Here is a 230,686-nt window from a genome sequence, read left to right on the forward strand (position 1 = left end):
CGGCACCCCCCCCCCGAAAACTCATGAAAAGAGTTCTGCTAAAATGCAGAACTTCACTCAAATATTCATTTCAGTTTATTAGAATAGCTCGCCTGCTACTTTCTTGATATTATCACTTTTCCCCATTGAATAGAAATGCAATACCGGAACTCCAAAGTCGAGCAATTCTCTGCATTGGCTGATCGCCCATTCTATCCCGATTTGTTTTACGGCGTCATTATTTTTCGCATTTTCAACTTCATTAATAAGTTCCTCCGGAAGATCAATTTTAAAAACCTGCGGAAGAAGCTTCAGATGCTTCTTGGTTGCAATCGGTTTGATTCCAGGAATAATCGGAACATGAATATCCATTTCGCGGGCTTTGTTTACAAATTCAATGAATTTTTTATTGTCAAAAAACATTTGGGTAACAATATAATCTGCTCCGGCATCTACTTTCTGTTTCAGCCATTTTAAATCGTAATTCATGGAAGGAGCTTCAATATGTTTTTCCGGATAACCCGCAACACCCACGCAGAATTTATTATGCTCGTCACATTCCTGATCTTCATTGTGTAAATATTTACCTCTTCCAAGATTATTAATTTGATGCACCAATTCCATGGCACTTCCATGACCTCCGTTAGTCGGCTCAAAATACTGATGCCCTTTCATGGCGTCGCCTCTCAAAGCCATCACATTATCGATTCCGAGGTACATACAGTCGACCAAAAGATATTCTGTCTCTTCTTTGGTAAAACCTCCGCAAAGCAAATGCGGAACCGTATCAACATTGTATTTGTGCTGAATGGCGGCACAGATTCCTAACGTTCCGGGGCGCATTCTGGTGATGCGGCGTTCCATCAGACCGTTTCCTTTATCAATGTAAATATATTCTTCCCTGGAAGTTGTTACGTCAATAAATGGCGGTTTGAATTCCATTAAAGGATCAATATTTTTGTAGAGGTCTTCGATGCCGATGCCTTTTTGGGGCGGAACGACTTCGAGTGAGAATAATGTTTTGCCGTTGGCTTTTTTTATGTGGTCGGTGATTTTCATTTAGCTAAAATGTCGTTTTTAATTTTTCGTTTTTAATTTTTAAAATTTCTCCCATTCCAATAATTTTTGCTCCCTCAATGAATTCAAACTTTAATCCTACATATAATTTATTTTCAAAAAGATACGGAGACATTAGTGTTATTTGAGTTTCGATGTATTCACCGGGAAAAACCAAGTCTTTATTAATAACAACTTGTCTTCCAGATGATGTTGATTTCTCAAAATCAAACCTAACCTGAGGCCTATAACCAGATTGAGCAGGAGTCATTCTTCCTCCTTCATCAGTTGTCCGATATTTCAAATACGCAATAAAGTCGAAATCGTCATTCATAATTTTTGTTTAAATACCATCTGCCAGATTAGGATTCAACCATTTTCTCGCTTCCTGCAAAGAAATTCCTTTCCTATAGGAGTAATCTTTCAACTGATCTTCTGCGATTTTCCCCAGTCCGAAATATTTGGCATGCGGGCTTCCGAAATAATACCCGGAAACCGAAGCGGTAGGAAACATGGCTAAACTTTCCGTAAGATAAACACCAATATTTTCTTCCACTTTTAATAAATCCCAAATGGCATGCTTTTCAAGGTGATCCGGACAGGCAGGATATCCCGGAGCCGGACGGATTCCTTTATATTTTTCTGCAATGAGTTCTTCATTGGTTAAATTTTCCTGATTGGCATAGCCCCAATATTCCGTTCTTACTTTTTTATGTAAAAATTCTGCGTAGGCTTCTGCAAAACGGTCTGCCAAAGCTTTTACCATGATGGCGTTATAATCGTCGCTGGCTTTTTCGTATTCTTGCGCCAGTTCATCGGTTCCGAAACCTGTTGTCACACAAAAAGCTCCGATATAATCGGTCTTTCCTGAACTTTGAGGGGCAATAAAATCACTCAATGCCAGATAATCTTTTCCTTTTGAACGTTGTGCTTGTTGCCTCAACGTAATGAATTTTGCTTTCTGCTGGTTATTTTCATCAAAAACTAAAATTTCGTCGGTATCATTAGCATTCGCTTTAAAAATCCCGAAGACTGCTTTTGCCGTTAATAATTTTTCATCTAAAATTCTTTTTAAGATCACCTGTGCATCTTTGAACAATTCTTTAGCCTGAGCTCCAACAATCTCATCTTCCAGAATATTAGGATATTTGCCATGAAGATCCCAGCTTCTGAAAAACGGCGACCAATCAATGAAAGGCAATAATTCATTTAAATCCTGATTTTCAACGACGGTAATTCCCAGTTGATTTGGAGTGAAAATTTCTTCATGCTCCCAATTGATTTTAAATTTGTTTTCTCTGGCTTCCTCAATAGAAACATAGTCTTTTTCCACCTGCCGGTTCAGGAATTTTTCACGGAATTCAGCATAATCATTTTTAAGCTCACTTACATATTCTTTATTCCGGTCACCTAATAATGAACTTACCACATTTACTGCTCTGGAAGCATCGTTGACATGAACAACGGCATTTTTATATTTTAAATCGATTTTTACCGCAGTATGCGCCTTTGAAGTTGTTGCACCACCGATTAGTAAAGGAAAATCCAGATTTTGTCTTTCCAATTCCTGTGCGATGTAAACCATTTCATCCAGACTTGGCGTGATCAGTCCACTTAATCCGATCACGTCTACTTTCTCTTCAATCGCAGTCTGGATAATTTTTTCTGCAGGAACCATTACACCGAGATCTACAATTTCATAATTGTTACAGCCTAAAACGACACTCACAATATTTTTACCGATGTCATGAACATCTCCTTTTACCGTTGCCATAAGGATTTTTCCATTAGCTGGTCTCGAGCCGTCTTTTTCGGCTTCTATGAATGGCTGTAAATAAGCCACCGCTTTTTTCATTACCCGCGCCGATTTTATCACCTGCGGTAAAAACATCTTTCCGCTTCCAAACAAATCTCCTACAACGCCCATTCCGGTCATGAGATTAATTTCAATGACATGAAGCGGTTTTTCTGCCTGCAATCTTGCTTGTTCAACATCTTCTTCAATAAAACGGTCGATTCCTTTAACCAAAGCGTGTGTAATTCTTTCCTGCAAAGGATAATTTCTCCATTCAAGATCTTCGTTTTTTTCTTTTTTAACCGATTTATGCTTTTCCGAATAATCTAAAAGCCTTTCGGTAGCATCTTCCCTTTTGTCGAGAATGACATCTTCAACTAATTCAAGAAGCTCTTTATTAATTTCATCATACACTTCCAGCATTGCAGGATTCACGATTCCCATATTCATTCCTGCCTGAATAGCATGGTATAAGAAAACCGAATGCATCGCTTCTCTCACCGTATCATTTCCCCTGAATGAAAAAGAAACGTTTGAAACCCCACCGCTCACCGAGGCATATGGAAGATTCTGGCGAACCCACCTTGTTGCTTCAATAAAATCGATGGCATTTCTTCTGTGCTCATCCATCCCTGTAGCAACCGGGAAAATATTCAAATCGAAAATGATATCTTCCGCAGGAAAATTTAAACGATTCACCAAAATATCGTAGGAGCGCTTTGAAATTTCAATTCTTCGTTCATACGTATCGGCTTGCCCGATTTCATCAAATGCCATCACAATCACCGCAGCACCATATCTTTTAATTGCTTTTGCCTGTTTGATGAATTCCTCTTCACCGCCTTTAAGGCTGATTGAATTAACGACGCATTTTCCTTGCGCCACCTGAAGTCCTGCCTCCAAGATTTCCCACTTCGAAGAATCGATCATTATTGGGATTCTGGAAATATCCGGCTCGGAGGCTATTAAATTTAAAAACTTAATCATGGACGCTTTGCCGTCAATCAAGCCGTCATCAAAATTAACGTCAAGAATCTGTGCGCCGCCTTCTACCTGATGGCGTGCTATATCCAGCGCTTCCGCAAATTTTTCTTCTTTTATTAATCTTAAAAATTTTTTTGACCCGGCCACATTGGTTCTTTCGCCAACGTTGATGAAGTTGCTTTCCGGTGTGATGATCAAAGGCTCAAGCCCCGATAATTTTAAATATTTCATTAATTATTCTTCTAAAATAAAATAGGCATTGTTGGCATTCTGTTTAAGCAGATCAACATGTTTTCCCAAAGCGGTTGCAATCGGAAATCGTTTATAAGCTAATCCGTGATCTTGCGCAAACTTTTCAATTTCTTCCGTAATTTCATTATAATAGGCATAGCTGTAATTCGGGAAAAGGTGGTGAGCAACATGAAAGTTGAAATTTCCCAGCACGTTTCTTACGAACCAGTTATTTTCTTTTAAATCATTGGTTACTTCAAACTGATGATGAAGCCAGCTAAAAGGCAATCCGTTTTTTTCGTCGAGTTTCGGGAAAGCGTTGTCAGGCAGGGGGTGCAATGGAAGCAATACAAAAAGCGCAAAAATACTTGCTGCTATTACCTGTAAGAACCATGCTCCCAGCGCGAGACCTATCGAAACTTTGAAAAACAAAACCGGAGCGGCAATCTGATAGAAAAAGTAAAACAGCTTATAAGCAATCATCTTTACTTTTTCTTTTACCGGAATGGCTCCCTGGGTTTTCAGGATGACTCTTTCATTATCAAAAAAATCCCTAAAATCTCTGATAAACATCCAGTTGAATAAATACAGCGGGTACACGAGGAAAAAAAACCGGTGCTGATATTTCTGAATTCCTTTAGCCTTAATCCACGGAACGATGAGAAGCACCCCGCTCTGTTCGATATCCGTATCCCAGCCATCAACATTAGGATAAGCGTGGTGGCTTGCGATATGTCTTTTTTTCCAGATATATGAATTGGCTCCTACAAAATCGAAAATCTGCAATACCAGACTGTTGAGCTTTTTACTTTTAAAAATATTATTATGCGCTGCTTCGTGAATCAGATTAAGATAAATTAAAACAAGCGACAACCCCATTAAAATAAAACTTACAATATATATCCAGGAATTTTCTGCATTGAGCAATGCGGAAACATACAGTCCGATATACAATAAAGGCAATATAACGGCTTTGATTTGAATGTAAATATCCCGGTTTTCGGGAATTGATTCTACCCTTTGGCTCACTTTTTTTCTTAATTCATTAAACAATTTCGCATCCTCTGAATTTTTTAAGTAAATAGGTTTTTCCATTATATTCAAATTTTGTGTGATACTTAAAGATAATATTAAAAAACGTTCCTTTTCTTCCTACTTAATTAAAAAATTCTATCAAATCACACAAATTTCTTCAATTTCCTGGTCGGATATTGAGAAACGAGATCAGCAATTGCTTTGATGTGATCCGGTGTTGTTCCGCAGCAACCTCCGATAATGTTGATTAATCCTTTTTCTGCGTATTCTCTGATCTGGGCTGCCATATCTTCCGGCGTTTCATCGTACTTTCCGAAAGCATTTGGCAAGCCTGCATTAGGATAAGCGGAAACATAAAATCCAGAGTTGTGCGCCAGCGTTTCCAGATATGGGGTTAACTGGTTTGCCCCCAAAGCGCAGTTGAAGCCCACACTTAACAAATTGAGATGCGAAACCGAGATTAAAAAAGCTTCTGCCGTTTGTCCGCTCAATGTTCTTCCTGAAGCATCAGTAATCGTTCCGGACACCATAATCGGGATGCTGATTTCTCTTTCCTCCTGAATTTCATCAATGGCAAAAAGTGCCGCTTTTGCATTCAGGGTGTCAAAAATGGTTTCTACCAGTAAAATATCTGAACCTCCGTCTAATAAAGCTTCGCACTGTTGTTTATAAGCTACTCTTAATTCTTCAAAGGTTATTGCGCGATAACCGGGATCGTTTACATCCGGGCTCAAACTTGCCGTTCTGTTTGTCGGGCCGATAGATCCTGCCACAAATCTTGGTTTATCCGGATTTTTAGCGGTGAACTCGTCGCAGACTTTTCTGGCGATTTTTGCTGATTCGAAATTCAGTTCGTACACGAGATCTTCCATGTGATAATCTGCCATCGCTATGGTTGTTCCTGAAAATGTATTGGTTTCGATAATATCCGCTCCTGCTTCCAGGTATTTTCTGTGAACTTTCTTGATTGCATGAGGTTGCGTTAATGACAGCAAATCATTGTTTCCCTTGACCGGATGTTCCCAGTTTTTAAAACGTTCTCCCCGGTAATCTTCTTCCTCAAATTTATACCGTTGAAGCATGGTTCCCATGGCTCCGTCAAGAATTAAAATTCTCTCGGATAATGCTTTGTATAATTGTTCTGAATTTTTCATTTTGTTTATTTTTCATCGATGAATTTAATTCGCGATCGATATTTCATCCATAGGTTTCACCTACGGCTATTGTTGTTAAACTCTTCAGGCTTCAAGCTTCGTTGAATCTTTCGCAGCCCGACTTGAGCGGAGCTCTTTTTGCCGCAGCGAAGCGGAGGCAAAAAAGCGGGAGCGGAAGGCGGATAAAGCTGCCCAAATACTTTTAATCCAACGCTTGTTTTAAGTCTGCAATGATATCATCTACATTTTCCAGTCCGACCGAGCAACGTACCAGACCTGCCGTGATCCCTACTTCGTTTCTTTCTTCATCCGTGAGTTTGGAATGCGTGGTAGAGGCCGGATGCGTGACAATTGTTCTGGTATCACCCAAATTTGCGGAAAGGGAACACATTTTTATTTTATCTAAAAAGTTTCTGCCGCCTTCGATTCCGCCTTTTATTTCGAAGGCAACGATATTTCCGCCCAGTTTCATTTGCTTTTTAGCAATTTCGTAGCTGGGATGTGATTTTAGGAAAGGATATTTTACCAATTCGACATTGGGATGACTTTCCAGAAATTCGGCAACTTTTAATGCATTTTCGCAATGCTTTTCAACTCGAATGGCTAATGTTTCGAGACTTTTAGATAGCACCCAAGCGTTGAACGGTGACATTGCCGGACCGGTGTTTCTCGCAAAAAGATAGATTTCACGGATCAGATCTTCTCTTCCTACAGCAACTCCGCCTAAAACACGACCCTGTCCGTCAATTAATTTGGTGGCGGAGTGCACTACGATGTCTGCTCCGTATTTGATTGGCTGCTGTAAATACGGTGTTGCAAAACAGTTATCCACAATAAAAATTAAATTGTGTTTCTTCGCAATTTTCCCGAAAAATTCTAAATCCAATACTTCAATCGCGGGATTCGTTGGCGTTTCCAGATACAGAATTTTCGTGTTTGGCTGGATGTACTGTTCAACATTTTCAGCATCTTCTGCTTTGAAATACGCTGTTTCGATATTCCACTTCGGGAAATATTTCGTAAACAATGTATGCGTAGAACCGAAAACCGACTGACAGCTTACGATGTGATCTCCTGCATTTAACAAAGTCGCAAATGTGGAGTAAATCGCTGCCATTCCTGTAGCAAAAGCATATCCTGCTTCTGCACCTTCCATTTTGGCTATTTTCTCTGTAAATTCCATAACATTCGGGTTTGAAAAACGGCTGTACAGGTTTTTCTGTTTTTCCTCGGCAAAGCTCGCTCTCATATCTTCTGAATCCTGAAATACAAAGCTGGATGTAAGATATAATGGCGTTGAATGCTCATCAAACTGGGTTCTCTCGGTTTGGGTTCTTATGGCGGAGGTTTCAAATTTTTCGTTTTCCATAATTTTATTGAAACCTTCAAGGTTTTAAAACCTTGAAGGTTTGTTTGTTTGTTATTATTTTATTCCATAGGTTTCACCTGCAGCTACTGATATTGAACCCTACGGGTTCTAAGGCTGTTTTATTTCGTTTCGCTTACTCTTAAAATGTCTCCGAAAACACCTCGTGCGGTAACTTTGGCTCCGGCTCCGGCTCCCATAATGACGATCGGGTGTTCCCCGTAGCTTTCCGTATAAATTTCAAAAATGGAATCTGACCCTTTTAACTGTCCTAAAGCGGAAGTTGCCGGAACGGAAATCAGCTTTACATCGAGCTCGCCTTTTTCTTTTTGTAAATCACCATGAAGGTCGCCAACATATCTTAGCACATGGCCGGGTTCCTGGCTATCTTTAATTTTTTGATATTCATCATCCAATTCATTCAGTCTTGAAAGAAATTCAGGTTTTGAAACGGAAAGTAAGTTCTCAGGAACTAAATTCTGAATGTTGATGTCTTCAAATTCGTTAATTAAATCCAGTTCTCTTGCCAGAATCAGTAATTTTCTCGCAACGTCATTTCCGGAGAGATCTTCTCTTGGATCTGGTTCGGTATATCCTTTTTCCAGTGCTTCATTGATAATCGTTGAAAAGGCGTCATCTCTTAAAGAAAAATTATTAAAAACATAACTTAATGTTCCTGAAAAAACACCTTTTATCCTGGTAATATTTTCTCCGGAAAGGTGGAGGAGCTTAATCGTATCAATCAAGGGCAAACCTGCTCCCACATTGGTTTCATAAAGATACCGACGGTTGTTTTTGTTCAACGTATATCGAAGCTGCCTATATTCCGAAATCGGAAGCGTATTGAAAATTTTATTGGAAGATACCAGATCGAAACCGTTTTCTGCCAAAGTATGGTAATTTTTCACAAAATCTTTACTTGCCGTATTATCCACAACAATCAGGTTTTCAAGCTGATTTTCTTTTGAAAAGCGAATCAGCTGCTGAACGTCAGAAGGGTTTTCAGATGTTAAAACCTCATCATTCCAGTTGCTGTCGAAACCTTTTTTGTTGAAAGCAATTTTTTTTGAATTGGCAACCGCTACTACTTTAAGATCGATTTTTTTACGTCTTTTAATTTCTTCTGAAGATTCCAGCACCTGTTCTATCAAGGTCTTCCCAACGTTTCCGTGACCGATAATGGCCAGATGAACGGTCTTTGGCTTTTTAGAAATTTCAGATTCTATGATATTTTTTGCTTTCTCATCCTGGGAGGAAGTAACCACAATATTCACTCTTTTTTCTGCGGCAATCTGATTTAAAAGTAACGGGAAAACATTGTTTCTTGCCAACTCTGCTAAGACTTTATTAAAATCTTCTGCAACAAAGCCTAAAACCGACACGTTGTTGATGCTGTAAATCTGGGAAACTTTCCCCGATTTTCTTTCCGGTTCAAATTCGTCAATCAGGCAATTAACTGCTTTTTCTGAATCATTTTCATGAACCAGAATGGAAATTCCGTTTTCTATAGCCTGCTGAGAAATTACGCCGACACTGATTCTCGCCAGCGTGAGCGCTTTAAAAATCCGTCCGTCAATACCGATTTCACCCAGAAAATCTTCTCCTTCAAATTTAATGATGGACCTGTTTTTCAAAAATTTTATTTCGTTTGCATTGTTTTTCATCTTCTACAAAATATTTTTAATGATTGCGTTTAATTGTTCGTATTCCATTAAGAAGGCATCATGCCCATGAATTGATTTGATTTCGTGATAGAATACATTGTCTTTTTCTTTCTTTAACTTTTCAAAGCACATTCGGATTTCAGAAGCGGGAAAGAAAAGATCGGTATCTACTGCGATGAAATGGATTTGAGCGTTTATCTTTTTTGATTCACATTCATTAGCATTAATCGTCATCAGCAATTGATTCATGAGCTTATAAGATGGTAAACTAAATCTCTCGTTCAGAGCATTGCCATGGTAAATGAGCCAGTCTTCCGACTCCAGTTTCTGCTTTTCCGGGTTGTATTTATTTTGAAACCTAGTGTTTAACGATTCCGGTGTGCGGTAGCATAACATTGCATGAATCCTGGCTTTTTGCAGAGGTTTTTCATTTTGGTTTAATAAAAATTTCTGTACAAGACATTGTGCATGAAGCCAGTCGTGGGTTTTAAAATCACAGGCAATAGGAATGAAAATTTCTGCAAACTGAGGGTTTTTCGTTAACATTTCCCAACCGATTCCTCCTCCCAAAGAACCTCCGATAATGGCACGCAGTCTATTAATATTTAGGGTTTCAAGACCTTTTAAAAAGATATTTGCAATATCCGAAACAGTAAAATCTTCATAATCTTCAATGAAAAAATCATCATATCCATTTCCCGGAATATTGAAGCAAATAATGGTATATTGATCAGTATCAATTATCTGATTTTTACCAATTAGTTTTTTCCACCATCCTTTTTCTCCTGCGACGTCTGAATTCCCGGTTAAAGCATGGTTTACCAGGATGATCGGTGCCGAAAACAATTCTTTTCCGAAAAGCTGATAGCTTAACGGGATATGGTATTCCTTTCCGGAATTGGTTTGGTACGAAAAATTAATATGTTTTAGTTCGGTTTCCAATTCTATTTATTTTAAATACAATTGAAAATGCCACAGGAAATGGCTGAAAGAACTTCAGTAAGTTATCTGTCCAAATTATTTGGTAGAACGTAGCACCTTCATTGCTTGCGCAAAGGGTTGCTAAGGTTTCATCGGGTCTAATCCCTCAACCTTTCTTGATAACATTTTCAATATTTGAATGAACGAATGGTGCAAAGATAAAACTTTTATTTTAATATTTTATAAAAATTTAACTTAACATCTCAATGCCCTTTTTAAAAGGCTTTTCGGCATGATATTAAGTTTAATTCAAATTAATGAAGTTGGAATTATTTAACAAAAAGGCTACCTTCGTAATGAAAAATGATGAAATATGATTGCTGAAAAACATAGATTACAAAACACAGACTGGAAAAACTGGGGCCCGTACGTAAGTAACCGGCAATGGGGGAATGTGCGTGAAGACTACAGCCCCAACGGTGATGCATGGAATTTCGCCAACCATAACAACGCAGAAAGCTATGCTTACCGCTGGGGAGAGGAAGGAATAGCCGGAATTTCCGATGCAAAACAAATTTTCTGTTTTGCCCTTTCTTTCTGGAATAAGAAAGACAAAATGGTGAAAGAGCGCTTTTTTGGGCTAAGTAATCCCCAGGGAAACCATGGTGAAGACATTAAGGAAATCTTTTACTATTTGGATAATACTCCTACGCACAGCTATATGAAAATGCTGTATAAATATCCTATCAATGCCTTTCCCTATGATAATATCCGTGCAGAAAATGCAAAAAGGAGCAAAAAAGAACCTGAATATGAAATTTTTGACACAGGAATTTTCGATAAGGATGAATATTTTGATATTTTCATTGAATATGCCAAAGCCGACCACAACGATTTTCTGGTAAGAGTCACCGTTTTTAACAGAAGTGACACTGCCGCTCCTATTGTAGTGGCACCGACAGTGTGGTTCAGAAACAACTGGAAATGGGGGTATAATACCTATAAAGGTGAAACGGCTGCATCACATGACGGCTGCATCAATATTAAGCACGACAGCATTTCCATAAAAAAATTCTATTCAAGAGATACCAATGCGGAAAGCGTTTTCTGCGAAAATGAAACAAATACTCCCAAATTATATGGAGCTCCGTATCCGGGAAACACCTATTTTAAAGATGGAATCAACGACTATATCATTTATGGCAGCAATACCGTAAATCCTGAAAAAAGAGGAACAAAAGCTTCGTTTCTGCTGGATGAAATCATTGAAGCTGGAGGATCAAAATCTTTTGACTTCAGGCTTTCTCCACAAGATCTTGATGAGCCCTTCGAAAATTTCGATGAAATTTTACATAGCCGCATTGATGAAGCCAACGAATTTTATCAGGAAATTCAGAATGATGTGACCAATGAAGATGAAAGAAATGTACAAAGGCAGGCTTTTGCCGGATTGCTATGGAACAAGCAGTTTTATCATTATAATGTGGGAAAATGGCTGAAAGGCGATCCTAATTATGCGGCTCCGAGAGATTTTAATAATTATGTACGAAATACGGAATGGAACCATCTTCATAACAAAGATATCATTTCAATGCCAGACAAATGGGAATATCCGTGGTACGCAACCTGGGATCTTGCCTTTCACTGTGTTCCGTATGCTTTGATTGATGCGGAGTTTGCAAAAGGACAACTCCTTCTCCTCACAAAAGAATGGTATATGCACCCGAACGGACAGCTCCCTGCCTACGAATGGAATTTGAGTGATGTAAATCCGCCGGTACATGCATGGTCGTGCTTCAGGGTTTTTAAAATTGATGAAAAGCAAAACGGAAAACCGGATCTTCTATTTTTGGAAAAAGTTTTCCAGAAGCTGCTTCTTAATTTCACATGGTGGGTCAACCGGAAGGATAAAAACGGGAAAAATATTTTCGGAGGAGGATTCTTAGGGCTTGATAACATCGGTGCCTTTGACCGGAATATGGAGCTTAAAGACGGACAGCATCTTGAACAGGCCGACGGAACAAGCTGGATGGCGATGTATGCCCTGAATATGATGCGTATTGCCATGGAACTGGCACAGTACTACCAGGTATATGAAGATATGGCCATTAAATTTTTTGAGCATTATCTTTATATTGCAGAAGCCATGGAAAACCTTGGTGACGGTACAAAAGGATTATGGAATGAAGAAGACGGATTCTTCTACGATGTTTTACAGCTTGGAAACGGAGACAGTGTTTCCCTGAAATTAAGAAGTATTGTGGGGCTGATCCCAATGTTTGCCGTAGAAATTATAGACCATCACCTGCTTGATAAAATGCCGAATTTTGTTGAAAGAATGGATTGGGTGCTTAAAAATAAGCCCGAGCTTACCAAACTGGTTTCCCACTGGGAAGAAGAAGGCCAGGGAAGAAAACACCTGATGAGTATCCTCAGAAAAACAAGACTTACAAAAGTTCTGAGCCGTATGCTTGATGAAAAGGAATTTTTAAGCGATTACGGAATTCGTGCCATGTCTAAGGTATATGAAGAAAATCCGTTTGTATTTTCGGTTCACGGAACACAGAACATTGTGTATTACACTCCGGGAGAGAGCGACAGCCGAATGTTCGGTGGAAACAGCAACTGGAGGGGGCCGATATGGTTTCCGATCAATTTTCTTATTGTGGAAAGTTTGCAAAGATTCTATTTTTATTACGGAAACAGCATGAAAGTGGAACTTCCCACGGGGAGCGGCGATAAGAGGAACCTTGATGAAGTAGCGCAAAATATAAGCAACAGGTTATGTTCTATTTTTCTGAAGGATGAAGTAGGGCAGCGCCCTTTCAATGGAGGAAATGCCAAATTTAATTACGATGAAAATTTTAAAGATTACATTACCTTTTTTGAATATTTCCATGGAGATAACGGCCGGGGAATAGGAGCTTCTCATCAAACGGGATGGACTGCAACTGTTGCAAAGCTGCTGAAGCCCAGAATGTCTTTTTAAAAATTATTTTCTATACATTATCATGAGCCTCTTTTTTAAGGGGCTTTTTTTATTTATGTACATGAATATTTATTCTCTCAATGATGAAGTGCGTATATATAGTTAAAATCTATTTAAATTTAATATAAAATCATTATTAATATAAAATAAATATCATATTTATAATATTTATAAATTAAAATTAATTTTTTAGCATTATAATATTTATATTAGCAAATAAATTTAATAAAACTATTTCTTATGAAAGGAAAATTACTGCCTTTTACAGCTTTGGTACTTTCAGCTGTATGCCATTATCAACTCAAAGCCCAGGAATATCAGCCGCTACCTATTCAAGGGGGTTACAATGCTGATGTTATTGCCAACGGCGTTGGTCCTTCAGCATCGTCTACTAATAATGACGTAGATGGTGTAAGCTACGCTTTCATTTCCCGTGATTTCCAATTGACTGCAGCCAGCACACCCCTCACTTACGGGCTTCCCGTAAACGGAATTATTAATTCTGTTGTAGCATCAACATCGGGCTTATCTTACCAGCTGGGGAATTACAGTTCGAATAATGCTCTAAGGCTTCAAAATACTGGTGATAACGGCACTTTAATCTTCACAGCGCCTACGCCTGCACTTACGGTATATATGCTGGCAACAGGAGGAAGCGGAGCCTGTACCGTAGATGTGGATGTGAATTTTACCGATAACACTTCAGAAACATTTCAGGGAATCAGCATTTCCGACTGGTATGGGGGAAGCAGCTATGCCATCCAGGGAATCGGAAGGATTAATATAACAAACAACAACCTTGAATCTGGTTCGGGAACCAATCCTAGATTATATCAGATTCCTATGACGATCAGTTCAGCCAACCAGTCGAAAAGTGTAAAAAGTGTAACGGTAACAAAAGTTGGAACAGGAGGTATTCCCAATATTTTTGCTTTTGCGGCAGATGCATTCAATGCATGCAGTACACCAACAAACATCACCGTAACCACTACCATGACAGAGGCAACACTAAGCTGGACCGCACCGGCAACTGCTCCTGCTTCAGGATATCAGTATTATTACAGCACTTCACCTACACCTCCTACAACATCAACAACGCCTACAGGAAGTGTAGCTTCAGGAACTTCGGTAACCCTAAATCAGCTTACAACCGGACAAACCTATTATTTCTGGGTAAGATCAAACTGCGGAGGTTCTTCACAAAGTTTCTGGAAAATGAAAGAATTTACGCCGGGACAAATCAGCACACTCTATACAGCAGGAGATATCAATACGGAGTTTAACAATTCCGGAGTTACCACTTCATCTACAACCAGCTGTGCAGGAACATTAAGCATAAATGTACCAGCCGGATATAAAATAAAATCTACAGCCGTTTCTTATAAAATGTCAACAGCATCAAATGGCTGGATGGGTGAACAAAGAAGTCTCCTGGTTTGTACGAACAACAATGTTACAGAAGCTTCCGTAACATCGGGATCCGGATCTTCTACCGGAACGTATTCTTACAACAGAACAGGACTTACACTGGCCAATGATCTTACCGGAACGGTAAACTTTGAGCTGAGGGCATGGAGAACATACGGAGGATCTGGCTGTAGTGCAGATTATAACAAAGTTGATAATAATACATTCACCGTAACAGTTACCCTGGAACCTTTAGCTTTGGCAACAAATGAAGTTACGGTAAAAGAAAAAGAAAGAATTGCACATCCTAATCCGTTTGTGGATACTTTATATCTTGAGAAAGCAGAAAATGTGAGAAAAGCTGTAATAACAGATCTTTCAGGAGTAGTGGTAAAAACCATTGAAAATCCTTCTTCAACAGTATTTTTGGGTGGACTAAAGTCCGGAATGTACATCCTGACATTACAAATGAAAGACGGTTCTCTGAAAAGCATGAAAACCATCAAAAAATAAATTTACAATTCATATTAATAAAAACCCCGCGGATAAAGCTTTTATCTGTGGGGTTTCCTTTTTATGAGTATAAGAAAGAAGATTAAGGCTGAACAATTTCGCCATTAACCCACACTTCATATTCAATTTCTACGGTCGGTTCCAGAGTCTTGGAAACAGAACAGTATTTTTCAAATGACAACTGGGCTGCTTTCTGGGCTTTTTTAGGATCAACAGTTCCTTCAAGAAGAAATTTAACTTTAATAGATTTAAAAGGCTTCGCATCATCAACCGGAATTCTTTCCCCTTCAACCTCAGCTTTAAAATCCGTAATTTTCTGTCTTTGTTTTTTCAGGATAGAAACCACATCAATCCCGCTGCATCCCGCAACAGCCATCAGAACACTTTCCATAGGCGAAACCCCTTTTGCGCCGGGTTGCGTCGTATTATCCAAAAGAATTGAATTTCCCTGAGCATTGGTACATTCAAATAAAAAATCGTCGTTGATTCTGTTAAGTGTTATTTTCATTATGGTTTGTTGCTTATTGTTTTTGCAAAATTACAAAATTCCTCTCGCTTTTATCTCCAGATATTTATTGATGACGTCAATATTCAAATTCTCAGGCAAGGTATAAACTGCATAAATTCCATATTTTTTAAGCTCCTGAATAATCAGCTTCTTTTCAAACTCAAATTTTTCTGCGATAATTTCATCATAAATTTCCTGCATGCTTTCCGGATTTTTATGGATTAAAGCCTGTAGTTCTGAATTTTTAAAGAAAACCACTACCAGCAAATGATTTTTGGCAATTCCGCGGAGATATTTCAGCTGGCGGTTGAGCCCGTCCAGTGTTTCAAAATTGGTAAACAGCAATATAAGGCTTCTCTGGTTTAAAGAATATTTTACATCCTGATAGAGCCTGTTAAAATCACTTTCAAAAAAATCGGTTTTGATGTTGTAAAGCGCTTCGGAGATTTTCCTCAGCTGCCCCGACTTATTTTCAGCGGCGATTTTATTTTCCGTTTTTTTAGAGAAGGTCATCATCCCGGCACGGTCGCCTTTTTTCAGGATGATATGAGACAACGCCATGGTTGCATTAATGGAATAATCCAGCAGGCTTAAACCTTTAAAAGGCATTTTCATCGTTCTCCCGGTATCAATCAGCATAAAGATCCGCTGGGATTTTTCGTCCTGAAACTGGTTTACCATCAATCGGTTTGTCTTGGAAGTTGCTTTCCAGTTGATGGTCCTGATATCATCTCCCGGAACATATTCTTTGATCTGCTCAAATTCCATGGTGTGTCCCAGCTTTCTTATCTTTTTGATCCCACCCAGCATAAATTCGCTCTGAATAGCCATCAATTCATATTTCCTCAGGTGGATGAATGAAGGATACGAAGGTAAATTGGCATCTTTCTGAAAATTAAATCTTTTCGAAACAAAATCTAAAGGTGAGGAAACGTACACATTCAGGCTTCCGAAATTATATTCTCCACGCTCTTTCGGCTCAAGGATATACTGAAAAAAAGTATTTCTTCCGGGTGCAATTTGTTTTTCAATCAGGAAATCACGATTCTGAAACTGAAAAGGTATTTCATCGATAACTTTAACATTGATTTTAAAATCATAATTATTTTTAATATCGATTTTCACAGGATTTTCATCACCATTTGACAGCTTTTCAGGCAAAATCCTTTGTGCCGAAATCCCTTTCTTTTTATTAAAAACAAAAAGGAAATCTACCATTACCGCCAAAAAGCAGATCAGCAGAGCAATATGCGCTGCCCACATAAGAAACGGGAAGAAAAATGCAAAGACATACAGAATTCCCACTCCGATGAGCACGTAAAAAAAGCGCGTATTGATGTATAAGTTTTTCATTTTTTAAAATGGCAGATTACAGATAGCGGTTAATAATTTACTTCTATCTTGGAATTTCAATTCCTTCTAAAATTTGTCTGATAATTTCATCAGCAGTAAGGCCTTCCATTTCCCTTTCCGGCGAGACAATGACCCTGTGTCTCAATACGGCGTAGCTTGCTTCTTTAATATCTTCAGGTGTTACAAAATCTCTTCCTCTCAAAGCCGCAAAAGCTTTTGAAGCTGTTAACAATGCAAGACTTGCCCTTGGGGAAGCTCCCAGATACAGGAACTGATTTTCCCTTGTGTTCACGATAATCTTGGCAATGTATTCCATCAATTGCGATTCAACGATAATTTCTTTTACAAGCTGCTGATAATTTTTCAACTGACGAGCCGTAATAACGCGGTTTACGACATCCGTTTTATCCTCCGTTTTATTTTCGTGCTGATTTTTAATGATCATAATTTCCTGCGCAAGATCAGGATATCCTACATTGATTTTAAACAGGAAACGGTCGAGCTGCGCTTCGGGAAGCCGATATGTTCCCTCATGTTCAATAGGGTTTTGGGTAGCCACTACCAAGAAAGGTTCTTCCATGGTGTAGCGTGCTCCATCCATCGTAATCTGTCTTTCTTCCATTACCTCAAATAAGGCGGCCTGTGTTTTTGCAGGAGAACGGTTGATTTCATCAATCAAAATAAAGCTGGAAAAGATCGGTCCTTTTTTAAATTCAAATTCAGAATTTTTAACGTTGAAAACCGAAGTTCCCAAAATATCCGATGGCATAAGATCCGGTGTAAACTGTATCCTGCTGAAACCGACATCAATGGTTTTTGCCAGCAATTTTGCGGTAATTGTTTTTGCCACTCCGGGAACGCCTTCTATAAGGACGTGTCCATTTGAAAGCAGTGCAGCCAGAAGATGCTCCACCATACTTTCCTGTCCTACAATTACTTTGGCAATTTCAGATTTTACTTTTTCCAGGCTTGTTCTAAGCTCAATCATATCTATTCTCGACTGAAACTGATCTTCTTGTTTATCAAGAGATATAGAATGCTGGTCTTCTGTATTTGGGTTTTCTATATTTTCCATATCATATAATTTAACAATTTACCGATGTACCAATTACCAATTGGGAAAATTGGTACATTCTTATATTTTTTATATTGTTACACTTTTTAAATTATTTCATCAAGCAATGTATTCATTTTTGCAAGATCTTCTTTCATTACCTGCGCATACGGATCCTGCGCTTTTTTAATCAGTCGGATCGCTTCTTCAATCTTTTCCACAGGCTTCCCTGTTTTGAGATGAAGTTTCTTGGCAAATTCCGCATCAAGATGTTGTGTATCAATCAGCAGATCCATTCTTATTTTGTTCAGGAAATACTGTGCTTTTTTAGCCATCATGTCGTGGAAATCACCCTCCTGAAGATACAAATTGCCGATGCTTTTCACAAAATCTACGGATGTGTTTTTTAACGGCTCTATAATCGGGACGATACGCTGTTTTCTTTTGGCATTAAAGAAAATAAACAGCACAAGACCTCCCAACAATACCCACCATGCATATTTAAGCGCAGGCTTTGAGAGGATAAATCTCAGGAAAAACTGCGAAACTTTTGCATCATTTTCTACAAACCAGATGGTTTCACGGTCGCCAAGATATGAGAAAACATCCTGCGCGTATCTTGCATTTCCGCGTTTTAAAAGATAGTAATTGGTGATGAAAAGCGGTTCGCAATGCACATATACGTTTCCTTTTCCGAATCTTATTTTAATAAAGTTTGCCTGATCGGTATTGTTTTTTTCGACGGTCTTTCCCAACACCTCAACACCGGGTTTTATAAAGGTAAAACCTCTTCCCGAAGGAAATTTATCCAAATGAATAAAATCGTTGGTGAATTTTTTGTCGGTAAGCTTCAGTACATTTTCGTCTTCAAAAGAAATCTGGGAATCGTAATAGCCGATACTGTCGGAAATTTGTTTAGGCATTTCACTGACAATAAGCATTGCATCAGAACCCTCGGATACCTGATCCAGGATTTTGTTCCAGGATTCTTTATCAATTTCTTCTTCAATAACCAGAATATTATGCGGTTTCTTGTCTGCCTGGTAATAATCGTATGGTGTTTCGGATGTTTTTTTAATTTTATTTTTAAACAATGCATTCGCTTCATTATTAAAAACAAACAAACCGAAAGGTGATTTCTGATTGATATCGAAATTTTTTCTCCAGTCCATTCTTTCCGTTTTATTGGCTTCAAACAATACCAGAATAATCATCACAACGATGAAAATCACAGCATATATTTTGAAAGTTTTGTTCATGGCAAAAGTTACGGTTTAAACGATTGATACTGGGTTTTAAATTTCAGATAGCTTTCTTCCGAAATGCTGAATTCTCCGTACCACACATAATCAAAAATGTAGGAAAGCTGAAAGAATTCTTCCTTGAGATGTGGGGCTTTTAATTCTGCCACATAATCTTTATTAGTTTTTTCAGGGTTCCAGGCGATGAGTTTTTTATCACTGAGCTTTTTTAACACAAACAAAAACTGGTAGCGCACCGCAGAACGGAAATCGCCGGATTTTTCAAACTTCAGGATGCTTTCCGGAAAATTGATCTCGTGTATATTTTCATGAAGTTCTTCATCTTTAATAGTTACTTTTTTATTTTTCTTTCCGAAAAGGAAGCTTCCCTCTTTACCGATGAGGTATTTGATAATAAAATAGAGCAGGAAACCCGCAAGAATAATAGCAAAGAGCCGTACAAGAATTCCCGCAATATTGGCTGAGTTGGTAAAAACCGTCTCCCCGAAAATGCTGTTCAGGATCTCAACGATTTTTTTCATGAGCTTTTCCCATACCGACATTCTTGGTTTTGTTGTGGTGTAGTCAAATTCTTCTCCCTTGTACCTAGAGGGAACGTTTGCTTTAAATTTTTTAGGATAAACCGTATTTTCGGTAACCGGTTTCTTTAGCAATACAGAGTCTGCCCGATACATATTTTTGTAATGGCCCGTGCTGACAGAGTCTATATAAACTTCTGCAACCGGAGGCGGATCTTCTTCATTTTGTGCACGAAAAGATCCTGCAGCTAAAAAAATCAGTAAAAAAATAAAAAACTTATTCATTAATTCCGATGGTATCTATTTCTGCAAGTTCTATTTTCTGGTGAAGGTCTGTACGGCTGTCGTAGTACATTAATCCTGAATTGATGTATAAAACATTCATGAGCATGGTTGAAATGATGGATGAAATTCCGTACATCACAAAAAATAAAATCCCGAAACTTCCTGCAAAAGGATTTTGTTCAAATTGCGCATCAGGAGCCGTTGTAGAAAGTTTTATAAAAAAAAGAATCATGGGAACAGATGTAAAGAATATGCTCACAATATAAAACAAGATCATCATGATAATGGTTGAACCCCAATATTTCCAATAAGGAGAATTTTCCCTACCGTTTTTATACGAAAACTGAGATCTTATGGCATAGCTTAACGATTCAAAAAAACCTCTTTCCCTGTTAAAGTAATCGAAGCAGAAAAATAAGATGATATTGAACAGATTAGGCACTACAAAAAGCATAATTACCAATCCTATAAGAATAAAAACCAGGATATAAGAAATACCGAAAATAACAAATGCAACCGGTAACACAAGAAATGTTAATCCAAAATAAGCAGCAGCTACTTTTTTACCATTTGCTCTGAAATCACCCAGGATATCATCTGCTTTTATATGCGTCTGCCCTTCCGCAGCTCTTTTCATATAGAAAACCGGAAACAGGAAATTAACGATCATGAGTGCTGATGAGAGAACAAAGAGTAAAATTCCGGTTACGATAAGCATTCCTACATTATCATTAAGAAACTGTTCAAAATAATAGCTTTGTCCGGCCATATTGGATCCGAAAATTGCTCCCAAAAATTCTTTATATCCGAACACAACGACCACCAGCATCAGAATCAGCAGCAATCCGTTCAGGAGCAGGAAATTTTTAAAATAATTCTTACCGTATAATTTGAAAAAATTGAAACTGTCTGTGATAAAAGTTCCGAAATCTCTCTTTTTATAAAACTGCATCATGGATCTGGTTATTGATTTTTCTGTTAACGATGGAAGGATAAATAAAATAATAAAATCCTATAATAAATAATGAGCCGAAGATAATAATCAAGTTTAAAGACAAAGGCATATTCAATGCATGTCTTGTGACGTAACCTTCGATAATTCCGGCACAGATGGTAAAGGGTATCGTGCTTAAAAATATTTTGAATGAGTCTTTAAATCCATTTTTAAACGAGTTGAATCTTGAAAATGTTTTTGGAAATAATATGGATGCTCCGAGGATGAGCCCGCACATGGCTTCCACCACCATGGAAAAGATCTCGAAAACACCATGAAGCCATATTCCCCTTGCGCTGTCTCCCAAAGCTCCGTAATCATAAAAGAAATACTGAAATGAACCCAGCATTACACTGTTTGACAGTAAGGCCCACAATGTACCGACGCCTCCAAAAATTCCGTAAATGTACAGTTTGGCCCCTACTCCGATATTGTTGAAAATTATCCCAATCGTGCTGCCCCAGGTAGATCCGCTCTGATAAACACCGACAGCATTTCCATCCTTAATGTTTTCAATGGTTTGGTTTACATAATTTTCCCCTAAAATAATTTTAGCAAAATCTTTATCATACACCGCTGACAATACTCCAATCAGTGTAAATAAAGTGAAAAATAAGAAAGCATATCCTAAATATCTTCTGTATTGATATACCAACAAGGGAACTTCCGTTTTAAAAAAATACACCAAGCGGTTTTGCTCCACTCTTTTAGTTTTGTAAATTTTCTGAAAGATCTGTGAAGAGAGGTGATTCAGATACACCGTAGTATTGCTTTTCGGGTAATAGGTCTGTGCAAAAGAAAGATCGTTGATAAGATTAATGTACAGCGAAGATAGGTCATCAGGATTTTTTTTAATTTTCCCCTGAATAACCTGCTCAATTCCCAACCATTTTTCTTTATTTTGTTTAATGAAATAAACTTCTCTCATAATTATAAGGCTAAAATAATAAAAATTATGTCTCAAATTGCGATTAATACTTCACAAAATGTAAATATTAATTTCAACATTGCCAGTGTTGGAGAACGGATGATTGCTTTCTTTATTGATCTTCTCATCAAAATAGCTTACGGAATAGCCGTTTTATATACGTTCTTCAATATTCTTGATCTCGGCTATTTGCTTCAGGGCATGGATTATTGGTCTATCGGGGCAGTTTACATCATGCTGCTTTTTCCTACGGTAGTGTATCCTGTGGTTCTTGAGAGCCTTATGGAAGGGCAGACTCCCGGAAAAAAAGTAATGAAGATCCGTGTTGTGAAAATAGATGGTTACCAGGCGGGTTTCGGGGATTACCTGATTAGGTGGGTCTTCAGGATTATTGATACTTTATTTGTAGGAATTGTGGGGCTTATTTCCATGATCATATCCAAAAACAACCAGCGTTTAGGAGATATAGCTTCCGGAACGGCTGTTATTTCCCTAAAGAATAACATTAATATCTCACATACGATTTTAGAAAATATCCGAGAAGATTATGTTCCCACTTTTCCTCAGGTGATTGCCCTGAGTGATAATGATATGAGAATCATCAAAGATAATTATCTTAAAGCCCTGAGAATTGATGACCGCCAAGTAATCAGCAAACTTTCAGACAAAATAAAGAGTATTCTCAAGCTGGAAGCAGATTCTATAAAAATGACGGAAAGACAGTTTATTGGGGTAATTATCAAAGACTATAATTATTATACAGGAAAAGACAATTAAGTGAATGGGCAATTGTGCTTTGCAAGTGAATTGTGGATCTTAACCGTTTCTGAAAGTGCACTCTAAAAATTCAAGGGTGAAACTTCTTGACGATTGACTATTCACGAAGTATTCATTCATGATTTTCCTTTCTTAATCTACATCAAAATTTCCGCGGTGCAGTTTTTGTATTTTTTACTAAAAATAAAACTTAGATTATGAGATTTGAAAACAATAAATCAGGAAACGGCGGGGTCATTACTTTGAATAACGAATTAAAAGAAATCGGAAGATTAACGTATACTATTTTTCCCGAAGACAACAAGTTTATCATTTCATTCGTTTTGGTGCATCCCGAATTTGAAGGCCGTGGCATGGGAAAATACCTGGTAGAAGAAGCCATTAAATTCGCCCGGGAAAATAACTGGAAAGTTTACCCGCACTGTTCTTACGCAAGATCTGTTATGATGAGGATGAATGATGTTGATGATATTTTTTTGAACAAATAGCAATAGCCAGTTGCCTTTCATAAAAAAAGACCGTTTTAAGCGGTCTTTGTATTAATGCAATACGATTATTTCGGTACTCCGGGACATTGTATCCCATTGCAATTCACGAATCCGCATGGCGGCAGCTTTGGATCACAGCATGAAATTACACATTGAGGATTTTTATCTCCTGCGTACAGATTTTTAAGCTCATTTTTAGACAGAGCCCTGCTTCTTAAAATTTCTGATTTTTTCATTTAATATTTTTTTTGGTGTTAATGAATATTTTAAAGTAAATATAGTTATTTATCTTCAATAATATCAACTCTTTAATAAATTAACTGAAAGACAACACTTCGTTCAATAATATGCTTTCAATATCGTCAGGATAATCTACTTTAAAATGATGATCTGAAGAGACCCATTCCTGAATTTCCTCCAGCTTTAAAACTTTGGAATTGGGTATTCCCATTTTGTCTAAGGCACAGGCATTACATTCCTGCTCATACTGATTATGAATCGGGATCACAAATAATTTTTTATCCATGAAAAGAGCCTCTGCAGGAGTTTCAAAACCTGCATTACAAAGAATTCCGTCGCAGTTTTCAAAGCTTTTAAGATACTGAATTTCATCAATGGGAAACACTTCAACATTATTTTCTTTGAATTGAAGTCTGGAATATTTAGAAAAAACTTTCCATTCAACGGGAATTTGCTTTAAAACTTTGATAATATTTTCATCTGAAAAGCTGGGAAGGTACACCACATAAAAGCCTTTTTTATCGGGATTTAAATTCCTGATTTTTCTTCGGATTACCGGCTTTTTAATCTGAGGATGATAATTTTCAAAATGGAACCCAATTTTACGGTCGCAGGGAACATAATATTTCAATACAAGTTCTCCGAAAAAATCTTTCTTTTCCGGTTTTGGCGTTTCTTTAAAAAGCATGGAAGCCTGATGGCTGAGCTCTATCATTGGATATTTTCTGAGCTTGCTTGCCCAACTTGTGAGGGGCTCATAATCATTAATGATAAGATCGTACGCTGAAAGGTCAATTTCTCTAATTGTTTTGAAAGCTTCCAGAAAATTATTATCGGTAAACATTTTCCGGTAGGATAATCCTCCTGTTTTATTGTACAACAGTGAAATTCCTTTATGTTGATAATTAACGTCAAAATCTGCTTTTAATTGCGATTGATGACCGCTAATTAGTGTTTCAACAGACGCATATTTTTTTAGGATCGGAACAATCTCCTGTGCACGGGCAACATGCCCATTTCCTGTTCCCTGAAAGGCATACAAGATTTTCATTTCGTGAAATTGGTTACGATTTTTAAAAGATCATTAGTATTAATATCCTGAATTTCATCTGTAACATCATCCTTCAGGAGATGCTTATGATCTTCATAATGAAAGATTTTCCATTCTTTATCATGATATTCAAGAGCGGAAAGATTTTCAATCCAGTCCCCGGAATTAAGATAAGTGCAGGCTCCTTTTTTATTAACAACCTCACGAATCTGCGGCTGATGGATATGCCCGCATACGACATAATCGTAATGGTTGTCAATAGCCAGTTCGGAAGCGGTCAGTTCAAAATCCCCGATATACTTGACTGCCTTTTTTACATTATTTTTGATTTTCTTTGAAAATGAATATTTCTCTTTACCCATTTTCTCCAAAAACCAGTTTACTATGTTATTGATAACAATTAACAGATCATATCCTTTTCCACCAAGCTTTGCAATCCATTTTGAATGCTGAACGGATGCATCAAAAACATCTCCATGGAAAATCCATGTTTTTTTATCATCAATATTCAGGCAGATTTTATTGCAGACTTTCAGATTACCTAATTCGAAGTCGGTAAATTTCCGGAACATCTCATCATGATTTCCGGTAATGTAGTACACATCGGTATTTTTTGTCGCAAACGAAAGGATTTTTTTAATCACCTTCAGATGAGGCTTAGGAAAGTATGACTTTTTGAATTGCCAGATATCAATGATATCTCCGTTCAAAATCAATGTTTTGGGCTGAATAGAGTTGAGATATCTCATCAATTCTTTAGCCTTGCAACCATAAGTTCCCAAATGTACATCTGATATAACAACTAATTCAACGTTTCTTTTCATAGTTTTATGCAAAGAAACTACTTGAAAATTAACTGTATATGAATGTTATATTATTTTTATGTATCGCTAAAAAAACCTCACAGGTTTTAAAACATGTGAGGTTTGTATGCTATAATTCCAAATATTAAAGCGTATTCATCATCTCTTCTGATACTTCCATGTTATGATAAACGTTTTGTACGTCATCATCATCTTCGAAACGTTCCAGCATTTTCATATTAGCTTTAAATTGTTCTTCGTTTACTTCCTTGGTGATATTAGGAATTCTTTGGAGCTCTGCACTTTTTGCTTCAATGCCAAGTTCATCCAGCTTGTGGGACAGCGATCCAAAATCTTCAAAAGCTGTTGTGATCATTACTTCTTCTTCATCTTTTTCAACATCTTCGGCACCTCCGTCAATCATTTCCATTTCGAAATCATCCCAGTCCATTTTGATTTGCGCTAAATCAATGGTAAAAATTCCTTTTCTATCGAATATGAAAGCCAATTCTCCGTTTTTGCCCAGGTTTCCGTCAAACTTATTGAAAACAGCTCTTACATTAGCAACCGTTCTTGTAGGATTATTGGTTGTACATTCAATAAAAAATGCCACACCGCCCTGGCCATAACCTTCATAAGTTATTTCTTCATAGTTTTCAGCATCTGCGCCGCTTGCTTTTTTAATCGCTCTTTCCACATTATCCTTCGGCATATTGGCTCCTTTTGCATTCTGAATGCATCTTCTCAATGCAGGATTTGATTCCGGATCCGAACCGCCGGCCTTTACCGCCAATGCGATATCTTTACCGATTTTAGAAAAAGTTTTGGCCATCTTATCCCATCTGGCCATTTTAGAAGCTTTTCTATATTCAAATGCTCTTCCCATTTTATTTTTAAATTTTCAACAAAATTAATTAAAAGTGAACGAAAAAAAAATACCCCCAGATAACTGGAGGTATTTATTTATTTAGAAAAATTAATTATTTTCTTTTTTTAGCCGGAGCTTTTTTCTTGGTCGGAGCTTTTTTCACTGGAGCATCTTCGTAATCTCTCTTTTTGATTGCGTTCCACTCATCAGCATTTTCAATAGCTCTTACCACTACTTTTCTGTCTACTTGTCTTTCAGCATCAGAAGCTGTTTCAGCAACAGTAGCTTTAGACTCACCAACACCGATAGATTTAAGTGCATTAGCATCCACACCTCTTGCATCTAAAGCAGCAACTACAGCAGCAGCTCTTTCTCTAGATAACTTCAGGTTGTAAGCTTCAGAACCTTTAGCATCAGTTTGACCTTCTAATAAATAATTACCACCATCAGTTTTAATCAAGTTTGCAGCTCTATCTAAAGCACCACTTGATTCAGCTTTAATTGTAGCTTTATTAAAGTCAAAATATACTGCTTTTAATTCAGTTTCTACTCCTGTAGCAGTTACGCTCTTAGGTTTAGGACATCCGTTGTATTCAGGAAGACCTGGAACCGTAGGACAAGCATCATCTTTATCTAAGATACCGTCACCATCCGTATCTGGCCAAGGACATCCGTTGTTTTCTGCAGGACCTGCAACTGTAGGACAAGCATCATCTTTGTCGATTACACCGTCACCATCTGTATCTGGCCAAGGACATCCATTGTTTTCAACCGGACCAGCAACTTCTGGACACTGATCGTCTTTATCCGGAACTCCGTCACCGTCTGTATCAGGACATCCCTGGAACTCTGGTAATCCCGGAGTATCAGGACATAAATCGTCTTTATCTAAGATACCATCTTTATCTCTATCTCTGTTACCGAATCTGAAGTTCAATGAAGCAGAAGCTTGCCAAAAGTTGGCATAATTAGCTTTATCACCCGGAGTTGATACGTAATCTCCTTGTATACCTAAACCGAAGTTTTTAGTTAACCAGAAGTTAATACCAGCACCCGTTGCAACTGTAAAGTGGTTTGCTTTACCGTCTTCGTTACCATCCTCACCGTTTCCAATCCATGCTCCATTAGCATCTGTTCTTGGAAATGTAAGAGAAGTGTAATCATGTCTCAGGTAGTTAGCACCAACTCTCAAATACGGATCGAACCAAGATTCTTCATCCCATAACAGACCTGCAGCTTTAGCTTGGAAACCAAGACCAGTCATTAACATGAATTCTTTACCCATGTTAAATCTCTTGTTTTCAACATTTCCTACAGTAGTTTGCCAGTCGATAACCAAACCTTTACCGATGTTTCTAGCAACAGTAAGCTTAGATAACGGCGGAGTAATAGAGAAGTTGTTCACATTGAACATTGTCTTCGTCAAATTATTAGCAGAGAACGTATTACTGAAGTTTTCTCTCTGTGCCATATGGTTTTCCGCATGAGCACCAACCCCGATCATCCACGGATTGTTGGTAGTCTGAGCGAACACAGTAGAAGCGACAGTAAGCGCCAATGCTGAAATTCCTAATTTTAGATTTTTCATAGAATTAAATGATTAAATAATTGATAATGCAAAATAAATATAATTTTTCTTTATATACAAAGTTTTTCCGATGATTTTTAACTTTTCTTTAATATTCTGTCGAGGTTACGTTTATTTTCTCTATCTTTTATGCTTTCCCTTTTATCAAAGAGTTTTTTACCCCTTCCGAGCGCAATAAGCACCTTAGCTTTTCCATTATCATTGATATATAATTTTAAGGGTATTATAGTATTTCCTGCATCCTTTAATTTTTTCTCCAGCTTTTGCAACTCTTTTTTGTGCAACAGCAATTTCCGTTCCCTTTTTGTCTTATGATTATAAAATGTGCCCAATTTATATTCATCAATCATCATATTAATGATGTACAATTCCCCATCAATAAATTGACAGAATGATTCTGCAATGGATGCTTTCGAAGAGCGTAAAGATTTAATTTCCGTGCCTGTAAGCACCATTCCGGCTTCATATTCTTCAAGTATTTCGTATTCAAACCTGGCTCTTCTGTTTAATATATTGACTGTCTTTTCTATTTTCATCTCGATTCGTCTGATATATGAATAAAATAAGAGCTTACCGTGCTTTAATCAGCCCGCCCGTTTCAGGAATGTCTCTTATTTAATAATTAATTAATGAAATATATAAAAAAATACCTTAGATTAAAAACTTGAATATTACATTATTACGAAATACCCAAATTCTTTTCGTATTTTTGCGCCAAATTTACAAAACTATATGTTAACAGTATCTAACTTATCTTTACAATTCGGGAAAAGAGTTCTTTTTGACGAGGTAAACATTATGTTTACGAAAGGAAACTGCTACGGGATTATCGGAGCAAATGGTGCAGGAAAGTCTACATTCCTTAAAATATTGACCGGAAAACAAGACCCAACAACAGGACATGTATCTTTGGAGCCTGGAAAAAGAATGTCTGTTCTGGAGCAGGATCACTTTGCTTACGATCAATATACGGTACTTGAAGCGGTTTTGAGAGGTAATAAAAAGCTATTCGAAATAAAAGAAGAGATGGATGCGCTGTATGCGAAGGAAGACTTTTCTGATGAAGACGGCATTAAAGCCGGTGAATTGGGTGTAATCTATGACGAAATGGGAGGATGGACTGCAGAATCGGATGCACAAACCATGCTTTCTAATGTTGGGATTACAGATGATATGCACTGGCAAATGATGAGCGAGCTTGAAAACAAAGACAAAGTAAAGGTTCTTCTTGCTCAGGCGCTTTTCGGAAACCCTGATGTTCTTATTCTGGATGAGCCTACCAACGACCTTGATATTGATACCATTTCATGGCTGGAAGATTTTCTCGCAGATTATGAAAACACGGTAATCGTTGTGTCTCACGACCGTCACTTCTTAGATACCGTTTGTACGCACATCGGTGACCTTGATTATGCGAAATTAAACCTTTATACCGGTAATTACTCATTCTGGTACCAGGCTTCACAGTTGGCAACAAGACAAAGAGCCCAGGCTAATAAAAAAGCAGAGGAAAAGAAAAAGGAACTACAGGATTTCATCGCAAGATTCAGCTCTAACGTTGCAAAAGCAAAACAGGCTACCGCAAGAAAGAAAATGATCGATAAACTTAATATCGACGATATTAAGCCTTCTTCAAGAAGATATCCTGCCATTATTTTCGAAATGGAAAGAGAAGCGGGAGATCAGATCTTGGATGTGAAAGGTCTTGAAAAAACAAAAGACGGAGAGCTATTGTTTTCTAACATCGATTTAAACCTTAAAAAAGGAGATAAAGTTGCCGTACTTTCCAAAAACTCTTTGGCAATCACAGAATTTTTCGAAATTTTAGCCGGAAATGTGCAGGCAGACAAAGGAACAGTTGCATGGGGAGTTACAACTACCCAGTCTCACATGCCTTTAGATAATACCAATTTCTTCCAGGAAGACTTAAGCCTGGTTGACTGGTTAAGACAGTTCACCAAAAATGATGAAGAGCGTCATGAAGAATTTGTAAGAGGATTCTTAGGAAGAATGCTTTTCTCCGGTGATGAAGCGTTAAAATCGTGTAAAGTACTTTCAGGGGGTGAAAAAATGAGATGCATGTTCAGCAGAATGATGCTTCAGAAAGCTAACGTTCTTTTGCTTGACGAACCTACCAACCACTTAGACCTTGAAAGTATCACGACTTTGAACAACTCACTGTCTAATTTCAAAGGAAACATTCTACTGGCTTCTCATGACCATGAAATGCTTTCAACAGTCTGTAACAGAATCATCGAGCTGACTCCGCAGGGAATCATCGACAGAGAAATGACTTACGACGAATACCTTGGTGATAAAAAGGTAAAGGAATTAAGAGAGAAAATGTATTCTTAAATAGTTAAAAACCGTTCATCACCTGAACGGTTTTTTTTAACATTCTGTGACAAGATTAAACTTTCCTTTTAAACTTTTTTCCCTATTTTTGTGAAATGAGTCAAAAATGGATTTACAAGCCCGAACCCGATGAAGAAATTGTGGATGGATTAAGTTCGTCTCTTGGTTTTGGAACTTTTGAATCTAAACTCCTCGTTCTTAGAGGAATTGACAATTATCAAAAGGCCCGAGAGTTTTTCAAACCGAACCTTACCGACATCCACAATCCATTTTTAATGGCAGATATGCAGAAAGCTGTTGAACGCATTGCTACGGCCATTGAGAATGGAGAAAAAATACTGGTGTACGGAGATTACGACGTAGACGGAACTACCGCCGTAGCCCTGATGTACCTTTACCTCAGCAAAATTGTTCAGAAAAAATACCTCGATTTTTATATTCCCGACAGAAATTCTGAAGGATACGGAATTTCCACGGAGGGTATTGATTTTGCCAAAGAAAACGGCTTTTCATTGATTATCGCCCTGGATTGCGGAATTAAGGCGCTCGATATGATCAATTATGCCCAGAATTTAGGCATTGATTTCATCATTTGCGACCACCACTTACCCGGCGAGGAAATCCCGAATGCCGTTGCCGTTCTCGATCCTAAAAGAAGCGACTGCCGCTATCCGTTCAAGGAACTATCCGGCTGCGGAGTTGGATTTAAGCTTTGTCAGGGATTAAACACCATTTATAAAATTCCCGAAGCAGAACTTTTTGAGCTTACCGATCTTCTGGCGATCTCCATTGCCGCCGATATCGTTTCTATGACGGGAGAAAACCGGGTTTTGGCTAAAATGGGACTTAAAATACTCCGGAAAACAAGAAATTTAGGCTTAAGATTATTAATTCCTGAAGACAAGCTTTCTCATTTCGAAATTTCCAATATTGTATTTGAAATTGCTCCGAAGATTAATGCTGCCGGAAGAATTTCACACGGAAAAGCTGCTGTGGAGCTCATGGTTTCCGACAACCTGAAGCATGCACATCAGATTGTAAGCGACATCATGGACCTTAATGATGAAAGACGCGAATTGGATATGAATTCTACGCTTTCTGCATTGAATCAAATTATTGAATCTCAGCAGGAAACAAAATACACCACCATTGTTTATCATCCGGAATGGAATAAAGGGGTGATTGGTATTGTAGCTTCAAGATTAATTGAAACCTACTACAAGCCTACCCTTGTTTTTACCGATGGAAACAACGGTGAAATGGTGGCTTCCGCAAGATCGGTTTCAGATTTTGATGTTCATGAAGCGTTGGATATGTGTTCTGAATATTTCCTGAAATTTGGAGGTCATCACGCGGCAGCGGGACTTTCTATGGAAAAAGCTAAGTTTGATGCGTTTAAGGAAAAATTCGAGAGGGTGGTTTCGGAAAAAATCAAAGAGCACCAAAAGGAACCTTCCATTACCATAGATTCTGAAATTCAGATTGATGATATTAACCGGGAGTTTATTAATTTCCACAGAAAGCTGGCTCCTTTCGGGCCGCATAATATGAAGCCGATCCTGGCTTTAACCAACCAAAAAGTTTCAGGATATATTAAAACCATGGGAAAGGATAATAATCATCTCAAGTTTTATATCAGGCAGGAGTCTACGGGAAGAAATATCGAATGCTTGGGCTTCAAGCTGGGGCAGTTTGCCGATGATTTCAGGACGAAAAGCTTCGACCTTGCTTTCACGCTTGAAGAAAATCACTGGAAAGGTAATGTGACCCATTATCTGAATATCAAAGATGTGAAATTCAGGGATTAAAAAATGAAGAAAATCGGTCTTTTTTTCGGCTCGTTCAATCCTATCCATATCGGTCATCTGATTCTGGCGAATTACATCCTGGAGCATACGGATATGGATGAACTCTGGTTTGTGGTTAGCCCTCAAAATCCATTCAAAGAAAAAAAATCATTGCTGAAAGATCATAACCGTCTTGATATGGTACAGCTTGCCGTGAAAAATTATCCTAAAATGAGAGCTTCCAATGTGGAGTTTTCGCTCCCGCAGCCAAGTTATACGATTGATACCCTGACTTATCTTCATGAAAAATATCCGGATTATTCTTTCAGCTTAATTATGGGCGAAGACAACCTGCTAAATCTTCATAAATGGAAAAATGCGGATTTGCTTGTAAAAAAATACCATATCATTGTTTACCCAAGAGTTTTTGAAGGAGAAAAGAAAGATTCTGAATACCTTGAACATGAAAACATTTCTTTAATTCAAGCTCCGGTTATTGAGCTTTCTGCTACGGAAATCCGGAATATGATTAAATCCGGGAAAAATGTACGGCCTATGCTTCCTCCCGAAGTTTTTGAATATTTGGATGGTAGCAGTTTTTATAAGTAATTTTGCTTCAGTAAAGCCGATGCAGGATGATGGAAGCTGGAGGTTTTTTATCAGTCCTGAATTTAACGAAATGTAAAATTTATGAATTTCTTAGAAAAATTATTTTCAAAATATCCGCAGGAAAAAGTCATCAGATGGTTTAGGAATATCTGCCTTGCAGAAGCGGTTTCCTGGTTTTTTCTTTTTTCGGCGATGATCTGGATCCGGACAGATCCTGAAGATATTTTCCCTATTGTTTACATCAGCACAATCGGGAGCATTCATGGTTTGTTTTTTACGCTTTATCTTTTATTTTTGCCGGCCATCAGAAAAATATTTGCATGGGATGATGAAGACAGTGTTTTTTCACTGATTGCAGCCTTCTTTCCTTTCGCTACCATCTGGATTGATAAAAAACTCGCTCGCTTCGACAGAGAATAATGTACAGGGATCTTTTGAGATCCTTTTTTTGTATCAACTCAATTTATAAACAATCAATCCCTGATTTACCATCTTTCTTTTTATTCAATTTTATCTTATTGATGTAATATTTCAATCACTCTAATTGTCTTTACAATAACAAAGTCAATAAATTTTAAATTTTAACTAAAATTTTTAATCCTGTTAATCAATTAGTTAAATACTTTTTAAAAACATTTTAAGTACTTTGTATTGCAAGATACTTAATTTATTACATATCTTTGCAATGTTAAATAATAACAAATACAAGCTATTAAACTCTCTAAAAATCAAAACATGAAAACAACAATTTTAATTGCAGCCATATTTTTCAGCGGAATGACTTTCGCACAGGAAAAAAAACAGGATACGGTAAAAACAAAAAGTATTGAAGGGATAACTTTAACAAAACAGGTTTTCAAAAAACAAAGTGACCGTTTTGTGTATGACGTAGCAGCTTCCCCTGTAGCCAAAGGAAATACTACTTTTGATCTGTTGAAACAGACTCCGCTTTTATCTACTACCGACGACAAGACTTTAAAGATTACAGGAAAAAACAATGCGCTGATCTATATCAACGGCAGAAAAACCAACATGGATGCGGAATCTTTAACCCAGTTTTTAAAGAATACCCCGGCAGAAAACATTCAGAAAATTGAAGTGATTACGGTTCCGGGAAGTGAATATCAGGTTGAATCTTCCGACGGGATCATCAACATTGTGCTGAAGAAAAAAATGAGCGACGGTACCAGCGGAAATATGAGAATGTCTAACTCTCAGAATAAATACAACTCCAGCAGTGCAAGCTTCTCGGTAAATTACAGAAAAGACAAACTGGGAATCAATGCTAATTTAAGCGGCGGCGAAAATATCAATCCTCAAACGTATGTTCTGAGAAACAGATCCGGAAATGTTCAGAACGAATCTGTAGGTGATATCGATGATCCTAATAAAAACATCGGAGGATACGTAAATGTTGATTATCAGCTGAATGACAAAAGCAATTTAGCATTATCCTGGAATTCATGGGCCAACAGGAGCTACGATTCTGCTATCGATCTTTTGAATACCATCACAAGATATGATGATAATAATAATTTACTTTCAACAGATTATACAAGAACGAAGAATAAAGAGAATGCAAGAAATTATAACAATTCCGTTAATTTAAACTATGAGCTGAAGCTTGATTCTCTGGGAAGCAAATTAAACCTCAACGCTGCTTATCTTAATTATAAGAGATTCCAGTATTCTGACAACAATACAATGATTTCGGATGTTCAGGGAAGCACTTCCGGATTTTCACGAACGGGGAAAAAAATTATTCAGGATATTCCGCAGATCATCAACAACTTCTCCGGAACGGTAGATTATATCCAGAAATTTAAAAATGATTTTACTGCTTCTATTGGGGGAAATTTCAATAAAACCAAAACAGACAACGATACTAAAAATTATACTTACGATTACCTCTATAATAACGCCGGACAATTACAAGCGGTTCACCTAACCACAGATCCCAACCATTTTATTTATGACGAAAATATTTACGGAGCTTATCTTACTTTAGAGAAAAAATTCTCGGATAAATTCTCAGGAAAAATTGGAGCAAGATATGAAATCACCAACAGCTTAGGGACATCCGACAATGCAAAACAGCCCGAATATCAGAAAATAGAAAGAAATTACAATAATTTATTGCCTTATGTAAGCTTTAATTATGCAATTAATGATAAGAATAATATTTCATACTCCTTTTCAAGCCGGATGAGACGACCAAGTTTCTGGGAGCTGAATCCGGTGAAGAATATCATTACACAGGATAATTACACGCAGAACAATCCTTTTGTAAAAGCATCTTCCACCTACAACCAGGAATTAACGTATATGTATAAAAATTCGTATTTCCTGATCCTGAATCACACTTATGTTAAAGATCAGATTACACAGGTTCCTTTGCAGAGAAGCTATATGGATCCGGAAACCAATCAGAAAAGAGTTCAGCTGGCGTATATCAGAACCAACTTTGGTGACAAGCAGGAAATGTCTGCGATGCTGGGCGTTCAAAAGTCGCTTTTCAAACAATATCTGACGTTGAATTTCAGTGCAGGAGTTCAGCACAACATCAACAACGGAACATTGAATACAGATCCTACAACCGGACAGGTTTTTGACACCTACATCAACGACAGAAAATCTACCAGTTTAGTAATTAACAGCAATAACACCCTGCGTCTTGACAAAAAGAAAACATGGTTTTTAGGCGTTAATTTCTTCTATGTAGACCAGCAGCAGATTGAGCTTGGAATTTTAAAAGACCTGATGAGCCTCGACCTCAGCATTAAGAAAAACTGGAACGACTGGACTTTTGCCGTAAACGTAAATGATGTGCTGAGAACCAATTTGGTGGAAATAGAAGATTTTCAGTCGAGCGGAAATTACAATTATATTAAAAACGACATGTACAGAAGAAACCTTACCGTAAGCATTACCTACAATTTCGGAAATCAGAAAGTGAAAAAAGTACGGGATATCGAAAGTGCTTCCGATGCTATTAAAAACAGAACCAGATAACAACAATCATTTCTTCATATATATTATTTTTTGTGGTAACTCACCGTTTTTGCGGTGGGTTTTTTGTTGTTTAAACAAATTTCAGAATCAAAACAAAAAGGAAAAAGAAAGTCGTAACACGATAATTAGAATATTCAAAGTTCTCAAAAGAACAAAACACAAGATTTTTTGAGACTGTTTAAATGTAAAGTATCAATAGATCCAGTACAAAAATGACTTAAATTTATGATGTAAAGTTTAAACCCTTTATCCATGAATAAACATCAACTGCAAGTCAAAGCTCGAAAAGATTGGCTTAAAATCTATTTAGAATCGGGGTCTGTAATGAAAGTGCTTTACGCTATGGAATTGCAAAATCAACACTTCACCGATGGATAAAAATGTATCTGATTACAAAATATACAGCAAAGAAGTTCCAAGGGATAGAGTTCAGCTATATGTTACTAAAACCAGGAATAACCAAAAATACAAGATTTAATTTTGAATATATATCTTGATAACTTTATTAAAAAATTATTCAGGTGTTATTAGTTTTATTAATTTTAAGGCATGAATCCATATGTAAGTCCAGAATTGATTATCAAAAAAATTAGAAATTATAATTCTAACCAGCTTATAGAAAATTTATTTTTTCTTTTAAACCAAGATGATATCAGTCAAGATTTTAATAATGATAAAAGTAAACTCCCTATTTGGCAGAGCTTATTGCTAATTAAATGGTGCTTTTTATTTGGTGATAACAAGAAAGGAAAAAAAATACTTAGTAAAGCTAAATTCATAAACTTACATAAATATGTTGAAAAGCTTGAGGGAAAGGTTCTCAATCCTATTATCAAAGAGAATAAATGGGATGCCTTTTTTCAGATCATAGGTCATCAACAATTTTATTTACAACAAGAGGTACATTGGAGTGATTTCGCCAGACATCTAAAATTATTTGGTAGTTCTCTTAAAAGCAAGTATGATATAGAAAAATCTTTTAAAGATAAAAAGGGACTAACCATATTAGAATTTACTTTTCTAATGAATTTAATATGGTTATTTACACAAGGAAATAGGATTAAAAAGGGGTTACATTATAAGGGATACATAGGGGAGGAATTATTTGACATACTAGATAATATATTTAATATGAAAAACCAGTTTAGAAATTTTCTTGATACTATGACTCTTACAGAACAAAATGTAAAAGTAGCTATAAATAAATATAATACAGGGATTAAAAATGTTGACTTTCAACCTTTCGAAGTATCTTTTTTTACTCAGCTTCCTTTATATAAAAAAGAAGAAAAGCATATTATTGTACATAGAAGTCTTTTCAATTATAGCTGCAATTATTATTTATATGACTATTCAAAGGCTTATGATTCTAAATTTACTGAGGAGTTTGGAAAAAGATTTGAAAAGTATGTTGAGTTAGGACTAAAAGAATGTAATGTAAATTATATTACTGAAAACGATCTCATGGTTTCTTATGGAAAACAAGAAAAAGTAATAGATTATGTAGTTTGTAATCAAATTTTGATTGAGTGTAAAGGAATAGAACCTAAGGCTTTAGCTTCAGTGAAACCTGAAAAAGAAATAATTTATAATTCGCTTAAAGATTCTATTATTAAGGCTTATTTACATCAAATGCTTAATATTATTAGACTAAATAAAAGCCTGACACAACCTGTGTATGGAATTATCCTTACTTATAAGGACTTTTATGTTTCATCTCTTTATGATATAGCTCCTGTTTTTAATAATAAAATTGAAGAGATTTGTAAGATAAACAATTGGACAAATAACCCTCTCCCTCCTGAGCATGTTTTTATTATAAATATAATACACTGGGACATGATTGTTGAACTAGTAAAGAAAGGAAAGGTAACCTTAGCTTCTCTTCTCTCTGAGATGGCGGAAAGAAATAAAATAGATAAGCAAAAATGGTTGCGAAATCATCTAAAGCAATATGGAAGCCTACAAGTAGAACTATCCTACTTAAGAAAAGAGAATGATCTGCTAACAGAAATGCTAAAAGCACCACGAAGTAACAAATTATAATGTGAAATAGTCAATACTTAATCTGTTTTAAAGTTATTCAATTTGATTGTAACTGTCAGATTGAGTATTGACTAATTCAGTTTAAATTTACTAAATAAATTGTTCATAGCTTTTTCTTAATTTTCTGAATTAAAATAAACTTGTTTGGTCTTAAAATTAACGTTAAAAATTTCAGCAAACTAAGTATGATTAAGAAATCAATAAATTGATTCCTTAATTACAATCAGTTAAACTAACTGAAGTTCATAATGTTAAATATAATTTAGAAAATTAAGAAAATCTATAAAACTTTTATTTAGCAATATTTAAACAGGCTCTTATTCTGACTTAAAAATTTCCGACTTTTCTGAAACTCCATTCGCATTGAAAGCTTCGATCTGGAAATAATACGCATCGGCTCTGTCGGCTCCGGTGAAGAAATATTCATTTTTCCCGTACACCATGATGCTTCCATATAATTTTTCGGGAGATTTTCCCCAATAAATGACGTATCCGTCTGCCTCGGAATTCTGCTGCCACTTCATCCAGATGCTTCTCCTTTCGCCATATTTCTTAGGATCAGATCTCAATGGAACAAAGCTCTGAACTTTTCCGGGAACTGCTCCTGCGCCTTTTCCAAAAACTCTGAATCCGCTTAATGCAAATTTTCCGGTTGGCATTTTCAGATTTTCCATTTTCAGAAATCTTGCTTTGGCAGGTTTTTCCAGCTCTACATAATCATGAGGAACATCTTTGGTGTTTTTGCTTTTATCTACAATCACATTCCACTTTTTGCCATCGTTCGAGCCGTAAATTTTATACTGATGCATTTTGCCCAGCGTTTTCCCCATAAACTCAACATCCTGATCAGCGTAATTGATCTGAATAGCATTGATGGTAGAAACCTCTCCTAAATCAGTCTGAAACCACTCTCCGGAATTTCCTGTTTTGGCACTCCAGTACGTTTTAATATCTTCATCCACCGCATAATTGGAATGGTAACCTCCCAATGTTGAAGAAACCTGAACCGGTTTATTGTAATTCAACAGCATCCATCCGGCAAAAAGTCCTTTGGAGAAATCTTTTCCCTGTGCATACTGCGGAAGATAGGTTGGATAATCTCCGTAAGCCGTATTGCAGTACATTACATCATCCTTATCAAATCCGGCAGGCCAGATCCCCAAACGTCTTTCAAAATTATTTTTGGTTGAAATAAAGATGGTTGAAATATGCCACCAGTTTTTGTAATTATCCTCAAACGTAGCACCGTGCCCTGCTCCTCTTGCAAAACCTCCCGGTTTGTAAGAAAACGGATTGTGCTGCTGATATTCGAAACCTTCCAAAGGATTTTTACTCACATATACCCCGTCTGAATATCCGCTGAATTCTGTTGCCGGAGCACCGTACTGCATGTAATATTTCCCGTTGTGCTTCGTCATCCAGGCACCTTCTACAAATGGCTGCAGGAAAACATTATCGTTATATTCCCCGAATCTTTCCCAACCGTGATCTTCCGGTTTTAATCTCACAATTGGTTTTACGAAACCTTCTGACTGAAGGGTATTTACTTTTACTTCGGTTCCTAACAATGGCCATTCGTTGCTTGATCCCCAATACAAGTATAGCTTGTTTTTATCTTCATCGTAATGAAATGCGGGATCCCATGCTCCGACTTTTAAAGTATCAACGGCAATTTTCCAGTCGTCTTTGGTTGGATTGGTACTTTTCCAGATCGGGAAATCCTGTTCCCAAGTAGATCCGAAAACATATAAGGTATCTTTCATTGCCCAAACTGCAGGAGCGTTCAGATCGTGGGTATATTTACTGTCTCTCAAAAATTTCCGGTGGACAAACTTCCAGTCAAGCATATCATCGCTGTACCAGTATCCTTCCTGATTGGTTGAAAAAAGAAAGAGCTTGTTTTTAAAATTGACAATTACCGGATCGGCGGTAGCACGGTGTTTTCCCTGTTTTGAAAAAACTTCGAACGGAGTGTAACCGTAGTCGATATTGATGGGGTTACAAAATGTTTTTTGCTGGGCTTTTACACCAAATAGTCCCAACAAAAGCATTAATGACAAGAGATACTTCTGCATTTTCATACTTTTTTAACTTTGGAAACAAAATTAGTTAACTTTTTTCGGATTTCTCCAAATAAAACCATCCAATAAATAATGGGTAAGCTGGGGAACAACCAATAATGGTACTAAAAACTGAAACCAGCTGATGGAAACCTCAAGGTTTAAGGAAAAATGTTCGTTCCAGATTAAGATTTCCCATAAAAATTCTTCAAAAAGTGCAAAGACAAGAATCACCAAAATGAACAAAAATATTCCGAAGGTAGATTTGAATAAAGAATAATTGTTTGAATCTTGACTGTTCTTTTGTTTAATTTCTCTGATGTAAATTAAAGCAACATAGGGAATTCCGTGCGAAATCACATTCATAAATGTGAATACCAAATCGTTATTAAAGTATACAATTCCGAAATACCAGGAAAGATAAGTTCCTGAAATTAAGGCAAGTTTTGGAATATTAAATTGTCTGGTTTTAACAATTTCATAGATGGTTTTTACGATCCAAATCATTAAAATCCCGAAATATAAAATCTTAATGACAGGAATATAATCCGGAAGATTCTGAAACCAGCTGAACTCATTTTCTACAAACCAGGTAAAAGCTCTGGGTGTTTTAAACCAGTACAGCATCGGAAAAATCGTGGCAGAATATACCGCTATTCCGTCTATTCTTTTACCCCAATTATTAGGTTCAAATCTGGCATAAATTCTCATGAAACCATATTGCTGCCTGATAAAATGAAAAACGGCAATCAGAGCTAACACCGACCAAAAGGTAAGACTTCCGAACTGGTATAAAATCAATCCCAAAATCCAGCTCAATGCAGGAATTCCGTAATATAAAAGTTTCCTTTGCCTGACTTCTTCTTTAACGAAATACGTTTTAAATAACGTTGAATACACATGCGCAACATCCACGAAAACGATCAGGAAAAGCCATGTGTAAAAGGAATAATGATTTTCCAGCCCCTGAATCTGTTTCTGAAATAAAAAAATAATCAGCAAAATAATAAAAGGCGGCGATAAAATAAACCAGCCGTCTGTTTTTGCGTTATGGATCCAGGGTTGTTTCATGTTTTATTTTTGGAAAACCTAACAGGTTTTAAAAACCTGTTAGGTTTGGTTCAATTTGATATTCAATTCATTAAGATCGCTGCATCTGTTTTGCGGTTCTCAATCCCTGATAAAAAGCTTCTTCAAAAATTGAAATTCCCGAAAGATCAGAATGGGCAAAGAAAACTTTTCCGTCAATCGGCTGTTTTGCTTTTTCTGAATTTCCAAAAATCTGGTTCGGAACCGGCGCAATCATCGCATGACCGATTTTGTGAAACTGCATTTCAATAATAAAATCTTCAATCATTGGATGGGCTTTTTTTAAATCTTCCAAAACAAGGTTTTTCAGCTGATTTTCTTTAAGTCCGTATAATTTTTTTCTTGCTTTTTTACAGTCATTGGTGGAAAAACTTCTGTAGTACGTAATCACTTTTTCGCCCATAATTTGCTCTACATTCTGGTGCTGATCGTAAATATATCCTAAACCGTCGGAACCATAAATTACGTTATCCCAAGCCAATTCTTCATCTCCTCCGAAATCGTTTTGTAAAGTAATCGTTGTTAAAAGCCACGGAACATAGTTAAAATGTTCAGCTTTTTTATTGTTGAAAATTCTTTCGTTGACGAATTGCGGAGTCGCGAACAGAACTTTTTCAGCAATGATCTTTTTTGTCTTTTTCTGAATATTGTCGAAACCTAAAACCTCAACATCGTTATCATTAATTTTAACATCAAAAACCAAATGATTCTGTAAAGATTTTTCTTTTGTATATTTTGAAAAATGTTTTGCCAATCTTGCATTTCCTTCCGGCCAGGTAAACACCTGATCTTTGTATTTTTTGCTCCAGTTATTTTTTCTTCCGGCGAAATAATGAATTCCCGCCCAAGCCGACACGTAATCAATTCCCAAACCGTAATCGTCGCGACAGGAATAATCTAACAGCCAGAGTAGTTCTTCAGATGTAAAATTTTCGTGTTTCAGCCAGTCTTTAAAAATAATTTTTTCCAATTGTAAGACCTCATCATTCCGGCTGGAATCGTGAACCGGAATGGCAAACCAATATTGTCCTTCCTCATCTTTTCTATTTTTAAACTCGTCCATCATTTTAAAAAACCGGTTGAATTCCGCTTTTGTTTCTGTGGAAATTCCGTTTTGCGGAACGATATCGTTTTGCCATGAATTTTTAAAAAATAACCGTTCCTGTTGCGGAAAAGTCATCTGATATTCGTCTAAAATTGGATCGCCGGTTTCATTGTCTCCCTGGTAAATTTTGCATTCTTTCAGAAATTGGATGATTTCAGTGTTCTCTTTATTTGGCAATGGCAAATAATGTGCTCCCAAAGGAAATTTTGAAAACTTATTCTGTCTGTTGGAAGAGTTTCCGCCCAGATGGTTTTCCATTTCAAGCAACAGATAATTGTTTTCCTGATTCTGACTGAAAAATCTACACGCCGAAAGTCCTGAAATTCCTCCGCCGACAATAAGATATTTTGTGCGAATTTCTTCTGTAGGTTTAGGAAAATCTTTCGCCCAGAGTTTGTGACCTAAAATATGATTGGTTCCGGTGATTTTTAGTAATAGCGATTTGCCTTTTTTACTGCAATAGTGTAAAAAAGGAATCATAAAACTACCCAGAAACAGGGTTTTAAGGAAATCTTTTCTGGAAAATTGAGTGGGTTGAGTTGGCAAGATTTATCGCTTTTTCATATTTATCCAAAATTTTTCTGAAACCAGAATTCTAAAATGATCGAAGAGATATTTTTTTGAAATCCTTTTTGGAAAGATCACTATATTCTACCCTCATTCTTTCTCTGTTCTAATCTTGCTCGAGCCTGCTTCATTAATTCCTGATGAGAAATTGTTCTGCCATTTTCAATATCTTCTTCAGCCCTTTTTAAAGACTCAAGAATCTCTTCATGGGTTTCGTCTCTATAAACAGGCTCCATTACTTTGGCAATGGAAAGCAATTCTTCGGAAGTAAATCTCTTTTCTTTCATCTTTTTGAAAAAGGTAGGTTTTTTTATTCCGGTTTTTTCAATGATGTAAGAAATTTTAAATGGTGAATCTTTCAGAATCTGATCGATGTTGTTCTGGATTTCTATATATTTTTCGATTTCAGCTATCATATTTTCACAATTTAAGTATCAATTTATGATACAAATATAATAAATAATTGACACTTTTTATTGAACTTTGCCCCATTCTTCATCAAAATATCTTACTAAAATCTGGTTATCCAATCGATTCACTTCGATATCTTTAGCTTCCATATCTTTCGTAAAATAAGAAAGCGGCCGGAAATTATAATCGTAAAATTTCAAATCCGGAATTTTGCGGTAAATTTTATTGTTGACCGGTTCAAAGGAAGCCATTGAAAATCCCCATTCTCCGAATGACGGAACATACGTGTGATACGCGGAAGTAAATGGAAAAACCTGATTAATTGTTTTCTCAATACACCAGAAAGATTTTGGAGCAAAATAGGGAGAAGTAGTCTGCACCACAATTTTTGTATCTAAAGTAGTGAGTTTTTCGAGTTCCCGGTAAAACTGTAAGGAATATAATTTTCCTAAACTGTAATTGGACGGATCCGGAAAATCGATGATGATGACATCGTATTTTTTTGAATTTTCTTTTACCCAGATAAAAGCATCTTTATTGATTACTTTCAGTTTTGGACTGGATAAGGAACTTTGGTTTAATTGACGCATGGTCTCATTATTCCTGAAAAAATTTGTCATTTCACCATCCAAATCCACCAAAGTGATGTCTTTTACTTCTTTGTATTTCAACACTTCACGAACTGCGAAACCGTCTCCACCGCCGAGAATTAAAACATGATCGATTCTTTTAGCCATCGACATCCCAGGATGGACCAATGCTTCGTGATAACGGTACTCGTCTACTGAAGAAAACTGCAGATTGTTATTTAAATATAATCTGAATTCCCTATTGTTTCTGGTGAGAACGATTCTTTGATAGGGTGAGCTTTTGGTGTACACTACATTTTCGCCGTATAATTTTTCTTCTGAAAATGATAAAATTCTGTCCGAAAAAATAAAAAGAACAACCAATAAAACGAAAGCACCAATCGATTTTATTTTTAACGAAACCGGTTTTGAAAGTTCATTTTTCAGATAGAAACATAAAAATATCGATATCGAAATATTAATTAAGCCAAAAAACAAAGGTGTTTTTACAATTCCTAATTGCGGAATCAAAACCAATGGAAATAAAATGGAAGCCAGCAATGCTCCGATATAATCGAAAGCGAAAACATTGGATACCAAATCTTTAAACTGAACCCTGTCTTTTAAGATATTCATTAAAAGCGGAATTTCCACGCCGACTAGACAGCCAGTAAAAAACACAAAAAGATACAGCACGGCTTCAAAATGAGCCAGAGTATTGAACAGAATAAATAAAACCACAGAGCTGATTCCGCCGATGATCCCGACCAGAATTTCAATTTCTATGAATTTATCAATTAAATTTCCTTTAATGAATTTAGCAAAATACGATCCCACTCCCATCGAGAAAAGATACACGCCGATGATGAAGGAAAACTGTTTCACGGAATCGCCCAAAAGATAGCTCGCCAAAGCTCCCGCCACCAATTCGTAGATCAGTCCGCAGGTTGCGATGACAAACACCGAAAACATGAGCAGCAGTTCAAGAGGAATCCTCTTTTTATCCATGAATCGCTGCGCTTATGATAATTGAAATCCCGATGATGAAAGCTCCGAAAATTATAGCCAAAGCAGTATTTTTATTGTGCGCGATTTCGTGCCAGGTTTTTTCCGGCGTTAATTTTTCGATTATTAAATAGCAAACCAGCAGAATTGCAATTCCTAAGAAGGAATAAACCACTGAATTGATAACCGGTAAAAAGTTGATCTGATCCATAATTTATATTTTTTATTTGTGATAGTATCTGTAATAGCCCACTCCCGAAGAGTGATATCTTCTTGTGGTTCCGTCGCGGTAAGTTTCCGTTTTTTCGCAGTCGCAAAACTGGTTTCCGGCAAAGGTAAGATAGGTAAACCAACCGATAAAAAACATTCCGCAGAGACACAGAATCCAGTTTTCTTTTAAGTAATGAAGTATATTTTCCATCTTATGAATAGGTATAAGGTGAATTTGAACTATTGAACCATTTTGATCTTTCAAAAGCTCTTCTGCCGAAATACAGCCCCAAAGCTAATGCCACGAGAAATAAAAGGACAAATACAAAATTCCCGAAGGAAACCGGAAGCCATTCTGCCTTGATTTTCACGGATTTATTTTCAGGCGTTGCAGATATGGTTTCTGCCTGAGCATTTGCGTTCAATAAAGAATCGATATCTGTCTTTCCGAGAGTCTGATGAACCAGTTTTCCAAGTGCACTCATAGAATCTTTCCTAATCAGTTTTGCATCTCCGAAAGCAGTGGTTTCCAGGGTCAGGTTATTGGTAACACTGATTGTTCCATATGCATCTCTTGAGAGAGACAGATTTCCATCCGGAGATCTATACGTTGTCGGCAATGAAGTCTGCACCGGTTCCTGTCTTTGTGCAGAAATTACAAAATGATATTTTCCGGGAGCAACGCCACAAAAATTAAATGATTCATCCTTGCTTCCCTCGCTCCAGCTTTCACCGTCTTCATAACCATGATATTCTTCGATATCTTTTGAAGCGAATACAATTTCGTTGTTTTTTTCATTCACCAGGCCTAATCCTACGTTTGCCCAAGAATTATTCACATCAGAAGAAATCTCAACCTTCAATGGTGCGGAACCTCCTGATAGCTCGAAGCTTTTACTTACCATTTCCTTATCAAGCACATCTGCAAAATAGATTTCCTGTTCAAAAACAGATGCATTTGTTCTTGTAGCCACTACATATAGTTGAATCAGGCAGATTATCAAAGCCGAAACTGCCATTATATTGATCGCCTGTTTTACGTTGACATAAAAAGGCTGAACAATTCCTATTCCGGTATAATTGGGAAGATTAGCAATGTTAAATGCTTTTTTAACTTTGCATCTTGAAATGTGTTTCCCGAAAAAATATTGAACTCCGTCTTTTGATTTTTCTTCGGAGATCATCTGTGTCCCATTTACATATTCTTTATAGGTTGAGAGTCCGAAGTCCAGACTGTCTTCAAAAAAACCGGCAGCAGCATGAATATGGCATTCCGTTGTTTCGTACCGCCTTAAATTGAGCGTACCATATTGCAGGATAATACTATTCCAGGATTTTCTTTTAATTTCCATTTTATCTATGGAATATAGCAAGACCCAATGCCCGTCGCTTTCGCTTAAAAAAGCATTTCCGCCTTTTTTGTCTTTTAAGTAATATTCCCTCCAGAAAATTGTGCTTCCGTATTTCCGGATGATGATTCCGGTTACGGTATATTCTGTACCGTCTATAGTTCCTTTCTGCCCGACTTCCAGAACTACATTTTCGATGGGCTTTTTAACGACTTTTGTGGAAACATTTTTGGGAATATCAATAAGATTTGAACAGGATTTGCAGACATATTCACCGATTTTAAAGTCTGCATCAATTGTATTCTCGGTTTTACATACGGGACAAATGTAATGCATGTTTATCTGTAAATTTTGTGTTTCTGAATGGTTTTAGCTTTAAAATATTCTATGATTTCTTCGGCAATTTTTTCAACTTTTGTGGTATTATCCTGCAAATAATTACAGAGGAAAACATCAAAGGTAAGCTGCCTGAATTCCGGCCAGGTGTGAATACAAAGGTGAGATTCTTTAAGGCAGACAGCAGCGGTGAAGCTCTGATTTTCAAAAATATGACTGGTAACTCCTACAATTTCAACGTCTTTTGTTGAGAGCATATTCCGGGTAAATTCCAAAAAGCATCCGCTGTCTAATAATAAAGCTTCTGACTCCGTTTCCAAAGTCAGAAGAATATGTAAGCCTTTGCTGGTAATTGATTCCAATTCAATATATTTTCAGCAAATATATTATTTTTTCGGCAAGAAAACTTCAGCAAGCATGCAACGTGCGCTGCCTCCTCCGTTTACTTCAATGGTATTTAAGTCTGAATAAATGATTTCGCAATATTTCTCTATTGCATCAATCTGATCCTGACGCAAAGATTTATAGGCGGTTTCACTCATCACCAAAAATTTCTGCCCTTCTTTATTATTCACCTGAAGCATGTTTCCGGCAAACTGCTGCATCTGCTCTTCAGAAATTTCAATAATTTCTTTTCCTGAATTTTTAATAGTTTCAGCAACTTTGCTTCTTTCCAGCTCATCATCAATACAATCCAGACAGATTACTACAAATTTATCTGCTACACACATCATCACATTGGTATGGTAAATCGGAAGTCTTTCTTCACCAACGGTTTGAAATGAATGGAAAACAACCGGCGTAAAACCGTATTTCTCGCAAAATTCCCTGAACAGCTTTTCATCCAGTCTTAAAGAAACCGAGCCGTACGCAATTTTATTGTCGTGATCGAAGATCATGCTTCCCGTTCCTTCCAGGTAATGGCCTTGCGTTTCAGGGAAAGACCAGTCGTCTATTTCAGCAACTTCGTACCCTTGTTCTTTGATGGTTTCGATGATGTCGTCACGTCTTTCTACTCTCCTGTTGGAGGCGAACATCGGGTATAAAACCACTTTTCCGTCTTTATGGAAGCTTACCCAATTGTTGGGGAAAATAGAATCCGGAGTGTGGGGATCTAATGTATCTTTTATGGTGATGACATTAATTCCTTTGCTTCGTAATTTTTCAACGAAAGCTTTAAATTCCGACAGGGCTTTAAATTGCGTGTCAAATCCTTTTTGTTCTACCTGAAAGTAGTTGTTTTTGGCCGTCTCTGCATTGAATCCGAATGCGATGGGCTCTATCATTAATACGGTATCTGTTGTCTGCATACTTTGAGTTTGAGGGTTGTTGAGTTTGAGAGTCTAAGTGTTTTAGTGAAAGTTACTTTTTATTCTTTATCTGTTGAAGAAAATATACACTAATTCTGTGACTGACTCATCATATTGACCAACATCCCAATTATTTGATTATAGTGAATGTTTAAACTATTAAATTGTTCTTCATTTATATAATTACATGCTAAAGCCAAGTTTGAGTCTCTCCTGCCTCACCTTGCGAATCTGTAAGTTTTGCTATAAAAGATTTCTCATATCTTCTTTTGCCCCAAGCTTCACTAATATTTGCTGAAACTGAGCGTGAGTACCTTCGTATCTGATCTGTAAGAGAATAACGTTCTTCTTTAGGGAAAATTTTGAAAGCTGGTAGATTTCCATTGCTGTATCAAAAGATTTCTGATACACCCGCAGATCCTGATGAAATTTTATAGTCGGCATAATCATTTGTATTTAAATTTAAAAATATAAACTTTTTAAATAAAAACAAATACACCCATACTCTAAAACCCCCCAGACTCTCAAACGCTCCTACTCTCTCACAAGCGGCATTGTAGAACACCTTAGCAATCCGCCCATTTTAGAAATCTCGCGGTACGGAATTTCTTCAACGGTCATTCCCCATTCGTTTTTGAAGTGATTGTTCATTCTTGTGAATGCTTTGTCTGAAACCACTACTTCCGGAGAAATAGAGAAAATATTCGGGAACATTTCAAACATTTCTTCTGCCGTAACGTGGAAACAGTTTTCTTCCCCGAAAATATCAATAATCAGGCGATAATCGCTTTCATCTACAAAGCCGTCTTTATAAATGACACATTTGTCTTTACCCACCGGGTTGAAAGTACAATCGAGATGCAGAATACCTTCATAAGGAATTTTGTCATTTTTCTTTAATTCAAGATCAATAATTCTTTTTTTAGGAAAATATTCTTTGAGAATTTCTATTGCATATTCGTTGGTTCTTGCTGTTTTATAGCTTCTGTAATCTTCGCTGAAACAGGTTCCGATAAACAGGAAATCGTCCCAGACAATTACATCTCCCCCTTCAATGTGCGCTGTTTCCGGGAGGTTGATAATTTTTCTCCATTCCACTTTTTCAAAAATGTTCCTGTAGGCTCCCTGCTCATCTGCTCGGTCGGCTATTACATTAGAAATGATCATTTTATCATCAATAACAAAAGCAACATCTCTCGCAAAGACCTGGTTGTAATCTTCGATAATGCTTGGACGCAATACTTCCACGTCGTATTTTTTTAATACGGCTTCGAAAGCATTCATTTCATTGATGATGTCTTCTTCTTTGGGATAAATGTTGTTTTGTATGGAGTAATAGGATTTGGCATCGTAACTTTCTTCCAGTGTAGGAACACCTCCCATAGAATTCGGCTGTCCCAGAACCACTGATTTCAGCCTTCCAGTTTCGTTTTTTATATTTAGCTTCATAAAGATTTATGCAATATTACAAATATAAGTAAAGGACTGAATCTGGGAAACTTTTAAGGCATTTTTAGACACAGCCTGCAATTTAAATCTGAAAAACATTCTTATTGCAGTTTTTTACTTGAGTAATTTTATAGACTAAAATAATGGATTGCTTATTGAAGTAATTTTTGCAGATATTTTATTAAAAAATTTTTTTTAATAAAATCTGAATTAAAATTCATACATTAGTGATATAATAATTGAGTTAAATTATTAAAACCTAATCACCAAAATTATACATTATGAAAACCAAAAACTCTGTGCTGAAGAATGCACAAAAAATCGGAAGAACAGCACAAAAAAACATTTTCGGAGGAGCTTCTGCGGCAAGACGCTGCTGTGAATTTGATTATGAAACGGGAGCATGTACTTTGTGGACTTGTGACAGATGCCAATGCCCATAAGGGAAAAGATTAAGGACCTGCTTTACAGCAGGTTTTTTTATATGAATAAACAGATTATGGAATTTTATTTTAGTCCTGTTTTTTTTCTGTTTTTAAAAGCTTAATTGAATACCAAAGAGAAATTACACTCACTATCAACTGCCCCGGAACTAAAGTTCTTCTGAACAGCATGCTGAAATCATTGGCTCTTTTATAGATAAATGGTACCCACCTCTCTTCGGTTTCGTAAAAGTATAGGTAATAAACGGTTGCTATTCTGAAAATTAAAAGGGTAAGACTGACGTAAAACAATGTTTGTACAGATTGCTTGGTTGATACTAAAATAATCAGGCTAAATGCACAAAGGAAACATATAAACATCTCCATCTGGTAAAAAATAACGTTTACCAGACTGTAGGTTGGAGAATAATCTGCCGGCTTGGAATGCAGCATTTCCAGGAAATCAAATGTTTCGGCCATGAGGAACAGTCCGTAGATTATGTAGAGAACAATATTAATTCTCATTACCCTCTTTATTGAATTTAATTTCTCATTTTTCATACTTTAAGTTAAAAAAATTCTATGAAATAAAAAATCCCAAAGCAAGCTTTGGGATTAATTTATCATAATACTAAATATTATCTGTTTACCATATCAATGTAATCTCTTTTCTGAGCACCCTGATATACTTGTCTTGGTCTTCCGATAGGATCTCCTTTCAATCTCATTTCTTTCCACTGAGAAATCCACCCCGGAAGTCTTCCCAGAGCAAACATTACCGTGAACATTTCTGTAGGAATTCCCAATGCTCTGTAAATGATTCCTGAATAGAAATCTACATTCGGATATAATTTTCTTTCTACGAAGTACTCGTCTTCCAAAGCAACTTTTTCTAATTGCATAGCGATGTCTAAAGCTTTATCCTGGATTCCCAATGCGTTAAGAATATCATCTGCCGCTTTTTTAATGATTTTCGCTCTTGGATCAAAGTTTTTGTAGACTCTGTGTCCGAAGCCCATTAAACGGAAGCTGTCATTTTTATCTTTAGCTTTTTCAACCCACTTGTTTACGTCGCCACCATCTTTTTCAATAAGTTCAAGCATTTCGATTACGGCCTGGTTTGCCCCACCGTGAAGCGGCCCCCAAAGAGCGGAAACCCCGGCGGAAATAGAAGCGAAAAGACCTGTATGCGCTGAACCTACCATTCTGACAGTAGATGTAGAACAGTTTTGCTCGTGGTCTGCGTGAAGGATTAATAATTTATCTAACGCCTGAACTACAACAGGATCGATTTCGAATTCCTGATTTGGCATTCTGAATGTCATTTTGTAGAAGTTTTCTACATAATTCAGGCTGTTGTCTCCGTGGTTAATTGGCAAGCCCTGCGTTTTTCTGTATGTCCATGCACAAAGATGAGAGAATTTTGCAATAAGCAGTTCCGCAGCATGGTCCATTTCTTCTTTAGAGTTTACGTTAACGGATTTTGGATTAAATGCCGTTAAAGCAGAAGTTAAAGAAGAAAGAACTCCCATTGGGTGAGCAGAGCGAGGGAAAGCATCAATAAGCTTTTTCATTTCCTCTGCTACGAAGTTATATTTTTTAATATTTGTTTCGAAAGAACTGAACTGATCCTGATTCGGTAATTCACCATGTAACAGAAGGTACATCACTTCTGTGAAATTTGATTTATCGGCAATCTGCTCGATAGGATATCCTCTGTAGAATAATTCCCCTTTATCTCCGTCTAAGTAGGTGATGTCACTAAGTGTAGCCCCGGTATTTTTGTACCCTAAATCAAGTGTAATCAGACCTGTCTGGTCTCTTAATTTTGAAATATCGATTCCTCTGTCTCCGATAGTACTATCCACAATTGGATATTCATACGAATTACCGTCGTAATTCAATATTACTTTGTTGTCTGACATTATTTATTTTTTTTCTAAATATACTATTTATTATAAAACACGGCAAACTAAAAATTTCGCTTGCCGTTATTTATAATTTCAATTAATTATCTTTTGATTTTAAAAGCATCCAATCCGGGGAATACTGCAGTTTCACCAAGAGCTTCCTCAATTCTCAACAGCTGGTTATATTTTGCCATTCTGTCAGATCTTGAAGCAGATCCTGTTTTGATCTGTCCGCAGTTCATGGCTACAGCAAGGTCTGCGATGGTAGAATCTTCTGTTTCTCCTGATCTGTGGGACATTACGGATGTGAATCTGTTGTTCTGCGCCATTTGTACAGCCGCCATTGTTTCAGAAAGAGAACCGATCTGGTTTACTTTAACCAAGATTGAGTTGGCAATACCTTCTTTAACGCCTCTTGACAATCTTTCAACGTTGGTTACGAATAAATCGTCGCCAACAAGCTGTACTCTGTCACCGATTTTATCGGTTAACATTTTCCATCCTTCCCAGTCGTTTTCCTGCATCCCGTCTTCGATAGAGATGATCGGGTATTTTGCTGCTAATTCGGCAAGGTAAGAAACCTGCTCACTGCTTGAGAATTGAGCGGCATCCGGAGTCTGGAATTTTCTGTAATCGTAGATTCCGTCTTTATAGAATTCTGAAGCAGCACAGTCAAGCGCCAACATGATGTCGTCACCAGGCTTGTATCCTGCTTTTTCGATAGCCTGAAGTAAAGTATCAAGAGCGTCTTCAGTTCCTGAGAATGTTGGTGCGAAACCACCTTCATCACCTACTGCAGTGGAAAGACCTCTTGAATGAAGTATTGATTTAAGGTTGTGGAAAATTTCAGTTCCTTTTCTTAATGCATGGGAGAAAGAATCTGCTTTCACCGGCATGATCATAAATTCCTGGAAAGCAATAGGGGCATCTGAATGAGAACCACCATTGATAACGTTCATCATCGGAACTGGCAGCGTATTGGCATTTACACCGCCTACATATTTGTATAAAGGCATTTTCAGCTCTGCCGCAGCCGCTTTAGCAGCCGCTAAAGAAACTCCCAGGATAGCATTGGCACCCAGGTTTCCTTTATTGTTTGTTCCGTCAAGATCAATCATGATCTGGTCGATCAGATTTTGATCATAAACAGGAAGCCCTACCAATTCCGGTGCGATTACCTCTCTTACATTCTCAACAGCTTTAAGGACACCTTTCCCCATATATTCCGAACCGCCGTCACGCAATTCTACCGCTTCATGCTCTCCCGTAGATGCTCCAGAAGGTACGGCAGCACGACCCATGGCGCCGCTTTCTGTAAATACATCTACTTCAACTGTAGGATTTCCTCTTGAATCTAAAATTTGTCTCGCTTCTATGTAAGAAATGTAACTCATTGTTCGTTTTTTTATAGTTTAGACAAATTTAATCAATTTTTAATTTTATAGGGCAGAGAAGTGGCAATTTATACGTTTATTCAGAGTTAAATTTTAGTTAATTTTAAATATTGTTATTCTTTTAAATAATTGTTTTGAAGTTATATTACACAAAAATCTTTCCTGATTCATGCCAGAAAAGATTTATCATTTTTAATGTATGACAGATTATTTTTTATCTTCAACAAATACGCTTTGCCTTTTGGAATCTAAACCCCAATTCAGTCCTAAGAAGGTTATAAGGTTATCTCTGTCTCCGTAATCTTTACCAAATGAAGCATTTACATATACTTTGTCTGAAATTTTGTATGCGAGTAAACCGCTTGCACGAAATGTATTTTCTGCGTTGCTGCTTCTGTAAATCCACTCTCCGGATATGGAGAATCTGTTGTAAATGAATTCTGCCTTCCCTCCTACATCAAAATTCCTGGTTCTGGTAAATTCCTGGTTTTCATCCATTATTGTTCCGTCTTCCATATATCTTGCAATTCCGTAGAAATTAAGTTTTTTTTCAATATCCGGCTTTTCCTCGGTGGTGAAATCAAATCCGGTATTTAGGGTCATCCAAAATCCGAGTTTGCCGAAGTTGTTGTTTGAAAATGTATTGTCTGAGAAAAAGGTGCTGTAACCTCCTGCGAGATCCAAAGCCAGCAAAGGCGGTGCTTCCATGATATTGCGGTAATAATCTACATTATTATCCTGATAATCTTTGTACTTATCTTTATTTTCACGGATGAATTGATTTAGTTTTTCTTCTACGATTCTGTCGCAGGTTCCTTCATCATTATTATTTTCGTTCATACATTTTTCAGCAAGCCTGAATCTTTCTTTCTGAATTTCTTTATCGCTTAAGAAACCACCCAGCATGTTGTCTAATGCTTTGACCACTTTGGCGTTTTGTGCGATAATGTCTTCTTTATTCTTTTTAGTTCTGATTTTTATCAAAGTACTTCTGACACTGAAGGCAAATGCAGGGTTCTTTACCTCTTCGTCAGAACTGATTCCAAGATCTCTTGCAAACCCTAATGAAACGGAAAATTTCCTTGCTTCACTGAATATATTCTGTGTACTGTCTTCTTTAATCCCGGCATACTTGAGGGCTGTCATTTTCTTAGGAGTAAACAGCCAGAAGGGGGTAACTTCAAATGCATAGCTTCCGGGGATGCCTTCTTTTTCCTTGAATGAGTTGATGATACTGAAGACTAAAGCTTTTTTAGATTTCGGGGTTTCCAGTTCGGAGGGTGAAATTCCCAATAAAACGGCTGAAGGGGCTGTATTGATCTGTAGCTCTTTAAGATCTATCTCTTTATCTTCACTCTGTGCTTTATAGAGCATAACGGAAAGAAATATGGCAGCAAATAATATACATTTTTTCATGATCAATTGATTTTAATAATTCTACTCACTCCTATTTTGTCTTCAATAAGATCTTCCGGCTTTTTGTTCTTTAAAGGTTTTACAGGCCCTATTACGGTTACCAGGCTATAGGTAATCTGTGTCTGATGCATGGCACTTTCGATATTGTCTTTATCGATACCGCTGAAAGAAAATATATGATCGATGATGATTATTTTATTTTTAAACTGTTCGTAGGTTCCAACCTTTACTCTTCCGTTATATTTAAAGGAAGTATTTTCGTCCAGAGAGACGCTGGTACTTACATTCCCGGCTGTTGAGATGTTGATTTCAAGGTAGAGCTCATAATCTGATTCTAAATCGAATTTCAAGCTTTTGGAGTTTTTAAAAGTTTTCATGGTTACAATTTTTATTTTTTGATATATCAAATTTAGTTTTAAAAATGTAATGATTCCATTACCCGAATGGGTAATTTTCAGCTGGTTAAATCGAGTTGAAAGATAACATGCGTTCCATTACCGGTTATAAATTCGCACTTTCCGCTTTGTTCTTCCATTCTGCGTTTCATATTCCTGAGGCCGTTTCCTTCTGCATTTTTAGGGCTAATTCCAATTCCGTTGTCGGAAATTTTCATGATGAATTTGTTATCATTCTGCTGAAAACACAACTTTATCTGGGTTGATTTGCTATGCTTGTAGGCATTATTCAAAGCTTCTTTTAAGCACAAAAAAAGATTTCTCCTTTGTTCTGTTGAAATTACGTTACCTGAGACAACATTTTCATTCTCTACGATAAGCTGAATAGGTGTTTTTTTAAGAAAATTCTGTGCGTATATTTTAGCATAATCGATAAAACTTCCTAAAGTATCATTTCCTGAATTGAGGCTCCAGAGCATTTCTCTCATGGAAATATTCATTTCTTCAGAGGTTTTCAGCAACTCCTCGATATCACTTTTCAATTCTTCGTCTTCGGTCCGCTGTTTTAAAAATTCTGCCTGTAGCTTTAGTGCTGAAATTCCTGCTCCGAGATCATCGTGCATATCGTGTGAAATTCTTTCTCTTTCTTTTTCGATGAGTTTCTGTTTTTCGAGTTCTTTCTGAAGAAGCTGATTTTGGTATTCGGATTCTTTGAGCTGCTTTTCTTTGAGAAAGAGAAGCTGCTTCCGATTATAGGTTATCACAATAAAGATAACAAAAATAACAAGCAGCATGATTAGAAGAATTGCTACAATATAAGTTAGCTTTATTTCAGGTGGTAAAGATTTCATCTTTTTATATGTTTATATTTTGAAATTCCTATACAAAATAATATGTAAACAAGAATATTTACCAGTGATAGTATATCTTTTAACAGCTTTAAAAAGTGCTTATCTTCTTCATCCAAAAGATACATGGGAATTATTCTGAATACGAAAAAACAGCTCCAGAACAGTAATGAGATAGAAATCCAGAAAAGAGGTTCATTTGTTATTTTATCATCAGATACATTATTTAATTTTTCTTTGATCCAATAAAGTGCATAAGATATATTTGCAAGGCAATATAAAATTGCAAGGCTTAGATTATATTTATCAAAATAGAAAAAATGACTTGTGAAACATATACAAATAATGGTACTAACAGAAATTAAAACAACCAAAAATTTACTCTTTATTTGTCTATAGTAGAAGTATATAAAAAAAGATATATTAAAAACATTTAAATAATTGTATTGAATTGCTTTCGATTCAATAAGATTTATCTCTGAAAAAAAATCAACACAAAAATTACTTAATAAAAAGACAAATAAAAGGTTTTGAGAAAAAAAGGCCTCTTTTCTCAAAACCAGTAATGATTTCAAAACCGTTGCAAAAAAAATGATATAGTAAATTTTAATCAACATTATGGTTCTAAACTACCTTGGTCGTAATAAGGAAAATTTTGTAAGTCTTTTCCATCAGATTGTACTGGGATTGATGTTGTAAATATTGATTTTTTTGTATTTGTAGATTTACTTACTCCATAGCAAAAATCGAATCTAAGTCTTGTTACAGGTAACATTTCACAAACCTCTACGTATTCATCTATTTTCTTAATATAATCATTAACTTTTGTTGAGTTATACTTTATTGATTTTGCAATAAATTCCGGATTACCAAGAATAATACTAACACTTTGCTTAAGCTCGTCATAAATAGCCTTTTCTTCAATATTAATTGAATATGCTTTTGACGGGATATTAAAGACTAAATATGATTTTGTATTGATTGAATCTTTATCAGCAAATGTTAAAATTGCGTAAAGATTATCTTTGAATTTAATTAAGCTATCAATTACTTCCTTTTTTTCTGTCTCATCGGAAATATCTTTTATAAGGTCCTGTAATCTGACTTCTGAAAGATAAACATACTGAATTCTTACAACTAATAAATTGGAATTCTGATTTAATAAATTTTTAAAAATTTGATAATCTATTTCTAAATTCTTTGTTAATGTGTTGGAAATAGTTGAATATGCAGTTTGACCTCTTGAACGTTGATCATCTGTTATAGGATCTTCAATATCAATACCGTGTTTACTTAAATCTTTAATATTCTTTAAAAGATTATTGAATTTTTCCGAATTCTGCCTTCCTTCTTTTATAAGAGTATAAGCTTTTTTCAAATTTTCACAGCTACTACTACCTGCTTGATGTGATTTTTTTTGATTGCAGCCTAACAATATTATTGATAGGGTAATTGCAAACAAAAATAAAATGTTTTTTTTCATAAGTTCTTAGTTTTTAAAATGGTTAAATTTATTAATTGCCTCCACCTTGTTATTAACGTGGAGTTTTCGGTAAATATTTCCTACGTGTTTTTTCACGGTATCAATACTGATGAATTTTTTTGCCGCAATTTCTTTGTACAGCAAGCCTTGAGACAAAAGCTCCAGAATTTCTTTTTCCCTTTCCGTTAATTCATCAAACCCTTTAATTTCGGGAAGCTTTCTTTCGAAATGGCTTAATACTTTTCTGGCGATGGAAAAACTCATGGGAGCACCACCATTGTAGACATCACGAATCGAGGAGAGGATTTTGTCCATGCTTTCTCCTTTCACAAGATATCCCATAGCGCCGGCCTTCAAAGAATTAAAAACATTTTCATCATCTTCAAAACTGGTACACATGATAAACTGTGTATCGGGGAGCTCTTTTTTTAACTGTTCTATGATTTCGATACCCAGCATATCCTGCAGCTGAATATCCATCATTACGACATCCGGAGAAACATCAGGAAGGTTTCGCAATGCATCGCTGCCGTCGAAATACTGAGCAACTACTTTCATGTCCTGCTGATAATCGATAATTTTTTTCAAGGCATTATTGTAGTTTTTTTCATCTTCTACGATGGCAATGCTGATTTTCATTCTGTAATGTATTAAAATTATTATTCAGAATTTCATTTATAAATGAAGGGCTTTTCGTAGAACGAAGAAGCCCGTTCATTCATTAATTTGATGGACAAAGGCTGTCTCCAAGCGTAACAATCATTCCGATCACTCCTTTTACAACCGGATTTTTAATAATTCCCGAAAGAATCTGAAGCCCTGCTTTTGCAGATGGCCACACCCCGCAAAAATTAACGCTTTCCGGCTTTTTTCCAGTGATACATTTTTGATTTCTGATTCTGTTAACATAGTAATAACTTTTAAGATATGCCTACTCTATTCAGTTTTCGGCTTCCCTGATTTATTACTGTAAAGTTCAGAATCATTTTGAGGGTAAACAATTACACGTTTGTGTAATTTTAGGAAGATCAGGTTCATAATGGTTGGTTTAGTTTTTGTTTTTATTAAATTTAACAAAAAATATTTGATTTATAAAAATATTTGATAATCACTACATTAAAAAAAATTAACATCATGAAAAAGGGACTTTACGGAGCTGCTGTGCTAATTGCACTATCTTTTAGCAGCTGCAAAAAAAGTGAAACCGGGAATAAGGGTGTACTAAAATCAGACGCAAACGAGAAAATTGTGGCTGATAGCAGCACAGCAGATCCTACTATTCAGTATGAAACTGACGTTAACGGGAAAAAGTACATCAAAACAGATTTTGTATATAAAGCGACAGACGGCAGCCTTGCGAAAGTTGTTTTTGATTATAAGGAAAAAACAATGAGCATCAGAAGCAACAATAAAACATTCATCCTGAATAAGGTTGAATCTAAAGGTAACGAAACTTTATATGAAAAGATGGATATGAAAGCTACGGTAAAAGGTGACAGCCTGATTCTTGATCAGGGCAACAATATTATTGAGCTGGTAAAAACTAAAATCTAGGCCATAAAAAAACCGTTCAGAGTCTGAACGGTTTTTTCTTTTATATCTGAATGAATATTATTCCTCAGTTTTTTCCTCTGTAGAATCAGCAGCTTCAGCCGTTGGCCCAGCAGCTTTTTCTTCTACAGCAGGAGCTTCAGCTGTTACAGCTTCTTTCTTAGCTGTTGCAGATCTTCTGCTTCTTCTTGTTGTTTTCTTCTCTTCAGCATTAGGATTGTAAAGCTCGTTGAAGTCTACCAATTCGATAAGAGCAGTATCGGCAGCATCACCAGGTCTGAAACCCGTTTTGATGATTCTTGTATACCCACCGTTTCTCTCAGCGATTTTTGGTGCTACAGTTCTGAACAATTCAGCAACTGCTTCTTTATTTTGAAGATATGAAAAAACAATTCTTCTATTGTGTGTAGTATCTTCTTTTGCTTTTGTTAATAGAGGCTCAACATATACTCTTAAAGCTTTTGCTTTAGCTACAGTAGTGTTGATTCTTTTATGCTCAATTAGAGAACAAGCCATATTAGAAAGTAAAGCACTTCTATGAGAAGCTGTTCTTCCTAAGTGATTGAATTTTTTACCGTGTCTCATTATTAATTATTTATCAGCGTCTAACTTATATTTTGCAACGTCGAAACCGAAGTTAAGACCTTTTGAATGCACTAATTCTTCTAGTTCTGTCAAAGATTTTTTACCAAAATTTCTGAATTTCATCAAATCAGACTTACTGTAAGAAACCAATTCTCCAAGAGTTTCTACTTCAGCCGCCTTCAGACAGTTAAGGGCTCTTACGGAAAGATCCATATCTGCTAATTTAGACTTAAGCAATTGTCTTGTGTGAAGAGTTTCCTCGTCATATTGGATAGATGCTTTTACCGCTTCAGTTTCAAGGGTGATTCTCTCATCGGAGAACAGCATGAAATGATAAATTAATATCTTTGAAGCTTCTGTTAAAGCATTCTGAGGACTGATAGATCCGTCAGTTTCTATATCTAATACAAGTTTTTCGTAGTCTGTTTTTTGCTCTACACGATAATTTTCAATGCTATACTGTACTTTCTTGATTGGGGTGAAAATAGAGTCGATCGCAATAGTACCTACCGGTGCATTGTTTGACTTATTTTGTTCAGAAGGAACATATCCTCTACCTTTTTCAATATTGAAAGTAATTTCGAAAGTTACATCACTGTTTAGGTTGCAGATCACCAAATCCGGGTTTAATACCTCAAATCCGTTGATTGATTTGCCTAAATCACCAGCAGTAATAACCGTCTGACCTGATACTTTGGCATTAACCTGCTCATTCGATTGGTTTTCTGCCGTAGCTTTTAATCTTACCTGCTTAAGGTTAAGAATAATTTCGGTAACATCTTCGATTACTCCTGGAATAGTTGAAAATTCGTGCTCTACACCTTCTATTTTGATAGATGAAATAGCATAACCTTCCAGAGAAGAAAGCAACACTCTTCTCAAAGCATTACCGATTGTAAGCCCGAAACCTGGTTCTAGTGGTCTGAATTCAAATTGACCTCTAAATTCATCAGAGTTAAGTAAAATTACTTTATCGGGTTTTATGAATTGTAAAATTGCCATATTATTGGGTTGAGCAAAAATTTGATTAAAAAATTATTTAGAGTAAAGTTCGACGATAAGCTGTTCCTTGATGTCTTCCGGAATTTGGATTCTCTCAGGAGCAGAAACGAAAGTACCTTCTTTCTTCTCATCGTTGAATTGTAACCACTCATAATTTGCTTTAGAAGCCAATGCGTTGGTAACTACTTCAAGAGACTTAGACTTTTCTCTTACAGCGATTACATCACCAGCTTTTAGCAAATAAGATGGAATATTTACCAGCTCTCCGTTCACGGTAATGTGTCTGTGAGAAACCAATTGTCTTGCAGCAGATCTTGTTTTAGCAAAACCTAATCTGTATACTACATTATCCAATCTTGATTCGCAAAGTTGTAATAGAACTTCACCTGTTACTCCTTTACTTCTGTGTGCTTTGTCGAATAAGTTAGCAAACTGTCTTTCTAAAATACCGTAAGTATATTTAGCTTTTTGCTTTTCAGCCAACTGAACTGCATATTCAGATTTTTTAGCACCTCTTCTTTTGTTAGGACCATGTTGTCCCGGCGGTTGGTTTTTTCTTTTCTCGAAGTTTTTGTCATCTCCGTAGATTGCAGCACCAAACTTTCTCGCAATCTTAGTTTTAGGACCAATATATCTTGCCATAATGGATAAATTCTAAAAATTAAACTCTTCTTCTTTTTGGTGGTCTACATCCATTGTGCGGCATAGGCGTCACATCAATGATTTCGCTAACTTCAATTCCTGAATTGTGGATAGATCTGATGGCAGATTCTCTACCTGCACCTGGTCCTTTCACAAACACCTTTACTCTTCTTAATCCAGCTTCGTGAGCTACAGCAGAGCAATTTTCAGCTGCCATCTGAGCAGCAAATGGAGTATTCTTTTTAGAACCTCTGAAACCCATTTTACCGGCAGAAGCCCAAGAGATTACCTCTCCGTTTTTATTTGTTAAAGAAATGATGATGTTATTGAAAGAAGCCTGAATATGCGCTTCGCCAATAGCCTCAACTTTTACTTTTCTTTTCTTAACTACTTTAGTTTGTTTTGCCATAATTCCTAACGATTATTTACTAGCTTTTTTCTTGTTAGCAACAGTTTTTCTCTTTCCTTTTCGGGTTCTAGAGTTGTTTTTCGTTCTCTGGCCTCTTAAAGGTAATCCAAGTCTGTGACGTATTCCTCGTTGGCATCCTATGTCCATTAATCGCTTAATGTTCAATTGCACTTCAGATCTTAATTCTCCTTCCACTTTAATGTTTTCAGAGATATAGTTTCTGATTGCAGCCAATTCATCGTCATTCCATTCGTTGACTTTCTTGTCTTCGCTGATACCGGCAGCTTTAAGGATTTCTGAAGAAGTACTTCTTCCAATTCCGTAGATGTAAGTTAAACCGATAACACCTCTTTTGTTTTTTGGTAAATCAATACCTGAAATTCTCGCCATAATTTAATGTTAGCCTTGTCTTTGTTTAAATTTTGGGTTCTTCTTGTTGATTACGAACAGTACACCTTTTCTGCGTACGATTTTGCAATCAGCGCTTCTTTTTTTAATTGATGCTCTTACTTTCATTTGAAAATATTTATTTTTTTAATATGGACAAACGGAATCTAATGATTTCATTTGAAAATATTTATTTTTTTAACAATAGCCAAATGGAACATACGCTCCATTTGGCAGATTGTTTTTAGTATCTAAATGTAATTCTCCCCTTCGACAAATCGTAAGGAGACATTTCTAATTTTACCTTATCACCAGGTAATAACTTAATATAGTGCATACGCATTTTGCCGGAGATATGAGCGATGAGAACATGCCCATTTTCCAATTCAACGCGGAACTGCGCATTCGAAAGTGCTTCGGTAATAACGCCGTCCTGTTCAATATGTTTTTGTTTTGCCATAAATTAATATCCAGTCGTTCTTGATAATTTAGACTGCATTAAGCCATCATAATGATGGTTCAGCAGATAGGTATTAATCTGTTGAACAGTATCTAAAATTACTCCCACCATAATCAATAGTGACGTTCCCCCGAAAAATAAGGCGAATGCATCTGTCTGAACAAAGCTTCCGTGTACAATTGCCGGAAGGACTGCAAAGATAGATAAAAAAATTGCACCTGGCAAGGTAATTTTTGATAAAATATCATCTAAATAATCAGCGGTTTCTTTTCCTGGTCTTACTTTCGGTACCAAACCTCCATTTCTCTTCAAATCATCAGCCATTTGGTTTACCGGAATCGTAATTGCAGTATAGAAAAACGAGAAGATAATAATTAACAGCGCAAACAATACATTGTATTGCCAGCTAAAAACATTCTTGAAACCTGCAAGGAAAGTGTTTGATTCGTCCACTTTCGTTAAAAGTCCCGGTACGAACATTAACGCCTGTGCGAAAATGATCGGCATTACACCGGCAGCATTCACTTTCAGTGGAATCCACTGTCTTGCTCCCTGCATAAGATTTCTGTTTACACCTCCTCTTGCCTGAGCTCTGCTTACATACTGGATCGGGATTTTTCTTACAGCAACGGATAACACCACTGCTAAAAGAACTACCAGCATCCAGAAAATCACTTCAATAAGGATCATGATAGATCCCATTCCTCCTTTTCCGTTCTGAACTGCCATTTCCTGCACGAATGCTTCCGGTAATCTTGAAAGGATCCCCACCATAATAAGGATAGAGATACCGTTCCCGATACCTTTGTCGGTGATTTTCTCACCCAACCACATTGCGAATACTGAACCGGCAACCAGGATTACAATACTTGGCAACCAGAACATGATAGAATTTGGCTCTACATAATATGCAGATGAGAACTGAGCATACGGTAAGAATAATTGAGTAATAGAAGTTAAATAAGAAGGTGCCTGTACAAGACAAACTCCGATTGTTAACCATCTAGTTATCTGATTCAATGTATTTCTACCTGACTCTCCATCTTTCTGAAGCTTCTGAAGATAAGGAATAGCCATCCCCATCAACTGAACAATAATAGAAGCAGAAATATAAGGCATGATACCTAACGCCATTACGGAAGCGTGGCTGAAAGCTCCTCCCGTAAACGACGAAAGCAAGCCAAGGAGACCTGCTCCTTGCTTGTTACCGCCTTGATTTTTATAATGCTCTAAGAGATCTCCCACTTCTGCAAGGTTAATTGCAGGTAAGGAGATATAAGATGCGAATCTATACACAAGGATAATTCCTAAAGTAAAGATAATTTTATCTCTAAGTTCTTTAAGACTCCAAATATTTTTGAGGGTTTGTATAAATTCTTTCATTAGTAATTGTTATAAGGTAATTGCTTTTCCACCTGCTTTAGTGATAAGCTCTTCAGCAGATTTAGTGAATTTGTCAGCTGAGATAGAAACCGCAGATTTCAATTCTCCTCTACCCATAATTTTCACTAATTCGTTTTTAGTTGCCAAACCGTTTTCTACCAAAACTTCTTTTGTAATGTCTCCGGTAATGGATTTGTTTTCAATTAAAGTCTGGATAGAATCCAGGTTAATCGCTCTAAACTCTTTTCTGTTTACGTTTTTGAATCCGAATTTAGGTAATCTTCTTTGTAAAGGCATCTGACCTCCTTCAAAACCGATTTTCTGAGAATATCCGGCTCTTGATTTCTGTCCTTTGTGTCCTTTTGTAGAAGTACCGCCTTTTCCGCTACCTTGTCCTCTACCAATTCTTTTTGAATTGAAAGTAGATCCTGCAGCTGGCTTTATGTTGTTTAAATTCATTTTAAAATTATTTTAAAAATTATTTTTGAACTTCAAGTAAGTGACTAACTGCAGCTATCATTCCTAAGATAGAAGGAGTAGCTTCGTGTTCTACAACTTGGTGAAGTTTCTTTAATCCTAATGCTTCAAGCGTTCTCTTTTGGGTTTTTGTTCTTCCAATAGCGCTTCTTACTTGCTTTACTTTGATTGTTGCCATTGTTTTATTTATTAACCGTTAAACACTTTACTTAGTGAAACTCCTCTCATTCTAGCAATTTCTTCAGGTCTTCTGATATCCAATAACGCTTTAAAAGTAGCTTTCACCACGTTGTGAGGGTTTGAAGATCCTTTAGATTTTGAAAGGATATCGTGAATACCAGCAGACTCCAATACCGCTCTTACCGCACCACCGGCGATAAGCCCTGTACCGTGAGAAGCAGGTCTTAAGAAGATATCTGCACCTCCGTATCTTGCAGAAGTCTGGTGAGGGATGGTGTGGTTCATTACAGGAACTTTCACAAGATTTTTCTTAGCATCTTCAACTGCTTTAGCAATTGCAGAAGCAACTTCTTTAGATTTTCCCAAACCGTAACCGATAACACCCTCTTCGTTTCCTACAACAACGATTGCAGAAAATCCGAAAGCTCTACCTCCTTTGGTTACTTTTGTTACTCTGTTAACAGCTACGAGACGATCTTTAAGTTCTAATCCTCCCGGTTTTACTCTTTCTATATTATCTAGTCCTAACATATTTCCGAAATTTAATGATTAGAAATTAAGTCCACCTTCTCTCGCACCGTCAGCAAGAGCTTTAATTCTCCCGTGATATACGAATCCGTTTCTATCAAATACAATATTTTCGATTCCTGCAGCGATAGCTTTGGCAGCGATAGCCTTACCTACGGCAGCAGAAACTTCAGTCTTTGTTCCGTTAGCTTCAACACTTTTCTCTCTTGAGGAAGCAGAAGCCAAAGTTTTTCCACTGTTATCATCGATTAACTGAGCGTAAATTTCCTTATTACTTTTGTATACAGATAATCTTGGCAATACAGAAGATCCGGAGATTTTCCCTCTTACTCTTCTTTTGATTCTTATTCTTTTTTCTACTTTAGTTAATGCCATAATACTTATAATTTATTAAGCAGATTTACCAGCTTTACGTCTAACAATTTCTCCTACGAATCTTACTCCTTTTCCTTTATATGGTTCAGGCTTTCTGAAAGAACGGATCTTTGCAGCTACCATCCCTAGAAGTTGGTTGTCGTGAGACGTTAAAGTAATAATTGGGTTTTTACCTTTTTCAGTCAATGTATCTACTTTTACTTCGCTTGGAAGTTCAAGTACGATACCGTGAGAGAATCCTAAAGCCAACTCAAGTTTTTGACCTGCGTGTGAAGCTCTGTATCCTACCCCTACTAATTCCAGTTTCTTTTCGAAACCAGTGTTTACACCAACAATCATGTTGTTGATTAACGCTCTGTATAAACCGTGAAGCGCTTTGTGTTGTTTAGCTTCAGATGGTCTGTTTACGTTCAGTTCACCATCTTTCTGTTCTATAGTAATTCCGCCTGTAAGCTCCTGAGAAAGTTCTCCTTTAGGACCTTTTACAGTTACCACACCATCTTTTTCAGTGATTGTAACTCCTGCTGGAACTGTTATAATTGCTTTACCAATTCTTGACATTTTCCTGTGATTAAAAATTAATAAACATAGCAGATTACTTCACCGCCTACTTTTTCTTCTCTGGCTTTCTTATCAGTCATTACTCCTTTAGAAGTAGAGATGATAGAAATACCTAAACCGTTTAGTACTCTTGGAAGTTCTGTAGAACCTTTGTACTGTCTTAAACCTGGCCTGGAAGCTCTCTGGATAGACTTGATAGCTGGTTTGTTGGTTTGCTTGTCGTACTTTAAAGCGATTTTGATCGTTCCCTGAACAGCGCTATCTTCAAACTTGTAGTTTAAGATATACCCTTGATCAAATAAGATCTTAGTAATCTCCTTTTTGATTTTCGATGCAGGAATTTCCACCACTTTGTGGCCTGCGCTTTGTGCGTTCCTTACTCTTGTTAGGAAATCTGAAATTGGATCTGTTACCATTTTTCTTTTATAAATTATTGGTTAAAGAACAATCAGTATTGTAAGGACTTGAAGAGTAAAATATCAGACTTCAGAAATCTTCGGTCTGATATTTTTTTATCTTTAGTATCCAGACAACTTAATTGTCCCGATTTTTAATTAGTAATTATTACCAACTAGCTTTTTTCACTCCCGGGATAAGACCGTTGTTTGCCATTTCTCTGAAAGTTACTCTGGAAATACCGAACGTTCTCATGTACCCTCTTGGTCTTCCTGTTAGTTTACATCTGTTGTGTAATCTTACAGGGGAAGCATTTTTAGGCAATTTTTGAAGTCCTTCGTAATCACCTGCTTCTTTAAGAGCCTGTCTTTTAGCAGCGTATTTAGCAACTAGTGCTTCTCTTTTGCGCTCACGCGCTTTCATTGATTCTTTAGCCATTTCTTAGTTCTTTTTGAATGGTAAACCGAAGTGAGTTAATAATGCTTTCGCTTCTTTATCTGTTTTTGCAGTAGTAACGAAAGTGATGTCCATCCCCTGGATTTTTTTCACTTTGTCGATTACGATTTCAGGGAAGATGATCTGTTCAGTGATCCCTAAGTTGTAGTTCCCTCTACCGTCAAAACCATCAGCTTTGATTCCAGAGAAATCTCTGATTCGTGGTAATGCGGAAGATGTTAATCTGTCTAAGAACTCATACATTTTGTTAGCTCTTAAAGTAACTTTAGCTCCTACCGGCATTCCTTTTCTCAATTTGAAAGCAGCTTCGTCTTTCTTAGAGATTGTACCAACAGCCTTTTGACCAGTGATATTCGTTAATTCTTCAACAGCATAATCGATGATTTTCTTATCTGCAGTAGCATCTCCTAAACCTTGAGATAAAACAATTTTCTCAAGTCTTGGTACCTGCATTACAGATTTGTATCCGAATTCTTCCATCATTGCAGGAATAATCGTTTCTTTATATGCTTTTTTGGGTCTTGCTATATATTCCATGTGTTATTTAAAATTATAAAGTTTCACCCGTTTTTTTGTTGATTCTTACTTTCTTATCTCCTTCGATTTTGTAACCTACTTTGATAGCTTTTCCGTCTTTTCCAACTAAAGCTACATTTGAGATATGAATAGATGCTTCTTTCTCAGTGATTCCTCCCTGAGGGTTAGAAGCTGAAGGCTTAACGTGTTTTTTAACGATGTTAAGACCTGCAACGATAACTCTAGGGTCTCTTCCTTCTTTTTTGATCACTTCAATAACTTCACCAGTCTTACCTTTGATATCTTTTTTACCAGTGGTAATGATTACGTTATCTCCTCTTTTTATTTTTAACTTTGACATTTTTTAAAATTTTAAATATTAAAGTACTTCAGGAGCTAATGAAATGATTTTCATATATTCTTTGTCTCTCAACTCACGAGCAACTGGTCCGAAAACACGGGTTCCTCTCATTTCTCCCGCTGCGTTTAGCAATACACAAGCATTGTCTTCGAATTTGATGTATGAACCATCTTTTCTTCTAACTGCTTTTTTAGTTCTTACTACTACAGCTTTAGATACCTGACCTTTTTTGGCGTTTCCTGATGGTGTAGAATCTTTGATAGTAACAACGATTTTATCACCAACTGAAGCATATCTTCTTCTGGTTCCTCCCAGAACTCTAATAACTAGTACTTCTTTTGCACCTGTGTTATCAGCAACTTTTAATCTTGATTCTGTTTGTAACATTATTACTTAGCTTTTTCAATGATTCTTACTAATCTCCATCTTTTGTTTTTGCTCAAAGGTCTAGTTTCCTGGATTAAAACAGTATCTCCTTCTGTGCATTCGTTGTTCTCGTCGTGTGCGGTATATTTTTTCGTTTTTAATACGAATTTACCGTACATCGGGTGCTTTACTCTCGTAGTTTCACTAACAACAATAGTTTTTTCCATTTTATTGCTGGAAACCACTCCGATTCTTTCTTTTCTTAAATTTCTATCCATTGTAAAATGAAATTATTGTTTGTTAGTTAACTCAGTATTTAGTCTTGCGATTGTTTTTCTCAAATCTCTGATTTGGATCGGGTTTTCAATTGGGCTGATTGCATGAGCCAATTTCAATTTGGAATATTGAGCTTTTGCTTCAGTTAATTGAGCTTGAATATCACCCGCGCTTAAATTTTTAATATCAGCTTTTTTCATTTTATTCAAAGATTAAAGAGGTTTTACAAAATCGTTAGCAACTATAAATTTAGTAACAACTGGTAATTTTTGTGCTGCAAGTCTAAGTGCTTCTTTCGCTACTTCGTAAGGAACACCTCCTACTTCGAACATAATTTTACCTGGTTTTACTACAGCTACCCAATATTCCACGGCACCTTTACCTTTACCCATCCTTACTTCGGCTGGTTTTTTGGTAATTGGCTTATCCGGGAAGATTTTGATCCATAGCTGGCCTTCTCTCTTCATATATCTTGTCGCAGCGATACGAGCAGCTTCAATCTGTCTTGCAGTGATCCAAGCACCTTCTGTCGCCTTGATTCCGAAAGTTCCATAAGCAAGCTGACTACCTCTTTGGGCACTCCCCTTCATTTTCATCTTATGAACTCTACGGAACTTGGTTCTTTTTGGTTGTAACATAATTTCTAAATTTTAGATTTTAGATTTTAGATTTTAGATTTTTTTTATTTTAAAAAAGTAACGGTAATTTAAAATTCAAAATTTCTATCTAAAATTTTTAATTATTATTGTTATTATTGTTATTGTTCTTTCTAGGTCTTCTGTTGTCTCTGTCTCCTCCTCTGTTCTCTCTTCTGTCAGACTGACCTCCTTTTTTCTGTTGTCCCACTAGTGGAGAAAGTTCTCTTTTACCGTAAACTTCCCCTTTCATGATCCAAACTTTAACCCCTAGCTTTCCGTATTGAGTTAATGCCTCACCGATATGGTAATCGATATCTGCTCTGAAAGTAGACAATGGAATTCTTCCTTCTTTGAAAGATTCTGATCTTGCCATTTCCGCACCGTTCAATCTACCGGAGATCTGAACTTTGATACCTTCTGCACCCATTCTCATTGTGCCTGCCATCGCCATCTTCACAGCTCTTCTGTAAGAAATTCTGTTTTCGATTTGCTTGGCAATGCTGTCTGCAACTAATACTGCATCAAGCTCAGGTCTTTTGATTTCGAAGATGTTGATTTGAATATCCTTTTTAGTCAATTTTTTCAACTCTTCTTTCAGTTTATCAACTTCCTGGCCTCCTTTACCGATGATAAGTCCCGGTCTTGCAGTAGTGATTGTAACTGTTACTAATTTTAATGTTCTTTCAATATAAATTCTTGAAATCCCACCTTTAGATAATCTAGCTTCAAGGTATCTTCTGATTTTGTAGTCTTCCGCGATTCTGTCTCCATAATCGTTTCCGCCAAACCAGTTAGAATCCCATCCTCTGATGATACCTAATCTGTTACCAATTGGATTTGTCTTCTGTCCCATACCTTGATTAATTTTCTTTATTACCTAAGATTAATGTAACGTGGTTAGATCTTTTTCTGATTCTGTACCCTCTACCTTGCGGAGCCGGTCTTAGTCTCTTCAATTGTCTTGCACTATCCACGAATATTTCTTTAACGATAAGGTTTGCTTCCTCAATGTCAGCCCCTTCGTTTTTCACTTGCCAGTTGGCAATTGCGGAAAGAAGTAATTTTTCTAATTTGTTAGAAGCTTCTTTCTTAGAATATTTAAGGATATAAAGAGCTTTATCTACTTGCTCTCCTCTAATGATATCAGCAACTAATCTCATTTTTCTCGGAGAAGATGGGCAGTTATTTAATGAAGCTTTCACAACGTCCTTGTTAGCTTCTTTTCTTGCGATTGAACTATCTTGTTTTCTTGATCCCATGATTATCTGCTTCCTTTGTTTTTGTTACCACCATGACCTCTGAAAGATCTTGTTGGAGAAAATTCGCCTAACTTGTGACCTACCATGTTTTCTGTAACGTAAACCGGGATAAAAGATTTCCCGTTGTGTACAGCAATAGTTTGTCCTACGAAGTCCGGAGAGATCATTGATGCTCTAGACCAAGTTTTGATAACTGTCTTCTTACCAGACTCTATATTTGCCTGAACCTTCTTATCTAAAGTATGATGAATGAACGGTCCTTTTTTAAGTGATCTTGCCATAATTATTTTCTTTTAGATACGATGTAACGGTTAGACACTTTGTTTTTCTTTCTAGTTTTGTAACCTTTAGCCGGTTTACCGTTTCTAGATCTTGGGTGACCTCCTGAAGAACGTCCTTCACCACCACCCATCGGGTGATCTACCGGGTTCATTACAACCGCTCTTGTTCTTGGTCTTCTACCTAACCATCTGCTTCTACCTGCTTTACCTGATACCGTTAACTGGTGGTCTGAGTTGGAAACGGAACCAATCATTGCCATACATTCAGTAAGGATCATTCTTGATTCTCCTGAAGGCAACTTGATGATGGCATATTTTCCGTCTCTTGAAGTTAACTGAGCTGAAGAACCAGCGCTTCTTGCTAAAATGGCACCTTGCCCAGGTTTCATTTCAACACAAGAGATTATAGTACCCAATGGAATATTTTTCAATTTCATTGCGTTCCCTACGTTTGGTTCTACATTTTCTCCGGAAACTACTTTTTGGTCTACTTTAATACCGTTTGGAGCAATGATATATCTCTTCTCTCCGTCTGCGTACTCTAATAAAGCGATGAATGCAGTTCTGTTTGGATCGTATTCTACAGATTTTACTGTTGCTTCAACATCGAACTTGTTTCTTTTGAAGTCAATAATTCTGTATTTCTTTTTGTGTCCACCTCCGGTGTAACGCATGGTCATTTTACCTGTTTGGTTACGTCCACCTGACTTTTTAATACCAACGGTTAGAGATTTCTCTGGTTTGTTGGTAGTAATTTCCTCAAAATTGTTTACAATTCTGAATCTCTGTCCCGGGGTGATAGGTTTTAATTTTCTAACAGACATTACTATTATTTATAATATTATAATTAATTTACAGCAAAAATATCGATAACCTCACCTTCAGCAAGTTTGATTACCGCTTTTTTCAATTTATTTGTCTTTCCAACCTGAAGACCTTTCTTAGTATATTTCGCAGAAACTCTGGGAGCATAAATCATTGTATTTACGTCTGCTACTTTTACACCGTAAGCTGCTTCCACAGCTTTTTTAATCTGGATCTTATTCGCTTTGGTATCTACCAAGAAAGAATAAGTACCTCTTAAATCCGTAAGGTAATTAGCCTTTTCTGAAATAACTGGTTTAATAATAACTGACATGATTTATTTCTTTAAATTTTCCTGGAATTTTTCAACTGCACCTTCGAAGAAAACAATCTCACCTGCATTTACCAAGTCGTAAGAACTTACTTCATTGAAGTTCATTACTTTGGTTTTAGGTAAGTTTCTTGAAGATAAATATACATTCTTGTTAGCTTCAGGAAGAATAAACAAAGATTTTTTACCGTTCAATGTTAATGCATCTAATAATGTAATGAAATCTTTAGTTTTAGGAGCATTAAGGCTCACATCTTCTAAAACTCTGATGCTGTTGTCTCTCATTTTCTGAGATAAAACAGATTTTTTTGCTAATCTCTTAAGCGCTTTGTTCAATTTGAATCTGTAGTCTCTTGGTTTTGGCCCGAATACTCTACCCCCACCTCTGAAAGTTGGAGATTTAATATCACCATACCTAGCAGAACCAGATCCTTTTTGTTTCTTAAGCTTTTTAGTAGAAGCCGTAATTTCGCTTCTTTCTTTTGCTTTATGAGTTCCTTGTCTTTGTGCAGCAAGGTACTGTTTAACTTCTAAGTAAACCGCGTGCTGATTTGGCTCGATTCCGAATACTGATTCGTCTAGAGTTACTTTTCTTCCGGTCTCTTTTCCTGATGTATTTAATACTACTAGTTCCATTTTCTGATAATTACATAAGAATTTTTAGCTCCCGGAACAGCACCTTTTACTACTAAAAGATTTTGTTCTTGATCCACTTTTAACACCTGAAGGTTTTGTACAGTTACCTGCTTACCTCCCATTCTTCCAGCCATTCTCATCCCTTTGAATACTCTTGAAGGGTCTGAACCAGCACCGATAGAACCTGGAGCTCTAAGTCTGTTGTGCTGACCATGAGTTGCCTGCATTACACCTCCAAAGCCATGTCTTTTAACAACACCCTGGAAACCTTTACCTTTAGAAGTTCCTGTTACGTCAACAAATTCACCTTCTGCGAATAAGTTTACAGTTACTTCTTCTCCTACTTTCACTTCATCAACAAATTCTCTGTAGAATTCTACCAATTTAGCTTTAGGAGCAGAACCAGCCTTTTTAAAATGGCCAGCTAACGCTTTACCAACGTTCTTCTCACTCTTGTCATCGAAACCTAACTGAACTGACTTATAACCGTCTTTTTCAATGGTTCTGACCTGTAAAACCGAGCACGGACCAGCTTGGATAACTGTACAAGGAATGTTTTTTCCTTCTTCGTTAAACAAAGATGTCATGCCGATTTTTTTACCAATAATACCTGACATTGTTTATATTATAATAAAATTTATCCTTTATTTATCATCATTTCAGGAAGTCTGAAGTAATTTCTACGTTTGATATAGGCATACTACGCCCCTAAAATGAGTGTGCAAATTTATGAATAAAATTTAATCTGACAAATATTTAAAGTAAAATATTTTGATTTTTAATCAATTACATCATTTTTATAAAATCGGAAGAAAAATTAAGATGATTAATTTGTGAATTTTAAAATTTTTAATATCAGGCAGTGCTGAAATTATCAAATTACGGTTCGATTTTTGTAAGGTTAGCATTATTTATAAACCTCCTGATGATATGAAAACCAACTACAAAATATTGCCCAAATTGAAGATTGCCTTTAAAAACCCTTTTCATTTTTTTGAAAAGAACATCAGTAACGCCGTTGAAGCCATAAATTCAGCCTTCACCTTTGATGATGTAGATTTCTATAAATAATGAAACTCCTCAGATTTGTATGGCTTCTGCTCCTCATATTTTCCTGTAGTAAAAAGGAAAATCATCCGTATACTTTTTATTACTGGAAAACGAAACTTACACTCAATGCCGGCGAAAAGAAAGCATTAGACAAAACTACTGTTCCTTTTTTATATACCAGATTCTTTGATGTTGATAAAACCGGGAAAAAATTTCAGCCTGTAGGTATTATTACCAAAGATCCGGCATTTCAAGTTAGACAAAAGATCGTGCCGGTTGTTTTCATCACCAACCGTAGCTTTATTTATATTACCAAAGAAGAAATTACTTTTCTTGCCCAAAGCGTTAATGATTTAATTAAAAAGAAAATCACAGACTACCATTTGAATGCTGCCGGAGAAATACAAATAGACTGCGACTGGACGGCGGGAACCCGTGATGATTACTTCGCATTTTTAAAAGAACTGAAAAAAATTTCGAAAAAAAATATTACAAGCACGCTCCGTCTCCATCAGGTTAAAGATAAAACAAAAATGGGAGTCCCTCCGGTTGATAAGGTTTATCTGATGTGCTACTCCACTTCTTCACCGTTAGAAAATTCTAATAAAAATTCTATTCTGGATGTCCATACTCTTAAAAGTTATTTAAAAGATCTAGATAAATACCCTATCAAAAAAATTGAAGTCGCACTTCCCATTTATTCGTGGGGAATCGTTACCAATCATTTAGGCAAGCATAAGCTGATTAATGCTTTATCGGAAAAAGATCTCGAAAATTCAGATTTCAAAATAATCTCTGATTACGAAATTGAAATTGTAAAAGACGGATTTTATTTTGGCAATTACATGAATAAAGGCTTCAGGATAAAAGTTGAATCCATCTCCGACAGCCAGCTTACAGAAGCCATCAATTTTTTAGATAAAAAAATTAATCATTATTCTATTATTTATTATCAGCTTGACCGTAAATTTGTTAATAACCGAAATTTGAATTTTTAACTTTTCTAAGTTAACTTTAAATTTCCAACAATAACCAAACACTTCTTTATAATGAAAAAATATCTTCTTTCACTCGCCGTTGTTTCGCTGTTTTACACAGAATCCGAGGCATGTGCATGGTCTGACCCCGATTATGAATATTTCAATCTTTTTACCCAAAGTATTATTAAGGATAAATCTTACCTGCCTTTTCTCCACAGCTATTCAACACGATTTTATACCGATTTTAAACCTTCCCTGATTCCCGACGAAAATATTGAATCCTGGAAAAGATATTTTAATAATCAGTTAAGTTATGCTCAGACCGAATATCTGGTCAACAAGATGAATATTAATGATCTTAATGCTTTAAAAAAAGGATCACCAACCAATCAGCTTTTAGTAACATTAGGGTCTGGATTTTACCAAAAATACCGCGAAGGGATTGATTATCTTATTGAGGCCAAATATCTGGAGCCTTACATGAAAATCAATTATATTGAAAGTGCGGATTCCTTTTATTATTACAGAGAGCCGGGAACAGGAAAGAATGCCACCAATCTCGATTACAACAAAACCGTAGCTGCACTGACATCATTATACAATGCTGCAAAAAACCCTGAAATAAAACAGCGATACGGCTATCAGCTTGTGCGCTTTAATCATTATACAAGAAATTATGATGCCGCATTAAAAGCATTTAAAAACTATGTTGAACCGATCAGGCTGAAAGGCGCCCCTTACATTATGGCGCTCGACCAGGTTGCAGGAGCTCAGCGCGGATTGGGAATGAACAGTGAAGCCAACTGGAATTTCTTCCAGGTGTTCCGGGACAGCAAGAGCAGAAAAGAATCTGCTTTTGTTTCTATGAAACTTTCAGATACCGCTTCATTTAATAATATTTTGAAACGTGCTTCAACGAGTGAAGATAAAAACATGGCTTATTTCCTTTTGGGATATGAAGATTTCAACAATCCGATCCCCGTGATGGAAAAGATGTTTGAGATTAATCCGGATTCGGAGATCCTGAAAGTAATGGCCGTAAGAAGCATCAATGAACTGGAAAGAAGCTATCTTCCGATTTATTATTATACCAATGAAAACGGTACTGTTACTGAAAAAAAGAATTCCGAAAACAATACAGCTTCAAATAAAACAGAAACGGCAGAACCTAAAAAGGAAGAGCTTTCCTTTTGGCAGAAAATCGTACGGTTTTTCAAAAACCTTTTCAGCAGTAAGAAAGATAAAAATTCTACTGACGGAAAAGCAGATCAAAGCGATGATGAACTGCTGAACAATCCTGACAGGATTCCGGTATTCACTAAAAATAATTACTGGTATGATGATAAAACCAGAGATTTTCTGGATGACCTGGAAAAATTCACCTCAAAAACAAAAGAAAAGTCCAGGGATAAATACTGGCAGATTGCTGATGCTTATCTGAAATTCCTGAAAAAAGATTATAAATCTAGTACCGAAATTCTTGAGAATATCAAAACATCCAATCCAGAATATCTGGAAGAAATCAAAAGAATGAAAGTCTTAAATGATATTGTCTCCCAGCCTAAAATTGACGCTGACTATGAAAATCATTTAATGAAAGATTATTCTGAATATTTTGCTGAGAAAAAAGAAGTACCAAAAGACAGCACTGAAACAGATGAATACAATTATTACGGTGAAGTTCCTTCTACAGCCGATTTTCTGAAGGACGTTCTGGCCAACCGGTATTTTCTTCAGGGTGAAGACGGCAAATCTTTCCTGATGAACAACAAACTTTCCGACCTGCAGTACAGCCCGAACTCAAGTCTTGTGAAAAGCGTGGAAGACTTTTACAGGAAACCCAATAAAACACAGTTTGAACAGCAGATTATTGCTAAAAATATTGATGAAGTCGGAAATATTGATGCTTTCTTTGCGGTGATTTATGGTGACAGAGCCATGAGGCAGGCAGATTTTGAAAAAGCAAAAGCATATTATTCAAAAGCACGGAACTTCTCCGGAATTCCAAGAAATGAATGGAACTACGAGGAGAAAAAACTTACTCCCATGAAATATCAGCCGGGAGCTTACGACGGATTCAGCAATATCTCCGATCTTGTTTTTGGGCATAATGTCTGGGTAAGCTATCAAAGTTCACCGGAAGAAAGTATGAAGAAGGAAGATTATTCATTATTTCCATTTATTAAGCCAAGCATGAATAAACTGGAACTTGCCGATGCATTGATTCAGCTTAAGAAAATCGGGAACGGAAAAGATGAAAAATCTTCAAGAGCCAACCAGCTTATAGGAAATGTTTTGTACAATACTTCGATTCTGGGATATTACAGACAGCTTTTCGTGATGGATCTTGACAATTCTAACGGCGGAAAGTATTACTTTGATACTTCGGAAAAGTCAAATCCTTACCAATATTATTACAAAGGTTTTCCGGACAGAGTTTATATTGAGCCGGATAATTATGATCTGGCGATCAACTATTATAAACGAGCTTTAAATACGTCAACCAATAAAGAACAAAAAGCGAGGATTCTTTTCCAGATGGCCAGTGCAGAACAGGGAAAATATTATCAGTATGAAGCCAAGCACCCCTCAAATATTGATTACTCTGATCCGAAATGGAGTGAGAAAAGTGATGCCTACCAGAAGCAGCTTGATCAGATAAAGAATCAGAAATACAGAACCTATTTTGCGCTGCTGAAATCTCAATATGCCAATACGGAAACAGCCAAACAGCTAATGGGAAGCTGTTCTTATTTTGGGTATTTTATGAAGTAATTTTAAACAAAAAAAGGAATCAGTTCGATTCCTTTTTTTGCTGTTCCTGCAGCCACTCTTCATGCTTTTTCCTGAAAACCCTATCTTTATGATCCTGATTTCTTTGTGCTGCGTCAATTGAATGTGAAGCATGGATATCTTCATCTTCTTCGGCAAAGTCTGCCAGTTTTTCATAATAGCAATGAAGCTGATCGAGTTCTTTCTCCGTTAAATCTTCAATATCAACAATTCTGTTGCTGGCTTTTTCATTAGCGGCAATCAGTTCGTTCAGTTTAATCTGAATGGCTTTTGAATCTTTATTCTGCGCTTTCTGGATTAAAAACACCATTAAAAAAGTGATAATGGTTGTTCCGGTATTAATAACCAGTTGCCACGTTTCGGAATAGTGGAAAATTGGCCCAGATGCAGCCCAGATGATGACAATTAATGTTGCCCCGATAAATGCATAGGAACTTCCTGTAAACCTGGCTGCCCAATTTGAAAACCTTTCAAAGAAACTTTGATCTGCTTTAGACATTGTATTAATTTTTTCAGTAAAAAGGCAGCAAAAACTCCGCCGAACTTTACTTTACAAAAAGATTCTGCAAAGTAAGCTGTGATAATTTTATATAATTTTCCACGATTTTTTGATGAAGTTCGTTAAGTTCTATTTTTTTTTCGGCATACAATATTTTATTGTCCAGTACAATTTCAAGCATTTCGTTTGTCATCTGAGAATTTACTTTTGTTATTGTTAATTTATTTTCCAGCTTATTCAGAAAATCCTCATATAAACGAAACATTTTCAGCTGGGTTTTTGTTTCTAAAAGGATATTTTCTGTTTCTACCGAGAACTTCTGCTTTTCCAGCGACAGAATCTGGTTTAGGTAATTATTTTCCAGTTCCAGTTCGGCCAACTTTATATTTTTCTTCTTACTTGCCGGAAACAAAAATCCGATTCCCACCACGTAAGCTCTTCTAAAGCCCGGCGAGTCAAAATCATTCAGCCCCAATTCTACGTAATCTATGATTTTTTTCTGATTGGCTTTTTCTATATTATACTCATAGGAATTGGATTCTATTTTGCTTTTAACAGCCAGCATGTTTCCGGAAACACTATTTTCGGTTGTCAGCTGTGATAAATTTTCTTCAATAACCTGAGTGGCTATATAATTTTCTATGCTTTTAAAATCTATATTATTACGGGTATCGAGATTGAGCGCTAACTCTTTTTTCTGAGTTTCGAGATTGTATAATTTCGTCTCTTTTTCGACTTCAAGATTTAATATTTTTAATTGTGTTTCATTAATACTTTTAATTTTCGTAGGCTCTGCAACTACAATTTTGGTTAAGAGTTTTTCTTTCTCTTTATAAGACTCGATTAATCCCATCAACAATTCTGACTGATTCTTGGAAAAATAAATATTACTCCACAGGATTGTTGTATTATAAAGGTTTTCGTGAGCAGCAATTTCAGCATTTTGCTGGAAATTTTTCTCTTTCCACTTTATATATTCAGTTTCGTATTTTCTGGCTTTGAGAGGTGCAAAGTTTGCTTTTAAGGAGGTTCTCTGCTTAGCAAGCTCAAACTGGTCTGTCTTCGTACTCAAAGAGACTTTTTGTATCAGTGGGGAAGAAAATGAATATTCCAAAAAGCTCTTCGGGGCTTGTACAAAAGTTTTCAGATGATCGGCATATGTGTAATCCTGAGCACCGACTTTTGAAATTAGCCCAACAAAAATTAAGGTATATAAAATAAATTTCATATTCCCTTATGCTAAAATTTTAAAGAGAAAAAACCATTCTTCTTTTTTGCAAAAGTGATCATTACTTTTTCATTCTGTAATAATTTGTTATTCTTAGGAATTTCAATAGAAATATCCCTTCCGTACGTAATTACTTCCTGTATCTTTCTTAGTCTTGGCGGTATTTCTACCAGTCTGGAGCCGATTTCATTTATTCTTCCCAGATATGATCTTTCGTTATCACGTATAGACTGTACGATAAAAAAATCTCCTTTTTTAGGATCCAACGGAATATCTTCATAAATATAGCCCTGTACACTGGAAGCGGTAAGCTCCGAAAGCATGAGTAAAAGCTGGAATGAGGGTACATTTTCTCCCTGTTCGCACAAGATATTTCCTACGATTCCATCTTCAGGAGCCAATATTTCTAATTGCGTCACTTTTTTTTCCAGCAAATAGGTTGTATTTCTTAATGCTGAAGATTGTACTTTATTAATTTGCCGAACCTGATTAATCTGTATTCCTAAATGTTTTTCTTTAATGCGGGCAGATTGCAGCACTTCTTTTTTCTGTTCCTGTAAGAGATTGATTTGATTATCTATTTCCGAAAAATCTAATGTGCTTTTATCAACGTTTGAAAATTGTTCAATCAGCTTTATTTTATTTTGCTTTTCTGTTTCTAACTGCTGAATCTGAAGATCAATCTGTTTAAGCTGGTTGTCTGAAGTAAGATTGGATGAATTTAATTCCGAACTTAAATTATGCACATTCTGCATATTGAAAAGAGTATTTTCTTTTGCCTTTAATTTATTATTGGTAAGTTCATTTTTCAGCTCTCCCTGTGATACGATAAGCAAAATATCTCCTTTCTTTACTTTTTGCCCTTGTTGTACCAGGATTTTTTCTACCCGGATGTTCTGCTCACATTTTATCTCGGTTTCTCTGTTGTTTGCCACCCCGTAAAAAACAATATTTTCCTGATTAATATTTGCGAAAAAATAAGTCACGATAAAAATGCTGAAGAAGGCAATGATGTATACAAGATTATTTTTAAATATTTTCATCTTATAAATAGTTTTGATTCTGGTTTTCATTAATAAACCTGAATTTTATATCTTCAACTCCGTCTAAAGCTTCAATCTCCTTCATCAATCCCATAATATCATTTTCTTTCCGAAGCTCAATCCAGTAATATCTTTCGAAAGAATTACCATTGGAGGTTTCACCTGTTGCTTTTAGCGTTTTAAAGTCAAACAATACATTATATTTACAATATGTTTCCAACAAAAGAGCAATCTCCTTTTCCTGCCGGAAAGTACTATTCTGGGTAAACTGCAATTGGTACTCGGCTACTTTAAGAGTACTGAGAGGGGAATATTTAAAAATAACAGCTATTATACAAAATGTAACGGTCCCGATAATTGCCATAACAACACCAAATACTCCACAAGAAATCCCGATCATAATTATGGCAAACATAAAAGCGATATTTCTTGGGTTTCTTATGTTTGTACGAAACCGTATCATGGCTAATGCTCCCATTAATCCCAATCCTCTGGCAAGGCTGTCTCCAATGGCCATTACTATTGTAGTAGAAACCACCCCTATAAAAATGAGTGACTGGATAAATTTATTGGTATCCGGATTTTTTTGTGTTGTGATCTCATACGTGAAAGCAACTAACGAGCATAAACAAAAGCTTAAAATGATAATAATTAAATTATTCATTATGCTTGGCTCACTGCTGTTTGATTTTAACAATTCTAACATTATTTGTGTTTTTTAAAAAATTCTAAAGAAAAATAGTCTTTGATTTTATTAAGGCAGTTCTTACGCAGAAAGAAAAGTATTGGACACTTTTCCAATACTTTTCAACTAAAAGATTAATCTGTGTGATACCTACAAGAAAATCGTATTATAAAAGACTATCCTTTATCCAGATAGCCTTTTTTTGTTTTATTTAAATTTATTTTTTGATAATCTTGAATGTTTCTGCTTTATTATCAGCATCAACGATCCTCATAATATACATTGCTGTCGGCAAATAAGATATATTAACTATATTCTGTTTTTGCTTTAACCTGGTAGTGAATTCCAGCTTACCTGATAAGTTATAGATATAAACTGCAGAATTCTCAACAGGCATATCAATATGAAGTTCTGAAGAAACAGGGTTTGGATATACTTTAACATTTGCTTTCGGCTCAATATCTATTTTATCATCCTTTTCTTTTTCCTTTTCTTCTTTAGGTTCTTCAACAGTTGTTTTAGCAGTTGAGTTATCACTGTTAATAAGTACCGCTTCCCAACTTTGTGGCAATGCATTATCAAGATCATTGTTAATCAGTTTCAGATAATACCCCTGTCCGTTTGCCTGAGTAGGCCATGGTGAATTTTTACTGTAAGTAACCACATCTGCTACACTTCCCGTTGCATCCTTGAATGTTATTGTTTCTCCGTCGTTATTAAGACTTCCACTGGTCCACTGATATTTCGGAAGATTGTTGAATCCTGTAATCAGAGAAGTGTTTTTTACCAGCATCATGGTCTGATTTGGTGCTAAAGTGGTTCCTGCAGGGAATATATAATTTATAGCATCTGAAATCGTGTAACCCGTTAAATCCAAAGGTTTGTTTCCTGCGTTGCTCAACAATAAGAACTCCGCATCAGAATTATTCTGAGGTCTGTAGTTAATTCCTGAAATCACCAGTTTACTTGCAGCTGCTTTTGTAACTTTCACAGCCTGATATGTGATAGGTCCCCAATTGTTCGTGGTAAATGCTCTTGAAACTATGGTATAATTTCCTACAGGAAGCAAAAATCCGGTATTGTATAATTTTGCATCCGGAGAAACAACGCCATCATTGCCCATAGGATCGGTTCCGTTAATGGTGTAATATACCTGTGTCCCTGAATTTGGATTTGTAATGGTTACAGGTGTTTCATCAATAATGTCTGCTGCACAGTTAATGGTTGTTTTGGATAGCGTGTGGGCAAGCCCGTTTGAAAGCCATTTTGCGATGTTATAATTTACCCGTTCCGGCATTTCATTGATAATTCTTGTATTGCTTTGTTTCCATAAGTTATACGTGTTGCTGCTAAAGGCCAACCACGCAGCATCCACTTTATAAATTAAATCCAGTTCCTGTGCAGCACTTTGCACTTTTGCCTGTAAAGAAGCAGCTGTAAGCGGGGCCCCGTCTGTCTGCATCTGCATAAGAACCTGGTCTTTTACCAATGTTTTAAACTCAAGATTTCCATTGTTTCCAATAAAAGGAGAAAACAATGTTCCCGGGCCGTGCAGTCCATACCCATAATTATTCCACTTTGTAGTGTATGTTCCTCCATTTACCGAATTTTGTTTAAAAAATCCTCCATCCGTATCATTGATCATGAATCTGAATTTTGTAAAATTAGGCGCCTCATTATGTCCTATTGCGATAGCTTCGTTCTCTGTATCTCCCATCATATACATCAGCATAAACTTGATATAATCATCCACATCTACTTTTTGCTTGAAAAGCTGGAAGTTTTTTGAAGCTGCTGCATTTCTCACTTCATTCCATTTTTGAGGATCTCCTTCTCCTGAGTATACTACACCAAAAGACCATAAGCCATCCTGCATATTAACACTGGTGTAGTTTTCGCCGTCATCTCCAAAATATTCTTCCATATTTTGTCTTGAGAAATCATCGCGAATGGTTTTAATCCCTTTGTAAAGACCGTTTACATACAGATGTACAAACTTTGTATTCAACGCAAACTTGCCCATCTGCTTCTGGGTATTCATAAATATCTTCTCACTGAAACGCGAATATCCTAACCCAAATACATTTCTTGACGGCCCGTCCTGCCCTTCTTTTAACTGGATAGAATTAAACTTATTGGATGGCGGATAAAGATCTCCCGGAATCGCTTCAAAAAAATTATATTCCGCCTTCTTTACATTCCATTCTTTACTAAATTTAACCTTAATTCCCGGGTTAGGCCCATAGCCAGAGCTTTCCTGACCAAATATTGTAACCCCTGAATTACTGTAAAAGGTTTTGTTATTAGAATTAATATTATTGTCTATATATTCAAAAGAACTTCGCTGATAAATACTGCTCGTCAGGGAATTGTTTATCGACAGGGACACAATTGGTATCTGGGATAAGCTCTGTGCATATTCAGACGCTGTAATATTATTTTTGTATTCCCACCCTGTTTCACTGGCAAACCCATCGGATAAAAAGTAAGAATTTGAGATAACTCCGGAATTATTACCATTCGCATCATACGCATAATATTTCACTACCGAATTTTTGTTGATGGGAATTGGCCCTGTATAAACAGTCCCGATTGTTTCGGACGGGAAAACCCCATTTACAGTGTACCTAATTGTAGAACCCGAAGGTGCCGTGATGGAAAGGTTAAAGCCTGTGGGATAAACTCCTCGTTTATGGCTGATTCCTGTTATCAGATTAAGTTTTGAAAGCTGATTGGTCTTATTATAGGAGTCTTTAATAAAACTTGCAAAAGCACCTGAACCGTCCTGCATCCTTCCATAACTTTCATTAAACGACATTTCCGGAAAGTCTACATAATCCTGCTGAATAACTGTTCCGTTAACTTTTCTTGATAAGTATAATTTCTCTCCGGAATTTTTTAACTTTAAATTCAAATGCCCGTCTCCGGCTTCCGGTGATTCGTCTGCAGACATTACTAAAAATCCTTTAGCCGGAATACATAAATTTTTAAGTTCGTGAAGTGTTTTGTTTCCATTTTTATTTGAAATGTAAACGCCACTGTTTTCATTATTAAAGTACACGGGGTAATTATGATTATTATAAAGCTCAATCCAGTCTTCTTCCTGGCTCAAAGTTCCCTGAGAAGACACTTCATTAATATACAGTTGTGTCATGTTGGCAGGATTTTGCTCTATACCTTCTATTGTAAGCGGTTCTGTGGTACCAGCTAAAGCAATCTTCAATTTAGGCTGTAAAAATTCACTTGAATTTCTGGAATGGGTAATCATCGAGCCTTCTACTGTTTCAAATTTAAAAGCTAAATCTTGTCCTGATTTCCATCCATCTAAAATATTCTGGTGAATAATATTTTTCAAATTAGGCGTTTTATAAACAGGCTGATTGAAAGCATTGTTTTCACTCACAGCATTCCATTCTTGTTGAATAGTAGTATAATCTCTGTTTGTAATTGAATTTCTTACTGCTGTATAAACCTTTGCATCTCTTAATTCTGATGAAATCTTAATTTTTACAGGAGTCGTGGAATTCCCGTATTTATAAAATTCAATCCATGCACTTACTACTTTTGCACCTTCAGGAATACAAACATTATCAAATTTCACGGTATTGATTTCTGCGTTTGCTCCTGTATTAAAGCTAAGAAGCCCATTTAAGTTTACATTTCCTGTTGAAATATTCTCTGCGGCATCATTGTCGGAATTAGCTACGTAATACATCGTTTCTTCATCATCAATCTGAATAGGATTCGCTGTAGAGCCAACTATTACGTTATTTGTATATTCAATAACCAGGCGGGGCTGTAGAAGTTCGTTCCCGTTTCTTGAGAAAACATTCAATGGAGACGTAGACTCCGGCAGGGATTCAAATTTAAATGCAAGACTTTGTCCCGGCTGCCATCCTTTCGATCTGTTTTCATCAATAATCAAACGTAAATTCGGAGTTCTGAATTTTTGTTCATGCTGAGTAGGAAAGCTTAAATTAGCAGCAGAAAATACAACCTGATTGGCAGAATAATTTCTTCCGGTTACCTGATTTGCAGTGTTGGTATAAACCGACGGATTCCCGATTTCTGTATTGATTTTTATTTTGGAACCGAAAGTATTGGTAGTTCCATAGGAAGAAAATTCAATATAAGCATCGGTAATTTTCGCATTTGTGGGTATATCAATACCATCGAATTTTATCGTATTTGTTTGTGGAACTGAAAGAGTACCCCCGCTTAACGATACTACGCCCAAATTAGCATCAACACTTCCCAATGCAAGATATTGTGTCGCATCATTATTAGTAAGTGCGGTATATCTTGTTATCTTTCCTTGTGCAGGCATTGCTCCCACGCTTGGTCCCTGATTGTTATTTAAAAATTCAACAACCAAACAAGGTCGGTAGTTTGCAGATCCATTGGCAGACCATGCATTGGCAATCCCTCCATTTCCTTCTATCAAAAATGCCATGCTTTGACCAGATTGCCATCCTGCCAAACGGTTTTCGTCTATGATTTCTTTTAGATTGGGTGATGTTTGCTTTGTATTGGCGACATTCCATGAGTTTGTTATCCCCCAGTTTACCTGTCTTTGAGAGTATTTTCTTGAGGTAATATTTTGCCTGGTCGTATTGTATGCCAATGAATTTCCCAATTCTGTCCTAAACTTCAGCTCGGCATTAGCGGCATTGCTTCCATAAGAATACAGCTCAATATAAGCATTGACAATTTGTGCATTGGCTGGTATTTGTACGTTATCAAAACGGAGCGCTGTTATTTGGGGAAAAGGTCCTGTTTTTCCTCCCAATTCCAAAACACCACTATCTAAATACATATCGCCACTGGTAAGTATCTGCTCCGCATCATTATTTCCACCGGATATCACTACACTTGCAGACCCTGTTGCCGACCAATAGTCAATAACCAGCGTCGGGCGATATCCTGCAGGCGCCGAAAAAGATTTTACGGTAAAAGATCCCTGCTCATTTCCTGTAAGGCGGAAAGCGATATTTGCATTAATAATTCCCAAAGGAAACATTTGCTGCAATAAAGCCTTCAGTTCCGGTGAATTATATTGTTGATTTACAACACAGGTAGTGGTTGTCCAGTTTACTGATGAAGAAGTATAGATTCTGGATTTAATATTAATACCTGTGGAGGCAGGATAAGGAAGTGAGCTTCCGATTTCTCCTTTAATATTAATGATAGTACCGGAATTACTTGCCTCATCTCCATAAAATACAATATAGGCATTGTTGATAATAGCATCAGAAGGAAGCGTAACTCCTTCGAAACGTAAAAAGGTTTCCTGAGAGCTTGCTCCGTCTTTGCCATGCAATTCTAAATCTGAACTTGTGAAGTTGGCTGTATTGTTCTGACTAACTTCTACATCATTATTCTGACTGCTTATTTCAGTTTTAGCCTGATTTTGGGCTAAAACAAAAATATTGCAGCATATGAATAACAACATACTAATTTTTTTTCTCATCTTTAAATAACTTAGTAAGGGAATAAAGGAGAAATTTGATTTTCTCCTTTATTGAGGAACAGCAATGCTATTCCATTTTTTTGTATATAAATATTTGTGTTTTTAGGTAAGCTGTTTAGTTCCCATATACCTGAACATTATGCAGTGCCCATGCGAAAACATTGGTAAAAAGCTGGGCAGTTGCCACATCACTATTATCCCCATATTTATCTCCAAAAATAAAAACTCCGGAATTATTGTCTATATTGGCAACCATAAGGTTTCTGGAACTATCACTAGTCCTTACACCATATTTCACTGTACCTGCTACGTTAGTTGCAATAAAAGCCTGATTAGATGCTTGTCTTGGAACAGCAGTAGGGGTCGTATAAGGAAGGGTATATCCTGTTGGAGCTACCAAAACCTGGCTTAAGTTAGAAGGAATAACGGTTGCTGTACCACTAGCATCTGCTTCAACAAAATACCCTAATGCTTCAGAAAATTGAAGTTCATTGATTTCGTCACCCTGATCAATTAAAATCCCTCTTCCTGAATTTACCCAGTCTTTTATCAATGATACAGTACCACTGTTATATTCACCACTATTGCGTCCGTTAAGATATACAATGGAAGCATTAACCAGAGCATCACTTACCGCAATTGCTGAAGTAGGGCTTACACATTTCACCTCAATACTCTGCGTACCGGCATATGATAATGCAGAACCAACCGATCCTCCTGCTGGGGCAGCTCCGCCGGTAAGCCAACTACCTATTTTTCCGCCGGCGTTACCGGAACTATGATTGCAGCCTGTGATTAAGCCGGTTTCCTCATTGCTTCCGTTAATATTTACAACTACTAATTTGGATGTTGATCTGGTAAGAAATCTTACAGCCACATTGGTACAGATGATTCCATTTGCATCAGTAATTGTAGGCTTTATCGTAACCGTTGCATTGTACGTTCCTACAGCACCCGGTGTACCACTGCTTGGATATAAGATAACATTTTGGTTTCCAAGGCTTGTAAAACTTCCTGAGGCAATAAATGTGATCCCGTTTACCGTAGCCGTATAGCTGTAAACTCCCAATTTTGTAACTCTTACAGGTATGTTAATATAAATATTTTGCTGAGATATCGGTTTGTTGATATCATATGCTCCTGATACAGAAATAAGACTACAGTCTGTAAAATCTATATTCCCCTGCTCCTGGCCGCATAGACTTTTCCAGTCGCCTTTAGCATTTGTGGTGTCCCATACCCATATATCATAACAATTGGTTGTTGTATTGAAAATTGTTAACCCGTTTTCTGAAGCTCCCGGAGCAATATTATCTCTATCTGTGGAGCTAAGACGTGTTAATAGGGTGCCGGTATTCCTGTTTTTAGAAACTACATCGAGGGCAGATTTTGGATTTGGAGTTACTGTGTTAACGCCTACCTGTGCATTTGCTGAGGACATGGCTAATGCCATAGCCACAATTAATAATTTTTTTTCGATCATAATGGTTTTATTTTTTAAAGAAAGCGCAAATATAAGTGTAAAATCTAAAGCAAATTATTGCAATTTAAGTGAATACTCATAAGGATTCAATTATTTAGCAAATAAAATTAATTCATTGAATACCAATAACATAAATAAATATTTTATAAAATCACTTATCCTCAAAAGTTTTTTTAACTTTGCATCCCTTAATCAAACAACACAAATGTCAGATCAAATTATCACAAAACCGCAAGTGCCTTATCTTGTCCAAAATGAAAATTCAGTTCGTAAAAAATTCTTAATACAATTTCTGTACTCTTTAATATTTATATTTATTGTTTTCGAGATCATATATTGGGTATTCGATTTAATGCTTCTATTTATAATCAACAGTATTGGCATTATCATTCATGTTTTACTTTTAATTTACTTTTACAATTTTAGTTTTACAGTTATTAAGCCATTTACCAATCTTTATTTAATTTTCATCTCTATTTTCATTACTATATTTGTTATATTACTTTGGAAAGTTGAATCGATAATTTTCATGTGGTATATTCTTATACCTTTGGGAGTAATAAACCTCTTCTCATACAACGCTGCTATAAAATGGGGCATTTATATTTTAGCAATGACTATTTTGGTTTTTATTATACCTTTTCATCAATATTATCATCTAAAAATAGCGGATCAGCAATTTATTACCTATTTTACTGTATTTACTTTTACAAGTATATTCTATCTGGTCTGTTTTATCATTTATTTTAATGAGAAAATTTTCAGGAATAGCCGACAGTGTACAATGGTAGCAGAAGCTGATAAAAAGAATTTCGAATCTGAAAAAAAACCATCAAGCATAGCGTTTTCAGCAGATGAGGAAAATAATAAGTATAATGAATTATTTGCTGAAATTAAGGCGTATTTAGAAAAAAACAACCCTTTCAAAGATCCTGATTTTAGTATACAACAGCTCGCAACTGAGCTGAACAGCAACAGCACTTATATATCACGTGCCATTAATATGAATACAAATATGAATTTTAAAACATTTATCAATAAGTACAGAATCAATCAGGTAAAGCAAGACCTAAATGACATTGACAGCAATAAATATACGCTCATGTATATATATACCAGTGCAGGTTTTAAATATCAATCTACTTTTAATAAGGTATTCAAACAAATAGAGAATATCACTCCTTCTGAATATATCGCACAAAAAAATAAAGATGCAGTCGGAAATATTCCAGAATAAAATGGTTAATACATCTTTTCAGATTTGATAATATGCAGCTAAATCTTTTTTAGGCTGGAAATAAAAACTCCGCCGAAATAGCGGAGTTAGGTTAAGTTAATTGGTAATGAAATTAGTTATAGTGTATTGCTTTATCAAGCTCTATGGGATTGTTGTTTTTCTTAATGTTTTTCTGCATCATTTCAGAAAGTTCTTTGAATTGTTCAGGACTTTTTACTTCAATTCCCATCACCATAAAACGAGCGCCGGGATTGGTGTTATTTTTATAGTGTTCCTTAAAGGTGTGCAATGGATCATTATAATAATCCAACATCATTTTCTTAAGCCTGGATTCCGGGATTTTGATGGGCTTCTGTCCTCCAAAGTTTTCAAGAATTCCCAGTGTTTCATAGGTTTTGGGAAGCTTGTAGCTTTTTACCAATGAAAATTTGAAGTTGTCTTTTTCATCGTAAATCTCAAAGATCATTCCCGGCAAACCTTTGAATTTGTAAGGTCCCTCATGAAGGCTGATCTCTTTAGTAAACCATGCAGTCCAGTTTCTGCCTCCGTATTTCGCTGTGGCTTTCTGGAGCTTATAACCTCCGATCATTTTTGTTTCATCGGCAAGATTCCAGTTTATTTTATCATTGGTTTCGACAACGAACATATTCTGAATCATAATGTAATTTGTGTTTATATTCGAATTTTTCTTTCTCGTGATCGCAGGAGTATCGTCCCAAACCACGTTATTTTCACCTCTTGTTTTATTGATCGAATCAGCGACTACAAAATCATAGTTATAGAATTTCACGTCTTCCGGATTTACATCCAGCACCATGCTTACTTTTCTTTTTTCCGTTGATGAGGAATCTGTTTTAAAATGATATTCATAAATAAATCTGTGCGTTTGTGCACTCAGTGATAAGCTGAACATTATCATTGCAAGGAGAAATTTTTTCATAGTAATAGTTTATATTTTGCTAATTATTTTTTATTTCAGGATAGCGAACCGCTTTATCAAGTTCGATAGGATTATTATATTTTTTGATACGTTGTTGCTTTTCAATGGCGTACTGTCGAAGTTCTTCCGGCTTGTAAATTATTCTTCCATCCTCCAGTGCCAATTTATTATCCTCATTAATTGCAATCTGCCCGCTGTTGATAAATTTTATAGGATCATGATAATAGCTCAACAGCATCGACTGGTATTTTGAATAAGGAATTTCTACTCCTCTTGCTTTCGCATTTTTATAGAAACTGATGAATTGTGTATCAACAAAATTTTCAGATTTATTGAGCGAAAAATGATAATTCTCTTTATCATCGTAAATTTCAACGATCAGTCCGGGCAATCCGTGAAATTTGTAGGGACCTTCCTGAAAAGGAATATCTTTGGAAAACCATGCGATCCAGTTTCTTCCTCCAAATTTTGCCGTCGCCTTCTGTAGCTGTAAGGACGATGTTCTTTTAGTTTCCTTTTCAATTTTCCATGAGATTTTCGGATCATCTTTCAATTGGTAAATATCAAAACTCTGGATACTGTAAAGAGTATACTGCCTGGTTTTAATTTTTTTACTCATAAGATCGTTAGCTTTCCCGCTGAAAGTTCTTAATCCTGAAGCTTTTTCAATAGAATCGCTTACAAAAAAAGGGCGTTCATAATAAAATGTTTCATCCGGATTGATATCAAGATAATAGTTTGATTTCCGCACTTCGGTTGATGCGGAGTCTGGTCTGTAAACAACATAATAGACAAAACGGTGGGTCTGTGCAGTTACTGAAACAGCAAATAATATGATAATATGAAGGAGTTTATTCATAGTAATATTTTTTACAAATATACATATAAAATAGAACCTTGCAATACATAATACTAATTTTAACACTTTATTATTAAATTGGTTTATATGAAATAAAAAAATCCCTCTTCTTTCGAAAAGGGATTTATTATCATAGCACGCTTCGACTGTGCTCAGCGTTTGGAAACTCAATTGTGAGAACCGGAAAGCTTCTATCAATCAGACTTCCATTTTCCGGGATAATTATCACACTTTAATTTCAACATCTACACCTGAAGGCAGTTCTAATTTCATTAGAGCATCAACAGTTTTAGAAGAAGAAGAGTAGATATCCATCAATCTCTTGTGAGCTGATAACTGGAACTGTTCTCTTGCTTTTTTGTTTACGTGCGGAGATCTCAACACAGTGAAGATTCTCTTATTGGTTGGCAATGGAATCGGTCCGTTTACAACAGCACCGGTAGCCTTTACCGTTTTTACGATTTTCTCTGCAGATTTATCTACCAGGTTGTAATCGTAAGATTTAAGTTTTATTCTGATTCTTTGTGACATTTTAATCTAATTTAATATTAACCTTTAGCCTTAGCGATTACTTCTTCAGCAACGTTTGTTGGAGCAGCTTCATATCTTTCGAATTCCATAGAAGATGTTGCTCTACCTGAAGATAATGTTCTAAGAGAAGTTACATAACCGAACATTTCGGATAGCGGAACGAAAGCTTTGATAACTTTAGCGTTATTTCTATCGTCCATACCGTTTACAGTACCTCTTCTTCTGTTAAGGTCTCCTACGATATCACCCATATATTCTTCCGGAGTTACAACTTCCAGTTTCATGATGGGTTCCATGATTACTGCTTTAGCTGCTCTACCAGATTCTTTGAATCCCATTTTAGCTGCTAATTCGAAAGATAGCTGATCCGAGTCAACCTGGTGGTAAGATCCGTCTTTCAATACGATTTTCATTGATTCAACCTCAAAACCAGCCAAAGGACCGTTCTTCATTGCTTCTCGGAAGCCTTTCTCAACCGAAGGAATAAATTCTTTTGGAATGTTACCACCTTTAATTTCGTTGATGAATTCAAGGCCTGTTTTTCCTTCGTCTGCAGGACCTATAGTAAACACAATATCTGCGAACTTACCTCTACCTCCTGATTGCTTTTTGTAAACCTCTCTGTGGTTGGCAGTTTGTGTAAGTGCTTCTTTGTATTCTACCTGTGGCTGTCCTTGGTTAACTTCTACCTTGAATTCTCTTCTCATACGGTCTACGATGATATCCAAGTGAAGCTCACCCATACCGGAGATGATTGTTTGTCCTGAAGCCTCGTCTGTCTTAACCTGGAAAGTAGGATCTTCTTCAGCCAATTTAGCCAAAGCGTTACCCATTTTATCCTGGTCAGCCTTAGTTTTAGGCTCAACAGCGATACCGATTACCGGATCCGGGAAAATCATTGATTCAAGAACGATTGGGTTCTTTTCATCAGATAAGGTATCTCCTGTTTTAATATCTTTAAATCCTACAGCTGCACCGATATCTCCAGCTTCGATAAACTCAACCGGATTTTGCTTGTTTGCGTGCATCTGATAGATTCTGGAAATTCTTTCCTTGTTTCCTGATCTTGTGTTTAAAACATAAGAACCGGCATCCAATCTACCTGAATATGCTCTGAAGAATGCTAATCTACCTACGAACGGGTCAGTAGCAATCTTAAATGCTAATGCAGCGAATGGCTCATCTACAGATGGCTTTCTTTCGATTTCAGCGTCAGTTCTTGGATCTGTACCTGCAATATTATCCTTATCCAATGGAGAAGGAAGATATTTACAAACAGCATCAAGCATGAACTGTACTCCTTTGTTTTTGAAAGAAGAACCACAAGTCATAGGAATGATAGAAAGATCAATAGTCGCTTTTCTTAATGCTTCGTTGATTTCTTCTTCAGAAATTGAATCCGGATCTTCGAAGAATTTCTCCATCAAAGTCTCATCATAATCAGCTACGGCTTCTACTAATTTCTCTCTATATTCAAGAACCTCATCCTTCATGTCTTCAGGAATCGGAACTACTTCATAAGTAGCACCTTGTCCAGCTTCATCCCAGATGATCGCTCTGTTTTTAATTAAGTCTACAACTCCTTTGAAGTCTTCTTCAGCACCGATTGGTAAAACGATTGGAACGGCGTTGGATCCTAACATTTCTTTTACTTGTTTTACAACGTTCAAGAAGTCAGCACCTTGTCTGTCCATTTTGTTTACGAATCCCATTCTTGCCACTTTGTAGTTGTCAGCAAGTCTCCAGTTTGTTTCAGACTGAGGCTCTACTCCATCTACTGCAGAGAATAAGAATACAAGACCATCCAATACTCTTAAAGATCTGTTTACTTCTACGGTGAAGTCAACGTGTCCCGGTGTATCGATGATGTTGAAGTGGTAAGGTTTTGTTTCAGGTAATTTTTTTCCCTGATCTGTTGGGAAATTCCAGTTACAAGTAGTTGCAGCAGAAGTGATGGTAATACCTCTTTCTGCTTCCTGCTCCATCCAGTCCATTGTAGAAGCACCATCGTGAACTTCACCAATTTTGTGGTTGACACCTGTATAGAATAAAATTCTTTCTGTAGTGGTAGTTTTCCCTGCATCAATGTGAGCAGCAATACCAATATTTCTTGTATATTTAAGATCTCTTCCCATTTCAGATTAGAATTTGAAGTGTGAGAAAGCTTTGTTTGCTTCCGCCATTTTGTGAGTATCAGTTTTCTTTTTGAAAGCAGCACCTTCTTCTCTTGAAGCAGCTACTACTTCGTTAGCCAGTTTTAAAGCCATAGACTTATCATTTCTCGCTTTAGAATATTTGATTAACCATTTCATGGCCATAGAAATTTTTCTATCTGCTCTGATTGGCATCGGGATCTGGAAATTAGCTCCACCTACTCTTCTGGAACGTACTTCTACGTGAGGCATTACGTTTGTTAATGCATCTTTCCAGATTTCAAGGGCTGTTTTTTCAGTATCTCCTTTTTTAGTTTCTACAATATCCAACGCATCATAGAAAATTTTGAATGCGATTGACTTCTTACCGTCAAGCATTAAGTTGTTTACAAATCTAGTTACCAATTGATCATTAAATTTCGGATCTGGTAACAACGGTCTTTTTTTAGCTTTCGTCTTTCTCATTGTCTTATTCCTTATTTAATGATTATTTTTTCTTTCCTTTTGCTGGTGCAGCTGGTGCCTGACCTGGCTTAGGTCTCTTAGCTCCATACTTCGATCTTCTCTGTGTTCTTCCATTTACACCAGCGGTGTCTAAAGCACCTCTTACGATGTGGTAACGTACTCCCGGTAGGTCTTTCACCCTTCCGCCTCTCACCAATACTATCGAGTGCTCTTGAAGATTATGTCCTTCGCCCGGGATGTAGGCGTTGACTTCTTTACCGTTAGAAAGTCTTACCCTTGCAACTTTTCTTAGCGCAGAGTTCGGTTTCTTAGGAGTGGTAGTATATACTCTCGTACATACACCTCGTCTTTGTGGACAAGAATCAAGGGCAGCCGATTTGCTCTTCTTGGCAAGCGTGGCTCTTCCTTTTCTTACTAATTGTTGAATAGTAGGCATTTAATTGCTTTTTATTTTAGGGTGCAAAAATAATAATATTTTTTTAATTAACAAGCAGTTATACAGAAATAATAATTTTATTTAAAATTTAATTAACAGATATTTACGGTTGCGTCATGATTGTTACTTTAACATTTTTGTTCCACGTAAAGTTCCTTACATTTTCTTTAAGTTTTTCGAGATCATCCTGATCAACCGCATAAATACTTACCTTATCCCTGGCTACACTAATCGGATTATTAATTTTAAGTTCGGCAGCCTTTTTCCAGTTTTCAGGAATATGATTTTGAAGCCAGGCATCATAAATGATGGCAATATTATATTTATTATCAGCAGTATATTGTGTCAGAAAACTTTGAAATTCAGTATCCGGAACTCTTTTATTTTCATTAAAAACAATGGTTTCCACAGAACCCAACCCTGCCGTATCCAGCAAATGAATATCTGTGAAATAAGTAATTGCCCCAATATCGTTGGCTATTACTTTTGATTCATTATAATAAGTGTGAAGAAATTTTGCCGACTGCATTTGCTGCTCATAAATATTTTTCCCTCCGTTTTCAAGCATTTTATGAGCGAACGAAAACTTGTAAATCAATAAAAAAATGTTCATCAATACAATTCCTGCAATCAGCCGTTCACTTTTAATATAGTTCCTGAAATTTCCAAAAAGGCCTTTCAGTTTGGGAATAAGAGCCATTGAAAATCCGGTGAGAATGTATGCTTCGTAACGGAACATTCCTTTAAGATCTGCAAACATTGAATGACAAATCATCAGTAAAGAAATCACGATCAATAAAAAGTTGCTCTTGATAATGTCTTGAAAATGTTTCTCTTTGGAATCTTTTACAATTAAAATAATACTTAATAAAACAGGAAAAAAGCCGACTTTATAAAAACTTACGTTCAGTAAAAAATTATCTAAAAAAATTGTTTTTAACTGATGCGGAAAATTGGAATCAAAGCTGAATTTTGTTCCTTTTACAATAACTGAATTCGGGAATAAATATCCATCCTGCTGATAATTCAGCCAACAAAATATAATGATCGGAATAAAACCTGTTAATAATACAAGGAATGCTTCTCCCCATTTTTTTATCAGAATGAAAACAAAAGCCAAAATCATGAAATAAAACATGCTTTCAAAACGCACCAACCCCATCAATATTAAAGAGAGGTAAAATCCATAAACCGAATATTTATTTTTAAAATTTGATAAACAATAAAGATTTACCACAAATAAGAAAACATGGAAAACATGCTCCATTCCGGACAAAACCTGAAGATGCAAAACCGAAAAGAATAAAGTAAAAAGAACAGCAATAACCGTATTCTTACTGCTATTAAATATTCCTGAAAAATACCGGTTTAAAAAATACACCGTACCCAAACTAAAAACAATATTAATATAGATTGAAAGCTGATCGTTATTTCCGAAAATTCTGATGAGAACACTCAAAAAATAAGTAAAAAGCGGCGATGAAGATGTAGAAGAAAACTGATACTTCGTAACTCCCCAAATATCATAAAGTGCAAAGTTTTTAGCCATCGCCAGGTGAATGTATGCATCATCAATAAGATAAACATAGTTCCCATCCGTTTTAGAAACAGATAATAAATAATATGCGGCACAAACTATAATAAAAACCGCTGCCGAAATTAAAAAACTTTTTTGAGCAGGCTTGGAATCACTTAACATAAAAATTAATTCTAAGAATTTCAAAGATAAGTATCATCAATCATGAATATAGAATTTCGGCATAATATTTACTTAAATTTGTTTTGTAAAAAATAAACTATCATTAATATGAAAAATGCGAACATTATAGGACTTCAGGAAGAAGATTGCAAAAAAATAGCTGAAAAGCTGAATGTACTTTTAGCCAATTACTCCATATTCTACCAGAACACGAGGGGTTCTCACTGGAATATCAAAGGAGATCAGTTCTTTACGCTTCACCCGAAATTTGAGGAACTGTATAACAATCTGGTTTTAAAGATTGATGAAATTGCAGAAAGAATCCTTACTTTGGGTGCAACACCGGCTCACAATTACTCAGACTATCTTAAAGTAGCGACCATCAAAGAAAGCCAGGAAGTAAATGACGCCAACAAAAGCGTAGAAAATATCCTCAACTCATTTAAAGTAGTAATTGATTTGCAAAGAGAACTTCTGGATATCACGGATGAAGCCGGAGATGAAGGAACAAACTCCCAAATGAGCGACTACATCACAGAACAGGAAAAAGAAGTATGGATGTATAATTCTTACTTAGGTAAATAATAAAATTTTACATCTCAATTAAAAAAATCACCTTACATTTAGGTGATTTTATTTTTATTAATTATATTTGCGTATAAATTACACAATCATGCACGACGTTCGATTGAATTCAATTCTGGATAACGATTTCTATAAAATTACCATGCAAAATGCGGTGGTAAAACTTTTTCCAGGCTCTGTAGTAAAATATGAATTTATCAACAGAGGAAAACACCAGTTTCCGGCCGGTTTTGATGCAGCTTTACGAGAAGCTGTCAACAAAATGGCAGAACTGAAACTCACTAAAGAAGAAAAAAAATTCATGGCCAGAACCTGTCCGTATATCGATCTGCCCTATCTTGATTTTCTGGAAGGGTATCATTACGATCCGTCCGAAGTAAAAATTCACCAGAAAGGAAGCGAACTTTCCGTAACCGTAGAAGGACTGTGGTACAGAACAATTCTTTGGGAAGTTCCTCTGCTTGCATTAATCAGCGAGTTGCACTACGAAATGAACCATATGGAAAGAGATTCCAATGAAATCGTGATGAACAGAACCCTTGAAAAGGCTAAAACTCTTGAAAAGCTCGGTGTTAATTTTGCTGAATTCGGAACCCGGAGAAGACATTCACACAGGGTACAGAACCTGGTTGTGGAAGCTTTAACCCAGAATAAAAATTCAACATTTATCGGAAGTTCCAACGTGCATTTTGCGATGAAGTACGGCGTAAAGCCCATCGGCACCCACGCACACGAATGGTTTATGTTCCATGCTGCAGAATATGGCTTTAAAATGGCCAACGAACTGGCTCTGGAACATTGGGTGGATGTATACAGGGGAGATCTTGGTGTTGCACTTTCAGACACGTATACAACTGATGTTTTTTTCAAACAGTTTGATAAAAAATTTGCTAAACTTTTTGACGGGGTGCGTCATGACAGCGGCGATCCGCTCACGTTTGCAGACAAAACCATAGCCCATTATCAAAAACACGGCATCAATCCTTTATTTAAATATATTATTTTCTCCGATGGTTTGAATCTTGAAAAGGTGGAGGAAATCACCAATTACTGTAAAGGAAAAATTGGTGTATCTTTCGGAATCGGAACCAACCTCACCAATGATGTAGGCTTAAAACCTATGAATATTGTGATGAAATTAATTGGTGTTCAGGCACCGAACAAAGAATGGATTCCTACCGTAAAACTTTCCGATGAACACGGAAAATATACCGGAGACCCGAAAATGATCGAACTGGCAAAAGAATTTTTACGTATTAAAGACTAAACCAAATGAAAAAATTCATATTATTAAGCATGCTTTATTTTTTTACCACTTCTTGCTACATTCAAATGAAAGGTGATGATGGAAAACCTGGTGAAGATGGTAAGCCCGCACAAAACAGTTCGGCTGTAGAAAGAACTTCTGGTTTTAATCAAAAACTGGCAGATTCGTTAGGTGCAGACCATTACGGGATGAAGCCTTACGTAATTGTAATGCTCACCACCGGTCGTTCTAAAATTGATGACAAAGCCAAAATGGCAGAACTGATGAAAGGCCATTTAGCCAATATTGGCAAACTTGCCGATGAAGAAAAAATTGTTGTTGCAGGGCCGTTCCTGGAGAAAAATAAGGAAAACTATCGAGGCATGTTCATTTTCAATACCCAGTCAAAAGAAGAAGCAGCGCAATGGGTAAAAACCGATCCTGCCGTTCAGGCCGGCGTTTTCAGCTATGAAATTTTTCCGTGGTACGGATCAGCAGCATTGCCGATGTACCTAAAGCATCATAAGGAAATAGCGAAGGAAAATCCGTAATGCTAAATCTTTGCTGAGTGTTAACGCCTTTGCGAACTTAAAAGCAGCATAATTTGCAAAAATATTTGAGAACTTTGCGTTAAATATATGCATCCCAAATCAACCTCACACAATACGTGAGGTTTTCTTATATTTCTCAAAACAAAACACTATGAAAACCATTGAAGAAGTTCTGAAAAAATTAGACGACATTATCCTTTGGGCAAAGCAAAATCAAAGTCCTGTAGGGTATTTTGCATGTACTTATCGAATCATGACTGCGCAGGTTTTGAAAGGAATCGAGCAGAAAAAGTTTGAGGACAATCCAAGAATGGTACTCCTTGATGTTGCTTTTGCAAATCGTTATCTCCAGGCATGGGAAGCGTATTCCAAAGGAAAAAAATGCACCAATTCTTGGTATATTGCATTTGAAGCAGCCAAGAATAAAAACCTGTTGATTTTACAGCACATCTTCCTCGGCATGTTATCGCTTCGATCAATCAAAAAGTTCAGGATTCATTGAATACAATCTGCTATCCGGTAGACCTGATTGACAAGATTTCAAACGGAAAAGATAATACAGTTCTGGATTTCGCCATTTCAAAAGCCAGGGAAACTTCATGGGCATCAGCTGTCATCACCTCGAACACACCTGGATTTCTTCGGGAATCCGTTATTGGGATTATTGATTATGCCGCAGCAAAAGTCGCCACACAAATTATCAGCCCGAAATTTACAACGTCGGCTTTGCTTAAAGAACTAAAAAAATGCGAAAGTCATGACGTGGCAAAAAATATTGAGATTCTTGCTTCAACAAAGAATGTGTAAACCGATTTTATTTTATTGCTAACTTTTTAATCAGGATAGATTCCATCTTTTCGTACCCTTTTGCAGTGGGATGAATTTCGTCTTCCGTATAGATTTTGTCCAGTCCGTTTCGTAAATCTTTCATTTCGGAATGATAATCTACATACGGAATATTGTGCTTTTTGGCATAATTCTCAATCATCGTATTGAGGGCAATAACCTTTTCCGCAGGATGCATATTTTTTCTCCATCCGAAATCATAGGCCGGAAGAAGTGAGCATAAAACTACTTTAATCTTATTTGCTTCTGCAAGCTCAACCATCGAAACAATATTTCCAAATACTTTATCCAGAGAAATCGGCCCCTGATTTTCTGCAATATCATTTGTTCCGGCAAGAATAATCACACGTTTCGGTTTTAAATTAATAACATCTTCCCTGAATCTCAAAAGCATCTGCGAAGTTACCTGCCCGCTGATTCCTCTTCCTACAAAGTTATGCTTCGTAAAGAATGACGGGTCCGCAGAAAACCAGCCTTCCGTAATGGAATCACCCATAAATACTGTATTCGGAGCTATATTTTGGGATAAAATTTCCCGGTTTTGCTTTTCATATTTAGCATAATTGGCAAAATCCTGTGCTGATACAACGGCTGAAAACATAATGGCTGCGATCGTTAAAAATTTCATTTAAGAATATTTTAAATTTAAATTAATGGAAATCATGAATAATATGTACAAATATACGCTTTGAAACATTCACACTCTTGCCATGAATTAATATTTAAGAAATTTATTCATGAATTAAAACTTACGGTTTCCCGCAAAAGAATTCAGATTTCCTTTTTGTAATTTTGAAAAATGGAGATCATATATTTAATCATCGGATGCAGCGTGGGCGGATTTATCGGCGCGGTCATTCTTTATTTTGCTTTAAAATCGTCGATGGTTCCAAGAAAATCTTTTGACGAGCTCAATAATTTATACATCAAAAGCAATTCCGACCTGGAAAATTCCAATCTCAAGATCCGGGAACTGAATCAAAATATTCTGGAAGATAAGGAACTGAATCTTCAGCACGCTGATTTGTTAAATGATTTAAAGAATGAATTTGCTAAAATTTCAGCGGAATACAGTTCGTTGCACACTCAGTTTTCAGAACAAAAGCTAGTACAGATAAAGCAAACTTCCCAGATTGAAAGTCTTCTGACAGAAAAACAGGCGCTCTATGCCAAAAACTCCGAACTTTCGGCCATTAATGAAAACTTACAGAAATCTCTGGAAACGCAGAAGCAGGAGATCACAAAAATTCAGGAGGAATCGAAACTGCAGTTTGAAAATTTAGCCAATAAAATTTTAGAAGAGAAAGCGGAGAAATTCACTACTTTAAACCAGCACAATCTCAAAACGATCCTTGAACCTTTCCAGGAAAAAATAGCCGACCTTAAAAACCGTGTTAATGAAGCCTATGAAAAAGAAAATAAAGAACGTTTCTCTTTGGCAGAAAAGGTAAAGGAGCTTGCAGAACTGAATCAGCAGATTTCCGAAGATGCCAAAAAACTGACACGCGCCCTGAAAGGCGAAAGCAAAACCCAGGGAAACTGGGGCGAAATGATCCTGGAAAGCATTCTGGAAAAATCCGGGCTGGTAAAAGGGAGGGAATATTTCCTGGAGCACGAGCTGAGAGATGAAGACAACAAAGCATTGTTTTCAGAATTTTCCGGAAAAAAAATGCGCCCGGACGCTGTGGTAAAATATCCCGACGAACGAAATGTAATCATCGATTCTAAAGTTTCCCTCACCGCTTTTACCGAACTTGTGGATGAAACTGATCAGGACGTATACCGCATAAAGCTGAACCAGCATCTTTCATCCATCAAAAGCCATATTTCCCAATTAAGCCAGAAAGCTTACGATGATTACGGAAAATCGCTCGATTTCGTGATGATGTTCATTCCGAGCGAACCGGCTTATATTGCAGCTATGCAAGCGGATCAGGATCTTTGGAATTATGCGTACGAAAGACGGATCTTATTATTGAATCCAAGCAATCTCATTACTTCATTAAAGCTGATCTCGGATCTTTGGAAACGTGAATACCAGAACCGGAATTCTATGGAAATTGCAGACCGCGGAGCACGATTGTATGACAAGTTTGTAGGTTTTATCGATAACCTGGAAAAAGTTGGGAAGAATCTTGATTTGGCTAAAAATGTTTATAACGAAGCTTTTAAACAGCTTTCTACCGGAAATAACAATTTGGTTCTTCAAACTCAGAAACTAAAGCAGCTTGGCATAAAAAATAAAAAAGAACTTCCTCAGAGTCTTATCGACAGTTCGCAGGTACAGCTGGATATTTCGGAGGAGTAAACAGAAAAAGGATTCAGAAGAATCTTAAAGATTTTACCTAATTTTGCAGCATGTTAATAGAAAGCTTTCAGAACGAAAAGGTAAAATACATTACCAAACTCCTTACTGATAACAGATTCCGAAAAAAATCGAATCTTTTCGCAGTGGAAGGTCAGCAGGAAAACAATCGGGCACAGATATTTGGTTTTGAGCCTATAGAGTTTTTTATCTGTGAAAGTATTTTCCAGCAGGAACTTCCAAAAGGCAAAGTACATCTGATAAGTGACAAAGTATATGAAAAAATAGCCTATCGCGGAAGCTCGGAAGGAATTATTGGTGTGTATAAAACAAAAGAAACCGATTTATTTTCATTTAACCCTCAAAAAGATTCTACCCTTATTGTGGTGGAAGGTGTTGAGAAGCCCGGGAATTTAGGTGCAATTTTAAGAAGCTGTGAAGCTTTTGGGATTGACGGACTTATTGTTTCCGACGGAAAAACAGATTTTTACAATCCGAATGTGATAAGATCGAGCGTAGGCTGTCTTTTCGGGATGAATGTTTTCCAGGCAGAAAACGGGCAGACCCTGGAGTTCCTTAAGAAAAATGGGTATGAAATTTACACTACGGTCATGGATGAAAATTCGAAGGATCTCCACACGAGGGATTTTAAAAAAAGATCTGCGGTAATTTTCGGAACTGAACATTCCGGATTGAGCAACTTTTGGTTTGGAAAGGGAAAAAACACGCTCATTCCTATGGCAGGGAGCATTGATTCACTTAATCTGAGTAATGCGGTAGCCATTACCTGCTATGAAACATTAAGACAAAAAAAATAGTTTATTAGCTTTATTGTTATACAGGCATAAAAAAACCGCATCACTGGGTGAGCGGTTCTTTTATTTTTTTTAAAGTGTGCTTTACTTATTTAGCAGCATCTTCTTTTTTAGCTTCAGCTTTAACTTCTTCTTTAGCTACGTTAGCATCAGCTTTAACTGAATCTTTAGCAGCATCAGCGTTAGCTTTTACTGAATCTACAGTAGCTTCAGCTGTAGAATCGATAGCTGTAGTAGCTGAATCAGCAGTAGCGTTTACTGAATCTTTAGCAGCGTCAGTTGAATTAGTTTCAGTTTTTTTACAAGCAACTAAAGAGATAGCAGCGATAGCAGCTACGAATAATGACTTTTTCATAATAAATTAAATTTAATTTTGTTAATATTGTTTTATAAAATCTTTTCTCTGTTCGGTTATTTGAACGAGACAAAGGTATAGCAGATAGAAAATTTGTTTAAGAAAAATAATTGTAATACATTTGTAAAATAGTTTTACAAATAAATACAACTGATAATCAATAATTTAATTATTTTAAAATAAATTGACTGATTTAGATTTATTACACTTTGAGCAGCTGAAAAGGGATGTACAGGCTCAATATCTGAAAGAACATACCCCTTCCTATGATGATATTTCTAAATGGAAGGGAATTGATATCATCTATTTTCAGGAAGACCTTCGAAAAAAAGCGAAAGGAAACATCAGCGAAAAATCTTTTTACACCTATTTTAAAAATTCTCCCGTTACCAAATTACCCAGAATAGATATGCTTAATTTATTGAGTATTTATGCGGGTTACGAATCTTGGTACGATTTTAAAAAGCAGCATCTTTTTGCCGGAGAATTATTAAAGGAGGATGAAGAAATTACTGATGAAGATGTTGTTGAAATTGAAAAAACGGTTACTGAATCACCTATTCTTCCCTTGAGCGAAATTTCCGGTCAAAAACAGGAAACAAAAACCCCTGAAAATACAGATTTACAAAAATCAAATACTGAAAATCAGTTAATTAAGCAAAATGAGAAGTTTCCAACCCGAGATATTACGGAGGAGATCAAGCCGAAGAAAAGTTTCATCAGAAAAAACATCTGGGCTGCTATAACTGCCGTTTTGGTCATTTTGACAGGCCTTCTTGGATTTAAGGACGTTATTTTTTCAAAAACATATAAATATTGCTTCACTGATGCAGATAGAGGTGTTGGTGTAGTAAACACTATTGAAATAAAAGTAATTAAAGAAAACGAATCTCCTATTCTTTATAAAATCAAGCCTGGAGAATGCTTTTATTATTCTACGAAAGATAAAAGCCTTAAAATGCAGATCAGTTCACCGTTTTACGAGTACCTGGAAATCAACAGAAGCCTGGAAAATGCGCCTGATGAAGAAATCATTGAGCTGAAACCGGATGACTACAAGATGGCAGCATATTATTTTTCCATTAAAGATGCCAACGGAGATCCGGAGGAGCTTAAACGCAAAAGAAACCAGCTGGAAAGTTTAATCAGTAAAAATGCTGTTATCTACCAGATTTATGACAATAATATCTATGGAATAGAAAGACTTGATAAACAAAAATACATTACACTGGTGACCACACCGACGACATCCCTAAAAAATTTAAGTGTAATTGAAATGAAAAAAGATAATAACGGAAAAATCATCTCCATCAAATTTAAAATTGCAACAGATGAAAAGAATAAATAACTTTTTGATATTAACAGTTTTGTTCCTCGCATTTGTTTCCTGTAATAATAAAAAGACGGAAATAAGTGATCTGGATAAACTCAGAAACAGCAACAACACAAAAACTTATCCTGCGGTACAGATGGATAGCGCGCAGGCTATTAATTACATCACCAAACAAAAAGTTCAGGAGCTTCTTGACCTTTCAACGCTGTATTTATCCGGAAATAGAAATACCGAAATAGATACTGTGATTTATTCGCAAATGCAAAGCTATTTTCATAAGCCGGACAGCCTTACTTTCAAAAATCTTTTTCATGAGCTGGACAGCCTGAAGGTAAAAACCGTTAAGGTGAACAACCTGGAAGTATATAAGGATATTCAGAGTAAAGATACGCTTGATTTTGCCAAGTTTAGTGTTGAATATTTCGACAATAAGAATAAAACACTGGGAACGTTTGAGAAAAATGCGCAATATATTCTTGTTTCTACACCGAATACGAAAAAGGAGTTTAAATTTTTCTTTCTGAATTTTTATTCAAGTCCTTTATTAAAAAAAGATAGCACATCGGTGGGAGTAACCAGATAATCTAAAGGAATGTCTTCTTCACGGACGTCATCGATATTTTCATCGGGGTTAAAATAATTAACTCCGATTTTTTTTGATTCTTCAGAAATATGTTCAAAAAAAGCATCATAAAATCCTTTTCCGTAGCCAATTCTGTTTCCCAAAGAATCACAATACAGTAATGGTGTAATGACAAAATCAAAATCTGTAATTCCTGAATCTTCATTGGTGAGGGGTTCGTAGATTCCCCACTGGTTTACAGCAAATTCCGTATCCTTAAAAATTTCCACGGAAATAAGCTTTGTATCAATTATTTTAGGAACGAAAACGCTGATGTTGCGGCTAAAAAAATAATCTGTAAAAAGCCGGGTATTAATTTCTTTGAATTGATGAATCGGAATGAAAATGTGAACCTTTTGTTGTGGTAAAGGTCTAAAATATTCAATAAATTTTTTTAAAATGTCTTCCGACTGCTGAAAGATTTCTATTTCAGAAAGAGATTTTCTTTTTTCTAAATATTTTTTTCTAAGGTCAGATTTTTTCATGTTTAAATTTATAAAAAGATAGCGCTCCTACGGAGCGCCATTTTATTATTTTCACATTATTTTTACTACACAGATAAAACTCCTACAGAGTTTCACCGACTTAACACATTATTCGATGATCTTATATAATTTATCTGATAAACGTACTCTGAAAGGCAGTTCAAAGGTAATCTGGTCGCCGGGTTTTGCCACATTGCTGAAAGCTCCATTAACAAAGATACTGGTTATTGTTACTTCCTGATCTCCGGTTGTAGGTCCGGAAATCAACACTTTATCTCCTGTGGAAAGCTCATTATTTTCAATGAAAAACTGAGCAATTTTAGATTTTGAATAATAATGCTCTGCTCTGCCAATTAATGTTTTTTTGATTTTAATTTTCTGGCGGATATCTTTGGTTTCAGCTTTTGCGACTTTTGCCAAAGGCTCATTCGGCAAATCTCCTGATTTTTTAAATTTCAGTGCTTCCGATTTCCCTTTTCTGAACACTTTATTTCCTACCTGGAGTCCTTTTCTTAGTTGCACCTGTTCTTCCCACGGCAAATGAATTATTTGCTGACATTCCGTGGAACAGCAGTTTTCCATAGCCTCTTTACATTCATCACACTGGATAAACAACAAATGACAGGCATCATTGGCACAATTGGTATGGTTGTCACATGGTTTTCCACACTGGTGGCACTGCGCAATAATATCGTCGGTAATTCTTTCGCCCAACCTGTGGTCGAACACAAAATTTTTACCGATAAATTTACTTTTAATTCCTTCTTCTTTAATCTGGCGGGTGTATTCGATAATTCCGCCTTCCAACTGGAAAACATTTTTAAAACCCTGATGCTTGAAATAGGCACTTGCCTTTTCACAACGTATTCCACCGGTACAGTACATCAAAAGGTTTTTATCTTCCTTGAAATCCTGCAATTGTTCGTTAATGATAGGCAGACTTTCCCTGAAATTTTCAACATCAGGTGTAATGGCTCCTTCAAAATGCCCCACTTCACTTTCGTAGTGGTTTCTGAAATCCACAACAATTGTATTCGGATCTTCCAGTAATTGGTTAAATTCTTTAGCTTTTAAATGAACGCCTTTATTAGTAACATCAAAAGTCTCATCGTTCAGCCCGTCGGCAACGATTTTATTTCTGACTTTGATCGTTAATTTTAAAAATGAATGATTATCCTGCTCCACTGCTACATTAAGTCGAATACCTTTCATGAAATCATAAGCCTCAAGCGTTTCGCGAAATGCCTCAAAATTATCTGCAGGAACACTCATCTGAGCATTAATTCCTTCGTGCGCAACATAAATACGGCCAAGAGCATCAAGTGCATTCCAGGCTAGAAATAAGTCATCGCGAAATTTTTGGGGATCTTCAATTTTGGCATACGCATAGAAAGATAATGTAAGGCGCTCTTTTCCGGCCTCATCAATAAGTCGAGCTCTTTCTTCTGCGCTTAAGGTGTTGTACAGTTGCATGCTATAAACGTTTTAAGTGAGAAAAATTTTTGCAAAGGTAATTAATTTTAAAATATTCAAAAATATAAGAATTATCATATATGAGTATTGTGGTATTGTTTTGGTGATACCACATTCGGTTTTAAATTTAACTTTGTGACATTAAAGACATCAATATGCCAGAATGTCATTAAGTTTTTTTTAATGTCCGTTAATAAAGATTTGAAATTTATGGGATAGAATATAAATTATTACAATTGCTGTTAAATTTTAGTTAAAATTGAAACATTGCATACTAAGTACATACTTATTTAGCATTAAATTTGTTCACAACAATAATGAAATTTCAAAATAATAATTAAATAAGAAAGATATATAATGAAGAGTACTTTAAAAAAACTATTACCATTTGCCGTAGTAGGAGTTATTTCAGGAGCTACTACCGTTGGAACATTACAATATTTCAACCATGACTCCAATACCGCAGACCAGTCATACTTTACCAAATCCGCCTCCGACGTCACCTTTGCAGGAATGAATTCCGGAGCGGTAGGTGAGGACTTTGTAAAAGCAGCAAAGACTACCGTTCCTGCCGTAGTTACTATTAAAAATTACCAGTCGAGAACGGCTAACCGTGCTTCTGAACAGGACCTTTTTGATTTTTTCTTCGGAGATCCCTTCGGAGGAAGAGGGCAGCAAAGACAGCGACAGCAGCAGATGCCGGATAATATGCCTTCAGGAATGGGTTCCGGGGTTATTATTTCGCCAGACGGTTACATTATTTCAAACAACCACGTTGTTGCAGGCGCCAACAAACTGGAGGTTGTTTTAAGCAATAAAAAATCTTATATCGCCACTTTAGTAGGTACTGACCCGAATACTGATATTTCTTTATTAAAAATCGAGGAAAAAGGACTTCCGTACCTGAATTTTGCGAATTCAGACAATATTGAAGTTGGGCAATGGGTGCTTGCCGTAGGAAATCCGCTTGGATTGAATTCTACTGTTACCGCAGGGATTGTTTCCGCCAAAGGAAGAGGGATTGGAATTTTAAGCTCACAGGGTAAAGCTGCCAATCCTATTGAAAGCTTTATTCAGACTGACGCTGCTATCAACCCCGGAAATTCAGGTGGCGCCTTGGTGAATACGAATGGAGATCTTATCGGTATCAACTCTGCCATTCAGTCTACAACAGGATATTATCAGGGGTACGGTTTCGCAGTTCCATCCAATTTAGCAAGAAAAATTGTTGAGGATATCAAAAAATTTGGTATTGTACAGAGAGGTTTCTTAGGCGTACAATCATTAGACTTATCCAATGACATGCAGGTAGCTGCTTATAATAAAGATAAGAAAACCAATATCAAAGCTGGTTCCGGAGTATATGTAACCGGTTTCGGTGATAACAGCGGTGCTGAAGACGCAGGTATAAAAGTAGGTGACGTTATCACAAAAATAGATAACACCGCAATTACCGATTTTGCAGACCTATCAATTGCGATAGGAAGCAAGCGTCCTGGCGATAAAGTAATGGTAACCTACGTTAGGAATGGTAAAGAAAATACCACTACCGTAACATTGAAAGACCAGAAGGGCGGAACCTCAACACGAACCAAGGCAGATCTTAGCGTTACCGAAAAAATCGGAGCTGAATTTGATCCTTTAAGCGAAAGATTCAAAACAGACTACGGGTTAAACAGTGGTGTGGTTGCCAAAAATGTAACGGAAGGAAGTGAGATCGCCAAAATTGGGATCGTAGATAATTATATCGTGATCGAGATTAATGGCAAGCCTGTAAATTCACAAAAAGATGTAGAAAAGATTCTTGATAAATATTCAGGGAATGTCTCGGTAAAATTTGTGGATGCTTATGGACAGATTTATACAAGAGGTTTTAAAATGCCTTAAAAATAAAATTCACATTCACTAATAAAAAACGCTGCAAATTGCAGCGTTTTTTTTATAATTGATTTACTTTTTCGGAGATTCTTTTCTTGTTTTTACGTTCATAAATAATTTCTACAATCTTGCCTCCTATCCAGGAAAACGGAAAAAAAGTAAGGAAAATAGAAATTTTATAGAATGTAGGATGGTACGGAAAAATGATGACATCCAGCATAGCGAGAAAAAGCATGATAAAACCGATAAGGATTGCATACGCTACTTTAGCATACTTCACAATCATTGCCGTGGCAACACCTCCCACTGTTGTTCCTAATCCTGAAATAAACAAAAGAAAGCCAAAGAAGGCATCATCGTGCTGCATGCTCTGAAGAAATCTTTCCCAATGCTCAAACGGAGCAAAAGCTTCGAAAGTAATCCATTGCGGAAACACTCTTATCCCAAGAGTAATGATGAGGCCGGCAATTCCCAGGCCTACAATAACCGCAATTGTATTTCTTATAAAATTCATTAATCCTGATGAGCGATCATAGAAATTTCGATATCCACATTTTTTGGCAGGCATGAAACCTGTACTGTTTCACGGGCCGGAAAGCTTTCCGCATCAAGATAAGATGCATAAATATCATTCATTACCGCAAAATCATCCATGCTTTTAAGGAATATAGTGGCTTTAACAACATTTTTAAATGTCATTCCGGCTTCTGTAAGAATGGCTTCAAGATTTTTCATTACCTGATGCGTTTCCTTTTCAATACCTTCTACCAATTTACCTGTTGCAGGATCTACAGGAATCTGACCTGAAATGTATAAAACTCCGTTTGCCATATTGGCTTGAGAATAAGGCCCGATTGCTGCAGGAGCATTTACAGTGCTGATTATTTTTTTCATTAGAATTTATTTTGGGTGCAAATATAAAATTTATATTCTATTTCTATAATCAAATATCAAATCTAATGCTAGAATGGTGCATTTGGCTGTGTAAAACTTCTGTCTTTATATTTCAGGGCATCGCTTAAGATATTGGCTTTGATCCCGATAAAGAAATCGTACACCTTATATTGCCCGAAAGGCACCCAGTTGAAATTGATGGTAAAACTTCGCTGATCCCTCGCAAAACCTATCCTTGTATACGCCAATTCTTTAGTCACCATATCATAATGGGTGCTTGCATTGATATTCCAGAAAGGAGTAAGCTTGATACTGCCGTCAAGGCCTACTGAAGCCAGCCTTGTAGGTGTTCTTGATGCATAGCTTTTCGTGTAGGCATAATTGGCGTTTATATTCAGTGTCCATGCCTGATCAAAATGCGCATAGTTATCATCATCAAAATAATAATTTTCATTTCTCACCTCGCCTTTCTGCTGATATTTTTTGGAATAATCCGTTTTTTCGCCGAACAATTCGCTGCTTAAAGGATAAGACAATTGCACATTGAATCCCTGAATACTGAAACCTCCCAGCTCTTCGGTTCTGATCCCGGTATCCTGACCAGGAAGATAAATGATTTTATACGGATCTAATGATAAGCTTGTATTTACACTTAATTTATTATCAAAGAATGAAGATTGCCCATTAATTGTGATGATGGAAAAAGGGTGGTCTTTTGCAGCGAAGTTGTAATTTCCAGATAGGTTTAAAGATTCAAAAATTTTCACTTTTTTTACCCCTGTAGAATCTTTTTTAGATCTTACCTTCATTTCAACATTGTTCCCGATGTTAAAGCCGAGTGCGCCCACCATTCCACTGCTTGGAGCTCCCACAATACCTCCTTCAAAAATGGAATAAGGGGTTAAAGCGCCGTTGGCATCATAATAATTTCTGTAATATCCGAAACCTGCACCGTCAAAATCCGGAGCATAGGTAAACCCGATGCTTGGCGTCATCATATGCCTGATCGCTTCTATGGCAGAACCTTTCTTGAAATTTGCCTGTCCGTATAAGGTGGTCTGAAGACTTGCCGTTGTTGAAAACGTAGAATACCCAGCCACTCCTTTATTAGTTGCCGTTACAGCCTTGTTTGCAATAGGATCGTAATATTTTCTAACGGTTTTAGTGGTTAAAGCATTATCAATATTAGCTCCCAAGCTGAATGTGAAATATTTCGCAATGGTAGTATTGGTTCCTAACGCAATATTATTTTTCAGTCCGGTCTGCATTTTCTCCCACATTGCCGCCGTGAAAAGTTCTCCTTCATCTGTCTGCACAAAGTTGGTAAGGTTGAGGCCTGTATTTACCGTAATGTTCTCCAATAAACCTGTTCTTGTTCCTGTTTTAGACTTGAAAAGATAAAACTGATTGATTGCAATATTCATTTGCGGAAGGCGAAGATCCGCCAATCCGGTGGCAAAGTTCTGGGAATACGATGCCGTTCCGGTAATGGTTGCCGGCAATCTCAAAAATCTTTTGGTAATTGTTACCGTTGAGTTTTGCTGTGTATTTAATACGTTTTGATTTAAAATATAATTATTGTTCAGCGTATTATTATAAAATTTTGTACTCACAATATCCACTGATGCGGAAAAGTTCAGGAAAGGATTTGCTTTTGCATCCTGGGTGTGTCTCCATGCAATTCTGTAAGTGCTTGTCTTTCCGTAGTCGTCTAACCCTTTAATCCCTCTCACTGCGGTTCCAACGTCGGCAGAAAAGTTCCCGGAATAGCGGTATTTTTTAACATAATTCATTTCCGGGCGCAAGTTCCAGCTTCCTTTTGTATAAAGATCTGCAAGAATTTTAAGGTCAAAATGTTCTCCTATCGGCTGATAATACCCCAAACCGTTCAGGAAAAACCCTACATCCTGCCTTTCCCCGAAACTCGGGATCAGGATACCTGCAGATCTTTTGTCGGAGAACGGTAAGATGGCAAAAGGCATAATAAGCGGAGTGGGAACCTGCTCTATATACATCTGAATAGGCCCTGAAATAATGGAAGATTTATTTTTTGTTTTCACCAGTTTAATATTGGAAGCACGCAAAAAATAATCTGCCGTAGCATCTTTCTTTTTAATGAAATAATCGTCGGTTGTATAATCTGCCCGCCTCATGGCGAAGACCGAATCGTTGTATTTTTTTGTTTTTTCAGCAACAATAACCCCTTCGCTTTCTTCGGTTCTTGCATTAAATGCAATAGCCTTTTTTGTTTTGGTATTGTACTGAAACTCGTCGGTTTCATATTTTTTCCCGGCCTGAGTAATAATAGCCGGTTCGATATATTTTCCTAAAGAATCCTGCTTTCCGCGGGCGTACATGAGGCTTTTCGTTTCATCGATGGAAATATAATCTGCATCAATCTGAACATCCTGATATTTTACCTGTGCATTTTTATTCAGATAAATCATTTTTTTCTGAAAATCCCTGCGGTTATAGTCTGCTTTGGTCTGGAGAACACTTTCGAGAGGCTCTTTTTTCAGAACGATGGTATCTTGCCTGGGAATAGTTTTATTAACCGTATCTTTAGTCAATTTTTCAGGACCTTCCTGTGCTAAAAAATTGTTAAAAATTAGGATAATTAAAATTTGTAATATATTTTTGGAGACGGTTTTGGCCAATTTATTTGTTATATTTATTTATATACAATTAAGGCTCAAAATTAATATAATTTTTAAAACTGTAGGATGCACAAAGTAAATTTTAAAATAATTTTATCATTTCTCCTTTTTCTTTCGATCAACTTTATTTTTTCGCAGAAGAAATTCACCATTGTTCTCGATGCCGGACATGGGGGAAGTGACCACGGAGCCAACAGAACCTATGATGATATAGGCAGGATAGCAGAAAAAGACATTACGCTTGCCATTACCTTAAAGTTGGGAGCGATGCTCGAAAAAAATAAAGATTTTAAAGTAATTTATACCCGGAAAATAGACGAATATCCATCACTTTCAGACAGAACCAACCTGGCTAACAGAAGCAAAGCAGATCTTTTTATTTCCATACACTGTAATTCTTCCAAAAGGCCTACTGCCTACGGAACGGAAACTTTTGTACAGGGGCCGGACCAGAACGACACCAACCTGGAAGTTGCCAAAAGGGAAAATGACGTGATCTTTCTGGATGAAAAAGATAAGCAGACCTTCGGATCTTACGACCCGAGTTCTCCGGAATCTCTTATTGCCCTGAAGCTTCAGCAAAGTAAATATCTTGAATCAAGCTTGCTTTTAGGCGGCCTTGTGGAAGATAATTTCGTGAATAAAGATAAAAGGACTTCCCGTGGCGTTTTCCAGAAAAACCTGCACGTTCTCCGTATGAATGCAATGCCTTCCGTACTGATTGAGACAGGCTTCATCAACCATCCGGAAGAAAGCCATTACCTGGCTTCGGACAAGGGACAGAATGAAATTGCCGAAAGTATCTATAAAGCGATTATTGATTATAAAAAAGCGATAGACCGTAAATCAGGATATGCTGCTTCGACGAAGAAGCCGGAGCCGGAAAAACCAGCAGAAGTTGCCCTGAAAAATGATTTCAGGATTTTACTATTGAGTTCACCAACAAAATACAATGATGGCGATCCTGCACTAAAAGGATTGAATTACATCCTTCCTATTAAAGAGAACGGACAATACAAATATTATTACGGGGTAACAAACCTTGCTTCGGTTCGGGATATCAATATCAAAACTGCGAAAGATGCAGGATTCCGGAATGCGTATGCTGTAGGTTTTATGCCGAATCAGAAGCTGAATAGCGGATATTATACCATTGAAGTGTATGCAGGTGATAAACTGAACGGAAATTCATTCATCCTACAGAACCTGAAAGATGTGCAAAGGAATAAGGAAAACGGTGTTTTCTATTATACCTTTGGAAAAACGCAGACTCTGGAAGATGCAGTGAAACTTCAGAAAGATCTTGAGGCTAAAGGCATTAAAAATACGGTCATTCAAAAAGTAGCTAAATAAAGCGATATAATTTTGAAGTTAAAAAGTTAATGATTACTTTTGCAACCTCAAAATTTGGCCTATTCGTCTAGTGGTCAGGACTCAAGATTTTCATTCTTGCAACAGGGGTTCGATTCCCCTATAGGCTACGATATACAGCAATTAATCTCTTATCTGGAAAAAAGGTTGGAGATTTTTTGTTTTAATTAATTTAAATGAATTGTACTCACGATTCATCTTAGGGCATTTGCTTGTTTTATTCAACATTATGTTAAAAAATTACCCAGATTTTGAGTTATTTATCCTAAAAACAAATCAAAAATAACAAAGAGCCTTTTGTTGAAAAGAAAAAAATAGTATCTTTGCCCCGCTTTAAAGTAGAGTTATTATTCTTACTAAAGCCACAAATGTATATCATGCCGGATTTAAAAATACAGGAAGCTAAAATGCTTTTCAAAAAAATCCACTCTAACCCAAAAAGTTACGATTTAAGAATCAATGAAGACGGGATAACGGGCAATGATGATAAAATAAGTTTCAGACTTTACAGGACCGGAGAAAGAGTCGATTTTGCAGTTACGATTGACGGACTTACCTTCACCAACACCACTGGAGAATGGAACAATGCGATGGCCATGCTTACCGCAACCATCAAAAAATTAGAAAGAGAAGAAGAGAACATTAAAATAGAACAGGCAATAGGAAAACTCCGAAAATATTTGTCAGAAGAAAATTAAATTTTTTTAAAAATTAATTTGGCAGATAAAAAAAAAGTTTTTACTTTTGCACTCACATTTGAACGATATGGCAAATCATAAATCAGCATTAAAAAGAATTAGACAAAACGAGGTAAGAAGACTTCGTAACAGATACTACCACAAGACTGCTAGAACAGCAATGAAGGTGTTAAGAAATGAAGAGAACAAAGCTGCTGCTACAGAGCAATTGCCAAAAGTTATTGCTTTGTTGGATAAATTAGCTAAGAAAAACATTATCCACAAAAACAAAGCTGCTAACTTAAAAAGCAAATTAACTAAGCACGTTAATAAACTAGCTTAATAAGTATAGTTGGCCCGTTCGTCTATCGGTTAGGACCTCAGATTTTCATTCTGGTAAGAGGGGTTCGATTCCCCTACGGGCTACAAAATTTAATTACTGTTCTAACCTGGTAATTAATAAGAGTTGATACTTATAAAAACAAAACTAACATACTGGCAACAGTAGAAGATAGCTGGCCCGTTCGTCTATCGGTTAGGACCTCAGATTTTCATTCTGGTAAGAGGGGTTCGATTCCCCTACGGGCTACTTAAAAGAGATTCAATTTTTTGAATCTCTTTTTCTGTTTTACTCATCTTTACAGGAAACTATTTAATTCATTCCATCCTTCAGTACGTATTCTAAATTTTGAAAAAACAAAAACCTCCACTATACAATGAAGGTTTTTTAAGTAGAATAAATATTTTAAATTAAATTCCAACATTCAGGAAAATACTGAACCTTGATTTGGCTTCAATATCTCCTCCGGCAAGGTTCGTATAAGCAGGAAGCATTACTTCACTTCCCAAACTGAATTTTTTGTATGAGGCTTCAAAACCCAGCTTTCCGTACAAAGCGCTTCCTGCGGTTTTCGGCATTACTTCTCCAAACTGCCTATTCCAGTCGTAGACTTCACCTTGCAATCCGAATTTTCCCGAAATAATACTTTTTTCGTTTTTCCAGAGTCTGTAAAATCCTGTGGCCGCATAATTCCATTGGTTCCCGAAACGGTAATGCTTTTTGTTTTCTGTTTTTAAAGTGTAATCTGTGTTCAGCAACACCGCCAGTTTATCTTTCTGAAATTTATAATTCAAAACCATCTGATAATCCCAGCTTCCTGTTCCCAGCTGAAAGCTCGGATTTACTCCGGTGATTCCTTTTTCATCAAATTTTCCGATCGGAATTTTCACGCCGAAACCTCCGTTAAGCTGATGGGAAGAATCTTTGGAATCGATGATCTGATAAATTCCCATCAGATTTGCATCTCCCATTCCTTCAATCTTAATATCTCCCTGTATCGTTTTTTTGGTGTGAAACTGAAACGGAATACTTGCATACACACTTACATTTTTAGCAACCGGAATTTTCCCCCAAAGCTGCAGCGTATTGAAATACTGATCCTGCGTAAGATCATTGACGAATAGATTTTCTTTCGCTCTGTAATGCTGTGCAAAATATTTAACGCCGATAAACTGAGGATTCAGTAAAGATTCAAAGCCGGAAGAACCGTTTCCTGCGGCGCAGCCACATGCATCACAATCATCAAAGAACAGTGGATTGAGTTCTTTGGGACTCAATAAACTGTCGTGGGTTTCTTTTGCCTGACTAAAAAAGCATCCGGCTAAACCCAATGTTAAAAATATCTTCTTCATGATCTTATTATTCTGCAAATTTTGGGTTGGTTATAAAATTTTTATCACTTAACGTTTTCAGAAAAGCGATGATATTCTGTTTTTCAGAAGCCGTCATAGGAATTCCGAGGTGCCCGTTCTGTTTCAGCAACGGATCCAGATTGGGCTGGTTTTCTACATTTTCAGAATAGAAATTCATCACAGCTTCTAAACTGTAAAATCTCCCGTCATGCATATACGGCGCAGTGTATTCTACATTTCTTAAGCTTGGAACCCGAAATTTCATATTATCATTCCAATCCAGAGTTACTCTGTATCTTCCTCTGTCGTCCAACTGCGGATTATAATACATTCCCGTGTTTCGGTAGCTTTGATCGGTGAATAAATCTCCTGAATGACAAGCCGCACATTTATTCTGAAACAAAGCCATCCCCTGATTTTCTTCAGCAGTGAAAACGGCGTTTCCTTTTTTCATCCGGTCGTACTTTGAATCGGAGGAAATCATGGTTGCCATAAACTGGGAAATGGCTTTGAGAATTCTTTCCCCGGTAATGTTTTCGTCCCCAAATGCTGCTTTAAACATTTTCTTGTAATTCGTATCTGCATTTAATTTTGCTACGGCTTCAGGCAGAGAGCTGTCCATCTCAAAATCTGTGGTGATCGGAACCAGAGATCTTTCGTCCAGATTGTGACCGACTCCGTCCCATGTATAATTTTTCAGAAAAGCCATATTCTGTATCGGCGGTGCATTTCGGATTCCCAACCGGTCATCAATTCCATGACTTACGGTATGACCGTGGTGGGTAAAAGCATATTCCTGAATATGGCAGAATCCGCATGAGATGGTATTATTTCTGGATAATTTCCCTTCATAAAAGAGTTTTTTTCCCAATGCTACTCCATTCACCGTGACCGGATTTCCTATACTATCGAAAGTGATTTCCGGAAATCCTGATGGTTTGTCAAGACGATAGGCTTCATCTTTTGGCAAAGGTTCAATAACCTCATCGCCTGTGCAGGAAGTTAATGCAAAAGCCAGAAAAAACAGGAAAATCCAAAGAGAGCCGGATTGCCCTCTTTTGGATTGTTGAAAACAATTAATCATTGTGAACGTGGTCTACTTTAAACATTTTTGAAATATTGTTCGTCACATTCACCAAATGCTGGTTTGATCCCATTGCCATGTCGTTGGAACTATCCAATGTTAAAGCAGTCTGTCCGCTGAGATATTGATTAAGATCTGCCAGAATATGAACGGAAGGGGTAATTTCTTTTGAAACTCTCGCTGTTGTAGGAAAGTCAAGGGTGATTTCACGGTAAAGATCAGGTGTATTGTTGGCTGAAGTATTGCCCATGTTTCCACAGTGGTTCATGAATTCTGTTGTGGCTGAAGACGTTCCATATCTGCCTTCCAACTTTATAAAGATATATCCGGCAGCCCAAGACCACGCCATTCCCGAAGTTTTTGCTTTCTGCCAGAAAATTCCCTGTCCGTTCTGTCCCAAAAGGTAAGCGGACTGACTGATTCCTAAACCGATTCTTACTTTTTTGTAATTATTTTTAGGAATTTCTTTAAGGTTGATATAATTGATTCCGGCAACGGCTTCTGCCTGATCTACGATAAAGGCTCCGTTGTCGGGATCGTTGTAATGGTATTTGAATTCTCCTCCGTTTTCATCGATTAAAGTGATGTTGCTGATGACATATTTCAGGGTAGAAAACTGATGTTTTTGTCCGTTAACGGAAGTTTGGGTGGTTTGGTTCAAAACTACATCTCCAAGATTATTGAACCCGTTTTCGAATTTTAGCTGAAGGTTTCCGGGAATGGAATCTGCTGCCTCATCGTCGTCGCTGGTCCTGCATGATGAAAGGGTGAATAAAGTAAGGACAATAAAGAATAATGATAAAAATTTATAGATTTTCATTGTTGATTTTTTAGTGATAAAATATATTGAAATGCCCCATCGCGATAGGGATGGAAGCGGTTATCCTTTTTTTGGATTCTGACGAATGGAAGAATCTAAAAAAAGATATGAGCGGACAGCCCGACCCGAGCAGCCGGAAAAGCCTGGGAAAGGGGATCGCCCAAAATAAAATGATACACTAAAAAACCGGTGGCCGGAAAATAGGTTTTAAAAACAGAAAGGAATATGCGGTTTCGTAAAGAAAATGGGCGTTTGAAAAGAATGCGTTTTCTGTTGTATGGATTTTGGTGATTTCAGAAAGAAGGTAAATATCAAGGAGTTTCTGTCCTGAATTTTTTGTTTTGTTTAAAGGGGAAGAATCGGTGTCATGGGTTTTAGCAATTTCCTTCCGCACATAACATTTTCCGTTACAGTGAATTTCGGGATTGCTTTTATTGATACACAATACTTCGGAGATATATGTATAATTTACAGCATATTCCACCAGTGGCACCAGAGGCCTGAATACCACGAATAATGTGAGAAATATGCTGCAAATTAAGTTCATTGAATTATTTCTTGCTGATCGCTTCTTCGTATCTTCTGCTGATTTCTTTCCAGTTGGTTACGTTCCAGATCGCGGTTAAATAATCTGCTCTTTTGTTCTGATATTTCAGATAATACGCATGTTCCCAAACATCGATCCCGAATACAGGCGTTCCTTTTTCTTCCACAACATCCATTAAAGGGTTATCCTGATTGGGTGTTGAGGAAACGAATAGTTTTCCGTTTTTATCCACAGAAAGCCATGCCCATCCTGATCCGAAACGGTCTGCTCCGGCTTTTGCCATCTTTGCTTTAAAAGCATCCATGCTTCCAAATGCATCATTGATTGCTTTTGCCAGTTTTGCAGAAGGCTGCGTATTTTTTTCAGGGGTTAAAACCGTCCAGAACAGCTCATGGTTGTAATGCCCTCCCGCATTATTTCTTACGGCAGCCGGTAATTTTGAAACGTTGGACATAATTTCAAACAAAGTTTGTTTTTCCTGAGGCGTTCCTGCGATTGCCTTGTTCAGGTTGGCAACATACGCTGCTGCGTGTTTGGAATAATGAATTTCCATTGTCTGCGCATCGATGTTTCCTTCTAATGCATTGTAAGCATAAGGAAGTGGAGTCTGCTTGAATTGAGCCATTGCAAACTGCGCCGCAAATACTGCACTAAGGGCAGCAATTTTCATAATTTTCATACTATTTTATTTTTATGTGGTTTATTTTAGCTGGTAGATGGTTAATGGAAGCTTGAAGTTCTTTACATATTACATAAAACTTCCAGCTTCTAACTTCCATCTTCCAAACCTTTATTTCAATAATTTTTTGATATCTTCTATTAATATTTCTCTATCGGGATGGTATTTCCCGTTCAATTTTGGCACTTTCCCTTCCGGATCTTCATAATTTAATCCCGAATAATACAAAATCGGCATATTGTCTTTATTGTACCGGCAACGTAAATTTCCCTCCTGGTCGACAAGGGCAATCATTCCGCTGTGGTTCAGGCTTTCGCTTTCGTCTTCCTTATCTCCTACATAAATATTGAACTGATCTGCTAATTTACCAATATAATCCCTGTTTCCGGTTAAAAAATGCCAGTTGGGTGATTTCACCCCGATTCTTTCCGCATGCTCTTTCAGGGCTTGAGGGGTATCGTTTTCAGGATCGATGCTGATGGAGATGATTCCGAATTCAGGATCATTGATTTCATCCTCGATGGCTCTCATGTTGGTATTCATTACCGGGCAAATCGTAGGACATTTGCTGAAGAAAAATTCTACCAGATAGACTTTTCCGAGCATGTCTTTATTGGTAACCGTTTTGTTGTTCTGATCCGTTAATGTAAAATCCGGGACTTTCATCACGGTGTACAAATTCTTTTTGAAATAGCCCATTCCGACACCGATTCCCAGAAAAAGCAAAGCCATAATCACAATCGGAACGATCACTTTTGCTTTGGAGTTGCTGGTGTTTTTATTTTTTGGCATATTTCTCAGGATTTTTTTTGAATTCGTCTTTACAGTAAGCACTGCAAAAACCGTACGTTTTATTTTTATAGACTGCCGTATCTTTCATATCGGGTTCTGTATGCATATTGCAAATAGGATCTACCGCATTAGCAAATTTTACCGTTTTTGCACCGGATTTTACCTCTGTTTTCGCTTTTTTATGTTTTACTTTAGGTGTTTCCTGGGCACAAGCCATTAACGAAACAGACAATAATGCTGCTAAAATAAGTTTTGATTTCATTTTTATTTACATTGAAATTAATAATGTTTGAATGGATTGATTTTTTAACTAAAACCTAACAATAGATTTAGTTTAACGCTAAGCTTGCAAGTTTTTTGTAAACTTAATGTTTAAGGGTTCGCAAAGGTGTTAACACTCAGCAAATGATAGCTATACTTTATTTTTAGTATCGATTCAACTAAATAATTAGCTGAAAATAATACTAAACTAAAGGAGGATGGAATATTCTGGAAAAATATTCTGAAGGATGGAAATTGATATATCCTGAGTCTGATTTTTTGTTTAAAACGCTAAACTGACTGTTATCTGAAAAGAAAAGTATCTCATGGGAGATAAATATATCGAGTCCTGAAATCTTTACGGTCTGATTGGTATTGGACTGCTTTTCTGTTTTTGCCAGTTCCTTGGCAACATAGCATTTTCCTTTGCAGGTAGATTGTGGAATGTTTCTGTTTTCACAGAGATTTTTTACGATGTAATCATAATTTACAGCATAATTAATAAATGGCAGAACAGGACGTAATGCAATCGTAAAAATAATAAATATGGAAATGAAAAACTTCAATGATGTATTCTACTCTACAAATATACTAATGAAATTTTGTTTTTAAGATAGATTATGATGAAAGTCAGTTTTGGCAATGATTTAAGTGTACGCTTTATTTTAGTTCAGATTTCTCAGATCAAACCATTTTTAGATTAAAAAAAAATTCAAAATATTATATTATACTGTGAAAACATTTAATTTTATAGTATGAAAGTTTTAATTGTAAACGGCCCGAATCTAAATCTGCTGGGAACACGTGAACCCGAAATCTACGGAACTACTTCTATGGAAGATTATTTGGAAAATTTGGAGTCCGAATTTCCTTCCCATCAAATACAATATTATCAATCCAATATTGAAGGAGAAATCATTAACAGGCTTCAGCATGATGATTTTGATGCTTTGGTAATTAATCCGGGAGCTTTTACGCATTATTCTTATGCTATTGCAGATTGTTTAAAAAATATTCAGAAGCCTAAGGTGGAGGTTCACATTAGTAATATTTACAAAAGAGAAGAATTCAGGCAGAAATCTGTAACCGCGGCCAATACGGATGCGGTTTTATCCGGTTTCGGAATGGATGGATACCGACTGGCAATTTTAAGTTTTAAATAAATTTGAAAATCTGCTAATATGCTTTGAAGAGCTCAGATGACACTGCTGACAATCAATAGTCTTCAAGCCTGAACATTTCTTGCATTATAAAAAAAATCCTCATCTTCTGATGAGGATTTATACATTTATTTAATTGTCTGCTTTTCCAGCTGAGGACCTGACGCGACTAATTTCTTAGCTTCATCAGAATTACAGTACTGCTCAAAGTTTTTGATATATTTCGCTGCAAGATCTTTTGCCTTTTCTTCCCATTCTTCAACATTGCTGTAGGTATCTCTTGGATCAAGGATGCCTTCAGAAACATTTGGCAATGATGTAGGAAATTCCAGATTCATGATCGGGATTCTTGTCTTTGGAGCATCTTCTATAGAACCATCGATAATGGCATCAATAATGGCTCTTGTATCTTTTAAGGAGATTCTTTTTCCGGTTCCGTTCCATCCTGTATTTACCAGATAGGCTTTAGCACCGTGTTCTTTCATTTTACCGATCAGCGTTTTGGAATACATGGTAGGGTGCAATGTTAAAAATGCTTCTCCGAATGCCGGTGAAAAAGACGGTTCCGGTTCTGTAATACCTCTTTCCGTACCTGCTAATTTTGAAGTATATCCACAAAGGAAGTGGTATTGTGCCTGATCTTCATCCAGTACTGAAACCGGAGGCAATACTCCGAATGCATCTGCAGAAAGATAGACAATCTTTTTGGCATGTCCTGCTTTTGAAGGCAAAACAATTTTATTGATATGGTAAATAGGATATGATACTCTCGTGTTTTCTGTGATTGATCCGTCTGTGTAATCTGAAACTCCGTTGTTTACCACGACGTTCTCTAAAAGTGCATCTCTTTTAATTGCGGCAAAAATATCCGGCTCTTTTTCTTCAGAAAGATCAATTACTTTTGCATAACAACCCCCTTCATAGTTAAAAACGCCGTTGTTATCCCAACCGTGCTCATCATCCCCGATAAGGTACCTCTTTGGATCTGCGGATAAAGTTGTTTTCCCGGTTCCGGAAAGCCCGAAGAATAATGCAACATCACCTTCTTCTCCAACGTTGGCAGAACAATGCATAGAAGCCATACCCTTTAACGGAAGGTAATAATTCATCATGGCAAACATTCCTTTTTTCATTTCGCCACCGTACCAGGTTCCTCCAATGATCTGAAGTTTTTCAGTAAGGTTAAACATGATAAAGTTTTCAGAATGTAATTCCTGCTCCTGCCAGTTTGGATTTGTGGTTTTTGACCCGTTCATAACCGTGAAATCTGGTTCACCAAAGTTTTCCAGTTCATAATGAGAAGGACGGATGAACATATTCGTAACGAAATGCGCCTGCCACGCTACTTCCATAATGAATCTCACTTTTAATCTGGTATCTGCATTAGTTCCGCAAAAAGCATCCACAACATAGATTTTTTTTGAGGTTGAAAGCTGATCCAGCACCAATTCTTTACAAGACTGAAAAATTTCGGGTGTTGTCGGAAGGTTCACTTTACCGTCCCAGAAAATCGTATCTTTCGTAACATCATCCTGAACAATGTATCTGTCTTTAGGTGAACGACCTGTGAAAATTCCTGTTTTTACTGATACTGCACCAGATTCTGTAAGCTCAGCTTTTTCAAAGCCCTGATTTTCAGGAGAAACTTCAGCCTGATACAATTCTTCATAAGAAGGATTATAAACGACTTCATAGTTTCCTTTAATCCCTAATTTTTCTAAATCCTGGATGATTTTAGCGTTTTTCATTTTACTTATATTTTCTATTTCTTTTTTGGGTCTAACAAAATTAATATTAATTAATTGTTAAAAGTGGTTTAAATATAATGATATAAGTCAGAATGACAAATAAAAAAACAACTTTATAACCCTCTGATTATAAGTTTATTAAATCTGACCATTCGAAAATAGTGTTAAAATCTTTTCCCCAAAAATAGTCCTTAAAGCCATCAAATTTTGAGCTCATGAAAAAATCTCCACCCCATGCTCCCAAACTTTTAACAAAAACAGGGCAATCTGCGAAAAAACGGGCTTTAACTGCAGGAATTTCAAGAAATTCCGATATTTTTTGCTCATGAATTAACATTAAGTCTGAAAAATTTCCCAATTCATCGCATAACAAAATTTTTCTTGTAAGATCCGAAAATTCATCAACGAGTTTTTGGGACTTATTTTTTGACTTGTATAAATTGATTCCTTCACGGCTGTTCTGCTTCTGATTCAGGTGAATAAAAATAAGCTCATTTTTAAAAGAAGGATTGAAATCTACCTTTTCATATTTTATCTCGGGTTTGTTCTGATAAAGCACTGCAGATTTCTCTTTTGCTACGGCAATATCGTATCCGCTTCCACCAAGACTTATCGTATTTAAGGTAAAAGGATCAATTTCTGCCCATTCGGCAAGGTTGTTCATTAAGGTAGAACTGCTTCCCAACCCGTAATCTGCCGGAAACTGCAAATTAGTGGTAAGATAATAAGTAAAATTATTTTTAAATTTTGTTTGGGAAAGCAACTGAACATTTTGTAAGGTTTTTACAATGAATTCAGCGCTTGCGGGAATATTGGTTTCTACAATCTGCCAGCTTTTATAATCGATGACAGCTTTTAACCAGGGTTTATTCTGATGATTGGCTTCCCAGTAAATGAGGGATTTTCCGCCCTGTTCTTCTTTAAAAGAAAACTCTTGTCCCAGCCTGGTAGGTACCGCTAAGACAAGAGCTCCGTCCATTGCGAAATATTCTGAAGTAAGCATCAGCTTTCCCGGTGAAAATATCTCGCCCATGATTGTATTTTTATTAGATTGCAGACGCTACATCAACAGAACCGTCAATTTTCTTGATTAGTCCCTGTAATGTCTTTCCGGGTCCTACTTCTACAAAGTTATTGGCACCGTCTTTAATCATATTCTGAACCGACTGTGTCCATTTTACAGGACCTGTAAGCTGAGCAATCAGGTTTTTTTTGATTTCATCAGGATCAGAGATTGCCGTTGTGGTAATATTCTGATACACCGGAATGGTTGCCTTTCTGAATTTTGTCTGCTCAATGGCAGCGGCAAGTCTTTCTTGTGCAGGCTGCATCAAAGGAGAGTGGAACGCTCCGTTTACAGGCAGTAATAAAGCTCTTTTTGCCCCTGCTTCTTTTAATTTCACACATGCTTCCTCAACGGCTGCAGTTTCGCCGGAAATCACCAATTGCCCCGGACAATTGTAATTGGCAGGTACAACAATTCCGCTGATCTGAGAACAAATTTCTTCAACTTTGGCATCTTCAAGTCCCAAAATCGCAGCCATAGAGCTCGGATTGGCATCACACGCGGCCTGCATTGCTTTAGCTCTTTCAGAAACGAGCTTCAGACCATCATCAAAAGATAATACGCCGTTGGCAACCAATGCCGAAAATTCTCCTAAAGAGTGTCCTGCAACCATTTCGGCGCCAAGACCGTTTACAGCTTTCAGTGCAGCTACGGAATGTATAAAAATTGAAGGTTGGGTAACTTCGGTTTTTTTAAGATCATCATCCGTACCATTGAACATGATAGAAAGGATATCGAATCCTAAAATTTCGTTGGCAGATTCCATCAGATCTTTAATATCTTTTCTAGAATCATACAATTCTTTTCCCATTCCTACGAACTGAGAACCCTGCCCAGGAAACACAAGTGCTTTCATTTATAATTTAAATATTTTTGCAAATATAAATATAATGTTAATAATATTCGTCAGATGCAATCAGATGATTTAAGGAACCAGCCTGATAACACGATATCCTGTATTCACATAAGCACCATTTGCTTTTGATTTCACAAACTCGAACTTAGTAGCCAGCTGTGTCTGAACTTTATTCATTTGCCTGAAGATTTCTCCTTTTTTGTTTTCCCTGGTAAGCATATCATTAACTATGTCAAAACCAATAATGGCATATTTCGGAGGTGTCTTACAATATTTGTTTTTATAAGCCGCAAGAATTTCTTTTTCAAAACTTCCTTCCGTATTGATCTTTCTGTCCATAAGATACACCAGGTTTGCCAAAGCAAGATCATCTACTTTTTTCTCAAAAGCCGGAACATAATGCGTGCTGAAGGCTTTGATTCCCTGAACTTCTTTAGACAATACAATAATCCTGTTGGCAAAAGCTTCTCCGGTCGCATCGTTGTCCGTTGCAAGAACAGCAATTACAGGAGCCGACTGCCCGGTCATCATATTCTGATCAAGCTGTATATCTGATGCTGAATTTACCATGGTAATGTTTGGGTTTTTCAGCATTTTTTCAAGCCCGGCCTTGATGTAGTTGGCATTTTCCTTTTTAGCATCAGCGAGGATATAGATTTTCTGATCAGAATAAGCAGCTTTTACTTCTTCTACAATTTTATCAGCATAGGTCTGATCGTTTGTCTCAATGATAATAAGATTGCTGTAATTGTATAATTCCGGGGAGTTGGCAAAAGGCGCTACAATCGGAATTTTTTGATTTTTGGTAAAGTCGAGAACATCAACAACATTCGACTTGAAGAACGGCCCGATAATCAGGTCGGTATTATCAGGATTTATTTGTGTCAATGAATTTTTGAAGGAAGCTTCATTACCGGAGTCTACAATTTTCACATCTAATTTCAATCCGTTTCCTGCATTTCTTTCAATGGCAAGTTTTGCTCCCGTAAGGAAATCCAGCGCCATTGTTCTGTACTGCGTTTCGCCGGTACTGTACCCGAAAGGCAGCATTACGACAACACTCAGCGCATCTCCGCTTTTTTTCACATACGCAGGATCAAGCTTTTTAATTTTTAAAACCATTCCGGCTTTTAATCCTTTTGATAATTCAGGGTTTAAGGCAATTAATTCATCAATAGAAATTCCGAATTTATTGACAATGGAAAAAACGGTATCTCCCTGCTGAACGGTATAAGTAACATAATCATCAGCATCGGCAGTATTATTTTTTGAGGAACCTTCGTTCCCTGAGTCTACTTTTGCTTTAGAATTGTTTGTTTCTTCAAAAACATCCGCACCGGATTCGTTTCCGGTTGCTGATTTCTTCACTGAAATAATATCGCCAGGTTTCAGGCCTCTCTCTTCAAGCCCCGGATTTAAGGCAAAAAGTTCTTCTTTCGTAAGACTGAACCGTTTTGAAATTTTATAATAATTATCCTTCTGCTGCACAATATATTCTCCTTCAGCAGCTACGACAGCAGGTGTTTCTGTGATTGTCTCTTCAGATTTTACAGATGAAACGGCAACCTGTTGTCCGGCACCATATTTTTTGATGCTTTCAAGAGGCAGGGTAATCTCGTCGCCGATTTTCATATGAGAATCGAGATCGGGATTGAGCTTTCTGAGATCCGTTTCTGAAATCCTGTATTGCTTTGTAATTCCGTAAATGGTCTGTTTCGGCTGAAGCACAATTTTCCCCATTTGTCCGTTTGCGGAACCATTTGTTTTTGTTGAAGATCCCGTTTTATCGTTTTTAACGGTTAAAACTTCTCCGATTGCTATTTTACCATCCTTCACAGAAGGGTTAAGCTTAAGCAATTCATCAACCGTAAGACCGTATTTTTTAGCAATATTATAAGGAGTATCGCCTTTTACAACGGTGTGCGATTTCTGAGCAGACACCCCCAAAACCATACATAAACTGGACAGAATAAAAAACCTCTTTATCATATTGGATCATTATATTTACAAAAATACTTCTTTAAAATTAAATGGCAAGAATTATTAATTTAGACTCGTCTATTTGCATTTCTTCTAAACAAGTCTCAAGCCATGCATTGCCGTGGTCGGCAAAAAAGATACTGAAATTATATACTCTTTCCTGCCAGTTTTTGGAAGGATGCACATCCAGAAACAAGTTTTCAAGCCTTTGAAGCATCTCGTTCTGCTTAATTTTTTCGGCGTGAAGAAGCCTTTTTTTCATTCTTTTAAAAGATTTTAGCTGCCGAATTTCTTCTGCTTTCACCATGTTTCCGAAAGATTTTTCGGTAGTTTCCGCGGCTTCTTTTAGTTCTGAAAACTGCTGCTCCAAAATATTTTCTTTTTCTTCCAGCAATCTTACAATTTCATTGTTATCTAAAATTTTATTATTGGTAATGGCGGTGAAATTCTGAAAAAAATCTTCAATTTTTAAATGCAGCTTTTCAATTTTACCCAAGGTTTTTTTATTCAAAAACAACATGGAATTTCTTGGAATGAGGATCGGAAACGGCAGATTAATTTTGGTAAAATAATCTTTCAACTCCAGCCAATACATGATTTCTGCATTTCCGCCAATGTACGCAAGATTGGGCAATATTGTTTCCTGATAAACGGGACGCAACAACGCATTCGGGCTGAATTTTTCCGGATGATTTTCCAGTTCTTCAAGAATTTCTTCTCTTGTAAATTGTCTATTTTTATCAACAATGATATAATGATTTCCGGTAAAATCAATCCTATCCCTGGTTTCCGTGAGATAAAAGAGATTAATTTCCCGCGGATTGACCTGAACTTTTCCGTACTTTTCCATTAAGAAACCTACTTTTTCTTGTGATTCTTTATACAAACTGAAATTCAAAAGTTCATCTTTGAAGGTTTGTTTCATTTGTGTTTTCAGCTCTTTAGAATCTCCGTCAAGAATAAGCAAGCCAAATTCTGAAAACAGGCGATTGACCAATATCTGAATAGCCTGCGTTAACGTATTACCCGCTTTGTAGGATTCTTTCAGCATTAAAATCAATTCGGTTCCGAAAATATGGTCTTTAAATTCTTTCTCGAATTCTGAAATGAAAAACGTATCGCTTAGAGAAATTCTTCCTACTGCTCCACCAGATTTTTCATTGATTTCATAATAGTTGTTCTCTGTTTTAAAATGATTGATTTCCGCAAAATCATGGTCTTCCGTAGCCATCCAGTATACCGGCACGAAATTGAATTCCGGAAAGTTGTCTTTTAAGTAGGAGCATGTTTTGATGGCCTGCAAAATTTTATACACAAAAAACACAGGCCCTGAAAAAAGATTCAGCTGATGGCCTGTGGTGATTGTAAATGTATTTTCAAGCTTGAGATCTTGTATGTGTTGCTTTTGCTTTGATGAAAGCGTAAGACCTGAAAGCTGGCTTTCAAATGCTGCAGCAAGAATTTCTCTTTGTTTAGAGACAAAAGAATCTTGTTTTTCGTGAATTTTATTTTTAAAGTGTTGTAAAGAAAATGTATTTTCTTCAAAACCTTCAATGTTGTGACTTAAAAAATCCTTTACCAATTGAGGAATACTGGATATTTCCTGAAAAGATATTTTGTTAATTGTTTTCAACCTGATTGAATTTTAGTTGAACAAATACCATACAATCCCGATATTCAGCCTGAAATCGTAAGTTGGATAGCTTGGGAATGCATACGCTTTATTGTGTGAAATAACGGTTCCGATTTGCTGGCCTTCGATGAAAAAGAACATTTTTTTAACCTTCATATTAAAGTAAACATCTGCAATCGGCTGCCCGCCAATAGAGAATGAGCCAGTTCCCGGCAGAATATATTCGTTAAGAATCGGGAAATATTCTCTGGATGCAAATTTTGAGAAGTAATAGACTTTTATCCCGGTTTGTATTTCGGCTGCATTCTTAAATGCTTTTGACTGATAAAAGAAATTGGCACGCCCGATAAATCCCGGCAACGGCAGAAGATCTTTGTTTGTAAGGACATTCTGGAACTGCAGTCTTGTGTTTAAATGGAAATTTCCATAACTGAAAGTCGCATCGCCTCCGATTTGGGAGATATTTACTGAGCTTTCACTTTGTTTCGGCATTGCAGCTGAATCAAAGTACGTGAAATTTTCAACCCTGAAATAATTGGCAAACAATTCTGTGTTGAACCATTTCAGGTTGACACTTCCACCGGCTTCCATAACGGTTTGGTTTTTTGCGTCCTGAAAATAGTAGTTAAAATTGTTGTAAACGGAAGTGTTCAGCAAATAATTGAACGACGGATAAGCGGTCTGAAAGTTCAGCTTAGCATTCACAAAATAGTCTTTTACAGGTTCAAATTTAACATTATTTGCTGTTCTCAGATAGCTTCCAAACTGGCTTCCGTTGGAGAATTCCAAAAATGAGTTGAGCTGGAATTTATTAAATAGCCTGATCTGTAAATTCCCTACAGCCCCAATCCTGTTTTCTTTAATTTCCGTGGGGATCTCAAGCAAAGGCAGAACGATCTGGCCCGAACCTAATTTCAGCATCTGATAACGCACGCCTGCATCAAGCTTAAATTTTTCATTATCCCAAACCAGGCTTACCGTATTGCTGAAATTTTCTGAATATTTTTTTGATGACAAAGGGGCATCTGCAACAAGCTGTTGTGGCGCCTCGTACCAGAATGCTTCCGGTGAATTTTGGGTATAAAAATATTTGTTTCCCTGATGGGAGATGGTATGCCTTATTTTAAAAGGAATTTTTTCGGAATTGAATGGTGCAAACTGATGTGTAAGATAATATCTTCTGTATGAAAACTGAGAGCTTGAAGATTCAAGATTCACCTGCATATTCTGCCTGTTTCTGGAATTGCTGTCTCCGTTTTGAAAAAGGCTGTCTACAGCAATTCCTCCATTTTCCTGATTGTTAATATTCTGGTGGAGATAGTGTGCAAATAATTCATAATTCCCCTTCTTGGAAACATAATGCCCTGTAAACAAGGTATTGTTATTGGAAGCCAGGGAATTCCTGTACATTCCCTGAGATCTCAAACCACTGTATTCTAAAGAAAAATTAAATCTTTTCCCAATATTCTGAGTATAGGAAGACCTTAGAGCTGCCCCATTTTTCATGGCATTATGATAAATAAATGTTGCGGTTGGCGTCTTTACATCGTAATAGTGTATATCATTGACGCCAAGAATACCGTAGGATTTGTTAGCTGGCAACAGTGCCAGATTCTGTTCGGGATTAAGCTCATAAGAAAGAGGATTAAAACCCGCACCAATGTTAGCTACCTGAACTCTCCCAAAATTGTCCCTGTTGTTATATTGCGAAAAGATATAGGTTTTATCGAAATTCATTACCGTATCAAATACCTTCTTCTCTGCGAATTGTGTCTGATACAAATAATCATTAATGGTAGGCTTGAATATTTTTAAGGAATCTTTTTTTCCTGAATCAATGACCAGGGTATCTTCTCCCTTCTTAGGAAGCTGATTTGAATCGGTCTTGTTTTTGACCTGAGCGTTTACCGTAAGGCTGAAGAAGAGTATGATTGAAAGTATATACTTCATGTGCTGATTTTTATACAAAAAAAGCAAGTGCAGATTTTGTAAGGCAAAAATAAGAAAAAAGAAATTGCTAAGTAAGTACCGATAAATGTTAAGAATAAACAATCTATAATTACATACTTAACTAGTTTCTTATTAAAGTCTAAATGATTATTTGCTGGGTTAATAAAAAAGAAAATACTACCTTATTTAAGGCAGTATCTTCTTTTTTATTAATTTATATTAATTAAAATCCTACAAATTTTTCAACTTGATCACCATATGCGCCAACATTAGGAATATAGTAATAAACATTCAATGTCATTTGTCTTGTACAAGGATTAAAACTTGAGACTTTAGATGCACTTGGCCTCAACCAAATAAATCCACCATTGGCAGAACTGAAATACCCTGTATTTTGATCCGCAAATGTAACAGTATATGTAGTTGGATTGTAATTTAACACTAAATCTTTACCTACATCTAAGTAGTCTTTAATCAATAATTGATTAGGAACTGCAGGGTTTTCAACAATTTCTACAGGTGTTCCAGGATTATTCCAGAAAGATTCAGTATTTGTAAAGTTACCTACAAATGAAGTAACCGGACAAGTTAAAGACATATTTAAAGTATAAGTCTGATCAAATCCTGCATTCATTAAAGAAGCAGATTGTAACTTAAATACAGCAGTTTTACCACTTTGTACAGCAGGTGCTTTATAAATTCTGATAGTAAATTCACCACCAGTTTCGCCTGCTGACAAATCATCACTAGCATTATTTAGAATATCAAAGTCTGTTCCTTGAACTGCCGTGGACTTAGAAGCATCGAATACCAGTTTTACAGAATGATTTGATTGAACTGCTTTTAGGGCACCATAACTGATTTTATAATCGCTATAGGTTTGAGAATTGAGAACAAAACCATTACCGCTTACTCCTTTGTTGAAGTTTAGCATGGTATCGCCTTCATAAATGTCCGCTTCTGAATCTTTGCAGGCAAAGAATAATAAACAGCCCATTAATAAATAAAATATATTTTTCATTTTATTAAAATTTAAAAGTTAAAATTAATATCCAGGGTTTTGTTGAATATTTGTATTAGCTTGAGTTTCAGATGTCGGAATTGGATAAGTATATCTGTTTAGATCTGTTAATGTAGCAATAGGATTTAATATATAGATATCAACACCTTGTCTTGTAATAAGCCTTCCGTTTCTTTTTAAGTCAAATAAGCGGCTTCCTTCCCAAGCAAACTCTTTATATCGTTCATCTAAAATTTTAGTAATAGCATCATTCTGATCTGAGAAAGCAATTGATGCACCTGCATTTCTAGCAGTTCTTAGTGTAGAATATGCAGTGAAAGAAGCAACTAAATCCGGAGTAGCTTTTCTTGCATGAGCTTCAGCAAGAATCATGTAAAGATCTGCAACTCTAAATATTTTAACATTATTAATACCAAAGTTACCTGAAGTTCCCGGGTATTTGTTTACAATAAATGTATTGTAAGGATCTGTGGGTGCACCCGCAAAATATCTTGTTCTTCTGAAATCAGACGTTGTAAACTTATTATACAATGTAACACTTGGGTTCCAGTAAATAGCACCTCCACTATTCAAAGCGTTTGTAGTGAAGTATGTTCCCGGAGCAGCAGTAACAGATCCTGGAATACTTGTTTGGAAGAATATTAATTCATTGGTATTAGTATCTGTCCACATAGCCTGAACTGTTGCCAGTGTACTATTTAATGTACTATTGAATGCCAAAGCCTGATTTGCATAAGTGATCGCTTGATCAAAACTACCCATTTCAAGAGCAATATATGCCTGCATAGTTCTAACAGCTGCCTGATTAAATCTATTTTTAACAGTATTAGGTACATTTGCTAATAAAGGATAAGCAGCATTACAATCATCCATAATCGCCTGATAAGTCTCCTGCATAGTAGGTCTTGATGGTCTCGCATAAATGTCATCAGAAGTTACATAAGGAATACCAAGTGCAGACGGATTATACTTCGGAGAGAATGATCTTACCAATAAAAAGTGATTAAATGCTCTTAGCGCTAAAGCTTCACCTCTTAATTGGTTTTTTAAATCAATATCAGCCTGTGTAGTCGCCTGAATTTTATCAAAGTTTATTAATAACTTGTTTGCGCTTGAGATTGAACCATAAGCACCGTACCATACGCTACCAAACTCACCTGTTCCAGAAGTAAAAGTCCATGAATGCACTTCCTTACCCTGACCGTTATTCTGCTGATTGTATTTCAATTCATCTGTTAACAAAGCCTGAGCGTAAATATTAGCACCCATTGGCATTCTTGAATAAGCACCTAATACTACTTGCTCAGAGTTTTTAACAGTTCTGAATACATTTTCTTCAATTACTCCATCCGGATCTAACTGATCGTTAACTAAATCAGTACAACTAATAATACTTAGTGAGCTGATACCTATTAAAAAAAATTTTATTTTATTGATTTTCATAATTTTCAAATTTTAGAAATTTAATTTACAACCAAACGTGATTGTTCTAGAGAACGGATATTCATAAGAACCAATGTTATTACTATCATCTGGATCTAATCCTGTCCATTTAGTCCAAGTATATAGGTTATTTCCAATTGCAAATATATCGATACCATTCATAAATCCTAAGAAATTACCTGCAATATGGTAGTTTAATCTAACCTCCTGTAATCTTAGGAATGAAGCATCTTCAATATCTTTAGAGCTAAACTGTCTTGGATAAAGATAACTTTGGATATCAGTAACCTGACCGGGAGTAGTCCACATGTTATTCATTACAGTAGATTGGTTATATTGTGCGAAGTTAGGGTTCTCCATAAAGTATGACTCGTTATTGAATCTGTAGTACTTAGCTTTATATCTAAAGTTAGCAGTTGCTGTAAAGGATTTGTACTTGAATTCTGCACCGAAACCACCAAATATTTCAGGTTTAAAAGATCCCCAATTAGCAGTTGCGTTGGCATCAGAATATACATTTGTTAAATTACCATTAACATCGTAATACAATGGCTGACCGTTTGAAGAGTCTACACCTCCCCAACCAACTATATAATGAGAACCATAAGGTAATCCTACACGGATGATAGAAGTTCCTTGCTCAAATTCATTTACTCCTCCTAAAGATAGGATCTTATTTTTTACCTGAGTAAAGTTACCGAATAAGCTAAGTGAAGTATCTTTTGTACGAATTACATTTAAATTCAAACTAACTTCGTATCCTCTGTTCTGCATCTCTCCACCATTAAAGTTATTGATTGCAGAAAATCCTGTAGTTCCAGATAAACTATATGTAATATATAAATCAGAAGTTTTTCTGTTATAGTAACTTAAGCTACCTGAAATCCTATTATTCCAAACAGCAAAGTCTACCCCTACGTTTAATTCTTTAGCTACCTCCCATTTGTAATTATCATTTCCCGGAACAGTTGGAACTAAAGTTGTTGCTCCTGCATATGATCCAGTACCATAATATTGCGAAGTCTGATAAGGGCTGATTGATTCAATATCAATTGGGTTACCCGCTTCACCATACGTTACTCTTGGCTTCAATTCATTAATGAAACTAATAGAACTCATAAAGTCTTCTTTATGTAATAACCAAGCTCCCCCTACACCATAGAAAGTTCCCCACTTAAAGTTAGAACCAAAGTTTGATGCACTTTCCCTTCTAATACTACCATTGAAAGAATATTTACCATCATAAACATAGTTTACGTTCCCCATAAATGCAACTCTATGATAATTCGTTTTCCCTCCTGTAACAGACGGAAGAGTATTAGCAGAAACTAAGATACCGGAAGGACTATTATTGTATAAATTATTTAAGCCATATCCTGTGTACCCGAAAGACCTTACAGTTTTATAAAAATATTCATATAAAGCAGTTGCCGATAAATCGTGCTTTTCTGCAAATGTATTTCTATAAGTTAATGAAGTGTTATTAATAATACTTGAAATCTGGCTGTTACCTCTACTTAAAGCACCTGCATTACCTGGTGTAGTTATTGATCCTAAATAAGTGTTTGGATTAGTATATCCTTCTGTGTTGTATGAAGTATGGTCAATCCCCACAAACTGTCTTGCAGAAAGGTTCTTCACGATCTGATAAGTACCAGCTACACTTGATACTATCTTCAGCTCTTTTCTATTTCCAATTCTTGTATTAATTGTTTCCAATGCATTTCCTCCAATTTTTCCTGCTCCTGTATTATATTGACCATTTGGCAAGAAAGGCTCATCACTTGGCGGAGCTAAAAATGTTGCAACAACAGGGTTATTTAAATTAATAGCCCCTTCTGAACTAACATTGTTTCTATCACCATATGCAATAGTATTGTTAAATTGAATTGTAAATTTATCGCTTGGCTTTGCAAACAAGTTGATTACTGCAGAAGTTCTTTCATAATCAGAACCTCTAATGATACCATCCTGGCTTAGATAACCAAGTTGTGTAAAATAATTAAATGTATCAGATCCTCCTGTTACAGCAAAATCATGCTGACTGAAAGTTCCGTTTTGAAAAACCAGCTTTTTCCAGTCAGTATTTCTACCTGAAAGGGTAGCTATATCCTGATCTGTGTAAGGAAGATTTGTATAAGGGTTATTCAATCCTATTCTTCTTCTGAATGTATTCCACTCATTAGAGTTCATCAAAGTAACTTTATCGTTAGCTCTCGTTGAAACCCCAAATTGCCCAGTATAAGTAACCAAGGCTCTTTGTCTTGCACGACCTTTTTTACTTGTTAAAAGAACAACACCTGCACCACCGGAGGCTCCGTATTGAGCGGCAGTAGCAATATCTTTGATAACACCAACTTCTTCAAAAGAGTTAGGATCTAAAAGCTGAAATGCACTTGAAGAAATAGGAACTCCATCTAGAACATATAAAGGAGTAGTAGTTCCGTTGATCGTATTTGTTCCTCTAATATCAACTCTAAAATTAGAAGAACCTGGCTGACCAGAACCAAAAGAAATATCAACCCCAGCCAGCTTACCTGTCAATGCCTGCTGGACAGTAGCACCCGGAGTGCTTTCTATATCTTCAGCTTTAACAGATGCCACATCACTGGTGGTATTTTCTTTTTTCATCTTTGTATAACCTAAGTTAACAATTACTACCTCTTCGATATTTTTGATAGTATCTTTCTTAGGCTTTGTCTTTTGAGCAGTAACCATTTGTCCCCCAATAAAGAACAACACACCTGCACTCAACATACGTAATTTAACATTCATATTAACAAATATTTAATATTATTTTGTGCAAATATGTTAATAAATATTAAAACCGCCAAATTTTTTGAATGAAATTTTATATAAAATAATTATATAACTTAATAATAACATATTTTGTATATATTTGTCAAAAATCGTGTTAAAATGAAAAAATATACTTTAATTGGATTGTTAATTTTCGCTTCTCTTTCTACTACAGCTCAAACTATGGAAGAAAAACGAAAAATCATCAGTCATTCTAATCAAGCCGCCAATGCTATATTATTAAAATCACTAAACACTGAAGAATTTCAGCGTAAAATTAGATTAGAACAATACCTACAACAAAATCCAAATGTTAAAAAAAAAATAAAGTTTGGAGACATGGGGATACAGGAATTAATTGATGTATTACCTAATGGAGAAATAATATACGCAAGAACGGATAATGCAGGCGCTGCTCTTACTGCAAGAGCAAACAAACTATATAATGGGGGAGGATTAGGTATCAATATTCAGGGTCAGAATATGATCGCTGGAGTTTGGGACGGCGGAAATGCATTAAATACACATCAGGAATTTATAGTTGCCGGCGTTAGTAAAATATCTTTAGAAGATGGTACAACTTTCGAGGATCACCCTACGCATGTTGCCGGTACTATTTGCGCCCAAGGATTGAGTTCTTTAGTAAGAGGTGTTGCTTTTAACTCCTCTGTGAAATCTTATGATTGGACGGGAGATCTTTCTGAAATGACAACAGAAGCTTCTAATGGATTATTAGTATCTAACCATTCATATGGAACAGGATCTTTAGGCAGTATATGGTTTTATGGTGCTTATGATTCCAGAGCAAGAACAATTGATAATATCACCTACAACAATCCTTATTACCTTCCTGTTGTTTCTGCAGGAAATGATCGTAATGAAACAACAGCTCCGGGATCATTACAAATTGCGAGCAAAGGAGGATATGATATGATCTTTGGACATGGTAATGCAAAAAATGTTATTACTGTTGCTGCTGTAAACCAAGTTAATACTTATACAGGTCCATCTAGTGTAGACATGTCTTCTTTTAGTAGCTGGGGCCCATCCGACGATGGAAGAATCAAACCTGATATTTCTATGAAGGGTGTATTTGTACGTTCTACATTATCAACTTCCGATACAGCTACAGGTATTGAGTCCGGTACATCAATGGCATCTCCTGGTGTAACGGGAGTGGTATTACTATTACAGCAATATTACAATTCTCTTTACGGAAACTTTATGAGAGCTGCAACGGTAAAGGGACTTATTTTACATACTGCCGATGAAACAGGTGAATTCCCCGGACCTGACTATCAGTTTGGATGGGGACTTATCAATGCTGAAAAAGCTGCAATTGCAATTCGCAATAAAGGAAATGCAAACGGTACTAAAAGTGTTATAGAAGAATTAGCTCTAAATAATGGCGCAACCTTCACAAAAACAATAACAGCAAGTGGATCTTCACCTTTAAAAGCTTCAATTTCATGGACTGATCCTCAAGCACCATCACCGAATAGCGGAACAATAGACCCTCCAACAAAATATCTAGTTAATGATTTAGATATTAAAATTACAAAGGACGGTACTACTTATTACCCATGGAAACTTGAAGGCATGGCTATACCTTCGGAATCAGCAAGCAATAATTCAACAAATAATACTGACAATTTCGAGAGAATTGATATTCAAAATCCTTCAGGCACTTATACAATAACTGTAACTCATAAAGGAACACTAACCGGAGGAAGTCAAAATTTCTCATTAATAACAACCTCAGATAGCCTTTCAACCTTATCAACAGCAGAAGTTAACCCTTCGGACGAAAAAGTAGAATTTTACCCTAATCCAGCTAAGGACTATATTTATTTTAATGAAAAAGGTAATGTAGATATTAAAATTTACGACATTACCGGAAAACTTGTAAAGGATCTGAAAAAAGTAAATAATAAAATAAATGTCACATCGTTAATTAAAGGAAGCTATATAGCAACTTACATTGCTAAAGATGGCAAGAATAAAACCTTTAAGTTCATTAAAGAATAATTATAATAATTTTTATCATGAAAAAAATACTATTCATATTTATATTCATAATTATCCCATACCAAACGCTTTTTTGTCAAATAGCGATAGGAGTAAATGCACAAACTTTTTTCGAAACATTATATTTTAAAAATAATAAATATGAATATAAAGATGTAAAAGGAACTCCATATTTGAATCCTAACTTTCAAATAGCTGATATTGGCAGCTATAAAGACATTCCGACACGCTATAATAGCTATACAGATTCTTTTGAATTTAAAAAAGATGATTTAATATATATAGTTCCAAAGGAAGATAATCTTTCAAAAATTTTTTTTAAAACTACAGGAAAAACATTTATTCTTACAACTTTAGATAATGCAAAAGTGTATTTAGAGCAAGTAAGCAGTAACCCTTTAGTCCTAAAAAAAATAACTACTATTTTCAAAGATTTAAAGAAAGCAAGTTCAAGTTATGAGCAGGATGTACCTCCGAGCTTTGAGAATATTCCTCCTAAATACTATGTTTCTAAAGATGGAAAATTATTTGAACTTTCCAAAAAAAGTGTTTCCTCAAATTTCTCGGAAAAAGAAAAGTCACTTAAAAGTTTTATGAAACAAAATAACCTAAGCTTTGATGAAGAATCTGACTTAGCAAAAATTGCCGATTTTTTATCTAAATAATACAAATAATCATCTGGTCAACATAAATGTTAAATGATGTTGATATAGAAATGATCTTAAGGGATAGTGATTCAGCTATCCTTTTTTTAATTAAAGCATTTATAATTTTATAAATTGCACTAATTGAATTATTAGTGGACTTTTTAAATCTGAGTTTTGCTTAAGTGACCTTTATAATATTGACCATCATTTATTTTATTTAAGTTGATTGATGACCTTCAGATTACAGAGGTATGAGAAGAGATACAAACTACCTCATAAGGTTAATAAAACTTTTACTTAATCCCTTACTTAGTCCCTAGTTTTATTCTTAATTCCAAACATTTTGGGTAATGTGGTCAAGTTTTAGTCAGAAATAATTCGTAATATTTTGCAGTTGATTGGAAGAGTAAGTGAGTAACGCTGAGGAGCAACTTACCAGCAATACAATCGGCGCTGTAACAATAGTTTATAGGATGGTTTTACTATCTTTTTTTGTAAATTATCGGAACAGCTCTATGGCTAAAAAAAACTTTTACGACTTTAGATTTTATAATAAAGATACCATTGGATAAACTTTTTTCCTCCGACTTTTTGTAAGCCCTCGATAAATATTTAGATTGCCTTTTAAATGACCGAAAAAAATTCTATTCCATTAGTTGTTTCTGGATTTTAGGATTCTGCAGCAACAAAAACATATTTGGCAAAGCTTTTTTGATAACCGAAAACATCTTCTCACCATTTTATGCGTGAACTAATATCTTCCGGTTTCTTGTCTGTATGATTTTTTCATTCAAAAATTCTTTATGCTTTTCAGATCAATCCAAAAACTCTTTGATCCAATATTGCTTTTTAACTTCGTTATCAATAAAATGATTTTACAGACAATTTTACGCAACTCAAAACCAGCTACAGATTTTGGATAGGCGGAAAGCCATATCTTGCATATCCTCTGAATATGAGCCAGACATCTCTGAACAGGAACTTTAGGACAAACTTTTCGGATAGCTTCAGTAGAGATTTATAGCCATCGCAGCTGATCCCGCTAGTTTTTATTCCTAAATTCAGAATATCTTCCAAATCCTATTTGAGTTCTTCATCATGTTCTCCGTCCGTAATTCTGTAAAGCTGGGTTTGCTTAAAAACATTTTTCTCTATAAACAACCAGACAGATTTCATTAGAAAAACAGGTACCGCCGATGAATAAATAAACTTCCTTGTTCTGGCTGTAACTGAGTTTTGAGCTTTACTAAGTATCACGTTAAAACACCGCTGAAAAGTACTCACGGAATATCCCGATTCTGCTGAAATCTGCTAAATGATATAAATAAAAAGACCGTTTCGCAATCGTGAAACGGCCTTTTTTTAAATAGCTATATATTTTATTTCAGCTTTTTCTTAACAGCTACTTCTTCATAAACCTCCAGAATATCACCAACTTCTATGTCATTATATCCTTTAAGGTTCAATCCGCATTCGTAGCCTTTGGTAACTTCTTTTACGTCGTCTTTGAAACGCTTCAAACTTTCAAGTTCACCATCGAATTTCACAATTCCATCTCTTAGCAAACGTATCTTGGATTGTCTGGTAACTTTTCCTGTAAGAACCATACAGCCTGCAATAGTTCCTACTTTAGAAATCCTGAATACTTCACGGATCTCAACATTACCGATTACCTGCTCCTGAATTTCAGGGGAAAGCATTCCTTCCATCGCTTCTTTTACCTCATCGATTGCTTTATAGATTACAGAATAGGTTCTGATTTCAATCTCTTCTCTGTCTGCAAGCTCTTTAGCATTTGCCCCGGCTCTTACATTAAATCCGATAATAATAGCATCAGATGCTGCCGCTAAGTTGATATCAGATTCTGTGATCTGTCCAACACCCGAGTGAAGAATTTTTACACTGATTTCTTCTGTAGACAATCTTTGTAACTGATCAGAAAGCGCTTCTACCGAACCATCTACGTCACCCTTAAGGATGATATTCAATTCTTTGAATTCTCCTAAAGCAATACGTCTTCCCAATTCTTCAAGTGTTGTATGCTTTTTAGTTCTGATGGAGAGTTCTCTCTGTAGCTGTTCTCTTTTGTTGGCAATTGCCTTACCTTCACTTTCATCGGCATAAACACGGAATTTATCACCAGCGGTAGGTGCACCATCCAGACCTAAAATGGTTGCCGGAATGGAAGGACCTGCTTCAGAAAGGTTTTTGCCTCTTTCATCCAGCAAAGCTTTTACTTTACCGTGATTTTTACCTGCTACTACATAATCTCCCACTCTTAAAGTTCCGGTTTGCACCAACATTGTTGCTACATAACCTCTGCCTTTATCAAGAGAAGCTTCTATAACAACTCCATTTGCCGAACGATCAGGATTCGCTTTTAATTCAAGCAATTCAGCCTGTAATAAAACTTTCTCAAGCAATACATCCACATTATTACCGAATTTAGCTGAAATTTCCTGCGCCTGAACATTTCCACCCCATTCTTCTACCAAGATATTCATCCCGGAAAGCTGCTGACGGATATTATCAGGATTTGCATTGGGTTTATCAACCTTATTGATAGCGATAATCATCGGTACTCCTGCAGCCTGTGCGTGAGAGATTGCTTCTTTTGTCTGAGGCATCACATCATCATCGGCAGCAATTACGATAATGGCAATATCGGTAACCTGTGCACCTCTCGCTCTCATCGCCGTAAAGGCTTCGTGACCCGGTGTATCTAAGAAGGTAATTCTTTGTTCGTTTTCCAGTTTCACATTATAAGCACCAATGTGCTGAGTAATCCCTCCGGACTCACCGGCAATTACATTTGTCTTTCTGATATAGTCAAGCAATGATGTCTTACCATGGTCTACGTGACCCATTACCGTTACAATCGGAGCTCTTGGAAGAAGATCTTCTTCAGAATCGATTTCCTCTTCTGCGTCAGACTCCCCAAGATCAGCATCGGAGAATTCAATCTTATAACCGAATTCGTCTGCTACTAATAATAAGGTATCTGCTTCCAGTCTCTGGTTCATGGTAACCATTACTCCTAAAGAGAAACATGCAGAAATTACTTCTGTAGGAGACACATTCATTAAGCTGGCCAATTCACCAACTGTGATGAATTCCGTTACTTTTAATGTTCTGTCTGCTGCATCGATTTCCTGCTGACGTTCGTCTTGTTCTCTCCGGAAGTTTCTCTTATCTTTTCTGTGCTTGGCAGATTTAGATTTACCTCCTTTATTGGTTAATTTTTCAAGGGTTTCCTTGATTTGGTTTTTTACTTGTTCGTCGGTTAACTCAACAGGCATTGTTCTTTGACCTGGCCTGTTGTTTTGCCCGCCTCTGTTGAAACCTCCTCTGTTTGCGCCTTGGCCACCCTGACCTTGCGGACGGTTTCCTTGTGCGCCTCCCTGGTTGTTTCCGAAACGGTTTCCGCCTTGTCCGCCCTGCCCTTGAGGACGGTTCTGGCCACCTTGGTTATTGTTTCCAAAACGGTTTCCGCCTTGTCCGCCTTGACCTTGAGGGCGATTTCCACTCTGGCCTCCCTGTCCTTGAGGACGGTTACCTTGTGCCTGGTTGTTGCCGCCTTGCTGATTATTGTTTCCACCTTGTGGATTTTGGCCACCGGGCTTTTCAATTCTTTTTCTCTTCTTTTTAGCACCTGCGCCTTGTTTCGGGGCAAACTGCGTTAAGTCGATTTTTTCACCAACTATTTTGGGGCCGTCCAGTTTTTGGTAAACGGTTTCAATTTTTTGAGGTTCCTGCTGGTCATCATCCTGTTTTGGAGTTTCCACTTTTACTTCTGCAGGTTTGGGCGAAACTTCTTCAACTGGTTTAGGCGTTTCTTTTACTACTTCCGGCGTTTTCTCCACAGGTTTTTCCTCTTCTTTTTTATCTTCTGTTTTTGGCTTGTCTTTTTTCACGGGTCTGTTTCTTGACTCGATCTGTGACAAATCTATTTTATCCAGAACTTTAAATTCCTGTTTTTCAGGTGTTGCTTTTACTTCGGGAGCAACTTCTTTTTTCTCTTCCACCACAGGTTCCGACTTTGGAGCAGGAGTTTCTTCCACTTCAGGTTTCTTAGGCTCTAAGTCTATTTTACCTAAAATTTTAGTTTCTGGTTTATTAGCTTTAGCTCTTATTACTTCAGGGGTTTTCTTTTCTTCAATCTCCAGTTTTTCTTCCGGAACTTTTGTGATCACCACCTCATGGGAGGCTTTGCGCTGTTCGCCGTCTTTGGCAAACTCAGCCTCCAATGCAGAATATGCCGCTTCTTCTAATTGAGCGTTAGGATTGCTTTCAACCTCAATGCCTTTTGATTGTAAAAATTCTACTAATCTGGACATCGAAATATTGAATTCCTTAACCGCTTTATTTAATCTAATTTTTGGCATCTATATTATTTACTGTTTTTTAATTCTTAAAATTAAAGTATTTTCTTTTTTACTGTTTATTAAAATTTATTTACAAATCTTAATCTTCAAATTCTTCTCTCAGAATACGCTTCACTTCTTCAATGGTTTCCTCTTCAAGATCTACCATATTCAATAAACTTTCAGTTTCTTTATCCAAAACCGATTTTGCTGTCGTAAGACCAACTTTCTTAAACTCATCCAGAATCCACTGGTCTATATCATCATTGAATTCTTTCAGTTCAACATCATCATCTTCGCTGGCTTCTCTGTGTACATCGATCTCGTAACCAGTCAGCCAAGAAGCAAGCCTTATATTTTGCCCCTGTTTTCCGATCACTTTAGAAATCTCTTCAACAGGTGTATATACTAATGCATATTGCTGCTCTTCGTTGATATCAATTTTATTGATGGTAACATTTCCTAAAGCTCTTTTCACCAAAATCTCAGGGTTTTTAGACCACTGGATCACATCGATGTTTTCATTTCTCAATTCTCTTACCACGCCGTGAATTCTCGATCCTTTTACCCCTACACAGGCTCCTACCGGATCAATTCTGTCGTCGTAAGCATCTACTGCAATTTTCGCTTTTTCACCAGGAATTCTTACTACTTTTTTCAACATAATTGTTCCATCCTGGATTTCAGGGATTTCCAGCTCCAATAATTTTTCAAGGAATTTAGGGGCAGTTCTGGAAATAATAATCTGCGGTTTTGAACCTTTGAAATCTACTGTTTCTACAATAGCTCTGATGTTTTCTCCTTTTTTAAAGAAATCGGAAGGAATCTGGTTTTCTTTAGGTAGAATAAACTCATTTCCTTCGTCATCAAGTAAAATTACATGCTTGTGACGAATGTGGTGAATTTCCCCTACTACGATCTCCCCGATCCTATCTTTAAACTGCTCATACAACATCGCATTGTTGTGCTCCTGCAATTTCGTAGCCAAAATCTGCTTCAGGGTAAGAATATTTCTTCTTCCCAGCTGGGCAACAGGAATTTCCATGGTGAAATCTTCTCCTACTTCAAAGGTTGGATCGATCTTTTTAGCTTCGGAAATTTCTATTTCAAGATCATCGTCTTCAGACATTTCGTCTTCCACAATGGTTTTATTTAAAAATATCTGAAAATCTCCTTTATCAGGGTTTACAATCACATCAAAATGGTCATCCGAATCGTATCTCTTTCTTAAAAGAGTTTTCAGTGAATCTTCAATAATTGCCATAAGATCGATCTTACTGATCCCCTTTTCGTCTTTAAAATCACCAAAGGATTCAATCAACGCTATATTGTCCATGTATTCTTTTTTCTTTTAAAATTTAATTGTTACTAATGCTTTTTTAATCTCAGAGTACGGAATTTCCTTTTCCTCCTCCACATCTACTTTTCCCTTACCAATATCTTTTGGCTTGCGGTACCGCAGGATAAGTGTAATTTTTTCTTCGTCTGCTTTTGCAAGTTCCCCTTCAATCTTTGAAGAGTCATTCAATAAAACTTCTATCTCTCGTCCGATATTTTTAGCAAACTGTCTTTGACTTGCCAACGGCTCACTTAAACCGGCAGACATTACCTGAAGGCTGAAATCATGCTCTTCACGGTCCACATTGAATTCAATTGCACGGCTTGCATCCAGGCAATCCTGCAGAGAAACGCCATTGTCGCCATCCAAGATCACTGTAATATCATCTCCGGCAGAAATCTTCAGATCTATAAGAAATAAATCTTTTCTGGTTTCCAGAAAGTCATTCAATAATTCTTCAATTTTTTTTCTAAACTCCATACGTTATTTACAATGCTGATTTATTCGTACGAAAAAAGGCTTTCTTCCGAAGGCCTTCCCATGTTTTTCCGTAAATCCATTGCAAATATACGAATATTTATGAGAAATGCAAAATATCTTAAAATCAATACAATAAGTTAATTATTACTTAAAATTTAACCATGACAGTATTTTTATTACTTTTGTACTAATTTAAAAAATACATTTACTTTGAATATTACTATTGTAGGAACAGGTTATGTAGGATTAGTCACAGGAACGACTTTAGCAGAACTTGGAAATTCAGTATACTGTGTAGATATTGATGAAAAAAAAGTTGAGGGAATGAAAAACGGCATAGTTCCCATCTATGAGCCGAATCTTGAAGAGATGTTTTTAAGAAATATCCAGTCTGAGAGATTATTTTTCACGACCGATTTAAAAGAAGCATTAGACAAAAGCGAAGTGATCTATCTTGCTTTGCCAACTCCACCCGGAGAAGACGGCTCTGCCGACCTTTCTTATGTTCTGAAGGTTGCCTCCGATATCGGCGACATGATGACCGATTATAAGGTTATCGTTAACAAAAGTACTGTTCCTGTAGGAACTGCCGATAAAGTAAGGGAGGTCATCCAATCGAAGACAGAAATTCCTTTTGACGTGGTTTCCAATCCGGAATTCCTTAGGGAAGGCTTTGCGGTTGAAGATTCCATGAATCCATCAAGGGTTGTTGTAGGCTCCAGCTCGGAAAAGGCCAAAGACATTATGGCGAAGATCTATCAGCCCTTTACCAATACTGGGATTCCTATTATATTCATGGATGAAAAATCATCCGAACTTACAAAATATGCCGCCAATTCATTTCTTGCCGTAAAAATAACGTTCATGAATGAAATTGCCAATTATTGTGAAAAAGTAGGAGCAGATGTAGATAAAGTTCGTTTAGGAATGGGCAGTGATGACAGGATCGGGCACAGATTCCTGTTTCCGGGAATTGGGTACGGCGGAAGCTGTTTCCCGAAGGATGTGAAAGCATTGATAAGATCCGGAAAGCAGGAAGAATTTAATTTTCAGATTTTAGAAGCGACAGAAAATGTAAATATTGCCCAGAAAGTAATCCTTGTTTCGGAGATTGAAAAGTATTTCGGAGGAAATATCGAAGGAAAAACGATCGCAATGTGGGGATTAGCCTTCAAGGCGAATACCGACGATATTCGTGAAGCCTCTTCTTTAGATAACATTACGTTGCTTTTGGAAAAAGGAGCAAAGATTATTGCTTATGATTCGGTTGCAGAAAACAACGTAAAAAAAATATTAGGCGACAAAATTCAGTACGCAAAAAATATGTACGAAGCTCTGGACAATGCAGATGCTTTGTTTATTGCAACAGAATGGCCGGAATTCAAAAATCCGAATTTCGAACTGATGGCAAAGAGAATGAACAATAAGGTAATTTTTGACGGACGAAATATGTATCCGCTGGAAATTCCTGAGCAGAATGGTTTTTATTATAAAAGTATTGGCCGAAAAACCATTCAGAAGAATCCAATTTAAAAGTAAAAAATCAAGTAATTGCCAAAAGCCTAAAGCCAGCGGCCAATATCACAGCAAAATGAAAAATATAATCATCACAGGAGGAGCAGGTTTTATTGGCTCCCACGTTGTAAGAGAATTTGTAAAAAATAATCCGCAAACAACGATTATTAACCTCGATGCACTTACGTACGCGGGAAACCTTGAAAACTTAAAGGATATTGAAAATGAACAAAATTATGTTTTTGAGAAAGCAGATATTACAAATCCTGAAGAATTAAGAGTAATTTTTGAAAAATATAATCCGGATGCTGTTGTACATTTGGCAGCAGAAAGCCATGTGGACAGAAGCATTACGGATCCGATGGCATTCATCAATACCAACGTAAACGGTACAGCAAATCTATTAAATTTATGTAAAGAATTCTGGACTCTGAATCCTGATCATACCCACGGAAGATTCCCGGATGAAAAAAGAACCAACTTATTTTACCATATTTCCACAGACGAAGTATATGGAAGTTTAGGCGAAACAGGCTTTTTCTTAGAAACTACAGCTTACGATCCGCAATCTCCGTATTCGGCCTCAAAAGCTGCTTCAGACCATTTGGTAAGAGCGTATGGAAACACATACGGAATGCCGTTTATCATCTCAAATTGTTCAAATAATTATGGCCCGAATCATTTTCCTGAGAAATTAATTCCACTTTGTATATTTAATATTATCAATGAAAAACCTTTGCCGATTTATGGGGATGGTAAATACACAAGAGACTGGCTTTTTGTGATCGATCATGCAAAAGCAATCCACCAGATTTTCAATGAAGCCAAAACCGGGGAAACTTATAATATCGGAGGATTTAATGAATGGCAGAATATTGATCTGGTGAAGGAATTAATCAGACAAATGGATGCAAAACTGGGGAAACCGGAAGGCTACTCAGAAAAGCTGATCACCTTTGTTAAAGACCGGCCGGGACACGACAAGCGTTACGCTATCGATGCCACCAAACTCAATAAAGATCTTGGATGGAAGCCATCTGTAACTTTTGAAGAAGGACTCGCCAAAACCATCGACTGGTACTTAGAAAATAAAGAATGGTTGGAAAATGTAACAAGTGGTGACTATCAGAAATATTATGAAAACCAGTATCATTAAATATAATACAATGAAAGGAATTATTTTAGCCGGAGGCTCAGGAACAAGGCTCTATCCTCTTACCATTGCAGTAAGCAAACAGCTGATGCCGATTTATGACAAACCGATGATTTATTATCCGTTGTCTACCCTGCTATTGGCAGGAATAAAAGATATTCTGATTATCACAACGCCTCACGATCAGGAGGGGTTTATCAAACTTTTAGGTGACGGCTCACAGATAGGCTGTAATATTCAGTATGTCGTGCAGCCAAGTCCGGACGGATTGGCACAGGCATTTATACTGGGTGATGAATTCGTTGGAAATGATGCCGCCGCATTGGTTTTGGGAGACAATATTTTCTATGGCTCTGAAATGGGTACTTTACTTAAAAATAAAACCAATCCTGAAGGAGGTGTTGTTTTTGCCTATCATGTTGCAGATCCTGAAAGGTATGGTGTGGTAGAATTTGATGATGATTTTAAAGCTGTTTCTATTGAAGAAAAGCCACTGAAACCAAAATCGAATTATGCTGTTCCCGGACTTTATTTCTATGACAATGAAGTGGTTGAAATTGCAAAAAATATTCAGCCGTCTGCAAGAGGCGAACTTGAAATTACGGATGTTAATAATGTGTACCTCAGCAAAGGCAAGCTTGAAGTAGGTGTTTTAGACAGGGGTACTGCATGGCTTGATACGGGAACTTTCGATTCTTTGAATGATGCTTCAGAATTTGTACGCGTGATTGAAAAAAGACAGGGATTCAAAATCGGATGTATTGAAGAAATAGCCTTCAGAAATAAATTCATCAATGAAGAAAAACTCTTGGAAACAGCAGTAAAATACGGAAAAAGTGGGTACGGCGAATATTTAAAACAGTTGGTAATCAAGTAATAAAATCCAAATACAAGAAGTATTACTTATTAACTAAAATTATTGTATTGCACAACAAATCTTAGTTTAGCACCAACAGCGTTTAATTTTTTTAACCTAATAATAATTTTTTAAGAATAAATATGCTACATATTAGAAAATAATTTAAATTTGCAGTAAACATAGCACAAATGAATGAACCACAAACAAAGTGGACCGAAATAATTGAAGCCCGACATTCTTTGCTCGACTTAAAATTAAAAGAGGTATGGAATTACAAAGATCTTGTTTACATGTTTGTAAAAAGAGATTTCATATCCGGTTTTAAGCAGACAATTTTAGGTCCCATCTGGTTTTTTATAAACCCGATCTTAACTACGATTACTTTCCTTATTGTTTTTGGCAAAATAGCAGGATTACCTACAGATGATGCTCCGCCTTTGCTATTTTACCTATCAGGGGTTACGCTATGGAATTACTTTTCATCATGCCTCATCGGCACTTCTTCCACATTCGTGGGAAATGCGGGCATTTTCGGAAAAGTATATTTTCCAAGGCTTGTAACGCCGATTTCTATAGTAATTTCAAATCTCATGCGCTTCGGAGTTCAATTTCTTTTATTTCTGATGGTATGGGCTTATTATCTCTTCAAGGGTGAAATTCAGCCTAATATATGGATCGTTGCAACGCCGTTCCTTATTATTCTTATGGCTCTTTTTGCATTGGGAACAGGGATGATATTTTCTTCCCTTACCACAAAATACAAGGATCTCAGCATGCTTTTGGTATTTGGGGTAAACCTTTATATGTATGCAACTCCTGTCATATATCCCGTCTCATCCTTACCCGGAATTTTTAAAAAACTCTCTTTTTATAATCCGTTAACCGGAATTTTTGAGTGTTTTAAATATGCCTGGCTGGGAGTGGGAGATTTCTCACCTTTAATGCTTATAATTAGTTCTGTTATCATTCTATTACTTCTGATCACAGGAACCCTCATATTCAACAAGGTGGAGAAAACCTTTATGGATACCGTTTAAAAAAAATATTAACATTCCCAACACTACTATTATGCTGGTTTTAAAAGCAGAAAATATATCAAAGCAATATAGATTAGGACAGGTAGGCACCGGAACGATATCACATGACCTGAACCGTATGTGGTACAAAATGAGAGGCAAGGAAGACCCATACCTTAAAATCGGAGAGGCAAATAACAGAGCTGAAAAAGGAGAATCTGAATATGTATGGTCCCTGCAAAACATCAATTTTGAAATTGAACAGGGTGATGCGGTGGGTATTATCGGAAGAAACGGCGCCGGCAAATCGACCCTTTTAAAATTATTAAGCAAAGTAACAAAACCTACCACCGGAAAAATATATACCCGTGGAAGGATTGCATCGTTGCTGGAAGTGGGGACAGGTTTTCATCCGGAAATGACAGGCCGTGAAAATGTATTTCTGAACGGAGCAATCCTCGGAATGACGAGAAAAGAAATCAGTAGAAAATTCGACGAAATTGTATCATTTTCGGGAGTGGAAAGATATATTGACACTCCGGTAAAAAGATATTCTTCAGGGATGTACGTACGTCTCGCTTTCGCCGTGGCCGCACATTTGGAATCTGAAATTCTGATTGTAGATGAGGTTTTGGCAGTAGGTGATGCAGAATTCCAAAAAAAATGCCTGGGAAAAATGGGTGACGTTACAAAAGGAGAAGGAAGAACCGTACTTTTTGTAAGCCATAACATGACTGCCGTTAAGGAATTATGTACAAAAGGTATCCTCCTAAACCAAGGCACTCTTGAATATGAGGGAAGTGTACTGAACACGATCATAGAATATCAGAAAAACAGTGCAAGTACAACTTCTTATCGTTATAATGGTATTATAGATGAGGCTGCAGGAAATGAAAATATCCGGATAAAAGAATTTTCTGTTGCTCCTGTTAAAGGAAGTATTATAGATATTGATTCCGGAATCCGAGTAAAATTGGTTTTTAAAAATTATGTTCCGGACATTAGCCTAGGGGTTACGTTCGAACTTAAAAATTATGAAGAACTTATAATTTTCCACGTAGGGAAAATTATTTCTGAAAATTCCAAAAGCGGAGACTATAGTTTAGAATTCGATATTCCCTCAGGATTGCTGAATGCGGGAAATTATTACTTCAGATTAATTTTCGGACAAAATCAGGCTACCGTTTTATACGCAGTTGATAATATGGTGGGTTTTGAGGTAGAAAATGTGAAAGTAGGTACCAAAATGCACATTTATCCAGGAATTATAAGGCCTCATTTTGACTATAAAATAGAATACAAATAAATCCCATGGACGTTCAGTATTTTCATTTAGATAAGATAGGCAACTCTTCGCTGGGGTTTATAACCGTAGCCGAAAATTCAAAAAATATTCCTTTTGATATTAAACGTGCTTATTGGACTTATTACACGCCTCAAGATGTAATGAGAGGTGGCCATGCTCATAAAAAACTTGAACAGATCATCTTCGCCGTTTCCGGAATCATTGAGTTTAACACTGAAGATCAGAAAGGAAATCGGGCAGTATTTGTTTTGGACAATCCTTCAAAGGGCCTATATATTCCCAGGTTGATATGGAGAGATATAAAATTTTCACACAACGCCGTACTCTTATGCCTTGCTTCTGAATTGTATGACGAAAACGATTACTTCAGGACGTATGAAGATTTTAAATTGTATGAAGAAGAACCTGTTCTGACGTTGACAGATTACAATGAAGAGGTACTGGAAAAATCCTGGAATTGGCTCAATGACCCAGAAATAAAAAAACTCACAAACAGTCCTGATTTTACCAGGGAAGACCAAAAAAAATGGTTCAGCACTCTTTGCGATAACAGCAATTATTACATAAAAGGTATTTCATTCAATAATAAAACTATCGGAGCTGCCGGTTTAAAAAAAATTAACAAAGACAATAATGACGCAGAATATTTCGGATACATCGGAGAAAAACAGTTTTGGGGAAAAGGCTTAAGCCGCCACATTTTATCTGAAATCGTATCAGTGGCCAAAAAAGAATTTAAGCTTAACAGCATATATCTTAATGTAATCCCGGAAAATACCAGAGCAATACGGGCTTATGAAAACTTCGGATTCAGGATCGATCGTATTGAAGAAAATAACATCAGAATGACTTTAACATTATCATGGAAATAGAAGCTACACGATATCAGGAAAGCGATAAGGCTGCATGGGATATTTTTGCAAAAGAAAGCAAAAACGGACTTTTCTTTTTTCAGAGAGATTATATGGATTATCATGCAGCCCGGTTTCCAGATCATTCTTTGATTTTCAGAAAGAAAAATCAGATTGTTGCCATTTTTCCTGCCAACGAAAAAGGAAAAGAAATTCATTCTCACGGCGGATTAACTTATGGATCTTTACTTATCAGTATTAAAACAAAATCTGTAGATGTTCTGGAAATATTTACAGCAATGATGAAATATTATTCTTCATGCAGCTTTGAAAAAATAATATACAAAGCCATTCCTTATATATTTGCTAAAATTCCTTTTCAGGAAGACCTTTACGCACTATTTATAAATAATGCAAAGATTTTCAGAAGAGATATTTCTTCGGTAATTTCCATTAAAAATAAGCTTCCGCTTGCAAAATCTCCTGCTAAAAAATTCAAAGATTGTTCTGCTTTAAATCTTACTATTTCACAAAACAGAAATTTTAAAAATTATTGGAAGCTTCTCACCTCTGTTTTGCAAAGCCACAATGCAAAACCCACCCATAGCTTAGAAGAGATAAACCTATTGTCCGAAAGATTTCCTGATCATATAAAGCTTTTCGAAGTTTATGAAAACAACCAACTTATTTGCGGCACTGTACTATTTGATTTTGGCAATGTTATCCACACCCAATATCTGGCTAATTCGCAAAGAGGTAAAATAATAGGCGCATTGGATTATCTGATTATAAAATTAATTGAAGATCAATTCCGGGATCGTGAATATTTCAGTTTTGGGATTTCTACTGAAAATCAAGGTTTATATTTAAATGAAGGACTTATTAACCAAAAAGAAATGTTTGGAGGAAGAGCTGTTTGCCATGATTTTTATGAAATAGCTCTGCTTTAAAGATCAATAATAAAACACATATCATGATAAAATTTCTCGATTTACAAAAGATCAATCTCAAATACCAACAGGAAATAAAAGAAGCCCTGATGCAAACTTTCCGTTCCGGATGGTATCTTCTTGGCGAAAAAACAAAAAGTTTCGAAGAGAATTTAGCAGATTATATCGGTACAGATCACGCCATTGGTGTTGCAAACGGACTGGATGCCCTGCGCCTTATTTTCCGTGCCTACATAGAGCTTGGCATAATGAATCCGGGAGATGAAGTTCTTGTTCCTGCCAATACCTACATCGCTTCGGTGCTTGCTATATCAGATAACGGGATGATTCCTGTGTTTGTTGAACCGGATATAAATACTTATAACATTGATATTTCAAAAATTGAACAAAAAATCAGTCCGAAAACAAAAGCTATCCTTATCGTACACCTGCAGGGAAGAATTGTGTTTTCAGAAAAGCTTAAAGAAATAGCAACGAAATACAAACTCAAAATTATTGAGGATAATGCTCAGGCAATAGGTGCAGAATGGAAGGGTATTAAATCCGGGAATTTGGGCGACGCTTCAGGTTTTAGCTTTTACCCCGGAAAAAACCTGGGCGCTCTAGGAGATGCAGGCGCAGTAACTACTAGTGATAAAAAATTATCTGAAACCATTCGTGCATTGGGAAATTATGGTTCCAATCAAAAATACATCAATATATATAAAGGTTTTAATTCAAGAATGGACGAATTACAGGCTGCAGTTTTAGATATTAAATTAAAATATATTGACCATGAAAATGAAATGCGGCGCAAGATCGCCAACAGATTTATCTCCGGAATAACTCATCCACAAATCATTCTTCCCGAAAATCCGGCTGCCCAAAAAGAACATGTATGGCATTTATTTGTAATACGGACGGAGAAAAGAGACACACTGCAGAATCATCTCGCTGAAAAAGGGATCCAGACGATAATTCACTACCCTATCCCGCCCCATAAGCAGGCAGCTTATAAAGAGTATGCCCATTTTTCTTTACCTGTTACGGAAAAATTGCATAATGAATGCCTGAGTTTACCAATTTCTTCTATTCTTGAAGAAGAAGAAATTCAGCAAATCATTAACAGCGTAAACATGTTCTAAATGGAAAAGCCATTAGTCACCATCATTGTGGTTTCTTACAATCACGGAAAATTCATCCGGGAAAATCTGGAAAGCATTAAAAAACAAACGTATGAAAATATCGAGTTAATTGTTGGGGATGATGCTTCTAAAGATAATTCTGTTGAAATTTTTGAACAATGGTTGCAAGAAAATAATTATCTGGCAGAAAGAAATTTTCATTCTGAGAATACAGGATTAGCCACGATGCTGAATGAATGCATTGCCTTGGCAAAAGGAAAATATATTAAACTGATAGCAGCAGATGATTTCCTTCATCAAGAAGCTATTGAAAAATATGTTTCCAAGCTTGAAAGTTTAGGAGATGAATACGGAATGGTTTTCAGTAACACACATACGATTGATGACAAGAGCTTTATCATTAAAGATTTTGCAGATTATGATTCATTAGGGAAAATAGACCCTCTTATTTTTAGAAAAGAGCTAATAAAAGGAAACAGGATCGCAGCGTTAACAGTTTTGTTGAAAACTGATGTGCTTAAAGAAACTGGTGAGTATGACAATCGTTTCATCGTGGAAGATTATTTCCGGTGGCTGAAAATCAGCGAAAAATATCTTATCGCGTATATTCCCGAAAAGCTCACCTATTATCGTATGCATCCTCAAAACATTTCAAAAATTAAGGCTGAAAAAATAGAACTTGAAACCACGCAGCTGCAAATGATGTTTGATAAGGAAGGAACTGTAAAAGATAAAATCAACAGGTATACTCACCGATATTACCTCTCAGGAAAAAAGTTGCCCGACGATTATATCACCGCATACCATCTTTATCCTTTCCGGGTCAGAAGGCTTGATTTAGCTATCCGAAATAAAATTCCTACCCTGTTTTATAAAATCATTAATAAAATTGCTGAACTAAAACAATAAAATGTAATGCTTAATGGCAGACAAATAAAATTATAAACACAAAAACAACGAATGATGATTATCGGTAATGGAATTCTGGCAAATGCCTTACGATTGTATGATACAGAAAATAGCATTTTTTTCGCATCCGGAGTTTCCAATTCCCTGGAAAAAAATCCGGCTGAGTTTGAAAGAGAAATATCACTTCTGAAATATGTAATGTCCAGAGATAATGATAAAAAACTAATTTATTTTTCTACCAGCAGCATTTACGACCCCAGTAAAATCCACAGCCCTTATGTTCTTCATAAGCTTACGATTGAAAGATTAATTGCAGAATATTGTCCTAATTATATTATTTTCAGGGTAGGAAATGCTATAGGCCGCGGAGGAAATCCTAATACACTCATCAATTTCCTTAAAAATTCCATTCTTTCGGAAAATAAGTTTACCATCTACAGCAATGCAAAAAGAATTCTGATTGGTACGGAGGATATTGCGTTATTTATCAGTCAGAATTTAAAAAAAATCAACAATGAAATAATCAATCTTGCTTACCCCTATCAATATTCAATGGCTGAAATTCTGTCTGAAATGGAAAATTATCTCCAGAAAAAAGCAATTTATGAAAATGTTGCTGAAGGCTCCTGCTATGACATTGAGTTTAATTCGCTTACAGAATCCTATTTTTCAGGGATAAATCCAGATGGCTATTTAAAAAAATTACTTATTGATTACTTATAAACTATTGTTGAAGAAAATATCCGGAGGATTTAATTTAAAAAAATTTATTGTTATGGCTTACAAAGTATCGATTATAGTCCCGTGTTTTAATCACGCCAGATATCTTGAAGAATGCATTGAGTCTGTAAAGAAACAATCTTACGGCAATTGGGAATGTATTATTGTAAATGATGGTTCTTCGGATGACACCGAAATCGTATCCCGAAGCCTTGAAAATGACAGAATCATCTATAAATACCAGGAAAATAAAGGTTTATCAGGAGCCCGAAATACAGGCATAAGAATCGCAACGGGAGATTATATTTTACCTCTTGATGCCGACGATACGCTCAATCCGCTGGCGATAGAGAAAATGATTTCCGTATTTCAAAAAAATCCGGAAACATTGGTTGTATTTTCAGATACTGTAACCTTCGGGCATATTCAAAAAAAGTCTGATCTTCAGGAAAAATTCACGCTAAAGGAGTTGCTTTTAGGAAATAAGCTTTACTGCACTTCCATGTTTCCAAAAAAATGTTTTGATGAAGGAATTATCTATGATGAAAATCTCAGACACGGCTTTGAAGATTGGGAATTCTGGATACAGCTCATGTCTTCCCGTCGCGGGCAGCCCTTCACAAAGATAGATTATCCGGCATTTAACTACAGATCTCATCCCGAAACCTCAATGATTAAAGAGATTACAGGCAACAATGAAAAAAAAGAATTCATCTACCACACGGTCTACGAAAAGCATAAAGCACTTTTTCATGAATTTTTTCCCAGTTACATTGCCCTTTTAAACCGAAAAACCTTTTATGAAAAAAAGCTGGAAAGTATCTATTCCAGTAAACCCTACAGAATATATAACTTTTTAAAAAATTTATTCCGATGAGTCAGTTTGTACATATTATCATGACAAGATTCAATGTCCCAACCAGAGGTTGGAACGAAACACGTTCCGGATATAAACCTCTTACCGAAGAATGGCTGAATGACAGATTCCGGTTATTCAGAACTTATGTGCTTCCTTCTTATAAAAATCAGACCAATCAAAATTACGTCTGGCTTTGTTTCTTTGATATAAATACTTCAGAAAAATTCAGGAAAATCATCAGAGAAATTGAGGAAGAATATCCTGTTTTCAGGTCTGTTTTTGTTGAAGATTTTGATCAGATGAAAACCAGAGTGGTGGAAATAATTCCGCAATTCTTTACTTCCGAAACAAAATTCGTCATTACCAGCGAGCTGGATAATGATGACATGCTACATCAGGATTATATAAAAACCGTTCAGGAACATTTTAAACCTGTTCATGATCTTGTAATCGATTTGCGAAGAGGATACCAGCTTACGATGTTTCCTCGCCGGAAAGCAATAGTTACCGTGTATAACGCAGTCGTAAATCCCTTTGTAAGCCTGGTCGAAAACGTTGACAATTTTAAAACGATGCTGAAAGAAAGAGCGCATAACAGCTATCGCCATTATCCTGATTTTTCAGTAGAAGACAGCAAAGAAATGTATATCCAGATCATCCACCAATATAACCTCATGAACGTTACTTTTAAACATAAGGCAGTTCATAAGGTTGATTTTTCGGAATACGGAATGACTTCGGAAACAAGATTCTCTATTGACCGTTTGAATACATGGCGCCACAATATCACCAGAATACCTTTCGTGATGAAACTTATCATAAAAAAATATTTAAAGATAAAGATATTATCTAATTATGAAACTCAATAATCTGCAGATATTACGTGGGATTTCAGCGTTGCTCGTCTGTTGCTTCCATTTCCGTGAAACAATTAACTTTCCGGGGCTGAATCTTGGTGATATTCTTTTTAAAAAAGGAAGTATTGGTGTTCCTGTATTTTTTATCATCAGCGGATTTATCATGGTATTCACCACACAGAACTTACCCTTTTCCAAAGGCACTATTCAGCAGATTGTTTTATTTTATAAAAAAAGAATTATAAGAATTATTCCGCTGTATTATCTTTTAACATTTGCTGCTATGATACCTGGAGGAAGTTTTCTGCTATATTTTCATAGAGAAGGATTTTATGAGCTCATTCATTCTTTATTATTCCTTCCTACCAAAAAGGGGTTTCCTGTGCTTTATTTGGGCTGGTCTCTTAATTTTGAAATGTTTTTTTATCTTATATTCGGATTATCATTATTATTTAAAAAGAAAAGATATTACTTTATCATCTGTTTTTTTATTCTTACTTCTATATTAGGATATAATCTTTCTTTTGAAAATCCTTATCTTCAAATGGTATGCAATTCATTGAATCTTTATTTTGTAGCAGGAATTATTTTTGCCCTATTACTTAATACATATGAAATTCCAAAAAACTTTGCAGCAGCCATTTCTTTAGTAGGATGTATATCTTTTATATTGATTCTTCTTGCTATTATACCGATTGATAACGAATGGACAAAACTGTTTTTCATTTCTTTATTTGTATTATCATTTTTAACGTTTGACTATACCTTCCGGTGGAAAGGAAACAGATTGCTGATATTCTTGGGAGATATCTCTTATTCATTATACCTTTCTCATCCATTTGTAGAAATTGCTTTAAAAAAATGTAACTCAGAATTTTATTTCAGCATACCATTTTTCCTTATTAAAATTGCTCTTGCCATCTTACTGGCTTCGCTCCTCTATTTTTTTGTAGAGAGGAAAATAACACATTATTTGAAAATTAAATTAAAAATATAGATGATGAAAATTTCAGTCATAATTCCCGTTTACAACGCCGAAAAATATGTTACCCAGGCAGTGGAATCAGCGTTACAGTTTGATGAAGTCTTTGAAATCATTTTAGTAGAAGACAAATCTCCTGATAACGCTTTACAGGTTTGCCGGCAGCTCACTGAAAAATACAGCCGGGTGAAACTTTATCAGCATCCCGACAAAGGCAATCACGGTGCAGGAGCCACAAGAAACTTAGGAATAGCGATGGCAGATGGTGATTTCATTGCATTTCTCGACGCTGATGATTACTATCTTCCCAATCGTTTTGATGCCGAAAAAGAATTATTTAAAGATCCTAAAGTGGAGGGCGTTTACGGAGCAATCGGCGTTCAGTATTATTCGGAAAAAGCAAAAGAGCAGTATTATAAAATATTTGGAGACCGGCTGACTACCGTATATAAAAGATATCCGCCGGAAGACGTATTTCCCGGACAGCTTAACATGAATGGAACCTTCGGATTGTTCAGCATTGATGCACTTACAATCCGGAAAAATTCCCTGAAAAAGATGGATTGTTTCTTCAAAAAACATTTAAGACTCCATCAGGACACTGAGTTTTTATTCAGGCTCTCCTATTATCTTGACCTTTATCCTGGAATTCTTGATAAAGCAGTTGCCATACGCGGCGTACACGAAAACAACAGGATCACAAAAGTAGATGCAAAAGAAATAAAACCTTCTTCAACGAAAGTATTACTGTGGGAAGAGGTGAATAACTGGGCAGAAAATGAAAGCACCATTCCTGAATACGTTAAAACGCATATCAAAAGAGTATACCGGAGTTTCCGGATTGCAAATGCTCCCTTTCTGAAAAAATGGGGAATGATTGTAAAATATCTCTTTACGGATTATAAAAGCATTCGATCAGGATTATATAATATTAATTTCAGGAAAGACCTTTTCTGATGTTGATAATTTTAAATCAATTATTTCAAACTAAATTTAACAGTACTTTTTATTACTTCGAAAATTGAATTTCCTTAAATAATCACGCATCGGTTTTTCAACAAACTGATAAAAAACGGCAGAAACAACCGTCAGAACCAAAATGTAAATCCAAAACACTGTGTTGCTGTGTGATATCCGGAAACAGTCCCATAAGACCGATCTTAAAATATACAGAACAGGGATGTGTACAATGTATATAGCATAGCTGATCTCTCCAAGAAATTCAAAAAATTTTATAGAAAAAAGCCTGGTAATAAATCCGTTATTACAGGAAATAAAATAAATCGCAGGGACAAAGAAAACAGCCATTAGTCCGTTATGAAAATTCAGCGGAATAAAAATCAATGACAAGATAATCACAACAAATAATAAAACAACCGCAAGGTCATAATTCTTCTCTTTACGGTTTTTTACAAAAAAAATCCCGGCAAGGTTACCCATTAAAAACTCATTGATGTGCCAAAGCGGAAAATAATGGAGAAACTCATGACTGTCTGTATGTGGGCCTTTATAAGAAACGGAATTAATATACAAATTGGAAAAAACCTGGGTTCCGATCCAGATCAAAATGGCAATAACCCAAATGCTTTTATTTCCTTTTGAATATAAATAATTATACAGCCAGGGAAAAATCAGGTAAAACAAAAACTCTACAGAAATAGACCAGCCGGGAAAATTAAGAATCAGGGCTTTTCCCGGTATCCAGCTCTGAATGCCCAAAAGGTATAATAAAGTTTTGTAAAAACTGAAATCAGAATACCGGGTTAAAAAATAAAGCAGCAAACCCACCCCATACAACGGATAAATTCTAGCTACCCTGTTTCGGTAAAAATCAAGGTATCGGATTTTTTCCTTTCTGTGATAAGCTACAATCATAATAAATCCGGAAAGAATGAAGAAATAGCTTACTCCCACATTAGCCCGAAGAAAAACATCGGCAATACATTCGATTTTATATAAAAACAAATCTTTATTAAAATGAGAAATAACAATTGCCATTGCAGCAACAAACCGGGTAAATGTAATCTGACCTATTTTCACGGCCCAAAAATACATCTAAATATTATTATTTTATAAAAACACCAATGTATTTTCCCTGATATTCAATAACCGTTGTTTCGATATTATTTTTTTCGCAAAAATCCTGGTATGCTGAATTGTCGCCGATGTCATCACTAATAAAAACTCCGCCAGATCTAAGCCTTTCATACACCTTATTATAGGCCCACATTCTTCCGTTATAGCTTTTATCAGAATCATAATGGAAAACATCAAACGAATCTTTTTCCGAAAAAATTTTGGGTAAAGATTCTTTATCTGCAAAACGGTATAATTTCCAGTTTTCTTTTAAATTTTCAGGAACAATACATCCCACATACTGATCGCCATCCTGTGCAAGATAAGGCATATCTGAGCTATACAGAATACCATTTCTTTTCTTAAGAGAAAGCAGTGCGGCTAAAGAAGACCAGCCATACGCTACACCGGTTTCAAGAACGTTTTCAGCTTTGGTAAATTCACAGGCATAATAAATAAGTTCCAATGCTCCTGCCCCGCCCATTTTGACAGGGCATTCTTTTTCCTTCCGCCCGGCTTCCTGCAAGATTTCATTAAAATGATTTCTAAATGCCTCAATATCCTGGGAGAAAAGCCTGGATACGGCTTCCTTCTGCGAAACCGCTACTGAAGCAGCCCAGGAATTTGTCTTTTCTTTTCCTTTGATTGCACTTTTGCGTCTTAATGTATTTTTAATAATTTTCCTTCCCAGCTCGGGATAGAGACGAGGCCTTTTGACATAGGCCAGAAACGTTATAAAAACTCTCGAAATTTCACTCATTGTGTTTATTTTAAAAAGCAAATATATATTTTTTTTTAATTATACAAAATATTATATTTGTGTTACAAATGTGAAAAAAAATTTTTAATATGCTTTATGAAATTTTAGCAAAAATCCAGAGAAGAAATCAGATTTCTAATCTAAAAAAACATCCTAATGTTTCCTTCAGCGAAATAAGGCTTGGCATAAACAACCATTTCATATTTCACAAAAACATCAAGAAAATAACGATAGGAAGAGGAGCCAGCTTCAGGAATTACGTCCATATCCTTGTGGAAAATAATGCCACTTTGGAAATCGGAAACCAATTTTTTATGAATAATTTCTGTTCCATCAACTGCCTTGAAAATATTTCCATTGGCGATCACACTTTATTCGGGGAAAATGTAAAGCTTTATGACCATAATCACGCCTACCAGACTCAGCCGGATTTTAAGCTTTTTCATTCAGAATTTACCAAAGCTCCCATCAGAATCGGAAGCAACTGCTGGCTCGGAAGCAATGTTACCGTACTAAAAGGAGTTACCATAGGCGACAACTGCATCATTGGGGCAGGATGCGTCATTTACAAAGATGTCCCGCCCAACACTATTCTGGTTAACAATCAGGAGCTTGCAAACAGGCAAATCAAACAGGATTTTGCAGGGTAAATTATGATTGTATGAGGATATCTATTTATAAAACACATAAACACGACTGATGAAATTTTCAATACTTATAGCTAATTATAATAACGGAAAATACTTTAAAGACTGTTACCAATCTATCCTGTCCCAGAGGTACCAGAATTGGGAGGCAATTATTCTTGATGACGTCTCTACTGATGATTCTGTGCAAGTTATCAAAAATATTATTGGTAATGATAAACGATTCAAAATCTATCATAATGAAGTTAACAGCGGGGTGGGAATTACCAAAAGCAGGCTGATAGAACTTGCGGATGGAGAAATATGCGGATTTGTAGATCCTGATGATGCGCTACTGCCAACGGCAATATCTTCAGCAATTGAGGTATACAAAAAAAATCCCGCCGTGGTGCTTACTTATTCGCTTTTTACAAAGTGCGACGAAAATCTCAATCCGCAGGAAGTATTCAAGAGTGGAAAGCAGGTCATCAACCATTCTCCTTATTTTTTTAACAGCCCTATTCAAATTGCACATTTTGTTACTTTTAAAAGAGCGATTTATAACCAGACCCAGAAAATGGATTCTTCTATGAAAATTGCAGAAGATCAGGATCTCTATCTTAAAATGTATGAAAAAGGAAAAGTATATTTTATCAGAGAATCCAATTATCTCTACAGGATGCATCCTGCAGGAATTTCTCAGAATGAAAATAAGCCGAGATCAAGAGAATATTTTGCAAAAGTTATTTTCAATGCAATGAAACGGAGAAATCTGAAAAAAATCAATGGAATTCCTGTTCCTTCTGAATTTAAAAATGCTGAAGAAATATATAGGCTGCTTGAATACCAGAATAGTTTTATTACAAGAATAAAGAAAAAAGCAATCCTTCTTACTCAACAAATTCTTAACAAATGACAGATAAAAATAAAATAAAAGTTTTATTCAGGCATCGCTCTATGGAAATGGGAGGTGTAGAGAAAGTATTGTTGGGACTTCTCAACAACCTGAATCCTGAAAAATTTGAAATGACCGTATGCCTTACCCTCAACCAGGGCGAGCTTCGGGATGAAATCCCCGAGCATATAAGAAAAATATACCTTACGGATGGAAAAGAAGACTTTTCCAAAAATCCACTGCTGAAGAAAATTCAGCTTGTGCAAAGAAGATTAAAGCTGAAAAAGCTGAAAGATAGTCCCGCAATTGCCGACCGTCTCATCAATGATGTTTTTGATGTGGAAATAGGTATGGATTACAGGGACTATGATGCCGTTCTTAATTCCACGAACAAAAAATCTAAAAAAGTAGGATGGTCTCATTCGGAAATCAATGTTCCGAAATTCCAGCCTTTGGTACCAGGAGTATTAAGGAGTTTTCCTCAGTTTGACCATATAGTGTACTGTTCACATAAGATTAAAGATATGATGCATCGGTACTATCCGGATTTAAGCTATCCGGCAGAAAGTGTAATTATTAATCCAATTCCTATTGAGGAAATTAAAAAAAAGGCTAAAGAAGAACTCAGTGATTTTCCGGAAGGGCCTGTTTTTGTGTCAGTCGGAAGGCTGCATTCAAGAAAAGGCTATCATAAGCTTATTGAGGCTCATAAAAGACTTATAGATGATGGATTTCATCATAGCATTATAATCATAGGTGATGGTGATGAAATGAAAAACCTGACTTCCCAGGCCGCAAAATACAATGTTGAAAAGACCTTTATTTTAAAAGGAAATCAGATGAATCCTTATCCTTACATCAGAAAGGCAGATTACTTCATTCTTCCCTCCGAATCGGAAGCATGGCCTCTGGTGGTTGCAGAAGCATTAATCCTTCAGAAGCCCATCATTGCAACCGATGTAGGAGATGTGAGCCTCATGATCAAAGACCGCAAAACGGGCTACCTCATCAGCTATGAAACAGATGAAATGTATTCCGCAATGAAAACTTTCCTCACAGCTCCTGAACTTGTTGCTCAGATCAGGACAAATCTTATAAATATTGAAAGCCAGTTTAATAATCAGAAAATATTTAACTATATCGAGAATATGTTAGAAACACTCCACAGTCAATAAATCACTGTGCAGAATATCCTCCGTCAATCACCAGATTTGTTCCGGTAACCCATCTTGAAGCGTCGGAAAGCAGGAAAATACAGGCATTGGCCACGTCTTCAGGATTTCCTATTCCCAATGGATGTTTTCTGATAATCTCCGCAGAGGCATCTTCGCCAATGTTTTCAAACATCTTTTCTAAAATCGGGGTTTTTACCATTGCAGGGCTTATACTGTTGACACGGATATCGTTTCTGCAAAGCTCCATTGCCAGAGAACGCGCCCCGGAAATTACAGCTCCTTTACTTGCGGAATAGGACGCTTTTCCAGGCTCTCCCACCATTCCTGCAACAGAAGAAATAAATACAAAACTGGAAGTGGCATCTTTGTATTTCTTTAGGGATAAGATTTTGGCAATCTCAAATCCTGCTATGACATTAACCTCAAAAATGTCCCGATATAATGTGGAACTGTGCTTTTTTAATGGCAATGTTTTTTCAATTCCCGCACAATGTATAAATCCGGATATTTTGCCTAATGCTGTAACTTTGTCGGCTATCATCGCTTCCAGATTTTCAGATTGTGTAATGTCTGCTGCAATAAACTCCGTCTTACTTTCCGGATCCAGCATCGATGCTGTTTTCATAAGCTCATCATGATTTCTTCCCATAAGAATGAGATCAGCACCTCTCTTGCTGCATTCTACAGAACAGCTTCTTCCAATCCCGGAAGAAGCTCCTGTAATGAGAATAACTTTACTTTTTAACGAAAAAGCATCCATTAATCTTCAAAATTTTCTTTTCCGATTACATTCATAAGATCCGAAATTGTCTCTATATCTTTAAAATGTTTTGTATCGATCTTCTTACTGAAATTTTCGTCCACAAAAGCAATAATGGCAAGCAGGCTTATAGAATCATAGCTTTCCAAGGATTTAAGATTGGTTTCAGGGGTTAAAGTTTCATCTTCTTCAAGTTCTTCCTGAAGCTTTTCTAAAAAAACAGATGTTTTCATTTGGTATAAATTTTTAAAGTTTGTGTTTTACATTTCCATGATGGTAGCTCCCCACGAATACCCTACGCCGAAACCGGCCATCAAAATTTTATCTCCTCCCTTCATTATTCCTTTATCCATCATGTTTTTAAGCGCAATAGGAATGGTCGCAGATACGGTATTTCCTGTTTTTTCCATATCAATATAGAATTTTTCTGCCGGAATTTTTGTTTTTTTCCGAAGATAATTAAGCATAAAAGAGTTAGCCTGATGAAAAACAAAATGGTCAATATCATCCATTCCCATTCCGTTCACTTCCAATGTCTCTTTTACCAGCCCCGGAATATTTTCAATCGTAAAATTAAAAATTTCAGGGCCGTTCATGTATATATTTTCAGGATTAAATTCATGTTCAGGATTAAGCTCAAAATCTTTTTTGAAAGCTCCTTTCTTTACAATAAGATTTTCGGCTCCGCCACCATCGGTCCCCAGGCAGAACTGATAATCCCGGGAGCTTTCTGCTTTTTCAATAATAGCCGATGCAGAAGCATCCCCGAATATGCTCCGGTTTCCTTTATCATTAGGATGAATATGTTTGGTATAAGTTTCTGAAGTCACCAGAAGAATACTTTTGGCTATTCCTGCTGATATCAGGCCTTTGGCAAAAGCCAGTCCGTAGACGAATCCTGAACATCCCAGGTTAAAATCTATAGCGCCGATATTTTTCCTTAGTTTCAGTCGATCCTGAAGGAGACAGGCTGTGGTAGGCAGAAAATAATCCGGGCTTTGGGTACAGAATAGAATAAAGTCAACTTTATTACGATCGTAGGTTTCAAAAATTTTTTCTGAAGACTTTACAGCCATATCCAGCACGGTTTCGTTATCAGAAGAAATATGGCGTTGTGAAATTCCTACTTTTTCATGGATTCTTTCCGAACTCCATTCGGGGAACAATTTTTCCAGATCGTCATTAGTAAGCACAGACTGAGGAAGATAAAATTCTATTTTAGAAATTTTCATCATGTTAATAAATTTTCTTTCTTTGCAAATGTAACAAAACAAATGTACACTTATGATGATTTTTTTATTTAGAATTTTAATAAAAATGCATGCGCTCCATCATTCCCTTCTCAACAGAGCTAATCTTGCGGTTTCGAAGTACAAAGGCATGAAAGTTGGCGTTAATTTCAATATGCCTGATAAAGTTTTTTTCGGAACCGAACCTTACCTTATTGAAATAGGGGACAACGTCAATATTGCAGCCGGCGTAAGGTTTGTGAATCATGGAGGAACAACTACTTTACTGAGAAAGCTTCCCGGCTATGAAGATGCCAGAATTATGGGGAGGATAAAAATCGGAAATAACTGTACCATCGGACTGAACTGTGTCATCATGCAGGATGTGCAGATTGGCAACAACTGTATTTTGGGAGCCAATTCCGTATTGTCACAATCTATGCCTGACAATACCGTATTTATAGGGAATCCTGCTCAGTTTCTTTGTACCATCGAAGATTATGGCAACATTGTTTTAAAAAATAATCCCGAATATCCTCGTGAGCTGGAAAAGGATAGAAAAAAACTGGATGCCTATATTAAAGAAAATCTTCCTCATAAATATAAAAAAGCAAGAAAAATTAAATAACTTAGTTCCCGTAAACACAAAAAGAAAAATTGAAAAAGAAAAAAATCCTCATTCGAATAGGCTCCTTACGCCACGGCGGCGCAGAAAAAGTCTTAGTGAATTTTCTGAAAAGCCTTCCTCCGGATAAGTATGAAGTAGATCTTCTGCTTAATCTGTATTCCGGATTATATATACAGGAAGTTCCTTCGTGGATAAATCTAAAGTATCTTATAAAAGGAGAAATGATTACCACCAACAGGCTTCAGGATATTCCCATAAAGGCATTCCGAGTCCTTTATGAAAAAATGTTTTTATGGTTCCCTTTCCTGCTCTACCGGTTTATTTTAAAAAATAAAAAATACGATGTTGAAATTGCGGCCATCCATGCAATGTACAGGGAAATACTTTCAAGCCCGCAAAAAAAATCAAAAAAAATTATCTGGGTTCAGAATGATATTTTTAATGTAAAAGGCTATACTCAAAAAGTAATCCGTGAGTTTTTCAGGTTTGACAGGATTTTGGTGATTTCCGAAAAACTACTGAATGGAATGTATGAACTAGCAGAAAATGAAGCTGAAAAAGCTTCTGTTATTAAAATATACAATCCGATAGACCGAAACGATACATTGAAAAAAGCAGAAGCCGAAATCCAGGATTACCCTTTTAGCCGAAATCTTCCTACATTTGTCACTGTTGGTACCGTGTATCCTCAGAAAGGGTACGACCGGCTGTTGAATGTTCATAAAAAACTGATTGATGAAGGATTAAGCCATCAGCTTTTAATTATTGGTGACGGTTACGATTTTAATAATATTCGGAATCAACTCAATGAACTTGGCCTTCAGGCTACTGCAAAAATGCTTGGTTTTAGCAGTAATCCGTATCCTTTCCTTAAAAAAGCAGATTTTTATGTCATGTCATCAAGGCATGAAGGTTTTCCAACCATTATTGCAGAAGCGCTCATCCTCAACAAACCTGTTACTGCTACCGATATTTCCGGAATACGAGATCTTCTTCAGAACGGCACGCTGGGAAACATTACCGCAAATTCTGAAGAAGGAATTTATGAGGGAATGAAAAAGTTTCTCACCGATAAAAATCGTGCTGAAAAATACAAAAAAGAAATCGCACAGACCGAGCTTCCGTTTGTTTTAGAAAAATCGGTAGCACATCTTCAAAGAATTATTGACGAAGTATAAAAACACACATCATGTCAGGTTATTCTATTATTCAAAAAGATTTTTACAGGGAAAGCGAACAATGGCTTTCTACAATTCAGATCTGGAAAAAGTGCATTAATCCTAATCTTCATTTTGTGTATATTTTGAGGATGGCTCAAAAATACCAGAAAAAAACTTTTCTGAATATATTCTGGAAGATGGTATTACGACATTACCAGATCAAATATGGCTTCCAGATTTATCCCGAAACAAAAATCGGCGAAGGTTTTTATCTTGGCCACTGGGGGAGCTTGGTCATTAATCCGGATACTATTATTGGAAAAAACTGCAATATTGCCCAGGGTGTTACCATCGGCCAGCAGAACCGCGGAAAAAATGAAGGCTCACCTGTAATCGGCGATGAGGTATGGATTGGTGCTAATGCAGTGATCGTAGGTGCAGTGACTATCGGAAACAATGTATTAATCGTTCCTAATTCATATGTAAATTTCGATGTTCCCTCGAATTCTGTAGTATTGGGAAATCCTGCCAAAATTATTCCAACAGCTAATGCTACAGATGGGTACATCAACCGAAAAGTATAAAGATCCAGATGATTTTGTGAATGAGCTCTTATTACAGTCATTTAGTACATCGCCAAATTTTTCGAATTTTTTTTGAATTACAATTTTTTTTGTCATGGTATTAATTTCTGATTTTTACTTTGTACTTTTAATCTTGATTTAATCTTTAGGTTGTTCATAATTTTTTCATAATTGGAAACAAATCTTAGCATTAAATGTTATATTTTTTACGGCCTTAAAAGTAATGTTCAGATGATTTTAAGCATATTTAATATTAAACTTTGTTAAAAGTCATTACTTTTTCATCAAATAGTCTATTTTTGCACATTATCGATTTAGTCTATTGATTTTAAAAATAATTTACACGAAATAAATAACTATAATAATCAAATGTCACAATCGTACGAAGTTATTTTTGAAAACAACAAAAAGTGGGTAGCTTCTAAACTGGCAGACAATCCGGAATTCTTTCATGATCTTGCAAAGACCCAGAATCCTGATTATCTTTACATCGGATGTTCAGACAGCAGGGCAACTGCCGAAGAGCTGATGGGCGCAAAACCCGGCGAAGTTTTTGTTCACAGAAATATTGCCAATATTGTGAATACACTCGATATGAGTTCCACGGCCGTTATTCAATATGCTGTAAAACATCTTAAAGTAAAACACATTATTGTCTGTGGCCACTACAACTGTGGCGGCGTAAAAGCAGCCATGACGCCTCAGGATCTGGGACTGCTGAATCCGTGGCTGAGAAACATCCGCGATGTGTACAGACTTCATCAAACCGAGCTGGATTCTATCGAAGATGAAAACAGGCGTTATGACAGGCTTGTTGAGCTTAATGTTCAGGAGCAGTGCATCAACGTTATCAAAATGGCCTGTGTGCAGGAAAGATATATCCTTGAAGAGTATCCTGTTGTACACGGCTGGGTGTTTGACCTTAGGACAGGTAAGATTATTGATCTGGAAATTGATTTTGAGAAAATCCTTAAAGACATCCAGAAAATTTACAACCTTACGGGTTCTGATTGGGTTATGAGCAGAAAGACTAAATAGTTTTTCTTAAAAGAAAATGAAATGAAACTCTGGAGTATTATTACATTACTGTTTTTTCTGAACTTCACGGCTTTACCGGGTATTGCCTCGGCATTCGGCTGGGATATCATCAGAACGAATGTTGTAATCAATGAAGAAGAGCCACACTCTCACCCATCGTCTTTTATTGTTTACGAAAAGACCCTTCCAAAAACTTTGGATGTGTTTGATTACCTTAAGTTTTTCGAGCCGTCTCTGGAAGAAAAATCTTTTATACCGATAGATGATTCTTTTCATCTGTCGCCTTTATTATCCATATTTTCTCCGCCTCCGGAAGCTTAATTTTTTAATAAGTTTTTGATCATTATTCATATCATTTTTTTTGATACTGAATATTCATGTACTATTTATAAAAAAATAAATTTCCAATCTTTTGTAATTGATTTATTAAAAACAGATAAATCAGTTCTTATTCACAGCAGTTTATCATCATGAAAAAAACATCATTAATAGGAGGAATAAAGGAGAATTTCCCTTCCGGACTCGTTGTATTTTTAGTAGCGCTTCCCCTTTGTTTGGGGATTGCGCTTGCTTCGGGGGCTCCCCCGTTATCAGGCATCATTGCAGGTATCGTGGGAGGTCTTGTAATAGGATCAATAAGTAATTCCAATATTTCCGTATCAGGGCCGGCTGCCGGATTAACAGCTATTGTACTGACGGCGATCACCGATCTCGGCGCATTCAATATTTTTCTTTGTGCCGGAATTATTGCCGGAATCATCCAGTTGGTTTTGGGATTTGTAAGGGCAGGAAGTATTTCCAATTATTTCCCCAATAACGTTATCGAAGGAATGCTTGCAGCCATCGGAATTATTATTATTCTGAAACAAATTCCGCATGCTTTGGGATTCGATAAAGATTATGAAGGCCACCAATCGATTTTTGATAAGGGACTGAATTTCGGATACTTTTCGGAATTATTCGGCGCTATTCATCCCGGAGCAATCGTTGTAACAGTAATCTCTATTTCCATATTAATCATTTGGGACAAGGTTCATTTTCTGAAAAGAATAAAGATGCTTCCAGGTGCGCTTGTAGCAGTAGTCGCAGGTATTGTCCTGAATGAAATTTTTAAGATGACAGGCAGCTCACTGGCGATAGAAACCCAGCATCTTGTATCTCTTCCGGTTCCACAATCGCTGGACGATTTCAAAAACCTTATTACCATTCCTGATTTCAATGGTTTTTTAAATCCGAAAGTATGGATTGCAGGGGCAACAATTGCTATTGTAGCTTCTATTGAAACGCTGCTTTGTATTGAAGCATCGGACAGGCTGGATGTACAGCGAAGAATAACTGACACCAATCTGGAATTAAAAGCCCAGGGAATAGGAAATCTTGTAAGCTCATTTATCGGCGGGCTTCCAATGACCTCCGTAGTCGTTAGAAGTTCTGCCAATGCCAATGCCGGAGCGACCTCAAAAATGTCAACCATTATCCACGGAATCCTTCTGTTAATTTGTGTTTTATCAATTCCTGTGATTTTAAATCTTATTCCCCTATCAACTCTTGCAGCAGTATTGATTATGGTGGGATACAAACTTGCAAAACCTGCCACTTTCAAACATTTCTGGCAATTGGGAAAATTCCAGTTCATACCGTTTGTGGCAACCGTAGTTGCTGTTGTGGCAACGGATTTGCTGAAAGGTGTAGGAATAGGTCTTGCCATCTCCGTTTTCTATATCCTGCAGGGAAATATGAAAAGAGCTTACTATCTGAGCAGGGAAAAACTTGACGATGCAGACGAAATTACAATGAAACTGGCTGAAGAAGTTTCATTCCTGAACAAGGCAGCCATTAAAAAAACATTGAAAAATATAAAGCCGAACTCTACCGTGACTATTGATGCAAGAGGCACCTCTTATATTGCTACCGATGTTTTGGAGATGATCCAGGATTTTGCCAATATCAGGGCTAAAGAAGAAGACATTAATGTAGAACTTTTAGGGTTCAAAACGTCATACAGAGACTACGAAAGAGATGAAAACTCTCATATTGTAGTCACCCATAAACGAGCAATGTAACCCATTGTTTAATAATTTTTTAACTTTAAAAATATAACAGATTATATGAAAGCACATACTCACGAAACTCAGTCTACCATTACTCCTGAAAAAGCATTAGAGTTTTTAAAGGAAGGAAACCAGAGATTTGTAAATAACCTTAAGGCCAACAGAGATCTTCTGGAGCAGGTAAATGCTACACGCGAAGGACAGTGGCCGTTTGCTGTGGTCCTGAGCTGTATAGACAGCCGTACTTCCGCAGAACTGATTTTTGATCAGGGTCTTGGGGATATCTTCAGTATCAGGATTGCCGGAAATTTTGTAAACCAGGATATACTGGGTTCTATGGAGTTCGGATGTAATGTTGCCGGCTCCAAGCTGGTTGTTGTGCTGGGACACACCAAGTGCGGAGCATTGAAAGGCGGCCTTGATGCTGCACAGATCGAAGGACTGGGAATGGATAACCTGAACCACCTTATCAATCATTTTGACCCGATTATCAAACAGATAATTGAAGACGGCGAAGAGCGTACTTCTAAAAACACCGATCTTTTGGAAAGATTAAACCATCAAAACGTAAAAAGCGCTATCGAAGATATCCGCAAGCAAAGTTCAACCCTAAGAAAGCTTGAGCAGGAAGGCAAAATTAAAATTGTAGGAGCAAATTATGATGTAGAAACCGGTGCTGTAAGCTGGTTGTAGGCAACTCCTTCTCTGCTTCAGTCAGCTAACGAAGGAAATTCAACAATATATTATCGTTAGATAGATTGGAAATTAAATTTTAAAAGTACATCAGAAGGCCATCGAAATTGATGGCCTTTTTAGTTTATTACGTAGTAACTATCTTTAATAGCCAACATTTAAGCCAGATTTATTCTTAAATTCTTACTTTTGAATGATAAAAACCCGAAAATTAATCATGTCTGCATCAATAAAATTATCACTTACCATACTTTTTATTTTAATGAATTGTTTCGTTAAATCTCAGCAAATTTCCGGCAAAAAAGCAATAACAGATACGCTGGCTTACGCAAAAAAATTTGAAATGAATAAAGAAAAATATATTGGCAAACCGTTTTCTCTTTTGTTAAAAGATATGGTTCAGATGCAGCCTCAAAAAGCAAAATCCGAGTTTAGAGAAGATATGTATAACCCTCTTCCAAGCACTTCTTTTTCATTTTCAGATAAAGACATCAATTCCGTGAATAATGTTATGATGATCATTAAATGGAAGGCAGATGATACCGCAACCACACCGTTGGAGTTTTTTGAAGAGGAACATAATTACCGCTTTACTCCCAACGAAAAGAATTTTCTTGAAAAAAAGATAGTGATGGACATTACCGTATACAAAAGATAATCTGTTTTAACATAACGCGCTGCATTATTTCCCGTTGAAAGCAGACATCGTGTTGCTGATTCCTGCAAATACAAATGACAGGCTCGCTTTAGAAAACTTTTCTATTCTTTCCGGAAGGGCTGCATTTTCTTCTTCATCCCATGTTCCGAGAACATAATCAACCTGCCTGCCTTCGGAAAAGTCTGCCGAAATCCCGAAACGAAGCCTTGCATAATTCTGTGTCTGAAGCACTTCATTAATATTTTTCAATCCATTGTGCCCTGCATCAGATCCCTTTCCTTTCATTCTTAACGTTCCGAAGGGAAGCGCAAGATCATCCGTCACGATTAATACATTTTCCAAGGGAATATTTTCTTTATGCATCCAGTATTTTACGGCATTTCCTGAAAGGTTCATATAAGTATCAGGTTTTAAAACCAACACTCTGCGTCCTTTGTACTTTCCGTCTGCCATCCAACCGAAGTTTGTACTTTTAAAAGGAGCTTCCAGATTTTCCGCAATTTTATCCGCAACTTTAAAGCCTATGTTGTGGCGGGTATTTTCATATTCCGGGCCTTTATTTCCGAGGCCTACAATTAAATATTTCATTAAGAAATTTTTTGCAAAATTAAGGTATTAAAACAAAAAACTCAACCTGTAAAGATTGAGTTTTATTATATTTTAAAGATTATTCTTATAATGGTTTGTAAATATAATTTATGCCATAACCTCTTCTCATATAGGTCTGAGCATCGTAATTATAATTTGTAGAGACAACTGCCGGCATAGGTACAGGCACCATAAGATCGGTTACCGATTTCCTTTTAGGGCTGTTTGGAGACAGTATCCAGCTTTCAAAATCATTCTGCTCGGTAGATAATAATCTTGAAATTTTATAAGCCATTGGCAGTAAAGTAAAGGGATTAATCTGCGCATCATAATCGGAGTATTCATAACCATATCTCGTATTTACAGCCCCGAAAACGCCTCCTGCAATTGGGCCATACCCTCTTATTACTTTGGTTACATTATCTCCGGAATATTCATACGTTGTTTCTGAAAAATTACTATACGCAAAAGGAGTGCCTATTGTTTCATTGCCTGTCTGCATAACAATCTTAGCCAGTTTTGAAGTGGTAGAACTGTATGTAAGATTATAAATTGTTTTTGATTTTCTAAGAATCACCCAGGGTCCCGGAGTAGTAGAAGGCGGTACCGGAGGTGTTTTCTCATATACAGAGCGGGTTTCGGAAATAATTTCTAATCTTCCTGTATTCCCGTAAGTAAACTGTTGTTCGTAGGAAGTGCTGTCTGCATCCGGATCACCGTCATTATCGCCATCCAGAAAACCTTTGAAGGTTACTCTGCTTATTTTATCTCCACTGTACTGTACATCCGTCACTGAGGCTTTTCTTGTAATCACTCTTGATACCTGAAGGCCGTTATAATAATATGTGGCCAGTGTATCTGCATCTGTAATCTCTCTGTAAAGCGCACGTGCACCGTTAAGCCCGGTGTTATTGTTGATATCAAGCAGTGGATTTCCGTCTTCATCTGCCAAATCTTTACAAGAATGAACTGCAGAAATACCTACTAAAAGCAAAACAAAATAAAAAAGTCTTTTCATTCCAAGGTGGGATTATTTATTTTTTCACAAATATAGTTTTTTTTTGAATAAAAATCATGTTTTTATTCCTTTTCAAATAAAACTAATAAAGATAAAATATACTTATAAAGGTTTATACACATATTTTACAATCTGCCCCGGATCCGATACCGGGTAATTCTGAGAATCATACAGGTAAGTTTTCGGAACGCTGGTTTGTGGCGCACCGGTACTGATTATGGTAATTTTTCCTGTGTTATTAGAAGACAATGCATTAAAGCTGATAGGGAACAATGTGCCTGTCACCATGAAATATTCTTTCGGTAAAGTAGTATAAGGATTTATTTTACTGTCATAATTATCGTAGGCATAAGACATGGCTGTAGAAGTTGAAGGGTCCGGATTTCCGCCGCTCATCAGCATTGCCGTATAATCCAGCTTTGCCACATTGCCTGCAGCAAAGGTGAATTTATTTTCAACATAATGTGTATAGCTGGTGCTTCCTGCCATTTTTTTCTTTTCCACAATTCTGTACAACTGTCCGTTTGCATCATAATACACGGTAAAATCGCTGTGGTTGGTAGTAGAAAGAACCGTCTGATCCATACTGATTTCTGATAATTTTCCTCCGGTATAAGAAAGCGTATAAGTGTTGTTTATAACATGCGGATTAACATTATCAAGATATTTGATGGTGGAGATTTTATTACCGGAATATGTAACGGTAGCCGTGATGGTATTGGTGCTTCCTGCATCTCTCAAAAATGCCTGGGAAAGAACACCTGCATTGGTAATATATTCTTCCTGATCAACATTTCCATTGGTAATCTTGCTCAAAATCCTTGGCCCGGTAATGGTTGTAGTACCGCCCGAATTGTTTTTATTCTGATTAGGCGGGTCTTCGGTAGTATTGTCACATGAAACTGAAAAACTCATTGCTAAGACAGCAAGAGATGAAATGAAGTACTTTTTTATCATACGTTATTAATTTTAAGCTTTCAAATATAACTGATTTTCTTTGACCTCAAAATTTAAATTTCAGGATAATTAAAAAAATCTAAAGAGCAGACCCCTTTAGATTTCTTCATCTTATTATTCCGATAAATCAGTAATGAAATCAATTTCTTGCCAGCATCGATTTCAAAAGAGCATTTACCTCATCAACATTACGTACTTTATCTTTACGCATCATCAGCTGATTGCCTTCTTTACTGTTTTTTTCTTTAAGCTGTGCTTCAGCAGGATTTTGAGTAAGATAATTAATAATATGCCTGAATTTTTCTGTCTGATAAAATTTATCCTGAGGGTTTCCCGGAAAATACCCCAGAAATACGCCGTTTTTCATCACAATCTTCTCAAAACCGATTTCCGAGGCAAGCCATTTTAAGCTGACGCTTTTCAGTAAATTTTCAGCTTCTTCAGGAAGATCTCCGAAACGGTCTTTCAATTCAGATTCAAATTTCTCAAGATCTTTTTCATTATCAATCTCAGCAAGCTTCTGGTAAAGCAATAGTCTTTCCTCTGTATTTGAGATGTATGAATCCAGCAGCATCAGCTCAAGATCCGTATCAATATTAATATCTTTTGTTGTTTTAAAGAGCTTATTCCGTTCCTCCTCGTTTTCGAATAAATTTTCAAACTCCTGGTCATCTTTCAGTTCTTCAAGCGCTTCCTGCATCAGCTTCTGATACGTCTCAAATCCCATTTCATTAATAAAGCCGCTCTGCTCCGCTCCCAGCAAATCGCCGGCGCCACGAATTTCAAGATCTTTCATGGCAATCTGGAAACCGCTTCCCAGGTCGGAAAACTGTTCGATCGCTTCCAGCCTTTTTCTTGCATCGGAGGTCATCATATCATAAGGCGGTGTAATCAGGTAACAGAATGCCTTTCTGTTGCTGCGCCCAACCCTTCCTCTCATCTGATGGAGATCTGCCATTCCGAAACGTTGCGCATCATTAATAAAAATCGTATTGGCATTCGGAACGTCTACCCCACTTTCAACGATTGTAGTAGAAACGAGAACATCATACTTTCCTTCCATGAAGTCAAGGACATTTTTTTCCAGCTGTTTCCCTTCCATCTGTCCGTGCCCGGTAATGACTCTCGCATCCGGAACCAGGCGCTGTATCAATCCTGCAATTTCCTTCAGGTTTTCAACTCTGTTGTTGATAAAGTATACCTGCCCATCGCGCTGAAGCTCATAAGAAACGGCATCCCGGATTATTTCTTCATTAAAACCAACCAATTGCGTGTCTACCGGCTGCCTGTTCGGCGGCGGTGTCTTGATTACCGAAAGGTCTCTTGCTGCCATTAATGAAAACTGCAATGTTCTCGGAATAGGCGTTGCTGTAAGCGTAAGCGTATCCACATTGCTTTTCATTGTTTTTAATTTATCTTTTACGGAAACCCCAAACTTGTGTTCTTCATCAATAATGAGCAATCCCAGGTCTTTGAATTTTACAGTGCTTCCAGCCAGCTGATGGGTTCCGATAATAATATCTACTTTCCCGTTTTTAAGCGCATCCAACGTTTCGGATTTCTGCTTGGCTGTCCTAAAACGGTTGATGTACGCAACATTCACCGGAAAATCTTTAAGCCTTTCTTTAAAACTCCTGTAATGCTGAAACGCAAGAATCGTGGTGGGAACCAGTACGGCAACCTGCTTTCCGTCTGTTGCTGCTTTGAATGCTGCCCTGATGGCCACTTCCGTTTTCCCGAAACCTACATCACCGCACACCAGCCTGTCCATTACCGTATCTGCCTCCATATCTTTTTTCACATCAATGGTTGCTTTCTCCTGATCCGGAGTGTCTTCATAGATGAAACTTGCCTCAAGCTCGTTCTGCAAATAAGAATCCGGGCTATAGGCAAAACCTTTGGCCGTTTTCCTTTGGGCGTACAATTTTATAAGATCAAAAGCAATCTGCTTTACTTTCGCTTTGGTTTTCTGTTTTAAAGATTTCCAGGTTGGCGATCCAAGTCTGCTTAAAACCACTTCACGACCTTCAGGCCCGTTGTATTTTGAAATTTTATGAAGCGAGTGAATACTCACATACAGCAAATCTCCGTTTTTATAAGTAAGTTTAAAGCATTCCTGAATTTTCCCATCATTGTTTACTTTTACCAATCCCATGAATTTTCCGATACCGTGGTCGATATGGGCAATATAATCTCCTATTTTCAGAGACATTAAATCTTTCAGGGTTAGCTGTTCCGATTTGGCAAATGTATTCTTTGCTTTATACCGCTGGTAACGGTCGAAAATCTGGTGATCCGTGTACACCAGCAACTTATGGTCATGATCTACAAACCCTTCGTGCAGTTCAGATTTAAAACTTTTAAAAGGAAGCTGATGCTCCAGCTCTTCAAAGATAGATTCAAGCCTTTCTTTTTGTTTTTCTCCTGAAAATGAAATCCATGTATCGAAACCGTTATTTTGTTTTTCTTCCAGATCTTCGATCAGCAACTCAAAATTTTTATGAAAAGAAGGCTGAGGAATCTGGTCTATTTTCACTTCATGAAGATCAATAGTTCCTTCAATAGATGCGCTTCCAAAATCTATAGTGGTGAATTTCTTATAATCGAATAAAAATTCATGATCGGAGATAAAAAGTTCCTGCGGAGACCTGTGAGCAATATCTTTATTTAAAGTATCATATTTTTCCAGAGCCTTTTCGTAAAATGTTTTAAGTTTCTGCATGCCGATAATTCCATTTTTGGAAACGATCAAACTTTCCTTAGGTAATAGCTGCAAAAGAGAAACCCTGCTTCCGGTTACGGTAAAATTCATATTGGAAACCAATTGAAAATCATTAACCTTATCGATAGAAAGCTGTGTTTCAATATCAAACGTTTTAATGCTTTCAATTTCGTTCCCGAAAAAAGTAATACGGTAAGGTTTTTCATTAGAAAAAGAAAAAACATCTACAATCCCGCCCCGTACGGAAAATTCTCCCGGTTCTGAAACGAAATCTGCCTGCTGGAAATTATAATGGTTAAGAAGCTCATCCACAAAATCGAAATCCAGCTGATCGCCGACTTTTATATGATGGGAAATGGCTTTAAAATCTTCTTTTTTGAGTACTTTTTCCGACAGCGCCCCTGCGTAGGCCACAATTACTTTCGGAGATATCCCGGATGTTATTTTATTAATGACTTCTGTTCTTAGAACCAGGTTTGCATTCTGGGTTTTCTCCACCTGATACGGCTCAAGATGAGTCGCCGGAAAATACAGCACTTTATCTTTTCCCAGAAGATCTTCCATCTCCGTATTGGCATATAGTGCATCTTCCTTATCATCAACGATATAAAGAACAGTTTTTTTCCGGGTGAGAAAAAGTTCGGCTGCAAAAACAGAAACGGCCGATCCTGCGCTGCCTTTTACGAATATATGCTGATGCCTTTCGAGCTGAATAAAAATTTCTTTTCCAAACTCCTTCTGGAGAAGATGCGGGAGGAATTTTTCGCTAATGGTTTTTAATTGCATAAAAAATGGTATAAACGACGAAAGCGATTTCGGGAGTTTTCCGAAACCGTTTGATCTTTACAAAGATACGACTTATTTCCATTCCAGAATCAGGCCAGTTCTGTATAAAACAGCATTTAAAACTTGAAAATCTTAATTTTTTACTAAAAATTTAAATAAAAAGTTAAAATAAATACCCATTTTTCAAATGGCACATTGTTTGGAAATGTTAGACTACCAAAAATTAAAAGAAATATTATTATGAAAAAAGCAATCAGAATTTTAGGAATGTTTGTCATGCTATTCTTTGTAGTCACGGCAATCACATCATGCAGCGACGACGATGATCCCGCCAACAATGATTTTTTTGCAGGAACCTATAGAGGTAGCGTAGGCTATACAGACGGAGATAACAATATTAGCTCCAATGACGGAAGCGTATTCGTAACGAAAATCGCAAGCGGTACCAAGTATAATTTCTCTTTCTCGAATGGAATTCCGGATCTTAACGGGATAGAGTTTGACCAACAGGGAGACAATACTTTGGTGATGGTAGGATCTACAGCAACATCTTACATCAGAATTGATAATAATGAACTAAGAATTTTATATTTAAAGGACGGAAAATCGTGGACGGCTAACTGCACGCGATAACCACTTTTCATACATTATGTTAGGACCTGCTTTTCTTTATAAGGGAAGCAGGTTTTGCTTTAATAAAGATAAGTATTTAATATTTTTTTAAGCTGTGATAAACTTTAGTTAAGTTTCTGAAATTGAATTTCCTGAACAGAATTTTATCTATCTTTGATTCTCTAAATAAAAAAAACATTTATGAAAAAATTCTTTACCGCAATGTCAATAGTATTTGGTCTTGGCCTTGCAACCGCTCAGCAAACGGCTCCCGCCAATCATCATCAGGCATCAAAAACAACGCAGTCCGCTAAGCCCTCAAAAGTAGTGAAGACAAAAGCTGAAGCAACTCCCACAGCCGCAAAAATGAAGAAGGACGGAACTCCTGACAAAAGATATAAGGAAAATAAAAAACTCAAAAAGGACGGCACCCCGGATAAAAGGTACAAAGAAAACAAGTAAAACTCATCAATAGCTGTTATTTCATAATCAAATTTCGAGAACCGGTGATACTTCATTCATCGGTTTTTTTATTGGATATTGTTCAGAAAGCTTCAAAGATTCTTCAGTTATTTATAAATTTGAAGAATGATAAACTTTCTTAAAAAGAAAATAGCATTGCTGTGGGCAAAAAAGCACGTTCGCAATGCCGAAGAATTCAAAAAAAATGCTGAACAAAATCAGGAGAAACTCTTACTTTCTCTGGTGGATACCGCTAAAAAAACACTTTTCGGAAGAGAACACGATTTTGAAAATATAACTTCTGTAAAGGATTTTCAGGATAAGGTAAAAATTTCGGATTTCGAAGATCTGAAGCCTTATATTGAAAGGGTAAAAAAAGGACAGGCCAATATCCTGTGGACTGATGTACCGGAATATTTTGCCAAAACTTCAGGCACTACTTCAGGATCCAAATACATTCCTATTTCAAAGGAAGGAATGCCATTTCAGGTAAAAGGTGCACAAAGTGCTCTTTTTCATTACATTGCTAAAAAAAACAACGCTGATTTTGTAAACGGAAAAATGATCTTTCTCCAGGGAAGCCCGGAGCTTGAAGAAGTTTTCGGGATCAAGACAGGTCGTCTTTCGGGGATTGTAGCCCATCACATTCCGAAATACCTTCAAAAAAACAGGCTCCCGAGCTGGGAAACCAACATTATGGAAGACTGGGAAGCCAAAGTGGATAAAATTGTACAGGAAACAGAAAAAGAAAACATGACCCTTATTTCCGGGATCCCGCCATGGCTGATTATGTATTTTGAAAAACTCGTTGAAAAGCATGGTAAAAAAATCAAACAGATTTTTCCTAATCTTGATCTGATTGTAACCGGAGGGGTAAATTACGAACCTTACCGCGACAAGATGGAGGAGCTTCTGGGAGGAAATGTGGATATTTTACAGACTTTTCCTGCGTCGGAAGGATTTTTTGCATTTCAGGATGATTATACAAAAGAAGGATTGCTCCTGCTGACGAATCACGGAATATTTTACGAATTTATTCCTTTAGAAGAATATGGCAAAACCAACGCAAGAAGACTGACCCTGAGCGAGATTGAGCTTAATAAAGATTATGCTTTAATTTTAACCACAAATTCAGGATTATGGGCATATTCCATTGGCGATGTGGTGAGGTTCATTGATAAAAATCCGCACCGGATTTTAGTGAGCGGAAGAACGAAACATTTCACATCGGCTTTTGGTGAACACGTCATTGCGTTTGAAGTAGAGGAAGCGATGAAAGCTACCGTAGAGAAATATCCTGCACAGATTACCGAATTCCACCTTGCCCCGCAGGTGAATCCCGGAGAGGGCCTTCCTTATCACGAATGGTTTATTGAATTTGAAAAACAACCTGAAAATATTCAGCTGTTCCGAAATGAACTGGACGACCAGCTGAGAAAACGTAATACTTATTATGATGATCTTATTTCGGGAAATATTCTCCAGAAACTTCATATTACAACTTTGAAGAAAAATGCTTTTCAGGAATATGCAAAATCACAGGGAAAACTGGGCGGGCAAAACAAAATCCCGAGGCTTGCCAATGACAGAAAAATTGCAGATTTATTGAAAATATACAAACTTTAAGCACATTTTTTCAATTCCGGAAACGTATATTCGAAAAAAATTATAAATTTGTAAAACTAAAAAATAATATGAAAGCATCTGTACTTTTAAAATCATCTTTATTGACGTCGTTATTTGTAATTTCATCTTGTGCAACCACAAAATATAGTATGGATACTGCTAAAAATGATTACTCTAATCTGGAAGCAGGAAGAACGTATACTGTAATGATGAGAGACGGTTCGGAAAACCAAAAAATATTATTCCGCAATGTGGAAGGTGATAATATCATTGGAACTGCGGGTAAAAAAGACAGTACAGTTGTAACAATCCCTAAGGCTAATGTAGCTGCAGTGAGAGACAGCAGAAAAGCCAAAACCGTAATCGGTGCTTCCATAATCGGTGCCGCCGGTGTTGCCGCATTGGTGATCAGTGCTTCCCGTGCAGACAACTAAATAGATTGTATCTTTTAGAAGCCATTCAATTTTTCATTTAAAAAAATCCCATATCTATAGCCTAAAATCCATATTTGAGGCTATTTTTGTGGAATGATTTCTTTTACCCCGTTACAGACATTGAAAAATGCTGAGTTCAGAAACCTTCTTACAGGAAGATTTTTTATTGTTCTTGCCTTCAGGATGCTCGCCACTTTATTAGGCTGGTGGGTGTATCAGCTCACAAAAGATCCTTTTTCAATCGGCCTGATCGGTCTTTCGGAAGTAATCCCTGCGGTGAGCTGCGCTTTATATGCAGGCCATGTAATTGATATGAATGAAAAGAAAAGATTACTATTAATCTGTAATTATGCTTATATCTTTTTAATCGGGTTACTTTTAATCCCTGCATTTTTTAACGTAGAAATGCATTTTACGGGACATCAGATTACATATTTCATTTATGGGGTTATATTTTTCACCGGTATTGCAAGAGCCTTTATAGGGCCCATCGCTCCTGCTATGATTCCTAAAATTGTAAAAAAAGACAACCTTCCGAATGCGGTTACTTTAAACCAGGCCACATTTCTTATTTCCTCTGTCTGCGGGCACGCAGCAGGTGGTTTTCTCATTGGTTATTTTGGAGTTAAATGGACACTGGTTGTCATTATTTCACTCATCTTTTTGGCATCTCTATTTTTTCTTCAATTAAATAAACAACATTCCGAATACAAAAAAGAAGAAATTAACGTTATAGAAAGTATGCAGGAAGGAATTTCTTATATTTTAAAAACAAAAGAAATTCTTGGCGCTCTTTGTCTTGATATGTTTGCCGTACTTTTCGGCGGTGCCGTTGCTATGATACCGGTGTACGCTACCGATATTCTTAAAGTAGGCGCAGAAGGTTTCGGTTTGCTGAATGCAGCGTCAGACATAGGTTCTATGTGCATCATTGCCATTTTATCTATAATTCCGCTTAGAAAGAATCAGGGTAAAATTTTACTGGCAGTAGTTACGGGATTTGGGTTATGCATCGTCGGTTTCGGATTATCACGCTTGTATTGGCTGTCATTTTTATTTCTAATGATGAGCGGAATGCTTGATGGGATTTCTGTTGTAATACGAGGAACCATCGTGCAGCTAAAAACTCCTGACAATATACGAGGCAGAGTATTGAGCGTGAATTCAATTTTCATCATGTCAAGCAATGAGATGGGACAATTTGAAAGCGGGCTGATGGCCAAATTATTGGGCGTTGTACGCTCCGTAGTGTTCGGAGGGACAATGACCGTGCTGGTTGCTCTGATTGTAGGAACAACCAATCGAAAATTGAGAAAAATGCAATATTAAGATCATAAAGATCAATTCATTAAATTTATTGCAAAAACTTTAATTTAAAATTAATAATTTTTTATATTTGTAATATAAAATTCCCTTACATGAAAAAAACTCTACTTATTTGTCTCTGTGTAGTGGGCTTTTGCCTGCAGGCACAAACCTACAGTGAAAAAGACTTTAAACAAACTGTGTCGCAGGTAAACACCGCTAAAACAGAAAATGATTACGAAACAATTTTCCAAAAGTTTTCCGTATTTACTTCCACAAAACCTTCGGAAAAATGGGACGCATATTATTATGCTGCCGTAGCCATGTACCTGAAAGCAGAATTACAGCTTAAAAAATCTCCTTCTACAGACGTTTCAAATTTGAATGCCATAGCCGGGAAATATGCCCATGGCGGAGCCTCCAGCTCTAAGGCCAACGCTGCTGAAACAGATATCTTATTAGGCTTAATCGCACTTCAGAAAGCTGAAATTAAAGGAGCAAGAGATGTTCAGAGCAATCTGGATCTCGCTTCACAAATGATCGCTAAAGCTCAGGCAACGGCACCTGAAAATCCGAGGTTAGCAATTCTTAAGGCCAAATTAGAAGAGAAATCCGGAAATAAAGAAATTGCTGAAAAGTTGTTTAAAAAGGCATCAACGGGACTTGAATCTAAGAATGCGTCTTCAAATGCACCTCTGTGGGGCAGACAGTTGATTCCATCTATGAATTAATCTCAGGATTAAAAACTTTTAAAACGACTAAAAAATGAAAAAAGCTCTATATTTTTTTTTAATTTTAATTTCCCAGAGTATTTTCGCACAGTCAAGTTCAGACTGTGGCGGAAATGTGCAGGTTTGCGGAAACACTCCGATATCCTTTACACCTACCGGGCCCGGTAATGTACTGGAAACTTTGGGAGGGTGTCTAAGTACCGAACATTTTTCCATTTGGTATACCTTTACGATTGCAACTTCAGGTACATTAACCTTCGTTATTAACCCCAATAATTTCACAGATGACTATGATTGGGCCGTATATGGGCCGAATGTTACCTGTGCTAACCTTGGATTTCCTATAAGATGTAATTATTCTGCAGCAGACGGGCCTACAGGGCTTAATACAACTGCAACAAACACTACATCAGGAGCAGGAGGATCTGCATTCTGTTCCAGTATGAATGTTGTAGCAGGACAAACATATTATCTCATTGTAGATAACTTCTCATCAAGTGCCAACGGATTTGTACTGAACTGGGGAGGAACTGCTACGCTGGTTTCGCCTTTCAACAGTGCATTCCAGCCATACCCTTTCATAGAACCCGGAACGCCCGGCCCTACACCAAACTCTCCGAGAGAAGTTGTAGTCTGTTCAAATCCTGCTGTCTTTGATTTTACAACCCTTACTGCAGGTATTGTAAACAATAATCCTAACTTTAACGTTTCGTATTATTATAATCAAAATGATGCAATTTCAGGAAATAACCCGATAACAACGCCTATTACGGTAAATACCACAGACACTTATTATTATGCAATTACCTATTCGGAGCCCGGTGCTCCGGCTACCGCCATCAACAGGTGTAGAATTCCCGGTAATTTCAAGTTCATACAAAAAGCCATAACAGGAACCGATGTAACGCTGACGAAGTGTAATAATAATAACCAAGGCACCGCAGTTTTTGATCTTACAACAGCGAATGTTAATCCCGATCCTGCGGTCACAAGAAAATATTATCCTACATTGCAGGATCTTAATGCAGGAACCAACGAAATTACGAATCCGTATCAATATGTTTCTGCGGGAGGCGATGTTTATGTATTACTGACTTCCCCATTCGACTGTAAGGCAACTGCAAAAATCACATTAGCATTCTTCCCTGTTGTAACCGTAACGGAAGCAACACTGAGATCCTGTTTCATTGAAACAAATCCTGCTACTGCTTCGTTCGATCTTACTGTAGCACCAGTAACTACCCAATCAGGAGTGAAAACGTACTATCCTTCAATGGCAGATGCCGTGGCGGGGACCAATCAGATTGCCAATCCAAGCACATATATTTCTCCAAACGGAGTTGTGTTTATAAAAGTAACTGATGGAAACGGATGTTACGGAGTAGCTAAAGTAAACCTTATCGTTCTGCCACCAGTATATTCCAATACACTTGATGATAAAATCATTTGTATTGAGGATACTACAACGCTGGATGCAGGAACCGGATTTACAGGTTACACATGGAGTACGGGTGCTACAACTCAAACCATCAGCAATGTTACGGTGGGTACCTATTGGGTAGACCTAAAAACCGGAGATTGTGTTACAAGACAAACTGTAAAAGTTTATCCGTCTGACCAGCCTGTTATCTCCAATATTGATATTACCAACAATACTGTTACTGTAAATGTTGTGGGAGGAGCCACTCCTTACAAATACTCTATTGATGGAATCAACTGGCAGGATTCTAATGTTTTCACCAATGTTACGAGAGGAGACAACTCCATCTATGTGAAAGACGCTTACGACTGCGACCCGATTACAATTACCGTAGTTGTTCCGAATCTTGTAAACGTTATTACGCCTAACGGCGATGGTGTAAACGATGTGATTGATTATTCAGCATTGGCATCTAAGCCAAACTTGGTGCTCAGTATTTTTGACAGATATGGCGTAAAAGTAGGACAGGCCGATAAACTTAACGGGTACAAATGGGACGGAACAACAGCAGGCAAAAAAGTACCTACCGGAACCTACTGGTACACCGTCACATGGAATGAAAATGACAAGAAGAATACGCCATTCAAATTCTCAGGATGGGTAATGGTGAAAAACAGAGAATAGAATTACAAATAATAGAGAAAAAACCGCTTTTTCAAGCGGTTTTTTTCACATACAATCAATAAATAATAAAAATCATTTCTCATGAAGAAATTACTATTACTGACAGTTTTATTTTTCTCACAAATGATATTTTCGCAATCCGACTGTGTTACGGCAATTGCAGTTTGTGGAAATTCGGGTCAGTCATATACCCCAAGCGGACATGGAGCAACTCAGGAAAGCCCCCTGGGAGGATGCCTGTCTACTGAACATTACTCTGTGTGGTATAAATTTACTATTGCTACCGGAGGGACACTTACTTTTGTCATTAATCCTAATGCGACAGGTACCAGTACAGATTATGACTGGGCTGTTTATGGTCCCAACGTACAGTGTGGTGCTCTCGGATTACCCGTAAGATGTTCCTTTTCTGCTGGTGGAGGCCCTACAGGACTCAACATGACTTCCCTGGACACCTCAGAAGGAGCTGGTACCGATAATTTAGGAAATCCCTCAGACCGTTTTGTAAAATATATGGACGTTTTGCCGGGCGAAACATATTATCTCATTGTAGATAACTTTTCATCAAATACTACCGGTTTTGCATTACAGTGGGGAGGAACTGCTACCCTTGCTTCTCCGTTTACCGATCCTAATTTAACACCGAATCCATTTGTAGCTCCAGGCACACCAAGTGCAACCCCGGGCGGGCCAAATGAAATTGTACAGTGTCAGCTTCCTACTACTTATAATTTCAGTACACTGAGTGCTGGAATCATTAACGGCAACCCTAACTTCCAGGTTACGTATCATTATAATTTAAATGATGCGATTACCGGAGCAAACCCTATTACGACACCAATTACAATAAACGGTACAACTATTTATTATTACAGCATCCATTATCAGGATCCTGCAAACCCGAATAACCCGATCAACAGCTGTACCCAGACCGGTGCAATTAAATTTGTTCCCGGAAATATTGTCACCAATAATGCAACGCTTACCTCGTGTAACTATAACAATTCAGGCACAGGTACTTTTAATTTAACAACAGCTTCTGTGTATGCGCCCACAACCGGTGTTACAAAAAAATACTATCCAACTCAAGCTGATATGAATGCAGGAACCAATGAAATCACCAATCCTGCAACATATTCTTCTACTGCTCCTAAAACGATATATGTAAAGATAAATACAGACCAGGGATGTTTTGGAAATGCAGAAATATCATTGCAGTTTTTTGCGCCGCTTCCGGCAGTAAATGTTACACTTAAAGCATGTAATAACAACAATGCAGGAACGGCTCTGTATGATCTCACGGCAGCAGACGTGTATCCTCCGGGGAACGTTACAAAAAAGTATTATCTAAGCCAGGCAGACCTAAACGCTGGTACTAATGAAATTACCAATCCTGCAAGCTATACATCTGCTGCCCCTAAAACAATTTATGTACGGGTAACAAATCCACAAGGATGTACAGGGCAGTCAGAGATTTCTTTACAATACCTCCCGGTTGTTACTGTAACAGAAGCAACTCTGGAATCGTGCTTTATCGAAACGGCTGTTAACAATGCCTCTTTTGATCTTACACAGGCGAATGTTAACTCACAAACAGGAACCAGTAAAAAATATTATAAAACACAGGCTGATGCTATAGCAGGAACAAATGAAATATTGAACCCTACTGCTTATATTGCAACAACAAGTGTTGTATACGCAAAAGTAACTAATGATACCGGTTGTTATACCGTTGCAAAAATCAACCTTAAAGTTTTGCCGCCGGTAACATCAAGTGTTCTAAAGGACAAGATCATCTGTATTGAAGATAAGACAACTTTAGATGCAGGACCTGGATTTGACGCGTACGAATGGAGTACAGGAGCTACAACCCAATCTATTTCCGATGTAACAGCAGGTATTTATTGGGTCAAATTAAAAACAGGTGAGTGCTGGACGCTACAGCCGGTAAAAGTGACCGCTTCCGTACAGCCGGTAATTACCAATATTGAAATTACAAATGATTCATTCACAGTAACTGTTACCGGAGGAAAAGGCCCTTATCAATATTCTCTTGACGGAATCAACTGGCAGAATTCAAATGTATTCACAGGACTTCCGAGAGGTGAAAACAAAGTGTATGTAAAAGATTCTTACGATTGTAATCCTATAAGTGTTCAGGTAACGGTTCCTAATCTTATTAATGCCATTACACCAAATGGAGACAACAAAAATGATTATATAGATTATTCCGCATTATCTTATAAGAAAAATGTTGTTTTCACGGTGTACGACAGATACGGAAACATGCTTTACCGTGCCGATAAAATCAGAAACTATACCTGGGATGGTACTTCCAACGGTAAGAAAATTATAACCGGTACGTACTGGTATACTATTACATGGACTGAAAATGATAAAGACAATACCGAAACCAAATACAGCGGTTGGGTATTGGTTAAAAACATCGATTAATTAACCGATTAATTCTCAAATAATTAAATCACCTCTGTTAAGGGGTGATTTTTTTTATGCACATCAACACAAAACCCCATGTTCATTAGATTTTAACAATGTTAAGCTTGTAAATTGTTGAATACTATTTTTCAATTGCTTTTCAAAAAAACTATCTTTGCAGAACTATGGCGCAGAAAGAAACATTATCTTCATTGACGAACGGAAACTTTGCAAAAGAACTCTCCATTGCTGACGGAAAAATGCCGCCAAACGCTCTGGATTTCGAAAGGTTGGTCATCGGAACCTTTTTAATTGACAAAAAGGGTCTGGACCATTCTATTGACTTACTCACACCGGAAGTTTTTTATGATCCGAGACATCAGGTAATTTTTTCTACCATTTTAAAACTTTACGAAGGAAACCAGCCGGTTGACTTAATGACCATTATCCAGGATCTGAAAAAAGATGGCAGATTAAATCTTGCCGGCGGAGACAGTTATATCATTGATCTTACCATGGGCGTAAGCTCATCAGCTCATATTGAATACCATGTTCGGGTTATTCTCGAAAAATATATTTTACGAAGTCTTATTAATGTATCTGCAAACGTTATTGATGCAGCCTATAAAGAATCAACCGACGTTTTTGAATTATTGGATAAAGCCGAGCAATCGTTTTTTGAGATCACCAACGGAACCATCAAAAAAGGGTTTGATACGGCCAATTCATTGGTAAAGCAAGCTATTGACACCATTAAATCTTTAAAGGATAAAGAAGGGCTTTCCGGGGTTCCTTCGGGGTTCCGTGATGTAGATAAAGAAACGGGAGGATGGCAGAATTCCGATCTTATCATCATTGCAGCGCGTCCGGCGATGGGAAAAACGGCATTTCTACTTTCCATGGCGAGAAATATTGCCGTAGGACATAAAATTCCGATGGCCCTGTTTTCTCTCGAGATGGCTTCCGTACAGCTTATCACCAGAATGATTGCTTCAGAAACAAGAATTTCTTCTGAAAAATTACGAAAAGGAACACTGGACGACGAAGAATGGCAAAGATTGTTCTCCAACGTATCAGAACTGGAAAATGCTCCGCTGTATATCGATGAGACACCTTCCCTTTCCATCTTCGATTTCCGTGCAAAATGCCGAAGACTGGTAATGCAGCATGGTGTACGACTCATCATGGTCGATTATCTTCAGCTGATGACCGCCGGTAGCGGAGGAAAAGGAACAGGAAACCGTGAGCAGGAAATTTCCATGATTTCAAGATCACTCAAAGCCATTGCAAAAGAACTTAACGTACCGGTAATTGCTCTTTCACAGCTTTCGCGTAGTGTGGAAACACGTCCCGGAAAAAGGCCGCAGCTTTCCGATCTCAGGGAATCCGGAGCAATTGAGCAGGATGCGGATATCGTATCATTCATCTTCAGACCGGAATATTATAAAATTACGGTTTGGGATAATGACGAAGAAGGACAGGAAACCTCAACGGAAAACCAGGCTGAGCTTATTATTGCAAAACACAGGAATGGTGCAACTGCCGATGTGCGTTTATCCTTTTTGAAGCATTTTGCTAAATTCGGGGATATTGAAGCGGCTTTTGACGGAGGAATGGGCGGCGGATATCCTTCAAACTTAGGATCTAATGAGCCGAGCGGTTTCGATAAAATTAAAACAACCATACAGCCGGGAGCAGCCTTTGATCTTCCGAACAATTCTCAGGTATCAGGATCTTCCATGAATGATCTTGATGATGATGATGATTTTCCTTTTTAAAAATTATGCTAAGATTCAGACGAAATTTAAAATCTAAATCTTAACGTTTACCTTTAACCTCATGAAAATAGAAATATACACCGACGGAGCATGCAGCGGAAATCCCGGAAAAGGCGGATATGGAATTCTCATGCGGGTACCTGAAAAAAATTATCAGAAAACATTTTCAAAAGGTTTCAGGAAAACCACCAACAACAGGATGGAACTCCTTGCCGTAATTACCGCTTTAGAAAAGCTCAAATCTCCTGAAAACGATATTCATATTTATACCGACAGCAAGTACGTTGCTGACGCTATCAATCAGAACTGGCTGGCCGGATGGATCAAAAGAGGCTGGAAAAATGTGAAAAACCCTGATCTTTGGCAAAAATTTGTGGTATTGTATAACCTCCACAAACCAAAAATACACTGGATTAAGGGACATGCGGGACATTTTGAGAATGAATTGTGCGACAAACTAGCGGTAACTGCCGCTGCATCAGCTGATTTGGCAGTTGACACCTATTTCGAAAATCTTGAAAAGAATTCTCTTTTTTAATTTATATTCAAACTAAATACAAGCGAAAACCTTTCATTATTTGCTTACATAATTTATTATTTATTATAAAATAGCCATCAATTTCGGTAAAATTAACATTAAATATACATTTATTGATCAGGATTTAATATCTGACACGTCTAAATCTAAGTGTCTAATAAATGAGTAAAAAAATCTACCTCTTGTTATTGGTAAATGCATTGCTTTTTTTTCCGAAATATGCTTTATCCCAAACTTATCAGCTTACAGGAAATCCCGTTAATACAACCGGATGGACGATGGTTGCTCCCACGGTAGTCAATACAGATTTTGTACAGCTGACTCCTGATACCAACAACCAATCCGGATCAATACGCTTAAACGATCCCATTAACCTTAAATACTGTGACAAATGGAGAGTGGAATTTGATTTCAGAATGGATTCCAACCAGACGGCCAATGGAGACGGCATTGCTTTCTGGTATCTTGCCAATCCGCCGGTAGCAAGTGTATTAGGCTCCGGTTTAGGAGTATCACAAAATGCTGTAGGATTTATTGTAGGGCTTGACACTTATAACAATACCACTACTGCCGTTATGAGCAAAGTACATGTTGCTTACGGACAAGTACCGAATACAACGGACAATAATAATGTAGAATTTTTTAATGTTGCCGGAAGTTCTTTTCACTCACCGGATCTGAACACTACACTTCCTTTTCAGGGAACCAACTATAAACATGTTGAAGTAACAGCAGAAGTAGATCCTGCTGCCCCCGCCAACTGGATTGTAAAAATCACTATAGATGGAACCCAAATCTGCAACCAGTCTTTTGCCCCATCCGGAACTGCCGCTGCAATGACGGTGGGTTATTTCGGGTTTTCAGCTTCTACAGGAGGAAACAGATCAAGGCACTCGATCAAAAATGTAAAAGTTTATATTGATAAGGTAGCCCTTAATCAGACAACAGTAACTGATACTTTTTGTCCAAATCCTACTACAGGACAGGGAACAGTAAATTTAACGAGTTATCAGAATCAGTTTGTTGCTAATCCTGCAAACTACACATTTTCGTATAGTGTATCAGGAACACCTATTACAAACCCTGCAAATTACCAGTTCAGCGCTAATACAACTGTTTCGGTTTTAGTAAAGGATAATTCCGGCTTGCTATGTGACAACCCGGATGGTAAAATACAGCTCAACCTGTCACCATTTACCGCTACTCCCGCAACACTTACATCCTGTAATAACAACAATGCGGGAACCGCAACCTTTAACCTCACTTTAGCAAATGTAAATGAACCTGCAGGTTCTACAAAAAAATACTATAAAACATTAGCAGACCTCAATGCAGGTATTGAAATCCCTAATCCTACAACATATGTCTCTGCTGCAGCAATTGTTTATGTAAAGGTTACCACGCCTCTTGGGTGCGTAGGATCGGCACCAATTACGCTTGCATTTTTCCCTCAGATTGTAGCGAACGATGCAACCATAGATTCATGCTTCATTGAAACTGCTCCCAATACAGCTTCGTTTGATCTTACGCAGGTAAATGTGACTTCAGCACCAGGAATAACGAAGAAATATTTCAAAACAGAAGCGGATGCTATGGCAGGTACCAACGAAATTCTGAATCCTACCGGTTATATTGCAACATCTTCCACTGTCTATGTAAGAATTACCAATCTTGCAGGATGTTTCGTGATTGTTAAAATAACACTGAAAGTTTTACCTCCTGTTTATTCTTCAGTATTAAAAGACAAGACGATCTGTATTGACGATAAAACAGCATTGGATGCAGGACCCGGATTTGATACCTACCTTTGGAGCACAGGAGCTACTACTCAATCTATTCAGGACATTACCCCGGGAATGTATTGGGTACAATTGAAGACAGGAAGATGCACAACCATGCAGATGGTAAAAGTAAATCCTTCACCTCAGCCGGTTATTGCCACAATTGATATTACAAATAATACCATTACCGTAAATGTAAAAGGAGGGAAAGGCCCTTATCAATATTCTCTTGACGGCATCAACTGGCAGGACTCGAACGTTTTTTCAGGGCTCACAAGAGGCGAAGTGAAAGTTTATGTGAAGGATGCTTATGACTGTACACCTATTGAAGTACAGATTACAGTTCCTAATCTTATTAATGCTATCACCCCTAATGGAGATAACGCAAATGATGTGATTGACTATTCGGCTCTGGCTTACAAGAAAAATCTTGTTTTCACTATCTTCGACAGATATGGAAACAAACTATATCAAGCCGATAAAATAAGAAATTATAAATGGGACGGAACCACCGGCGGTAAAAAAGTAATTACCGGAACCTATTGGTACACTATAACATGGAACGAAAACGATAAAAATAATACGCAGACTACTTACAATGGATGGGTATTAGTAAAAAACATAGAATAATGAATTACATAGAGATCACTCCGGCTAACGGGGTGGTCTTATTAGCCTTAAAAATGAAGGCATCCTTAAAAAAACATAAATGAGCAGTAAAAAAAGTATCATTTTAATAACTAATCACCATGAAAAACAACCTGCTCTCTTATTTCTTCTTAATTTTCATCTTTTTATCCGGCAAAATTTCTGCACAGACTTATCAGCTTACCGGCAATCCTGTAAACGTTACAGGATGGGATCTTGTTTCCAGCGCTGTCATCAATACGGATTTTATACAGCTGACCCAAGATATAGGCAATCAATACGGAGCCATCAAACTTCAGGATCCTATTAATCTTAAATATTGCGATAAATGGAAGGTAGAATTCGATTTTAGGATCGACGGAAACGGAACTGCACAGTATGGAAGAGGCGACGGCTTTACTTTTTGGTACTTAGCGAACCCTCCAACAGGTTTTGTTTCCGGGGGAGGACTCGGAATTCCTGCGAATGCAAGTGGGCTGATGGTGGGATTTGATATTTTCAACAATTCCACGGAAGGCCAGATGAGCAAAATCCATGTTCTTTACGGAACGAATAATGGCTTAAACAACAACATTGAATATAACAATACAGCAGGAAGCACTTTCCATTCACCAGACCTTAATCCGACCCAGCCTTTTGTGGGATCAACCTATAAGCATGTGGAAGTAAACGGAGAAACAGATCCGGCAAACCCTGCCAACTGGCTTATTAAAATAAGAATAGACGGCGTACTGATTGCTGACCAGTCTTTTGCCCCTGCCGGAGGCGCAATAGGTATGACAACAGGTTATTTCGGATTTTCTGCGGCAACGGGTGGAGCGAGCGCAAGGCATTCCATTAAAAATGCAAAGATCTATATTGATAAGGTTCCGATTTTAACAAACACAATCAACCCTTTTGTTTGTGTGAATCCCGCAACAGGAAACGGAACGGTAGATTTAACTTCGTTTCAGAATCAATTTGTAACCAACCCGGCCAATTATACATTTTCCTATTTCGGTCCTGGTGGAACAGCGATTCCCAACCCGTCTGATTATCAATATTCAACAGGAACGACTACTATTACCGTTGTAGTGAAAGATCCTTCCTCTACTTTATGTGATAATGGAGACGGAACTATTGTGCTCACACCCACTCCTTTTGCTGCTAATGACGTGACACTTACCGGATGTAATAACAATAATGCTGGAGGGGCAGTGTTTGATCTTACTTCAGCAGCGGTTTCATCCGTTCCGGGAAGTACATCTGTATTTTATCATACTCTATATGACCTTACTAATCACATTAATCCAATTACCAATCCGTCTTCTTTCCTTTCCCCTGAAGCAACGATTTACGCACAGGTTACCACCCCACAGGGATGTACTGATCTGGCTCAGATCACACTAACATTGTTTCCTATAGTGGAGGTTCAGGAAGCTACCTTAAGAACATGTGCTATTGAAAGCAATCCTTCAACAGGATTATTTAACCTTACAACGGCTCCCGTAACCACCCAGAGCGGAACCGTAAAAGAGTATTATCCTTCCTTAGCAGATGCACAAAACGGAACTAATGGGATCGCAAATCCTTCTTCATATGTCTCTTCAAACGGAGTCGTATATATTAAAGTTTCAAATGGAAACGGGTGTTATGCCATTGCTAAAGTTAACCTTATCGTTATTCCTCAGGTTTTCTCTACCACTCTTAATGATAAAATTATATGTATGGAAGATTCTACAATCCTGGACGCCGGATCCGGCTTTAGCGGCTATGAGTGGAGTACAGGGGCAACAACCCAGACGATCTCAAATGTTGGAGTGGGTACCTATTGGGTGAAACTCAAGACAGGAGACTGCGAGGTTACTCAAAATGTGAAAGTATATGCTTCTGATCAGCCTGTAATTTCCAGTATTGATATTAACAACACAACGGTTGCAGTATACGTAAATGGAGCAACGGCTCCCTATCAATATTCTACAGACGGAATCAACTGGCAGGGTTCTAATGAATTTAAAAATGTCCCACGTGGCGACATTAAAATTTATGTAAAAGATGCTTATGATTGCGTACCTATCAACATCACTGTAGTTGTTCCGAATATTATTAACGTAATTACACCTAACGGAGACGGCGTGAATGACAGCATCGATTATTCAGCACTCGCAGGAAAGCAAAACCTTGTATTCAATGTTTTCGACCGATACGGAGCGTTGATTCATAAAGCTGACAAAACCAACCGATATCAATGGGACGGAACCATGGGCGGCAGAAAAGTTTCCACAGGAAGTTACTGGTATTCCGTATCATGGAATGAGAATGACAAGAAGAACACGCCAATCAACTATTCAGGATGGGTACTTGTGAAGAACAGGGATTAATTATTTTTTAGCTTGTGGCGGCCTTTCAGGCCGCCGCAAGCTCTTTTTCGGTCAAACCTTGAAGATTTTGAAAACCTTCAAGGTTTCAAAGCTCGATTAATTATAATTTAAAAAGATATATTTCATATTAAGCCGAATTAATTCACGTTCAATCCTTAAATTTGTGATATGAATTATTTGGAAGCTTTAAGCAGAAGATATTCTGTGAAAAAATTTAACACCGAAATAATCCCACGGGAAACACTGCATAATATTCTGGAATCCGGAAAATTATCGGCAAGCTCTTTAGGTCTTCAGCCTTACAAAATTCTTATTGTGGAAAGTAAGGAAATGAAGGAAAAGCTTATTCCGGCATTTTACAATCCGTCACAGGTTTCCACATGCTCGCATCTGATTGTTATTATTTCAAAAAAGATATTGGACGAAAGCTACATCAACGGATACTTCAGACATATTTCCGAAGTACGGGAAACTCCCGAGGAGAAACTGGATCTCTTCCGAAAAAGCATCAGTCAGCATATTAATCAAAAAACTCACGATGAAATTTTCAACTGGGCAGAAAAACAGTCTTATATCGTGTTGGCAAATATGATGTACGCCGCAGCAATGGAAAATATAGACACCTGCCCGATGGAAGGTTTCCGCCAGGACCTAATTGAGGAAATATTAGAAATAAATCCCGACTCCGAAAAGGCAACCGTAGCCCTCGCTTTAGGCTACCGTTCGGAAGAAGATCATTTCCAGCATATGAAAAAAGTAAGAAAACCAAACGAAAAATTGTTTAAATTTATTTAATTATTTAGACGATTGTCTTAAACTAAGGATATGATAAAAGCGGATGTACTGGTAATCGGTTCCGGAATTTCGGGACTCTCTTATGCCATAAAAGTTTCTGAGCAGCTTCCTGACGCCAAAATAATTATTGTAACAAAATCTGATGAGGATGAAAGCAATACCAAATATGCACAGGGCGGCCTTGCAGTAGTAACAGATTCTAAAAACGATAATTTCGATAAACATATTGAAGATACCATGCGTGCCGGAGACGGCGAAAACAAGCGCGATGTTGTGAAAATGGTGGTAACGGAAGCGCCTGCAAGATTCAATGAAATTGTGGAATGGGGCGCTAATTTCGATATGAAAAACGGGGAATTTGCTTTAGGCAGAGAAGGCGGCCATACGGAAAACAGAATTGTACACCATAAAGATATCACAGGCTTTGAAATTGAAAGAGCTCTTCTTGAAACAGCTAATAAAAGCAGCAATATTGAAATCTTGGACCATCATTATGTTATCGACATCATTACCCAACACCATGTTCCGGGAAAAGAATTGAATGAAGGCGACATCCACTGCTATGGCGCTTATATTTTAGATGAAAAGTCTAAAAAAATTAAAAAAATTACTTCAAAAATCACACTGGTTGCTACCGGTGGAGCCGGCCATGTCTATAAAAATACAACCAATCCTACTATCGCTACAGGAGACGGAATTGCTTTTGTGGCAAGAGCAAAGGGAAAGGTTTCCAACATGCAGTATTACCAGTTTCATCCTACTGCTTTATACAGCAAGATCGATGGAATGCTGTTTCTGATTTCCGAGGCCGTGCGCGGAGACGGGGCAAAGCTAAGAACAAAAAGAGGTGAAAAATTCATGCATAAATATGATGAGCGTGAAGAGCTAGCTTCCAGGGATATTGTGGCAAGAGCTATTGATGCCGAAATGAAAATTACCGGTGATGAATATGTAGGACTGGATTGCCGCAATATGAATCATGACAAATTTCTTGAACATTTCCCGAATATCTATAAAAAATGTAAAGATGAAGGAATTGATCCCTTCAAACAGCTTATCCCTGTAGTTCCGGCCTGTCATTACCTCATGGGAGGCATAGAGGTAGACAAAGACGGACAGTCTTCCATCAGAAATCTTTTTGCGGTAGGAGAATGTACCAATTCGGGGCTTCACGGCGCTAACCGATTAGCTTCCAATTCATTGCTTGAAGGATTGGTTTTCGGGCATAATGCCGCAATAAAAACAGTTGAGCTTTTAAACGAAAATAATTTTAATTTCGATGATCTTAAAGCCGTTCCGGAATGGAATGAGGAAGGAATGAAAATCATGGATGAAATGGTAATCGTGTCTTACCTCAGAAAACAGCTTCAGGAAATGATGAGCGACCTGGTGGGAATTGTACGCAGCAACCGCCGTCTGAATATGGCACTTCAGAAACATCAGGAAATTGCTGCTGCCGTGGATGAAATTTACCACTATTCTATTCTTTCTCCCCAACTTTCGGAATTGAGAAATTTAACCACTGTAGCCCACCTTATTATTACCCAGTCTATGGAGATGAAAGAGAATAAAGGGGCATTTTATAATAAAGATTTAGTTTAACACAATCAATATTTTATTCTATTCAAGAATTACTTCTTTTATAATTCTTTTATTTGGAAAGAGAATCCCTTTTATTACTAAAATTAAAAATATGAAAAAACCTGCATACGTCACAGATAAAGCCTTAAAACAATTCATAAAAAATGCTTTGGAAGAAGATATTCAGGACGGAGATCACTCTACGCTTTCTACCATCCCTAAAGATCTGGAGCAAAGCGCAAAGCTTTTGGTAAAGCAGGATTGCATTATTGCCGGCGTCGAATTGGCAAAAATCATATTTAAAACTTTTGATAAAAATCTAAAAGTTGAATCTTTTGTAAAGGACGGTGATGCTGTTAAAATTGGTGACGTCGCTTTCATCGTAACGGGAAGTGCAAGGTCTATTCTTTCAACAGAAAGACTGGTTTTAAACTGCATGCAGAGAATGAGCGGCATCGCAACGCTTACCCATGACTGGGATTCCCGTCTTGTTGGCACTAAATCCAAGCTTCTGGATACCCGGAAAACAACCCCGAATTTCAGGATCTGCGAAAAGTGGGCGGTTGCTATAGGAGGCGGAACCAACCACCGCTACGGCCTTTATGATATGATCATGTTAAAAGACAACCATATCGATTACAACGGAAGCATTACCAATGCTGTAAAAATGGCCAAGGATTATATCAAAAAAAGTAAGAAAAAACTCAAAATTGAAGTTGAAACCAGAAACCTTGAGGAAGTGCGGGAAGCAATTGATGCAAAAGTAGACAGAATCATGCTTGACAATATGGATGTTAACATGATGAAGGAAGCTGTTCAAATGATTAATGGCTCTTGTGAAACCGAAGCATCCGGCGGAATTACACGAGACCAGCTGAAAGAGATAGCTTCTACAGGCGTTACTTATATATCTGCAGGAGCTTTAACCCATTCTGCAGAAAATATAGATCTTAGCCTTAAAGCCGTCAAATAAAGTTGAATTTTTAATAAAAATAAATAAGTTTAGGTAAAAATTCAATAATGTGATTTTTTTCATGTTAAATTTCAATTATTATTCAATACATTGTAAATCAGAAATATAGAGCTTATTAAGATTGAATAAAAATTAATACAATGTTAATATTAGTTAAAATTTATTTCCCGAATTTTGCTGAAAATTTAAATCTAACTATTACTAACGATTATGAAATTAATCAACAAATCAATGCTAACTGCGATAATAACATTATCCACAGCTAGTGTTTATTACGCTCAACAGGTTCAGGATACGGCATCAAAATCCAAAGACATTGAAGAAGTAGTATTAACAGGTGTTGCCGATATCGCTAAAGATAGAAAGACCCCTGTTGCAGTTTCAACAATCAAAGCCGCACAGATTGCTGAAAGATTAGGAAACCAGGAACTTCCTGAAATCTTAAACACAACCCCTTCTGTATATGTTACAAAAGGAGGTGGAGGTTTCGGAGACGCTTCTATCAGAGTAAGAGGTTTTGGTAATTCAAATATCGCTGTGATGATTAACGGTATCCCTGTTAACGATATGGAAAACGGAGCCGTTTATTGGTCTAACTGGGCTGGTCTTTCAGATGTAACCTCAGCTATTCAAATGCAGAGAGGACTCGGATCTTCTAAATTAGCTATTGCTTCCGTTGGGGGTACAATGAACTATATTACGAGATCTGCGGATATGAAAAGACAAGGAAATGTAACCGTAGGTTTAGGTAATGATGGATATTTAAAAACTTCATTCGCATATAATACTGGTAAGTCAGCAAAAGGATGGTCTACATCTTTCTTATTAGGTAGAACTGCCGGATCAATGTATTTTGAAGGTTCAGAGTTTGAAGCATATAATTATTATTTTGCTTTAGGTTACCAACCGAACGAAAAACATGATTTTCAGTTTACTTTCACTGGAGCACCTCAGTGGCATAATCAAAACTTTACAAATTCCATTGCTACTTATTTAGATATGGGTGATGGATTATTAGACGGTAAAAAGGCCGCAGATCCAAACAGAAGATACAACTCTAATTGGGGGTTATTAAATGGAGAAGAGTTCTCCACAAATACTAACTATTATTCCAAACCAATCATGTCATTGAACTGGGATTGGAAAATTTCTGAAAAATCTAAACTGTCAACAGTTGGATATGCTTCTTTTGGTAGAGGTGGAGGAACAGGTTTCCTAGGAAGCATCAACGGTAAATCTATTTTTAATGTAGCAAAAACTGCAGACGGACAAATGAGATGGGATGACATCGTAAGATGGAATCAAGGAGCTGTAATTGCTGACTTCACTAATAATGCAGGAACCGCTGCTCCGGCTAACGCAACTCCGGGAATTGCTACACGATCAAACGGTATCGTACGAAGAGCACACGTAAATTCTCACAACTGGTACGGAATCTTAACTAACTTCCAGCATAAGATCAATGAAAATTGGAATTTCTCCGCTGGTTTTGATGGTAGATATTACTACGGTTATCACCCTGGTGTAATTACAGATTTCTTAGGAAACAGAGAATACCGAGAAAACCAGAACCTCAATCAACAACCATATTACACAGTTACAGAATCATACAAAGCAAAGCCTTCTGCTAATCCATTTGCAAAAGCCATCAAAGATGATTCTCAGATTGCAAGCAGAAATTATGATGGTGAAGTATTATGGTACGGAGTATTTGGTCAGGTGGAATATTCAAAAGATAAAATTTCAGCATTCATTCAGGGATCTGCTTCCAATCAAGGATTCCAAAGAATTGACAACTGGATTGTTGACGGAGTTACCAGACAGCCAAATGCTGTAACAGGAGAAGTGGTTAATAGAAAAACAGGATTTAAAAATATTTTAGGATATAATGCAAAAGGGGGTGTGAACTATAACATCGATGAAATGCATAATGTGTTTGCAAATATTGGTTACTATTCAAGACAGCCTTTCTTAACAGCAGTATATCCAAACAACCAGCAAGTTTTAAACCCTAACTTAACGAACGAGAAGATATTTTCTGCAGAATTAGGATATGGTTTCAGGTCTTCAGACTTTAAAGCTAATGTGAATTTATACAGAACTTCTTGGGCGGACAGATTTCAAAGAAGAACGGGTTTAACCATTGATCCGGATAATAATCCTGCTACTAATAACTCTTTCTTAAATGCATATGCGGAAGTAAATGGTATTACTGAAGTTCACTCAGGTATTGAATTTGAAGGATTCTACAAATTAGGTCAATTTTTAGAATTGGAAGGTGCTGTATCAATTGGAGACTGGAAATACACCAAAGATGCAACAAGTACAGCATATGATGAAAACAACAACCCAATCAATTTATCATCAGGCTCTAACGTATCAACACTCGCTTTAGATGGGGTTAAAGTAGGTGATGCTGCACAGTTTACTACTTCATTAGTAGCAATTGTAAAGCCAATAGAAGGATTAAGAATATTTGCTAACTGGAGATATTATGACAAATTATATGCTGGTTTCAACGTAAATGATTTTGACAATTCCAGAAACAATGCAACTTATACAGCTCCAGCTACAGAATTTGGTGCTTTAGAATTACCAGACTATCATTTATTTGATTTAGGTGCTTCTTATAGATTCAATATAAAAGGTGGACAAAGTTTCACAATTGGCGCAAATGTTTACAACCTTTTTGATACGACATATATCTCTGAATCAACATCAAACGTACACGCAAATCAATCAAGAAGAAACTTTACTTCTGATGCTGCGTACAACTCTTATGTTAATGCAGGGCAGTGGAACGGTGTTAGCCAGCAAAATACGGTTTATTTCGGATTCGGAAGAACATGGGCTGCTAATGTAACTTTCACATTCTAATAAAATAAACATTAGATTTTCTCAATATCAATCCCGGCGAAAAGCCGGGATTTTTGCTATATTTGTGTAATTAAAAAAAGAAAAAATAGACTATGGACTTTTACAACATTTTGCTTAATGCACACAAAGGATTCGCCTATCTGGAAATACTTTTGGTAACGCTGTTTGTTATCGCACTTTTAGCAACCATGTTCGGCTTTAGCGGAAAAGTGAATAACTTCCTGAAGAAAACAACGCTTTTTGCGATGATTTTCTTCCACATTCAGTTTGTATTGGGAATTATTATGTTGGTAACCACATTCTCAAACGGACTTAATATGGGAGAAGTCATGAAAAATTCCGCATTAAGATTTCAGTATGTGGAACATCCGTTTTCTATGCTGATTGCAGCCGTTTTAATGACAATCGTAAACAAAAAAGTAAAAACCAACCCTACTATCTCTTTAGGAGTGGTCATTATGGGGCTGATCGCAGTAGGTTTATTCGCATTCGCATTCCCGTGGGCAAGAGTCTTCGGGTCATAAATATATTAACATAAATAATTTTTAATTAAATCAATGAAAGTAGCTGTAGTAGGTTCAACAGGAATGGTTGGACAAGTTATGCTTAAAGTTCTCGAAGAGAGAAACTTCCCTGTCACAGAATTAATCCCGGTAGCATCCGAAAAATCTGTTGGTAAAAAGGTGAAGTATAAACAGGAAGAATTTACAATTGTAAGCATGAAAGACGCTATAGCTGCCAAACCTGATATCGCCATCTTCTCTGCCGGAGGCGCCACATCACTAGAATTTGCACCGCTTTTTGCCGAAGCCGGAACTACCGTGATCGACAACTCTTCCGCATGGAGAATGCATCCTGATAAGAAACTTGTCGTTCCGGAAATCAATGCAGATGTGCTGACAAAAGAAGATAAAATTATTGCCAATCCCAACTGTTCTACCATTCAGTTAGTAATGGTTTTAGGCCCATTAAATAAAAAATACGACCTGAAAAGAGTAATCGTTTCTACCTACCAGTCTGTAACCGGCACTGGTAAAGCAGCTGTAGACCAGCTGAATTCCGAGATCAGCGGAGATGAAACCATTGCAAAAGTGTATCCTTATCAGATCTTCAAAAATGCTCTTCCTCACTGCGATGTCTTTGCAGATGACGATTATACCAAAGAAGAGATCAAACTGATGAAGGAGCCTAAGAAAATTTTAGGAGACGACACTTTCAACCTGACGGCAACAGCAGTACGTGTTCCCGTTCAGGGAGGCCACTCCGAAAGTGTTAATATCGAGTTTGAAAATGAGTTTGATTTGGATGAAGTAAGAAAAATCTTATCCGAAACGCCGGGCGTTGTAGTGGTGGATAATGTCAAAAATAATGAGTATCCGATGCCTCTTTATTCAGAAGGAAAAGATGAGGTTTTTGTAGGAAGAATCAGAAGAGATCTCTCACAGCCCAAGACCCTGAATCTCTGGATTGTGGCAGACAACCTGCGGAAAGGCGCTGCAACCAACGCAGTACAGATCGCAGAATATCTTGCAGCCAACAACTTAGTGTAAACTAACAAAAATAAAAAGAGTCTCAGAATTGAGATTCTTTTTTTTATCAAACCTATGAACGTTCAGAAAAGTAATACTCAAGATAAATTAGCCTTTCAGAAGCTTATTGCCGCTTTTGGAATCATCCTTTTTATAGGGAAAATAATTGCCTGGAAACTTACGGATTCAGATTCTGTATTTTCCGATGCCATGGAAAGCATTGTAAATGTCATCAGTGCGTTTATGGGATTGTATTCTTTATATTTAGCCGCAAAACCTAAAGACGAAGATCATCCCTACGGACATGGAAAAGTAGAGTTTGTAACATCAGGAATCGAAGGTGCCCTGATCGCTATCGCCGGTATCATGATTATCTACGAAGGCATCAACAGCCTTATAACAGGAAAAATATTACAGAAACTCGACTGGGGAATTGCCATTATCGCAACAACGGCTATGATCAATTATCTTTTAGGGTATATCTCCATTAAAAAAGGAAAACATGAAAATTCGCAGGTGCTGGTTGCTTCCGGAAAACATCTTCAGTCGGATACCATTACAACATTGGGCGTTGTAGTCAGTTTGATTGTAGTTTATTTCACGAAGATTTACTGGCTGGATTCGGTTGTAGCGCTACTATTCGGTTTTTATATCATCTATATAGGCTATAAGATCATCCGCAAATCATTAAGCGGAATTATGGATGAACAGGACCCTGACCTTCTTAATCATATCATTAAAGTTTTAGAAGAGAACCGCCGTACGGAATGGATTGATGTTCACAATATGAAAATCCAGCAGTTTGGCGCCAACCTCCATATTGATGCCCATATCACCTTACCGTGGTATTACAGCCTTCGCGATGCACACAATGAAATGGAAAAAATGATTATCCTTCTTGCAAAAAATACCAGAAGAAGTATAGAATTCAATTTTCATATGGACGACTGCAAGCCCATTTCATGTCCTATTTGCCAGATCGCCGACTGCCCGGTTCGGGAAAGGGACTTTGTAAAAAGAGTAATTTGGACTCCGGAAAATGTAACGTGTGTAGATAAGCATACAGCTGAATAAAAAAATTATTACATTTGTTAAAAATAATAATATGGGAGTAGGAACAAATCTTAAAAGATTAAGAAGCAAAACAAAATTTTCTCAGCAGGATATTGCAGATAAGCTAAATATCGACCGGGTGACCTATGCCAATTGGGAAAGTGAAATGTCTGATATAAAGTCTCAATACATCCCGAAATTAGCAGAAATTTTTGAGGTTGAATTAAAAGAGCTTTTTGAAAATGATCAAAAAATACAGGTAACAAACAATATTGAAAATAAGGATAAAACGGGTGCAGGTGGAGTTGGTGTACAAAAAGGAAAAGTTATAATAAACATGATTATCACCGATGAAAACTCTCTTTCAAAAGTTAAGGAGGAATTGGATAAATACCTTGATAAAGATTAATTCATTTTTCATTAGTCACAAATTTAAAAAGCGAGGCTGTCCTAAAAGTTTGGACTGCCTCGTATTTTTTTAAACAAGTTACTTCTTACTTCTCAAAGAGATAAAATTAGCAATTTATTATTCTATACTTAATTCAATCGGATTATAATTTTTCGCTCTTTCTTGTGCTTTCTTCATAATCATTCTTAATGTTTCTGGATCATCAATTAACTTATTATAAGTATTAGGATCGGCTATTTCTCTTCTTTGATAATCAAAAATTTTAGTTTTATTCACTAAAGTTGCTTTAGGTTCCATATTTGCTGATCTAGCAAAATATTTTCTTTTTCGAAAATTATACATACTAAATACATAATCCTTTTTTTTATCGAAAATTTCGATAATAAGTCCAGGTAATTTATTGAATTTATAAGGACCAAACGGAAATGGTATCTCTTCAGTAAACCAAGCTACCCAACTACGACCATATTTTTTAATGATAGCTTTCTGACACTTATATTTTCCAATTATCCTAAATTCATTTATAAGTTTCCATTCAAAATTATTTGACTCTTCATACTTGAAAATTTTATTGGCGACAGGAGATGTTACGTATAATTTTCCGCTTGTTGTCCCAATATATTCAGGAAAGTCTGTAGAATATTTCAGACCTACGGCAATACCAGATTTTTCATTAACTTTTTTTTCTAATTTTAAAGAATCCATAATATACTTTTTCATATTTTTATAATAAGATCCTTTTTCATTTATAAGGAGTGCAAACGTATCTTCTTGTGAAACCGCATTAGATTTCTGATCTTTGTAAATTAACTTATAATCAGCTTCATATAATACGTCAAATCCTGTTTGCGATTTAACAAAAATCATTAAAAAAAGTAAAATCAGTGAATAAAATATTTTCATATCTTTTTAAACAAATTAAAGAGCAAAACATAGAACGTCTATATTTTGCTCCAAATTGCAATCTTAATGAATTAATGCTGGTAAATTGTAATTGAAACATTGGTTGTCCCACAAACAACACCATTCATTAGCTTTAAGGTTTTAATAACCTGATCATAAGTCATATCCCCCATTCCAGAACCATTTACTTGAATCACAGTCCCACAAGAAGTCCTAAAAGGAAATGCGCTTACAATTCCGGCAACAAATAATGCTCCGATTAATAATGTTTTTTTCATAATCAAATGATTTTTTAATTGTTTTACATCACAAACCTAAGAAGTAAAAATGAGAACTTTTGTAAAAAAAACACAGCAAATATTGCTGTAATTTTCCAACATTTAATCAAAATAACAGGTTAACATTTAAAACATTACAAACAAGTCACTTTTAAATGAAATTTTTAAAAGTATAAACAATTTTCGAAGCAAAAAAAATTATCTTTTTATTCCTAAAGCTGCTTTGTAGATGTCTATTTCTTTTTCCATATCTGCTATTCTTTGGGTTTTCTCTGTAAGCTCCTTTACAATCCTAGCATCCTCGTTTAAAGCTAAAGTAGACGGATAATAATTTGTTAGCTCAGTAAGAAAATCGTAGCCAATTGCCAAGCCAATATTCCAAACAATCCCAAATTGCAGCGACGATTGCTTGAAGTAATTAGCTAATGATGTTGGAGAAATTTGCATTCTTCTTGCCACTTCCGCTTGTGTAAGTTTTTTATCATCAATAATTTTTCTTACAAGCTGCCCAAGATGAGGATGTGGAAAATCTCCTTTTTTTTGATATTTTCTGGAACTCATAACCTACTATTTACGTTTAAAATAAATAATTGCATGCATTAAATATATAAATTTACGTTTAAAAAATATTTTTTAAAATTTAAAATATATAATTTCATATAAAAAGCATATATTTAATTATATAAAGTATGTAAAAACATGCATTATACGTATAAAAATACATTTTATACTTTTTATAAGATATCTTTCACTTGTTTATATGCTTTCGATAATAAAACATCGGAATGATAAGCAGTAGGATCAACGGTTGTATCACAAATCTTCTCATATAAAAAGAAAAGAGCTGCCCCATTTCAAAATGCCCGGAGACACAATATAAGTACATAGGAAAAGTGATCGCAAAAACGATGACGATTAAAACAGCGCCTTGTATCGTCCACTGACTATTATTAAACCAAAACTGAATGATTAAACACGAGAAAAAAAGATTTAACAAAAACCTGAATAGATGGCTGACAATCAATTTACCCCATTCAAAATCAGGAAACGGCAGGCTATTATTAACTTCATGAAAATAATCCAGGAAAGGATCGTAGAAAAGGCTGCCCTCGAAAACCCGTACAGCAATAAGGCCAAGAATGCCCAAAAGAACTAAAAACCAGCTAAGAATTTTCATTTTTTAAAGCAAAAAATTTAATCCAGACCAGCCAGAGCAGTACAACCGTTCCATAGATCACGGCAGGAAACACAAAATCATGAAATATCTTTCCGTATTCTTTGTGATCAGTCATTACCATGTTCAATCCCACAATTCTGAAAAGATTCATAACATACAGAAGAATGAGCCCTGCCAATATAAAAATGAAAGTTTTCGAACCCTTATAAAAGGCAACAACAAATGCTACAAAAAGAATCATTACCGATACCGCATTACAGCCTTCCACCATTCGGGTAGGATAAAAATTTCTCACATAAAAATAGACCTGTTCTCCTTTTACATCGTCATAAAGCTGTGTAGGATACCCAAGATAATTCTGAATGTCCCTCACCTGCTCTGCAATGAAACGAGAAAAAGAATCAAGGCCCTGATACCGGAAACTGTTCAGGTAATATTGATATACCAGCAGCAACACTACATATACGATAATGAAGCGTAATAAAATGTTTAACACCGGTTTAAAATCCTTTAACATGCAACAAAGATAAAAATTAGACGGTAATTTAGTATATTTGTTTCGTCTATGAATGTTGAAAACGCAAAACAGTTTTTTGAAAATACTACAGGAAAAAAGCCTTCTGAGTTTATCGCATTAGCTCAAAGCGGCTCTTCGAGGGTAAACTTTTTCGCAAAAGCTGATAAAAAATTTATAATCACCTACAACGAAAATTTAGCAGAAAATGAAAGTTTTTTGTATTACTCGAAAATATTTTCGGATTTAGAGCTCAATACACCTGACATTTTTGCTGTTTCTGAAGACAGGAAAATCTATATCCAGGAATATCTGGGAAAAAATACCCTTTCCGATATCATCACAAAAGAAGGCTTGTCTGAAAATGTAAAAGCTTTAGTAAAACAAACTTTGGAAAAGCTTTATCAGCTACAGGTGCTTACGCAGGACAAAATCGATTATAAAAAAGCTTTTGAATACGAAAATTACGATGAGCTTCCTGTCACTCATGATCTTTATTATTTTAAAAATTTCATAGCCGATGTTCTGGAGCTGCAATATCACAAATCTTCCTTACTGAAAGAATTCAAAAAAATAGCCGCATTGATAGAAAACCTGGAACCAAAGGGTATAATGATCCGCGATTTTCAGTCGAGAAATATTATGGTGAATGAATCAAATAATGTTTCATTCATTGATTATCAGTCTGCCATGAAAGGGCCGCTTATGTATGATGTGATTTCCTTCTTATTTCAAGCGAAAGCCAATTTCCCCGAAGATTTCCAAAATGAAATGCTGGATTTTTACATCAACCAATTTGACAACGAACCAACAAAATTTCAGCTGAAACAATCGGTACAACCCCTTCAGCTTATGCGATTCCTTCAGGTATTAGGAGCATACGGATTCAGAGGCCTGATCCAAACAAAACCGCATTTTATTGCGAGCATCGAAAAAGGAATTGAAAACATTACCACATTTGCAGACAGTTGGGAAAACATGAAAAATTATCCCGAATTGAAAAAACTGATCGGTAAGCTAAGCCTGCCGGAAACACGGTTGAAAATTGAGGAGATATTGAATCATTAAGATTTTTCTTAAGAAGTTAAGTTTAATTAAGTATTATGACTAAAAAGGAAGTTACACAACTATCTTATGAAATAACAGGATTTGCTATTAAAGTGCATAAAACTCTTGACCCAGGCTTGCTTGAAAGCATCTATGAAGAATATCTGAAAATTGAACTTATAAAAAATGGATATAATGTAAAGCAACAACTTTATACAACAATCAATTATGAAGGCATTGATATAGAAACTAAATTAGTTGTTGATTTGCTTGTAAACGATACTGTTGTTGTAGAATTAAAAGCCATTGAAGAAGTTCTTCCTATTCATGAAGCTCAGTTATTAACATATATGAAGGTATTGAAAAAACCACAAGGGTTATTGATTAACTTCTTTACTGATAATAATACAAAATCGTTAAAACCTTTTATTAATGAATATTTTAAAGAACTGCCAAACTGAATTTGATTTATCAAATCTTAACTAAAACTTAACTTATTAAATAGACCTTAATGGTTAAAAAATAAATAAAAAATGCTACACATCGACATACACAGCTTCTCTTACAAAAAAGGAGGCATCCCGAAAGATACAACAGGCAACGGCGGCGGTTTCACCTTCGACTGCCGCGGTATTCTGAATCCCGGAAGAATTGAAGAATATAAGATACAGACCGGCAACGATATCGGTGTTCAGGAATTTCTTGAGACAAAAACCGACATGCCTAAGTTTTTAGACCTCATCAAAAGTTTAATTTCCATCAATATAGATAATTATCTGGAAAGAGGATTTGAAAACCTGCAGATCAATTTCGGGTGCACCGGAGGGCAGCACAGATCCGTATATTCTGCCATAAAAATAGCCCATTTTATCGAAGAAAAATATGGCGATAAAGTGGAAATCAGCCTTCACCACGACGAGCAGCATCAACTTAATCATAAGTAATGGGTAATGTGCAATAAGTAATATTTTTAAATTCGTTGATATTTATTATTTATTGTTTTTAATTTAAACACAATCATTTTATTGCTCATTACCAATTACTCATTACCTATAAAATATGAAAGCTTTAATTTTTGCTGCCGGCAAAGGCACCAGATTGAAACCGTTTACCGAACATCATCCGAAAGCATTGGCAAAAGTAAATGATATCCCGCTTTTGGAAAGAAATATTATATATTTAAAAAATTTCGGGATCAAGGATTTCGTCATCAACATTCATCATTTTGGAAATCAAATAGTTGATTTTTTAAACCGGAATAATAATTTCGGGTGTAAAATTGAAATATCAGACGAATCGGAAGAGCTGCTGGAAACAGGAGGCGGCTTAATTTTTGCTAGAAAATTCCTCGATCATGGAGAAGATTTTCTGATTATGAATGCCGATATTCTTACCGACATGAATATCACAGAATTTGTAGAATATCATAAAAAGATAAAAGATTTTGCTACATTAGCTGTTTCGGATAGAGAAAGCTCCAGGAAGCTGCTTTTCAATGATGATATGATTTTAAGAGGCTGGCTTAATGTACAGACGGGTGAGCAAAGGCTTGCAGAATTTAATAAAGGTTTTAAGGCGTTGGCTTTCAGCGGAATCCACTGCATCAATCCTCTTATGTTTGAGAAAATAAAAAGAACGGGTAAGTTTTCGGTGATGGAAGAATATCTTGATCTGATGCAAACAGAAAAGATTCACGGATTTGTACATAACAGCCAACTGATCGACGTAGGAAAGCCGGAATCTATAGCAGAAGCCGAAAAATATTTTAAATAATTTGTAATGGGAATTGAAGGAACAAGAGATGAGAGCTTGATAAATCCTGAGCTTGATAATAACGATGTAAAGCTTCAGAACAGCCTGCGCCAGAAGACATGGGACGAAACCATCACCAAAGACAGCTGGATGGTCTTCAAGGTAATGGCTGAATTTGTAGACGGCTACGAAAAGCTAGCCAAAATTGGCCCGTGTGTTTCTATTTTCGGATCTGCAAGATTAAAACCGCAGAGCAAATATTATAAAATGGCAGTGGAAATTGCAGAAAAAATCACAAAGCTGGGTTTCGGGATTATTACCGGAGGCGGGCCCGGCATTATGGAGGCTGGAAATAAAGGCGCTTTCAATGCGCAGGGTAAATCTATCGGGCTGAATATCGATCTTCCTTTTGAGCAGCATTTTAATCCCTATATTAACAAGTCGTATTCCATGAACTTCGATTACTTCTTTGTGAGAAAAGTGATGTTTGTGAAATATTCACAGGGTTTCGTTGTGATGCCGGGAGGATTTGGTACGCTGGATGAGCTTACGGAAGCAATAACATTGATTCAGACCAATAAAATAGGTAAATTTCCGATTGTTTTGGTGGGATCTGAATTCTGGAGCGGATTGCTGGATTGGTTCAAGGCAACGTTACTGAAAGAGAAAATGATCCATGAAGCAGATCTTGATCTTTACCGTGTGGTAGATACGGCTGATGAAGCAGTAGCGCATATCAAAGCATTTTACGACAAATACTCTGTAAATGTGAACTTTTAATTGGCATATTATTTGTCACTTTTAATAAACAATCATGATTGTAAAGCTATTATCTAAGATGAAAAATTATTTTTTAATATCAGGAATATTAACACTTTTTGTGTTAATGAGTTTCATGAATGTAGACTTTTTCTCTTCAATGACAAAAGTGGACTATATCGAAGGAAGCAAGACCTTGAAGTTCACCACAAAAATGAATACCAACCATATTTCCGACGCTATTAAAATAAACCCTAATACGGCAGCATTTGAAGCAGAAGTAAAAAAATATGTAAATAATAATTTTGATGTGTATGTCAATGGCGCTCCGCGAACAATTACGTTCACAGGAAGCCAGGTAAGCGGAGAAACAGTATGGGTATATTTCGAAACGGGAAGCGTTTCAGATATCAATACCTTAAGAATTAAAAATACCATACTCCTCAGCGCTTTTCCTAAGCAGATTAACCTCGTTAATATTGCTTATAAAGGAAAGCAGAAGACAATGAACTTTCAGCGCGGAAAAGAAGTGAATGAGGTTTCTTTTTAATTTAAAAACAGAATAATAATGCCACTGCAGATGCAGTGGTTTTTTGTTGATCTACTTAAATTAAAGGATCACTTTATATAAATAATTGTGATTTTGAAATCGTAAGTTGCCTTTGTCTAAAAGTACGTTTATTTATTATCAAACGTTATTTGGCCTCAAAAACCACAAAAAAAGACTGCCTTAAAAGACAGTCTTTATATAATTTAGGTTTTATTAATTTACTCAACCTGAATATTATCCAGCTGAATAGTTGTGGTAACCCCACTTCCGTTTCCGGTGTATTCAAATAAGATAAATCCGTTACCTGTTAATGTACTTGGGAAAGTATAAGTTCCTGCCGGAGCTAATGTTCCATAACCACTTGTAGGAAGTACAGGAATTGTAAATGCAGAAGTAATATCTGTTTTGGAAGCCAGCGTAATATCGCCTAGCGGAGTATAGTTGGTAGTGTAATATACTTTCAGAGCATTTCCATTATAAAATCCTATGTTGACATTAAATTTCAAACTATTGGCTGCTGTAAAATCAACAGGCACTGCAAAATAGGTTACATACGGCCCTGAACCAGAATTCGCTCCAAGCTGGATATATTTGTTGTTACTGAATGTTTTCAACTGCCAGTATCTGTTTCCTAATACAGGATCGTTTACATATTTAGGATATACTTCAAGGTTAGTAGGATTAGTCGGGTAGCTTTCAAAATTTTCAAGGAAAGAACCTGAATATGTGATTGCCGTACCTCCTTTTGGCGGTGTAGCATCTACTCTTGTTCCTGTAAATTTAACATCCGAAATACTTCTGATAAGCATTTGCCAGGTTGAATTATACCGGCTTACCACGAAAGTGATATTTCCGTTCCCTGTAGGAAGAAGCTCTCCTCCTGTTTTAAAGAAACCTGAATTTCTGATCACTGCAGAATTTCCTAATTTATCTTCAATATTTCTGTCGGTATCCAGTCCCTGACCTCCTGCATCGTAATCAATATATTTTTTCACGGTAGGATAAATTTCAGCAATATTAAACTGAACATCCGGTACGGTAACTAACGTGTTGATTAAAGCCGGGTTTTTAGCCTCAGCCAAAGACGCAAGCTGTTTAGGGACAATCGTCTGGATATCCAGTCCGTTTCCATTACAAACTCCGGATATATATCTTCCCACAAGAGCCTGAGGAATTCTCCCGATGGCATACACAGGATCTTCAGAACCTAATTTAATCGTTCCTCTGTCTGTACCAAGACGTAACCCTCTTGCATTGATTCTGATATGTGCCCCTACAGGGAAGTCAGCAAAATTACTTGATTTATCTACCTCAATCTGTAACCCTACGGTAGGATCTGAAGTTTTATCCTGGAAAGAAATGGTTTTGTAGAAATTTCCCTGCTCATCGGATGATACGATATATCCATCAAAAATCTGATCCGTGGTAATCAATTTATAGCCCGAAGAAGGAGTTTGGGCAACGAAGTCCGCCATGGAAATAGTAGGCTCCGGAAATTTATTTGAACACTCGATAGGTGGTGTTTCCCACTCGTCGTTCTTCACGCAAGAGGACACTGCAGACAATACTCCTACTGCCAGAAATGCCGTTTTTAGAAAATTAGTGATATTATTCATAATTGTTTTATTTTTATTAGAATCTGAATTGTAAGTTAATAAAATAGGAACGTCCCTGAGTGTACCAGTATCTTGGCGCAAATGAAGGTGAAGGGCTAAGATAATCTGTTGCAAAATCGACAGCTTTGGTCTCTCTTGTCTGTTCAAAACCTCCTGTAATGTATCTTTTATTATCTAAAATATTATTAACAGATGCTGTGATTAAAAGGTAATATTTTCCGAATACGAAAGATTTTCCAACATTGGCATTGAAGAAAAATGCGGAAGGAAGCTTTACGGGCTTCAGCAAATCTCTCACATCATCATTGGTAAGCCCAAGATAAGGCGTGCTTGAATATGCATTCTGAATAAAATTATTTGTTCTTAATGCCGGAGCCGGGTCCAGGAAATTATCATCAAGATAATTCCAGTTAGCACCTATCCACCAGTAACTCGGGTTATTGTATCGGATACCTAACGAGAAAGCCTGCTGAGGTGTGCCGCCCAGTTTATAGTTTTTAATATAAGCTTTTCCGAATGAAGTAACACTGCTTCCTGAAGCATCGGAGACAAGATATACATCCGGATTGTTTCTGTACACAAACTGCCCGTAGCTTGCCAGACCCTGCACAGATAATGTGGGGAATACTTTAACATCAACACCGAGTTCGGCACCCATGTTTCTTTTTTCAACATTAGACATAACCTGCGTTACGAAAGCACTCTGAACCTGAGAAACGGTTCCGTCCGGATTTGTATTATTCAGCTGAATACCATCGGCAAAAAAACGCTGTACATTTGTTTCATTTTGGGTATCAACCAAATAAGCTGTTGCTCTTACTTTTAAAAAAGGAGTACTTACCACATAACTTAAATCATTTGCCGTGTAGACGGTACTCTTAATGTTTGGATTTACGAGCGAATTAACTCTTGGATTAATAAACAAATCTTCAAGGAACGGCGCCTGGTTGAATATCGCTCCATTGTACACCAGGAAGTTTCTACCGTTGATTCGATAAACAATCTGCCCCTTCAGACCGAAGTTCCAGAAATCGTAGTCTTTGCTTTTTCCATAAGAATCTTCGTATAGATAATGCTTAAATAATCCGTCTCTGTTTGAAGAAGAATAGCCTGCCATTGCAGAAACGAAAACATCAAAATTCCCTGTTGAAAACTTCAGCCCCGGATTTACTTTTGCTTCCTGTCTTCTTAAGATGTAATTATAGGTCATACGATCACCTTCCTTCACCTCAACATTAGAATCCAGAGTATTAAAGAAACCTGAAGATCCCGGTTTTGCCGTTTCTTTGAAAGGGTCTACGTTAATAGCATAATCTCCTCCTAAAAGATCTTTAACCTCACGGTATAATTCAGATCTGTAATTCTGGTAAGATACATTTAGGATAAACTTTGTACGGTCGTTGAAATTATAAGTGTAATGTGTTCCGGCATTCAATATTTTGTCATCGCTTACATCATCAACAAGATATATTTTTGACCGCTTTCCGTTTAATCCGTAAAGTCTGGACATTTCTGCCTGATCTACAACATCATTTTTCAGGTTGTTTCTATAGATTCTGTCCCAATTGATCTGTGTAACTTCCGGGTCGCCATTTACCCAGCTGTTTAAGCTTTCGTTGTAAGCCGTAGTTAAAGTAGTAAACTGATCTGGTGTAAACTGTGGATTGTTGGTGGCATTATAAATAATACTGTTGATATAGTAGCTCGGCAGATTTCGATAGTAAGTCGGAGACGGGTTGGATACGCCGTTCCAGTCTAAACGGGAACCTCTGTCTTTCCCTAACTGATAGGAAACTGTAGTCCAGAGATTTGAGTTTTTATTGATTTTCCAGAAATCCTGCAGCTGGAAGATCGGCTGGAAGCCTTTTCTTACTCTTTCGCTTCTCTTTTCTCCATCCTGCCATCCCCAGTAAGAATTGTAGTGTACCCCTCTGTAGTCATACACTTCCTGGGTACTTGGGCTGGCTGTAGATCTTCTGTATGGAGAACCAATAAAGTTGAAAGTCATAGTATGTCGGTCACTGAATTTTTTCTCAACACCCAGATAGGTTCCGTATGCATCATAGAAAGTTCCTTCCTGGATACCTTCTTCTGCCCATCTTCTTGCGCCCATTAAAGTGAACGCCCATCCGCTTTTGCTCATTCCGGAGCTGTATCGTAAAGAAGTTCGGTTTCTGTAGTTTCTGTTGGTTAACGATTGTGTAAACTGAAAGCCTTTTCTGTATTCGCTGGCTTTCGTATTTTTATAAATAACTCCGCTGGTGCCGCCAAATGCATATTCTGAGGGAGAATGATTGGTTGCGATTTCCGGATATCTTGTAATTTCATTGAGGCCACCCCAGTTGCTGAAATCTACATTACCATTATCAGATTTTACCATGGACACCCCATTCATCATCGTTTCTCCTGTTCTTCCATCAATACCTCTCGGACGGAACCAGTAAAAACCCAAATCAAACGCCGCAATTCTGTTGAATACATCCTGAGAAGACTGCAACAAACCTACCGTGGAAACCTGGTTGCTGCTTTCATCACTTTCATCATCGGTGTCAATAATCGCTAAACCCTGGTCTGCACTTGTAAGTGTAGAATAAAGAGTAATTACCCCTAAATCCTTTTTCTTCTCACTGTCCATTACATCAAACTCCATTACTTTGGTTTCGTAATTCGGTTTGGTTATTACAATTTGGTAATGTCCCGGCATAAGATCTACAAACTGGAAATATCCTATTTTGTCTGCCGTTACATCATTGTCCTTCCCTTTTAGATCTACTTCTGCCCTTTCAACAGGCTTTCCATCAGCATCTTTCAGATACGCAGAAACCGTAGTCTGCGCAAAATAATATGAAGCTGGAAGCAGAGTAAATAAAGAGACTAATGATAGTTTTTTAATCATGAGTATATTTATTTTTAAATACTTTTCTTGTTAATTCTCAACAGTTTAAAAGTTGGGGAGGCAAATTTAGTTAAAATTTGTAATCTAAAATGATTTCTACGTTATTTTTTCTTAACATTGCAAACTTTTAAGAATCATTATAAGTAAATGCGCAACCATTATATTTTAAATTTACAAATATTTAAAATGCCATGAATTAAAAAAAAGTAAATTTGCAGATTAAATAATATTAATAATACTCTAAATAATGAAGAGATTTTCGAGTTTCCTGGCCGTCCTTTTATCTGTGATGGCATTCTCTCAACAGCAGGGAAAACTGAGAAAAGTTGCAACCGTAGGATTTCTGAATGTAGAAAACCTTTGGGACACTATACGTTCAGCAGATTATATCGACGGTACAAAAGATATTAAAAATCCGGCATTCCACAGAAGCATCCCAATGGATTCCATTAAATATCTGGAAGCTGAAAAATACGAAGGGGTTTGGAGTGACGGTGCATTAGTGGGGAAAAAAGCCGTGAGGTATCAAAGTGGCTCTGAAGAATTCACTCCACAAAGCGCAAAAAATTACAATACCAAAATTTATAAGGCAAAACTTGCTAATGAAGCCAAGGTAATTTCCGAAATGGGCGCTCAATACACAAAAACAGCACCTGTTGTGGTAGGGCTTATTGAGGTTGAAAACAGACAGGTGATTGAAGATCTTGTAAAAGAACCGGCATTAAAGAAATATGATTACGGAATTATCCATTACAATTCTTATGATTACAGAGGAATTGATGTAGCACTTATCTATCAGAAAAGGAGATTTACACCCTCCAATTCATTAAAAAAAGAACTGAAAGTTTTCGGTGAAAACGGAAAGAGAGAATACACAAGAGATATTCTTATTGTTACCGGTTTTCTTGATAATGAAAAGGTAGCATTTTTCATGAACCACTGGCCTTCCAGAAGAGGTGGGGAAGCAGCTTCGCTTCCTAAAAGAAATGCAGCCGCCGCTTTATTAAAACAGCAAATGGACAGTGTAAGAGCGGCAGATCCTTCTACAAAACTCTTTGCGATGGGAGACTTTAATGATGACCCGGTAAGTTCAAGCTTAAAAAATTATCTGAAAGCTCAGCCAAGCCCGAAAGATTTAAGTGAGGAAACACCATATCTTAATTTAATGTATCCTTTATACAAAAAAGGAGTCGCATCACTGGCATATCAGGATGCTCCTAATTTATTTGACCAGATTATAGTTTCTAAAAACTTAATCTCAGATCAGGTAACAAAAGAATATTCGGTTTATAAAGCGGAGGTTTTCGCGCCGCCTTATCTGGTAAACAAAGAAGGAAATTACAGAGGCTATCCTTTCAGATCTTGGAACGGCGATCAGTTTACAGGAGGATACAGCGACCACTTCCCGGCGTTTGTAGTACTCCAAAAAGAACCCTAAAATTCAGGCACTCATTTCGAGTGCTTTTTTTTATGTACCTTTATATGTATGAAAAATCTAATTTTTCTCATTATCATCGTTCTTTTACCATTCAGCTGTTCAGCACAGGACAATGCAAAAAACGATAAAGAGAAATCTGTAATGAAACCTTCTAAAAACGATGACGGCGAGTGGGATCTCACGGTAATTGACACACAGTTTGATTATTTTATGAGCGCAGTAGCAAAACCTGTCAGCCAATATTCAGAATCTTATCTGAAAACAAAGAATACTCTATTAGTAAGCGAATGGAATTCCTACTTTTTTTCAGGAAGATATCGAAATATTATAGAATCTTCCATTGATTATGATCCTAAAGAAAATTACGGGATAAAATTCGAGTATAAATTATATCAGGTCTTTGCCTATGTAAACTGGAAATACGGACTGAGGATGAACGGGCTTTCGGGAAATGATAATATGAGATAATTCACAAATTATTTATATAACATTATTATATTTTAATTAGATTTGTAACATACTGACAATAGAAATCAGTGAGCCAAAAAAATAATCAGAAAATTCAATTAAATTCATGAAGAAAATGTTTTCAGCACTTTCTGTGCTATCTGTATGCCTGCTATCAGCTCAAATTTTCAACCCAACTTCTACTGTTTCTACTACAACTAATCCATTTACTAATAATGTAGGAATAGGAACAAATGCCCCGACAGAAAAGCTTACCGTTTCTAGTGCGCATGCAGGGTCGGTAATTCGTCTCCATTCCACAGGTGACGGATCAACAAACCCCGCAAACTTATTGTTATGGGCATCAGAACCAGGAGAGACATACACTGGTGTAGGAATTGGAAATAATGTGAAAAATTATTCAGCAGGTCAATCTTTTGTCTTACTCAATCCTACAACTGGTGGCTCTTATATTCGATTATTAGATAATGAAATCAATTTTAATTTAATTTCCAATTCGGGTATTAAGAAAAAAGTAATTAACATAACAGGAAATGGGAATGTAGGTATAGGAACATCTTACACTCCCGAATATAAACTTCAGGTAAATGATGGAATGATAACTTCAAAAATTGAAGATGTTATCGTTTCACCGACGAATAAAGTGGGATATTTAATCAATCAATTAGGCCAAAATGTTTTTGAAATGTCTTTTGCGAGGGATAATTTGGGAGTCGTTAACATGAAAACTTTTCTGGACAATCCTATCATTATTGGAACAAACGATATTGAAAGAATGAGAATAACCGCTACAGGAGACATAGGTATAGGAATTGCAAACCCTACAGAAAAACTAGACGTACTTGGAAATATCAGAATAGGAAGCAATCATTCTACCGAAGGTATTAATGCCTTATCAATCAGGTATCTAAATGGTTCTTTAAACAATTGGGGTTCTTTAAGAAGTTCATCCGCTACATTTATGAGTTTTGGGGTAAAGGCTGACAATACAGTTTCTGACGGCTGGTTATCCAGCGATGCATCAATGAACAGCAGACTTGCCATGACAATGGGTAACGAAGGCTTTTTATTTTTATCAGCCAACCAACAGTCGACAGCAATTAATTCTCCGGTAGCTATGACCGAAGTTATGAAAATCACGACTGCCGGCAATGCTGCTTTACAAGGAAAATTTGAAGCCAAAGAAATAAAGGTAACGCTTACACCAACTGCAGACTTTGTATTTGAGAATGATTACAACCTTCCAAAACTTGAAGATGTGGAAAAGCACATCAAAGAGAAAAAGCACCTTCCGGAAATCGCTTCTGCTAAAGAAATGGAAAAAGAAGGCGTGAATGTGGGTGAATTCCAGATTAAGCTTCTACAGAAGATTGAAGAGCTTACGCTGTATACTATTGAGCAGAATAAATTGCTGAAAGAACAGGTTGAGGTAATTAAAGAACAGCAGAAAAGAATAGAGAAACTTGAAGCCAACACCAAATAGATTTTTATATGAATATAAAAAAAATATTCCTGTCGCTCATAGTTTGCCTATATACAACCTTATGTGCACAAGGAGAAAATGACAATTGGTATTTTGGAAATAAGGCCGCAGTAAACTTTTCCAACACAACACCAACTACCTTAAATGATAGTCAAATGTCAGCTTATGAGGCATGTGGAACAGCGAGTGACGAAAATGGAAAACTGCTTTTTTACATGAATTCCCAAACTATATGGAACCGCCAACATCAACCGATGCAGAATGGAACAGGACTTTTCGGAAGCATTTCGGCTCAACAGCTCATTATTGTTAAAAATCCCGCAAACAGCAATCAATATTTTGTCTTTATTACTGCTACAATGGATAGTGCTATGGATAATACAAATAGAATCTCATATTCTATTGTGGATATGTCACTTGGACCAATTGGCACAAATGGTCAACCTCTAGGCGCTGTTTTACAAAATTTCAAAAACATAGGTGTTACAGATAATGCAGGAGGTAATTTTGGATCAGAAGCAATTACGGCCGTTGCTGGTGCAACAGCAAATACATATTGGATACTCATTCCCAGAGGAAATAGTCTTTACAGCTATAAAATAGATAATACCGGTTTTTCCAATGGGAATCCGGTTATTAGTAATCTTAATTTTCCTGTGAATTTAGGTACCGGGACTTATTATAGTATTAAGGCTTCTCCGAGATTAAATAATCCTTATTATTCCAATCTTTTATGCGTTTCATATTGGGGAGATAATTCTGCAGGAGGTGGTATTGCTGCTCCCAGAGATATCAACAGGGTGGTGTCTTTTGATTCTTCTACAGGTGTAATAAATACTTTTTATTCTCTTAATATAAATTCAATCATGACTTATCTTCCTGAATTTAATCAAAATGGTTCCGTCCTATTTTTGGGTAATCAATCAATATATGCTATTGATCTGATAAATTCTACCACAAATAATGTAAATTATTTACAGATTTATAATGATCCGCAGGCAACCCCATACTACAGTATTCAAAGGAATAAGCATGGTAATATTTATATAAGCAAAATAGGCAGTTCTTTTTTGGGTGTTATCAATAATCCTAATACGTACGGATCCGGAATGAGCGTTACTATAAATTCAATCAATTTAGGTTCTGGAATTAATAGTTATGGATTACCACAATTAATTCCTGTATACAAGGAGGGGTACTTCCCTTGTACAGATAATTTAACCTTAACATCAGAACCTAATATAATTTTCAATTATGTAGTTGGAAATACTATAACTACTCAAACCAATTATGTTTTGACCCCGAGACATAATATTACCATGCAGGCCGGAAATATGATTCATCTTTTACCCGGCACTAGAATGGAGAATGGCTCGGCCTATCACGGTTTTATATCACCATGCAGAAAAGAAAGTCTAACTTCTGAAAAAATGAATAAAAACCAAACAGATATGGTTTTAGACTTGGATAGAGTGGAAAGAAAAGCTTTGACAAATTTAATTAATATCTACCCAAATCCGGCTTCTGCATATATTAATATAGATTCCGGAAATGAGGAAATCCTTTCTTGGGAGCTATTCGATGTTTCAGGAAGAAGTGTCTTAAAGGGCTCTTCAAAAAAGGTAAATGTACAAAACTTACCGAAAGCCAATTATATTTTAAAGATAAGTACAAATAATCAGGAAATCACTAAAAAGGTTATTGTTAAATAATTATATGAGATTGCCTCATGCAGGCAGTCTCTTTTCATAATTTCCTGTAATTTATAATGCAAAATATTTTACTGTCAAAATATAAAACATGTTTTGGCATTATCGCAGAATGATTTTATGTCCTACAAAAATCCAATAATTACTAACTAAGATCCTATTTGAAAAATTTTAAACTTTATGAAAAAAATATTTTTCGCACTTTTCGTGCTATCCTTATGCCATCTTTCAGCTCAAATATTTAATCCAACCTCAACTATTTCAGTCACATCCAACCCTTCAACAAACAATGTTGGAATAGGCACATCAAGTCCTCTTACAAAATTAGATGTTAGCGGAAATATTCTTACAGGCGCAACATCCTCTACAGAAGGCGTTAATGCTTTTGCTATAAGATATGAAGATGGGTCATTAAATAATTGGGGAGCTTTAAGAAGCGCTTCCACCTCATATATGGGCTTTGGTGTTAAAGCTGATACAAATAATGCGAATAGCTGGGTATCAAGCAACGGTACTCTTTCTCTTAACAAATCAGCCTTGACAGTTGGTATCGAAGGATTTAAATTTTTAATGGCAGGTCCTCAGCAAATTTCTTTAAACTCTCCAGTAATAATGAATGAGTTAATGACTATCACTCCTTCCGGAAATGCAGCTCTTCAAGGAAAATTTGAAGCCAAAGAAATCAAAGTAACCCTTACTCCAACCGCCGACTTTGTTTTTGAGAATAACTATAATCTTCCAAAGCTTGAAGATGTGGAAAAACATATCAAAGAGAAAAAGCACCTTCCGGAAATCGCTTCAGCCAAAGAAATGGAAAAAGAAGGCGTGAATGTGGGTGAATTCCAGATTAAGCTTCTACAGAAGATTGAAGAGCTTACACTTTATACTATTGAGCAGAATAAACTGATCAAGGAGCAGCAGAAAAGAATTGAAGCTTTGGAAAAACAAAACAAACGTAATTAATCTACGAGCTCAATTCCATGAAAAAAATAATCTTTACCCTCATCGCTTTCTGCTTTTCATTTTTGAAAATAGCAGCACAAAGTTATAGTCAAATATATAACCAGGATGAACAATTACGTCTCGAAAATGCATATGTTACAGAAGGTGAAATTCAAAATTTTATTAACCAGAACCTTAATACCTATGACTTTACACAAGTTATAAACTATGTAATTAATGTTAAAGATGAGAATGGACAACCTTTATCGGGGTCGGATTACCAAGCAACACTAATTTCTGCTAAGAAAGCAAGATTGCGAGATGCTTATTTTGAAAAAAATCCTGAAAAACTACAATTTTATTACGCCAGCCCATTACAACAATGTGTAAACGGAAGCTTTGAAGATAATGGAGGTTCTGTTAATGGATATAACTTTTTTTATAATAAAATCTCTTCCGGTTGGTCAATTTTTAACAATAATCCTACTACCCCAATTACAGCTTCTCCAACAACAAAGGCAACCCTCGTTGATAACTCTGCTAATGATCCTGTGGTTGGTATTCCTAGGGTTAATACAGGTACGCACGCTATAAGATTAGGAAATCAAAACTATATAGGAAACGAAATCAATCTGTATCATGTTACTAAAATGACAAGAACATTTACAGTAAATGAAAGTTCAATAAGCTATGCATTTGCATTAGTTTTTGAAGATGGCGGAAATGATCATGTGAGCTCAAATACCAACCCATATTATCAGGTTAAGTTATTTGATGCTAGTAATCAAATAGTATTTATGCGAAATGTAATGGCCAATCCTGCCAATCCGCTTTTCCAACAACATAATAAAATATTATTTACAAATTGGTTATGCGAGAAAATAAATACCTCAAGACTTATAGGACAAACCGTACGATTGGAAATTATTTTAAGCGACTGTGGACAAGGCGGACATTGGGGATATGGATATTTTGATGATTTCTGTGGATTTGATTGTACAATACCATCATTCAATCCTGGAATAACATTGAATCCTTTAAAGAAAACCTGTCCTACTTTCCCTCTCCCTGTAAGCGGCAACATTGCATTGCCTCCTAATGCATCATTTACCAATGTTACATTACAGATTTTGGATATGTCTAATAACGTTGTAGGAACAAAAATTATTACTTCAGCCCCGGGAGGTGCTTTTTCAACAGATCTTAACTATTCTGATTTTTATCCGGGAGGTCCCAATAGCAATACAAATTTTAACATCAGAGCACTCTTAAATTATACTAGTAGCGGCTTACCTCAGGCACCGGTATCAGTAAACAATACAAACCCTCCTGGTCCTGATGTTTCATTTTCAAATTGCACCAGTTTATGTTACGAAATATTTAATTTTACAGCAAATCAGCCTATTACTAATTCTATGAATTACCAGGCGATCTGCTGTATACTCTCAGAATCTGTTATATATCCCAACCTTACTGTAGATTTCAGAGCCGGAGAATATGTTAATTTGAAGCCTGGCTTTTATGCAACGGCTTATAACACAGGAAAATTCCATGCCTATATAGCACGATGTGATGAGAATAAGACAACAATAAATTCTACGGAAAGAGGGTCAAAAACCAGTTCTACAGATAACATATCTATTGATGATTCAACTGAAATTAAAATTTCACCCAATCCGGCATCAACCTATATTAATATAGATTCCGGAAAGCAAAAAATAGTCTCTTGGAATTTATATGATTTCTCCGGTAGAAATATTTTAAATGGAAATTCAAACCAAGTAAATGTACAAAGTTTACCTAAAGCTAATTATATCTTAAAGATAAATACTGCCAATAAGCAAGCTACCAAAAAAGTTTCTGTTAAATAATAATTTAAGGAAATATACAAAAAAGGTTCAGAATTGCTCTGAACCTTTTTCATTTTATGAATAGTTTAAATTATTTATTGAATAATTCCTCAACCTTATCCCAGTTTACCACATCGAAGAATGCAGCTACATAGTCCGGTCTTCTGTTCTGATAATTTAAGTAATAAGCATGTTCCCAAACGTCAAGCCCTAAAACCGGAGTACCTTTAACATCCGCAACCGGCATTAATGGATTATCCTGATTTGGCGTAGAAGTTACCGCAACGGAACCGTCAGTATTTTTTACCAACCAAGCCCATCCTGAACCGAATCTTGTTTTAGCAGCATCGGAAAAATCAGTTTTAAACTTATCAAAACCTCCGTAAGTTTCAATAGCAGCTTTTACATTTCCCACAGGCTCTTTGCTTCCTCCCGGAGTTAAAATTTCCCAGAATAACGTATGGTTGAAATGCCCTCCTCCATTATTTCTTACAGCTGGCTTATCAGTTCCTGTCTGGCAGATTTCTTCGATGAATTTTCCTTCAAGGTCAGTTCCTTTAATAGCGTTGTTTAAATTGTCGATATATGCCTGATGATGCTTGGTATGGTGGATTTCCATTGTTTTTGCATCAATTGTCGGCTCCAATGCGTCGTAAGCATATCCTAGTTTTGGTAATTCAAATGACATATTTTTATTTTTAATGTTATTAACCCAAATTTAACCATAAATAAGCCGATATTCAAAAAACAGGGATTACTTTAATAAATCTTTAACATTGATAGATTGTTTCAGAATGAATTCAATAGTAAAAAGGTAAAAGAAAGAAATTAGAAGTTTAATAATAGATTAAAATAAAAAAGCACGAAACCAATTGATCCGTGCTTTCTATTTAACAAAATAAATTATTATTTATTCATTGACATCAGGAACTCTTCATTATTAATAGTCCCTTTGATGTTTTTATCAACAAATTCCATCGCTTCAATAGGATTCATTTCAGAAAGATACTTTCTTAAAATCCACATTCTCTGTGAAGTAACCTCATCAAGAAGCAAATCGTCTCTTCGGGTACTTGAAGCTACAAGATCAATAGCCGGATAAATTCTTCTGTTGGCAATTTTTCTGTCCAGCTGAAGCTCCATGTTTCCGGTTCCTTTGAATTCTTCAAAAATTACCTCATCCATTTTGGAACCTGTATCAATAAGTGCTGTTGCAATAATTGTTAAAGAGCCACCACCTTCAATCTTTCTTGCCGCACCGAAAAATCTTTTCGGTCTGTGAAGTGCATTAGCATCTACCCCTCCGGAAAGCACTTTTCCTGAAGCCGGTGTAACGGTATTGTATGCTCTTGCTAATCTTGTAATAGAGTCCAGCAAAATTACAACATCATGTCCGCATTCCACCATTCTCTGGGCTTTTGCCAACACAAGGTTGGCTACTTTCACATGCTTTTCTGCAGCCTCATCAAAGGTTGATGCAATAACTTCCGCATTAACGCTTCTTTCCATATCCGTAACCTCTTCAGGACGCTCATCAATAAGAAGCACCATCATATAAACTTCAGGATGGTTTGCCGCAATAGAATTGGCGATATCTTTCAGAAGCATGGTTTTACCGGTTTTTGGCTGGGCTACAATCATTGCTCTTTGTCCTTTTCCGATAGGAGCAAACAGATCGACCACCCTTGTAGAAATCGTAGACCCTTTTCCTGCGAGGTTAAATTTTTCTTCCGGGAAAAGCGGTGTTAAATATTCAAAAGCAACACGGTCTTTAATGAATGCTAAATCACGTCCGTTAACTTCTGTTGGCCTTAATAAAGAAAAATATTTTTCGCCTTCTTTCGGCAATCTTACGATTCCTTTTACGGTATCTCCTGTTTTTAACCCGAAATTTCTGATTTGCGCTGTAGAAACATACACATCATCCGGTGAAGAAATATAGCTGAAATCCGATGAACGGAGGAAACCATAATTATCCGGCAAGATTTCCAGCACTCCTTCAATGCTCACCATCCCGTCGAAACTGAACTCCTTTTTTTGTTCCTGGTGTTCGTCGTTCCTTTCAGAATGTTGCTGCTGTTGCTGCTTATTCTGGTTCTGGTTATGATTTTGGTTCTGGTTCTGGTTTTTATTCTGATTTCCGTTGTTGTGCGGATTGCTGTGCTGTCCTTTTGGGGATCTGGCCTGATTCTGAGGGATGTTTGGCCTTTCTTCTGCCGGAGCAGGTTCTGGAGATTCTGTGCTTTTATGAGGTTCCGGTTTCTCTGGCTGTGTTTCAGTAACAGTTGTATTTGTTGGGGAAACCCTTTTCCTTTTTTTCTTTGCGGCTGGTGATACAGTTTCTTCTGCTGTTTCTGCCGGTTCGGCTTTTACCTCTTCCTGGGCAGGTTCCTGTAAAGGCTTTTGTTGTGTTTGTGGGCTTTCCTCTACCTTTGGGGTTTCTTCAGCATTTGGATTTTGTTCCGCTTTAGCTTCAGTTTTAGGTCTGGCTGCCGTTTTTTTCGGAGCAGCTTTTCTGGCAGGTGCTTTCGCTGGTTTTTCCGCGGTTTTCTCTTCAGGAGCTACACTGCTTTCCGTGGCGCTGAAATATTCTTTTGCCACTTTGGGATTTGATGCCTGAAAGTCAAGAATTGCAAAGATTTTGTCATTTTCAGTGCTGTTTCTTGCAACTTTAACGCCCAAATCCTTTAAGATTTTAGTCAGTTCCGTTACGGATTTTGACCTTAACGTTTCAATGTTAAACATATTTAATGTAAAAAATGTAATTAATTGTGAGTAAGAAAAGTAAGTCCGGTGACTTTGGTTTTCAAGTACATTTGTATAATGCAAATCTACACTTATTTTTGAATTGTGCAAAATTTATGCTATTTTTGCAGGGAATTTAATTATAATGATACAAAGGATACAGACAATATGGACATTTTTGGCAGTTTTAGCCGCTGTGTTTCTGTTCATTACAGGTCAGGATGTAATTATTTCCGAGGGTCTGCCCGTGCTGGATTCAGCTTGTGTAGTCCTTGTTTTAATTGGATTATTAAGTGTATTCAGTTATAAAAACAGAAAAAGACAAATTTTGCTGAACAACATCAGCATCATTATAAACGCTTTGTTGGTTGGTGTATTGATTTACTGGCTACTCAACTTATCCGGAGGAATTCAGTTTCCTGAGAAGGGTATTGAGCCCATATTTCCATTCATTGCGATGATATGTTTGTTTATTGCGAATATATACATCAAAAAAGATGAAAGGCTCGTAAAATCTGTAGACAGACTTCGATAACCGTACAACGATTTTTTGAGTGAGAACAGCTTCTTTAAGGAGCTGTTTTTTTTATTTAATTACCTTTCCGTATACAGATTGATTCTTTGGCGCTTTTCCATGCAAACAATTCCATAGAGATATGCAACATTTTTATTTAAATTGCGACAGATTGATCTATAAATTATAATACATGAAAAAATTAACTTATCTTACCTTATCCTTATTCTCAGTATTTTCCTTTGCACAGGAAGTTTCTAAAGAAAGGATTCATACCGTACTTTCAACGCTGGCTTCAGACGAAATGAAGGGGCGCGAAATCGGAACCCAGGAAAATGAAAATGCAGCAAATTATATTGCAAAGCTTTTTAAGGAAAACAATCTGGAATACTGTACAGGAAGCTCCTACCTCGTCCCTTTCACTTATAAAGGTAAAACGGCGTATAATGTTTGTGGAATTAAAAAAGGGAAAACAGATCAATATTTAGGATTTTCCGGACACTTCGATCACATTGGAACCAGCAAAAATCCTACAGATAATATTTATAACGGAGCCGATGATGATGCCAGCGGAATCACAACGCTTGTAGGAATTGCAGATTATTTTAAAAATAAAAAGCCTGAATTTTCAATGGTTTTCATCGCTTTTAACGGCGAAGAAAAAGGGATGCTGGGTTCTAAAGCTATTTCCACCGACAAAAATCTGGATAAAATTTATCATAATCTGACGGCTCTTTTTAATTTTGAAATGGTGGCCACAGAATCGGCTTTTGGGAAAAATGCCCTTTTTATGACCGGTGATGAATTCTCTGACCTGGATGAACTTTTCAACGAACATGCAGAAAACGGCCTCAAAATCAACCCTGATCCTTATGCCGCACAGCAGCTGTTTTACCGTTCGGATAATGTAAGCTTTGTAAAAAAGAAAATTATTGCTCATTCTTTTTCCACGGTTGATATGACAAAAGCCAGCCACTACCATAATGAGAGCGATGACATTAATGTGGTGGACTTTGATAATCTCACACAGGTCATCAATAATTTTGGAAAAACCCTTGAGAAATTGTCGCCGGACAATTTTACTCCGAAATATAATAATTCTGTAAAGTTTTAATTCTAAAAACCATCTAAAACGATGGTTTTTTTATTTTTCGTAAATGTTTGTAACAAAACACGAGTTAAGAAAACATATTAAGGAAAGTAAAAAGGCCTTTAAAAACGTCTTATCATTTAATTTCCTTATTTTTGCAAATTAATCTAAACATTTAATGAGTTACTATAAACGAGCGATTGATAACATACTTCCTTATAAAAAATCAATTGCTGCCGGCATTTTCTTTAACGTTTTATATGCACTGTTCAATATTATTGCCATGCTTTTTTTCATGCCGGTCCTGAACATCCTTTTTGATAAAGAAACAGAAAAGATTGAAAGACAACCGACTTATGAAGGCATTTCAAAAGCAGGCACATTCTTAAAAGAAAGCTTCAATTACCAGATTCAGCAAGTGCAGATTGAAAAAGGGCCGGAATATATTCTTCTCATCACTTGCATCCTGTTTATATCCATGTTTTTCCTGAGAAATATTTTCAGTTATTTATCAGAATTTTACCTTACATTTTCACGAACCGGTGTTTCCAGGGATTTCAGAATAAAGCTGCACGACAAAATTTTAGATCTGCCGGTATCATTTTTTACAAATTCCAGAAAAGGTGATGTTTTTGCAAGAATAACTTCTGATGTAAGCGAAGTGGAAGGCAATATCCTGAACAGCTTAATTGATCTCATCCGTTCTCCTATCGTAATCATCATTACAATGGGATACCTTTTATATTCTAATTTCCAGCTTACTATTTTTACATTAATTGTTTTCCCGATTATGGGTACATTGATTTCAATAATCGGAAAAAGCCTTAAAAAAGATACCGGAGAAGCCCAGAATGAGTTGGGAAAAATGTATTCTTTTGTTGATGAAACACTGGTAGGGCTGAAGATTATTAAAATTTTCGATGCTTCACCCCAAATTAAGAAAAGGTTTGATGATGTTCTTAATAATATAAGAAGGCTTTCCCTGAAACTTTTTAAGAAGAAAGCCCTTGCTTCGCCTGTGAGTGAGCTTTTAGGTGCTATTACCATAGGCATGATTGTTTATTTTGGAGGAAGGCTTGCCATTCAGGGGGAAGGCTTGTCCGGGAGCGAATTCATAACCTATATTGCTTTATTTTATACGATCCTGCAGCCCTTGAAAGCTTTATCTTCCGCTATTTCCAATATTCAGAAAGGAGAAGTGTCAGCTAAAAGAATTTTTGAAATTCTGGATGCAGACTATCACATCAAAGAACTGAAGCATGCTAAAGAAATTACAAATTTTGAAAGAAACGTAGAATTTAAAAATATTACATTCGGATATGAAGACCGTGAAGTCCTGAAAGATTTCTCATTATCAATTCCGAAAGGTAAAACCGTAGCGTTGGTAGGACAAAGCGGTAGCGGAAAAAGTACACTGGCAAACCTGATAACCCGTTTTTATGATGTTAATAAAGGCGAAGTTCTTATCGATGGAGAAAATATTACCAATATCAAATTATCCAGCTACAGAAAATTATTCGGGTTGGTAACACAGGACAATATATTATTCAACGACTCTATCCGGAACAATATTTCTCTGGGTAAACCTGATGCTACGTTGGAGGAAATCCAGGCTGCAGCAAAAATTGCCAATGCCCACGATTTTATTATGGATCTTCCGAAGCAATATGACACAAGTATTGGTGAAGCAGGAGGAAAGCTTTCTGGAGGCCAGAAACAGAGGATTTCAATTGCAAGAGCGGTTCTTAAAAATCCGCCGATCATGATTCTTGATGAAGCAACTTCCGCATTGGATACCGAATCTGAAAGATTTGTGCAGGATGCCCTGGAAAAAATGATGCAAAACAGGACTTCTCTTGTTATTGCGCACCGCCTTTCAACTATTCAGAAAGCCGACTGGATTGTAGTGATGGAAAAAGGAAAAATTGTAGAACAGGGAACCCATCATGATCTTATCGCCAAAAAAGGCATGTACAACAAGCTGGTAGAACTGCAAAATTTCGATTAATTTTAAATCAATATGAATCCTATACAAGAGTATTTCTACAGACTGGAAGAGCCTGCAAGAAGTACTCTTCTTTTTTTGCGCGAAAAAATCCTGAAATCCGACACGGATAACATCACGGAAACGCTCAGCTTCGGATTGCCTTTTTTCAAATACAGGAAGAAAATGCTGTGTTATTTTAATTTCAGCAAAAAACATAAAAAATACTATATCAGCTTTTACCACGGCGACAGAATTGATCATCCACAACTTCTTCAGGAAGGCAGAAAAAAATTTAAAATACTGCTGATTGATCTGGAGGAAGATTTACCATTAGAGTTAATTTTAGAACTTGTCAGTGAAGTTAAAAAGTTTTATTAACTGGTTTTAGAATCCTTTTCAATCTTTTAAATTTTGGCTAAAGCCAATTGATTTATTTATTGTTAAACGGGCTAAAGCCCGTTCCTATTGATAGCTCTTATTATTTAGTCCCAATAAAACAATAAAAAAGGCTGCTTCTACCGAGCAGCCTTTACATATGTGAAATAATATTATTCTTTCATTCTTGCAATCACATCCAGTCCACCTTTTGTGATATCGCCAATCTTACAGATAATTTCAGTGTCCAACGGAAGAAATACGTCCATTCTCGACCCGAATTTAATAAAGCCGAATTCGTGGCCTGCTTTCGCATCATCACCTTCATTACAGTAGAAAACAATTCTTCTGGCTACATATCCTGCAATCTGGCGGAAAACCACCTGATGATTGGTGAGACTTTCTACCGCAACTGTGGTTCTTTCGTTTTCCGTAGAAGATTTTTCATGCCATGCTACAAGATATTTCCCCGGATGGTATTTTTTGTAAATTACTTTTCCTGAAACCGGATATCTGCAGATATGAACATTAAGCGGAGACATGAATATGGAAACCTGAATCGCTTTTCCTTTTATGAATTCATCTTCTTCCACTTCCTTTATCATTACCACCTTTCCGTCGACCGGGGCAATTACGTTCTCTTTATGATCAAGGATTTCACGATCCGGCACTCTGAAGAACCAAAATACAAGACTATAAACAACCAGCAAAGGCAGAATGATCATCAGTGACCACATTTCAAGAAAATAAATCGCCAGTGCACTCAAAATAATAAACAATAAAGAGGCAACGGTAATGGTTCCTTTTGATTCTCTGTGTAATTTCATGAGATTATATAAATTTTTCTAATATAAAGTACAAATATACGACAGGAACGCAGATTAAAAAACTATCCAGCCTGTCTAATACACCGCCGTGCCCGGGAATAATATTTCCGCTGTCTTTCACGCCAAAGTTTCTTTTCAGCTGGCTTTCCACCAGATCTCCCACCGGAGCAAAAGCAGCAACAAGAAATCCTACTACCATCCAGTTTCCTCTAAGATCGGGATAATAACGCTCTATAAAATATGACAGGGCCAATGTAAGCACAACACCTCCTATATAACCTTCCCAGGTTTTTTTAGGCGAAATTTTAGGCGCCATTTTATGTTTTCCGAATGATTTCCCTGTTAAATAAGCAAAAGTATCACTGCTCCAAATTAAAACGAACAGGAA

Annotated in this window: 221 protein-coding genes, 3 tRNA genes, 1 pseudogene and 1 riboswitch (1 of these 226 cut by a window edge); of the genes and pseudogenes, 96 read left to right on the forward strand and 129 right to left on the reverse strand. The window is 36.6% G+C overall.

Features of this window, described 5'->3' with window-relative positions; genetic code table 11:
- Window positions 1-78 precede the first annotated feature (78 nt).
- The 8 genes from metF to SOP96_RS20035 form a co-directional block, all read right to left on the reverse strand.
- Window positions 79-1,038, reverse strand: coding sequence for a methylenetetrahydrofolate reductase [NAD(P)H] (gene metF / locus SOP96_RS15170; RefSeq protein WP_326321770.1), 960 nt, complete (start codon window positions 1,036-1,038; stop codon window positions 79-81).
- 4 nt (window positions 1,039-1,042) lie between these two features.
- On the reverse strand, window positions 1,043-1,369 hold the full coding sequence (locus SOP96_RS15175) for an EF-Tu C-terminal domain-related protein (protein ID WP_326321771.1): 327 nt from the start codon (window positions 1,367-1,369) through the stop codon (window positions 1,043-1,045).
- A gap of 9 nt (window positions 1,370-1,378) precedes the next feature.
- Complete coding sequence (gene metH / locus SOP96_RS15180; protein ID WP_326321772.1) at window positions 1,379-4,045, reverse strand: methionine synthase; 2,667 nt, start codon at window positions 4,043-4,045, stop codon at window positions 1,379-1,381.
- A gap of 3 nt (window positions 4,046-4,048) precedes the next feature.
- Window positions 4,049-5,140: a fatty acid desaturase family protein gene (locus SOP96_RS15185; RefSeq protein WP_326321773.1), complete on the reverse strand. Its 1,092-nt coding sequence runs from the start codon at window positions 5,138-5,140 to the stop codon at window positions 4,049-4,051.
- A gap of 83 nt (window positions 5,141-5,223) precedes the next feature.
- The gene (locus SOP96_RS15190; RefSeq protein WP_326321774.1) at window positions 5,224-6,234 is read right to left on the reverse strand and encodes a homocysteine S-methyltransferase family protein; all 1,011 of its coding nucleotides are present in this window, start codon (window positions 6,232-6,234) and stop codon (window positions 5,224-5,226) included.
- Window positions 6,235-6,436: 202 nt separating this feature from the next.
- Window positions 6,437-7,603 carry an O-succinylhomoserine sulfhydrylase gene (locus SOP96_RS15195; protein WP_326321775.1) on the reverse strand — a complete coding sequence of 389 codons (1,167 nt, stop codon included), beginning with the start codon at window positions 7,601-7,603 and terminating at the stop codon, window positions 6,437-6,439.
- 119 nt (window positions 7,604-7,722) lie between these two features.
- On the reverse strand, window positions 7,723-9,264 hold the full coding sequence (locus SOP96_RS20030; RefSeq protein ID WP_411911988.1) for an ACT domain-containing protein: 1,542 nt from the start codon (window positions 9,262-9,264) through the stop codon (window positions 7,723-7,725).
- Window positions 9,265-9,267: 3 nt separating this feature from the next.
- Complete coding sequence (locus tag SOP96_RS20035; RefSeq protein WP_411911989.1) at window positions 9,268-10,206, reverse strand: alpha/beta fold hydrolase; 939 nt, start codon at window positions 10,204-10,206, stop codon at window positions 9,268-9,270.
- A gap of 59 nt (window positions 10,207-10,265) precedes the next feature.
- Window positions 10,266-10,371, reverse strand: a riboswitch (SAM riboswitch).
- Window positions 10,372-10,558: 187 nt separating this feature from the next.
- Here SOP96_RS20035 and SOP96_RS15205 point away from each other — a divergent pair.
- Both SOP96_RS15205 and SOP96_RS15210 read left to right on the forward strand, forming a co-directional pair.
- The gene (locus SOP96_RS15205; protein ID WP_326321776.1) at window positions 10,559-13,174 is read left to right on the forward strand and encodes an MGH1-like glycoside hydrolase domain-containing protein; all 2,616 of its coding nucleotides are present in this window, start codon (window positions 10,559-10,561) and stop codon (window positions 13,172-13,174) included.
- A 240-nt stretch (window positions 13,175-13,414) separates the two neighbouring features.
- Window positions 13,415-15,094: a T9SS type A sorting domain-containing protein gene (locus SOP96_RS15210; protein ID WP_326321777.1), complete on the forward strand. Its 1,680-nt coding sequence runs from the start codon at window positions 13,415-13,417 to the stop codon at window positions 15,092-15,094.
- An 82-nt stretch (window positions 15,095-15,176) separates the two neighbouring features.
- Here the strand turns inward: SOP96_RS15210 and SOP96_RS15215 are convergent, their stop codons facing one another.
- The 7 genes from SOP96_RS15215 to SOP96_RS15245 form a co-directional block, all read right to left on the reverse strand.
- Window positions 15,177-15,602 (reverse strand): OsmC family protein, encoded by a 426-nt coding sequence (locus SOP96_RS15215; protein WP_326321778.1) that lies wholly within the window; start codon window positions 15,600-15,602, stop codon window positions 15,177-15,179.
- A 30-nt stretch (window positions 15,603-15,632) separates the two neighbouring features.
- Window positions 15,633-16,955 carry a DUF58 domain-containing protein gene (locus SOP96_RS15220; RefSeq protein WP_326321779.1) on the reverse strand — a complete coding sequence of 441 codons (1,323 nt, stop codon included), beginning with the start codon at window positions 16,953-16,955 and terminating at the stop codon, window positions 15,633-15,635.
- A gap of 43 nt (window positions 16,956-16,998) precedes the next feature.
- Complete coding sequence (locus SOP96_RS15225) at window positions 16,999-18,030, reverse strand: AAA family ATPase (protein WP_411911990.1); 1,032 nt, start codon at window positions 18,028-18,030, stop codon at window positions 16,999-17,001.
- Window positions 18,031-18,116: 86 nt separating this feature from the next.
- Entirely contained in the window at window positions 18,117-19,268 is a 1,152-nt protein-coding gene (locus tag SOP96_RS15230; protein ID WP_326321780.1) for a DUF4350 domain-containing protein, read from the reverse strand.
- Between the two features lie 8 nt (window positions 19,269-19,276).
- Window positions 19,277-20,074 carry a DUF4129 domain-containing protein gene (locus SOP96_RS15235; RefSeq protein ID WP_326321781.1) on the reverse strand — a complete coding sequence of 266 codons (798 nt, stop codon included), beginning with the start codon at window positions 20,072-20,074 and terminating at the stop codon, window positions 19,277-19,279.
- On the reverse strand, window positions 20,067-21,029 hold the full coding sequence (locus SOP96_RS15240; protein WP_326321782.1) for a DUF4013 domain-containing protein: 963 nt from the start codon (window positions 21,027-21,029) through the stop codon (window positions 20,067-20,069). The genes SOP96_RS15235 and SOP96_RS15240 overlap by 8 nt, the downstream gene beginning before the upstream one ends.
- Window positions 21,013-21,996: a stage II sporulation protein M gene (locus SOP96_RS15245; protein WP_326321783.1), complete on the reverse strand. Its 984-nt coding sequence runs from the start codon at window positions 21,994-21,996 to the stop codon at window positions 21,013-21,015. The genes SOP96_RS15240 and SOP96_RS15245 overlap by 17 nt, the downstream gene beginning before the upstream one ends.
- Before the next feature lie 27 nt (window positions 21,997-22,023).
- On the opposite strand from SOP96_RS15245, the gene SOP96_RS15250 reads away from it, so the two are divergent.
- Complete coding sequence (locus SOP96_RS15250) at window positions 22,024-22,773, forward strand: RDD family protein (RefSeq protein ID WP_326321784.1); 750 nt, start codon at window positions 22,024-22,026, stop codon at window positions 22,771-22,773.
- Window positions 22,774-22,970: 197 nt separating this feature from the next.
- Window positions 22,971-23,261: a GNAT family N-acetyltransferase gene (locus tag SOP96_RS15255; protein ID WP_326321785.1), complete on the forward strand. Its 291-nt coding sequence runs from the start codon at window positions 22,971-22,973 to the stop codon at window positions 23,259-23,261.
- A gap of 65 nt (window positions 23,262-23,326) precedes the next feature.
- Here SOP96_RS15255 and SOP96_RS15260 read toward each other — a convergent pair whose 3' ends face one another.
- The 6 genes from SOP96_RS15260 to smpB form a co-directional block, all read right to left on the reverse strand.
- Window positions 23,327-23,497 (reverse strand): hypothetical protein, encoded by a 171-nt coding sequence (locus SOP96_RS15260; protein WP_326321786.1) that lies wholly within the window; start codon window positions 23,495-23,497, stop codon window positions 23,327-23,329.
- An 80-nt stretch (window positions 23,498-23,577) separates the two neighbouring features.
- Window positions 23,578-24,552 (reverse strand): glycosyltransferase family protein, encoded by a 975-nt coding sequence (locus SOP96_RS15265; protein ID WP_326321787.1) that lies wholly within the window; start codon window positions 24,550-24,552, stop codon window positions 23,578-23,580.
- Entirely contained in the window at window positions 24,549-25,376 is an 828-nt protein-coding gene (locus SOP96_RS15270; RefSeq protein WP_326321788.1) for a UDP-2,3-diacylglucosamine diphosphatase, read from the reverse strand. Before SOP96_RS15270 ends, SOP96_RS15265 begins: the two co-directional genes overlap by 4 nt.
- A gap of 124 nt (window positions 25,377-25,500) precedes the next feature.
- Window positions 25,501-26,241, reverse strand: a complete 741-nt coding sequence (locus tag SOP96_RS15275) for a YebC/PmpR family DNA-binding transcriptional regulator (RefSeq protein WP_326321789.1) — start codon at window positions 26,239-26,241, stop codon at window positions 25,501-25,503.
- Between the two features lie 94 nt (window positions 26,242-26,335).
- The gene (locus SOP96_RS15280) at window positions 26,336-27,811 is read right to left on the reverse strand and encodes an OmpA family protein (protein ID WP_326321790.1); all 1,476 of its coding nucleotides are present in this window, start codon (window positions 27,809-27,811) and stop codon (window positions 26,336-26,338) included.
- A gap of 77 nt (window positions 27,812-27,888) precedes the next feature.
- A complete protein-coding gene (gene smpB, locus SOP96_RS15285; protein WP_326321791.1) occupies window positions 27,889-28,347 on the reverse strand; it encodes an SsrA-binding protein SmpB in 459 nt (152 codons plus the stop codon).
- Window positions 28,348-28,543: 196 nt separating this feature from the next.
- Between smpB and SOP96_RS15290 the strand changes: the two genes are divergently transcribed.
- The 6 genes from SOP96_RS15290 to SOP96_RS15315 all read left to right on the forward strand — a co-directional run bounded on the left by SOP96_RS15290 (window position 28,544) and on the right by SOP96_RS15315 (window position 37,620).
- Window positions 28,544-30,166 (forward strand): ABC-F family ATP-binding cassette domain-containing protein, encoded by a 1,623-nt coding sequence (locus SOP96_RS15290; protein WP_326321792.1) that lies wholly within the window; start codon window positions 28,544-28,546, stop codon window positions 30,164-30,166.
- A 95-nt stretch (window positions 30,167-30,261) separates the two neighbouring features.
- Window positions 30,262-31,974 carry a single-stranded-DNA-specific exonuclease RecJ gene (gene recJ, locus SOP96_RS15295; protein ID WP_326321793.1) on the forward strand — a complete coding sequence of 571 codons (1,713 nt, stop codon included), beginning with the start codon at window positions 30,262-30,264 and terminating at the stop codon, window positions 31,972-31,974.
- Between the two features lie 3 nt (window positions 31,975-31,977).
- Entirely contained in the window at window positions 31,978-32,562 is a 585-nt protein-coding gene (nadD, locus tag SOP96_RS15300) for a nicotinate (nicotinamide) nucleotide adenylyltransferase (protein WP_326321794.1), read from the forward strand.
- Between the two features lie 81 nt (window positions 32,563-32,643).
- Complete coding sequence (locus tag SOP96_RS15305) at window positions 32,644-32,982, forward strand: DUF3817 domain-containing protein (RefSeq protein ID WP_326321795.1); 339 nt, start codon at window positions 32,644-32,646, stop codon at window positions 32,980-32,982.
- A 315-nt stretch (window positions 32,983-33,297) separates the two neighbouring features.
- A complete protein-coding gene (locus SOP96_RS15310) occupies window positions 33,298-35,574 on the forward strand; it encodes a TonB-dependent receptor domain-containing protein (RefSeq protein WP_326321796.1) in 2,277 nt (758 codons plus the stop codon).
- Window positions 35,575-36,123: 549 nt separating this feature from the next.
- The gene (locus SOP96_RS15315; protein WP_326321797.1) at window positions 36,124-37,620 is read left to right on the forward strand and encodes a hypothetical protein; all 1,497 of its coding nucleotides are present in this window, start codon (window positions 36,124-36,126) and stop codon (window positions 37,618-37,620) included.
- Between the two features lie 317 nt (window positions 37,621-37,937).
- On the opposite strand, the gene SOP96_RS15320 is transcribed toward SOP96_RS15315, so the two are convergent.
- From SOP96_RS15320 to SOP96_RS15375, 12 genes are all read right to left on the reverse strand, one after another.
- Window positions 37,938-39,695 carry a discoidin domain-containing protein gene (locus tag SOP96_RS15320; RefSeq protein ID WP_326321798.1) on the reverse strand — a complete coding sequence of 586 codons (1,758 nt, stop codon included), beginning with the start codon at window positions 39,693-39,695 and terminating at the stop codon, window positions 37,938-37,940.
- Between the two features lie 30 nt (window positions 39,696-39,725).
- Window positions 39,726-40,751, reverse strand: a complete 1,026-nt coding sequence (locus SOP96_RS15325) for a hypothetical protein (protein WP_326321799.1) — start codon at window positions 40,749-40,751, stop codon at window positions 39,726-39,728.
- A gap of 70 nt (window positions 40,752-40,821) precedes the next feature.
- Complete coding sequence (locus tag SOP96_RS15330; RefSeq protein ID WP_326321800.1) at window positions 40,822-42,420, reverse strand: NAD(P)/FAD-dependent oxidoreductase; 1,599 nt, start codon at window positions 42,418-42,420, stop codon at window positions 40,822-40,824.
- 98 nt (window positions 42,421-42,518) lie between these two features.
- Window positions 42,519-42,857, reverse strand: a complete 339-nt coding sequence (locus SOP96_RS15335; RefSeq protein ID WP_326321801.1) for a hypothetical protein — start codon at window positions 42,855-42,857, stop codon at window positions 42,519-42,521.
- 57 nt (window positions 42,858-42,914) lie between these two features.
- Window positions 42,915-44,429: a polyamine aminopropyltransferase gene (locus SOP96_RS15340; protein WP_326321802.1), complete on the reverse strand. Its 1,515-nt coding sequence runs from the start codon at window positions 44,427-44,429 to the stop codon at window positions 42,915-42,917.
- Window positions 44,422-44,637, reverse strand: coding sequence for a DUF350 domain-containing protein (locus tag SOP96_RS15345; RefSeq protein WP_326321803.1), 216 nt, complete (start codon window positions 44,635-44,637; stop codon window positions 44,422-44,424). Before SOP96_RS15345 ends, SOP96_RS15340 begins: the two co-directional genes overlap by 8 nt.
- Before the next feature lie 12 nt (window positions 44,638-44,649).
- A complete protein-coding gene (locus SOP96_RS15350) occupies window positions 44,650-44,847 on the reverse strand; it encodes a hypothetical protein (protein ID WP_072883949.1) in 198 nt (65 codons plus the stop codon).
- Between the two features lies 1 nt (window position 44,848).
- Window positions 44,849-46,321: a DUF4178 domain-containing protein gene (locus SOP96_RS15355; protein WP_326321804.1), complete on the reverse strand. Its 1,473-nt coding sequence runs from the start codon at window positions 46,319-46,321 to the stop codon at window positions 44,849-44,851.
- A 2-nt stretch (window positions 46,322-46,323) separates the two neighbouring features.
- Entirely contained in the window at window positions 46,324-46,683 is a 360-nt protein-coding gene (locus SOP96_RS15360) for an S-adenosylmethionine decarboxylase family protein (RefSeq protein ID WP_326321805.1), read from the reverse strand.
- A gap of 24 nt (window positions 46,684-46,707) precedes the next feature.
- Window positions 46,708-47,631 (reverse strand): citrulline utilization hydrolase CtlX, encoded by a 924-nt coding sequence (gene ctlX, locus SOP96_RS15365; protein ID WP_326321806.1) that lies wholly within the window; start codon window positions 47,629-47,631, stop codon window positions 46,708-46,710.
- A gap of 190 nt (window positions 47,632-47,821) precedes the next feature.
- Window positions 47,822-47,992 (reverse strand): four helix bundle protein, encoded by a 171-nt coding sequence (locus SOP96_RS15370; protein WP_326321984.1) that lies wholly within the window; start codon window positions 47,990-47,992, stop codon window positions 47,822-47,824.
- Window positions 47,993-48,165: 173 nt separating this feature from the next.
- Entirely contained in the window at window positions 48,166-49,080 is a 915-nt protein-coding gene (locus SOP96_RS15375) for a dimethylarginine dimethylaminohydrolase family protein (protein ID WP_326321807.1), read from the reverse strand.
- A gap of 281 nt (window positions 49,081-49,361) precedes the next feature.
- Between SOP96_RS15375 and SOP96_RS15380 the strand changes: the two genes are divergently transcribed.
- Window positions 49,362-49,523 carry a hypothetical protein gene (locus SOP96_RS15380; RefSeq protein ID WP_326321808.1) on the forward strand — a complete coding sequence of 54 codons (162 nt, stop codon included), beginning with the start codon at window positions 49,362-49,364 and terminating at the stop codon, window positions 49,521-49,523.
- Between the two features lie 69 nt (window positions 49,524-49,592).
- Here SOP96_RS15380 and SOP96_RS15385 read toward each other — a convergent pair whose 3' ends face one another.
- The 8 genes from SOP96_RS15385 to SOP96_RS15420 all read right to left on the reverse strand — a co-directional run bounded on the left by SOP96_RS15385 (window position 49,593) and on the right by SOP96_RS15420 (window position 57,587).
- Window positions 49,593-50,027 (reverse strand): hypothetical protein, encoded by a 435-nt coding sequence (locus SOP96_RS15385; protein ID WP_326321809.1) that lies wholly within the window; start codon window positions 50,025-50,027, stop codon window positions 49,593-49,595.
- A gap of 113 nt (window positions 50,028-50,140) precedes the next feature.
- A complete protein-coding gene (locus SOP96_RS15390) occupies window positions 50,141-51,427 on the reverse strand; it encodes a citrate synthase (protein WP_326321810.1) in 1,287 nt (428 codons plus the stop codon).
- An 86-nt stretch (window positions 51,428-51,513) separates the two neighbouring features.
- Window positions 51,514-52,806: a phosphopyruvate hydratase gene (eno, locus tag SOP96_RS15395; protein ID WP_066434478.1), complete on the reverse strand. Its 1,293-nt coding sequence runs from the start codon at window positions 52,804-52,806 to the stop codon at window positions 51,514-51,516.
- Window positions 52,807-53,013: 207 nt separating this feature from the next.
- Entirely contained in the window at window positions 53,014-54,222 is a 1,209-nt protein-coding gene (locus SOP96_RS15400) for a hypothetical protein (protein ID WP_326321811.1), read from the reverse strand.
- A 2-nt stretch (window positions 54,223-54,224) separates the two neighbouring features.
- A complete protein-coding gene (locus tag SOP96_RS15405; RefSeq protein ID WP_326321812.1) occupies window positions 54,225-54,599 on the reverse strand; it encodes a hypothetical protein in 375 nt (124 codons plus the stop codon).
- Between the two features lie 77 nt (window positions 54,600-54,676).
- Entirely contained in the window at window positions 54,677-55,468 is a 792-nt protein-coding gene (locus SOP96_RS15410) for a sensor histidine kinase (RefSeq protein WP_326321813.1), read from the reverse strand.
- A 613-nt stretch (window positions 55,469-56,081) separates the two neighbouring features.
- Window positions 56,082-56,948, reverse strand: coding sequence for a hypothetical protein (locus SOP96_RS15415; protein WP_326321814.1), 867 nt, complete (start codon window positions 56,946-56,948; stop codon window positions 56,082-56,084).
- A 6-nt stretch (window positions 56,949-56,954) separates the two neighbouring features.
- The gene (locus SOP96_RS15420) at window positions 56,955-57,587 is read right to left on the reverse strand and encodes a response regulator transcription factor (protein ID WP_326321815.1); all 633 of its coding nucleotides are present in this window, start codon (window positions 57,585-57,587) and stop codon (window positions 56,955-56,957) included.
- Between the two features lie 495 nt (window positions 57,588-58,082).
- Between SOP96_RS15420 and SOP96_RS15425 the strand changes: the two genes are divergently transcribed.
- A complete protein-coding gene (locus SOP96_RS15425) occupies window positions 58,083-58,502 on the forward strand; it encodes a hypothetical protein (protein ID WP_326321816.1) in 420 nt (139 codons plus the stop codon).
- Window positions 58,503-58,559: 57 nt separating this feature from the next.
- Here SOP96_RS15425 and rplQ read toward each other — a convergent pair whose 3' ends face one another.
- The 28 genes from rplQ to rplC form a co-directional block, all read right to left on the reverse strand.
- Window positions 58,560-59,084, reverse strand: coding sequence for a 50S ribosomal protein L17 (rplQ, locus tag SOP96_RS15430; protein WP_326321817.1), 525 nt, complete (start codon window positions 59,082-59,084; stop codon window positions 58,560-58,562).
- Between the two features lie 6 nt (window positions 59,085-59,090).
- The gene (locus SOP96_RS15435; protein WP_066434456.1) at window positions 59,091-60,086 is read right to left on the reverse strand and encodes a DNA-directed RNA polymerase subunit alpha; all 996 of its coding nucleotides are present in this window, start codon (window positions 60,084-60,086) and stop codon (window positions 59,091-59,093) included.
- A gap of 33 nt (window positions 60,087-60,119) precedes the next feature.
- Window positions 60,120-60,728, reverse strand: a complete 609-nt coding sequence (gene rpsD / locus SOP96_RS15440) for a 30S ribosomal protein S4 (protein WP_029297746.1) — start codon at window positions 60,726-60,728, stop codon at window positions 60,120-60,122.
- Between the two features lie 19 nt (window positions 60,729-60,747).
- The gene (rpsK, locus tag SOP96_RS15445) at window positions 60,748-61,137 is read right to left on the reverse strand and encodes a 30S ribosomal protein S11 (protein ID WP_002983263.1); all 390 of its coding nucleotides are present in this window, start codon (window positions 61,135-61,137) and stop codon (window positions 60,748-60,750) included.
- Between the two features lie 12 nt (window positions 61,138-61,149).
- Window positions 61,150-61,527: a 30S ribosomal protein S13 gene (gene rpsM, locus SOP96_RS15450; protein WP_027381318.1), complete on the reverse strand. Its 378-nt coding sequence runs from the start codon at window positions 61,525-61,527 to the stop codon at window positions 61,150-61,152.
- Between the two features lie 9 nt (window positions 61,528-61,536).
- Window positions 61,537-61,653: a 50S ribosomal protein L36 gene (gene rpmJ / locus SOP96_RS15455; RefSeq protein ID WP_007839480.1), complete on the reverse strand. Its 117-nt coding sequence runs from the start codon at window positions 61,651-61,653 to the stop codon at window positions 61,537-61,539.
- Between the two features lie 115 nt (window positions 61,654-61,768).
- The gene (gene infA, locus SOP96_RS15460) at window positions 61,769-61,984 is read right to left on the reverse strand and encodes a translation initiation factor IF-1 (RefSeq protein WP_029297754.1); all 216 of its coding nucleotides are present in this window, start codon (window positions 61,982-61,984) and stop codon (window positions 61,769-61,771) included.
- Between the two features lie 3 nt (window positions 61,985-61,987).
- Window positions 61,988-63,367, reverse strand: a complete 1,380-nt coding sequence (gene secY, locus SOP96_RS15465; RefSeq protein ID WP_066434454.1) for a preprotein translocase subunit SecY — start codon at window positions 63,365-63,367, stop codon at window positions 61,988-61,990.
- Window positions 63,368-63,376: 9 nt separating this feature from the next.
- Window positions 63,377-63,826, reverse strand: coding sequence for a 50S ribosomal protein L15 (gene rplO / locus SOP96_RS15470; protein WP_326321818.1), 450 nt, complete (start codon window positions 63,824-63,826; stop codon window positions 63,377-63,379).
- A 19-nt stretch (window positions 63,827-63,845) separates the two neighbouring features.
- Window positions 63,846-64,022: a 50S ribosomal protein L30 gene (gene rpmD / locus SOP96_RS15475; RefSeq protein WP_029297759.1), complete on the reverse strand. Its 177-nt coding sequence runs from the start codon at window positions 64,020-64,022 to the stop codon at window positions 63,846-63,848.
- 11 nt (window positions 64,023-64,033) lie between these two features.
- Window positions 64,034-64,555, reverse strand: a complete 522-nt coding sequence (rpsE, locus tag SOP96_RS15480) for a 30S ribosomal protein S5 (RefSeq protein WP_029297761.1) — start codon at window positions 64,553-64,555, stop codon at window positions 64,034-64,036.
- Between the two features lie 18 nt (window positions 64,556-64,573).
- Window positions 64,574-64,927 carry a 50S ribosomal protein L18 gene (gene rplR / locus SOP96_RS15485; RefSeq protein WP_326321819.1) on the reverse strand — a complete coding sequence of 118 codons (354 nt, stop codon included), beginning with the start codon at window positions 64,925-64,927 and terminating at the stop codon, window positions 64,574-64,576.
- Window positions 64,928-64,942: 15 nt separating this feature from the next.
- Window positions 64,943-65,488 (reverse strand): 50S ribosomal protein L6, encoded by a 546-nt coding sequence (gene rplF / locus SOP96_RS15490; RefSeq protein ID WP_326321820.1) that lies wholly within the window; start codon window positions 65,486-65,488, stop codon window positions 64,943-64,945.
- Window positions 65,489-65,505: 17 nt separating this feature from the next.
- Window positions 65,506-65,904 carry a 30S ribosomal protein S8 gene (gene rpsH / locus SOP96_RS15495; protein WP_029297768.1) on the reverse strand — a complete coding sequence of 133 codons (399 nt, stop codon included), beginning with the start codon at window positions 65,902-65,904 and terminating at the stop codon, window positions 65,506-65,508.
- Window positions 65,905-66,052: 148 nt separating this feature from the next.
- Window positions 66,053-66,322: a 30S ribosomal protein S14 gene (gene rpsN, locus SOP96_RS15500; protein WP_029297771.1), complete on the reverse strand. Its 270-nt coding sequence runs from the start codon at window positions 66,320-66,322 to the stop codon at window positions 66,053-66,055.
- Window positions 66,323-66,325: 3 nt separating this feature from the next.
- Complete coding sequence (gene rplE / locus SOP96_RS15505) at window positions 66,326-66,877, reverse strand: 50S ribosomal protein L5 (RefSeq protein ID WP_326321821.1); 552 nt, start codon at window positions 66,875-66,877, stop codon at window positions 66,326-66,328.
- Between the two features lie 13 nt (window positions 66,878-66,890).
- Window positions 66,891-67,217 carry a 50S ribosomal protein L24 gene (gene rplX / locus SOP96_RS15510; RefSeq protein WP_029297774.1) on the reverse strand — a complete coding sequence of 109 codons (327 nt, stop codon included), beginning with the start codon at window positions 67,215-67,217 and terminating at the stop codon, window positions 66,891-66,893.
- 18 nt (window positions 67,218-67,235) lie between these two features.
- Window positions 67,236-67,604 carry a 50S ribosomal protein L14 gene (gene rplN / locus SOP96_RS15515; protein ID WP_007839504.1) on the reverse strand — a complete coding sequence of 123 codons (369 nt, stop codon included), beginning with the start codon at window positions 67,602-67,604 and terminating at the stop codon, window positions 67,236-67,238.
- Between the two features lie 2 nt (window positions 67,605-67,606).
- Window positions 67,607-67,861 carry a 30S ribosomal protein S17 gene (gene rpsQ / locus SOP96_RS15520; RefSeq protein ID WP_042720938.1) on the reverse strand — a complete coding sequence of 85 codons (255 nt, stop codon included), beginning with the start codon at window positions 67,859-67,861 and terminating at the stop codon, window positions 67,607-67,609.
- Between the two features lie 12 nt (window positions 67,862-67,873).
- Window positions 67,874-68,059: a 50S ribosomal protein L29 gene (rpmC, locus tag SOP96_RS15525; protein ID WP_027381309.1), complete on the reverse strand. Its 186-nt coding sequence runs from the start codon at window positions 68,057-68,059 to the stop codon at window positions 67,874-67,876.
- 12 nt (window positions 68,060-68,071) lie between these two features.
- Window positions 68,072-68,497, reverse strand: a complete 426-nt coding sequence (rplP, locus tag SOP96_RS15530) for a 50S ribosomal protein L16 (RefSeq protein ID WP_027381308.1) — start codon at window positions 68,495-68,497, stop codon at window positions 68,072-68,074.
- A 97-nt stretch (window positions 68,498-68,594) separates the two neighbouring features.
- On the reverse strand, window positions 68,595-69,350 hold the full coding sequence (rpsC, locus tag SOP96_RS15535; protein WP_326321822.1) for a 30S ribosomal protein S3: 756 nt from the start codon (window positions 69,348-69,350) through the stop codon (window positions 68,595-68,597).
- A 7-nt stretch (window positions 69,351-69,357) separates the two neighbouring features.
- Window positions 69,358-69,756 carry a 50S ribosomal protein L22 gene (rplV, locus tag SOP96_RS15540; RefSeq protein ID WP_029297778.1) on the reverse strand — a complete coding sequence of 133 codons (399 nt, stop codon included), beginning with the start codon at window positions 69,754-69,756 and terminating at the stop codon, window positions 69,358-69,360.
- A 2-nt stretch (window positions 69,757-69,758) separates the two neighbouring features.
- On the reverse strand, window positions 69,759-70,037 hold the full coding sequence (rpsS, locus tag SOP96_RS15545) for a 30S ribosomal protein S19 (RefSeq protein WP_002983209.1): 279 nt from the start codon (window positions 70,035-70,037) through the stop codon (window positions 69,759-69,761).
- A 2-nt stretch (window positions 70,038-70,039) separates the two neighbouring features.
- The gene (gene rplB / locus SOP96_RS15550) at window positions 70,040-70,861 is read right to left on the reverse strand and encodes a 50S ribosomal protein L2 (protein ID WP_326321823.1); all 822 of its coding nucleotides are present in this window, start codon (window positions 70,859-70,861) and stop codon (window positions 70,040-70,042) included.
- 23 nt (window positions 70,862-70,884) lie between these two features.
- Window positions 70,885-71,175: a 50S ribosomal protein L23 gene (gene rplW / locus SOP96_RS15555; RefSeq protein ID WP_029297784.1), complete on the reverse strand. Its 291-nt coding sequence runs from the start codon at window positions 71,173-71,175 to the stop codon at window positions 70,885-70,887.
- 3 nt (window positions 71,176-71,178) lie between these two features.
- Window positions 71,179-71,808 (reverse strand): 50S ribosomal protein L4, encoded by a 630-nt coding sequence (gene rplD, locus SOP96_RS15560; protein ID WP_029297786.1) that lies wholly within the window; start codon window positions 71,806-71,808, stop codon window positions 71,179-71,181.
- On the reverse strand, window positions 71,799-72,425 hold the full coding sequence (gene rplC, locus SOP96_RS15565) for a 50S ribosomal protein L3 (RefSeq protein ID WP_029297788.1): 627 nt from the start codon (window positions 72,423-72,425) through the stop codon (window positions 71,799-71,801). The genes rplD and rplC overlap by 10 nt, the downstream gene beginning before the upstream one ends.
- Before the next feature lie 313 nt (window positions 72,426-72,738).
- Between rplC and SOP96_RS15570 the strand changes: the two genes are divergently transcribed.
- Genes SOP96_RS15570 through SOP96_RS15580 form a run of 3 tightly spaced genes read left to right on the forward strand, consistent with a single transcriptional unit; the run spans window position 72,739 to window position 76,613 of the window.
- Window positions 72,739-72,879, forward strand: a complete 141-nt coding sequence (locus tag SOP96_RS15570; protein WP_326321824.1) for a hypothetical protein — start codon at window positions 72,739-72,741, stop codon at window positions 72,877-72,879.
- Window positions 72,879-73,856 carry a hypothetical protein gene (locus tag SOP96_RS15575; RefSeq protein WP_326321825.1) on the forward strand — a complete coding sequence of 326 codons (978 nt, stop codon included), beginning with the start codon at window positions 72,879-72,881 and terminating at the stop codon, window positions 73,854-73,856. Before SOP96_RS15570 ends, SOP96_RS15575 begins: the two co-directional genes overlap by 1 nt.
- Before the next feature lie 51 nt (window positions 73,857-73,907).
- Window positions 73,908-76,613 carry a hypothetical protein gene (locus SOP96_RS15580; RefSeq protein ID WP_326321826.1) on the forward strand — a complete coding sequence of 902 codons (2,706 nt, stop codon included), beginning with the start codon at window positions 73,908-73,910 and terminating at the stop codon, window positions 76,611-76,613.
- 19 nt (window positions 76,614-76,632) lie between these two features.
- On the opposite strand, the gene SOP96_RS15585 is transcribed toward SOP96_RS15580, so the two are convergent.
- The 6 genes from SOP96_RS15585 to SOP96_RS15610 form a co-directional block, all read right to left on the reverse strand.
- Window positions 76,633-77,130 (reverse strand): low affinity iron permease family protein, encoded by a 498-nt coding sequence (locus SOP96_RS15585; protein WP_326321827.1) that lies wholly within the window; start codon window positions 77,128-77,130, stop codon window positions 76,633-76,635.
- A gap of 46 nt (window positions 77,131-77,176) precedes the next feature.
- The gene (locus SOP96_RS15590) at window positions 77,177-78,358 is read right to left on the reverse strand and encodes a hypothetical protein (protein WP_326321828.1); all 1,182 of its coding nucleotides are present in this window, start codon (window positions 78,356-78,358) and stop codon (window positions 77,177-77,179) included.
- Window positions 78,359-78,369: 11 nt separating this feature from the next.
- Entirely contained in the window at window positions 78,370-79,401 is a 1,032-nt protein-coding gene (locus tag SOP96_RS15595) for an HlyD family secretion protein (RefSeq protein ID WP_326321829.1), read from the reverse strand.
- Window position 79,402: 1 nt separating this feature from the next.
- On the reverse strand, window positions 79,403-80,107 hold the full coding sequence (locus tag SOP96_RS15600; protein ID WP_326321830.1) for a DUF4956 domain-containing protein: 705 nt from the start codon (window positions 80,105-80,107) through the stop codon (window positions 79,403-79,405).
- Window positions 80,108-80,303: 196 nt separating this feature from the next.
- Entirely contained in the window at window positions 80,304-85,538 is a 5,235-nt protein-coding gene (locus SOP96_RS15605) for a lamin tail domain-containing protein (protein WP_326321831.1), read from the reverse strand.
- A gap of 133 nt (window positions 85,539-85,671) precedes the next feature.
- Complete coding sequence (locus tag SOP96_RS15610; protein ID WP_326321832.1) at window positions 85,672-87,039, reverse strand: hypothetical protein; 1,368 nt, start codon at window positions 87,037-87,039, stop codon at window positions 85,672-85,674.
- Between the two features lie 784 nt (window positions 87,040-87,823).
- Here SOP96_RS15610 and SOP96_RS15615 point away from each other — a divergent pair.
- Window positions 87,824-88,276, forward strand: coding sequence for a helix-turn-helix domain-containing protein (locus SOP96_RS15615; RefSeq protein ID WP_326321833.1), 453 nt, complete (start codon window positions 87,824-87,826; stop codon window positions 88,274-88,276).
- Window positions 88,277-88,388: 112 nt separating this feature from the next.
- Here SOP96_RS15615 and SOP96_RS15620 read toward each other — a convergent pair whose 3' ends face one another.
- The 7 genes from SOP96_RS15620 to SOP96_RS15650 form a co-directional block, all read right to left on the reverse strand.
- Window positions 88,389-89,216, reverse strand: a complete 828-nt coding sequence (locus tag SOP96_RS15620; RefSeq protein WP_326321834.1) for a GLPGLI family protein — start codon at window positions 89,214-89,216, stop codon at window positions 88,389-88,391.
- A gap of 19 nt (window positions 89,217-89,235) precedes the next feature.
- On the reverse strand, window positions 89,236-90,075 hold the full coding sequence (locus tag SOP96_RS15625; protein ID WP_326321835.1) for a GLPGLI family protein: 840 nt from the start codon (window positions 90,073-90,075) through the stop codon (window positions 89,236-89,238).
- Window positions 90,076-90,300: 225 nt separating this feature from the next.
- Window positions 90,301-90,606 (reverse strand): 30S ribosomal protein S10, encoded by a 306-nt coding sequence (gene rpsJ, locus SOP96_RS15630; protein ID WP_002661363.1) that lies wholly within the window; start codon window positions 90,604-90,606, stop codon window positions 90,301-90,303.
- A 17-nt stretch (window positions 90,607-90,623) separates the two neighbouring features.
- The gene (gene fusA, locus SOP96_RS15635) at window positions 90,624-92,741 is read right to left on the reverse strand and encodes an elongation factor G (protein ID WP_326321836.1); all 2,118 of its coding nucleotides are present in this window, start codon (window positions 92,739-92,741) and stop codon (window positions 90,624-90,626) included.
- 6 nt (window positions 92,742-92,747) lie between these two features.
- Window positions 92,748-93,224, reverse strand: a complete 477-nt coding sequence (gene rpsG, locus SOP96_RS15640) for a 30S ribosomal protein S7 (RefSeq protein ID WP_072883914.1) — start codon at window positions 93,222-93,224, stop codon at window positions 92,748-92,750.
- A gap of 22 nt (window positions 93,225-93,246) precedes the next feature.
- The gene (rpsL, locus tag SOP96_RS15645) at window positions 93,247-93,660 is read right to left on the reverse strand and encodes a 30S ribosomal protein S12 (protein ID WP_027381287.1); all 414 of its coding nucleotides are present in this window, start codon (window positions 93,658-93,660) and stop codon (window positions 93,247-93,249) included.
- A 103-nt stretch (window positions 93,661-93,763) separates the two neighbouring features.
- Window positions 93,764-95,359 (reverse strand): hypothetical protein, encoded by a 1,596-nt coding sequence (locus tag SOP96_RS15650; protein WP_326321837.1) that lies wholly within the window; start codon window positions 95,357-95,359, stop codon window positions 93,764-93,766.
- Between the two features lie 108 nt (window positions 95,360-95,467).
- Between SOP96_RS15650 and SOP96_RS15655 the strand changes: the two genes are divergently transcribed.
- From SOP96_RS15655 to SOP96_RS15670, 4 genes and pseudogenes are all read left to right on the forward strand, one after another.
- The gene (locus SOP96_RS15655) at window positions 95,468-95,944 is read left to right on the forward strand and encodes a Dps family protein (protein WP_283422065.1); all 477 of its coding nucleotides are present in this window, start codon (window positions 95,468-95,470) and stop codon (window positions 95,942-95,944) included.
- 88 nt (window positions 95,945-96,032) lie between these two features.
- Window positions 96,033-97,211, forward strand: a complete 1,179-nt coding sequence (gene pncB / locus SOP96_RS15660) for a nicotinate phosphoribosyltransferase (protein WP_326321838.1) — start codon at window positions 96,033-96,035, stop codon at window positions 97,209-97,211.
- A 5-nt stretch (window positions 97,212-97,216) separates the two neighbouring features.
- Window positions 97,217-97,741: a YciI family protein gene (locus SOP96_RS15665; RefSeq protein WP_326321839.1), complete on the forward strand. Its 525-nt coding sequence runs from the start codon at window positions 97,217-97,219 to the stop codon at window positions 97,739-97,741.
- 151 nt (window positions 97,742-97,892) lie between these two features.
- A pseudogene (locus SOP96_RS15670) lies at window positions 97,893-98,548 on the forward strand (DUF5995 family protein).
- 7 nt (window positions 98,549-98,555) lie between these two features.
- Here SOP96_RS15670 and SOP96_RS15675 read toward each other — a convergent pair.
- Window positions 98,556-99,215 carry an SGNH/GDSL hydrolase family protein gene (locus SOP96_RS15675; RefSeq protein WP_326321840.1) on the reverse strand — a complete coding sequence of 220 codons (660 nt, stop codon included), beginning with the start codon at window positions 99,213-99,215 and terminating at the stop codon, window positions 98,556-98,558.
- A 171-nt stretch (window positions 99,216-99,386) separates the two neighbouring features.
- On the opposite strand from SOP96_RS15675, the gene SOP96_RS15680 reads away from it, so the two are divergent.
- Window positions 99,387-100,895 (forward strand): DNA recombination protein RmuC, encoded by a 1,509-nt coding sequence (locus SOP96_RS15680; RefSeq protein WP_326321841.1) that lies wholly within the window; start codon window positions 99,387-99,389, stop codon window positions 100,893-100,895.
- Between the two features lie 50 nt (window positions 100,896-100,945).
- A complete protein-coding gene (locus SOP96_RS15685; protein WP_326321842.1) occupies window positions 100,946-101,710 on the forward strand; it encodes an RNA methyltransferase in 765 nt (254 codons plus the stop codon).
- An 85-nt stretch (window positions 101,711-101,795) separates the two neighbouring features.
- Here the strand turns inward: SOP96_RS15685 and SOP96_RS15690 are convergent, their stop codons facing one another.
- The gene (locus SOP96_RS15690; protein WP_326321843.1) at window positions 101,796-102,062 is read right to left on the reverse strand and encodes a hypothetical protein; all 267 of its coding nucleotides are present in this window, start codon (window positions 102,060-102,062) and stop codon (window positions 101,796-101,798) included.
- A gap of 184 nt (window positions 102,063-102,246) precedes the next feature.
- Here SOP96_RS15690 and SOP96_RS15695 point away from each other — a divergent pair, with 184 nt between their 5' ends.
- On the forward strand, window positions 102,247-103,410 hold the full coding sequence (locus tag SOP96_RS15695) for a hypothetical protein (RefSeq protein ID WP_326321844.1): 1,164 nt from the start codon (window positions 102,247-102,249) through the stop codon (window positions 103,408-103,410).
- Complete coding sequence (locus SOP96_RS15700) at window positions 103,394-103,978, forward strand: hypothetical protein (RefSeq protein ID WP_326321845.1); 585 nt, start codon at window positions 103,394-103,396, stop codon at window positions 103,976-103,978. Before SOP96_RS15695 ends, SOP96_RS15700 begins: the two co-directional genes overlap by 17 nt.
- Here the strand turns inward: SOP96_RS15700 and SOP96_RS15705 are convergent.
- The gene (locus tag SOP96_RS15705) at window positions 103,924-104,502 is read right to left on the reverse strand and encodes a 5-formyltetrahydrofolate cyclo-ligase (protein WP_326321846.1); all 579 of its coding nucleotides are present in this window, start codon (window positions 104,500-104,502) and stop codon (window positions 103,924-103,926) included. The genes SOP96_RS15700 and SOP96_RS15705 overlap by 55 nt on opposite strands.
- A 108-nt stretch (window positions 104,503-104,610) precedes the next feature.
- Window positions 104,611-105,975 (reverse strand): oxygen-dependent tRNA uridine(34) hydroxylase TrhO, encoded by a 1,365-nt coding sequence (trhO, locus tag SOP96_RS15710; RefSeq protein WP_326321847.1) that lies wholly within the window; start codon window positions 105,973-105,975, stop codon window positions 104,611-104,613.
- A 357-nt stretch (window positions 105,976-106,332) separates the two neighbouring features.
- On the opposite strand from trhO, the gene SOP96_RS15715 reads away from it, so the two are divergent.
- Window positions 106,333-107,862 (forward strand): trypsin-like peptidase domain-containing protein, encoded by a 1,530-nt coding sequence (locus SOP96_RS15715; protein WP_326321848.1) that lies wholly within the window; start codon window positions 106,333-106,335, stop codon window positions 107,860-107,862.
- Between the two features lie 52 nt (window positions 107,863-107,914).
- On the opposite strand, the gene SOP96_RS15720 is transcribed toward SOP96_RS15715, so the two are convergent.
- From SOP96_RS15720 to SOP96_RS15730, 3 genes are all read right to left on the reverse strand, one after another.
- Window positions 107,915-108,367 carry a hypothetical protein gene (locus SOP96_RS15720; RefSeq protein ID WP_326321849.1) on the reverse strand — a complete coding sequence of 151 codons (453 nt, stop codon included), beginning with the start codon at window positions 108,365-108,367 and terminating at the stop codon, window positions 107,915-107,917.
- Window positions 108,367-108,747, reverse strand: coding sequence for a RidA family protein (locus tag SOP96_RS15725; protein ID WP_326321850.1), 381 nt, complete (start codon window positions 108,745-108,747; stop codon window positions 108,367-108,369). Before SOP96_RS15725 ends, SOP96_RS15720 begins: the two co-directional genes overlap by 1 nt.
- A 68-nt stretch (window positions 108,748-108,815) precedes the next feature.
- The gene (locus SOP96_RS15730) at window positions 108,816-111,404 is read right to left on the reverse strand and encodes a putative LPS assembly protein LptD (RefSeq protein WP_326321851.1); all 2,589 of its coding nucleotides are present in this window, start codon (window positions 111,402-111,404) and stop codon (window positions 108,816-108,818) included.
- 66 nt (window positions 111,405-111,470) lie between these two features.
- Between SOP96_RS15730 and SOP96_RS15735 the strand changes: the two genes are divergently transcribed.
- From SOP96_RS15735 to SOP96_RS15760, 6 genes are all read left to right on the forward strand, one after another.
- Entirely contained in the window at window positions 111,471-112,757 is a 1,287-nt protein-coding gene (locus SOP96_RS15735) for an N-acetylmuramoyl-L-alanine amidase family protein (protein ID WP_326321852.1), read from the forward strand.
- 56 nt (window positions 112,758-112,813) lie between these two features.
- A tRNA-Glu gene (locus SOP96_RS15740) sits at window positions 112,814-112,885 on the forward strand.
- 267 nt (window positions 112,886-113,152) lie between these two features.
- Window positions 113,153-113,473: a hypothetical protein gene (locus SOP96_RS15745; RefSeq protein WP_326321853.1), complete on the forward strand. Its 321-nt coding sequence runs from the start codon at window positions 113,153-113,155 to the stop codon at window positions 113,471-113,473.
- A gap of 67 nt (window positions 113,474-113,540) precedes the next feature.
- On the forward strand, window positions 113,541-113,795 hold the full coding sequence (gene rpsT, locus SOP96_RS15750; protein WP_072883895.1) for a 30S ribosomal protein S20: 255 nt from the start codon (window positions 113,541-113,543) through the stop codon (window positions 113,793-113,795).
- 11 nt (window positions 113,796-113,806) lie between these two features.
- Window positions 113,807-113,878 (forward strand) — tRNA-Glu (locus tag SOP96_RS15755).
- Window positions 113,879-113,969: 91 nt separating this feature from the next.
- A tRNA-Glu gene (locus SOP96_RS15760) sits at window positions 113,970-114,041 on the forward strand.
- A 161-nt stretch (window positions 114,042-114,202) separates the two neighbouring features.
- On the opposite strand, the gene SOP96_RS15765 is transcribed toward SOP96_RS15760, so the two are convergent.
- Genes SOP96_RS15765 through SOP96_RS15775 form a run of 3 tightly spaced genes read right to left on the reverse strand, consistent with a single transcriptional unit; the run spans window position 114,203 to window position 117,048 of the window.
- Complete coding sequence (locus tag SOP96_RS15765; protein ID WP_326321854.1) at window positions 114,203-115,144, reverse strand: transporter; 942 nt, start codon at window positions 115,142-115,144, stop codon at window positions 114,203-114,205.
- Between the two features lie 7 nt (window positions 115,145-115,151).
- On the reverse strand, window positions 115,152-116,228 hold the full coding sequence (locus SOP96_RS15770; RefSeq protein WP_326321855.1) for a cytochrome-c peroxidase: 1,077 nt from the start codon (window positions 116,226-116,228) through the stop codon (window positions 115,152-115,154).
- Window positions 116,221-117,048 carry an MbnP family protein gene (locus SOP96_RS15775; protein WP_326321856.1) on the reverse strand — a complete coding sequence of 276 codons (828 nt, stop codon included), beginning with the start codon at window positions 117,046-117,048 and terminating at the stop codon, window positions 116,221-116,223. The genes SOP96_RS15770 and SOP96_RS15775 overlap by 8 nt, the downstream gene beginning before the upstream one ends.
- Window positions 117,049-117,074: 26 nt before the next feature.
- Here SOP96_RS15775 and SOP96_RS15780 point away from each other — a divergent pair, with 26 nt between their 5' ends.
- Window positions 117,075-117,230 (forward strand): hypothetical protein, encoded by a 156-nt coding sequence (locus SOP96_RS15780; RefSeq protein ID WP_326321857.1) that lies wholly within the window; start codon window positions 117,075-117,077, stop codon window positions 117,228-117,230.
- Here the strand turns inward: SOP96_RS15780 and SOP96_RS15785 are convergent.
- From SOP96_RS15785 to SOP96_RS15805, 5 genes are all read right to left on the reverse strand, one after another.
- Window positions 117,227-117,595: a hypothetical protein gene (locus SOP96_RS15785; protein ID WP_326321858.1), complete on the reverse strand. Its 369-nt coding sequence runs from the start codon at window positions 117,593-117,595 to the stop codon at window positions 117,227-117,229. The genes SOP96_RS15780 and SOP96_RS15785 overlap by 4 nt on opposite strands.
- A gap of 4 nt (window positions 117,596-117,599) precedes the next feature.
- Window positions 117,600-118,274 (reverse strand): superoxide dismutase, encoded by a 675-nt coding sequence (locus SOP96_RS15790; RefSeq protein WP_326321859.1) that lies wholly within the window; start codon window positions 118,272-118,274, stop codon window positions 117,600-117,602.
- 111 nt (window positions 118,275-118,385) lie between these two features.
- A complete protein-coding gene (locus SOP96_RS15795) occupies window positions 118,386-119,066 on the reverse strand; it encodes an SCO family protein (RefSeq protein WP_326321860.1) in 681 nt (226 codons plus the stop codon).
- Window positions 119,053-119,328, reverse strand: coding sequence for a YHS domain-containing protein (locus SOP96_RS15800; RefSeq protein WP_326321861.1), 276 nt, complete (start codon window positions 119,326-119,328; stop codon window positions 119,053-119,055). Before SOP96_RS15800 ends, SOP96_RS15795 begins: the two co-directional genes overlap by 14 nt.
- 202 nt (window positions 119,329-119,530) lie before the next feature.
- Window positions 119,531-119,893 carry a hypothetical protein gene (locus tag SOP96_RS15805; RefSeq protein ID WP_326321862.1) on the reverse strand — a complete coding sequence of 121 codons (363 nt, stop codon included), beginning with the start codon at window positions 119,891-119,893 and terminating at the stop codon, window positions 119,531-119,533.
- Between the two features lie 189 nt (window positions 119,894-120,082).
- On the opposite strand from SOP96_RS15805, the gene SOP96_RS15810 reads away from it, so the two are divergent.
- A complete protein-coding gene (locus SOP96_RS15810; protein WP_326321863.1) occupies window positions 120,083-120,490 on the forward strand; it encodes a type II 3-dehydroquinate dehydratase in 408 nt (135 codons plus the stop codon).
- A 125-nt stretch (window positions 120,491-120,615) separates the two neighbouring features.
- On the opposite strand, the gene pckA is transcribed toward SOP96_RS15810, so the two are convergent.
- The 9 genes from pckA to SOP96_RS15855 all read right to left on the reverse strand — a co-directional run bounded on the left by pckA (window position 120,616) and on the right by SOP96_RS15855 (window position 134,959).
- Window positions 120,616-122,235: a phosphoenolpyruvate carboxykinase (ATP) gene (pckA, locus tag SOP96_RS15815; protein WP_326321864.1), complete on the reverse strand. Its 1,620-nt coding sequence runs from the start codon at window positions 122,233-122,235 to the stop codon at window positions 120,616-120,618.
- Window positions 122,236-122,362: 127 nt separating this feature from the next.
- Window positions 122,363-123,268 carry a GYDIA family GHMP kinase gene (locus SOP96_RS15820; RefSeq protein WP_326321865.1) on the reverse strand — a complete coding sequence of 302 codons (906 nt, stop codon included), beginning with the start codon at window positions 123,266-123,268 and terminating at the stop codon, window positions 122,363-122,365.
- A 13-nt stretch (window positions 123,269-123,281) separates the two neighbouring features.
- Window positions 123,282-124,157: an ACP S-malonyltransferase gene (fabD, locus tag SOP96_RS15825; protein WP_326321866.1), complete on the reverse strand. Its 876-nt coding sequence runs from the start codon at window positions 124,155-124,157 to the stop codon at window positions 123,282-123,284.
- 69 nt (window positions 124,158-124,226) lie between these two features.
- Window positions 124,227-126,146 carry an amino acid ABC transporter substrate-binding protein gene (locus SOP96_RS15830; RefSeq protein ID WP_326321867.1) on the reverse strand — a complete coding sequence of 640 codons (1,920 nt, stop codon included), beginning with the start codon at window positions 126,144-126,146 and terminating at the stop codon, window positions 124,227-124,229.
- Window positions 126,147-126,183: 37 nt separating this feature from the next.
- A complete protein-coding gene (gene bshC, locus SOP96_RS15835; protein WP_326321868.1) occupies window positions 126,184-127,770 on the reverse strand; it encodes a bacillithiol biosynthesis cysteine-adding enzyme BshC in 1,587 nt (528 codons plus the stop codon).
- A gap of 12 nt (window positions 127,771-127,782) precedes the next feature.
- On the reverse strand, window positions 127,783-129,720 hold the full coding sequence (locus SOP96_RS15840) for a putative porin (protein WP_326321869.1): 1,938 nt from the start codon (window positions 129,718-129,720) through the stop codon (window positions 127,783-127,785).
- A gap of 223 nt (window positions 129,721-129,943) precedes the next feature.
- A complete protein-coding gene (locus SOP96_RS15845) occupies window positions 129,944-130,741 on the reverse strand; it encodes a hypothetical protein (RefSeq protein WP_326321870.1) in 798 nt (265 codons plus the stop codon).
- Between the two features lie 24 nt (window positions 130,742-130,765).
- A complete protein-coding gene (locus SOP96_RS15850) occupies window positions 130,766-132,184 on the reverse strand; it encodes a RagB/SusD family nutrient uptake outer membrane protein (RefSeq protein WP_326321871.1) in 1,419 nt (472 codons plus the stop codon).
- A gap of 12 nt (window positions 132,185-132,196) precedes the next feature.
- Window positions 132,197-134,959, reverse strand: coding sequence for a SusC/RagA family TonB-linked outer membrane protein (locus SOP96_RS15855; protein WP_326321872.1), 2,763 nt, complete (start codon window positions 134,957-134,959; stop codon window positions 132,197-132,199).
- 144 nt (window positions 134,960-135,103) lie between these two features.
- Between SOP96_RS15855 and SOP96_RS15860 the strand changes: the two genes are divergently transcribed.
- Both SOP96_RS15860 and SOP96_RS15865 read left to right on the forward strand, forming a co-directional pair.
- Window positions 135,104-137,011 carry a S8 family serine peptidase gene (locus SOP96_RS15860; RefSeq protein WP_326321873.1) on the forward strand — a complete coding sequence of 636 codons (1,908 nt, stop codon included), beginning with the start codon at window positions 135,104-135,106 and terminating at the stop codon, window positions 137,009-137,011.
- Window positions 137,012-137,028: 17 nt separating this feature from the next.
- Window positions 137,029-137,676: a hypothetical protein gene (locus tag SOP96_RS15865; protein WP_326321874.1), complete on the forward strand. Its 648-nt coding sequence runs from the start codon at window positions 137,029-137,031 to the stop codon at window positions 137,674-137,676.
- A 1,361-nt stretch (window positions 137,677-139,037) separates the two neighbouring features.
- On the opposite strand, the gene infB is transcribed toward SOP96_RS15865, so the two are convergent.
- From infB to rimP, 3 genes are all read right to left on the reverse strand, one after another.
- Complete coding sequence (infB, locus tag SOP96_RS15870) at window positions 139,038-142,043, reverse strand: translation initiation factor IF-2 (protein WP_326321875.1); 3,006 nt, start codon at window positions 142,041-142,043, stop codon at window positions 139,038-139,040.
- A 79-nt stretch (window positions 142,044-142,122) separates the two neighbouring features.
- The gene (nusA, locus tag SOP96_RS15875) at window positions 142,123-143,358 is read right to left on the reverse strand and encodes a transcription termination factor NusA (RefSeq protein ID WP_326321876.1); all 1,236 of its coding nucleotides are present in this window, start codon (window positions 143,356-143,358) and stop codon (window positions 142,123-142,125) included.
- A gap of 15 nt (window positions 143,359-143,373) precedes the next feature.
- Window positions 143,374-143,841, reverse strand: a complete 468-nt coding sequence (rimP, locus tag SOP96_RS15880; RefSeq protein WP_326321877.1) for a ribosome assembly cofactor RimP — start codon at window positions 143,839-143,841, stop codon at window positions 143,374-143,376.
- Between the two features lie 210 nt (window positions 143,842-144,051).
- Here rimP and SOP96_RS15885 point away from each other — a divergent pair, with 210 nt between their 5' ends.
- From SOP96_RS15885 to SOP96_RS15950, 14 genes are all read left to right on the forward strand, one after another.
- On the forward strand, window positions 144,052-145,374 hold the full coding sequence (locus SOP96_RS15885) for a UDP-glucose dehydrogenase family protein (RefSeq protein WP_326321878.1): 1,323 nt from the start codon (window positions 144,052-144,054) through the stop codon (window positions 145,372-145,374).
- A gap of 58 nt (window positions 145,375-145,432) precedes the next feature.
- Window positions 145,433-146,512 (forward strand): dTDP-glucose 4,6-dehydratase, encoded by a 1,080-nt coding sequence (gene rfbB / locus SOP96_RS15890; RefSeq protein ID WP_326321879.1) that lies wholly within the window; start codon window positions 145,433-145,435, stop codon window positions 146,510-146,512.
- Window positions 146,513-146,522: 10 nt separating this feature from the next.
- A complete protein-coding gene (gene rfbA / locus SOP96_RS15895; protein ID WP_326321880.1) occupies window positions 146,523-147,386 on the forward strand; it encodes a glucose-1-phosphate thymidylyltransferase RfbA in 864 nt (287 codons plus the stop codon).
- Window positions 147,387-147,556: 170 nt separating this feature from the next.
- Window positions 147,557-148,405, forward strand: coding sequence for an ABC transporter permease (locus tag SOP96_RS15900; protein WP_326321881.1), 849 nt, complete (start codon window positions 147,557-147,559; stop codon window positions 148,403-148,405).
- Window positions 148,406-148,436: 31 nt separating this feature from the next.
- A complete protein-coding gene (locus SOP96_RS15905) occupies window positions 148,437-149,690 on the forward strand; it encodes an ABC transporter ATP-binding protein (RefSeq protein ID WP_326321882.1) in 1,254 nt (417 codons plus the stop codon).
- Between the two features lie 5 nt (window positions 149,691-149,695).
- On the forward strand, window positions 149,696-150,562 hold the full coding sequence (locus SOP96_RS15910; RefSeq protein WP_326321883.1) for a GNAT family N-acetyltransferase: 867 nt from the start codon (window positions 149,696-149,698) through the stop codon (window positions 150,560-150,562).
- Window positions 150,553-151,491 (forward strand): GNAT family N-acetyltransferase, encoded by a 939-nt coding sequence (locus SOP96_RS15915; protein ID WP_326321884.1) that lies wholly within the window; start codon window positions 150,553-150,555, stop codon window positions 151,489-151,491. Before SOP96_RS15910 ends, SOP96_RS15915 begins: the two co-directional genes overlap by 10 nt.
- Before the next feature lie 23 nt (window positions 151,492-151,514).
- Window positions 151,515-152,615, forward strand: a complete 1,101-nt coding sequence (locus SOP96_RS15920) for a DegT/DnrJ/EryC1/StrS family aminotransferase (protein ID WP_326321885.1) — start codon at window positions 151,515-151,517, stop codon at window positions 152,613-152,615.
- Window positions 152,616-153,524, forward strand: a complete 909-nt coding sequence (locus SOP96_RS15925; RefSeq protein ID WP_326321886.1) for a glycosyltransferase family 2 protein — start codon at window positions 152,616-152,618, stop codon at window positions 153,522-153,524. It begins immediately after the preceding gene.
- 51 nt (window positions 153,525-153,575) lie between these two features.
- Window positions 153,576-154,247, forward strand: coding sequence for an NAD-dependent epimerase/dehydratase family protein (locus SOP96_RS15930; RefSeq protein WP_326321887.1), 672 nt, complete (start codon window positions 153,576-153,578; stop codon window positions 154,245-154,247).
- A gap of 52 nt (window positions 154,248-154,299) precedes the next feature.
- The gene (locus SOP96_RS15935; protein ID WP_326321888.1) at window positions 154,300-155,121 is read left to right on the forward strand and encodes a glycosyltransferase family 2 protein; all 822 of its coding nucleotides are present in this window, start codon (window positions 154,300-154,302) and stop codon (window positions 155,119-155,121) included.
- Window positions 155,118-155,972: a glycosyltransferase gene (locus SOP96_RS15940; protein WP_326321889.1), complete on the forward strand. Its 855-nt coding sequence runs from the start codon at window positions 155,118-155,120 to the stop codon at window positions 155,970-155,972. The genes SOP96_RS15935 and SOP96_RS15940 overlap by 4 nt, the downstream gene beginning before the upstream one ends.
- The gene (locus SOP96_RS15945) at window positions 155,959-156,957 is read left to right on the forward strand and encodes an acyltransferase family protein (RefSeq protein WP_326321890.1); all 999 of its coding nucleotides are present in this window, start codon (window positions 155,959-155,961) and stop codon (window positions 156,955-156,957) included. Before SOP96_RS15940 ends, SOP96_RS15945 begins: the two co-directional genes overlap by 14 nt.
- Window positions 156,958-157,899, forward strand: a complete 942-nt coding sequence (locus SOP96_RS15950) for a glycosyltransferase family 2 protein (RefSeq protein ID WP_326321891.1) — start codon at window positions 156,958-156,960, stop codon at window positions 157,897-157,899.
- A 36-nt stretch (window positions 157,900-157,935) separates the two neighbouring features.
- Here the strand turns inward: SOP96_RS15950 and SOP96_RS15955 are convergent, their stop codons facing one another.
- Both SOP96_RS15955 and SOP96_RS15960 read right to left on the reverse strand, forming a co-directional pair.
- On the reverse strand, window positions 157,936-158,997 hold the full coding sequence (locus SOP96_RS15955; protein WP_326321892.1) for an acyltransferase family protein: 1,062 nt from the start codon (window positions 158,995-158,997) through the stop codon (window positions 157,936-157,938).
- A 10-nt stretch (window positions 158,998-159,007) separates the two neighbouring features.
- A complete protein-coding gene (locus SOP96_RS15960; protein WP_326321893.1) occupies window positions 159,008-159,778 on the reverse strand; it encodes a class I SAM-dependent methyltransferase in 771 nt (256 codons plus the stop codon).
- Between the two features lie 89 nt (window positions 159,779-159,867).
- On the opposite strand from SOP96_RS15960, the gene SOP96_RS15965 reads away from it, so the two are divergent.
- Genes SOP96_RS15965 through SOP96_RS15975 form a run of 3 tightly spaced genes read left to right on the forward strand, consistent with a single transcriptional unit; the run spans window position 159,868 to window position 162,474 of the window.
- On the forward strand, window positions 159,868-160,428 hold the full coding sequence (locus tag SOP96_RS15965; RefSeq protein WP_326321894.1) for an acyltransferase: 561 nt from the start codon (window positions 159,868-159,870) through the stop codon (window positions 160,426-160,428).
- A 49-nt stretch (window positions 160,429-160,477) separates the two neighbouring features.
- On the forward strand, window positions 160,478-161,320 hold the full coding sequence (locus tag SOP96_RS15970; RefSeq protein WP_326321895.1) for a glycosyltransferase family 2 protein: 843 nt from the start codon (window positions 160,478-160,480) through the stop codon (window positions 161,318-161,320).
- Window positions 161,317-162,474 (forward strand): glycosyltransferase, encoded by a 1,158-nt coding sequence (locus SOP96_RS15975; protein WP_326321896.1) that lies wholly within the window; start codon window positions 161,317-161,319, stop codon window positions 162,472-162,474. Before SOP96_RS15970 ends, SOP96_RS15975 begins: the two co-directional genes overlap by 4 nt.
- A gap of 1 nt (window position 162,475) precedes the next feature.
- Here the strand turns inward: SOP96_RS15975 and SOP96_RS15980 are convergent, their stop codons facing one another.
- From SOP96_RS15980 to SOP96_RS15990, 3 genes are read right to left on the reverse strand one after another with little or no spacing between them, the layout of a single operon-like run.
- On the reverse strand, window positions 162,476-163,234 hold the full coding sequence (locus SOP96_RS15980) for an SDR family NAD(P)-dependent oxidoreductase (protein ID WP_326321897.1): 759 nt from the start codon (window positions 163,232-163,234) through the stop codon (window positions 162,476-162,478).
- The gene (locus tag SOP96_RS15985; RefSeq protein WP_326321898.1) at window positions 163,234-163,467 is read right to left on the reverse strand and encodes a phosphopantetheine-binding protein; all 234 of its coding nucleotides are present in this window, start codon (window positions 163,465-163,467) and stop codon (window positions 163,234-163,236) included. The genes SOP96_RS15980 and SOP96_RS15985 overlap by 1 nt, the downstream gene beginning before the upstream one ends.
- A gap of 27 nt (window positions 163,468-163,494) precedes the next feature.
- Window positions 163,495-164,469, reverse strand: a complete 975-nt coding sequence (locus SOP96_RS15990) for a 3-oxoacyl-ACP synthase III family protein (RefSeq protein ID WP_326321899.1) — start codon at window positions 164,467-164,469, stop codon at window positions 163,495-163,497.
- Window positions 164,470-164,518: 49 nt separating this feature from the next.
- Between SOP96_RS15990 and SOP96_RS15995 the strand changes: the two genes are divergently transcribed.
- The 8 genes from SOP96_RS15995 to SOP96_RS16030 all read left to right on the forward strand — a co-directional run bounded on the left by SOP96_RS15995 (window position 164,519) and on the right by SOP96_RS16030 (window position 171,275).
- Window positions 164,519-165,091, forward strand: coding sequence for an acyltransferase (locus SOP96_RS15995; RefSeq protein ID WP_326321900.1), 573 nt, complete (start codon window positions 164,519-164,521; stop codon window positions 165,089-165,091).
- Window positions 165,092-165,120: 29 nt separating this feature from the next.
- Window positions 165,121-166,269, forward strand: a complete 1,149-nt coding sequence (locus SOP96_RS16000; protein WP_326321901.1) for a glycosyltransferase — start codon at window positions 165,121-165,123, stop codon at window positions 166,267-166,269.
- Window positions 166,270-166,280: 11 nt separating this feature from the next.
- On the forward strand, window positions 166,281-166,835 hold the full coding sequence (locus tag SOP96_RS16005; protein WP_326321902.1) for a serine O-acetyltransferase: 555 nt from the start codon (window positions 166,281-166,283) through the stop codon (window positions 166,833-166,835).
- A 369-nt stretch (window positions 166,836-167,204) separates the two neighbouring features.
- Window positions 167,205-167,873 carry a carbonic anhydrase gene (locus SOP96_RS16010; RefSeq protein WP_326321903.1) on the forward strand — a complete coding sequence of 223 codons (669 nt, stop codon included), beginning with the start codon at window positions 167,205-167,207 and terminating at the stop codon, window positions 167,871-167,873.
- 21 nt (window positions 167,874-167,894) lie between these two features.
- Complete coding sequence (locus SOP96_RS16015) at window positions 167,895-168,194, forward strand: hypothetical protein (RefSeq protein ID WP_326321904.1); 300 nt, start codon at window positions 167,895-167,897, stop codon at window positions 168,192-168,194.
- Between the two features lie 149 nt (window positions 168,195-168,343).
- The gene (locus tag SOP96_RS16020; protein ID WP_326321905.1) at window positions 168,344-169,936 is read left to right on the forward strand and encodes a SulP family inorganic anion transporter; all 1,593 of its coding nucleotides are present in this window, start codon (window positions 168,344-168,346) and stop codon (window positions 169,934-169,936) included.
- 45 nt (window positions 169,937-169,981) lie between these two features.
- Window positions 169,982-170,617 (forward strand): carbonic anhydrase family protein, encoded by a 636-nt coding sequence (locus SOP96_RS16025; protein WP_326321906.1) that lies wholly within the window; start codon window positions 169,982-169,984, stop codon window positions 170,615-170,617.
- Window positions 170,618-170,960: 343 nt separating this feature from the next.
- Complete coding sequence (locus SOP96_RS16030; RefSeq protein ID WP_326321907.1) at window positions 170,961-171,275, forward strand: hypothetical protein; 315 nt, start codon at window positions 170,961-170,963, stop codon at window positions 171,273-171,275.
- Between the two features lie 24 nt (window positions 171,276-171,299).
- Here the strand turns inward: SOP96_RS16030 and pth are convergent, their stop codons facing one another.
- From pth to mfd, 4 genes are all read right to left on the reverse strand, one after another.
- Entirely contained in the window at window positions 171,300-171,863 is a 564-nt protein-coding gene (gene pth, locus SOP96_RS16035; RefSeq protein ID WP_326321908.1) for an aminoacyl-tRNA hydrolase, read from the reverse strand.
- A gap of 85 nt (window positions 171,864-171,948) precedes the next feature.
- Window positions 171,949-172,881, reverse strand: coding sequence for a hypothetical protein (locus tag SOP96_RS16040; protein ID WP_326321909.1), 933 nt, complete (start codon window positions 172,879-172,881; stop codon window positions 171,949-171,951).
- Between the two features lie 102 nt (window positions 172,882-172,983).
- A complete protein-coding gene (locus SOP96_RS16045; protein WP_326321910.1) occupies window positions 172,984-173,838 on the reverse strand; it encodes a hypothetical protein in 855 nt (284 codons plus the stop codon).
- 139 nt (window positions 173,839-173,977) lie between these two features.
- Window positions 173,978-177,346, reverse strand: a complete 3,369-nt coding sequence (gene mfd / locus SOP96_RS16050; protein ID WP_326321911.1) for a transcription-repair coupling factor — start codon at window positions 177,344-177,346, stop codon at window positions 173,978-173,980.
- Window positions 177,347-177,586: 240 nt separating this feature from the next.
- On the opposite strand from mfd, the gene SOP96_RS16055 reads away from it, so the two are divergent.
- From SOP96_RS16055 to SOP96_RS16150, 20 genes are all read left to right on the forward strand, one after another.
- Window positions 177,587-177,979 (forward strand): hypothetical protein, encoded by a 393-nt coding sequence (locus tag SOP96_RS16055; RefSeq protein ID WP_326321912.1) that lies wholly within the window; start codon window positions 177,587-177,589, stop codon window positions 177,977-177,979.
- Between the two features lie 180 nt (window positions 177,980-178,159).
- Window positions 178,160-178,420 carry a hypothetical protein gene (locus tag SOP96_RS16060; RefSeq protein WP_326321913.1) on the forward strand — a complete coding sequence of 87 codons (261 nt, stop codon included), beginning with the start codon at window positions 178,160-178,162 and terminating at the stop codon, window positions 178,418-178,420.
- A gap of 126 nt (window positions 178,421-178,546) precedes the next feature.
- The gene (locus SOP96_RS16065; protein ID WP_326321914.1) at window positions 178,547-180,046 is read left to right on the forward strand and encodes a GH3 auxin-responsive promoter family protein; all 1,500 of its coding nucleotides are present in this window, start codon (window positions 178,547-178,549) and stop codon (window positions 180,044-180,046) included.
- Window positions 180,047-180,114: 68 nt separating this feature from the next.
- On the forward strand, window positions 180,115-180,480 hold the full coding sequence (locus SOP96_RS16070) for a hypothetical protein (RefSeq protein ID WP_072883833.1): 366 nt from the start codon (window positions 180,115-180,117) through the stop codon (window positions 180,478-180,480).
- Between the two features lie 93 nt (window positions 180,481-180,573).
- Complete coding sequence (locus tag SOP96_RS16075) at window positions 180,574-181,809, forward strand: MFS transporter (protein ID WP_326321915.1); 1,236 nt, start codon at window positions 180,574-180,576, stop codon at window positions 181,807-181,809.
- Between the two features lie 89 nt (window positions 181,810-181,898).
- Window positions 181,899-182,516, forward strand: a complete 618-nt coding sequence (locus tag SOP96_RS16080) for a hypothetical protein (protein ID WP_326321916.1) — start codon at window positions 181,899-181,901, stop codon at window positions 182,514-182,516.
- Window positions 182,517-182,550: 34 nt separating this feature from the next.
- Window positions 182,551-184,620: a T9SS type B sorting domain-containing protein gene (locus tag SOP96_RS16085; RefSeq protein ID WP_326321917.1), complete on the forward strand. Its 2,070-nt coding sequence runs from the start codon at window positions 182,551-182,553 to the stop codon at window positions 184,618-184,620.
- Window positions 184,621-184,701: 81 nt separating this feature from the next.
- Window positions 184,702-187,074 carry a T9SS type B sorting domain-containing protein gene (locus SOP96_RS16090; RefSeq protein WP_326321918.1) on the forward strand — a complete coding sequence of 791 codons (2,373 nt, stop codon included), beginning with the start codon at window positions 184,702-184,704 and terminating at the stop codon, window positions 187,072-187,074.
- Window positions 187,075-187,241: 167 nt separating this feature from the next.
- Window positions 187,242-188,834: a replicative DNA helicase gene (dnaB, locus tag SOP96_RS16095; RefSeq protein WP_326321919.1), complete on the forward strand. Its 1,593-nt coding sequence runs from the start codon at window positions 187,242-187,244 to the stop codon at window positions 188,832-188,834.
- Between the two features lie 61 nt (window positions 188,835-188,895).
- On the forward strand, window positions 188,896-189,372 hold the full coding sequence (gene rnhA / locus SOP96_RS16100; protein ID WP_326321920.1) for a ribonuclease HI: 477 nt from the start codon (window positions 188,896-188,898) through the stop codon (window positions 189,370-189,372).
- A 161-nt stretch (window positions 189,373-189,533) separates the two neighbouring features.
- Entirely contained in the window at window positions 189,534-191,783 is a 2,250-nt protein-coding gene (locus SOP96_RS16105; protein WP_326321921.1) for a T9SS type B sorting domain-containing protein, read from the forward strand.
- A gap of 119 nt (window positions 191,784-191,902) precedes the next feature.
- Entirely contained in the window at window positions 191,903-194,161 is a 2,259-nt protein-coding gene (locus SOP96_RS16110; RefSeq protein WP_326321922.1) for a T9SS type B sorting domain-containing protein, read from the forward strand.
- A gap of 168 nt (window positions 194,162-194,329) precedes the next feature.
- Window positions 194,330-194,956, forward strand: coding sequence for an NAD(P)H-dependent oxidoreductase (locus tag SOP96_RS16115; protein WP_326321923.1), 627 nt, complete (start codon window positions 194,330-194,332; stop codon window positions 194,954-194,956).
- Window positions 194,957-194,986: 30 nt separating this feature from the next.
- A complete protein-coding gene (nadB, locus tag SOP96_RS16120; RefSeq protein ID WP_326321924.1) occupies window positions 194,987-196,558 on the forward strand; it encodes an L-aspartate oxidase in 1,572 nt (523 codons plus the stop codon).
- Between the two features lie 91 nt (window positions 196,559-196,649).
- Window positions 196,650-197,510: a carboxylating nicotinate-nucleotide diphosphorylase gene (gene nadC, locus SOP96_RS16125; protein ID WP_326321925.1), complete on the forward strand. Its 861-nt coding sequence runs from the start codon at window positions 196,650-196,652 to the stop codon at window positions 197,508-197,510.
- A gap of 210 nt (window positions 197,511-197,720) precedes the next feature.
- Window positions 197,721-200,387 (forward strand): TonB-dependent receptor, encoded by a 2,667-nt coding sequence (locus SOP96_RS16130; protein ID WP_326321926.1) that lies wholly within the window; start codon window positions 197,721-197,723, stop codon window positions 200,385-200,387.
- A gap of 92 nt (window positions 200,388-200,479) precedes the next feature.
- Complete coding sequence (locus tag SOP96_RS16135; protein WP_326321927.1) at window positions 200,480-200,911, forward strand: hypothetical protein; 432 nt, start codon at window positions 200,480-200,482, stop codon at window positions 200,909-200,911.
- A 33-nt stretch (window positions 200,912-200,944) separates the two neighbouring features.
- Complete coding sequence (locus SOP96_RS16140) at window positions 200,945-201,937, forward strand: aspartate-semialdehyde dehydrogenase (protein ID WP_326321928.1); 993 nt, start codon at window positions 200,945-200,947, stop codon at window positions 201,935-201,937.
- A gap of 54 nt (window positions 201,938-201,991) precedes the next feature.
- A complete protein-coding gene (locus SOP96_RS16145; RefSeq protein WP_326321929.1) occupies window positions 201,992-202,990 on the forward strand; it encodes a cation diffusion facilitator family transporter in 999 nt (332 codons plus the stop codon).
- 31 nt (window positions 202,991-203,021) lie between these two features.
- Window positions 203,022-203,378, forward strand: a complete 357-nt coding sequence (locus tag SOP96_RS16150; RefSeq protein WP_326321930.1) for a helix-turn-helix domain-containing protein — start codon at window positions 203,022-203,024, stop codon at window positions 203,376-203,378.
- Window positions 203,379-203,495: 117 nt separating this feature from the next.
- Here SOP96_RS16150 and SOP96_RS16155 read toward each other — a convergent pair whose 3' ends face one another.
- From SOP96_RS16155 to xrtF, 5 genes are all read right to left on the reverse strand, one after another.
- A complete protein-coding gene (locus tag SOP96_RS16155; RefSeq protein ID WP_326321931.1) occupies window positions 203,496-204,281 on the reverse strand; it encodes a GLPGLI family protein in 786 nt (261 codons plus the stop codon).
- A gap of 71 nt (window positions 204,282-204,352) precedes the next feature.
- Window positions 204,353-204,559 (reverse strand): hypothetical protein, encoded by a 207-nt coding sequence (locus tag SOP96_RS16160; RefSeq protein WP_326321932.1) that lies wholly within the window; start codon window positions 204,557-204,559, stop codon window positions 204,353-204,355.
- A gap of 198 nt (window positions 204,560-204,757) precedes the next feature.
- Window positions 204,758-205,120, reverse strand: a complete 363-nt coding sequence (locus tag SOP96_RS16165; RefSeq protein WP_326321933.1) for a helix-turn-helix domain-containing protein — start codon at window positions 205,118-205,120, stop codon at window positions 204,758-204,760.
- A gap of 187 nt (window positions 205,121-205,307) precedes the next feature.
- Window positions 205,308-205,736, reverse strand: a complete 429-nt coding sequence (locus tag SOP96_RS16170; protein ID WP_326321934.1) for an exosortase F system-associated membrane protein — start codon at window positions 205,734-205,736, stop codon at window positions 205,308-205,310.
- Window positions 205,723-206,253, reverse strand: coding sequence for an exosortase family protein XrtF (xrtF, locus tag SOP96_RS16175; RefSeq protein ID WP_155753708.1), 531 nt, complete (start codon window positions 206,251-206,253; stop codon window positions 205,723-205,725). The genes SOP96_RS16170 and xrtF overlap by 14 nt, the downstream gene beginning before the upstream one ends.
- Before the next feature lie 48 nt (window positions 206,254-206,301).
- On the opposite strand from xrtF, the gene SOP96_RS16180 reads away from it, so the two are divergent.
- The 6 genes from SOP96_RS16180 (at window position 206,302) to SOP96_RS16205 (ending at window position 210,358) form a co-directional block, all read left to right on the forward strand.
- A complete protein-coding gene (locus SOP96_RS16180) occupies window positions 206,302-207,318 on the forward strand; it encodes an aminoglycoside phosphotransferase family protein (RefSeq protein WP_326321935.1) in 1,017 nt (338 codons plus the stop codon).
- 35 nt (window positions 207,319-207,353) lie between these two features.
- Window positions 207,354-207,758: a GxxExxY protein gene (locus SOP96_RS16185; protein WP_326321936.1), complete on the forward strand. Its 405-nt coding sequence runs from the start codon at window positions 207,354-207,356 to the stop codon at window positions 207,756-207,758.
- Window positions 207,759-207,830: 72 nt separating this feature from the next.
- A complete protein-coding gene (locus SOP96_RS16190) occupies window positions 207,831-208,241 on the forward strand; it encodes a RapZ C-terminal domain-containing protein (protein WP_326321937.1) in 411 nt (136 codons plus the stop codon).
- 115 nt (window positions 208,242-208,356) lie between these two features.
- The gene (locus tag SOP96_RS16195) at window positions 208,357-209,070 is read left to right on the forward strand and encodes a nucleotidyltransferase family protein (protein WP_326321938.1); all 714 of its coding nucleotides are present in this window, start codon (window positions 208,357-208,359) and stop codon (window positions 209,068-209,070) included.
- Between the two features lie 6 nt (window positions 209,071-209,076).
- Entirely contained in the window at window positions 209,077-209,829 is a 753-nt protein-coding gene (locus SOP96_RS16200) for an LOG family protein (RefSeq protein WP_326321939.1), read from the forward strand.
- 58 nt (window positions 209,830-209,887) lie between these two features.
- Window positions 209,888-210,358 (forward strand): DUF6702 family protein, encoded by a 471-nt coding sequence (locus SOP96_RS16205; RefSeq protein ID WP_326321940.1) that lies wholly within the window; start codon window positions 209,888-209,890, stop codon window positions 210,356-210,358.
- Window positions 210,359-210,576: 218 nt separating this feature from the next.
- Here SOP96_RS16205 and SOP96_RS16210 read toward each other — a convergent pair whose 3' ends face one another.
- Both SOP96_RS16210 and SOP96_RS16215 read right to left on the reverse strand, forming a co-directional pair.
- Window positions 210,577-211,974 carry a M949_1556 family lipoprotein gene (locus SOP96_RS16210; protein ID WP_326321941.1) on the reverse strand — a complete coding sequence of 466 codons (1,398 nt, stop codon included), beginning with the start codon at window positions 211,972-211,974 and terminating at the stop codon, window positions 210,577-210,579.
- Between the two features lie 16 nt (window positions 211,975-211,990).
- Window positions 211,991-214,870 carry a carboxypeptidase regulatory-like domain-containing protein gene (locus SOP96_RS16215; RefSeq protein ID WP_326321942.1) on the reverse strand — a complete coding sequence of 960 codons (2,880 nt, stop codon included), beginning with the start codon at window positions 214,868-214,870 and terminating at the stop codon, window positions 211,991-211,993.
- 247 nt (window positions 214,871-215,117) lie between these two features.
- Here SOP96_RS16215 and SOP96_RS16220 point away from each other — a divergent pair, with 247 nt between their 5' ends.
- The 6 genes from SOP96_RS16220 to SOP96_RS16245 all read left to right on the forward strand — a co-directional run bounded on the left by SOP96_RS16220 (window position 215,118) and on the right by SOP96_RS16245 (window position 222,781).
- Window positions 215,118-216,308 (forward strand): endonuclease/exonuclease/phosphatase family protein, encoded by a 1,191-nt coding sequence (locus tag SOP96_RS16220; RefSeq protein WP_326321943.1) that lies wholly within the window; start codon window positions 215,118-215,120, stop codon window positions 216,306-216,308.
- Between the two features lie 48 nt (window positions 216,309-216,356).
- Window positions 216,357-216,776: a DUF6146 family protein gene (locus SOP96_RS16225; RefSeq protein ID WP_326321944.1), complete on the forward strand. Its 420-nt coding sequence runs from the start codon at window positions 216,357-216,359 to the stop codon at window positions 216,774-216,776.
- Window positions 216,777-216,882: 106 nt separating this feature from the next.
- Window positions 216,883-218,259 (forward strand): hypothetical protein, encoded by a 1,377-nt coding sequence (locus SOP96_RS16230; RefSeq protein ID WP_326321945.1) that lies wholly within the window; start codon window positions 216,883-216,885, stop codon window positions 218,257-218,259.
- Between the two features lie 8 nt (window positions 218,260-218,267).
- Window positions 218,268-219,971, forward strand: a complete 1,704-nt coding sequence (locus SOP96_RS16235; RefSeq protein ID WP_326321946.1) for a T9SS type A sorting domain-containing protein — start codon at window positions 218,268-218,270, stop codon at window positions 219,969-219,971.
- 177 nt (window positions 219,972-220,148) lie between these two features.
- Complete coding sequence (locus SOP96_RS16240; RefSeq protein WP_326321947.1) at window positions 220,149-220,931, forward strand: hypothetical protein; 783 nt, start codon at window positions 220,149-220,151, stop codon at window positions 220,929-220,931.
- Between the two features lie 17 nt (window positions 220,932-220,948).
- Window positions 220,949-222,781, forward strand: coding sequence for a T9SS type A sorting domain-containing protein (locus SOP96_RS16245; RefSeq protein WP_326321948.1), 1,833 nt, complete (start codon window positions 220,949-220,951; stop codon window positions 222,779-222,781).
- Window positions 222,782-222,851: 70 nt separating this feature from the next.
- Here SOP96_RS16245 and SOP96_RS16250 read toward each other — a convergent pair whose 3' ends face one another.
- A complete protein-coding gene (locus SOP96_RS16250; RefSeq protein WP_326321949.1) occupies window positions 222,852-223,448 on the reverse strand; it encodes a superoxide dismutase in 597 nt (198 codons plus the stop codon).
- Window positions 223,449-223,666: 218 nt separating this feature from the next.
- Window positions 223,667-225,505: a transcription termination factor Rho gene (gene rho, locus SOP96_RS16255; protein WP_326321950.1), complete on the reverse strand. Its 1,839-nt coding sequence runs from the start codon at window positions 225,503-225,505 to the stop codon at window positions 223,667-223,669.
- A 145-nt stretch (window positions 225,506-225,650) separates the two neighbouring features.
- Here rho and SOP96_RS16260 point away from each other — a divergent pair, with 145 nt between their 5' ends.
- From SOP96_RS16260 to SOP96_RS16275, 4 genes are all read left to right on the forward strand, one after another.
- Entirely contained in the window at window positions 225,651-226,040 is a 390-nt protein-coding gene (locus SOP96_RS16260) for a DUF4293 family protein (RefSeq protein WP_326321951.1), read from the forward strand.
- Window positions 226,041-226,212: 172 nt separating this feature from the next.
- Window positions 226,213-227,133 carry a M28 family peptidase gene (locus tag SOP96_RS16265; protein WP_326321952.1) on the forward strand — a complete coding sequence of 307 codons (921 nt, stop codon included), beginning with the start codon at window positions 226,213-226,215 and terminating at the stop codon, window positions 227,131-227,133.
- Window positions 227,134-227,287: 154 nt separating this feature from the next.
- Entirely contained in the window at window positions 227,288-229,117 is a 1,830-nt protein-coding gene (locus tag SOP96_RS16270) for an ABC transporter ATP-binding protein (RefSeq protein ID WP_326321953.1), read from the forward strand.
- A 12-nt stretch (window positions 229,118-229,129) separates the two neighbouring features.
- Window positions 229,130-229,474 (forward strand): DUF1801 domain-containing protein, encoded by a 345-nt coding sequence (locus SOP96_RS16275; RefSeq protein WP_326321954.1) that lies wholly within the window; start codon window positions 229,130-229,132, stop codon window positions 229,472-229,474.
- A 170-nt stretch (window positions 229,475-229,644) separates the two neighbouring features.
- Here SOP96_RS16275 and SOP96_RS16280 read toward each other — a convergent pair whose 3' ends face one another.
- Window positions 229,645-230,298 (reverse strand): phosphatidylserine decarboxylase family protein, encoded by a 654-nt coding sequence (locus SOP96_RS16280; protein WP_326321955.1) that lies wholly within the window; start codon window positions 230,296-230,298, stop codon window positions 229,645-229,647.
- A 4-nt stretch (window positions 230,299-230,302) separates the two neighbouring features.
- Window positions 230,303-230,686, reverse strand: partial view of a phosphatidate cytidylyltransferase gene (locus tag SOP96_RS16285; protein WP_326321956.1) — the 3' end only. The gene runs 489 nt beyond the window's last position; the window shows 384 of its 873 coding nt (coding positions 490-873); its start codon lies beyond the right edge, outside the window; it ends in the stop codon at window positions 230,303-230,305.

Source organism: Chryseobacterium salviniae (assembly GCF_035819015.1).
In the GTDB taxonomy this organism is placed as follows: domain Bacteria; phylum Bacteroidota; class Bacteroidia; order Flavobacteriales; family Weeksellaceae; genus Chryseobacterium; species Chryseobacterium salviniae.

Bases quoted from the DNA above. Each gene is read 5' to 3' on its own strand.
- metF (WP_326321770.1), bottom strand. From the start codon at position 1,038: ATGAAAATCACCGACCACATAAAAAAAGCCAACGGCAAAACATTATTC.
- SOP96_RS15175 (WP_326321771.1), bottom strand. From the start codon at position 1,369: ATGAATGACGATTTCGACTTTATTGCGTATTTGAAATATCGGACAACT.
- metH (WP_326321772.1), bottom strand. From the start codon at position 4,045: ATGAAATATTTAAAATTATCGGGGCTTGAGCCTTTGATCATCACACCG.
- SOP96_RS15185 (WP_326321773.1), bottom strand. From the start codon at position 5,140: ATGGAAAAACCTATTTACTTAAAAAATTCAGAGGATGCGAAATTGTTT.
- SOP96_RS15190 (WP_326321774.1), bottom strand. From the start codon at position 6,234: ATGAAAAATTCAGAACAATTATACAAAGCATTATCCGAGAGAATTTTA.
- SOP96_RS15195 (WP_326321775.1), bottom strand. From the start codon at position 7,603: ATGGAAAACGAAAAATTTGAAACCTCCGCCATAAGAACCCAAACCGAG.
- SOP96_RS20030 (WP_411911988.1), bottom strand. From the start codon at position 9,264: ATGAAAAACAATGCAAACGAAATAAAATTTTTGAAAAACAGGTCCATC.
- SOP96_RS15205 (WP_326321776.1), top strand. From the start codon at position 10,559: ATGATTGCTGAAAAACATAGATTACAAAACACAGACTGGAAAAACTGG.
- SOP96_RS15210 (WP_326321777.1), top strand. From the start codon at position 13,415: ATGAAAGGAAAATTACTGCCTTTTACAGCTTTGGTACTTTCAGCTGTA.
- SOP96_RS15215 (WP_326321778.1), bottom strand. From the start codon at position 15,602: ATGAAAATAACACTTAACAGAATCAACGACGATTTTTTATTTGAATGT.
- SOP96_RS15220 (WP_326321779.1), bottom strand. From the start codon at position 16,955: ATGAAAAACTTATACATCAATACGCGCTTTTTTTACGTGCTCATCGGA.
- SOP96_RS15225 (WP_411911990.1), bottom strand. From the start codon at position 18,030: ATGGAAAATATAGAAAACCCAAATACAGAAGACCAGCATTCTATATCT.
- SOP96_RS15230 (WP_326321780.1), bottom strand. From the start codon at position 19,268: ATGAACAAAACTTTCAAAATATATGCTGTGATTTTCATCGTTGTGATG.
- SOP96_RS15235 (WP_326321781.1), bottom strand. From the start codon at position 20,074: ATGAATAAGTTTTTTATTTTTTTACTGATTTTTTTAGCTGCAGGATCT.
- SOP96_RS15240 (WP_326321782.1), bottom strand. From the start codon at position 21,029: ATGATGCAGTTTTATAAAAAGAGAGATTTCGGAACTTTTATCACAGAC.
- SOP96_RS15245 (WP_326321783.1), bottom strand. From the start codon at position 21,996: ATGAGAGAAGTTTATTTCATTAAACAAAATAAAGAAAAATGGTTGGGA.
- SOP96_RS15250 (WP_326321784.1), top strand. From the start codon at position 22,024: ATGTCTCAAATTGCGATTAATACTTCACAAAATGTAAATATTAATTTC.
- SOP96_RS15255 (WP_326321785.1), top strand. From the start codon at position 22,971: ATGAGATTTGAAAACAATAAATCAGGAAACGGCGGGGTCATTACTTTG.
- SOP96_RS15260 (WP_326321786.1), bottom strand. From the start codon at position 23,497: ATGAAAAAATCAGAAATTTTAAGAAGCAGGGCTCTGTCTAAAAATGAG.
- SOP96_RS15265 (WP_326321787.1), bottom strand. From the start codon at position 24,552: ATGAAAATCTTGTATGCCTTTCAGGGAACAGGAAATGGGCATGTTGCC.
- SOP96_RS15270 (WP_326321788.1), bottom strand. From the start codon at position 25,376: ATGAAAAGAAACGTTGAATTAGTTGTTATATCAGATGTACATTTGGGA.
- SOP96_RS15275 (WP_326321789.1), bottom strand. From the start codon at position 26,241: ATGGGAAGAGCATTTGAATATAGAAAAGCTTCTAAAATGGCCAGATGG.
- SOP96_RS15280 (WP_326321790.1), bottom strand. From the start codon at position 27,811: ATGAAAAATCTAAAATTAGGAATTTCAGCATTGGCGCTTACTGTCGCT.
- smpB (WP_326321791.1), bottom strand. From the start codon at position 28,347: ATGAAAATAGAAAAGACAGTCAATATATTAAACAGAAGAGCCAGGTTT.
- SOP96_RS15290 (WP_326321792.1), top strand. From the start codon at position 28,544: ATGTTAACAGTATCTAACTTATCTTTACAATTCGGGAAAAGAGTTCTT.
- recJ (WP_326321793.1), top strand. From the start codon at position 30,262: ATGAGTCAAAAATGGATTTACAAGCCCGAACCCGATGAAGAAATTGTG.
- nadD (WP_326321794.1), top strand. From the start codon at position 31,978: ATGAAGAAAATCGGTCTTTTTTTCGGCTCGTTCAATCCTATCCATATC.
- SOP96_RS15305 (WP_326321795.1), top strand. From the start codon at position 32,644: ATGAATTTCTTAGAAAAATTATTTTCAAAATATCCGCAGGAAAAAGTC.
- SOP96_RS15310 (WP_326321796.1), top strand. From the start codon at position 33,298: ATGAAAACAACAATTTTAATTGCAGCCATATTTTTCAGCGGAATGACT.
- SOP96_RS15315 (WP_326321797.1), top strand. From the start codon at position 36,124: ATGAATCCATATGTAAGTCCAGAATTGATTATCAAAAAAATTAGAAAT.
- SOP96_RS15320 (WP_326321798.1), bottom strand. From the start codon at position 39,695: ATGCAGAAGTATCTCTTGTCATTAATGCTTTTGTTGGGACTATTTGGT.
- SOP96_RS15325 (WP_326321799.1), bottom strand. From the start codon at position 40,751: ATGAAACAACCCTGGATCCATAACGCAAAAACAGACGGCTGGTTTATT.
- SOP96_RS15335 (WP_326321801.1), bottom strand. From the start codon at position 42,857: ATGATAGCTGAAATCGAAAAATATATAGAAATCCAGAACAACATCGAT.
- SOP96_RS15340 (WP_326321802.1), bottom strand. From the start codon at position 44,429: ATGGATAAAAAGAGGATTCCTCTTGAACTGCTGCTCATGTTTTCGGTG.
- SOP96_RS15345 (WP_326321803.1), bottom strand. From the start codon at position 44,637: ATGGATCAGATCAACTTTTTACCGGTTATCAATTCAGTGGTTTATTCC.
- SOP96_RS15350 (WP_072883949.1), bottom strand. From the start codon at position 44,847: ATGGAAAATATACTTCATTACTTAAAAGAAAACTGGATTCTGTGTCTC.
- SOP96_RS15355 (WP_326321804.1), bottom strand. From the start codon at position 46,321: ATGCATTACATTTGTCCCGTATGTAAAACCGAGAATACAATTGATGCA.
- ctlX (WP_326321806.1), bottom strand. From the start codon at position 47,631: ATGCAGACAACAGATACCGTATTAATGATAGAGCCCATCGCATTCGGA.
- SOP96_RS15375 (WP_326321807.1), bottom strand. From the start codon at position 49,080: ATGAAGCTAAATATAAAAAACGAAACTGGAAGGCTGAAATCAGTGGTT.
- SOP96_RS15380 (WP_326321808.1), top strand. From the start codon at position 49,362: ATGAAAACCAAAAACTCTGTGCTGAAGAATGCACAAAAAATCGGAAGA.
- SOP96_RS15385 (WP_326321809.1), bottom strand. From the start codon at position 50,027: ATGAGAATTAATATTGTTCTCTACATAATCTACGGACTGTTCCTCATG.
- SOP96_RS15390 (WP_326321810.1), bottom strand. From the start codon at position 51,427: ATGTCAGACAACAAAGTAATATTGAATTACGACGGTAATTCGTATGAA.
- eno (WP_066434478.1), bottom strand. From the start codon at position 52,806: ATGAGTTACATTTCTTACATAGAAGCGAGACAAATTTTAGATTCAAGA.
- SOP96_RS15400 (WP_326321811.1), bottom strand. From the start codon at position 54,222: ATGAAAAAATGTATATTATTTGCTGCCATATTTCTTTCCGTTATGCTC.
- SOP96_RS15405 (WP_326321812.1), bottom strand. From the start codon at position 54,599: ATGAAAACTTTTAAAAACTCCAAAAGCTTGAAATTCGATTTAGAATCA.
- SOP96_RS15410 (WP_326321813.1), bottom strand. From the start codon at position 55,468: ATGAAATCTTTACCACCTGAAATAAAGCTAACTTATATTGTAGCAATT.
- SOP96_RS15415 (WP_326321814.1), bottom strand. From the start codon at position 56,948: ATGAAAAAAAACATTTTATTTTTGTTTGCAATTACCCTATCAATAATA.
- SOP96_RS15420 (WP_326321815.1), bottom strand. From the start codon at position 57,587: ATGAAAATCAGCATTGCCATCGTAGAAGATGAAAAAAACTACAATAAT.
- SOP96_RS15425 (WP_326321816.1), top strand. From the start codon at position 58,083: ATGAAAAAGGGACTTTACGGAGCTGCTGTGCTAATTGCACTATCTTTT.
- rplQ (WP_326321817.1), bottom strand. From the start codon at position 59,084: ATGAGACACGGTAAAAAATTCAATCACTTAGGAAGAACAGCTTCTCAT.
- SOP96_RS15435 (WP_066434456.1), bottom strand. From the start codon at position 60,086: ATGGCAATTTTACAATTCATAAAACCCGATAAAGTAATTTTACTTAAC.
- rpsD (WP_029297746.1), bottom strand. From the start codon at position 60,728: ATGGCAAGATATATTGGTCCTAAAACTAAGATTGCGAGAAAGTTTGGT.
- rpsK (WP_002983263.1), bottom strand. From the start codon at position 61,137: ATGGCAAAACAAACTAAAGTAGTTAAGAAAAGAAAAGTAAAAGTTGAG.
- rpsM (WP_027381318.1), bottom strand. From the start codon at position 61,527: ATGGCGAGAATTTCAGGTATTGATTTACCAAAAAACAAAAGAGGTGTT.
- rpmJ (WP_007839480.1), bottom strand. From the start codon at position 61,653: ATGAAAGTAAGAGCATCAATTAAAAAAAGAAGCGCTGATTGCAAAATC.
- infA (WP_029297754.1), bottom strand. From the start codon at position 61,984: ATGGCAAAACAAAAACATATTGAACAGGACGGCGTTATTACCGAAGCA.
- secY (WP_066434454.1), bottom strand. From the start codon at position 63,367: ATGAAAGAATTTATACAAACCCTCAAAAATATTTGGAGTCTTAAAGAA.
- rplO (WP_326321818.1), bottom strand. From the start codon at position 63,826: ATGAATTTAAACAACATAAAGCCAGCTGCAGGATCTACTTTCAATTCA.
- rpmD (WP_029297759.1), bottom strand. From the start codon at position 64,022: ATGGCAACAATCAAAGTAAAGCAAGTAAGAAGCGCTATTGGAAGAACA.
- rpsE (WP_029297761.1), bottom strand. From the start codon at position 64,555: ATGTTAGGACTAGATAATATAGAAAGAGTAAAACCGGGAGGATTAGAA.
- rplR (WP_326321819.1), bottom strand. From the start codon at position 64,927: ATGGCATTAACTAAAGTAGAAAAAAGAATAAGAATCAAAAGAAGAGTA.
- rplF (WP_326321820.1), bottom strand. From the start codon at position 65,488: ATGTCAAGAATTGGTAAAGCAATTATAACAGTTCCAGCAGGAGTTACA.
- rpsH (WP_029297768.1), bottom strand. From the start codon at position 65,904: ATGGTAACAGATCCAATTTCAGATTTCCTAACAAGAGTAAGGAACGCA.
- rpsN (WP_029297771.1), bottom strand. From the start codon at position 66,322: ATGGCTAAAGAATCAATGAAAGCGCGTGAGCGCAAAAGAGAAGCACTA.
- rplE (WP_326321821.1), bottom strand. From the start codon at position 66,877: ATGGAATATATAGCAAGACCCAAAAAAGCATATAAAGAAACGATTATT.
- rplX (WP_029297774.1), bottom strand. From the start codon at position 67,217: ATGTCAAAGTTAAAAATAAAAAGAGGAGATAACGTAATCATTACCACT.
- rplN (WP_007839504.1), bottom strand. From the start codon at position 67,604: ATGTTACAAACAGAATCAAGATTAAAAGTTGCTGATAACACAGGTGCA.
- rpsQ (WP_042720938.1), bottom strand. From the start codon at position 67,861: ATGGATAGAAATTTAAGAAAAGAAAGAATCGGAGTGGTTTCCAGCAAT.
- rpmC (WP_027381309.1), bottom strand. From the start codon at position 68,059: ATGAAAAAAGCTGATATTAAAAATTTAAGCGCGGGTGATATTCAAGCT.
- rplP (WP_027381308.1), bottom strand. From the start codon at position 68,497: ATGTTACAACCAAAAAGAACCAAGTTCCGTAGAGTTCATAAGATGAAA.
- rpsC (WP_326321822.1), bottom strand. From the start codon at position 69,350: ATGGGACAGAAGACAAATCCAATTGGTAACAGATTAGGTATCATCAGA.
- rplV (WP_029297778.1), bottom strand. From the start codon at position 69,756: ATGGGATCAAGAAAACAAGATAGTTCAATCGCAAGAAAAGAAGCTAAC.
- rpsS (WP_002983209.1), bottom strand. From the start codon at position 70,037: ATGGCAAGATCACTTAAAAAAGGACCGTTCATTCATCATACTTTAGAT.
- rplB (WP_326321823.1), bottom strand. From the start codon at position 70,861: ATGTCTGTTAGAAAATTAAAACCTATCACCCCGGGACAGAGATTCAGA.
- rplW (WP_029297784.1), bottom strand. From the start codon at position 71,175: ATGTCAGTTATTATTAAACCAGTTATTTCAGAAAAGGCTAATTACCTT.
- rplD (WP_029297786.1), bottom strand. From the start codon at position 71,808: ATGGAACTAGTAGTATTAAATACATCAGGAAAAGAGACCGGAAGAAAA.
- rplC (WP_029297788.1), bottom strand. From the start codon at position 72,425: ATGTCAGGTATTATTGGTAAAAAAATCGGCATGACATCTTTGTTTAAC.
- SOP96_RS15570 (WP_326321824.1), top strand. From the start codon at position 72,739: ATGAAAACCAACTACAAAATATTGCCCAAATTGAAGATTGCCTTTAAA.
- SOP96_RS15575 (WP_326321825.1), top strand. From the start codon at position 72,879: ATGAAACTCCTCAGATTTGTATGGCTTCTGCTCCTCATATTTTCCTGT.
- SOP96_RS15580 (WP_326321826.1), top strand. From the start codon at position 73,908: ATGAAAAAATATCTTCTTTCACTCGCCGTTGTTTCGCTGTTTTACACA.
- SOP96_RS15585 (WP_326321827.1), bottom strand. From the start codon at position 77,130: ATGTCTAAAGCAGATCAAAGTTTCTTTGAAAGGTTTTCAAATTGGGCA.
- SOP96_RS15590 (WP_326321828.1), bottom strand. From the start codon at position 78,358: ATGAAATTTATTTTATATACCTTAATTTTTGTTGGGCTAATTTCAAAA.
- SOP96_RS15595 (WP_326321829.1), bottom strand. From the start codon at position 79,401: ATGAAAATATTTAAAAATAATCTTGTATACATCATTGCCTTCTTCAGC.
- SOP96_RS15600 (WP_326321830.1), bottom strand. From the start codon at position 80,107: ATGTTAGAATTGTTAAAATCAAACAGCAGTGAGCCAAGCATAATGAAT.
- SOP96_RS15605 (WP_326321831.1), bottom strand. From the start codon at position 85,538: ATGTTGTTATTCATATGCTGCAATATTTTTGTTTTAGCCCAAAATCAG.
- SOP96_RS15610 (WP_326321832.1), bottom strand. From the start codon at position 87,039: ATGATCGAAAAAAAATTATTAATTGTGGCTATGGCATTAGCCATGTCC.
- SOP96_RS15615 (WP_326321833.1), top strand. From the start codon at position 87,824: ATGGTAGCAGAAGCTGATAAAAAGAATTTCGAATCTGAAAAAAAACCA.
- SOP96_RS15620 (WP_326321834.1), bottom strand. From the start codon at position 89,216: ATGAAAAAATTTCTCCTTGCAATGATAATGTTCAGCTTATCACTGAGT.
- SOP96_RS15625 (WP_326321835.1), bottom strand. From the start codon at position 90,075: ATGAATAAACTCCTTCATATTATCATATTATTTGCTGTTTCAGTAACT.
- rpsJ (WP_002661363.1), bottom strand. From the start codon at position 90,606: ATGTCACAAAGAATCAGAATAAAACTTAAATCTTACGATTACAACCTG.
- fusA (WP_326321836.1), bottom strand. From the start codon at position 92,741: ATGGGAAGAGATCTTAAATATACAAGAAATATTGGTATTGCTGCTCAC.
- rpsG (WP_072883914.1), bottom strand. From the start codon at position 93,224: ATGAGAAAGACGAAAGCTAAAAAAAGACCGTTGTTACCAGATCCGAAA.
- rpsL (WP_027381287.1), bottom strand. From the start codon at position 93,660: ATGCCTACTATTCAACAATTAGTAAGAAAAGGAAGAGCCACGCTTGCC.
- SOP96_RS15650 (WP_326321837.1), bottom strand. From the start codon at position 95,359: ATGTTAAGTGATTCCAAGCCTGCTCAAAAAAGTTTTTTAATTTCGGCA.
- SOP96_RS15655 (WP_283422065.1), top strand. From the start codon at position 95,468: ATGAAAAATGCGAACATTATAGGACTTCAGGAAGAAGATTGCAAAAAA.
- pncB (WP_326321838.1), top strand. From the start codon at position 96,033: ATGCACGACGTTCGATTGAATTCAATTCTGGATAACGATTTCTATAAA.
- SOP96_RS15665 (WP_326321839.1), top strand. From the start codon at position 97,217: ATGAAAAAATTCATATTATTAAGCATGCTTTATTTTTTTACCACTTCT.
- SOP96_RS15675 (WP_326321840.1), bottom strand. From the start codon at position 99,215: ATGAAATTTTTAACGATCGCAGCCATTATGTTTTCAGCCGTTGTATCA.
- SOP96_RS15680 (WP_326321841.1), top strand. From the start codon at position 99,387: ATGGAGATCATATATTTAATCATCGGATGCAGCGTGGGCGGATTTATC.
- SOP96_RS15685 (WP_326321842.1), top strand. From the start codon at position 100,946: ATGTTAATAGAAAGCTTTCAGAACGAAAAGGTAAAATACATTACCAAA.
- SOP96_RS15690 (WP_326321843.1), bottom strand. From the start codon at position 102,062: ATGAAAAAGTCATTATTCGTAGCTGCTATCGCTGCTATCTCTTTAGTT.
- SOP96_RS15700 (WP_326321845.1), top strand. From the start codon at position 103,394: ATGAAAAGAATAAATAACTTTTTGATATTAACAGTTTTGTTCCTCGCA.
- SOP96_RS15705 (WP_326321846.1), bottom strand. From the start codon at position 104,502: ATGAAAAAATCTGACCTTAGAAAAAAATATTTAGAAAAAAGAAAATCT.
- trhO (WP_326321847.1), bottom strand. From the start codon at position 105,975: ATGCAACTGTACAACACCTTAAGCGCAGAAGAAAGAGCTCGACTTATT.
- SOP96_RS15715 (WP_326321848.1), top strand. From the start codon at position 106,333: ATGAAGAGTACTTTAAAAAAACTATTACCATTTGCCGTAGTAGGAGTT.
- SOP96_RS15720 (WP_326321849.1), bottom strand. From the start codon at position 108,367: ATGAATTTTATAAGAAATACAATTGCGGTTATTGTAGGCCTGGGAATT.
- SOP96_RS15725 (WP_326321850.1), bottom strand. From the start codon at position 108,747: ATGAAAAAAATAATCAGCACTGTAAATGCTCCTGCAGCAATCGGGCCT.
- SOP96_RS15735 (WP_326321852.1), top strand. From the start codon at position 111,471: ATGCACAAAGTAAATTTTAAAATAATTTTATCATTTCTCCTTTTTCTT.
- SOP96_RS15745 (WP_326321853.1), top strand. From the start codon at position 113,153: ATGCCGGATTTAAAAATACAGGAAGCTAAAATGCTTTTCAAAAAAATC.
- rpsT (WP_072883895.1), top strand. From the start codon at position 113,541: ATGGCAAATCATAAATCAGCATTAAAAAGAATTAGACAAAACGAGGTA.
- SOP96_RS15765 (WP_326321854.1), bottom strand. From the start codon at position 115,144: ATGAAGAAGATATTTTTAACATTGGGTTTAGCCGGATGCTTTTTTAGT.
- SOP96_RS15770 (WP_326321855.1), bottom strand. From the start codon at position 116,228: ATGATTAATTGTTTTCAACAATCCAAAAGAGGGCAATCCGGCTCTCTT.
- SOP96_RS15775 (WP_326321856.1), bottom strand. From the start codon at position 117,048: ATGAAAATCTATAAATTTTTATCATTATTCTTTATTGTCCTTACTTTA.
- SOP96_RS15785 (WP_326321858.1), bottom strand. From the start codon at position 117,595: ATGAACTTAATTTGCAGCATATTTCTCACATTATTCGTGGTATTCAGG.
- SOP96_RS15790 (WP_326321859.1), bottom strand. From the start codon at position 118,274: ATGAAAATTATGAAAATTGCTGCCCTTAGTGCAGTATTTGCGGCGCAG.
- SOP96_RS15795 (WP_326321860.1), bottom strand. From the start codon at position 119,066: ATGCCAAAAAATAAAAACACCAGCAACTCCAAAGCAAAAGTGATCGTT.
- SOP96_RS15800 (WP_326321861.1), bottom strand. From the start codon at position 119,328: ATGAAATCAAAACTTATTTTAGCAGCATTATTGTCTGTTTCGTTAATG.
- SOP96_RS15810 (WP_326321863.1), top strand. From the start codon at position 120,083: ATGAAAGTTTTAATTGTAAACGGCCCGAATCTAAATCTGCTGGGAACA.
- pckA (WP_326321864.1), bottom strand. From the start codon at position 122,235: ATGAAAAACGCTAAAATCATCCAGGATTTAGAAAAATTAGGGATTAAA.
- SOP96_RS15820 (WP_326321865.1), bottom strand. From the start codon at position 123,268: ATGGGCGAGATATTTTCACCGGGAAAGCTGATGCTTACTTCAGAATAT.
- fabD (WP_326321866.1), bottom strand. From the start codon at position 124,157: ATGAAAGCACTTGTGTTTCCTGGGCAGGGTTCTCAGTTCGTAGGAATG.
- SOP96_RS15830 (WP_326321867.1), bottom strand. From the start codon at position 126,146: ATGATAAAGAGGTTTTTTATTCTGTCCAGTTTATGTATGGTTTTGGGG.
- SOP96_RS15840 (WP_326321869.1), bottom strand. From the start codon at position 129,720: ATGAAGTATATACTTTCAATCATACTCTTCTTCAGCCTTACGGTAAAC.
- SOP96_RS15845 (WP_326321870.1), bottom strand. From the start codon at position 130,741: ATGAAAAATATATTTTATTTATTAATGGGCTGTTTATTATTCTTTGCC.
- SOP96_RS15850 (WP_326321871.1), bottom strand. From the start codon at position 132,184: ATGAAAATCAATAAAATAAAATTTTTTTTAATAGGTATCAGCTCACTA.
- SOP96_RS15855 (WP_326321872.1), bottom strand. From the start codon at position 134,959: ATGAATGTTAAATTACGTATGTTGAGTGCAGGTGTGTTGTTCTTTATT.
- SOP96_RS15860 (WP_326321873.1), top strand. From the start codon at position 135,104: ATGAAAAAATATACTTTAATTGGATTGTTAATTTTCGCTTCTCTTTCT.
- SOP96_RS15865 (WP_326321874.1), top strand. From the start codon at position 137,029: ATGAAAAAAATACTATTCATATTTATATTCATAATTATCCCATACCAA.
- infB (WP_326321875.1), bottom strand. From the start codon at position 142,043: ATGCCAAAAATTAGATTAAATAAAGCGGTTAAGGAATTCAATATTTCG.
- nusA (WP_326321876.1), bottom strand. From the start codon at position 143,358: ATGGACAATATAGCGTTGATTGAATCCTTTGGTGATTTTAAAGACGAA.
- rimP (WP_326321877.1), bottom strand. From the start codon at position 143,841: ATGGAGTTTAGAAAAAAAATTGAAGAATTATTGAATGACTTTCTGGAA.
- rfbB (WP_326321879.1), top strand. From the start codon at position 145,433: ATGAAAAATATAATCATCACAGGAGGAGCAGGTTTTATTGGCTCCCAC.
- rfbA (WP_326321880.1), top strand. From the start codon at position 146,523: ATGAAAGGAATTATTTTAGCCGGAGGCTCAGGAACAAGGCTCTATCCT.
- SOP96_RS15900 (WP_326321881.1), top strand. From the start codon at position 147,557: ATGAATGAACCACAAACAAAGTGGACCGAAATAATTGAAGCCCGACAT.
- SOP96_RS15905 (WP_326321882.1), top strand. From the start codon at position 148,437: ATGCTGGTTTTAAAAGCAGAAAATATATCAAAGCAATATAGATTAGGA.
- SOP96_RS15910 (WP_326321883.1), top strand. From the start codon at position 149,696: ATGGACGTTCAGTATTTTCATTTAGATAAGATAGGCAACTCTTCGCTG.
- SOP96_RS15915 (WP_326321884.1), top strand. From the start codon at position 150,553: ATGGAAATAGAAGCTACACGATATCAGGAAAGCGATAAGGCTGCATGG.
- SOP96_RS15920 (WP_326321885.1), top strand. From the start codon at position 151,515: ATGATAAAATTTCTCGATTTACAAAAGATCAATCTCAAATACCAACAG.
- SOP96_RS15925 (WP_326321886.1), top strand. From the start codon at position 152,616: ATGGAAAAGCCATTAGTCACCATCATTGTGGTTTCTTACAATCACGGA.
- SOP96_RS15930 (WP_326321887.1), top strand. From the start codon at position 153,576: ATGATGATTATCGGTAATGGAATTCTGGCAAATGCCTTACGATTGTAT.
- SOP96_RS15935 (WP_326321888.1), top strand. From the start codon at position 154,300: ATGGCTTACAAAGTATCGATTATAGTCCCGTGTTTTAATCACGCCAGA.
- SOP96_RS15940 (WP_326321889.1), top strand. From the start codon at position 155,118: ATGAGTCAGTTTGTACATATTATCATGACAAGATTCAATGTCCCAACC.
- SOP96_RS15945 (WP_326321890.1), top strand. From the start codon at position 155,959: ATGAAACTCAATAATCTGCAGATATTACGTGGGATTTCAGCGTTGCTC.
- SOP96_RS15950 (WP_326321891.1), top strand. From the start codon at position 156,958: ATGATGAAAATTTCAGTCATAATTCCCGTTTACAACGCCGAAAAATAT.
- SOP96_RS15955 (WP_326321892.1), bottom strand. From the start codon at position 158,997: ATGTATTTTTGGGCCGTGAAAATAGGTCAGATTACATTTACCCGGTTT.
- SOP96_RS15960 (WP_326321893.1), bottom strand. From the start codon at position 159,778: ATGAGTGAAATTTCGAGAGTTTTTATAACGTTTCTGGCCTATGTCAAA.
- SOP96_RS15965 (WP_326321894.1), top strand. From the start codon at position 159,868: ATGCTTTATGAAATTTTAGCAAAAATCCAGAGAAGAAATCAGATTTCT.
- SOP96_RS15970 (WP_326321895.1), top strand. From the start codon at position 160,478: ATGAAATTTTCAATACTTATAGCTAATTATAATAACGGAAAATACTTT.
- SOP96_RS15975 (WP_326321896.1), top strand. From the start codon at position 161,317: ATGACAGATAAAAATAAAATAAAAGTTTTATTCAGGCATCGCTCTATG.
- SOP96_RS15980 (WP_326321897.1), bottom strand. From the start codon at position 163,234: ATGGATGCTTTTTCGTTAAAAAGTAAAGTTATTCTCATTACAGGAGCT.
- SOP96_RS15985 (WP_326321898.1), bottom strand. From the start codon at position 163,467: ATGAAAACATCTGTTTTTTTAGAAAAGCTTCAGGAAGAACTTGAAGAA.
- SOP96_RS15990 (WP_326321899.1), bottom strand. From the start codon at position 164,469: ATGATGAAAATTTCTAAAATAGAATTTTATCTTCCTCAGTCTGTGCTT.
- SOP96_RS15995 (WP_326321900.1), top strand. From the start codon at position 164,519: ATGATGATTTTTTTATTTAGAATTTTAATAAAAATGCATGCGCTCCAT.
- SOP96_RS16005 (WP_326321902.1), top strand. From the start codon at position 166,281: ATGTCAGGTTATTCTATTATTCAAAAAGATTTTTACAGGGAAAGCGAA.
- SOP96_RS16010 (WP_326321903.1), top strand. From the start codon at position 167,205: ATGTCACAATCGTACGAAGTTATTTTTGAAAACAACAAAAAGTGGGTA.
- SOP96_RS16015 (WP_326321904.1), top strand. From the start codon at position 167,895: ATGAAACTCTGGAGTATTATTACATTACTGTTTTTTCTGAACTTCACG.
- SOP96_RS16020 (WP_326321905.1), top strand. From the start codon at position 168,344: ATGAAAAAAACATCATTAATAGGAGGAATAAAGGAGAATTTCCCTTCC.
- SOP96_RS16025 (WP_326321906.1), top strand. From the start codon at position 169,982: ATGAAAGCACATACTCACGAAACTCAGTCTACCATTACTCCTGAAAAA.
- SOP96_RS16030 (WP_326321907.1), top strand. From the start codon at position 170,961: ATGAATAAAGAAAAATATATTGGCAAACCGTTTTCTCTTTTGTTAAAA.
- pth (WP_326321908.1), bottom strand. From the start codon at position 171,863: ATGAAATATTTAATTGTAGGCCTCGGAAATAAAGGCCCGGAATATGAA.
- SOP96_RS16040 (WP_326321909.1), bottom strand. From the start codon at position 172,881: ATGAAAAGACTTTTTTATTTTGTTTTGCTTTTAGTAGGTATTTCTGCA.
- SOP96_RS16045 (WP_326321910.1), bottom strand. From the start codon at position 173,838: ATGATAAAAAAGTACTTCATTTCATCTCTTGCTGTCTTAGCAATGAGT.
- mfd (WP_326321911.1), bottom strand. From the start codon at position 177,346: ATGCAATTAAAAACCATTAGCGAAAAATTCCTCCCGCATCTTCTCCAG.
- SOP96_RS16055 (WP_326321912.1), top strand. From the start codon at position 177,587: ATGAAAAAAGCAATCAGAATTTTAGGAATGTTTGTCATGCTATTCTTT.
- SOP96_RS16060 (WP_326321913.1), top strand. From the start codon at position 178,160: ATGAAAAAATTCTTTACCGCAATGTCAATAGTATTTGGTCTTGGCCTT.
- SOP96_RS16065 (WP_326321914.1), top strand. From the start codon at position 178,547: ATGATAAACTTTCTTAAAAAGAAAATAGCATTGCTGTGGGCAAAAAAG.
- SOP96_RS16070 (WP_072883833.1), top strand. From the start codon at position 180,115: ATGAAAGCATCTGTACTTTTAAAATCATCTTTATTGACGTCGTTATTT.
- SOP96_RS16075 (WP_326321915.1), top strand. From the start codon at position 180,574: ATGATTTCTTTTACCCCGTTACAGACATTGAAAAATGCTGAGTTCAGA.
- SOP96_RS16080 (WP_326321916.1), top strand. From the start codon at position 181,899: ATGAAAAAAACTCTACTTATTTGTCTCTGTGTAGTGGGCTTTTGCCTG.
- SOP96_RS16085 (WP_326321917.1), top strand. From the start codon at position 182,551: ATGAAAAAAGCTCTATATTTTTTTTTAATTTTAATTTCCCAGAGTATT.
- SOP96_RS16090 (WP_326321918.1), top strand. From the start codon at position 184,702: ATGAAGAAATTACTATTACTGACAGTTTTATTTTTCTCACAAATGATA.
- dnaB (WP_326321919.1), top strand. From the start codon at position 187,242: ATGGCGCAGAAAGAAACATTATCTTCATTGACGAACGGAAACTTTGCA.
- rnhA (WP_326321920.1), top strand. From the start codon at position 188,896: ATGAAAATAGAAATATACACCGACGGAGCATGCAGCGGAAATCCCGGA.
- SOP96_RS16105 (WP_326321921.1), top strand. From the start codon at position 189,534: ATGAGTAAAAAAATCTACCTCTTGTTATTGGTAAATGCATTGCTTTTT.
- SOP96_RS16110 (WP_326321922.1), top strand. From the start codon at position 191,903: ATGAAAAACAACCTGCTCTCTTATTTCTTCTTAATTTTCATCTTTTTA.
- SOP96_RS16115 (WP_326321923.1), top strand. From the start codon at position 194,330: ATGAATTATTTGGAAGCTTTAAGCAGAAGATATTCTGTGAAAAAATTT.
- nadB (WP_326321924.1), top strand. From the start codon at position 194,987: ATGATAAAAGCGGATGTACTGGTAATCGGTTCCGGAATTTCGGGACTC.
- nadC (WP_326321925.1), top strand. From the start codon at position 196,650: ATGAAAAAACCTGCATACGTCACAGATAAAGCCTTAAAACAATTCATA.
- SOP96_RS16130 (WP_326321926.1), top strand. From the start codon at position 197,721: ATGAAATTAATCAACAAATCAATGCTAACTGCGATAATAACATTATCC.
- SOP96_RS16135 (WP_326321927.1), top strand. From the start codon at position 200,480: ATGGACTTTTACAACATTTTGCTTAATGCACACAAAGGATTCGCCTAT.
- SOP96_RS16140 (WP_326321928.1), top strand. From the start codon at position 200,945: ATGAAAGTAGCTGTAGTAGGTTCAACAGGAATGGTTGGACAAGTTATG.
- SOP96_RS16145 (WP_326321929.1), top strand. From the start codon at position 201,992: ATGAACGTTCAGAAAAGTAATACTCAAGATAAATTAGCCTTTCAGAAG.
- SOP96_RS16150 (WP_326321930.1), top strand. From the start codon at position 203,022: ATGGGAGTAGGAACAAATCTTAAAAGATTAAGAAGCAAAACAAAATTT.
- SOP96_RS16155 (WP_326321931.1), bottom strand. From the start codon at position 204,281: ATGAAAATATTTTATTCACTGATTTTACTTTTTTTAATGATTTTTGTT.
- SOP96_RS16160 (WP_326321932.1), bottom strand. From the start codon at position 204,559: ATGAAAAAAACATTATTAATCGGAGCATTATTTGTTGCCGGAATTGTA.
- SOP96_RS16165 (WP_326321933.1), bottom strand. From the start codon at position 205,120: ATGAGTTCCAGAAAATATCAAAAAAAAGGAGATTTTCCACATCCTCAT.
- SOP96_RS16170 (WP_326321934.1), bottom strand. From the start codon at position 205,736: ATGAAAATTCTTAGCTGGTTTTTAGTTCTTTTGGGCATTCTTGGCCTT.
- xrtF (WP_155753708.1), bottom strand. From the start codon at position 206,253: ATGTTAAAGGATTTTAAACCGGTGTTAAACATTTTATTACGCTTCATT.
- SOP96_RS16180 (WP_326321935.1), top strand. From the start codon at position 206,302: ATGAATGTTGAAAACGCAAAACAGTTTTTTGAAAATACTACAGGAAAA.
- SOP96_RS16185 (WP_326321936.1), top strand. From the start codon at position 207,354: ATGACTAAAAAGGAAGTTACACAACTATCTTATGAAATAACAGGATTT.
- SOP96_RS16190 (WP_326321937.1), top strand. From the start codon at position 207,831: ATGCTACACATCGACATACACAGCTTCTCTTACAAAAAAGGAGGCATC.
- SOP96_RS16195 (WP_326321938.1), top strand. From the start codon at position 208,357: ATGAAAGCTTTAATTTTTGCTGCCGGCAAAGGCACCAGATTGAAACCG.
- SOP96_RS16200 (WP_326321939.1), top strand. From the start codon at position 209,077: ATGGGAATTGAAGGAACAAGAGATGAGAGCTTGATAAATCCTGAGCTT.
- SOP96_RS16205 (WP_326321940.1), top strand. From the start codon at position 209,888: ATGAAAAATTATTTTTTAATATCAGGAATATTAACACTTTTTGTGTTA.
- SOP96_RS16210 (WP_326321941.1), bottom strand. From the start codon at position 211,974: ATGAATAATATCACTAATTTTCTAAAAACGGCATTTCTGGCAGTAGGA.
- SOP96_RS16215 (WP_326321942.1), bottom strand. From the start codon at position 214,870: ATGATTAAAAAACTATCATTAGTCTCTTTATTTACTCTGCTTCCAGCT.
- SOP96_RS16220 (WP_326321943.1), top strand. From the start codon at position 215,118: ATGAAGAGATTTTCGAGTTTCCTGGCCGTCCTTTTATCTGTGATGGCA.
- SOP96_RS16225 (WP_326321944.1), top strand. From the start codon at position 216,357: ATGAAAAATCTAATTTTTCTCATTATCATCGTTCTTTTACCATTCAGC.
- SOP96_RS16230 (WP_326321945.1), top strand. From the start codon at position 216,883: ATGAAGAAAATGTTTTCAGCACTTTCTGTGCTATCTGTATGCCTGCTA.
- SOP96_RS16235 (WP_326321946.1), top strand. From the start codon at position 218,268: ATGAATATAAAAAAAATATTCCTGTCGCTCATAGTTTGCCTATATACA.
- SOP96_RS16240 (WP_326321947.1), top strand. From the start codon at position 220,149: ATGAAAAAAATATTTTTCGCACTTTTCGTGCTATCCTTATGCCATCTT.
- SOP96_RS16245 (WP_326321948.1), top strand. From the start codon at position 220,949: ATGAAAAAAATAATCTTTACCCTCATCGCTTTCTGCTTTTCATTTTTG.
- SOP96_RS16250 (WP_326321949.1), bottom strand. From the start codon at position 223,448: ATGTCATTTGAATTACCAAAACTAGGATATGCTTACGACGCATTGGAG.
- rho (WP_326321950.1), bottom strand. From the start codon at position 225,505: ATGTTTAACATTGAAACGTTAAGGTCAAAATCCGTAACGGAACTGACT.
- SOP96_RS16260 (WP_326321951.1), top strand. From the start codon at position 225,651: ATGATACAAAGGATACAGACAATATGGACATTTTTGGCAGTTTTAGCC.
- SOP96_RS16265 (WP_326321952.1), top strand. From the start codon at position 226,213: ATGAAAAAATTAACTTATCTTACCTTATCCTTATTCTCAGTATTTTCC.
- SOP96_RS16270 (WP_326321953.1), top strand. From the start codon at position 227,288: ATGAGTTACTATAAACGAGCGATTGATAACATACTTCCTTATAAAAAA.
- SOP96_RS16275 (WP_326321954.1), top strand. From the start codon at position 229,130: ATGAATCCTATACAAGAGTATTTCTACAGACTGGAAGAGCCTGCAAGA.
- SOP96_RS16280 (WP_326321955.1), bottom strand. From the start codon at position 230,298: ATGAAATTACACAGAGAATCAAAAGGAACCATTACCGTTGCCTCTTTA.